This is a genomic window from Paenibacillus sp. J22FR83 (assembly GCF_059691955.1).
Genome location: NZ_JCAUAM010000008.1, coordinates 1 through 230,686, shown reverse-complemented (window position 1 = coordinate 230,686; position 230,686 = coordinate 1). Strand labels below are relative to the sequence as shown.

General features: G+C 47.2%; 203 protein-coding genes, 2 pseudogenes and 1 riboswitch. Of the genes and pseudogenes, 78 read left to right on the top strand and 127 right to left on the bottom strand.

What is annotated here, in order from left to right; genetic code table 11:
* Positions 1 to 15: 15 nt before the first annotated feature.
* Both AC58PV_RS16470 and AC58PV_RS16465 read right to left on the bottom strand, forming a co-directional pair.
* The gene (locus AC58PV_RS16470; RefSeq protein WP_497433299.1) at positions 16 to 600 is read right to left on the bottom strand and encodes a hypothetical protein; all 585 of its coding nucleotides are present in this window, start codon (positions 598 to 600) and stop codon (positions 16 to 18) included.
* Between the two features lie 19 nt (positions 601 to 619).
* Positions 620 to 874, bottom strand: a complete 255-nt coding sequence (locus tag AC58PV_RS16465; protein ID WP_497433298.1) for a hypothetical protein — start codon at positions 872 to 874, stop codon at positions 620 to 622.
* A gap of 201 nt (positions 875 to 1,075) precedes the next feature.
* Here AC58PV_RS16465 and AC58PV_RS16460 point away from each other — a divergent pair, with 201 nt between their 5' ends.
* Positions 1,076 to 1,438 carry a hypothetical protein gene (locus AC58PV_RS16460; RefSeq protein ID WP_068665858.1) on the top strand — a complete coding sequence of 121 codons (363 nt, stop codon included), beginning with the start codon at positions 1,076 to 1,078 and terminating at the stop codon, positions 1,436 to 1,438.
* A 55-nt stretch (positions 1,439 to 1,493) separates the two neighbouring features.
* Here the strand turns inward: AC58PV_RS16460 and AC58PV_RS16455 are convergent, their stop codons facing one another.
* The 5 genes from AC58PV_RS16455 to AC58PV_RS16435 all read right to left on the bottom strand — a co-directional run bounded on the left by AC58PV_RS16455 (position 1,494) and on the right by AC58PV_RS16435 (position 8,797).
* On the bottom strand, positions 1,494 to 3,734 hold the full coding sequence (locus AC58PV_RS16455) for a hypothetical protein (protein ID WP_497433297.1): 2,241 nt from the start codon (positions 3,732 to 3,734) through the stop codon (positions 1,494 to 1,496).
* Positions 3,735 to 3,752: 18 nt separating this feature from the next.
* Positions 3,753 to 4,928: an ABC transporter permease gene (locus AC58PV_RS16450; protein WP_497433296.1), complete on the bottom strand. Its 1,176-nt coding sequence runs from the start codon at positions 4,926 to 4,928 to the stop codon at positions 3,753 to 3,755.
* A complete protein-coding gene (locus AC58PV_RS16445) occupies positions 4,925 to 5,650 on the bottom strand; it encodes an ABC transporter ATP-binding protein (protein WP_497433295.1) in 726 nt (241 codons plus the stop codon). The genes AC58PV_RS16450 and AC58PV_RS16445 overlap by 4 nt, the downstream gene beginning before the upstream one ends.
* A 32-nt stretch (positions 5,651 to 5,682) precedes the next feature.
* The gene (locus tag AC58PV_RS16440) at positions 5,683 to 7,377 is read right to left on the bottom strand and encodes a permuted SH3 domain-containing protein (RefSeq protein ID WP_497433294.1); all 1,695 of its coding nucleotides are present in this window, start codon (positions 7,375 to 7,377) and stop codon (positions 5,683 to 5,685) included.
* 601 nt (positions 7,378 to 7,978) lie between these two features.
* Entirely contained in the window at positions 7,979 to 8,797 is an 819-nt protein-coding gene (locus tag AC58PV_RS16435) for a hypothetical protein (protein WP_497433293.1), read from the bottom strand.
* A 240-nt stretch (positions 8,798 to 9,037) separates the two neighbouring features.
* Here AC58PV_RS16435 and AC58PV_RS16430 point away from each other — a divergent pair, with 240 nt between their 5' ends.
* On the top strand, positions 9,038 to 9,430 hold the full coding sequence (locus AC58PV_RS16430) for a DoxX family protein (RefSeq protein WP_497433292.1): 393 nt from the start codon (positions 9,038 to 9,040) through the stop codon (positions 9,428 to 9,430).
* Between the two features lie 488 nt (positions 9,431 to 9,918).
* On the opposite strand, the gene AC58PV_RS16425 is transcribed toward AC58PV_RS16430, so the two are convergent.
* Together AC58PV_RS16425 and AC58PV_RS16420 are read right to left on the bottom strand one after the other, a co-directional pair.
* On the bottom strand, positions 9,919 to 11,433 hold the full coding sequence (locus tag AC58PV_RS16425) for a sensor histidine kinase (RefSeq protein WP_497433291.1): 1,515 nt from the start codon (positions 11,431 to 11,433) through the stop codon (positions 9,919 to 9,921).
* A complete protein-coding gene (locus AC58PV_RS16420; protein ID WP_056610663.1) occupies positions 11,430 to 12,113 on the bottom strand; it encodes a response regulator transcription factor in 684 nt (227 codons plus the stop codon). The genes AC58PV_RS16425 and AC58PV_RS16420 overlap by 4 nt, the downstream gene beginning before the upstream one ends.
* Before the next feature lie 212 nt (positions 12,114 to 12,325).
* Here AC58PV_RS16420 and AC58PV_RS16415 point away from each other — a divergent pair, with 212 nt between their 5' ends.
* Together AC58PV_RS16415 and AC58PV_RS16410 are read left to right on the top strand one after the other, a co-directional pair.
* On the top strand, positions 12,326 to 13,255 hold the full coding sequence (locus AC58PV_RS16415; protein ID WP_497433290.1) for an FAD:protein FMN transferase: 930 nt from the start codon (positions 12,326 to 12,328) through the stop codon (positions 13,253 to 13,255).
* A 394-nt stretch (positions 13,256 to 13,649) separates the two neighbouring features.
* Positions 13,650 to 13,751 (top strand): annotated as a pseudogene (locus AC58PV_RS16410) (SLC13 family permease); the annotation flags it as partial.
* A gap of 113 nt (positions 13,752 to 13,864) precedes the next feature.
* Here AC58PV_RS16410 and AC58PV_RS16405 read toward each other — a convergent pair.
* The 10 genes from AC58PV_RS16405 to AC58PV_RS16360 form a co-directional block, all read right to left on the bottom strand.
* Positions 13,865 to 15,031 (bottom strand): Ger(x)C family spore germination protein, encoded by a 1,167-nt coding sequence (locus AC58PV_RS16405; RefSeq protein WP_497433289.1) that lies wholly within the window; start codon positions 15,029 to 15,031, stop codon positions 13,865 to 13,867.
* Positions 15,032 to 15,036: 5 nt separating this feature from the next.
* Entirely contained in the window at positions 15,037 to 16,515 is a 1,479-nt protein-coding gene (locus tag AC58PV_RS16400) for a spore germination protein (RefSeq protein ID WP_497433288.1), read from the bottom strand.
* Complete coding sequence (locus AC58PV_RS16395) at positions 16,499 to 17,593, bottom strand: GerAB/ArcD/ProY family transporter (RefSeq protein ID WP_497433287.1); 1,095 nt, start codon at positions 17,591 to 17,593, stop codon at positions 16,499 to 16,501. The genes AC58PV_RS16400 and AC58PV_RS16395 overlap by 17 nt, the downstream gene beginning before the upstream one ends.
* Positions 17,594 to 17,938: 345 nt before the next feature.
* Positions 17,939 to 19,537 (bottom strand): response regulator transcription factor, encoded by a 1,599-nt coding sequence (locus AC58PV_RS16390; protein ID WP_497433286.1) that lies wholly within the window; start codon positions 19,535 to 19,537, stop codon positions 17,939 to 17,941.
* Between the two features lie 7 nt (positions 19,538 to 19,544).
* The gene (locus tag AC58PV_RS16385) at positions 19,545 to 21,236 is read right to left on the bottom strand and encodes a sensor histidine kinase (protein WP_497433285.1); all 1,692 of its coding nucleotides are present in this window, start codon (positions 21,234 to 21,236) and stop codon (positions 19,545 to 19,547) included.
* Positions 21,237 to 21,380: 144 nt separating this feature from the next.
* Positions 21,381 to 22,733, bottom strand: a complete 1,353-nt coding sequence (locus tag AC58PV_RS16380) for an ABC transporter substrate-binding protein (RefSeq protein ID WP_497433284.1) — start codon at positions 22,731 to 22,733, stop codon at positions 21,381 to 21,383.
* Between the two features lie 112 nt (positions 22,734 to 22,845).
* Positions 22,846 to 23,676 carry a carbohydrate ABC transporter permease gene (locus AC58PV_RS16375; RefSeq protein ID WP_497433283.1) on the bottom strand — a complete coding sequence of 277 codons (831 nt, stop codon included), beginning with the start codon at positions 23,674 to 23,676 and terminating at the stop codon, positions 22,846 to 22,848.
* Positions 23,677 to 23,691: 15 nt separating this feature from the next.
* The gene (locus AC58PV_RS16370) at positions 23,692 to 24,636 is read right to left on the bottom strand and encodes a carbohydrate ABC transporter permease (protein WP_497433282.1); all 945 of its coding nucleotides are present in this window, start codon (positions 24,634 to 24,636) and stop codon (positions 23,692 to 23,694) included.
* A 175-nt stretch (positions 24,637 to 24,811) separates the two neighbouring features.
* The gene (locus AC58PV_RS16365) at positions 24,812 to 25,843 is read right to left on the bottom strand and encodes a glycoside hydrolase family protein (RefSeq protein ID WP_497433281.1); all 1,032 of its coding nucleotides are present in this window, start codon (positions 25,841 to 25,843) and stop codon (positions 24,812 to 24,814) included.
* A gap of 113 nt (positions 25,844 to 25,956) precedes the next feature.
* Positions 25,957 to 30,909 (bottom strand): S-layer homology domain-containing protein, encoded by a 4,953-nt coding sequence (locus tag AC58PV_RS16360; protein ID WP_497433280.1) that lies wholly within the window; start codon positions 30,907 to 30,909, stop codon positions 25,957 to 25,959.
* A 268-nt stretch (positions 30,910 to 31,177) separates the two neighbouring features.
* Here AC58PV_RS16360 and AC58PV_RS16355 point away from each other — a divergent pair, with 268 nt between their 5' ends.
* Both AC58PV_RS16355 and AC58PV_RS16350 read left to right on the top strand, forming a co-directional pair.
* Positions 31,178 to 32,437 (top strand): BaiN/RdsA family NAD(P)/FAD-dependent oxidoreductase, encoded by a 1,260-nt coding sequence (locus AC58PV_RS16355; RefSeq protein WP_497433279.1) that lies wholly within the window; start codon positions 31,178 to 31,180, stop codon positions 32,435 to 32,437.
* Between the two features lie 380 nt (positions 32,438 to 32,817).
* Entirely contained in the window at positions 32,818 to 32,976 is a 159-nt protein-coding gene (locus tag AC58PV_RS16350) for a hypothetical protein (protein WP_497433278.1), read from the top strand.
* Positions 32,977 to 33,049: 73 nt separating this feature from the next.
* On the opposite strand, the gene AC58PV_RS16345 is transcribed toward AC58PV_RS16350, so the two are convergent.
* From AC58PV_RS16345 to AC58PV_RS16300, 10 genes are all read right to left on the bottom strand, one after another.
* On the bottom strand, positions 33,050 to 34,405 hold the full coding sequence (locus tag AC58PV_RS16345) for a dicarboxylate/amino acid:cation symporter (protein ID WP_497433277.1): 1,356 nt from the start codon (positions 34,403 to 34,405) through the stop codon (positions 33,050 to 33,052).
* A gap of 186 nt (positions 34,406 to 34,591) precedes the next feature.
* Entirely contained in the window at positions 34,592 to 35,437 is an 846-nt protein-coding gene (locus tag AC58PV_RS16340) for a carbohydrate ABC transporter permease (RefSeq protein ID WP_497433395.1), read from the bottom strand.
* A gap of 8 nt (positions 35,438 to 35,445) precedes the next feature.
* Positions 35,446 to 36,360, bottom strand: coding sequence for a carbohydrate ABC transporter permease (locus tag AC58PV_RS16335; RefSeq protein WP_497433276.1), 915 nt, complete (start codon positions 36,358 to 36,360; stop codon positions 35,446 to 35,448).
* Between the two features lie 75 nt (positions 36,361 to 36,435).
* On the bottom strand, positions 36,436 to 37,785 hold the full coding sequence (locus tag AC58PV_RS16330; RefSeq protein WP_497433275.1) for an ABC transporter substrate-binding protein: 1,350 nt from the start codon (positions 37,783 to 37,785) through the stop codon (positions 36,436 to 36,438).
* Positions 37,786 to 37,812: 27 nt separating this feature from the next.
* On the bottom strand, positions 37,813 to 38,982 hold the full coding sequence (locus AC58PV_RS16325) for an acyl-CoA dehydrogenase family protein (RefSeq protein WP_497433274.1): 1,170 nt from the start codon (positions 38,980 to 38,982) through the stop codon (positions 37,813 to 37,815).
* A gap of 145 nt (positions 38,983 to 39,127) precedes the next feature.
* Positions 39,128 to 40,687, bottom strand: a complete 1,560-nt coding sequence (locus AC58PV_RS16320) for a response regulator transcription factor (RefSeq protein ID WP_497433273.1) — start codon at positions 40,685 to 40,687, stop codon at positions 39,128 to 39,130.
* Positions 40,688 to 40,691: 4 nt separating this feature from the next.
* Positions 40,692 to 42,395, bottom strand: a complete 1,704-nt coding sequence (locus tag AC58PV_RS16315) for a sensor histidine kinase (protein ID WP_497433272.1) — start codon at positions 42,393 to 42,395, stop codon at positions 40,692 to 40,694.
* Positions 42,396 to 42,940: 545 nt separating this feature from the next.
* On the bottom strand, positions 42,941 to 43,732 hold the full coding sequence (locus AC58PV_RS16310; protein ID WP_497433271.1) for a hypothetical protein: 792 nt from the start codon (positions 43,730 to 43,732) through the stop codon (positions 42,941 to 42,943).
* An 831-nt stretch (positions 43,733 to 44,563) separates the two neighbouring features.
* The gene (locus AC58PV_RS16305; protein WP_497433270.1) at positions 44,564 to 44,980 is read right to left on the bottom strand and encodes a BRCT domain-containing protein; all 417 of its coding nucleotides are present in this window, start codon (positions 44,978 to 44,980) and stop codon (positions 44,564 to 44,566) included.
* 134 nt (positions 44,981 to 45,114) lie between these two features.
* Positions 45,115 to 45,966: an inositol monophosphatase family protein gene (locus AC58PV_RS16300; RefSeq protein WP_497433269.1), complete on the bottom strand. Its 852-nt coding sequence runs from the start codon at positions 45,964 to 45,966 to the stop codon at positions 45,115 to 45,117.
* A 168-nt stretch (positions 45,967 to 46,134) separates the two neighbouring features.
* On the opposite strand from AC58PV_RS16300, the gene AC58PV_RS16295 reads away from it, so the two are divergent.
* Positions 46,135 to 47,100: an aldolase catalytic domain-containing protein gene (locus tag AC58PV_RS16295; protein WP_056610687.1), complete on the top strand. Its 966-nt coding sequence runs from the start codon at positions 46,135 to 46,137 to the stop codon at positions 47,098 to 47,100.
* Positions 47,101 to 47,192: 92 nt separating this feature from the next.
* Here the strand turns inward: AC58PV_RS16295 and AC58PV_RS16290 are convergent, their stop codons facing one another.
* Complete coding sequence (locus tag AC58PV_RS16290) at positions 47,193 to 47,516, bottom strand: hypothetical protein (protein WP_497433268.1); 324 nt, start codon at positions 47,514 to 47,516, stop codon at positions 47,193 to 47,195.
* 268 nt (positions 47,517 to 47,784) lie between these two features.
* On the opposite strand from AC58PV_RS16290, the gene AC58PV_RS16285 reads away from it, so the two are divergent.
* The 3 genes from AC58PV_RS16285 (at position 47,785) to AC58PV_RS16275 (ending at position 50,698) form a co-directional block, all read left to right on the top strand.
* A complete protein-coding gene (locus AC58PV_RS16285) occupies positions 47,785 to 48,528 on the top strand; it encodes a response regulator transcription factor (protein ID WP_497433267.1) in 744 nt (247 codons plus the stop codon).
* Positions 48,525 to 49,889: a sensor histidine kinase gene (locus AC58PV_RS16280; protein ID WP_497433266.1), complete on the top strand. Its 1,365-nt coding sequence runs from the start codon at positions 48,525 to 48,527 to the stop codon at positions 49,887 to 49,889. The genes AC58PV_RS16285 and AC58PV_RS16280 overlap by 4 nt, the downstream gene beginning before the upstream one ends.
* 266 nt (positions 49,890 to 50,155) lie before the next feature.
* On the top strand, positions 50,156 to 50,698 hold the full coding sequence (locus tag AC58PV_RS16275) for a C40 family peptidase (protein WP_497433265.1): 543 nt from the start codon (positions 50,156 to 50,158) through the stop codon (positions 50,696 to 50,698).
* A gap of 307 nt (positions 50,699 to 51,005) precedes the next feature.
* On the opposite strand, the gene AC58PV_RS16270 is transcribed toward AC58PV_RS16275, so the two are convergent.
* Positions 51,006 to 52,226, bottom strand: coding sequence for an IS256 family transposase (locus AC58PV_RS16270; RefSeq protein ID WP_497433264.1), 1,221 nt, complete (start codon positions 52,224 to 52,226; stop codon positions 51,006 to 51,008).
* 273 nt (positions 52,227 to 52,499) lie between these two features.
* Positions 52,500 to 53,387, bottom strand: a complete 888-nt coding sequence (locus tag AC58PV_RS16265; RefSeq protein ID WP_497433263.1) for a LysR family transcriptional regulator — start codon at positions 53,385 to 53,387, stop codon at positions 52,500 to 52,502.
* Between the two features lie 128 nt (positions 53,388 to 53,515).
* Here AC58PV_RS16265 and AC58PV_RS16260 point away from each other — a divergent pair, with 128 nt between their 5' ends.
* Positions 53,516 to 54,511 (top strand): acrylyl-CoA reductase family protein, encoded by a 996-nt coding sequence (locus tag AC58PV_RS16260; RefSeq protein ID WP_497433262.1) that lies wholly within the window; start codon positions 53,516 to 53,518, stop codon positions 54,509 to 54,511.
* A 50-nt stretch (positions 54,512 to 54,561) separates the two neighbouring features.
* Positions 54,562 to 54,990: an SRPBCC family protein gene (locus AC58PV_RS16255; RefSeq protein ID WP_497433261.1), complete on the top strand. Its 429-nt coding sequence runs from the start codon at positions 54,562 to 54,564 to the stop codon at positions 54,988 to 54,990.
* A 105-nt stretch (positions 54,991 to 55,095) separates the two neighbouring features.
* Here the strand turns inward: AC58PV_RS16255 and AC58PV_RS16250 are convergent, their stop codons facing one another.
* Positions 55,096 to 55,554, bottom strand: a complete 459-nt coding sequence (locus AC58PV_RS16250) for an Hsp20/alpha crystallin family protein (RefSeq protein WP_497433260.1) — start codon at positions 55,552 to 55,554, stop codon at positions 55,096 to 55,098.
* Between the two features lie 129 nt (positions 55,555 to 55,683).
* Here AC58PV_RS16250 and AC58PV_RS16245 point away from each other — a divergent pair, with 129 nt between their 5' ends.
* From AC58PV_RS16245 to AC58PV_RS16225, 5 genes are read left to right on the top strand one after another with little or no spacing between them, the layout of a single operon-like run.
* Positions 55,684 to 55,908 carry a spore germination protein gene (locus tag AC58PV_RS16245; protein WP_056610720.1) on the top strand — a complete coding sequence of 75 codons (225 nt, stop codon included), beginning with the start codon at positions 55,684 to 55,686 and terminating at the stop codon, positions 55,906 to 55,908.
* A 34-nt stretch (positions 55,909 to 55,942) separates the two neighbouring features.
* Positions 55,943 to 56,152 carry a spore germination protein GerPB gene (locus AC58PV_RS16240; protein WP_173118046.1) on the top strand — a complete coding sequence of 70 codons (210 nt, stop codon included), beginning with the start codon at positions 55,943 to 55,945 and terminating at the stop codon, positions 56,150 to 56,152.
* A gap of 58 nt (positions 56,153 to 56,210) precedes the next feature.
* A complete protein-coding gene (gene gerPC, locus AC58PV_RS16235) occupies positions 56,211 to 56,921 on the top strand; it encodes a spore germination protein GerPC (RefSeq protein WP_497433259.1) in 711 nt (236 codons plus the stop codon).
* Positions 56,922 to 56,967: 46 nt separating this feature from the next.
* Positions 56,968 to 57,150 carry a spore germination protein GerPD gene (locus tag AC58PV_RS16230; RefSeq protein ID WP_068665790.1) on the top strand — a complete coding sequence of 61 codons (183 nt, stop codon included), beginning with the start codon at positions 56,968 to 56,970 and terminating at the stop codon, positions 57,148 to 57,150.
* Between the two features lie 2 nt (positions 57,151 to 57,152).
* Positions 57,153 to 57,671: a spore germination protein GerPE gene (locus AC58PV_RS16225; RefSeq protein ID WP_497433258.1), complete on the top strand. Its 519-nt coding sequence runs from the start codon at positions 57,153 to 57,155 to the stop codon at positions 57,669 to 57,671.
* Between the two features lie 302 nt (positions 57,672 to 57,973).
* Here the strand turns inward: AC58PV_RS16225 and AC58PV_RS16220 are convergent, their stop codons facing one another.
* Positions 57,974 to 59,611: an S-layer homology domain-containing protein gene (locus AC58PV_RS16220; protein WP_497433257.1), complete on the bottom strand. Its 1,638-nt coding sequence runs from the start codon at positions 59,609 to 59,611 to the stop codon at positions 57,974 to 57,976.
* Positions 59,612 to 59,757: 146 nt separating this feature from the next.
* On the bottom strand, positions 59,758 to 67,029 hold the full coding sequence (locus AC58PV_RS16215; protein ID WP_497433256.1) for an S-layer homology domain-containing protein: 7,272 nt from the start codon (positions 67,027 to 67,029) through the stop codon (positions 59,758 to 59,760).
* Between the two features lie 124 nt (positions 67,030 to 67,153).
* Between AC58PV_RS16215 and AC58PV_RS16210 the strand changes: the two genes are divergently transcribed.
* Both AC58PV_RS16210 and AC58PV_RS16205 read left to right on the top strand, forming a co-directional pair.
* Complete coding sequence (locus AC58PV_RS16210; RefSeq protein WP_497433255.1) at positions 67,154 to 68,602, top strand: alpha/beta fold hydrolase; 1,449 nt, start codon at positions 67,154 to 67,156, stop codon at positions 68,600 to 68,602.
* Positions 68,603 to 68,826: 224 nt separating this feature from the next.
* On the top strand, positions 68,827 to 69,528 hold the full coding sequence (locus tag AC58PV_RS16205; protein ID WP_068665780.1) for a response regulator: 702 nt from the start codon (positions 68,827 to 68,829) through the stop codon (positions 69,526 to 69,528).
* A 3-nt stretch (positions 69,529 to 69,531) separates the two neighbouring features.
* Here AC58PV_RS16205 and AC58PV_RS16200 read toward each other — a convergent pair whose 3' ends face one another.
* Entirely contained in the window at positions 69,532 to 70,269 is a 738-nt protein-coding gene (locus tag AC58PV_RS16200; RefSeq protein ID WP_497433254.1) for a DUF554 domain-containing protein, read from the bottom strand.
* Positions 70,270 to 70,385: 116 nt separating this feature from the next.
* Between AC58PV_RS16200 and AC58PV_RS16195 the strand changes: the two genes are divergently transcribed.
* From AC58PV_RS16195 to AC58PV_RS16185, 3 genes are all read left to right on the top strand, one after another.
* A complete protein-coding gene (locus AC58PV_RS16195) occupies positions 70,386 to 70,622 on the top strand; it encodes a hypothetical protein (RefSeq protein WP_057311376.1) in 237 nt (78 codons plus the stop codon).
* A gap of 123 nt (positions 70,623 to 70,745) precedes the next feature.
* On the top strand, positions 70,746 to 71,381 hold the full coding sequence (locus AC58PV_RS16190) for a thiamine diphosphokinase (RefSeq protein WP_497433253.1): 636 nt from the start codon (positions 70,746 to 70,748) through the stop codon (positions 71,379 to 71,381).
* Positions 71,382 to 71,522: 141 nt separating this feature from the next.
* Positions 71,523 to 71,804 (top strand): response regulator transcription factor, encoded by a 282-nt coding sequence (locus tag AC58PV_RS16185; RefSeq protein ID WP_497433252.1) that lies wholly within the window; start codon positions 71,523 to 71,525, stop codon positions 71,802 to 71,804.
* 389 nt (positions 71,805 to 72,193) lie between these two features.
* Here AC58PV_RS16185 and AC58PV_RS16180 read toward each other — a convergent pair whose 3' ends face one another.
* The 3 genes from AC58PV_RS16180 to AC58PV_RS16170 all read right to left on the bottom strand — a co-directional run bounded on the left by AC58PV_RS16180 (position 72,194) and on the right by AC58PV_RS16170 (position 74,648).
* The gene (locus tag AC58PV_RS16180; protein WP_497433251.1) at positions 72,194 to 72,685 is read right to left on the bottom strand and encodes a GAF domain-containing protein; all 492 of its coding nucleotides are present in this window, start codon (positions 72,683 to 72,685) and stop codon (positions 72,194 to 72,196) included.
* Positions 72,686 to 72,760: 75 nt separating this feature from the next.
* Positions 72,761 to 74,032 (bottom strand): S-layer homology domain-containing protein, encoded by a 1,272-nt coding sequence (locus tag AC58PV_RS16175; RefSeq protein ID WP_497433250.1) that lies wholly within the window; start codon positions 74,030 to 74,032, stop codon positions 72,761 to 72,763.
* A gap of 166 nt (positions 74,033 to 74,198) precedes the next feature.
* The gene (locus AC58PV_RS16170; protein WP_497433249.1) at positions 74,199 to 74,648 is read right to left on the bottom strand and encodes a hypothetical protein; all 450 of its coding nucleotides are present in this window, start codon (positions 74,646 to 74,648) and stop codon (positions 74,199 to 74,201) included.
* A 292-nt stretch (positions 74,649 to 74,940) separates the two neighbouring features.
* On the opposite strand from AC58PV_RS16170, the gene AC58PV_RS16165 reads away from it, so the two are divergent.
* Together AC58PV_RS16165 and AC58PV_RS16160 are read left to right on the top strand one after the other, a co-directional pair.
* Complete coding sequence (locus tag AC58PV_RS16165) at positions 74,941 to 75,507, top strand: RNA polymerase sigma factor (RefSeq protein WP_068665764.1); 567 nt, start codon at positions 74,941 to 74,943, stop codon at positions 75,505 to 75,507.
* Entirely contained in the window at positions 75,494 to 76,831 is a 1,338-nt protein-coding gene (locus AC58PV_RS16160) for a hypothetical protein (protein ID WP_497433248.1), read from the top strand. Before AC58PV_RS16165 ends, AC58PV_RS16160 begins: the two co-directional genes overlap by 14 nt.
* A 462-nt stretch (positions 76,832 to 77,293) precedes the next feature.
* Here the strand turns inward: AC58PV_RS16160 and AC58PV_RS16155 are convergent, their stop codons facing one another.
* The 3 genes from AC58PV_RS16155 to AC58PV_RS16145 all read right to left on the bottom strand — a co-directional run bounded on the left by AC58PV_RS16155 (position 77,294) and on the right by AC58PV_RS16145 (position 81,062).
* Positions 77,294 to 78,784, bottom strand: coding sequence for an HD domain-containing phosphohydrolase (locus AC58PV_RS16155; protein ID WP_497433247.1), 1,491 nt, complete (start codon positions 78,782 to 78,784; stop codon positions 77,294 to 77,296).
* 235 nt (positions 78,785 to 79,019) lie between these two features.
* Positions 79,020 to 80,465 (bottom strand): flotillin family protein, encoded by a 1,446-nt coding sequence (locus AC58PV_RS16150; RefSeq protein ID WP_497433246.1) that lies wholly within the window; start codon positions 80,463 to 80,465, stop codon positions 79,020 to 79,022.
* A 51-nt stretch (positions 80,466 to 80,516) separates the two neighbouring features.
* Entirely contained in the window at positions 80,517 to 81,062 is a 546-nt protein-coding gene (locus AC58PV_RS16145; RefSeq protein WP_497433245.1) for an NfeD family protein, read from the bottom strand.
* 273 nt (positions 81,063 to 81,335) lie between these two features.
* Between AC58PV_RS16145 and AC58PV_RS16140 the strand changes: the two genes are divergently transcribed.
* The 5 genes from AC58PV_RS16140 to AC58PV_RS16120 all read left to right on the top strand — a co-directional run bounded on the left by AC58PV_RS16140 (position 81,336) and on the right by AC58PV_RS16120 (position 85,711).
* On the top strand, positions 81,336 to 82,850 hold the full coding sequence (locus tag AC58PV_RS16140; RefSeq protein ID WP_497433244.1) for a copper amine oxidase N-terminal domain-containing protein: 1,515 nt from the start codon (positions 81,336 to 81,338) through the stop codon (positions 82,848 to 82,850).
* A gap of 111 nt (positions 82,851 to 82,961) precedes the next feature.
* The gene (locus AC58PV_RS16135; RefSeq protein WP_497433243.1) at positions 82,962 to 83,315 is read left to right on the top strand and encodes an acetyl-CoA acetyltransferase; all 354 of its coding nucleotides are present in this window, start codon (positions 82,962 to 82,964) and stop codon (positions 83,313 to 83,315) included.
* Between the two features lie 159 nt (positions 83,316 to 83,474).
* Complete coding sequence (locus AC58PV_RS16130; RefSeq protein ID WP_497433242.1) at positions 83,475 to 85,070, top strand: copper amine oxidase N-terminal domain-containing protein; 1,596 nt, start codon at positions 83,475 to 83,477, stop codon at positions 85,068 to 85,070.
* Positions 85,071 to 85,244: 174 nt separating this feature from the next.
* Positions 85,245 to 85,445, top strand: a complete 201-nt coding sequence (locus AC58PV_RS16125; protein WP_028555458.1) for a cold-shock protein — start codon at positions 85,245 to 85,247, stop codon at positions 85,443 to 85,445.
* Positions 85,446 to 85,510: 65 nt separating this feature from the next.
* Entirely contained in the window at positions 85,511 to 85,711 is a 201-nt protein-coding gene (locus AC58PV_RS16120; protein ID WP_081787428.1) for a cold-shock protein, read from the top strand.
* Positions 85,712 to 85,792: 81 nt separating this feature from the next.
* Here the strand turns inward: AC58PV_RS16120 and AC58PV_RS16115 are convergent, their stop codons facing one another.
* From AC58PV_RS16115 to AC58PV_RS16080, 8 genes are all read right to left on the bottom strand, one after another.
* Positions 85,793 to 86,185: a YflT domain-containing protein gene (locus tag AC58PV_RS16115; protein ID WP_497433241.1), complete on the bottom strand. Its 393-nt coding sequence runs from the start codon at positions 86,183 to 86,185 to the stop codon at positions 85,793 to 85,795.
* Between the two features lie 66 nt (positions 86,186 to 86,251).
* Positions 86,252 to 86,416, bottom strand: a complete 165-nt coding sequence (locus AC58PV_RS16110) for a DUF1328 domain-containing protein (RefSeq protein WP_497433240.1) — start codon at positions 86,414 to 86,416, stop codon at positions 86,252 to 86,254.
* A 489-nt stretch (positions 86,417 to 86,905) separates the two neighbouring features.
* Positions 86,906 to 87,772 (bottom strand): CheR family methyltransferase, encoded by an 867-nt coding sequence (locus AC58PV_RS16105; protein ID WP_497433239.1) that lies wholly within the window; start codon positions 87,770 to 87,772, stop codon positions 86,906 to 86,908.
* The gene (locus tag AC58PV_RS16100; protein ID WP_497433238.1) at positions 87,769 to 90,549 is read right to left on the bottom strand and encodes a CHASE3 domain-containing protein; all 2,781 of its coding nucleotides are present in this window, start codon (positions 90,547 to 90,549) and stop codon (positions 87,769 to 87,771) included. Before AC58PV_RS16100 ends, AC58PV_RS16105 begins: the two co-directional genes overlap by 4 nt.
* A gap of 97 nt (positions 90,550 to 90,646) precedes the next feature.
* Positions 90,647 to 91,420: a sigma-70 family RNA polymerase sigma factor gene (locus AC58PV_RS16095; protein ID WP_497433237.1), complete on the bottom strand. Its 774-nt coding sequence runs from the start codon at positions 91,418 to 91,420 to the stop codon at positions 90,647 to 90,649.
* Entirely contained in the window at positions 91,417 to 91,863 is a 447-nt protein-coding gene (gene rsbW, locus AC58PV_RS16090; RefSeq protein WP_497433236.1) for an anti-sigma B factor RsbW, read from the bottom strand. The genes AC58PV_RS16095 and rsbW (AC58PV_RS16090) overlap by 4 nt, the downstream gene beginning before the upstream one ends.
* On the bottom strand, positions 91,860 to 92,231 hold the full coding sequence (locus AC58PV_RS16085; protein ID WP_497433235.1) for an STAS domain-containing protein: 372 nt from the start codon (positions 92,229 to 92,231) through the stop codon (positions 91,860 to 91,862). The genes rsbW (AC58PV_RS16090) and AC58PV_RS16085 overlap by 4 nt, the downstream gene beginning before the upstream one ends.
* 16 nt (positions 92,232 to 92,247) lie before the next feature.
* Entirely contained in the window at positions 92,248 to 92,706 is a 459-nt protein-coding gene (locus AC58PV_RS16080) for a DUF948 domain-containing protein (protein ID WP_497433234.1), read from the bottom strand.
* A gap of 169 nt (positions 92,707 to 92,875) precedes the next feature.
* On the opposite strand from AC58PV_RS16080, the gene AC58PV_RS16075 reads away from it, so the two are divergent.
* The gene (locus tag AC58PV_RS16075) at positions 92,876 to 93,340 is read left to right on the top strand and encodes a Dps family protein (RefSeq protein WP_497433233.1); all 465 of its coding nucleotides are present in this window, start codon (positions 92,876 to 92,878) and stop codon (positions 93,338 to 93,340) included.
* A gap of 29 nt (positions 93,341 to 93,369) precedes the next feature.
* Here the strand turns inward: AC58PV_RS16075 and rsbW (AC58PV_RS16070) are convergent, their stop codons facing one another.
* From rsbW (AC58PV_RS16070) to AC58PV_RS16060, 3 genes are all read right to left on the bottom strand, one after another.
* Positions 93,370 to 93,813 (bottom strand): anti-sigma B factor RsbW, encoded by a 444-nt coding sequence (gene rsbW, locus AC58PV_RS16070; RefSeq protein ID WP_497433232.1) that lies wholly within the window; start codon positions 93,811 to 93,813, stop codon positions 93,370 to 93,372.
* Positions 93,810 to 94,142, bottom strand: a complete 333-nt coding sequence (locus AC58PV_RS16065) for an STAS domain-containing protein (protein ID WP_497433231.1) — start codon at positions 94,140 to 94,142, stop codon at positions 93,810 to 93,812. Before AC58PV_RS16065 ends, rsbW (AC58PV_RS16070) begins: the two co-directional genes overlap by 4 nt.
* A 78-nt stretch (positions 94,143 to 94,220) precedes the next feature.
* Positions 94,221 to 95,357: a PP2C family protein-serine/threonine phosphatase gene (locus AC58PV_RS16060; RefSeq protein WP_497433230.1), complete on the bottom strand. Its 1,137-nt coding sequence runs from the start codon at positions 95,355 to 95,357 to the stop codon at positions 94,221 to 94,223.
* 260 nt (positions 95,358 to 95,617) lie between these two features.
* Here AC58PV_RS16060 and AC58PV_RS16055 point away from each other — a divergent pair, with 260 nt between their 5' ends.
* Together AC58PV_RS16055 and AC58PV_RS16050 are read left to right on the top strand one after the other, a co-directional pair.
* Positions 95,618 to 95,974: a YtxH domain-containing protein gene (locus AC58PV_RS16055; protein WP_497433229.1), complete on the top strand. Its 357-nt coding sequence runs from the start codon at positions 95,618 to 95,620 to the stop codon at positions 95,972 to 95,974.
* 46 nt (positions 95,975 to 96,020) lie between these two features.
* Positions 96,021 to 96,434, top strand: coding sequence for a hypothetical protein (locus tag AC58PV_RS16050; RefSeq protein WP_497433228.1), 414 nt, complete (start codon positions 96,021 to 96,023; stop codon positions 96,432 to 96,434).
* A 103-nt stretch (positions 96,435 to 96,537) separates the two neighbouring features.
* Here the strand turns inward: AC58PV_RS16050 and fumC are convergent, their stop codons facing one another.
* Positions 96,538 to 97,923, bottom strand: coding sequence for a class II fumarate hydratase (gene fumC / locus AC58PV_RS16045; protein WP_497433227.1), 1,386 nt, complete (start codon positions 97,921 to 97,923; stop codon positions 96,538 to 96,540).
* Between the two features lie 218 nt (positions 97,924 to 98,141).
* Between fumC and AC58PV_RS16040 the strand changes: the two genes are divergently transcribed.
* Entirely contained in the window at positions 98,142 to 98,534 is a 393-nt protein-coding gene (locus tag AC58PV_RS16040) for an acyl-CoA thioesterase (RefSeq protein WP_497433226.1), read from the top strand.
* On the opposite strand, the gene AC58PV_RS16035 is transcribed toward AC58PV_RS16040, so the two are convergent.
* From AC58PV_RS16035 to AC58PV_RS16010, 6 genes are all read right to left on the bottom strand, one after another.
* Positions 98,531 to 99,364 carry a DUF2935 domain-containing protein gene (locus AC58PV_RS16035; protein WP_497433225.1) on the bottom strand — a complete coding sequence of 278 codons (834 nt, stop codon included), beginning with the start codon at positions 99,362 to 99,364 and terminating at the stop codon, positions 98,531 to 98,533. The genes AC58PV_RS16040 and AC58PV_RS16035 overlap by 4 nt on opposite strands.
* Positions 99,365 to 99,436: 72 nt before the next feature.
* Entirely contained in the window at positions 99,437 to 100,552 is a 1,116-nt protein-coding gene (locus tag AC58PV_RS16030) for a GerAB/ArcD/ProY family transporter (protein ID WP_497433224.1), read from the bottom strand.
* Positions 100,553 to 100,572: 20 nt separating this feature from the next.
* Positions 100,573 to 100,794: a hypothetical protein gene (locus AC58PV_RS16025; protein WP_497433223.1), complete on the bottom strand. Its 222-nt coding sequence runs from the start codon at positions 100,792 to 100,794 to the stop codon at positions 100,573 to 100,575.
* Between the two features lie 22 nt (positions 100,795 to 100,816).
* Complete coding sequence (locus AC58PV_RS16020) at positions 100,817 to 101,983, bottom strand: Ger(x)C family spore germination protein (protein WP_497433222.1); 1,167 nt, start codon at positions 101,981 to 101,983, stop codon at positions 100,817 to 100,819.
* A 19-nt stretch (positions 101,984 to 102,002) separates the two neighbouring features.
* Complete coding sequence (locus AC58PV_RS16015) at positions 102,003 to 103,403, bottom strand: spore germination protein (RefSeq protein WP_497433221.1); 1,401 nt, start codon at positions 103,401 to 103,403, stop codon at positions 102,003 to 102,005.
* Between the two features lie 94 nt (positions 103,404 to 103,497).
* Complete coding sequence (locus tag AC58PV_RS16010; RefSeq protein ID WP_497433394.1) at positions 103,498 to 104,067, bottom strand: pyridoxamine 5'-phosphate oxidase family protein; 570 nt, start codon at positions 104,065 to 104,067, stop codon at positions 103,498 to 103,500.
* Between the two features lie 202 nt (positions 104,068 to 104,269).
* Here AC58PV_RS16010 and AC58PV_RS16005 point away from each other — a divergent pair, with 202 nt between their 5' ends.
* From AC58PV_RS16005 to AC58PV_RS15985, 5 genes are all read left to right on the top strand, one after another.
* Positions 104,270 to 105,712 carry a spore germination protein gene (locus AC58PV_RS16005; RefSeq protein ID WP_497433220.1) on the top strand — a complete coding sequence of 481 codons (1,443 nt, stop codon included), beginning with the start codon at positions 104,270 to 104,272 and terminating at the stop codon, positions 105,710 to 105,712.
* Positions 105,709 to 106,806: a GerAB/ArcD/ProY family transporter gene (locus tag AC58PV_RS16000; RefSeq protein ID WP_497433219.1), complete on the top strand. Its 1,098-nt coding sequence runs from the start codon at positions 105,709 to 105,711 to the stop codon at positions 106,804 to 106,806. Before AC58PV_RS16005 ends, AC58PV_RS16000 begins: the two co-directional genes overlap by 4 nt.
* On the top strand, positions 106,803 to 107,903 hold the full coding sequence (locus tag AC58PV_RS15995; protein ID WP_497433218.1) for a Ger(x)C family spore germination protein: 1,101 nt from the start codon (positions 106,803 to 106,805) through the stop codon (positions 107,901 to 107,903). The genes AC58PV_RS16000 and AC58PV_RS15995 overlap by 4 nt, the downstream gene beginning before the upstream one ends.
* Before the next feature lie 129 nt (positions 107,904 to 108,032).
* Positions 108,033 to 108,197 (top strand): hypothetical protein, encoded by a 165-nt coding sequence (locus tag AC58PV_RS15990; protein WP_157264846.1) that lies wholly within the window; start codon positions 108,033 to 108,035, stop codon positions 108,195 to 108,197.
* Positions 108,198 to 108,356: 159 nt separating this feature from the next.
* Complete coding sequence (locus tag AC58PV_RS15985) at positions 108,357 to 108,986, top strand: DUF3298 and DUF4163 domain-containing protein (RefSeq protein WP_497433217.1); 630 nt, start codon at positions 108,357 to 108,359, stop codon at positions 108,984 to 108,986.
* Between the two features lie 6 nt (positions 108,987 to 108,992).
* Here AC58PV_RS15985 and AC58PV_RS15980 read toward each other — a convergent pair whose 3' ends face one another.
* Positions 108,993 to 110,000: a TRM11 family SAM-dependent methyltransferase gene (locus tag AC58PV_RS15980; RefSeq protein ID WP_497433216.1), complete on the bottom strand. Its 1,008-nt coding sequence runs from the start codon at positions 109,998 to 110,000 to the stop codon at positions 108,993 to 108,995.
* A gap of 50 nt (positions 110,001 to 110,050) precedes the next feature.
* Complete coding sequence (locus AC58PV_RS15975) at positions 110,051 to 110,941, bottom strand: LysR family transcriptional regulator (protein ID WP_497433215.1); 891 nt, start codon at positions 110,939 to 110,941, stop codon at positions 110,051 to 110,053.
* 131 nt (positions 110,942 to 111,072) lie between these two features.
* Between AC58PV_RS15975 and AC58PV_RS15970 the strand changes: the two genes are divergently transcribed.
* Positions 111,073 to 112,143 carry a branched-chain amino acid aminotransferase gene (locus AC58PV_RS15970; RefSeq protein WP_497433214.1) on the top strand — a complete coding sequence of 357 codons (1,071 nt, stop codon included), beginning with the start codon at positions 111,073 to 111,075 and terminating at the stop codon, positions 112,141 to 112,143.
* A 410-nt stretch (positions 112,144 to 112,553) separates the two neighbouring features.
* Here the strand turns inward: AC58PV_RS15970 and AC58PV_RS15965 are convergent, their stop codons facing one another.
* Together AC58PV_RS15965 and AC58PV_RS15960 are read right to left on the bottom strand one after the other, a co-directional pair.
* Positions 112,554 to 112,976 (bottom strand): YkvA family protein, encoded by a 423-nt coding sequence (locus AC58PV_RS15965; RefSeq protein WP_497433213.1) that lies wholly within the window; start codon positions 112,974 to 112,976, stop codon positions 112,554 to 112,556.
* Positions 112,977 to 113,107: 131 nt separating this feature from the next.
* Entirely contained in the window at positions 113,108 to 113,824 is a 717-nt protein-coding gene (locus AC58PV_RS15960; protein WP_497433212.1) for a hypothetical protein, read from the bottom strand.
* Between the two features lie 228 nt (positions 113,825 to 114,052).
* Here AC58PV_RS15960 and AC58PV_RS15955 point away from each other — a divergent pair, with 228 nt between their 5' ends.
* Positions 114,053 to 115,273: an MFS transporter gene (locus AC58PV_RS15955; protein ID WP_497433211.1), complete on the top strand. Its 1,221-nt coding sequence runs from the start codon at positions 114,053 to 114,055 to the stop codon at positions 115,271 to 115,273.
* Here AC58PV_RS15955 and AC58PV_RS15950 read toward each other — a convergent pair.
* Positions 115,244 to 115,972 carry an MOSC domain-containing protein gene (locus AC58PV_RS15950; RefSeq protein ID WP_497433210.1) on the bottom strand — a complete coding sequence of 243 codons (729 nt, stop codon included), beginning with the start codon at positions 115,970 to 115,972 and terminating at the stop codon, positions 115,244 to 115,246. The genes AC58PV_RS15955 and AC58PV_RS15950 overlap by 30 nt on opposite strands.
* Before the next feature lie 109 nt (positions 115,973 to 116,081).
* Between AC58PV_RS15950 and AC58PV_RS15945 the strand changes: the two genes are divergently transcribed.
* Positions 116,082 to 116,963, top strand: a complete 882-nt coding sequence (locus AC58PV_RS15945; protein ID WP_497433209.1) for a LysR family transcriptional regulator — start codon at positions 116,082 to 116,084, stop codon at positions 116,961 to 116,963.
* Here AC58PV_RS15945 and glyA read toward each other — a convergent pair.
* Together glyA and AC58PV_RS15935 are read right to left on the bottom strand one after the other, a co-directional pair.
* Positions 116,943 to 118,187 carry a serine hydroxymethyltransferase gene (gene glyA / locus AC58PV_RS15940; RefSeq protein WP_497433208.1) on the bottom strand — a complete coding sequence of 415 codons (1,245 nt, stop codon included), beginning with the start codon at positions 118,185 to 118,187 and terminating at the stop codon, positions 116,943 to 116,945. The genes AC58PV_RS15945 and glyA overlap by 21 nt on opposite strands.
* Positions 118,188 to 118,405: 218 nt before the next feature.
* Positions 118,406 to 118,729: an EthD family reductase gene (locus AC58PV_RS15935; protein WP_497433207.1), complete on the bottom strand. Its 324-nt coding sequence runs from the start codon at positions 118,727 to 118,729 to the stop codon at positions 118,406 to 118,408.
* A 180-nt stretch (positions 118,730 to 118,909) separates the two neighbouring features.
* On the opposite strand from AC58PV_RS15935, the gene AC58PV_RS15930 reads away from it, so the two are divergent.
* Positions 118,910 to 119,242 (top strand): PadR family transcriptional regulator, encoded by a 333-nt coding sequence (locus AC58PV_RS15930; RefSeq protein ID WP_497433206.1) that lies wholly within the window; start codon positions 118,910 to 118,912, stop codon positions 119,240 to 119,242.
* On the top strand, positions 119,235 to 119,753 hold the full coding sequence (locus tag AC58PV_RS15925; RefSeq protein ID WP_497433205.1) for a DUF2812 domain-containing protein: 519 nt from the start codon (positions 119,235 to 119,237) through the stop codon (positions 119,751 to 119,753). Before AC58PV_RS15930 ends, AC58PV_RS15925 begins: the two co-directional genes overlap by 8 nt.
* A gap of 47 nt (positions 119,754 to 119,800) precedes the next feature.
* Here AC58PV_RS15925 and AC58PV_RS15920 read toward each other — a convergent pair whose 3' ends face one another.
* From AC58PV_RS15920 to AC58PV_RS15865, 12 genes are all read right to left on the bottom strand, one after another.
* Positions 119,801 to 120,307: an ankyrin repeat domain-containing protein gene (locus AC58PV_RS15920; protein WP_497433204.1), complete on the bottom strand. Its 507-nt coding sequence runs from the start codon at positions 120,305 to 120,307 to the stop codon at positions 119,801 to 119,803.
* Between the two features lie 390 nt (positions 120,308 to 120,697).
* Positions 120,698 to 122,293 (bottom strand): glycoside hydrolase family 43 protein, encoded by a 1,596-nt coding sequence (locus AC58PV_RS15915; protein ID WP_497433203.1) that lies wholly within the window; start codon positions 122,291 to 122,293, stop codon positions 120,698 to 120,700.
* Between the two features lie 90 nt (positions 122,294 to 122,383).
* The gene (locus AC58PV_RS15910) at positions 122,384 to 123,970 is read right to left on the bottom strand and encodes an extracellular solute-binding protein (protein ID WP_497433202.1); all 1,587 of its coding nucleotides are present in this window, start codon (positions 123,968 to 123,970) and stop codon (positions 122,384 to 122,386) included.
* Between the two features lie 73 nt (positions 123,971 to 124,043).
* Positions 124,044 to 124,925: a carbohydrate ABC transporter permease gene (locus tag AC58PV_RS15905; protein ID WP_497433201.1), complete on the bottom strand. Its 882-nt coding sequence runs from the start codon at positions 124,923 to 124,925 to the stop codon at positions 124,044 to 124,046.
* Between the two features lie 15 nt (positions 124,926 to 124,940).
* Positions 124,941 to 125,912 carry an ABC transporter permease gene (locus AC58PV_RS15900; RefSeq protein ID WP_497433200.1) on the bottom strand — a complete coding sequence of 324 codons (972 nt, stop codon included), beginning with the start codon at positions 125,910 to 125,912 and terminating at the stop codon, positions 124,941 to 124,943.
* 209 nt (positions 125,913 to 126,121) lie between these two features.
* Positions 126,122 to 128,455, bottom strand: coding sequence for a helix-turn-helix domain-containing protein (locus tag AC58PV_RS15895; RefSeq protein ID WP_497433199.1), 2,334 nt, complete (start codon positions 128,453 to 128,455; stop codon positions 126,122 to 126,124).
* A 112-nt stretch (positions 128,456 to 128,567) separates the two neighbouring features.
* Positions 128,568 to 130,856 carry a glycoside hydrolase family 95 protein gene (locus AC58PV_RS15890; protein WP_497433198.1) on the bottom strand — a complete coding sequence of 763 codons (2,289 nt, stop codon included), beginning with the start codon at positions 130,854 to 130,856 and terminating at the stop codon, positions 128,568 to 128,570.
* A 284-nt stretch (positions 130,857 to 131,140) separates the two neighbouring features.
* Positions 131,141 to 132,043, bottom strand: coding sequence for an aminoglycoside 6-adenylyltransferase (locus AC58PV_RS15885; protein ID WP_497433197.1), 903 nt, complete (start codon positions 132,041 to 132,043; stop codon positions 131,141 to 131,143).
* A gap of 70 nt (positions 132,044 to 132,113) precedes the next feature.
* Positions 132,114 to 133,823, bottom strand: a complete 1,710-nt coding sequence (locus AC58PV_RS15880) for a methyl-accepting chemotaxis protein (protein ID WP_497433196.1) — start codon at positions 133,821 to 133,823, stop codon at positions 132,114 to 132,116.
* Positions 133,824 to 133,990: 167 nt separating this feature from the next.
* On the bottom strand, positions 133,991 to 134,617 hold the full coding sequence (locus AC58PV_RS15875) for a LysE family translocator (protein ID WP_497433195.1): 627 nt from the start codon (positions 134,615 to 134,617) through the stop codon (positions 133,991 to 133,993).
* A 2-nt stretch (positions 134,618 to 134,619) separates the two neighbouring features.
* Entirely contained in the window at positions 134,620 to 135,495 is an 876-nt protein-coding gene (aguB, locus tag AC58PV_RS15870) for an N-carbamoylputrescine amidase (RefSeq protein ID WP_173120578.1), read from the bottom strand.
* Between the two features lie 6 nt (positions 135,496 to 135,501).
* Complete coding sequence (locus AC58PV_RS15865) at positions 135,502 to 136,542, bottom strand: agmatine deiminase family protein (RefSeq protein ID WP_497433194.1); 1,041 nt, start codon at positions 136,540 to 136,542, stop codon at positions 135,502 to 135,504.
* A gap of 210 nt (positions 136,543 to 136,752) precedes the next feature.
* Here AC58PV_RS15865 and AC58PV_RS15860 point away from each other — a divergent pair, with 210 nt between their 5' ends.
* Positions 136,753 to 137,388, top strand: a complete 636-nt coding sequence (locus AC58PV_RS15860; protein WP_497433193.1) for an FMN-dependent NADH-azoreductase — start codon at positions 136,753 to 136,755, stop codon at positions 137,386 to 137,388.
* Positions 137,389 to 137,683: 295 nt separating this feature from the next.
* Here AC58PV_RS15860 and AC58PV_RS15855 read toward each other — a convergent pair whose 3' ends face one another.
* On the bottom strand, positions 137,684 to 139,558 hold the full coding sequence (locus AC58PV_RS15855; RefSeq protein WP_497433393.1) for a beta/alpha barrel domain-containing protein: 1,875 nt from the start codon (positions 139,556 to 139,558) through the stop codon (positions 137,684 to 137,686).
* Between the two features lie 318 nt (positions 139,559 to 139,876).
* Between AC58PV_RS15855 and hmpA the strand changes: the two genes are divergently transcribed.
* Entirely contained in the window at positions 139,877 to 141,094 is a 1,218-nt protein-coding gene (hmpA, locus tag AC58PV_RS15850; RefSeq protein WP_497433192.1) for an NO-inducible flavohemoprotein, read from the top strand.
* 657 nt (positions 141,095 to 141,751) lie between these two features.
* Here the strand turns inward: hmpA and AC58PV_RS15845 are convergent.
* The 3 genes from AC58PV_RS15845 to AC58PV_RS15835 all read right to left on the bottom strand — a co-directional run bounded on the left by AC58PV_RS15845 (position 141,752) and on the right by AC58PV_RS15835 (position 144,167).
* Complete coding sequence (locus tag AC58PV_RS15845) at positions 141,752 to 142,255, bottom strand: Crp/Fnr family transcriptional regulator (protein WP_497433191.1); 504 nt, start codon at positions 142,253 to 142,255, stop codon at positions 141,752 to 141,754.
* Between the two features lie 81 nt (positions 142,256 to 142,336).
* Positions 142,337 to 142,846: a hypothetical protein gene (locus AC58PV_RS15840; RefSeq protein WP_497433190.1), complete on the bottom strand. Its 510-nt coding sequence runs from the start codon at positions 142,844 to 142,846 to the stop codon at positions 142,337 to 142,339.
* A 145-nt stretch (positions 142,847 to 142,991) separates the two neighbouring features.
* Positions 142,992 to 144,167 carry an ROK family protein gene (locus tag AC58PV_RS15835; protein WP_497433189.1) on the bottom strand — a complete coding sequence of 392 codons (1,176 nt, stop codon included), beginning with the start codon at positions 144,165 to 144,167 and terminating at the stop codon, positions 142,992 to 142,994.
* A 173-nt stretch (positions 144,168 to 144,340) separates the two neighbouring features.
* Between AC58PV_RS15835 and xylA the strand changes: the two genes are divergently transcribed.
* Positions 144,341 to 145,660, top strand: coding sequence for a xylose isomerase (gene xylA, locus AC58PV_RS15830; protein ID WP_497433188.1), 1,320 nt, complete (start codon positions 144,341 to 144,343; stop codon positions 145,658 to 145,660).
* A 346-nt stretch (positions 145,661 to 146,006) separates the two neighbouring features.
* Here the strand turns inward: xylA and AC58PV_RS15825 are convergent, their stop codons facing one another.
* From AC58PV_RS15825 to AC58PV_RS15810, 4 genes and pseudogenes are all read right to left on the bottom strand, one after another.
* Positions 146,007 to 146,630, bottom strand: a complete 624-nt coding sequence (locus AC58PV_RS15825; RefSeq protein ID WP_497433187.1) for an S-layer homology domain-containing protein — start codon at positions 146,628 to 146,630, stop codon at positions 146,007 to 146,009.
* A gap of 110 nt (positions 146,631 to 146,740) precedes the next feature.
* Entirely contained in the window at positions 146,741 to 147,388 is a 648-nt protein-coding gene (locus AC58PV_RS15820; RefSeq protein ID WP_497433186.1) for a hypothetical protein, read from the bottom strand.
* 138 nt (positions 147,389 to 147,526) lie between these two features.
* Positions 147,527 to 147,796 (bottom strand): YiaA/YiaB family inner membrane protein, encoded by a 270-nt coding sequence (locus AC58PV_RS15815; RefSeq protein WP_497433392.1) that lies wholly within the window; start codon positions 147,794 to 147,796, stop codon positions 147,527 to 147,529.
* Positions 147,788 to 147,988 (bottom strand): annotated as a pseudogene (locus AC58PV_RS15810) (YiaA/YiaB family inner membrane protein); the annotation flags it as partial. The pseudogene AC58PV_RS15810 and the gene AC58PV_RS15815, both read right to left, overlap by 9 nt.
* Positions 147,989 to 148,491: 503 nt before the next feature.
* Between AC58PV_RS15810 and AC58PV_RS15805 the strand changes: the two are divergent.
* From AC58PV_RS15805 to AC58PV_RS15775, 7 genes are all read left to right on the top strand, one after another.
* The gene (locus AC58PV_RS15805) at positions 148,492 to 149,073 is read left to right on the top strand and encodes a TetR/AcrR family transcriptional regulator (RefSeq protein ID WP_497433185.1); all 582 of its coding nucleotides are present in this window, start codon (positions 148,492 to 148,494) and stop codon (positions 149,071 to 149,073) included.
* A gap of 45 nt (positions 149,074 to 149,118) precedes the next feature.
* Positions 149,119 to 151,059 carry an alpha/beta fold hydrolase gene (locus tag AC58PV_RS15800; protein WP_497433184.1) on the top strand — a complete coding sequence of 647 codons (1,941 nt, stop codon included), beginning with the start codon at positions 149,119 to 149,121 and terminating at the stop codon, positions 151,057 to 151,059.
* Positions 151,060 to 151,962: 903 nt separating this feature from the next.
* Positions 151,963 to 153,252, top strand: a complete 1,290-nt coding sequence (locus tag AC58PV_RS15795; RefSeq protein ID WP_497433183.1) for a glycosyl hydrolase family 18 protein — start codon at positions 151,963 to 151,965, stop codon at positions 153,250 to 153,252.
* Between the two features lie 182 nt (positions 153,253 to 153,434).
* Positions 153,435 to 156,035: an Ig-like domain-containing protein gene (locus tag AC58PV_RS15790; protein ID WP_497433182.1), complete on the top strand. Its 2,601-nt coding sequence runs from the start codon at positions 153,435 to 153,437 to the stop codon at positions 156,033 to 156,035.
* 171 nt (positions 156,036 to 156,206) lie between these two features.
* A complete protein-coding gene (locus AC58PV_RS15785) occupies positions 156,207 to 156,611 on the top strand; it encodes a hypothetical protein (RefSeq protein WP_497433181.1) in 405 nt (134 codons plus the stop codon).
* A 143-nt stretch (positions 156,612 to 156,754) separates the two neighbouring features.
* Entirely contained in the window at positions 156,755 to 157,885 is a 1,131-nt protein-coding gene (locus tag AC58PV_RS15780) for a carbohydrate kinase (protein WP_497433180.1), read from the top strand.
* A 4-nt stretch (positions 157,886 to 157,889) separates the two neighbouring features.
* Positions 157,890 to 158,804: a pseudouridine-5'-phosphate glycosidase gene (locus AC58PV_RS15775; protein ID WP_497433179.1), complete on the top strand. Its 915-nt coding sequence runs from the start codon at positions 157,890 to 157,892 to the stop codon at positions 158,802 to 158,804.
* Between the two features lie 87 nt (positions 158,805 to 158,891).
* Here AC58PV_RS15775 and AC58PV_RS15770 read toward each other — a convergent pair whose 3' ends face one another.
* From AC58PV_RS15770 to AC58PV_RS15760, 3 genes are all read right to left on the bottom strand, one after another.
* Positions 158,892 to 159,479: a nitroreductase family protein gene (locus AC58PV_RS15770; RefSeq protein ID WP_497433178.1), complete on the bottom strand. Its 588-nt coding sequence runs from the start codon at positions 159,477 to 159,479 to the stop codon at positions 158,892 to 158,894.
* A gap of 535 nt (positions 159,480 to 160,014) precedes the next feature.
* Complete coding sequence (locus AC58PV_RS15765; RefSeq protein ID WP_497433177.1) at positions 160,015 to 161,247, bottom strand: MFS transporter; 1,233 nt, start codon at positions 161,245 to 161,247, stop codon at positions 160,015 to 160,017.
* Positions 161,248 to 161,399: 152 nt separating this feature from the next.
* Complete coding sequence (locus AC58PV_RS15760; RefSeq protein ID WP_497433176.1) at positions 161,400 to 162,119, bottom strand: FadR/GntR family transcriptional regulator; 720 nt, start codon at positions 162,117 to 162,119, stop codon at positions 161,400 to 161,402.
* 231 nt (positions 162,120 to 162,350) lie between these two features.
* On the opposite strand from AC58PV_RS15760, the gene AC58PV_RS15755 reads away from it, so the two are divergent.
* On the top strand, positions 162,351 to 163,715 hold the full coding sequence (locus AC58PV_RS15755) for an S-layer homology domain-containing protein (RefSeq protein WP_497433175.1): 1,365 nt from the start codon (positions 162,351 to 162,353) through the stop codon (positions 163,713 to 163,715).
* Between the two features lie 133 nt (positions 163,716 to 163,848).
* Entirely contained in the window at positions 163,849 to 164,244 is a 396-nt protein-coding gene (locus tag AC58PV_RS15750; protein ID WP_497433174.1) for a YuzC family spore coat inner layer protein, read from the top strand.
* Between the two features lie 47 nt (positions 164,245 to 164,291).
* Here AC58PV_RS15750 and AC58PV_RS15745 read toward each other — a convergent pair whose 3' ends face one another.
* The 3 genes from AC58PV_RS15745 to AC58PV_RS15735 are packed head-to-tail and all read right to left on the bottom strand — an operon-like array spanning position 164,292 to position 167,177.
* The gene (locus AC58PV_RS15745; RefSeq protein WP_497433173.1) at positions 164,292 to 165,089 is read right to left on the bottom strand and encodes an energy-coupling factor transporter transmembrane component T family protein; all 798 of its coding nucleotides are present in this window, start codon (positions 165,087 to 165,089) and stop codon (positions 164,292 to 164,294) included.
* On the bottom strand, positions 165,080 to 166,558 hold the full coding sequence (locus AC58PV_RS15740) for an ABC transporter ATP-binding protein (protein ID WP_497433172.1): 1,479 nt from the start codon (positions 166,556 to 166,558) through the stop codon (positions 165,080 to 165,082). The genes AC58PV_RS15745 and AC58PV_RS15740 overlap by 10 nt, the downstream gene beginning before the upstream one ends.
* A gap of 16 nt (positions 166,559 to 166,574) precedes the next feature.
* Positions 166,575 to 167,177: an ECF transporter S component gene (locus tag AC58PV_RS15735; protein ID WP_497433171.1), complete on the bottom strand. Its 603-nt coding sequence runs from the start codon at positions 167,175 to 167,177 to the stop codon at positions 166,575 to 166,577.
* Positions 167,178 to 167,316: 139 nt separating this feature from the next.
* Positions 167,317 to 167,426, bottom strand: a riboswitch (TPP riboswitch).
* Between the two features lie 222 nt (positions 167,427 to 167,648).
* Here AC58PV_RS15735 and AC58PV_RS15730 point away from each other — a divergent pair.
* Entirely contained in the window at positions 167,649 to 168,368 is a 720-nt protein-coding gene (locus tag AC58PV_RS15730) for a DUF3105 domain-containing protein (protein WP_497433170.1), read from the top strand.
* A 1-nt stretch (position 168,369) separates the two neighbouring features.
* On the opposite strand, the gene AC58PV_RS15725 is transcribed toward AC58PV_RS15730, so the two are convergent.
* Positions 168,370 to 169,152 (bottom strand): helix-turn-helix transcriptional regulator, encoded by a 783-nt coding sequence (locus AC58PV_RS15725; protein WP_497433169.1) that lies wholly within the window; start codon positions 169,150 to 169,152, stop codon positions 168,370 to 168,372.
* Positions 169,153 to 169,278: 126 nt separating this feature from the next.
* Here AC58PV_RS15725 and pyk point away from each other — a divergent pair, with 126 nt between their 5' ends.
* The gene (gene pyk / locus AC58PV_RS15720) at positions 169,279 to 170,691 is read left to right on the top strand and encodes a pyruvate kinase (protein ID WP_497433168.1); all 1,413 of its coding nucleotides are present in this window, start codon (positions 169,279 to 169,281) and stop codon (positions 170,689 to 170,691) included.
* 388 nt (positions 170,692 to 171,079) lie between these two features.
* On the top strand, positions 171,080 to 172,027 hold the full coding sequence (gene uvsE, locus AC58PV_RS15715; RefSeq protein WP_497433167.1) for a UV DNA damage repair endonuclease UvsE: 948 nt from the start codon (positions 171,080 to 171,082) through the stop codon (positions 172,025 to 172,027).
* 31 nt (positions 172,028 to 172,058) lie between these two features.
* Here uvsE and AC58PV_RS15710 read toward each other — a convergent pair whose 3' ends face one another.
* Entirely contained in the window at positions 172,059 to 172,913 is an 855-nt protein-coding gene (locus AC58PV_RS15710; RefSeq protein ID WP_497433166.1) for a YihY/virulence factor BrkB family protein, read from the bottom strand.
* Positions 172,914 to 173,002: 89 nt separating this feature from the next.
* Here AC58PV_RS15710 and AC58PV_RS15705 point away from each other — a divergent pair, with 89 nt between their 5' ends.
* Positions 173,003 to 175,351: a UvrD-helicase domain-containing protein gene (locus AC58PV_RS15705; RefSeq protein ID WP_497433165.1), complete on the top strand. Its 2,349-nt coding sequence runs from the start codon at positions 173,003 to 173,005 to the stop codon at positions 175,349 to 175,351.
* A gap of 105 nt (positions 175,352 to 175,456) precedes the next feature.
* On the opposite strand, the gene tpx is transcribed toward AC58PV_RS15705, so the two are convergent.
* The 3 genes from tpx to trxB all read right to left on the bottom strand — a co-directional run bounded on the left by tpx (position 175,457) and on the right by trxB (position 177,341).
* A complete protein-coding gene (tpx, locus tag AC58PV_RS15700; RefSeq protein ID WP_497433164.1) occupies positions 175,457 to 175,987 on the bottom strand; it encodes a thiol peroxidase in 531 nt (176 codons plus the stop codon).
* Positions 175,988 to 176,068: 81 nt separating this feature from the next.
* Complete coding sequence (gene trxA / locus AC58PV_RS15695; RefSeq protein WP_497433163.1) at positions 176,069 to 176,380, bottom strand: thioredoxin; 312 nt, start codon at positions 176,378 to 176,380, stop codon at positions 176,069 to 176,071.
* Positions 176,370 to 177,341: a thioredoxin-disulfide reductase gene (trxB, locus tag AC58PV_RS15690; protein ID WP_497433162.1), complete on the bottom strand. Its 972-nt coding sequence runs from the start codon at positions 177,339 to 177,341 to the stop codon at positions 176,370 to 176,372. Before trxB ends, trxA begins: the two co-directional genes overlap by 11 nt.
* A gap of 266 nt (positions 177,342 to 177,607) precedes the next feature.
* Between trxB and AC58PV_RS15685 the strand changes: the two genes are divergently transcribed.
* Positions 177,608 to 178,519 (top strand): peptidyl-prolyl cis-trans isomerase, encoded by a 912-nt coding sequence (locus AC58PV_RS15685; RefSeq protein WP_497433161.1) that lies wholly within the window; start codon positions 177,608 to 177,610, stop codon positions 178,517 to 178,519.
* A gap of 459 nt (positions 178,520 to 178,978) precedes the next feature.
* On the opposite strand, the gene pdaA is transcribed toward AC58PV_RS15685, so the two are convergent.
* The 4 genes from pdaA to AC58PV_RS15665 all read right to left on the bottom strand — a co-directional run bounded on the left by pdaA (position 178,979) and on the right by AC58PV_RS15665 (position 182,938).
* Positions 178,979 to 179,749 carry a delta-lactam-biosynthetic de-N-acetylase gene (pdaA, locus tag AC58PV_RS15680; RefSeq protein ID WP_497433160.1) on the bottom strand — a complete coding sequence of 257 codons (771 nt, stop codon included), beginning with the start codon at positions 179,747 to 179,749 and terminating at the stop codon, positions 178,979 to 178,981.
* A gap of 108 nt (positions 179,750 to 179,857) precedes the next feature.
* Positions 179,858 to 180,979 carry an HD-GYP domain-containing protein gene (locus tag AC58PV_RS15675; RefSeq protein WP_497433159.1) on the bottom strand — a complete coding sequence of 374 codons (1,122 nt, stop codon included), beginning with the start codon at positions 180,977 to 180,979 and terminating at the stop codon, positions 179,858 to 179,860.
* On the bottom strand, positions 180,976 to 181,398 hold the full coding sequence (locus AC58PV_RS15670) for a response regulator (RefSeq protein WP_497433158.1): 423 nt from the start codon (positions 181,396 to 181,398) through the stop codon (positions 180,976 to 180,978). The genes AC58PV_RS15675 and AC58PV_RS15670 overlap by 4 nt, the downstream gene beginning before the upstream one ends.
* Entirely contained in the window at positions 181,391 to 182,938 is a 1,548-nt protein-coding gene (locus AC58PV_RS15665; RefSeq protein ID WP_497433157.1) for a sensor histidine kinase, read from the bottom strand. The genes AC58PV_RS15670 and AC58PV_RS15665 overlap by 8 nt, the downstream gene beginning before the upstream one ends.
* A 147-nt stretch (positions 182,939 to 183,085) precedes the next feature.
* Here AC58PV_RS15665 and AC58PV_RS15660 point away from each other — a divergent pair, with 147 nt between their 5' ends.
* Entirely contained in the window at positions 183,086 to 183,730 is a 645-nt protein-coding gene (locus AC58PV_RS15660) for a response regulator (RefSeq protein ID WP_497433156.1), read from the top strand.
* A 41-nt stretch (positions 183,731 to 183,771) separates the two neighbouring features.
* Here the strand turns inward: AC58PV_RS15660 and lepB are convergent, their stop codons facing one another.
* The 4 genes from lepB to AC58PV_RS15640 form a co-directional block, all read right to left on the bottom strand.
* Positions 183,772 to 184,326 (bottom strand): signal peptidase I, encoded by a 555-nt coding sequence (gene lepB, locus AC58PV_RS15655; RefSeq protein WP_497433155.1) that lies wholly within the window; start codon positions 184,324 to 184,326, stop codon positions 183,772 to 183,774.
* A 36-nt stretch (positions 184,327 to 184,362) separates the two neighbouring features.
* Entirely contained in the window at positions 184,363 to 184,938 is a 576-nt protein-coding gene (locus tag AC58PV_RS15650; RefSeq protein WP_497433154.1) for a hypothetical protein, read from the bottom strand.
* Between the two features lie 70 nt (positions 184,939 to 185,008).
* Positions 185,009 to 185,791, bottom strand: coding sequence for a hypothetical protein (locus AC58PV_RS15645; RefSeq protein ID WP_497433153.1), 783 nt, complete (start codon positions 185,789 to 185,791; stop codon positions 185,009 to 185,011).
* 74 nt (positions 185,792 to 185,865) lie between these two features.
* Positions 185,866 to 186,327, bottom strand: a complete 462-nt coding sequence (locus AC58PV_RS15640; RefSeq protein WP_497433152.1) for a hypothetical protein — start codon at positions 186,325 to 186,327, stop codon at positions 185,866 to 185,868.
* Between the two features lie 221 nt (positions 186,328 to 186,548).
* Here AC58PV_RS15640 and AC58PV_RS15635 point away from each other — a divergent pair, with 221 nt between their 5' ends.
* From AC58PV_RS15635 to AC58PV_RS15610, 6 genes are all read left to right on the top strand, one after another.
* Complete coding sequence (locus tag AC58PV_RS15635; protein WP_497433151.1) at positions 186,549 to 186,842, top strand: hypothetical protein; 294 nt, start codon at positions 186,549 to 186,551, stop codon at positions 186,840 to 186,842.
* A gap of 114 nt (positions 186,843 to 186,956) precedes the next feature.
* The gene (locus AC58PV_RS15630) at positions 186,957 to 187,760 is read left to right on the top strand and encodes a helix-turn-helix transcriptional regulator (RefSeq protein WP_497433150.1); all 804 of its coding nucleotides are present in this window, start codon (positions 186,957 to 186,959) and stop codon (positions 187,758 to 187,760) included.
* A 103-nt stretch (positions 187,761 to 187,863) separates the two neighbouring features.
* Positions 187,864 to 188,838 (top strand): ABC transporter substrate-binding protein, encoded by a 975-nt coding sequence (locus AC58PV_RS15625; RefSeq protein ID WP_497433149.1) that lies wholly within the window; start codon positions 187,864 to 187,866, stop codon positions 188,836 to 188,838.
* Positions 188,839 to 188,842: 4 nt separating this feature from the next.
* A complete protein-coding gene (locus tag AC58PV_RS15620) occupies positions 188,843 to 189,862 on the top strand; it encodes a FecCD family ABC transporter permease (protein WP_497433148.1) in 1,020 nt (339 codons plus the stop codon).
* Entirely contained in the window at positions 189,859 to 190,857 is a 999-nt protein-coding gene (locus AC58PV_RS15615; protein ID WP_497433147.1) for a FecCD family ABC transporter permease, read from the top strand. Before AC58PV_RS15620 ends, AC58PV_RS15615 begins: the two co-directional genes overlap by 4 nt.
* Positions 190,858 to 191,349: 492 nt before the next feature.
* Positions 191,350 to 191,715 carry a hypothetical protein gene (locus AC58PV_RS15610; RefSeq protein WP_497433146.1) on the top strand — a complete coding sequence of 122 codons (366 nt, stop codon included), beginning with the start codon at positions 191,350 to 191,352 and terminating at the stop codon, positions 191,713 to 191,715.
* A gap of 340 nt (positions 191,716 to 192,055) precedes the next feature.
* On the opposite strand, the gene AC58PV_RS15605 is transcribed toward AC58PV_RS15610, so the two are convergent.
* The 5 genes from AC58PV_RS15605 to AC58PV_RS15585 all read right to left on the bottom strand — a co-directional run bounded on the left by AC58PV_RS15605 (position 192,056) and on the right by AC58PV_RS15585 (position 199,196).
* A complete protein-coding gene (locus tag AC58PV_RS15605; RefSeq protein ID WP_497433145.1) occupies positions 192,056 to 195,664 on the bottom strand; it encodes an Npt1/Npt2 family nucleotide transporter in 3,609 nt (1,202 codons plus the stop codon).
* A 152-nt stretch (positions 195,665 to 195,816) separates the two neighbouring features.
* The gene (locus tag AC58PV_RS15600) at positions 195,817 to 196,251 is read right to left on the bottom strand and encodes a DUF6526 family protein (protein WP_497433144.1); all 435 of its coding nucleotides are present in this window, start codon (positions 196,249 to 196,251) and stop codon (positions 195,817 to 195,819) included.
* Between the two features lie 4 nt (positions 196,252 to 196,255).
* Positions 196,256 to 196,480, bottom strand: a complete 225-nt coding sequence (locus AC58PV_RS15595) for a DNA-binding protein (protein ID WP_497433143.1) — start codon at positions 196,478 to 196,480, stop codon at positions 196,256 to 196,258.
* Positions 196,481 to 196,559: 79 nt separating this feature from the next.
* A complete protein-coding gene (locus AC58PV_RS15590) occupies positions 196,560 to 197,318 on the bottom strand; it encodes a GTP pyrophosphokinase (RefSeq protein ID WP_068661638.1) in 759 nt (252 codons plus the stop codon).
* A gap of 138 nt (positions 197,319 to 197,456) precedes the next feature.
* A complete protein-coding gene (locus AC58PV_RS15585; RefSeq protein WP_497433142.1) occupies positions 197,457 to 199,196 on the bottom strand; it encodes a methyl-accepting chemotaxis protein in 1,740 nt (579 codons plus the stop codon).
* A gap of 186 nt (positions 199,197 to 199,382) precedes the next feature.
* On the opposite strand from AC58PV_RS15585, the gene AC58PV_RS15580 reads away from it, so the two are divergent.
* The 4 genes from AC58PV_RS15580 to AC58PV_RS15565 all read left to right on the top strand — a co-directional run bounded on the left by AC58PV_RS15580 (position 199,383) and on the right by AC58PV_RS15565 (position 201,837).
* A complete protein-coding gene (locus AC58PV_RS15580; RefSeq protein ID WP_497433141.1) occupies positions 199,383 to 199,523 on the top strand; it encodes a hypothetical protein in 141 nt (46 codons plus the stop codon).
* Between the two features lie 487 nt (positions 199,524 to 200,010).
* Positions 200,011 to 200,661, top strand: a complete 651-nt coding sequence (locus AC58PV_RS15575) for a transmembrane-type terpene cyclase (protein ID WP_497433140.1) — start codon at positions 200,011 to 200,013, stop codon at positions 200,659 to 200,661.
* A gap of 113 nt (positions 200,662 to 200,774) precedes the next feature.
* Positions 200,775 to 201,461, top strand: a complete 687-nt coding sequence (locus tag AC58PV_RS15570; RefSeq protein WP_497433139.1) for a helix-turn-helix domain-containing protein — start codon at positions 200,775 to 200,777, stop codon at positions 201,459 to 201,461.
* Positions 201,436 to 201,837: a toxin-antitoxin system TumE family protein gene (locus tag AC58PV_RS15565; RefSeq protein WP_497433138.1), complete on the top strand. Its 402-nt coding sequence runs from the start codon at positions 201,436 to 201,438 to the stop codon at positions 201,835 to 201,837. The genes AC58PV_RS15570 and AC58PV_RS15565 overlap by 26 nt, the downstream gene beginning before the upstream one ends.
* A 47-nt stretch (positions 201,838 to 201,884) precedes the next feature.
* Here AC58PV_RS15565 and AC58PV_RS15560 read toward each other — a convergent pair whose 3' ends face one another.
* The 7 genes from AC58PV_RS15560 to AC58PV_RS15530 form a co-directional block, all read right to left on the bottom strand.
* Positions 201,885 to 204,026 carry a CocE/NonD family hydrolase gene (locus tag AC58PV_RS15560; RefSeq protein WP_497433137.1) on the bottom strand — a complete coding sequence of 714 codons (2,142 nt, stop codon included), beginning with the start codon at positions 204,024 to 204,026 and terminating at the stop codon, positions 201,885 to 201,887.
* A gap of 13 nt (positions 204,027 to 204,039) precedes the next feature.
* Positions 204,040 to 205,200, bottom strand: a complete 1,161-nt coding sequence (locus AC58PV_RS15555; protein WP_497433136.1) for a dipeptidase — start codon at positions 205,198 to 205,200, stop codon at positions 204,040 to 204,042.
* 12 nt (positions 205,201 to 205,212) lie between these two features.
* Positions 205,213 to 206,190, bottom strand: coding sequence for an ornithine cyclodeaminase family protein (locus tag AC58PV_RS15550; RefSeq protein ID WP_497433135.1), 978 nt, complete (start codon positions 206,188 to 206,190; stop codon positions 205,213 to 205,215).
* A gap of 776 nt (positions 206,191 to 206,966) precedes the next feature.
* On the bottom strand, positions 206,967 to 207,458 hold the full coding sequence (locus tag AC58PV_RS15545; protein WP_497433134.1) for a CcdC protein domain-containing protein: 492 nt from the start codon (positions 207,456 to 207,458) through the stop codon (positions 206,967 to 206,969).
* Positions 207,459 to 207,611: 153 nt separating this feature from the next.
* On the bottom strand, positions 207,612 to 208,664 hold the full coding sequence (locus tag AC58PV_RS15540; RefSeq protein ID WP_497433133.1) for an NAD(P)/FAD-dependent oxidoreductase: 1,053 nt from the start codon (positions 208,662 to 208,664) through the stop codon (positions 207,612 to 207,614).
* Between the two features lie 174 nt (positions 208,665 to 208,838).
* A complete protein-coding gene (locus tag AC58PV_RS15535; RefSeq protein WP_497433132.1) occupies positions 208,839 to 210,224 on the bottom strand; it encodes a sensor histidine kinase in 1,386 nt (461 codons plus the stop codon).
* Positions 210,214 to 210,888: a response regulator transcription factor gene (locus AC58PV_RS15530; protein WP_497433131.1), complete on the bottom strand. Its 675-nt coding sequence runs from the start codon at positions 210,886 to 210,888 to the stop codon at positions 210,214 to 210,216. Before AC58PV_RS15530 ends, AC58PV_RS15535 begins: the two co-directional genes overlap by 11 nt.
* A gap of 101 nt (positions 210,889 to 210,989) precedes the next feature.
* Between AC58PV_RS15530 and AC58PV_RS15525 the strand changes: the two genes are divergently transcribed.
* Entirely contained in the window at positions 210,990 to 211,826 is an 837-nt protein-coding gene (locus AC58PV_RS15525; RefSeq protein ID WP_497433130.1) for a hypothetical protein, read from the top strand.
* A gap of 159 nt (positions 211,827 to 211,985) precedes the next feature.
* A complete protein-coding gene (locus tag AC58PV_RS15520; RefSeq protein ID WP_497433129.1) occupies positions 211,986 to 213,257 on the top strand; it encodes an MDR family MFS transporter in 1,272 nt (423 codons plus the stop codon).
* A 343-nt stretch (positions 213,258 to 213,600) separates the two neighbouring features.
* Here the strand turns inward: AC58PV_RS15520 and AC58PV_RS15515 are convergent, their stop codons facing one another.
* Both AC58PV_RS15515 and AC58PV_RS15510 read right to left on the bottom strand, forming a co-directional pair.
* Positions 213,601 to 214,401: a thermonuclease family protein gene (locus tag AC58PV_RS15515; protein WP_497433128.1), complete on the bottom strand. Its 801-nt coding sequence runs from the start codon at positions 214,399 to 214,401 to the stop codon at positions 213,601 to 213,603.
* Between the two features lie 1,089 nt (positions 214,402 to 215,490).
* The gene (locus tag AC58PV_RS15510; RefSeq protein WP_497433127.1) at positions 215,491 to 217,413 is read right to left on the bottom strand and encodes a DUF2334 domain-containing protein; all 1,923 of its coding nucleotides are present in this window, start codon (positions 217,411 to 217,413) and stop codon (positions 215,491 to 215,493) included.
* Between the two features lie 579 nt (positions 217,414 to 217,992).
* Here AC58PV_RS15510 and AC58PV_RS15505 point away from each other — a divergent pair.
* Entirely contained in the window at positions 217,993 to 218,205 is a 213-nt protein-coding gene (locus AC58PV_RS15505; RefSeq protein WP_497433126.1) for a hypothetical protein, read from the top strand.
* A 74-nt stretch (positions 218,206 to 218,279) separates the two neighbouring features.
* Here AC58PV_RS15505 and AC58PV_RS15500 read toward each other — a convergent pair whose 3' ends face one another.
* Complete coding sequence (locus AC58PV_RS15500; RefSeq protein ID WP_497433125.1) at positions 218,280 to 219,671, bottom strand: hypothetical protein; 1,392 nt, start codon at positions 219,669 to 219,671, stop codon at positions 218,280 to 218,282.
* A 53-nt stretch (positions 219,672 to 219,724) separates the two neighbouring features.
* A complete protein-coding gene (locus tag AC58PV_RS15495) occupies positions 219,725 to 220,084 on the bottom strand; it encodes a winged helix-turn-helix transcriptional regulator (RefSeq protein ID WP_497433124.1) in 360 nt (119 codons plus the stop codon).
* A 147-nt stretch (positions 220,085 to 220,231) separates the two neighbouring features.
* Between AC58PV_RS15495 and AC58PV_RS15490 the strand changes: the two genes are divergently transcribed.
* Positions 220,232 to 221,104 carry an SDR family oxidoreductase gene (locus AC58PV_RS15490; protein WP_497433123.1) on the top strand — a complete coding sequence of 291 codons (873 nt, stop codon included), beginning with the start codon at positions 220,232 to 220,234 and terminating at the stop codon, positions 221,102 to 221,104.
* A 30-nt stretch (positions 221,105 to 221,134) separates the two neighbouring features.
* The gene (locus tag AC58PV_RS15485) at positions 221,135 to 221,845 is read left to right on the top strand and encodes a DsbA family oxidoreductase (protein ID WP_497433122.1); all 711 of its coding nucleotides are present in this window, start codon (positions 221,135 to 221,137) and stop codon (positions 221,843 to 221,845) included.
* Positions 221,846 to 221,962: 117 nt separating this feature from the next.
* Here AC58PV_RS15485 and AC58PV_RS15480 read toward each other — a convergent pair whose 3' ends face one another.
* Positions 221,963 to 222,658 (bottom strand): GGDEF domain-containing protein, encoded by a 696-nt coding sequence (locus AC58PV_RS15480; RefSeq protein ID WP_497433121.1) that lies wholly within the window; start codon positions 222,656 to 222,658, stop codon positions 221,963 to 221,965.
* A 217-nt stretch (positions 222,659 to 222,875) separates the two neighbouring features.
* Between AC58PV_RS15480 and AC58PV_RS15475 the strand changes: the two genes are divergently transcribed.
* The gene (locus AC58PV_RS15475; protein ID WP_497433120.1) at positions 222,876 to 224,048 is read left to right on the top strand and encodes a GGDEF domain-containing protein; all 1,173 of its coding nucleotides are present in this window, start codon (positions 222,876 to 222,878) and stop codon (positions 224,046 to 224,048) included.
* A 684-nt stretch (positions 224,049 to 224,732) separates the two neighbouring features.
* Here AC58PV_RS15475 and AC58PV_RS15470 read toward each other — a convergent pair.
* The 3 genes from AC58PV_RS15470 to AC58PV_RS15460 form a co-directional block, all read right to left on the bottom strand.
* Entirely contained in the window at positions 224,733 to 225,281 is a 549-nt protein-coding gene (locus AC58PV_RS15470) for a hypothetical protein (RefSeq protein ID WP_497433119.1), read from the bottom strand.
* 49 nt (positions 225,282 to 225,330) lie between these two features.
* Complete coding sequence (locus AC58PV_RS15465; RefSeq protein ID WP_497433118.1) at positions 225,331 to 226,593, bottom strand: TerD family protein; 1,263 nt, start codon at positions 226,591 to 226,593, stop codon at positions 225,331 to 225,333.
* A 78-nt stretch (positions 226,594 to 226,671) separates the two neighbouring features.
* Entirely contained in the window at positions 226,672 to 227,247 is a 576-nt protein-coding gene (locus AC58PV_RS15460; RefSeq protein WP_068663523.1) for a TerD family protein, read from the bottom strand.
* 191 nt (positions 227,248 to 227,438) lie between these two features.
* On the opposite strand from AC58PV_RS15460, the gene AC58PV_RS15455 reads away from it, so the two are divergent.
* Positions 227,439 to 227,999, top strand: a complete 561-nt coding sequence (locus tag AC58PV_RS15455; RefSeq protein WP_497433117.1) for a general stress protein — start codon at positions 227,439 to 227,441, stop codon at positions 227,997 to 227,999.
* 119 nt (positions 228,000 to 228,118) lie between these two features.
* On the opposite strand, the gene AC58PV_RS15450 is transcribed toward AC58PV_RS15455, so the two are convergent.
* On the bottom strand, positions 228,119 to 230,686 hold a 2,568-nt coding region (locus tag AC58PV_RS15450; RefSeq protein WP_497433116.1), incomplete at its 5' end, for an S-layer homology domain-containing protein.

The window sequence follows — 230,686 nt, the reverse complement described above, 5'->3', positions numbered from 1 at the left end:
AAAAAAACACAGACCCTACTTAAGGTCGGTGCCCATGGAATCATCTTGATTAAGAATAGTAATCCGTAATTTCTCTTGTGTTGCTTCTTTTAACCATAGATTGAATTCGGCCTCTTCTAGTGGATGTTCAAATTGTCCATTTATGTACGTAACATCAAGTTCTTCTAAGTACATAAGAAGCATCCGATATCCCCATTCCCTAGACTCACCTGACTTCCAATGTACCGTTGCTCTTAAGCGATCCAAGATGATGTCCTCGATGCCTATGATATAAACTGTTCTTTCAGCAACCTGGAGCTCTGTAACTTTATTATAATCACCTGTTAAGAAATTAGATGGAATTTCAATTGAAATCCCCAATGATTGATGAATCCAGTTCTTACCTAATTTCGTAAAGCCAAGCTGGAGTAATATCTCATTTGCAATATCATATCCATCCATTACAAAATCAATATCTTGCGTGGTATAACCTTTTAACGTATATATTTCAACAGAAAGGCCTCCAACAATGATAGGTCTAATACCATGCGGCTGCACTAGTTCAGTTAGTATTGCTGCTACATGCAGCATTTTTTCAAATTTACTCTTATCTTGAAGCAACGCAAGTGCTTCCTTAGCTTTAGATATATTCTGCAATAAACAGCACCCGACTTTCTTTATCATACTTGATGCTGCCGGTAGTCAAAGCTCTCCTCAAAGTCGAACGAGCAATATAGTTTAAGGCTTGAATCTCGTCTTCTGATCTCGGGCGATTACGGGACATCTCATAGCCTTGCTCTCTTGTTTTTTCACGAAAGTTAGCAACGGCAAGATTGACTACGTCATTCGTTACTTGCACTTTAGATTGGATATCTTGAAGTGTTAGTTTTCGCATGCAATCCCCTCCTTCGTTCCTATATACATCTATTATAGACGCTCTTCTTAAGTTTAACCATGGGCTCCTTCCCGCACCACCCGAATCTACTAAACTAACACTCTATTCACACATTTTCTATTTCATAGGTAAATCTAGTTAACGGGCATGCCTCCTTCGACATCTACTATAAGCAGATAGAGAGAAGGAGGTGAAACATACATGTCAAACGCAAAACGTAGCATCCCTACTCTCAGAGACTCTGGCAAGTTAGGCAAGTCGTACACGCGCGTCCCATTGGGCAAAAACTTCGGCCCTACACAAACACTTAGACGACTTACTATCCTTTGGGTAGATAACGCCGGTGTTCCTTTTGTCACTTCAGGCTTTTTCTGTGAGGCTCGCACTTTAAATGGAACCCGCCTTGCAACTGCTCGCTTTGATGCATTTGGAACTGCCGTATTCCGCACAATTGGCACGCCTACTACTCGTACTTTAGTGCTTAGAACATTTGATGCAGACGGCGTCATCTTCCGTACACGTACGGTTCGTTCTGGTATTTCGGCTTTCGTATTCATCGGCTAATAAGCCAAAAAACAGCCCAACCCCCAGCAAATTCAAGGGTCGGGCTGTTTCTCTTTTACTTAAATTGCTTCAGAAGGCGCTTCGCCGTTCCGTTCGGTGTGTTAATGACTTCGTACATATTGACTGTAATGCCGGAATCCACCTGCTCATTTTTCAATCCAGAAATGGTTACTCGCTGGCTGCCGCTCGTTAATTTGCCCGTGCCCATGAGTGAAGCATCTTGGGTGCCTACGATACGACCGAGAGAATCGACCATTTCGAATTGAATTTTGGAGAAATTAGAATCAATAATAACTTGATCTTCGTGGGTAATATCCATATCCAAACTGAGCACATAGGAGTAAGTTCCACCGCTATACGTCCAGCTAATCGAACTGTCTTTCACTTTAAGCGAGAACGGATAAATGGAAATGGTATCTCCTGCCCCTTCTTCCTGTAGGGCTACTTTGAACGTCCCTGCGGACACATTGCCTTCCGACACAGACTTATCATCATACACATTCAGTGCAAAAGAGTCATCCACGTCATCAGTTCCTTTATTAGGAAGCAAGTAGGAGTAGCTAACCACATAGGAGCTTCCTGGTGTAATTTGCGTCGCCGCCGCGCTTTGGCGAGAGCCCGTATACGCATTTCCCTTATTATCAATAAGCTCGTTCTGCAGGTCAGGCAGTGCGAGTGTGCTCGTGCCGTTGTTCGTGATTTTATATTTGGCGATCGCGGTTTTGTAACCAAGATCGTCATTCTCATGCGCATGAAGCTCAATGAGTGATACATCAAGATTCGGATTCACAACGCTGCTGCCCAGAACAAGCTTGGTACCAAGCTCATAGTTTACCGCTGTAGTGAAGCCGTTTTGGGCTACGCTTGCGCCCTTGAGCACGAACACAGCCACAGGCTGTTGCCCTGCCCCTGTTGTTCCTGTTCCCGTAGTTCCTGTAGTTCCCGTAGTTCCAGTCGTTGTCCCACTGTTACCTGTTGTGGTCGATGTACCGCTACCTGTCGTAGCGCCACTGCTTCCGGTTCCGGTCGTTGTCCCGCTTCCCGTCGTGCTTCCCGTGCTCGCCGTAGCTTTCTGCCACAGCACAAGCTGTGTCGCATTCGGATCGACGCCTGTAGGCAATGTCGCATTGAAGTAATACGTCGCCGTCTCCTTAGGCGCTAGAAAGCCATTGCGCGTAGTATTATCCGTCGATGACACGGATGAGCCTGAGTCTCCGAATTGGTAGGAAGCTGACAACGCAGGGATAGGTGCGACTACTTCCCCATCGTTACTTAATGTAACCACCGTTTGCACGTGGACACCATCCGCTTGAACCGAATACGTAGACGAGGTTGCCTTCGCTGTCACGTTCTCACCGTCTTGCTGCCCTGCATAGCTCTGCTTGACGCCCAAAGCTACTGTATTCAGCGATGCATTCATCCCCAGAGTTCCCAGTGAAATATCTTCACTTTGATTGAGATAATAATATTCCAACGTCAGACCGCTTGTTGGCGTGCCTTTGGAAATAAGCGTCTTGAGCGTCAGGGTATCAGACTGATTAGGCAAAATAGCCGTATCTGCCCCGCTCGCAACCGTCGCCGTGTATTTCATTCCATTGGCATCGATAAGCCTAGCCAGCAAGTTTGCTGGTACTTTCACGCTGCTAGACCCTAAGTTCTTCGCTGCGACTTGCGTGTACATATACCATTTGCCATTCTCCGTCACACGTACGCTCTGGCCCAGCCCAAAAGCAAGGGAAGCATCACTCGCAAGTGTACTGTCCAGCGTGCGCAAGCTGATGATTTCCTCTGGCGCTTCCAGCTGCCCTTCTTGAATAACAGAGGCAACCGGCAGCTCGCCGAGATGGTTCATGAAATCCGATTTATTGTAATCCCAGCGGAATACATCCACTTTGAGATCAGCGGCATTCTCACCAGCTGGCAAATTAGCGTAGAAGCGGAAACTTTCTTCTTGCCCGCCATTCACGATGCCACTCTTTTTCTCACTCAAATTAGCCGTATAGCTGTGTCCAGCACTATCTGTTACGCGTACACCATACTTGTTAAAATCCAACGCCTGATTTTCGCCATTATGGAACAGGACTGAGAATTGCAAGGATGAAGACGAAAGTGCCGCTCTATTTAGCATAAAATAGGAATCCTTCGAGATAAAAACACCCTCAGAAGCCGCGTGCGCAGAAGGCGCTGGAGCTGCCCATGAGGCAGCTAGCAAACTTCCTGTCAGCAGCACAGCCAGACTTGTTTGTTTCAGTGAGTTTTTGGACATACGTCCAATCGATGTTAGTTGACGAATCATGGTATTACCTCCTGTTGCCTAATCGTAACGCAGCGCGTCGATAGGTTTTAGTTTCGATGCTTTATTCGCTGGATATAAACCGAAGATGACACCAACAAGTGCTGAGAATAAGAACGCGTAAAACCCAACGTCGAGCGATAGGCTCGTCTCTTGGCTTGGATTGATATACGGCCAGGCCAGCGATAAACCGACTCCGACCACTAAACCGATCAAACCGCCCATCCCGCTAATCAAGGTAGCTTCGACTAGGAATTGCAGCAAAATATTTCTCCGCTTCGCCCCAATCGACTTCCGAATCCCGATCTCCCTCGTTCGCTCACTCACCGTGACGAGCATAATATTCATTATCCCGATCCCGCCGACAAGCAGGGATATCGCTGCCACAGCAACCAATTGATTAGTCAATGTGCTTGATGCCGTTTGTCTTGCGCTAATGAGCTCGGATGAGTTCAAAATATTGTATCCAGTTGTACTTTTAAACTTCTGATATAGGTAAGCTTCAACGGCTAATTGTGCACGGCTAACGAGATCACCAGAGGATGCTTCTACATAGGCAGTTCGAATGTTGCCTAGCTTAAAATCCCGACTCATCGTTGGCAGCGGCACTAACACGGAACTGTCGAGTGAGGTACCGCTCGTATTCGAGCCCTTCGTTTGAAGAACACCGATAATCGTGTACATGTAGCCCTTCACATTAATTTCTTCGTCGATCGGATCATCCTTGCCAAAAAACTTCGTAGCCACTTCACTCCCGATAACCGCAACGTGATTGCGGAAATCCAGGTCCGCTTGCGCGAGGAAACGTCCGCTGGCCATCTTCCCTTTTTGCAACTCCAAATAACGGTCATTCGTTCCGATCACATTGTAGCTCTCCGTAGTGCGGTCGAATTTAATGGAGCTATTCTGTGTCATTGTGGGTGCAATGGACGAGATACCGGCTGTGCCCTCCAGGGTCATGAATTCATCGTAATTCAACTGTGTGGCGCGCCCGTTTCCCATCAGGTTAACTGTCAGGAGATTCGTTCCCAGTCCTTCATATTGCTTTTCGATGGCTTTGGATGTTCCCTGACCGATCGATACAAGCGTGATCACCGAAGCAACCCCGATAATAACGCCTAGCATGGTCAGAATCGTTCGTAGCGGATTCGAGCGAATCGTGCTCATTGCCATTTGGAAAAGCTCCCAAATTCTCATGAATGCGCCTCCTCTAGCTTAGGCACTTCAACCGTCCAAGCTTCATTGCGTATATCGCTGATAATCTCGCCATCCCGCAGTGCCACCACACGCTTCGCATTGTCTGCAATATGATGATCATGCGTGATTAACACAATCGTGTTGCCCTGCTGGTTCAACTCTTTGATCAACTCAAGCACCTCGATGCCCGTTTTCGAATCCAACGCACCTGTCGGTTCATCCGCTAGAATAAGCGACGGTGAAATGGCCAATGCTCGCGCAATCGCTACCCGTTGCTGCTGTCCACCCGAAAGCTCACTTGGCTTGTGATGTCCACGCGCGCCCATTCCAAGCTTCTCAAGCATACGCTGGGCTTGCTCTCTTCGCTGTTTGGCAGGGATTCCCGCATAAATCATCGGAAGCTCGACGTTCTCCGTCGCTGTTAATCTTGGCAACAGGTTAAACTGTTGAAAAATAAATCCGATCTTCCGATTGCGCAGCTGAGCAAGTCCGTTGTCTGACATTTTCTCAGTCGCTACGCCATCTAATGTATAGGAACCCGACGTCGGGCTGTCGAGCAGCCCAATCGTATTCATCAACGTCGATTTTCCCGATCCACTGGGACCAATAATCGCGACAAAATCCCCTTCTTCAATATGCAAAGTAATACCGCGCAAAATCTGCAATTCCTCCGCACCACGGGTGTAACTCTTCGTGATCCCATTTAGCTCAATGATATTCATCCCATTAACTCCTTTCCGGGCGAGATTAGCTCCTATTGGCGCGCTCCGCCGCCACCGCCAGCATTACCGCCACCTTGGAAACCACCGCCGCCAGCTCCTCCAGCACCGCCTGGGAAACCGCCTGCACCACCTGGGAAGGCACCTCCGCCCGGGAAGCCTTGCCCTTGTTGGTTCGTTGTCGTTGTCGCTCTGCGAACCGGCGTGACAACTTCATCGCCTTCTTTGACCCCGCCTAGGACTTCAACTTGCGTTTTGCTGCGAATACCGACCTGTAGTTCACGCTCTTCGGTTGTACCATCGGCTTTCTTCACCGTAACCGTCGACTTGCCTCTTGTTGTCGTCACTACTTGTATCGGAAGAACGAGAATGTCCTTCTTATCTTGGATGAGAATTTCAGCCGTTGCCGTCATCGCATATTTCAAATCGTTAGCAGCTGTATTAGGAATAGCTACAACCGCATCATACGTGGTCACGCCATTCGTCGTTGTACCGACATTGGATACAGATGTCACTTCGCCTGTAAACGTTTTTCCTGCAATTGCATCGACTTTTACGTTAACTTTCTGACCTACCTTCACGCTCGTTAGATCGAGCTCATCCACAGCTATTGCGAGCTGCATCGTACTTAGGCTGGCCACTGCACCAAGGGTGGTATTCGCATTGATTTGCGCGCCAACCGGGTAATTCCGAAGGACATTATTTTTACTATTGGCAAAATCCGCCGAGAACACGCCATCAAACGGTGCTTTGATCGTTAGTTGATCCACCTTCTGCTGGGCATCGCTGACACGAATTTTCTGACTTTCAATGGCGGATTGTTTGGCGACAACATTCTTTTGGAGGTCGTCGTTAAAGAGGGTCACAATAAGATCGCCTTGTTTAATCGTGTCACCATCTTTGAATTTTAACGTTTTCACGGTTCCGCTTGCTTCGGAGAAAATAGACGCCGTACGCACATAAGCCAGCTCAGCCTGATCGGAGGACGCTATCTTGGTCGTGCCGCTGCCGATGCTGCCTTTGACTTTCAAACCTGCCGATAGTGTTCCGTCATTATCGACAAGTACATCGACCAATACCACTTTATTTCCACTCGCGTCGGCGCTGATTTCGTGACCAATCGTATCAACAGCCCCAACTTTCGATAACAAGTAGCCATCTACGCTGAGCTCTACAGGGTCACCTTTTTTCAATTGAACAGCTTCTTGCAATGAGAATGGCAACTTCACCTTAAACTGCGTTGTATCTGAAATCGTACCGATCTTCGTCGTTTTATTCACTTGACTGCCAACATCGAAATTAGCATTCAACGTAATCTTGCCTGACATCGGAGCGGATACGCTCATATTTCCTTGTTCAGACTTCAGTTCAGCCAAATCACTCTCCAGCTGTCCCAAAGTCACTTGCGCTTCCTTGAGATTCGTTTCCGTTGAAGGGACAGAAAGCTCGACGAGCACATCGCCTTTTTTGACCGCTTGATTCTGGGTTAGATTCATTGTTTTGATGATCCCTTCGATCGGAATCACGATATTCTGCTTATCCTTAGCGTCCAATTGGGAGGTACCGGATACAGCCATCGAAATGGCGCCCTTGGTCACTTTCATTGTCGTTTGTTGTGCTGCCGTTGCAGCTGGTTTCGCATTATTATGTACATAGTAGTATGTACCTGCCCCACACAGGATGGCTGCCAGGGCTACAATAAGCCACCTTTTTTTACTGCCTGCTTTCATCCGTCATAACCCCTCTCCCGGTTTACCTAAACACTCGTTGCCTAGGTCGTACAATCTTCACAAGATGTAGTCTACTAGGGGCGACTGAAACCTGTCTGAGTGTAAGCTGAAAGTAAGTTGAACGAGGGCTGAGTGTTTGCTGAAAATGGAGAGGAGTGACGGGGGGCACCTCCAGCCCCAAAGGCCACTTCCGGTCCGCTTCCGCACCACCGAAGACCGCCTACCGTCCAGTTCCTGCACGCCTCCGCACCCCAAAGGCCACCTACCGTCCGCATCCGCACAAATAACTGGAAAAACTCCATCTAATCTTCTGGTTTTCCTTCAAATTTAGCTTTTAAATGGAAAAACTCCATCTATTTCTGCGCTTTCTAACGTTTTCTGCTCGATAGTTCGAAATTAGCTGTACTTTTTACAGTTAATCGAATTAAAACCAGAATTCATGCGAGAATAACTGTATATTTCCATTTATTTTAATTTAGCTACTTTAAATTCCCCCTATCTAGCTACATTACTGCGAATCTGCCACCTCCAACCTGCCACACCAAGCACAAAAAGCCGCTCACATAGTGAGCAGCTTCCTATAACATCCTATAGCATCCCCTTAGTTAGTTGCAGTCGGGGCTGGTGTTGCTGATTGTGCGGACGCCTTGCGATCTGGTCGGCCTTGACCGCCTTCAGGGCGCTGATGTGCCGTACCTTTTTCCTCAACAGCTTTCTTAATCGAATCCGTCATACCGTCTTTGATTTTGCTGATCAAATCATCTTCGCTAATCCCTTTCGCTGTTGCGATATCTACAAGGGATTTGCCTGATTCTAACTCAGTTCTCAACTCATCTTGTGTAAGACCTAGAATGGTCGTGATAACTTCTGGGTTACCGAAGTATCCGCCGCCAAAGCCTCCTGGACCACCTTTACCTCCAGGACCGCCTGGGAAACCACCCTTGAAGCCCGTGCTGTCAATTTGTTTCGTTAACTGGTCGCTCAAACCTTTAATCCGCTCATCTGCCTTCTCTTGCGTTAGCTTACCCGCAGTTACTTCTGCTGTAATCTTAGTGGTCTCAGCTGCGATGAGCTTGGACAAGTAATCTTCTTTGGTTAGACCTTTTTCGACGGCGAAAGCTGCTAATGTTTTATCAGCCTTAAGTGCTTCCTGCACGGCACTTTCTTCAACGCCTAGAATCGTTGCCGTTTCTTCGATCACGTTGCCGCCACGGAAACCACCGCGATCTCCCATTTGTCCACGGCCTTTATCGTTGAAACCTTTGCCACCCTGTCCTGCCTTTGGTGCCGCTGTGCTTGTGGAATTGCCTACTACTGTATCTGCGAACGCTTCATTATGTAAGGCTCCTACTAAGCCAACTCCGATGACAAAAGATGCTACTAGTGATCCTGCGAGAATTTTTCTGCTAATTTTTTTCATAATGTATTCCACCTCATCTTTGGATTTGTGTGTTTCCCTTACAAAACCAAGTATATCCCCCTTACCTGAAACCCATCTGAGCGTAAACTGAAGGTTGGTTGAGAGCTATCTGAGAATTGGCTGAAAATGCCAAGGGAATTTTCGATTTAAATTTTTGCGTACTGGTGTTCGCTTTTTGAACACTTTATGGTAGAATAAGGATTATATGACCACATATCTGAAAGAGGGGGACTCTGTCTGATGTCTTATCGTAAAGAGCGTAACAAGTTAATCGCTTACTGGGTGACCACAATCCTCGGGCCTGCAAGTTTCGTCATCGGCGGATTCTTCTTCATCACCCATGGTGAGCAGCAAATTGCTACGTTGACTGGGCTCGGATATCCCGAGTATATCCTAACCATCCTTGGCTTCTGGAAGCTGATGGCTGTCATCGCCATTCTAATCCCGCGTTTCCCGCGACTGAAGGAGTGGGCATACGCAGGCTTTTTCTTCGAGCTCTCGGGAGCTGCCGCTTCGCACCTTTTGAATGGCGACAGCTTCGCGCTTGCTGCCCAACCGCTGCTATTCCTAGCGCTCGTCATGGCTTCATGGGCACTTCGCCCCAAAAGCCGTAAGCTCGTCTCGCAGCTGTAGATGTGAAAGAGGCCGACCATTCAGGGTTAGCCTTTTGGTTTATGTATATGGGACAAGCTGTAGTGTCACATAGAGGTGCAGTGTAGCTGGTTATGGGATTGAGGCGATAACGTTGCGTGTTTAGCTGCTATGTTGGTGGGGGTACGAGAGGTTCAGCAATAACCTATAGTAAGCATCCGTAACTATCCGCGCGGGATGAATCCCCCGCTAACCATTAACTGTATAACGTACAGTTATTTCCCGCACAATTTCCCGATATCAATGTTTACCTGTATTTCCTCCATCTATTTCTGGCGATTCCCGTGAAAGGGGTCATATCAGTTGAAATTAGCTACAGGAAATCCATCTATTTGCTCAAAATCGCGAATTTCATCCAATTTACCTGTATAAAATCCATCTATTTCCGCCGCCGAAGGTGTATTCCCAGCCTGCTGCGCCCCAACGGCAAAAGAGGCCAACGCCTCAGCGTTAGCCTCTTCTTCTCTTACCTATCGCGGCAGCCGCACGATAAATGCGCTTCCCTCGCCAACGCTGCTCTCCACATGGATGGTTCCGCCATGCAGTTCCACGATGGAGCGCGTAATCGACAGGCCTAAACCCGCTCCGCCGCTGCGTCTTGCCCGCGAGGAATCGATGCGGTAAAACCGATCAAACAAATGCGCGATATGCTCTGGCGCAATCCCTGGACCATTATCGCGTATAGCAATCTCAACGCCGGTATCCGTTTTCGTAAGCGAGACTCGCACCTCACCTGTCTCAGGATGTGTATGCTGGACCGCATTATGGAACAAATTGAGAATGACTTGCTTGATTTTGTCCGGGTCACACTGACACTGTGCCTCCGGCTCCAAGAGGAAGGTGACCTCCCTCTCGCCTGCAAGCAGACGCAGCTGGTGCTCCATTTCATGAAGCACATCGTCCATGTCCACCTCCGTCTTCTGGAAAGACGGCGTTCGATCCAACCGGGCCAGCAGCAGCAAGTCCTCCACTAATTTGTTAATGCGGACGGATTCGCCGTGCATGCTTTTTAGCGCTTTCAACAGCGGTTCGGGCTGTTGATACGCTCCTCGCAGCAATACCTCCAGGAAGCCATGAATGGAGGTTAGAGGCGTGCGAAGCTCATGCGAAGCATCTGCAGCAAAACGACGCATCTGCTCCTTCGCTTCCTTTTCCGCCTCAAATGAAAATTCCAACCGCTCTAGCATACTATTGAAGGAAGTCGCCAAGCGATCCATCTCCGCCTGCCCTTGATGGTCAGGGAACCGTTCGTTCAAGTTGCCCGAGTCAATGCTTTTTACCGTATCGACCAAATTAGACAGAGGCACAAGTGTCCGCCGCAGCACAGGCAGGAAGCCTAGCAAACCAATAATCATCGCAAGCAAAGATAATAATAAGAAATTCAACAGCTGCCTTAGAAGAACATCCTTAATCGGTGCCGTGTTCGTGCTTGCTTGAATAAGCGCTTGAAAGCCGCGGGGACGATCCGGTTCCCCTCCCCCGATTTGATGAAACACAACTAATTGCTCATTGCCTTTGCTGTCTTTCATAATCAGGTGATCCTGTTTCTTCGTGCGTTTTTGCAGGATTCTCACATATTCTTCCTTGTCCAGTTCCAACGTCGACTGTTCATCCTGGGAAGAAACGAGTTTGTAGGCCCCTTTATCATCAATGAGGGCAATGGTTAAATCCGGAACGAAAATACGCGGACCTTCACCGAAATTATCCTGCCGATTGTTGCGCATGAAATCCTGCCTAGGCAAGAATGGGCTCGTACTCTTATCTCCCCCCAGCTCAGCCCGAAGCCACACGTTTGGCGGCAGCGCTGCAAGCTGGTTGCGGATCGTCTCTGCTTTATTTTGAAACATAAACTGCTGCATGAACACATATTGAAACACGCCGATTAACAGCAAGAGTGCTGACATGACCAATAAAGTGCGAGATAAAATTTGAAACTTTAAGGATCTCGTCTCGAAAACAGCCGCGAACCAAGCGCGCGTCTTCATGTCAAATCCATCCGATACCCCGCGCCGCGAATGGTGCGAATCAACTTGTGCTCCTTGTCTCCTAACTTGTCACGCAGGGAGCGTATGTATACTTCCACAATATTTTCCTCACCACCAAAATCATAGCCCCACACTTTATCCAGAATCATCGTCTTACTGAGCACGAGACCGTGATTGATGGCCATAAATTTCAGCAATTCGTATTCCGTTGGCGACAGCTCTAGAATCCGATCGTGCATGCTGATCTCTTTGCGACGATCGTCCATGCGAAGCGGCCCAATAACGACCTCACCGAACAAGTTGGGAAAATGGTTTCGAATCCGCGCATAAATCCGCGCTAGCAGCTCCTCAAAGCTAAACGGTTTGATCATGTAATCGTCAGCTCCGAGCGTTAACCCCTTCACCCGATCATCGATTTCATCTTTGGCAGTTAGCATAATAACCGCGACATTGTCCGTCTTTTTAATCATGCGACACACTTCGAAACCATCCATGCCTGGCATCATGACATCTAGAATCGCAATATGCGGCTGAAATTTATTGCAGGCTGTGATCGCGCTAATGCCATCCTGTGCCGTCATCACTTCAAAACCTTCGTTCGTTAAACCTAGTTCAAGAAATTCTAAGATATGCGGTTCGTCATCGACGAGTAATATTTTGATCCCTTTTAATTGGCGCATGTGCAATCGTCTCCCCCGAGAAATTCATTCGTACACGACTTCTACAATTAGTATCCCATATCCTGCCTAAAAGCAATCTGAGCAGCGGCTGAAAGCTAGCTGAAAGTTAGTATCTTCAGCTATTTTTCAGCTAATGGTCAATTCCACCTCAGCTATCCCTCATATACTGATCTCATACAAAGTATGGATTCGACAGAAAAGAGGAATTCCTGATGACAATGCCAACAAACACGTTCCTCCCTTTTCACTTTCAGACGATGGATTCGACGATTGAACTTCTACTTCCGCAAGGTGAGCAACAACAACAGCTGCGTATTCATGAGATCGGCAACGAATGGTTCGGGCGTGAAGAGAAGCGATTCAGCCACAGACACCCTGACAGTGAAATCAACCTTTTAAATACATTAGCTGGCGAAAGCTGCCTTGTGTCCAACGCTATGCTAGAAGTGCTCTTCCTTGCTGAAATGTATCAAGCCCTCACGGATGGTAACTATACGCCTCTTCTATATAAAGGAGAAACAACGCAGACACACATGTCTTCTCCTGCAACCCATTGTTGGAGAGTTAATCCGACAACCAAATCCGTTATGCTCCCAGAGCATACCTGTATTCATTTGCAAGGACTCGACAAAAGCTGGTCACTGAAACGGTTAACGGACTATTTGAAGAAAACCTTATCGATTTCGCGGGGACGTCTGCTGTCTCAGGGCGATGTAACTGTATGGGGACCCGCTAGCGCCGAGCAGGAGCCGTGGATGATTGGGATCCAAAATCCGTGGAACGGGGACACCAAGTTAGGAGCAATTGCCATGCTAGAAGGAGCGCTATCTACCTACAGCCCCTTCGAAGATTACAAAGATGGGGACTCCAGCAGCGATGTACTGCAGTGTACCGTTGCTGGTCAGGATCTCGTAGCCTGCCATGTATGGGCACGCTTGTTAGGCTCACTTGGCCTAGAGGCCGGCCTGTCCCTTCTCGCCAAACGCAGTGACACTTGCGAAGCCATCGTACTTACCAAACAGAAGGAGCTTCACTACTACGGACGTGAAACTTCCCTCCGACATCGTTGGTTAGATCTCCATGTGGATCATTATCATTTTAGGGATGAACAAGGCAGGGAGGATGTTGATAGTTTTAACTAAAAATTTATATCGAGGCTCGTTTGTGGATGAAATCAGCAAAAATACGCATTATCCACAAGACTTTCGCACTTATACACAGATCATTGGCCGGTTATCCACGAAAACAGTCGTTTTATCAACAGGTTATCCACGTCTTGTGTGTATCTTTTGAATCTGTTGCTCTTTACATGCTATGATTTAGAAATACGAGCGCTATTGACATTATTTAATAAGCATTATAGATTTAAGCCACTGTATCATACACTTATTTTTTGATCATATCATGAAATAACAAAATACTGTTGCGTTATGGAGGAGCCTGTCGCCAAGGCTCCCTTTGTTCTTTTTTGGACAGAGGGGCCTTGGTCGGGCTCTTTTTTTATGCAAAGAACAAGGCTCCCCAGTCCCACCCAGTCCCCTACCCTTTTTAATTACTCAAATTCTTGCTTCTAATATTGGAGGTACGGCAACGTTGATTGGTGATCCCCCTAACATCATGATCGGAAGTGCTGTTAAGGAACGTTTATGAAATATGGTTTTCCACTTATGCTGATCTCTGTAGCTCTTTCTAGTATTTATATTTATGCACGATATTTGATGTAAAAGGAGGAATGGAAATACCGACTTTCATTACTCACTTCTATGTATAGTCGAATTCTTTCCATTACTCGTATGCTGTATATTTAAGTGGATATGGATATCTCGGATCTCATTTTCATTTAACAACGTCTCCTCCACCTGGGAGATGGCCTTCCACTCTTGATAATGGTAACGGAATAAATCGTGTTCAAGATTATAGATATCCGTCTTCCTTTTCAGACCTTCCATGAATGACTTCCGAATTTCTTTTTCGATGCTATCTGTCGACTTCTGGGTTAATTGTTGAAACCCCAGTAACTTATTGTTGGTTCTGCTGACAATATATCCTGACGCTTTCATTTCCATATCATATTGAAGATGATCATCTATCTTGACCATCTTTAGCTTGGTTTTGGGATTCTCGACAACCATTTGAACCGATGGCTCCGTCTTACTCGGGACTGCAACACCCGCTCGTACAGAACCCGGCTGTATCCAGCGAAGTCCGGTCAATTCTTCTAACGGAATATAACTTTTGTAAACTTCATTTTTCAGAAATATTGCCCCATCGATCATCAGTTTAGGTTCTTTATTCTTTTTTTCCACCCAGTTTTTCTTGTTTACGGCTAGGGTCGGAATACATGAGGTAAAACCATTCTCATTCATCTGACCGATTAATCTATGAAGCTTGATAGGTTTAATATAAGAAGTTTGGGAGTAATTCCCTGTCGGTTCATGAAGAATGGTACTAAGTGGAGATTGTCCAAAAAAACCACCTGTGCTGAGAATATCCTTTACTGATTCTCTCGTCCCATACACCCACGGGGTCAATCGAAATTCATAGTATCGGACAAAACTATCGTAGATATTACGAATACCTTGCTTGAATGCCGCTTCGCTAATTAAAATAGCAGTCACATGACCCCAATAAATTCTTTCCTGCGCCGTTCGATAAAGATCAAAAAGAGATTCTTCAAATGAATCTCCTACGCCCTCACCTACCCAAATTTTTGCAGCTGACCTCTGTGTATCTGTTGTTTTGGCAACGGTCTGAAAATCATTGAATTGGATATAGCCATGATATTTCCCATCCTTATAATCCACACCTATGGTAGATGCATAATTTAACTTATCGATATCCTTGACATCAGTGGCGCAGCCCGTCTCCACCAATAATCCAAGCATCACAACTAACTTACATAGCCGTTTATGCCTCAACGCTTTCACCTTTTCCGTTTATTTAGCATATCTGAAGAAACTCGTGATCTCCTGAACGGATCAACGATAAACCCAGCTAGCCAGTCCTTCAGTCGTAATGAAGATATCGGTTCGAGATAAGACAATCCAAATGACTCAAGTCGGCAGAGATAGATCAAAAGTAAGAACATGCTCAGAATAAAGCCGTAAATACCAAGGTAAGAAGATATTAAAAAAATAAATACCCTGACCACACTTACTGTGCCGGCCAAAGATTGATTCACCAGACTAAACGCTGCCACTGTGGAAAGTGCTATGACTACAAGCAATGTCGGAGATGCAAGGCCAGCCCTAATGAGGGAATCTCCGATGATTAGTCCTCCTACAATGCCGATCGTTTGTCCAACAGCCTTAGGCAGTCGAACGCCTGCTTCCCGAAGCAATTCAAACTGAAACATCAGAAGCAATGCTTCAAGAAACGAAGGCAGCGGAACCCCCTCACGGGAGAGAACTACCGTTGATAGGAGCGCAAATGGTATCTGGTCTAAATTCACGCTCGCTATTGAGATCCAAAAGCCTGGCAAAAAAATACTAAGCATCAGCCCGAATATCCTGAGTACGCGTTGAAACATCACGTAATGATAAGGAAAATGAACATCTTCAGGTGTCTTTAACAATTCAAGGAAGTTAGCTGGTCCGATGAGTACCATAGGTGACCCATCAACCACTATTGCGAATCTTCCTCTTAGCAGCGTTTCAACAACGAAATCTGGCCGACCGATATAATCAATCAAGGGAAACAATGAAAAGGTTCGGTCGGATAGCCATTGTTCCAACTGTCCACTGCTAACAATGCTTTCTGTTTGAAAGGTTTCCAATCGTTTACGCACTTCTGCAATCACCGCAGGGTTCGCTTTATGATTCAGATATAGCAGAGATACCTGAGTTTTGCTTAAACTTCCAATGACGAACTTTTCACAAAATAACAATGCAGTTTGCAATCGTTTCCGTATAAGAGATATATTCGTGAATACGTCTTCTGTGAAAGCATCTTTGGCACCCTTGATTGAGATTTCTGTATTGGATTCCTGTATGGCGCGTTGGGGAACTTTCGAAATATCTACCACCCAAAAGTAAGTATCACTTTCCCGATACAGAATCAAACAGCCACTAAACAAATTTACAACCATGTCTTTGAACGACCAATTCAAATCATATAGAGGCATTTCTTCCGAATACTTCGTACCCTTCTCTATATGAATCGATAACTGGTTTATATACTGACATGCCCTAGTGAAATACGCATTCAATTCGGTCTTATCAATCATGCCTTCGCAGAAGAAAGCAGTCAATCGATGGGATACTTCTAATTGTGGAATTTCTGGAAAGATGATGTCCGAATACGGTGTGAATACTTCTTGCAATTGTCCTATCAACAAACTTCCATTCTTTAAACAGGCGTCCTGCTCTGCGAATAACATCAATTCTTCAGGTGATGGATTCATTGCCTTTTTCCTTTCGTTGCGGAACATAAGTTAGCGTAAAGAGAACCGCTGTTATAGCAACTCCGAACCAGAGCGAATAGGTGTAAAAATAATTATGGATGATCTCTTGCATTCTGATGTCACTGACCTTGAATAGCGAAGGAAGCGACAAGATGGCAGCACTGAGCAATATAACGACTTGTCGATACTTGCGAGATTGGACAACGGCCAGTTCAGATAGGAGATGGATAATCAGTGCTGTTCTTACAATACTGCCTGCCATCAGCTGAAATGCGGCTAAAACATCCACATGAGAGATTTGTCTGCCAATCATCACCAGTCTCCATTGTTCAAAAGCAGGAAAACGTAAGTTTGCAGCTTGGTAAGGACCAAAGGCGGCAATGGATCCTAATGTAGGTCCCATAATAAGCCCTATCAATAACGTCAATACTACGAAAATGACGCCATAATTCAGCGGTTTACTCAGTTTATGCTGGATTAAAAGCAAAACCATTAAATCAATGCTTCCACCAAAAACGACTATACCTCCAGATAGTTGAGAGTCTATACCCTCCTTTAGGAGGGGGTGTAGCATGCCATAATCTTTACTGCTCTTGGTCATCAGAGATACTCCGATTCCTAACATCCATACAATAGGCAGTAACATGGTTGACATATAAACAATTGTTTTGAGGCCTGCTTTCCCTGCCATGTAAGCCAAAAAAATAAAACTTAAAATGACAATGAAATTAGGCGTTCTAGGAAGAAAGTATATGCTGACGTTCTTTGTCGTATCATATACGATCATAATTCCGGCCGCTATTAAATAAAGAGCAATACAGCCACTTATGATCGACAGTCCCCACTTACCTACCCTGCCTTTCAGCCAAAGATAAAACGATAGCCTACCTATTGATTTCAAAATAAGATACAGGATCAAGCTCCAGCCAATCAAAGCTAGGTAAGCGAGCAAAATACTAAACCATGCATCTCGTTTCGCCGCTTGAAGGAGATGAGGAATAACCAGCACATGATTCGATATGCCAAGTGATAAGAGCAACAAAAATACGATCTGCAGTCTAGAGAAGGAAACCTCCACTGCTGTCCCCCCCGGATTAGAAAACATTTTCAGTATTTGGTATGCTTTCCTCATTTCGCTAAATTATTCAACCTATGCGTGTTGCCGTCATCAAGGCCCCCCCTTAACTCGACTATTGCTAATGCAAATGAAAAGAGCAGTATGCTCCAGATCGCATAAAACGATAATTTGGGGCAAAGAATATGGACGTTTCAAGAGTACTTTACAGCTTTTTATGTTAGTAAGGCTACAGAGGAATTCCAACAAAAATTAATGGAAGATCTTCCAAAATATTATTATAACGATATAGTGTTCAACTTATTATTTGAAATGATGCGAGACAGATTGGAGAAATACTAGAATTGATTACTTAAAAATCTTATCTTTATTTTTAAAATCGACCGGACTTATCCCATTATATTTCTTAAATACTTTAGAAAAGTAGGTACGATCGGAATAGCCCAGCTTGGCGGCGATCATTTCGACGGTCATCTCTTTGTTTTTCAACATCTGGTGGGCCAGATTCATCTTATATTTATTTACGTAATCCGTGAAATTAACGCCAGTCATTTTCTTGAAATACCTCGAAAAGTAACTCGGATTCAGGTACAAATGGTTGGCGATCGACACTAAGGAGATCGTTTCCGACAAATGCTCCATGATGTAACGGTCAATCAATTGCAGCTTTTGTTTATCGATTCCCGCTGTTTCTCCGTCGCCGCTATCTGACATCATTCTTTGAATGCGCCCATTAATGCTCTGAATTAATTCTTGCAGTCGTATGGTACCTTCTAAACCTTGATAAAATAAAGTACGGTCTACCTCATACCCTGCTTCATATTCAATTAGCCTTATCCATTGGGAGAGATGAAGCATAATCGATGAAGGCGTTGGCTTCTCGACGGACAGCCGGTTCTCAAGATGATTCATTTCTTGGGCGAAGCCTTCAAAGTCGTGATCGCGGAACTTCTGGAGCAGCGTTTCCTTGAGGATTTCCCCTTTAGGATTATAAGTGTTCATAAGTGTCTGCACTTCCCGGGATGACATCATCTTGGAAGAAGCATTATCATAAAATAAGCTTCTGTTATAGGCTTTCAATTCTTCATACGTCTTGGCCATTCCGGCTAATCCATGAAACTCATAGCTCATGACAAAATAACTGGAAAGCTTCAAATAGTGCTCAACCTTATCCTTCAACTCACCTGCGAACCGGCGAAACTCTTCTTGAGCGTTAACCGCCAAATTCCTCTGATAGTTCATAACCACATATACTTCTAACTCCTCGCTTGCAAAAACCGATAAACCGCTGACACCAGAGGCTATCTCTCTGGCAATATTGTATACCGCATAATAAATGAGCTGCATATCCTGCAAACCGTAACAGCGAGTGAGTGAAGCAAAGTCAATATGGAACATGCCCAGCAAAAAGTAGGGAGCCTTCCAGTCGATACCAAGTCTTCTGCCTGAGTTAAGAACAATTTCAGAATGATCCCCGGATAGGATTTGCTTCCAAAACGATCTCTTTAAAAGATCGCTGTTTCTGTCAACCTCTTCTCGGTAGAGTAAGCTCTCTGTGCTGTTTTGCATGAATCCCATCAGTTTGACAGTTTTCTCTATACTTTGCTTTAACATGTCTGCTGTAAGTTCATCTTTAATTAAGTAATCGTCCGCGTTCACTTGGACCGCTTTTTTAGCATAATGAAAGTCTTCATGACAGGTGAGGAAGATTATTCTCACATCAGGTTTCATTAGCTTTAGCTGGTTGGCAAGCTCGATGCCATCCATTTTGGGCATGCCAATATCCGTAATGACCAATTGAGGTATGGATTCTTGAAATAATTGCAACGCCTTCACACCTGACTGGGCTGTTCCGATAATTTGCATTCCCATTTCTTCCCACGGGATCAATGATCGTAAGAACCTAAACATCGGAGCATCATCATCAACAAGCATTACTTTTATCATTACTGACTCACCTCTCCAGCGTACCTAGTATGTTAAAGGTGAACATCACCGAAGTACCGCCATATTCATTAGAACGAATGTCCATATCAAGATCTTGTCCGAAAGTTAACCTGAACCTCTTATATACGTTAGCCAAGCCGATACGCTGATTCGGAGTTTGAGGCTCTATGGCAGCATTCAGCACTCTTTCTATTAACTCTTTCCTTTCCACTTCCGTCATGCCTTCACCGTTATCTTTCACTTCGATGAGGCACCGAACCCCGTCGCTCTGCGCACTGACCCAGATAGCAGCTTGTTCGGATTCGTTTGCAAATCCATGTACGATAGCATTCTCCACTAACGGCTGCAGGCATAAGCGCGGAACCTCCATAACCTCTAGCGCATCGTCGAGCCCAATATGAAGATCAACTTGCATCTCATTACGCATTTGCATAATTTCGACATAGTCACCCAGCAGCTTGCATTCCTGCTTCAAGTTACACTTTTCATTAACGTGCATGTAAGCCCGCAGTAGGCTCATTAATGCGTCGATTTGCTTGCTATTTACGGAGTCCCCATCCGTTATCAAATTACATTTGATTGAATTCAACGTATTGAGTAGGAAATGGGGGCGAATTTGCGAAAACAATGCGTCTAACTCGATCATTCGCTTCTCTTCCTGCTCTTGCTCCACTTCTTCGATCAGCAGGTTGATTTGATCAAGCATATGATTAAAGGCATTCCCTAACACAGCTACCTCATCTTGACCGCTTACTTGGAACCGAATTTGCCTATTGCCGTTGCCGAATCGTTCGGCTGTTTTGCGAAGCTTATTCAGCGGTGTATGAAGTGTTCTAGCAATAAAGATTGAGATGATTAGAAAAGCTAGTATACACAGAGATAGAATCAAAGTATAAATACCGAACACTTTAGAAATTTCCGCTGTAACTTTTACAGAGGAAATCTGGTATACCAGTTTCCAGTTAGCCCGCTGGATGGTCGTTTGTACCTCCAATTCGTGCCGACTGTCCATCTGTACCTGCTCTTTAGGATATTGTTCAATCAACTCTCCCTCTGAGGTAAACAGTTGGAATTGGCCTGTACCACTTTTGGCAAAGGTCTGTTCGAAATAATCCATTGGGATCCCTACGAACAACGTTCCGATCATTTCTCCGTTATCTGGATCGCGAATAACCTTCACAGCAAAATAAAACGATTCGATTGACTTCGCATAAATCTGCTTCAGACCTTCCCCTTTCAACCAAATGAGCGGACTGGCGCTCGAATTGTCTAATTCCTCCATTTTATTTTGGGATAGCCACCGTCTTAAATACTCGTAGTCCAAGGAATTATTTCCAGCATACGTAACGAAATTGCCTTTGTTCACAAAGAACACTTGTGTGCTGAGCCCTGATGTTTTGGAAAACGCCATATCCAAATATTCCGATATGCGTTTTTGTGCAAAAAGCTCGCTTGAAGCGTTTAATCTCTGAACGTCCTTAAAATCAAATAACTCGTGATAAAAGCTGCTTTCCTTGTTGCTGAATAAATACGAAGCGTAAATAATATCCTCTATATTTTTCGATAAATCAGATGATATAACGTTAACCACACTCTGATTAGAAGTACGAACTTTGTCGATCACAACGCCTTTAATCAAGGAGTACGAGAAAATCGTCACCAACGTAAGTGGAACCAGAATAAAAGTTGCAAATGACATTTGGGTTTTCCTGTGAAATGAGAATCTCATTAGCCAATTCATACACACGTTAACTCCTGTCTCTAACGTTCAATACATCCAATATAGCATACCTTTTTGAAATTTTGAGAACAGAGAAAGGCAGCCTGCAGGCCGCCCTTATCCTTATTTCTTATTTTGTTGAATAATTTTGTTAGCTTCCTCGATCATTTGCTTTTGCGCAGCTTCTGCCGTCAGATTGTCAAGCAAGAACTTGCTCAGTCCGCTTTCTAATACCGGCTTCAACTGGCTGGAATACGCTGTTGAGAAAGACGGGTCATAAATAGTCTTGATGCGCTTGTCAAACAGCGTTGCCGAAAAAGAATCAACATCGATCAGATCCGTTTTGTCACCAACGATTGCTTTAATTACTTTATCTTTATCCGCACTTTTCACGCCTGGCACATCACGAATAACATCCATTTGCTGTGTCATGTATTTAACAAATTCATAAGATTCTTGCTTATTCTTTGAGCTTTTGCCTACACTGACGAAGCTGCCGCCAAGATTGGAAGTACCCACCTCAACATTTTTCGAAGACACCGGCATTGGTGCGAATACCGTTTTGAATGTGTGCGGGAATTTCACCGTATCCTTAATAAGGTTCACAACAAAGTTAGCCGTTGGAATCATAGCAGCCTTCCCACTTAGGAATTCCGAGTCATATCTCAACTTACCACCGATCACGTCTGAATACACCTTAACGGATTGGTCATCCTTTTCCATAGCACGGCGAAGGTTAAAGAAATTTTTGAACGATTCGTCGCCAAATACGGATGTTTGGTCTTTCTTCAAGTAGGGATGTGGTAATTCCATATAGGCCGACATATTCGCATACTCGCCCCAAGTGAAGAAGAATGCGCCATACTGTTTGGAATCTCCGCTGCCTGTTGTCATCTTCTTCGCATACTCTCGGAAATCATCCCATGTCCAACCCCATGTTGGAACTGGCAATTTAGCGGCGTCAAGCGCATCTTTGTTAATTGCTACTAACCACAATTGGTTGCTATTCTCCAATCCGTACACTTTGCCATCTAATTTCGGTGTCATGTAGTAGGTTTGGTCAACGTCGATGCTATCCTTCTTCAAGTATTCGTCAAGCGGCTCCAGTACGCCACGAGCAGCCCTTTCAGAGACAAAGTCTACATTCGAGAAATCTGTGACGTCGATGGGCTCGCCGGAAGCTGCCATAAGGTCGAGTTTCTTATAGAACTCCACAGAGTTTCCGTTGTTCACCAGCTGCACATTCTCAACATGAATATTGGGATTTTTCTTCTCGAAGTTCGTAATAATCTGGTTAATTTGATCAATGGAAGGTCCTGTTGCCCAATTATAGTACTTAATCGTTACTGGACCTTTGGAAGCTGCAGCTGTTGCCGTTGCAGCTGCGCCTGTTGACTGAGATGTGTCTTGTTTGCCGCATGCAGCCAACAAGGAAACAGCAAGACCGGACAATAGTAACACTTTTAATGTTTTCATATTTATTCCCCCTATGATTTCGACGAATTTGACTGTGTTGCTACAGCTATTGTAAATGGTTTAGTTGCCCCATTGTGTGCACTTTCTTGATGACCTTGTGCACTTTGTCGTGCTATCCTTTTACCCCGCCGCCGGCAATGCCATTGATAACTTGTTTCTGCAAGACGATAAAAATGATGACCAACGGAATGATTGCCGAGACCGAAGCCATCATCGTTATTGCGTAGCTCGTTGCATATTCGTCCTTAAAAGCACCCATCCCAAGCGGGATCGTAAATAGCTTCTGATTCATTAAGAAAATTAACGGATTCTGATAATCATTCCATGTCCATAAAAATTTCAAAATACCGACTGTCGCAATAATAGGCTTAGCCATGGGAAGAGCGATCTGCCAGTAGATGCGCAAATATCCAGCACCGTCAATCTGGGCGGCTTCTAAATATTCATGGTGAATGCTTAACATAAACTGTCTCATCAAGAAGGTCAACGCAATTGTAAACGAGCCCATTAGAATCAAAGCTGCATGCGTATCATAGAGCCCCAGCCATCTGATCATAATAAATCGTGGTACAAGCGTCGATTCCGAAGGAATTAAATAGAAGGACAGCAACATAATAAAAATCTGGTTCTTTAACGGAAATCTCAGCTTTGAAAAGGAAAATCCCGCCATGGAAGCGAACAGCAGCGTAAATAATGTCATAATGAGCGAAAGCTTCAAAGAGTTGAAATAGTTCAGGCCAAAGGGAACATGACCGAGCCAAACCGTCTTGAAATTTGCAATGAAGTTCCAATGTTCAGGTATCCATTGAATCGGATACGCCATGACATCCTTTTCAACTTTGGATGCAGCTGACAGCATCCAGATTAGGGGTGACAAGAATAAGAGAGACAGCAGTCCCATACATGCCGTGATGATACTTTTTGATATAACTTTTGTACCCATCGTACGCCCTCCCTTCTAAAATTGTTTTTTCTGAAGCCGCCAAGTAAAGGAAGTTACGATAGCAATAATGAGAAACAACACCCATGACAACGCCGAGGCATAGCCCATTCTGAAGTTTTTAAAACCCTCTTCGTAAATATAATACACAAGAACATTCGTAGAATTATTGGGACCACCCTCGGTCAAGAATGCAATGATATCGAACACCTTGAAAGAAGCAACGATGGAGGTGATGCTTAGAAAGAACGTTGTCGGCCCCAACAAGGGCAGCGTAATCTTCACTAATCTTTGCATCCACGAAGCACCATCAATTTGCGCCGATTCGTATAAATCCTCAGGTATATTGGTTAAGCCGGCCATATAGATGACGATGTTATAACCGATTTGCATCCAGATCGCGACTATAATGATCGCCCAGAGCGCGTAATCGGTACTTCCAAGCCATTTTGGCGGATTCGAGATACCTATCTCCCTTAATAAATGATTAACTGGTCCTCTGGAAGGATGGAACAATGCAGTAAACACCGTCGCAACCGCAACGCCTGTCGCAATGTATGGAATAAAAAATACGACTTTAAAGTACTCCTTCAGATAGACAGCTGAATTAATTAACACAGCTAGGATAAATCCCAACGCCATTCCAATGGGAACCGTTACTAACGTGTAAATCGCATTATTTTTAAGCGAAAAGATTAGCTTGTCATCTTGAAGCAGTGCCCTATAGTTGTCCAATCCGATAAAATGAATCGCGCTTAATCCGCCGACTAGATTCCATTCGGTAAAGCTAAGGTACAGCGAAAAGAACAGCGGAAAAACTCCTAATAATAGTATGCCAAGGAACTCTGGCGCAACGAAAAACAGCCCTACTGCGGCTTCTCTACGACGATTCGTCCAGAACAATCTCTTGTTTCGTACTGGCATTGCATTCTTTACATCTGACTCCCTGATTACACTTTCCATCGTCCCACACCTCTGATTCCTGTACTGTCTGCTTGTAGAGTAATCATAAGCAAAATAACACCCTGCAACGAGGGACTCATTTTACAAGAGTGTGCACTTTCTTTACCTGTTCAAAACTGAGAATTACGTAAAAAAAGCCTCAAAGTCATTCAAGACCTTGGGCTGTTAGAAGTGCTTATTTTAACGGTACAACCATGTTCCATGTATTTTCAGCATTAGTAAATTCGCCAGGACCATCGGCTGTCGCAAAGAACATATGCGTCGGTTTTTGATTCTGAAACAAGATGAACGGCCGTTCCAGGCTCCCCATTCTACGTTCCGTACCATCTTCCCATTTGATCATACGTGTATAGGATTTCTGCCCCCGTAGAGCCTCCCATGTCACGCCATCCTTCGATCTCGCAATTATTCCGCCATGGTATTCACCGCAAATGTTACCGGTCATATCCTTGGCAATCATCTCATAACCGCCAGACACTTGATAAATAAAGGGATCCTCCAAGTTAAACGTATCAATCGGGAAAATCGATTCGTCGGAAAGAGCCGTATACGGCCCCAGGTAGTGATCGGCTCGCGCTACTCCGAAAGACATTTCAAAGCTGTGCAAGAAAGTCGGATAAGGCTGCTTCTTGTAGGTCCTCGATTTATAGACGAGCAGGACAGAACCGTCATCATGTATGCATGGTGCTGGATTAGACGTGAAGAAATTGTCAAACTTACTCGGCCTCGGCTGTAAGATCGGTTGATCCAAACGCGCCCAAGGCCCCTCCAAACGTGTGGAGGTAGCAATACCAATTCGCTTATTGGATCGGGCTACAATTGTTCTGGGATCATTTAAGTCGAGTTGCTCCTCTGACGATACGTCTGGGAACGGATGAGTGGAACCCATATAGAACAAGATGTAGGTATCCCTATTCTTAAGGATTTGTGGGTTATGCGTGCTTCGCCCATCCCAGTATTCAGCCCCTCTAGCAGGCAATACAACTTCAACAAACTGATAGGGCCCTTCTGGCGTATCGGAAACAGCTCGCACAATCTCAGAACCAACTAACCAGCCTGGGTGCATAGGCAGCTCTTTGGACCATCGCGATGCAAACATGTGATAACGATGATCTTCACCCTTTATAACAGAACCACACCATACCCAATAGCCTTCCATGCGAAAGCCGCCGTTGCTAGGTGCAGGCCCCATATTCTCATACAACATCCCTACCTCACACACCCTTCTAATCTCTTTACAAGCAAGCATCTGATCTTAGTATAAAGAGCTGCGCCCTCTTGATGGTGGATTTATTCGACCTAGATGTGCACTTTCTGAACCTACTGCATCTGCAGCAGCCTCATAATCACCGTAATCGCCTCTGCTCGCGTAACCTCACCCATCGGGCCAAAACGGTCCGCCGTGTATCCGTTCATCAATCCTGCTTCTTGCACGATACTCACCGCGTTCCGTGCCCACGCCGGAATATCAGCGATGTCAGCGAAAGCCGCTTGACCGCCGGCTTTGGCGGATGCGCCGAGTACGTTGGCCAAAATAACAGCGAGCTGTGCTCTCGATAAGGTAGCGCCTGGGCGGAAGCTGCCATCCTCGTAGCCTTGCACGAGATTGAATTGTGTAGCTAGCGCAATAGCTTGCTTCGCCCAATCACCGATGACGCTAATGTCCGCGTAATCCTGCAATGTCGCCGATCCCGCATTCGGGTACAGCGCATTCGTCAGCATAACGACGAATTCAGCCCGTGACACGGATTGATTGGGTCTAAATGTGCCGTCTTCATAGCCATGCACGATGCCCGCTTTTAGCGCAGCTTGAACATCCCTCTCGGCCCAGTGCCCTTCAATATCACTAGGATTGGATGGTATCGCTGTGTCTGGTTTTTCAGATGCTATTTTGTCATCAGGAGGGAGGTCGGTTGGAGAAATCACGCCGCTAGGCAATGTTAACCCACTCGGATCTGTGTTGTTATTGTTGGTATCAGTACTGACCACCCTAGTTGCAGCCTTAGGAAGATTAACAATGACATAGGCCTTTCCTGGAATCGAGACCATCGGGAAGAACAACGTTTCCACCCCTTGCTCTGTTACCCGGAATGGATTGTACTTCTCCACGCCAATTACAGTAGCATCACTAAGCTCGGTGACACTAATCACCTTCAATCCATATCCGGACCCATCTGCCAACTTGGTTTGGATGCGTTGTCCAATCAATGCGTTGGAATTTGAAATCTTGCCTTTTACGGTAATCGTATTTCCTCTTACATCAGGATCAAGGCCTGTGTTGATCGATGCAGTAGTAGCTCCCGTAATCTCCAATTGTTGCGTATCATAACCGATTAGAGTTTGATTTTGGACCACTACCTTTCCTGTCCCATAAACGTAACTGAACAGGAGATTTCCCGTCACGGCGTCGATTCTTGCCAGCGCAATATTGCCGGCAAAGGTAATGCCATCCAAGCTGCGTTCATTCGTGTCGCCGCTTGTGTAGATGATATCCTTATATTTCTCGCTTCTTACGACCGCAATATGGGTCATCGGATCTGAGTCTTCGGCTTTAAACCACTCTACATTGCTTACTTCGCCAGTCTGGTCTTGTCTATAGATCTCATGTACAGCCCCAAATTGTGTAATTTGATTGCTATCAGCAACCATGTGCCTTCTCGTAAGATGCGGCGTCACATAGATGGACTCGTCAGCTTTTGTTTCAATTCTTCTAGCTGTTGGGATACTTGATAAAAACACTTGTGAGCCATCTACGGCATTCATAAATGTATGAATTGAAGCTCCTGTCTGTTGTCCTGTCCATGTGAAGGAGAAGCTGTTATCGCCGTTACCCGCTTTCGGATTCATCAGTAAATTTCTATCCGTTGCTAAGCCCGCCGTGCTATTAATGCTCGTCAGATACTCCTGTAAGTTGGCCTTTCCTGTGTCGGCGAGCTGAATGCCATGGACCCCAACATCCATATTTTCTAACTCTGCGCCCCGTTGGTATATTTCATGCGCTTGACCACCTTGCATTCGGGTCAAATCAAACGTGTAGTTGCGATTTCCATCGAGATTAACCATCATAAGCAATCTGCGATTCATGATCGCGCCTTTGCCTTCCGGTCCTGGATCGGAACCTTCCACGAGTTGAACTTTCTTACCATTCGCATCTCCAGAATCGTAAGCTAATAGCGCAGGCTTGGCCCAGGCATCTGTTGATGTCGTATTCGCTCCGTCTTGCCTCCATACCCATGGCATATTCCTCCATAACGGTCGCATCGAGGGGTACCGCAACGTAGCGCCACTTCCATCACCATAGGTGGTCCGATTCAAGTACCCTGTATAGGGCAGCATTTCGACTCCTGCCCCCCAAAGGTCAAGAGATAAAAAATTTGCATGCGTATGGCCACCTGAAAAACCTAAATCTGTAGGTTGATATAACAGCCCTGCATGGGTAGCTTCATTCGCATCCCCTTGAAACAGGCCATAATAACCCAAACCTGGTAATTCGATATTCTTTAGCCCTTTATTCGTAGTAGGCAAAGGCTGTGGATCTCCCGTTTTTCCATACGTATCATTAACAGGAATCGCTTTGCCATCTGGATATATCATCTTATCCGTGCTATACCCAAGCGACATCTGAAGTAATGGCCACCTTGAGCTTAGATCCGTATTGTTTAAATGAAGCCCAAATCTGGTATCTACATAATCCGCTGGATCCCTCCAGTTTTTGAGCACATCCACCGTCGTTTTGACATTGCCAGCAGCCTGATCACCATAACTCGTAGTTTCTTCATACCACATACCATCAAATAAATAATTGTCGCCGTTCATTAACCGATCATACATATCAATAATTTCACGAATCATGTTCGGATCGTTTAACAGCATACCCGTTACTACGGATGAGCGACCGCCATAAGGAGTGATATTATTCAACCTCATGCTGTTTACGAGCCTGATGTTCTCGTAAGCGCCAGGTTTAAGCCACAGCTCTTCAATGGTTTGTTTCACTTCAGATTGCGTAACATGAGGGTCAAGCTGTCCCCAAATATCAGAGTCAATTAAGGAGCCGTAGGCATATACCGCATCCTGTGGGAATTGATAATTTCCTCCCCAGAAATCTGTATAGTTGGTGTTCACAACAATTCGCGGATAATCCAACGCTTGATAATAAAGGATAAGCCCCGCCTTCCTTGCGTATTTGGGGTCATTCGTCAACTTATACAGCTGAGCGAACAGCCGTGCATACTTTTCGAACTTGGTATGAAGATCAGGAATAACTAGTTTGGCTGATTCTGCTTGAACGGCCTGAATAAACTCGCCATCCGCCATATCCGTATAGGCTTGAAGTTCAGCCGTCATTATTTGTTCGAAGCTGTAAGTAAGCTCTGGTCTGTAAGATGAAGTTAACACCGCAGCTAAATCGTCAGAGCTAATGGCGCGAGAGCTCCAACTAGAAGCGGGTTCTTGAACAGTAACTTGAAAAGACTTACTAATCCCGCTAGCTAATTCGGTCGCAGTAATTGTTGCTGATCCTGTAGTCAGCGCCAACAGTCCGTTACCTGATAGTTTGGCCACACTAGGGTTCGAAGAGGTCCATGTTACTTTATTAACAAATCCCTTGTCTGGGACTGTCACATACGTTAACATAGCTCCTTTCCCTCTATCCACCGTCATATCAGGAATGATAAGGTCCTGCAGCGGTGGAGCAACTTCACCAACTTTCATATAAGCCATGGAAGTCCGACTCGCCGTCTTGCTGGCATTTGTATTTTGAATTATTTTGTTCTGAAGTACGCCCACATAATTGCCCAAATCCAGTTGGTTGACTTTCAACACGCCGTTAATCCATACACTGTAACGATGGTTGGGTGAATCCATATCCATCACGATGTCGTACCATTGATCGGCTGCATACGCGCCCAGTACATTTCCTTTATAATCCTTGATGTTCCCGGATTGATCAAAAACGAGCAACGTAGGCCATGCAGGAGTGCCTGATGGTGGATTCATGCTTTTCATCTCAAAAAGCGACCTACTCGAATTTGTATTATTGAATTTAACTCGTGTTTGAATACCGAAGCGATCGGTTAGATTCATTGCGGATTTAAATGAGTTTACACCACTGTTTACGGCTTCCATGAATAATACAGTGTTGTTATCATCATCACTAGTGAGCCCCGCACTGTTAGAACCTGCTGTAGTCGTAATGCTCCCTACAAATTTAGAATCGACCGTTACAACATTGTTATTAACTTGAAGACTAGTGGTGCTATAATCGGCGTTCACATATGTAGCATTGATTTGGATCGGTGCTAGCATGGCTTTAACCGTAATACCAATTGAAGCCGTTATAGACGGATTCATGATCGATGAGACCGTTATTTGCGCTGTTCCAGCATTTATACCCGTGATTAGACCTGCATGATCGACCTTTACGATCCCCTCATCGCTAGATACCCAGGCATAATTCAAATCCGTCGTACTTGACGGTGTTTTGATTAATGTTAATGGCTTCGTTTGGTTGACAAAAAAATCTCCATCTAACGGTTGAATAGCTAGCCCAGTGAGTGGCGATGGGTCACTAATTGTACCTGCTTTGACGTAGGCGATCGAAGTCCGGCTTGGCGCATTGGATGCGTTTTTATTTTGAGCAATCTTATTCTGGAGTACGCCGACATAGTTACCCAAGTCAACATGATCAGCGACTAATACGCCATTAATCCAAGCACTATACCGATGATTAGGCGAGTCCATATCAATGACGATATCGATCCATTGGTCCGCCGCATAGGTCGAAATGATATTGTTTTTCGAATCTTTGACCCTACCAAGCTCATCGAAGGTCAACAGTGTTGGCCATGCGGCTGTTCCCGTCGGCGGCGTCATGCTCTTCACTTCAAAGAAACTTCGGCTAGAGGTGGTATTGTTAAACTTCACTCTGCTTTGGATGCCGAATCGGTCTGTTTTATTAATAGCACTCCTAAAGGAATTAATCGCTCCCGAATTCGCTTCCATATAGAACACATTTGAACCGTCGCTATCCGCGACTCTTCCTGCCGAGTTACTTCCTGCACTCGTTGTAACCGTTCCCAATAGTTTAGAATCCAATGTATACACGCTATTCGTAACAGACGGATTCGTTACATTAAAATCTATATGTGTAAAATCACCAGAAACCGTAATAGGCTGCCTCTGGGTAGTATCTGCATGTACTGCAACTGGTAAAGTTGTGCTAATTAGCACGATCGTAAGAACGAAATATAGCAATTGTTTTACAATTTTCAATTAAATCCCCCCACGACTAAGACGAATACTTGCAAGTAACCTGTGCGCACCAATCAAACAAATGTAGAAATGCCATCCCCCTTCTATCCGCCCCGATTCCACCTCCTTGTGCATTTTAAGGTTAGTATAAACAATCGCTGGCATACATACGGGTAAATTCTTTACCTTCTATGTGCAATATAAATACTTTCTAAGCTAAATACTCATCCTACTTGGGTTTAGCTCTAATTAATGATACAATTTGCAAAAATGAGTCAAGGAGTTTGGTATGGCATACGATGTAATTGTGGTCGGCGGAGGTTCTGCTGGCTTAATGGCCAGCATAGCTGCCAGCAGGGACGGCGCAAGGGTGCTGCTCGTCGATAAGGGAGATAAGCTCGGTCGCAAGCTCGGCATTTCGGGTGGCGGCAGATGTAACGTGACGAACAACAAAGACATGGATGAATTAATTAAGCATATCCCCGGCAACGGGCGCTTCCTTTATAGTGCATTCACCCATTTCGGGAATAAGGATATCATTGCTTTCTTTGAAAATCTCGGCATCCCTCTCAAAGAAGAGGACAATGGTCGGATGTTTCCCATCAGCGACAAGGCCAAAACCGTCGTCGACGCGTTGATCGGCCAAGTGCGGCGCCAGGGTGTGGAGATCCGGACCAACAGTCCGGTCAAAAAGGTCTTGTATGCAGACGGCGCCGTAAGCGGCGTTCAGCTGCAGGGCGGAGAGACGATTAGCAGCCGCGCTGTGATCGTCGCCTCCGGCGGATGCTCCGTGCCGCATACCGGCTCCACCGGAGACGGGTATGCCTGGGCTGAGGCGGGCGGGCACACGATCACGCCGCTGTTTCCGACCGAGGTTCCGCTAACCTCGAAGGAGCCCTTCATCCGCAGCCGCGAGCTGCAAGGATTGTCCTTGCGCGACGTGACGCTCAGCGTGCTGAACGCGAAGGGGAAGCCGATTATCGCGCATCGCGGCGATATGCTCTTCACCCACTTCGGCCTGTCTGGGCCGATCGCGCTGCGCTGCAGCCAGTTCGTCGTGAAAGAACTGAACAAATCCGAGCGCAAGGAAGTGCTCGTCACGGTCGATTTGTTCCCTGAGCACAGCGCCGACGAGCTGTACAGCGAGAGCATGGCGCTCGCGAAGAGCGACGCGAAGAAAGCGATCAAAAACGTGCTCAAGCCCCTGCTTTCCGAGCGACTCATCCCACTGCTGCTCGCCAAGTCGGAGCTGGATGAGCAACTAACGTATGACAACATTCCGAAACAGAAGTGGCTGGAGTTGTGCAAGCTCATGAAAGCCTTCCCTGTTGTCGTCAAGGGGACGCTTTCTTTGGAAGAAGCGTTCGTAACCGGCGGCGGCATTCAGCTCAAAGAAGTGGACCCGAGCACGATGCAATCGAAGCTGGTTCAAGGACTCTACTTCTGCGGAGAAATCCTCGATATCCATGGATACACGGGTGGGTATAATATCACGGCAGCATTCTCCACAGGCTATATGGCGGGAACGCATGCGGCGATGCGGTACTAGGTGGCTCCTGGTACCGCAGAAACCCCACTTCCCGGTACTCTTGAACCGTTCATTAACTGGAAAAACTACAGCTATTTCATTCAAGAAACGCCAGTTATCTAGAATAACTGGATTTCCTCCAGCTAATTATGCCCATCATCGTCGAAATGGACGAGATGACGCAGAATTAGCTGGAGTTTTTCCATTTAAATGGAAATATCGAGCGAATTCAGCTAGTTTAACTGTAGATTTTCCATCTAATGCTGCTGGGAAGCCTGGGGAAGCTACAACGTGTAACTAGAATGTGCAAAAATGTCGAGGTCCCCGGTGATTCATTCTCCACCCGCGCGGGTATTACTTGGTATAGAGATCACCCATACCATTCAAGGGAGCTGAACACAATGGAGCCTACAAAAAGCGTAGACATTGAGCAGAAGCGAATTGAGCAAAAATACGACAAGGGACTTGTCGCATCAACCTTTATCAAATATGCAGCGTACATCATTATCATTTTCGGACTGCTGTATTTCTTGGTTACTTATGTATTTCCGCGGCTGTAGGACATACACCCAAACAAACCAAAAAGACGAACACACACCCAAGGTGCTGTTCGTCTTTCTTCATGTTTATGGATTAAGCAGTTGCCAATTCCAATTCTTCTTCCTCGTCACGATCGAACGCAGCGCGGTCGAATTCGCCTTCGGATTCTGCTACAAGCAATGCTGTAACAGTTGTTCCAGTTGCATTTACTGCTGTACGACCCATGTCGATCAATGCTTCTACGCCTAGAACTAGACCCATACCTTCAAGCGGCAAGCCAAGTGCAGTCAATACAACCGTTGTTGAAATGGATGCAGGACCTGGTACACCAGCTACCCCGATGGAGGAGATAACTGCTACTAAGATTAACAATAGATACTCAGAAATACCTAGTGGAAGATTGTATACTTTGGCTACGAAAATCGCTACAACCGCCGGCCAAACCCCGCCGCATCCGTTGAAGTTCATCGTCGCCCCAAGCGGTGCCACGAAGCTTGCGATACGCGGTGATACGCGAAGGCGTTTCGTGATAACTTCCAAGTTCACAGGAAGTGTTGCATAGCTGCTACGTGTTGTAAAAGCAACAGCGATCGTTGGGTAAGCCTTTTTGAAGAATTTAATTGGGTTCACTTTCGCAATCAGCAACACAAGGCCGCCGAATACCAAGACGAAGTGGATGATCAATGCCACGTAGGAAGTCAGAATGATTTTAGCTAATGGCTCTAACGTTTCCCAACCATATTTAGCTGCCATCGCCGCGATCAAAGCGTACACCCCGTAAGGTGTCAAACGAATTACGTACTTAACAACTTGATGCATAACAGCCGCAGCTGAGGAAATGAACGCCTTCACAGATGCTACAGCCTCTGGTTTCTTGGAACCTACGGATACGATCGCTACAGCAACGAAAATCGCGAAGATGAGAACCGGTACAACTTTACCACTCGCCATGTCGCTAATTGGATTGGATGGTACGAGATCCAAGATAACTTGGGAGAACGTCGGAATTTCTTTGGCTTTAAAATCCTTCGGAACTGCTTGTGCGATCCCATTACCTGGATCAATCGCTAATGCTACAAGTAGACCGATTAATGCTGCGATTCCTGTTGTAAGTAGGAACCAACCAATCGTTTTGAAACCCAATTTACGAAGTTGAGCCATGTTGGACAACGACGAAATACTATTAATAACAAGAATAAATACCAGCGGCATAACTAGCATCTTGATCAGGTTGACGTAAATCGTTCCGATCGTGCTAACACTCTTGAATTGCAGACCTGCCTGATTGAAAATAACCCCTGCGATGATACCAAGTCCCAAACCGATGAATACGCGGTTCCCGAAACTGACTCTCTTTTTGCCTAGATAATAAATAAATCCGATCACTACTAAAGAAACGACTAAACTGACCCAGTTTGTTTGAAATGCACTAACTAAGTTGTTTTGCATGATGGACATCTCCTAATCCCTATAAGATAACTCGGTTTAATTGTGATAAATATATGACAACTCACATTAGCTGTCAATGGTACCAATTTCCAATTATCACGAAAAACCGAACATTCCCTCTATTTATACGAGGGTCGATTCGGTTTTAGATCTTCATCCATGAAATTTCGCGTACATCCGTCCAGCTTATCCTTTCAACCCCGTCGTACTGATTCCCTCAACCATATACTTCTGAAAGAAGCCAAATACGAGCAGTATGGGGACAAGCGACAGAACGGACATGGCGAATAAGGCTCCCCAATCGGTTTGCATCGTGGGGTCTGAGAAGTTTTTCAAGGCTAACGCCACTGTAGCAAGCTTCGGTGAATTGAGGTATAGCAAGGGGCTGAAGAAATCGTCCCATGTCCAGTAGAATTTAAAGATCGACACCGTGATGATTGGAGATACCAGCAGCGGAAGAAGAATTCGTATCAGAATTCCGAATACGCCGCACCCATCGATTTTACCCGACTCATCTAACTCCTTCGGGATGCCACGCATGAATTGAATAAGCAGGAAGATGAAGAAAGCCCCGCCGAAGAAAGATGGAATGATTAATGGTTTGAACGTATTGATCCACCCTAGCTTCTGAAACAGGATGTATTGCGGAATCGTCAGCACCTCATGCGGCAGCATCATCGTCGTCATCATGCAAGCGAACCAAATGGCAGCTCCGCGAAACCGAATTCGCGCAAATCCATAAGCGGTCAAGAGGGATGAAAGGACGGCTCCGATGACGGAGAAGAACGTGATGATGATGGAGTTTTTGAAGAAAACAACGAATGAGATTCCTGCGAATCCTTTGAACCCGTTCGTGTAATTCGCGAACTTGAATGGGGATGGAATCAATTGATGCGCATGAATGAAGATTTCGCTAGTATCTTTCAGCGAGCTGGACACCATCCATAGCAGCGGGTACATCATGCCCAGAGCAAAGATGGATGTGAAGGCATATCTGAGAACTATGTACAAGTGTCGACGTCGTTTAATCAGCATACGGCTTACTCCCCTCTCGTTTCATAGTGCACCCAATTGCGAGATGTGGCGAACAGCGCAGCGGTGAAGCAAGCGATCACGGTGAGCAGCACCCAGGACATAGCGGACCCGTAGCCCATCTCGTAATAACGGAATGATTTCTCATACACGTATAAGGCATAGAATAACGTTTTATCAAAAGGCCCTCCGCCCGTAACGAGCATCCCCTCTGTAAATACTTTGAAGCCGTTAATGATCCCCATCACGAGATTAAAAAAGATAACAGGCGTTAATAAGGGCAGGGTAATCCAGCGGAATCGCTGCCACGTTCCTGCTCCATCCACGGTTACTGCCTCATACAGCTCCTTCGGCACCTGTTTCAGTCCCGCAAGAAAGATGAGCATAGCTGAGCCGAACTGCCACACTGCAAGCACAACAAGCGAGAAGATCGCGGTCGACGGATGCGTAATCCAAGAGGTCTGAAACGCATGGCCGGTTACCGCTGTCAGCAGGGAATTCACCGCGCCTTGAGCGCCGAACAGTTGACGCCACATCACCGCGACAGCGACACTTCCGCCAATCAGCGTTGGCAAATAAAAGGCCGAGCGGAACAAGGCAGGAAATTTTAAGTTCGTATTTAACAGCAGCGCCACTGCGAGCGCGAACAACAGCCGTAGCGGAACAGCAATAAACACGAACAGGAGTGTCGCTGTCACCGACTTCCAATACCTCGGATCCTCCGTGAACATTTCCTTGAAATTACGTAGCCCCACCCATTCAGGCGGTGATAAAATATCATATTGGGTGAATGCGAGCGCAAGCGAAACGATCATCGGTGCGACGGAAAACAGGATGAATCCAATCAGCCATGGCGAAATGAACGCGTAACCCGCAGCATTGTTATAATCCCGCAGCTTCCTTCTTCGCGCAGGTTGCCCCATATTACTTTCCCCCTTCTTCTGTACAAAGCGAAAACGCAGGGAGTACGTTAGCTCCCCCCGCGCTTCTCTTCACTGTTACTTCCCTTTTGCAAGAATCGCATTCGCTTCTTTACGGAATCGCTTTGCGCCATCTTCTGGCGTTATTTTCTCAAACAGGATTTCGTCACTTATGTTTTTGTACACTTTATTCACTTCCGCACCAGCCGCAGGCTCCGGAGCATCAATAGCTGAAGCCGTTTTCTCAACATTCGTTAGGTAGGTAACGACGCGCTTCTGTGTTTCCGTGAACGTATCTTGGATACCTTGAATGACCTTAGGATTATACGGCATACCGAAGTAGGCATTCAGTGATTTGGCTGCATCAATGTTATTCGTATAGAAATCAATGAAGAGCGCCGCCTCTTTCGGATGCTTGGAAGATTTGGAAATGGAATGGAAGAAGGACGGTTTAATATACATGCCTTTGCCATCGCCCGGATACGGTGCTAACCCTACATTCTTCTTCAATTGTTTCTCCATGATATCCACGTGGTTGCTCCAATACCCGAAGCCTCCGAAAGCAGTTTGCCCCTTCGTGAAAGGGCCATCCTCCAAGCTCTTCACCTCAAGCTCTGTGCCTAGCGGCGTAACGAGCCCATCCTTTTGCCAACGAAGCTGCTGCTTGAAGAAATCAATGAAGAGCTGATCGTCCTCATAACCAAGCGCATCTTGCCCCTTGCTGAAAAGCGTCTTGTTATGCTGGCGAAGCCAGACACTGAAGTGCGATTGGGTCAGGTGCGTGTCCCCGAAAATGCCGAGCTTGTCTTTGAACGTACGCAAATCCTTCTCATATTGCTCCCACGTGTAGTTATCCCCAGGTGGTTTGACGCCAGCTTTCTCAAGCAGCTCCGGGTTATAGAACATAACCAGTGCATTATTACCGATGTTGATGCCATATTGCTTATCGTTGAAACGACCACCCGCGTTATGAATCGGGTTGACGCCATCAAGATTAATCGTTTTGTCCTTCAGGTAGTCATCGAGGGGTAAAAGCAAATTTTTGTTAACGAAATTCGTAATTTTCGAATAGTCCATCCGGATTACGTCTGGCAGATTATTTGAAGCTGCGAGCACGCTCATTTTGTCCCAATACGCATCGCCAGCATAATATTCGGCCTCGACTTTAATATTCGGATACGCCTTCTGGAACAATTGTACGACAGCATTATTCCGGTCTACCGTCAGCTGCGAGCCTGCCCAATAGGTCATGCGCAAGGTAACTGGATCTTTAGAGACCGGTGCCTGCGTAGCCCCAGCTGTTGCCGCAGTTGTGGCAGCCGCTGTCGCAGCAGGAGCACTTGAGCTGCTTGAGTTGCCATTGGCGCAACCCGCTAAGGCCACTACAGCAGTCAAAGCAAATGTTAAACCTGTTATTTTTCGTTTCATCGTCGGAATCCCCATCCTTTTAGAAAATTATTTACAGTCGTTCAATGCCTGTTGCGCTAGCCCACTTAACACAGAATCGTCCATTGGCGGATTATGCAGCCCTGCCCGTACATCGCGATACATGCGCTCCAATGGCAGCGCACGGGATAAACTCGCAGCTCCTACGATACGCATCGCGGTATCCACAATGGAGATCGCCTGGTTGGTGGCCACATATTTGGCCAATCCAAGCTCTGGCTTGAGGGAAGCTCGCTGTTCTGGCTCTCGGTCCCAGCGGTCTGCAACAGCATACAGCAGGGTCCGTGCCGTCATCAGCGAAACTTCCATTTCACCGATTTGACGCCTGATATTCGGCAGATCTGCAATCGGCCCGGGCAAGCTGTTCGGCCGATGGTTCAGCGCGAAACGGATGGCAAAATCCCTGGCGGCATACGCAATCCCGATATAACAAGCAGGGATATGCAGCAGCCATCCCCCAGCATCGGGCAATTTCTCCTTGCGTGGTGAACCCGAACGGCTCACTAACTTCTCGTCTGGCACGAATACGTTCTCCAGCACGACGTCATGACTCCCTGTCGCACGCATGCCTAGGGTATTCCATGTTTCTTCCACACGAACCCCTGGCCCGGTATGCACGAAAAACTCGCCGGTTTCCTCTGTCCCCTCTATCGCCGCCGAAACCGTAAAGCACGTGAGAATAGGGCTTAGTGTGCTATACGTCTTACGCCCGCTCAGCAGCCACCCCTTATCCGTGGCAACTGCCTTCGTCTCCGGTCTTCCACCACGGCTTGGGCTCCCTGTTGCCCGCTCCGACGCCAAGTGATTAATCAGCGTCCCATTGGCAGCCGATTCTCTACAAAACCATGCAAACAACGCCTCAGGCCAAGCATGCGTAGTGCGAAGTTGCAACAATTGCCCGACATGCCAACCAACAGCTAGGGCTGTGGATCCATCGCCGCGTGCAAGTCGTTCTTGCGCAAGCACAAGCTCGTAAAGGCTTGCCTCTTCTCCGCCATAAATCCGGGGCAGTGTCAGCCGTAAATAGCCTGCATCCTGTAGATCCTCGAAATTGGCAAAAGGGAAACTGCCCTCGGCGTCATGCTGAGCTGACCGTTCTGCGAAGCGCTCGGCCAATCGATCCGATCGGGCCGCAATCTCTTCTTCGCGTTGGTTCCGAATAAATCCGTCCTTCGTCATCTCCTTCCCCCTCTCTTTTGCATTAAAACACATATGAATACTAGGAATTAAAATGAGTATATACCTGATCTCGGCAAACCCATATAGAAAAATCCGATACTTTTTTTGTGAAAATCCGAGAGAAATCAAAGCACACTAACGTGTACTAGTGATCCCTCTCTGTTAGGCTCTTTCTATATTCAAGCGGTGAATAGCCTGTATATTTCTTGAATACGTTGCCGAAATACTGTTGATCGCCACCAAAGCCGGAGCGTGCAGCGATTTCATACATTTTGCTTTCCGTCTCCGTGGCAATCAATTTCTTCGAGGTCTCAATCCGCTGGCGCGTCAAATATTGCGAGAATTTCTCGCCTGTCTCCTTGCGGAACAAGCGCCCCAAATACTCCGCGTTCATGAAAATATGTTGTTGCGACAGCCATTGCAGCGACAAATCCTCACTGGCTAAGTGGTAGGCAATCAGCCTCTTCATCCGCAGCACTATGGCTGTTCCCTTATTTCGCTGCGTCTCGCCGAAGCGTTCTCCCCATTGCTCCATTTCGGATGCAACGTAAGTTTCAATATCACCCAGTGTAGGCAAGCTCAGCAGTTTGGCTATCTTGCCTTGCAGCTCCTCCACAGGGACTTCCTTGAACAATGTGGTCAACAGTTGCAAGCATAAACTGAGTGACGTGTGGCGTTCGTTGCGGGCTGCAGCAAGCGACTGGAAGAAAACCGCCAATTCGTAGCGCGCCCCCTCCATGTCCCCCATACGCAGTGCGGCTGCGATTAATTCCCCGCTGGCCGCTTCGGGCACAGCGTTCCTTGCCCGCTGCGGCTCAACAAGCTCACGCGTGGCAATGCCGCCCGCACCAAGATAGAAGGCCAAGGCCGCATAGGTCTGCACGTCGTGGTACAGCTGAGATAGCTCATCCAGCGGTCCCGCATCACTGACCGCCATTGTGAGCTGCAAGCCTGGGCAGCGGCTCTGAAGCTCATCGCGCAGTCGAGATCCCGCTGCTACGGCTTCCGCAAGCCCCGCATCTGCCACGGCCGCAAGCAGCCGATTCCCGGCTACAGCGCTTAGCCCGAGCGGTCGGCCAGGCCCGCTCTGCGCTGCGGCGATTTCACGAACGCGCAGCTCCTGGCAAGCGGTGATCTTCTCCCACTGCACGAAGATGAGGCGAAGCCTCGTCTGGCGTTGCAGCTGTAGTGTTAGCCGCAGACGCTCAGCAGCGTCCTCGGCTAGGGGCTCCTCCAGCAGTAACGCGAGCAGCGGCTCACGTTCTGACGCTCTTGACTCGTCCGCCTTGTGAGCGGCCACGATCAGTTGGTCACGGCGGCGTGTTTCGTCCAATTCACGGACGAGTTCGCCCAGCGCTCTACCAATCTCTTGCTCATCGCACGGCTTGAGCAGATAATGTTTCACGCCCATGCTCATCGCCCCTACAGCAAGATCGAATTCATCATAACCTGACAGCACAGCGAATCGCGCCTCGGGCTGTTGCTCTTTCGTCCGACGGATGAGTTCCAGGCCGTCCAGACGTGGCATTTTAATATCCGTCAGAATAATATCCGGTCTCAATGCCTCGATTTGTTCCCACGCTTGAAGCCCATCTGCCGCTGTCCCAATCAACTCAAGTCCAAGCTGCTCCCAGTCAACCGTTCTGGCAATGGCCTCCCGAATAATTCGTTCATCATCCACTAATAAAATTTTGTAAGTACTCATCGTTTCACCCCTTGCTTCTCTTCTCTCTTGGTATACTCGGCAAAATGGGCAACACCACGCGAATGACAGCTCCCTGTATATGTCCCCGTTCCATTTCAATCCCGTAGGGGTCACCAAACCATAATTGAATACGCTCATGAATATTAGATAGACCTATCCCCGTAGAATCACCTTTATTCAGTTGCGCGTGAATGCCTGGTCCTTTGTCCTGTACAGTTAACACGAGCCGATCTTCTTGGATCCCCACGGTTAACCGAATCTCACAACGTCCTGTCTCAGCGTCAACGCCATATTTCAAGCAATTTTCCACAATGGGCTGCACAATCATCCATGGCACATAGAGATCGAGGGCATTCTCTTCTATGTCCGTGCCGTAAACCAACCGCTCTTCAAAACGGATTTGCTGAATCGTAATGTAGTTATGTAAATGAGCCAATTCCTCGCGTAACGCAACAAATTCCTTCTGCCTAATCGCGTTGCGCAGCATATCGCCGAGCGCCTTAACCATCCGCGCCATATCCGTGTGGCCGTAGCCTTTGGCCATCCAATGAATAGAGTCTAGCGTATTATATAAAAAATGCGGATTTACCTTGGATTTCAGTGCCTCGTACTCCGCTTCCTTGAGTTGAATTTGTTTCACATAGTTTTCTTTAATGAGTGCATCAAGACGCTCCGTCATTTTATCGAAATTACGATTTAAAACACTAAATTCATCCCTCTTTACTAGGTTAAAAGGTTCGCTTAATACAAAATTTCCTTTCTCAACCGAACTGATACGTTGTGTTAACGCTTCGAGCGGACGGGTCATACTAAGGGAGAAGCGCATACCCAGCCATAACAACACAATCGCTAGAAAGACGTACAATCCCAGCAGCCAGTTCTTCATCATTTTGACATGACTGAATACCGCATCATATGGAATAAAATGAACAAACGTCCAGCCTGTATACGTGAATGTAAATTGCGCGGATAAGTAGTTTTTGCCGTCAATTTCGACAATGCTAGAGCCGTTCTTTCGGTCAGTCGGTACGGGCAAATCCCGATTGCTTGCATACAGCACTTGATCACCAGTAGCCACCATTAACATGGAATCATAGTTACCATGCCGCTCGCTTGAAGCATACATCACCTTCGAAGCTTGGATACCGATCATCAACGAGCCCAGACGTTCCAGATTCAAATCCGCAATCTCCCGGATATCTCTAACTGTATAGAACGTTTCTTCCCCCTCTTCACCTCCGACCCAGATGCTCGCCCCATTCCCTCCATTCGCAAGTTGTCGATATCGTTCTTTATTCCTATCATTGATGCTCGAGGCGTTGAATCCGGCACTAAGCAAATTCCCGTTGGCATCTAGAATCGTAATGGAAGAAACGGAGAAATCGGTCTGATGATAGGTAAGCAGCTTGCGTTTCAGCTTATTCGCGGCATCGAAGGCTTCATAGGCTGAAGGAGACATTTTCATTTTCTTTAAATCCCCTTGCACATCCGGATCCGACAAAATTGAAATGGAGAGCTTATCGACCTCTCTCAGTTTTTCTTCCATCCTTTCTGAAAATAAATAAAACTTGTCGCTCGCTTCGCGATAAATAATTTGCTCATACAATTGATGTGACTGTTGAACAAAGAGCCATGCCAACCCGCTGGAGGCCAATACGCCACCTAAAATAAATATAAAAAGTTTATGTTTGATTTTCCAATTTATCATCAAATCCCACTACTCCTCACCTATGCAGATTATACCACCTATTCATATCGGTGTCTGTGGGATTAATCGGAGTAACGCCAACCCGATAAACCGGCTAGGCTGGTATTTAAATTGTGAAGAAGTATCGGCCAACCTATTAGGATTATCACGTTTTGAGGCAGCCAGCCTCCTCCTTCCACCCCCACTCCCGCGAATAGACAGGTTTGCCGAACCATCAGCAACTTTCCATAGAATGAGAAATGCAAAAAGGCAACTTTTCTCTAGTAAATACTCGATTTCAACTAAAATAGATGCAAAAAGGCATCCATTTCTGCATTTTTAGCGCTGTTTGGACATTTCCATCCCCAAAAGATGCCTTTTTGCATGTATTTACCTCTTTTGGAATGAAATCTACTGAGAAGGATGCTCTTTTGCATTTTTGCCACCTGCGTACCCGCGCAAATGTAAAAAAGGGTAAGCATCGCTTACCCCAACACACAAAACATATAAACCTAACGTGCCAGAAAAGACTAACGATCACATCTGGTGTCGTTCGTCTTGCCTTATTACATCGTATGTTGGTCATGGATGATAGCAACTAAGTACCATTGTGATCCTGTGTATTCATAAACTAGTCGCAAACTGGTCCAATCCATCCCTTGATACTGCGGATCGAAGCCAGGGAAATGATATTCAACGGTGATATAGTTAGCCGCAGGATAGATGCTGAACACATTGTTGATCATGTTGCCTTTGCCAATTATGGTGTTATAGCTAATCTGTGGGGCGGCGGCAAAGTTGGCGTTATATACAAATTTAGCCCAGTAATTTGGAAAAGTAAGGTCAATCGGGTCACCTGAGCCATCGAACGTTCCCCAATTCGTAAGACTCGAGCTAGCCCATAGCGTGGCAAGATTGCTGCTTTGCACTTGAATGTCTGTCGCTGTTTGAATATTGGAATAGGGCGAGAATTGCACACCTTTCTTCGGATGTACTAGCGTAGCAAGCTTCTCGATATTCTTCTCTTTCAGTACGGCTATCACTTCTTGGGATCGAGCTTCGATGACTTTCTTCGCATCATCCGCAGTAGTGAAGCTAGGCGGCTTCGAGCTTGGCGAAGGCTTCGGCGACGGTGTCGCCGAGGGTTGTGGGGTTGCCGTTGCGGGCACAGGCGACCCTGCCAACGTTGGTGTTGGAGTGGGCGACGAAGTAACGCTCGCGGTTGGTTGTATGGTAGGGCTCGGGGTCGGGCTGGTGCTGGTGCCCCCCTGATTGGCTGATTTCGCGCTGCAACCTGCCAGCGCTCCGGCCAAACTGACCACAACTACAGCAATGGCAACCTTTCTCCTACATCCCATGATAACCACTCCTTCTTCGATATGCTTCCATATTACTCCAAACGTAAGTGAGGAGTGAAAAGTTACTTTATTTTCAACATCTTTAGAAATTCTTCTCCTATCGCCTACTTCACTTGTCGCAAGAGATCCACTGTTTGATATTTACTTCTACATTAACAATAACAATGCTAAGCAATCGGCACTAGTCCATAAGAGAAACTTCATTTATTCGCCGGGAGATGCAGAGTAGTTAGCGTAAGATGGATTGTGTGGGGCTGATGCTGAGTGGTTGAGACAAGCTAGTTTGGGGCGCGATAGGGAACGTTTGGCGTAAGATGGATTGTGGGGTGCGAGGAGGAACGTTTGAGACAAATTAGTTTTTTGGGGCTGATGCTGAGTGGTTGAGACAAGCTAGTTTGGGGCGCGATAGGGAACGTTTGGCGTAAGATGGATTGTGGGTGCGCGGAGGAATGTTTGGGACAAATTAGTTTTTTGGGGCTGACGCTGAGTGGTTCGGGCAAGTTTCGAGGTGATTAGCAAGGAATAACTGGAAAATCTACAGCTATTTCATGAGATATCCCTTCCATATTAGGTTTAGATGGAAAACATACAGTTAATTCTTCTATATTTGAGCATGCTGGCGCAAATCGCTGAATTTAACTGGAGAAAATCCATCTATTCTGGTTTTTGGAGGAAAACAACTGGAATTAACTGTATAAAAAACATAAACATCTATTCCACACACGAACCCCAAAAAGCCCGAGGATCCAGCCCTCGAGCCCATATTATTAGCCGGGCTAGCCGCGCCGCGCTCTATCCAGCCGCAGCCTCTGCCCTCCCCTCAACCGCCGGTTAAATACGGATACCGGCGCTAAAGTGATTATAGTCATCCGCCGAAGGATCGAAAGCCGCCTCATCATCGCTCGGCACCGCATCGTGATCCGTGACCTCTGCTGATGCGGCGTAGCTGTCGGACCAATCCTCATTCACCGTGTGGGCCGGTATGCGGATGGAGCCCTCCAAGTCATACGCCATAGCGAAGGTGGCTTGCTCGGACTGCACCTCCGGCCGATCCACGAGTCGCCCGCCGTGGGACTGCGCGATTTCGATCGCCGACGTAATCTCCTGCTCATCAAGATGAATGTGCAGGGTTGCGCGCTCCCCTTCCAGCAGCTCCGGCTTGTAGCCAAGCTCCTCTAGGGTGTCTAATGCCAGCAGCGCATCTCTCGTTTGGCCAAATTCAAAAAAGATAGGAACAAAGTCCTTCATCTAACAGCATCCTCTCTTACATACACAAGAATGTATTTGTTTCACATCATAAATCGGCTGAGTAGCCGTTTATTTTGCTCAAATGGAAAGTCTGCCCTTAGGTTTGACCAATTGTTCCAATCCTATTCGGAACCCTATTTCGTCGCCGTCCTCACGAGTGCATCTTGCACGAGCTGGAGCAGCTCTGCATGATAAGCAGGCACTGCTGCGACCAAATAGACGGCTCCGTCCCCAACGGCCTCCTCAACGACTGCCGTGCCACCGAGCAAAGCAACCGGATTACCCGCGAAATCCGTTATTTTCACACCAGCCTCCTGGGCAAGCAGCAAGCCCGCATAGAGATCTTCCCCTTCGGAATTGTACAAAACAACCCCGTGCAGATCGCCTCTGGCCAGCATCGCCCATACAAGGGACGGGGCCCATAGACGCATTACTCTTTTGACCGAATACTCCAAATGATGTCGAATCGCTAAAGCCCGCTGATCGTCTTTCGTCACAGCATGCCCTTGAATCCATGAAACACTGGACTTCGCCAACGCACCGCTAGGACTCGCTAGCAGCCTCCTGTCGCCTTGCCAAGCACCTTCGTCTTGAACCGCCACGTAAGTGTGTTCCATTGCGGAATCATGCACGACTCCCAGTACTATCTGGCCTTGGTAGCTCAATGAAATAGAAACACCGTACAAGGGAAGGCCTAATGCATAATTATTCGTTCCATCCAAGGGATCGACATGCCACACCCAATCGCTCGCAGCCCCACCTTCGCCCGCTTCTTCACTATAGATGCGATGGGTCGGAAACACGCTCAAGATGCCATCCACGATGAGACGATCCGCCTGTACATCCACCTCTGTCACGAGATCGCCGCGCTCATCTTTGTGCGCAAGAAGGAATTGACCACCAAATCGTTTCTTGGCCAATTCCCCTGCTTTCACAGCCGCGCCTACAGCCACTTCTCTTGCTAATGTCCATTCGTTCCGATTCATTCCGTGCTTCCCCCTCGCTTGTTCACTTCTGTCCACTTCATATTACCATATCCTGCCTAGAAAAGTTGGGCGTAAGCCTACGCTTGCATTGACAAGCCACCTCTTCATAAGTGATAATATAGCAAAATCAGAAGGCGACAAGAGCTGTCGAAAGGGGCATTTGCGAGTATGGTAAAGCATCATCAACACAAGATTTTAGATTGTACGATTCGAGACGGCGGTTTAGTGAACGATTGGGATTTCAGCGTGGAGTTTGTCCAAGATATGTATCGCGGCTTGAGCGCTGCCGGCGTAGAATATATGGAAATTGGTTACAAGAATTCAGAAAAGCTACTTAAAGGCGGATCATCCGGCCCTTGGAGATTTCTAAACGAATCCTTCTTGCGTGATGTTATCACCAAAAAAACAGATACAAAACTATCCGCTCTTGTTGATATCGGACGTGTGGATGAGAAAGACATTTTGCCTCGTGAAGACAGCTTACTTGACCTGATCCGCGTAGCTTGTTATATCAAGGATGTTGATAAAGGTCTTGAGCTTGTTCAGAAATTCCATGACATGGGTTACGAAACATCCCTGAACATCATGGCGCTTTCCCACGTAATGGAGAACGAATTAACAGAAGCTTTTGAAGAAATCAACAAAAGCGCAGTTGATGTGGTTTACGTCGTAGACTCTTACGGCAGCATGGGCAGCAAGGATATTGACTACCTTGTATCCAAATTCCAGCGCTTGCTTCCTGAGAAGGAGCTAGGCTTGCACATGCACAACAACATGCAGCTTGCTTTCGCAAACACGATCACAGGCGCATCCAAAGGTGTAACGTTCTTGGATTCATCCGTGTACGGTATGGGTCGCGCTGCTGGTAACTGTACAACTGAATTGTTGCTCAGCCACCTTAAGGGAGCACGCTACGATGTACGTCCAGTGCTTGAAATCATCGAGAAGCATATGATCACAATGCGTGAGAAATGGGATTGGGGCTACCTCATTCCATACATGATCGTCGGAGCACTAGACGAGCACCCTCGCACAGCAATGGCATTGCTTGACTCGGCTGAGAGAAATAATTTCACTGATTTCTACGATCGTTTGACTTCCGTAGAAACATTCCCATCCGCAAGCAAGAAATAATAGCATAACCTCAAAAACCCCTATTCGTTCAGTTCAGGAAAGAATAACTCCTGACTGCTCGACTAGGGTTTTTTTGCGCCTCATGCCAACCTTTATTTGATAATTTTTGCCGAAACCACATAATTCTCTGCGTAAGCCCGATCGATTAAAAAAATGAAGTCCTCCCCATCTTTACGACTGAGACTCCTTCTCGGAACCACTTCAATATAATCATTATCAATTAGTATCGTGCATTTCTCATCGGTATAGATTAACCCATCTTCTAAGCGTTTTATAGCTTCCGTTATGACTTCCCGTGATTTTAAATCTCCAAGAATCTCCATATAAACTTTAGCTGTAGCATCACGATCTTGGAGTAAAATAGCTACCTTGTGTTTAACTTTGATGCGCACCTTCTTTTTGGGAGATATGCTCATAGGTTCTACTCCTTCATTCCGTCTATGGATTTATTTTATGTCGGTATCGGGTCATGTGGACTAGGCTAATGGACGATTTCACCACGCTATTCAGTGGGATGTCAGGTATTTAAAGGCAAGGAAGGATATTTTACCCCTAATCTGAAAATAGTAAGATCATTCGCTCGTCGGTGGTATCACGCGCCAGAGCGTCCTTTCGAGGCGCGAATCTTTACAAATAAGTGCCGCTGCCTGTATGCAACGGCTTTGGGAGTGAATACGAGCCGTTATGAGCCGCATTTTGCTAATTGAAGATGAAGAACGAATTGCCCGTGTGTTGCAGCTTGAGCTTGAGCATGAGGGCTATGAGGTACTTATTTGTGGGGATGGGCGATCTGGACTTCAAGCTGCCTTAAGCGAAGAAGGATGGGATCTCATCCTTCTTGACGTTATGCTCCCGGAGCTCAACGGACTTGAGGTGCTCAGACGCCTCAGGCAGGTCAATGCTTCTCTCCCCGTGATTCTGCTGACGGCACGCGATGCGATCCCCGATCGTGTCAGTGGGCTGGATCAGGGAGCCAACGACTACGTCACGAAGCCTTTTGCCACCGTGGAACTGCTAGCTCGCATACGTAGTCTGCTTCGGCAAAAGAGTCTGCAAGAGCAAACGCCCGAACTTGATCATTTGCTGAGAATCGATGATCTGACGATGGATTTGAAGAGCCGCGCGGTTTCTCGTGAGGGCACTGCCATTGAACTGACGCCAACGGAGTTTGATTTGCTGCGTTTCCTGATTCAGCATCAGAATGAGGTCATGACGCGGGAACAAATTATCACCGATGTGTGGGGCTATGATTTTATCGGAGATACCAATGTAGTCGATGTGTACATTCGTTATTTACGTCAGAAAGTGGACAAGCCCTTCACCACCAAGCTGATTCAGACGATTCGTGGGATTGGCTATTTGATTAAGTGTGAAAAGACAGAAGTAGAAGGCAGTTCCCCTCCCCCCGATGGGAAGGAGTCCGTATGAGTCTAAGACTAAAAATTACGCTGTGGGTATCGATCGGATTGATGATAGTCCTATTCTTCAGCTTTACCTTCGTCTATTACATGTTTATCCGGGTGACAACGAAGGGGGAAATTGACCTTTTGAAGGATAAAGCTAGCGCCTTGTTGCTGAAGGATCTCCCTAACCATCCTGAGTATTGGAAAGATAACATGCAGATGGATGAACTCCTCATCCCCCAAGAGATGCTGCGCTATATTACACCTGACTCCAAGGTTGCCCATCAGATCTATTCCGATACGAATCTTGCCAGCTACCCAGCAAGCTACTCGACTAAGGCGTCTGAGGCTTTAGTCACCGATGCGGACGGCATACTATTATTCGTTCGGACACCCGTGTTCAAAGATGGGAAACAAGTAGCACTCTTAGAAATAGGACGCAGTCTGCGAAGGCTCGGCATGTATTCGGAAATGTTAATCTCCATTCTTGTTCTGACTTCCATTGGTGCGCTCATTTTGGTTCTGATTGGGGGGTATTTTTATACGAACGTGCTGTTTCGACCACTCAAACAATTCATCGCTACGATGCAAAATATTGAGGAAAGCGGGTCATTCCGTCATATCACGCTGCCTGCCAATCAAGCCAATGATGAACTGATGATGCTTGGCACCACTTTCAATCGCATGATCGACAGGCTGCAAGACATGTTTCGTAAACAGGAGCAATTCCTTGCCGATGCGTCTCACGAACTTAGAACCCCGCTCACCATTATTGAAAGCTACGCAAGTCTCTTGCGAAGATGGGCTTCCAGCAATGATCAATTGCGAGAAGAGGCACTTGAGGCCATCGTCGCTGAATCTGCCCAGCTTAAGCTTCTCACGCAAAATCTACTATCGCTCACGAATACCAACCGTACCAATTGTGAGCAGAATACAACTTTCGACCTGATCCCGCTGGTAGAGCAAACCGCCGCGTCTCTCCGCGTTACTTCTTCCCGTGAGATTCGGGTACAGTCCGAGCATAATATGAAGGAACTGCCGATGACTGGTGATCCCTATCAGATCAGGCAATTGCTTATCATTTTAATAGACAACGCTTTAAAATATAGTCAGAAGATCGTCGATATTCGGGTCTGTTTGCAAGAAAAACAGGTGATCATTAAAGTTATGGATCAAGGTATCGGCATCGCGGAGGAGGATCTCCCCCACGTCTTTGACCGCTTCTATCGGTCTGATAAAGCTAGGAATCGTAAACAAGGTGGAGCCGGACTCGGGCTTGCAATTGCCCAGCATATCGTGCAAAAGCATCAAGGACATATCGAACTCCAAAGTAGTCTAGGACTAGGCTCCACGGCCGTTGTAACGCTTCCACAATCCTGTCAATAAGAACATTATAAGGGGATTCTCATCATTCTCTCAGAATTGGGATTTCCCCTAGATATAGCGCTATTTAAAAGGTTGCATGGTAATTATTAGGGCAATTTTCATCTGCTATACTGAGTCTCAAGTGGACAACCACATCGCAAGGTTGCTCAAATTAAGAGTCAACTGACCAAGATTCTATACTTGCAAATATTCAATTGAATCTACCATGTCTTCCATGCAAGATAGATTGGCGATAACTCAGCGAAAACTCTAAGGAGGCATACCCCATGAAAAACCCACAAAAAACTTGGTACAAAAAACTAGTCGTTACGGCATTGTCCGTTTCTATAGGATTATCAGTACTTGCAGCGGGTGCACCAGGGAAAGCAGAAGCCGCTACATCTTCTGAAGTAACCAATTCTACAGCGCTTACAGCGTCTGCAACCTCAACTTCGAGAGGCAGCCAAGTCATCTCTATTGGTAAAAGATATTTAGGAACACCATACAAATTCGGAGCAACTGCCGGTCAAACGCGTAACTTTGACTGCTCTTCCTTCACACAATATGTATTTAAAAAAGTAGGCGTTAACCTGCCGCGTACCTCTCAGCAACAAGCACGTGTAGGTAAATATGTATCCCGCAGCAACTTGCGTGTCGGCGATTTGGTGTTCTTCTCGATCCCAGGTAAACCGGGCGTCATTCACCATGTAGCCATCTATATGGGTAATAACAAACTTCTTCAAACTTACGGCGCCGGCGGCGTACGTATCACCGATATTCACAGTGGCACGTGGTCTTCCCGTTATATGACAGCACGTCGCGTGCTGTAGTAGGTTAACTGCAACCACATAATAATTGATTTGAGCCGAATAGATGGAAAACCTCCATCTATTTCGGCTCTTTTTGCGTGAAAAATCCTATTAGCTGGATTTTCTCCAGTTAATATTGGACTATTCGCCTGATTGAGGCGTAAATGCTGAATTTAGCTACATAAAATCCATTTATTTTCATTATTGGCGGTAGCGTCAAGAAGTTTGTGTAAAGGCCTTGTAGGGTTTATTCATCGGGACGATGAATAGGTTTTTTAGTTTAATGGATTCAGGGGGATCCCCCTGAAATTTTTGGATTTAATTTCCTTTACTCTGAGGCATGCTCAAGGCGCTCATTCCCAGCTAGATTTGGTAAAGATGGATACCTGGTTTCAAAGAGCAACGCTAAGGCTTCTCTTGTTTCGGGGTCATTAAACCCTTGAATAACTCGGTTACCCCATCTTTCATTGTGAGCTACTGTATCTAAATAGATAATTTTTTCAGCAGCTTCAATATTAGTTAAACTGTTCATAGGACGTAACCTTTTTCTAAATTCTTTGTTGGTGCGCTCGATCGGATTGGATGTGTAGATGGCCTTTTTTATCATGGCAGGATATTTGTAAAACGTCAGCAAAGTAGGCAGATTGGTCTCCCATGACTCCATCTCTTTGGGATACTGCTTTCCCCATTTCGCTTTCACCGTATCAAAACATGCCCTAGCGATTTCCTCATCCGGAGCATTGTAAATTGTTTTTAAATCATTTAGAAATTCCATCTTGTCTTTTACTCGAATCTTTGGAAACGTATTACGAACCTTGTGAACAACGCAGTGCTGCACATCGGCCTTTGGGTATGCTTGTTTAAAGGCATCTTCAAGGCCATTCAGCCCGTCAAATACACCTAAGAGCACTTCTGTTACCCCGCGTCGTTTGAGGTCTCCCAACACTTCACGCCAGCCATTAGAACTTTCTTTGCCGCCAATATAGAAGCCGAGGATGTTCCTGTAACCTTGTTCGTTAATGCCCATGACCAAATAAACGACTTCACTATCAACCGTGTCACGTTTCAAATTAAAGTAGAAGCCGTCTAAATAAATCACGGAATACCGTTTCTCTAGAGGGCGTTCTTGCCAACGTTGTACGTCTTCGAGTACGGTGCTAGTAATGTTACTAATCGTAGTCGGCGAGTACTGCGTGCCAAACATGCCTTCGATAAAGCGAGCCACATCACGTGTGCTCATGCCGCCTTTATACATATGGATGACGGCCTCTTCGAGCCAACCATCGCGACGCTGATACGGCTCAAAGAGCTGAGTTTGGAAGTTCCCTTTGCGGTCTCTTGGAACCTTCAAATCATCGATTTTCCCATACCGTGTATCGAGCGTGCGCTCGTAATAACCATTGCGGCTATTACGTATTTCTGGCTGTTCTTCCACTTGTAGAAATTGATTCATTTCTTCTTTCATGATGAGCTCAAGCTTTTCTTGAATCATCGTTTTCACAAGATTTTCTAGTAGATCGTTTAAATTAGTTTGGGGTATAGTAGTCATTGAGTAGGGCTCCTTCTTGGTGGTGTGGTAATCCCGAGAATACCCTACTTTTTTGTCGTTTGCCTATACACCAAATAATGGTACACAAACTATTTCACTTCATCTTATTGGCGTATTTCCCGCGGAAATAACTACAGGAAATCCATCTATTTTCATTCACGGCATATTTTTCGGTGAGATAGCGGCAGAAATCCATCTTTAAGACGAGGGAGGTATTGCGGCGTTTAGCAAGGATCTACTCGTATGTTCGTTCTTCAGTGTTTCAATCCCCTTCTACTCCGAAATTCGGGGGTATCTCTCCCGCATGAAATCCAAGAAAACTTCGGACACTGGAGTCAACTGCCTGTCCTTCTTCCATACAACTCCGACCGTAAGCTCACTTGGAGAGTCTTCGATTGCTACCCAAGCCATCGGGTAATTACTAACGCCTAACGTCTTAGGCAATAAAGAGACCCCTAGACCCGCTGATACCAATCCTGCGACCATATCCAATTCGTCCACACGATATACAGTGTTTGGTTCGACACTAGAATTAGCCAACATATCCTCAACTGTAAAGCTTAACGCGCAAGATGGTTTCAACCCGACATAAGGTTCCCCACCGAGCTCTTCCAAGCGGATGCTGCTCCTGTTCGCCCAAGGATGCTGTAGAGGCACAGCCAGATAAAGTTCGGATTTACCTATTAGATGCCAATGGAACCCCTCATTAACAGATTCCCACGTTGTTATCCCAAAGTCGCAGTCGTTATTGGAAATTCGCAAAACCAGCTCATCCAACGTGCATTGGTTCAATTCGAAGCGGATATCCGCGTATCGATCACGGAATGCACCAAGCATACCAGGGAAGAGTTCCGCACCAAGAATATGAGGAAAACCTATGGATAGAATTCCCGACCATGGGTTGATTTGATTCGCAATCTCTTGCTTGGCTTTCTCGATCTCCCTCAATGCCGTCTGTGCCCGCTCCAAGAAGAGTTGTCCATAACGGTTCAACACGAGATTGCGTCCTCGCCGTTCAAATAACTCCACGCCAAATTCCTTCTCCAATGTAGCGATAGAACGACTTAACGCAGGCTGTGTGAGGGACAGTTCTTTCGCCGTATTCGTCATATGTTGCGACTTCGCTACCGCGATGAAATATTCAATCTGCTGCCACTCCATAACTTCCCCTCCCTTTAAACAGATAACAAAAAGTCATTAATTATATAACTATTATAAATTAGACGTATGGATGAAACAAGATTAGGATTACACGTAGTACTACATCTACTTAAAGGGGGACAACTACTATGGAAACTTATCGAGCTCTAACCGTAGATTGGGAAGGATCGAACTTAAAATCGGATATCCGCGAGTATTCCATGGACGATCTGCCTAGTGGAGAGGTAACGATACGAGTTGCCTATTCCAGCATTAATTACAAAGATGGTTTAAGTACGATACCAGGAGCTGGCATCATAAGTCAGTATCCACACGTTCCCGGTATCGATCTTGCAGGCACGGTGGTCACTTCGTCAGATCCCGCTTTCCAAGAAGGGGATGAAGTTCTTATTACCGGATACGGCCTTGGGGCATCCCATCCAGGCGGGTTTAGCGAGTTCGCGCGTGTACCCGCAGCGTGGGTCGTGCCCATGCCGCCCGGCCTGACCGCGAAGTCCGCTATGGCTATCGGTACCGCAGGATTCACTGCCGCTCTATCCGTGCACCGCATGGAGGAGAATGGCTTGAAACCGAATCAGGGCCCTATACTAGTGAGCGGAGCCACCGGAGGCGTCGGAAGCTGGGCTGTAACCATGCTTGCGCAGTCGGGCTATGAGGTGACAGCAAGCACCCGGAAGAGTTCCGAGATCGAATATTTGAAGAAACTCGGTGCACGGGAGACGATCTCTCCAGCGGAGTTGGAAATACCAGAAGCGAAGTCTCTCTATAGGGAACGTTGGGCGGGAGCTGTAGATCCCGTGGGCGGACCTTACCTGACACACATCTTGAATTCGGTCCGATATGGCGGATCCGTTACACTTAGTGGCTTCACGGGAGGATCAGAATTGGTTTCCACGGTTCTCCCTTTTATCTTACGAGGCGTTAATTTGCTCGGTATCGATTCGGTATTGTGCCCCATGGACGTTCGACGAGCAGTGTGGAACAGAATCGCCACCGAATGGAAGCCAGATGAAGTTCTTCTAGACTCTATCGTGAAGGAGATTTCGCTCTCCGAGCTTCCAGAAGCGATCACTCAAGTGCTACAAGGACGAATGCGCGGACGTTCCATCGTCGCACTGTCCTAATCGACTGTCATTCAACAATACGGAATAATGCATTGGAGGAGAGAAGTTATATGACAACCATTCGCAAAGAAATAGCGGTTAATGTCTCACCCGAACACGTATGGGATGCCGTTAGAGATGTCGGTGCATTCCATCTTCGTCTTGTCCCAGGCTACACAGAGAACACGCTTTTAGAGGGTAATGTGAGAACGCTGATTTTACCTAACGGAGATTCTGTTCGAGAATTAATAGTAGCCGTTGATGACAATGAACGCCGTATGGTCTTCGCAGTTAAGGAAGGACGAATGCCGCTTCTTCATCACAACGCCTCATTCCAGGTATTCTCAAACGAAACAAATAGCAGCACTCTCGTTTGGACAACTGATTTTCTTCCTGAGGAACTAGGCAAAATGATTCAAGATCAAGTAGATCGCGTTTCAGAAGTTATGAAACATACAATCGAAGCCGCGGCAAAGAAGGAAAGTCAGCATTCAGACTGATAGATGTCTCTCGAATTTCTGGGGGCTTGCCCCTGCACCCCCAAAACCGAAAGAACCCCCTCAGCCATACGGCCTAAAGGGGTTCTTTCCGTTACTTCGCGGTGACTAGTACCGGATATACGCCTCATGATAGCTCTCCTTCAACCCCCGCTTGCGAATCTTGATCTCCAATACTCGCTGCTTATAGGTCACATTGGCGGTTCTCGGCAGCACTAATGTTGGCACCTTTACGATTCGATTCTTATTATTCGTGAATCCTGTCAGCTTAATTTGATTCGATTTGACGAACACCTGGAGTGATCTCGGATCTTCTTCCTTCGCAATTTTCACCTTAACGATGACATGCTCATGTGTTTCAAAAATCTCTGTACCGATAGTTCCAGAAGATGAAATGCCGGCATCCATGCCTGGCATCGCTTTTTTCAGCATGTCCTGTACATATCCTTCAGCCCACGTCATATTATCTAGAAAGGTCTGCCCTTTTTCAGCGAATGGCAGCTTCTGTCCAAGAAACTTTTCAACCTGTTCCCACTTCAGCCAAGGATGGCGATTAAATCCGCTCAAGCCTATCACCTCATTTTGCTAACAGTATATGTGCCTACGTCCCGATGTGACACCCTTCAGAAAATTCAGAGCACCTCTAGGCGGATACCTCATATACTGTAGGTGTGATAACGCAAGGGGGATCGGATTATGCCAGCTATCGTCGGGAATGTGAAAATTATTAGTGTCGGTTCCAGTTCTGTCGTTCATTTCGGCGATTCCTTTATTATTTCTCCAACTAGCTCTTCCAAGACCTTTGCTGGAGCTGGTTCATTCAACACCGGGGATTTCCCGCGTGTCTATAATACGTACAGCACGACGGTCACTAATGATTCTGACTTCATTGATGCGAATGCGAGCGGCAATATCCTCTGACAATCGTCAGCCTAGAGCGAGGTGTTCCACGGAAATGAACTGGACCATCCATCAAACCATTATGATTCAGCAGCTAAAAGTAAACTCTGTCGCCAACTCATCCGTCCTCCAAATTGGCACAGCGGGATCGATTCGTTCCTTATCTAATCTATACAATACAGGCGGTTTCGTAGAGCCTGCCCCTGAACTCGGTACAAGTGAAGTTAATCCTGTAGCCCTTGTTCCTCTGCCAGCACCGACATAAGGCTTCGAGATTAGCCAGGCAGTCTTTTGAAGTGATCCGGAAGGAGGTACACGTTCATATGAATAATGCGATCACGTGGCAGCAATGGGCCCAGCAGATCAACGCCTGTCTCGAAATGCAGAAACAGCGCATCGAGAAATTAGAGCAAACCGTAACTAAGCTGCAGGCGGATCTGAAAGCCCTGAAGGATGAGAAACGTATTCACATTGATAAAATAGAATATAATTTCGATCAGCTTAAAGTTGAAAAGCTCGATGGGACGCTCACGATCGGCATCAGTCCGAGCGCGATGGATCAGATCGAAGATTTAAGCGTGAATGGAAACTCCCTGAACAAGGAGACTAACGGAGGCGGTATGGCTCCGATGGATATGAATCCTTTTTACCAAGGCGGGCAATATCAGGGGACAGGAGCGAACGACGGAATCGGAGCGGGTCAAGAAGCCATGCGCGGAACAACTGCTAAGCAAGGCAAAGACATTGGGGCAGATGTGGCTAGCGGCATTGAGCAGTATCTACAGTTTGGCATACAGGGCGATATCAACAACCTTGAACATAAATATCAGCATCCACTCGATGAGGATTACAAAGATTTAATCATCGATGATATTCGCAAACAGCTGGATACGCGCATTCAACATTATGTGAATCAATACCGCGGCGTTGGGTTCAAAGAACCTTTGGAGGCTGTGACCAACAACATTATGGACAAAACAAAGCAGGACATCCTCACAGCGATTGAGACTTACATATCCAGTCTACCTAAATAAAATGGCTGCGCCGAGATCAACATTTTTGAGGAAAGAAGGGCTAAAGATGTTTCATTTACATGTAGAAAATAAACAAATCTGTGTTGGCGATATCCGTATCGTCGGGGTTTCCAGTGCGTCCGTTTTCTTGATTGGGGATACAGAGGTCATCTCCTTGTCCTCGATGTTTGACACGCCACCAGAATCGGTCATCATCTCACCTTTCGTTCCACTTCCTTCGGAGGGATAGCGATGGCACGACTATCGATTGTTGGCAACATTTATATCAATAGCATAGGCTCATCAAGCACGATGCATGCGGGAGATAATAGGTATACCGCTCTGCAGAACCGAGTTTTTGCCGTACAACGCGAAGTGCCTATTTATTATGGAAATGAAGGCAGCTTTGCGGCTTATCCTTTCTATCAGCGACCTTTTCCCGTTCCTCAGCCTCCTGAACCTTTCACAATGTGTGTGGATAACTTAGGAAGTTATATAACGGTTCGTAATATTCGATTACTCGGGGTTGCGGCATCGTCGCTTTTTCAAATTGGCAGCAATCGCGTCACGACAGCCGAAACCCGTATCAAAAATATTCGCCAATTCGTGACGGACAAACCAGGTCCAAAAGGTCAAAAGACGTTCGTCTACACAGGGACAGATGATACCATTGGCGATATTCAACCCCATCCGGGTCCGACAGCAACGGCTGAGAAAAAGCCCCCACGTATAGTGTTCGTCACACAACAACAGCAGTCTAAACCAACGTAAGGGACAGTACATTGAGCTAAGCCGGCCATCGCGGATAGGTACAACTGGACAAAGATGCGATAATACACTTATTTCCGGCATCTGCCCCTTAAAAGTAGGGAATACGTGCAAAAAGGCATCTTTTTACACCTAAAATCGCAAAATTGAGGTTCCGAGGCGGAAATAGTTGCTTATTTGCAACTATTTCGGTAGTGAGCGGTCGATTCGGTGAAAAAGGTTGCTCGTATGCACTTTTGCATGCTTCGCTCGTGGATATTGCAAAAGAAAAAGGGCCCTCGCCACACTGGCTCAGGCCCTTTTCTCTATTGCGTGAGCAGCGGCTGCGCGCGGCTTAGCAGCGCAGCCATCTGCGCCCGCGTCAAAGACGCGAGCGGGCGGAACGTGCCGCCGTCGAAGCCGTCGACAAGGCCCCTGCTGCTCATCGCAGCAATGGCCTCTGCCGACCAGCTGGCCGCTGGCACGTCCGTGAAGGGCTTCACCAAGCCGCTAAGCACCGGCGTGGTCAGCTTTAAGGCGCGGGAGAGCAGCACACTCATCTGCTCCCGCGTCATGCTCTGATCGGGCGCGAAGCGATCCTCGCTGATGCCTTGCATCAGCCCGTTCTGCTGCGCGAGCCCGATCGCCTGCGACGCCCAGTGGGTCGCAGGCACATCTTTGAACGCGGCGCTGTTAGCAACCGCCGCCGCGCGCTCTAACCCAAGCGCGCGGACGATAATCGTCGCGGCTTCCGCCCTTGTGAGCGCCGCGTCGGGCACGAAGGTGTCTGCGGCTGTGCCGAGCATCCAGCCGCGATTCGCGGCGTTCAGAACATCGGCTTGTGCCCAGTGTTTTTGCACATCCGTGAAGTAAAAACCATCCGCCCACAGCTGATAGTAACTCCAAGTATCGTCAGCTTCTTGGTTCAAGCTCCAGCTGCCAGTTCCTTTCAGCTGGTATTTCCCTACTAACTTCAGCTTAGCTTTCATCGATTGCTCGTTATCGAACCACACGGTATACGTACCAGCTGTTAGCTCTTTACCGTTCACGGTTGCTTTCGCATCCGTTGATCCAATCGTAAAAGTGGCAACGGGCGACTGGCTTGCCTCATCGTAACGGACTGTACCGTGATATTGATCCACCAGTTTTTGAACACTTCTAGCAGCGATCCCTGCCCCATCGGATGCAGGATCTTGGTTCCAATAGCGGCCATATAACGGCATGCCTAGCACGATTTTATTCGCCGGCGCTTGAGTCAACGCATACTGAATGGATTTCTCGACGAAGGGCAGACTAGCAACAGGACCCGGTGTAGGATCGCCAGGATAGCTCTCATCATAAGTCATGACCATCAGGTAATCACTAACCGCTGCTAATGCTTTGTAATCATACAGACCGATCCAGTTCGCCACCGAACCTGTCGGGTTCGCAGCGACAGCAACAGAAACCTCCATTGTGCTCGGTAGTTTCGCGCTCAGCATTTTAACGAAATCCGTATATTCATCCCGATATGCTGCCCCTACATTTTCAATATCCAATTGGATACCATCCAGCTGATTAGCTTTGATACTTGCAACAAGTTCTTTAACTAGTGTTTCGCGTTCCTCAATCCCTTTTTCACCAAGCGCTCTATCGAAATCGTTACTTAGAAAAGGGACAACCCGCTTCCCTTGCCTATGCATCTCCGTTATGAAGGAAGCTTGCAGATCTGTGACTTCTAAATGACCATCTTCGGTTATATGATAATAACTCGGCGACACCACGTCTAAGGTATCTCCGCTCTTATTGACTTGTGACGTATAGGTGCTTGGAGCTCCACTGAACAAGTAGGACATATTGAACTTCCCCTGAGCCGTTGTAGCCCCTGCATAAACCTCATTTTGGTACACAAAACTAACCTGACACATCGCACCGACGACGACTAGGGCCACAACAAGCCTTCGCCATCCACGTTTGGATTTCATCTTGTCTCATCCCCTATTCGATTCGTTATGATTCCTTCTATCATCCTAGAAAACTACCAGAATCGCTACGAGTAAATACTGGGGATACGTCAAAAAACCTTTATGGCAGTGTGTTTCCACGCTGCCATAAAGGTCGAACAAACTAGTTACTCTTTGTCTAAAGCTTGAATCAAACGATGAATCATCGCGGCTGCTTCTGCGCGAGTTGCATTAGCTTGCGGTAGGAACTTGCCTGCTTCATCCCCTTGGATAATACCCAGGTTGACAGCAGCGTTCACTCCTACAATTGCCCAATCCGCAATATGAGTTTGATCTGCGAATGATTTATTTGCCGTCTGATTGGCCTGCTTCACCAACCGTGAAATCACAACAGCCAGCTCTTGTCGGCTAATTGCTGCATCAGGACGGAATTGTCCATTTGCGCCTTGGAAGATACCTGCTTTCTCTACAGCCGCTACGGCATCCGCATACCAAGCATCTGCTGATACATCTGAGAAGGAAGATACTGTATCTGATTTCTTTAATTGCAGCATTTGTGCAAACAATTTGGCAATTTGCCCACGTGTCGTTGTACCTGCAGGATCAAATTCCGTATCCGTAATACCATCTACGATGTGATGAGACACTAGATATCGAATATCTTGAATTGCCCAGTGACTAGCCACATCTGTAAATTTGCGTTCGAATGCAGCCAATCCAAATGTTCCTGATGCAGAGAACGATACATTGATTTCTCTTCCCAGGTAGTTTGGCATACCATTAATAAATTCGTATGCACCTAGTAACTCAGGTTCATTCGAAGGCGTAGCTGAAAGCCGCAAGGTCAATGGCTCAGCAGTTGCAAGCTCTTCTTTCTTGCCGTTATTCTTCTTGCCCAAGCTAACTTGCAGCGTTTGGCTTGAAGCTGTATAACCGGCAGGATAAGTCACTTTACTCGGTTGCAATACAAGTTCCAACGTTTCGTCGTCTTTCAAAACAAACGCTTTGGCTGGAATCTTAACCTCAGCATCTTTGTGCTGCAACTTGACGGTGTAACCTTTGGATTGAATCGCATTCCATACATTCCCTCTGACGAGAAGTGTGTCTTGTTTGTCAGCCAGCGCTACAATCACTTCGTTGTTAGCCACGGATTTGTTTAACATAACGTAATCAAGTTCTACTTCATTAGAAGCAACGGAGCTTCCACCACCGCCGCCACCGCCAGTTACAACCGGTGTTTTCGAAGTTTCCGTATTGAACGTATAGCTTGTGTCAGCTACGAGTACGTTGCTGCCGCTATAGTCAAACAAACTACCTTTGATGATCACTTGATATGTGGACCCTGACGCAAGCGCAGTGCGCGGTTTCAGTGTCAGCTTCTTGCTTAATTTCTTAGAGTCATCTTCAATAAACCAACCACTCTGATTATTGCCATCCAGCAACTGGGCATCTCGCAATGATAAATCTTCTTTATACCCCTTCATGTGCTGGTACTCAAAGGTAATATCAATCGCGGTCTTACGCTCTCCGTCGACCTTCACAAGCTGAATAACATCCCCATTCAAACTCGTTTCATCCATTGGACGATCAAAGACAATATCCACATTTGAACTTACATTAACATTTTGGGCATCGTTCGTAGGTGTAATAGATGCAATTTCTGGTGTTGTTGTACGAACTAGCGGTACATTCAACTGTGTTTCTGCTGGTGGTACAACTACCGTACGGGACGTATAGTCTTCGTAGCCTGCTTTGCTAAATAATACACGCCAGTTACCTTGCATGACATCCCAACCGTAGCGACCTTCCACATCCGTGGTTTGCGGGTTGATTTGACCATAATTGTCGGCATCCCAGCTGCTCCATTGTGTGTTATTTTGCTGTTGTACGACAGCTGTCACACCAGACACGCGGTTATCCATACTGCCTTCAAATACATAGCCAGATGGATCGATAAGAACGATAACTTCCATCAAAGGTACAGTAACACTGATCCCATCCTTTACATAAGTGAGCGTAAGCATTTGCTCACCGTAGGAGCTCCAGCCATATGGCACTTCGCCTGTAAAGGTTTTCCCGTCACTGCCTTTGGCCAGTTGATACGTGCTTCCAATAAAGGAAATGGATGCCTCTTTAACAGCCTCTTTGAATACAACTTTGGTTGAAATCGGTGTTTTCTCCGTTACCGCAAATGTAGCTACCGAAACTTTCGGATTCAACTTCACATCTACGTTCCAACCCGCTGTAATTCTAGCTTCTTCAATCCCCGGTACGCCAGACTTATACTTCACATTCACAGCTTCCGAAGATTGCGTTTGATTATTTTCTACCACTTGCGCAGTCAGTCGAAGTTCAGCTTCATCCGTATCAGCGGCTACTGGTAATACAACATCCGCATACCACCAACGACCTTCAGCTGTCACACGTCCCAAACTTATGGACCCTGCATAAATTTCCACCGTGGAACCTGGCTTTGTCGACCCATATACTTTGATCTTCTTATCCCCAGTTACTGCTGGTGCATTCAACGTCACATACAAGACATTTGAAGTAGCGATCTGTGTTGGCTCTTCTTTGTTTCCGTTAACGACTGGGTAAACAATTGTCCGAATTGCGGCTTCATCCGCTTGCTCAACGAGAGCCTTAAAGGTAATCTCACCGCTTCCCCCTGCAATAACGTCTCCGGACGTAATTTCAAGAACGCCATTTGTAGCTGTTGCATGTACTAATTTGCCGTTCAATTCTACAGAACCATTAACCAACTTCACATTAGACGGTAGTTCAAAATGCCATGTCGTGCTGCCCGATGGCGTTGTACCATTATTTTTATATTTCAAACTGTAGCTAAATTCTTTCCCTAATACCACTGTAGCCACAGACGGAGCAAAGCTATTCCCTTCTCCGAAGAAGTGTCCACCTTGAGACTGTAGAACGATGGTTCGTTGATCTGCGCTAGTTGAGAGATTACTCACATAGCTCGGGTAACCATCCAATGACGCAGAGAAGTTGTATGCTCCTGCAGACAAGCCACGGATTTTGAAATAACCATCCGCATCTGTTCTTGCCCATCCGCTGTTCTTGCTATTACTTGCAAATACACTCACATATTTCAATGGGCGATTGTCTTTATCGACGACTTTCCCGTGTATGAATTGATCATTCTCCAGCGTAATCACCGGAATTTGATGATCCGTCACCTGTTGCATCGCTGAGTTATCCGTAAATCCAACAGCGTGCACCGAAATCTGAATTTGATTCGTTTCACCCAATCGATCTAGCCTGTAGACACCATCTGCATCCGTACGCGCATAGGCGTAAGAAGATCCGGCATAAGCAGATACATCTGCCCCTCCTACTGGACGGCCAGCTTCATCTACAATTCGACCGGTATATACAACCGATGGCTGAAGTGCAACTTCAAGCGTCGATGTTCCTGTAGCAACCGATACCTGAGTCTTGTTCACAGGTTGTAGACCAGGTATGGATACGTTAAGTGTGTAGTCATTTGCAGCAGCAATTCCCGGAAGTGTTAGCGTGCCATAATATCCGTATACTTTTTGCGTAACCGTTGGATCTGCACCTTCCAGCACAAGCACCGGATTCGGCACATAGACACGTTCCGATACGGTCATCGGTTGATTATAACCGTAGAGATAGCCTGACTCCCAACCTAATGACTGAGCAGTTGTGGAACTGTAAAGATAATACGATTCCAACTGACTCTTTTCAGCCCCCTCTGGCATGAAGAGCTTTAACGTAACATTGGCTATTTCTTTAATTTTTTTGGCAACTGAGATCGTTACCGGATTCGTAATGTAATTGGAAACGTCATCTACGTTAAATGTTGTTTCCGTTTTTTCATATAAACTATCACCAGTAATGGAAATGTTGTAACTGCCTGGCTTTAATCGCTTAAGCTCCGAATCACCAGAGTAGGTCACGAAATAACCATCCTGTCCGATATACCCTTCTTTGTTGACAGAGCCTGTGATAGAAACGTGCAGCGATCTAGCTACAGGCACTTGTGTTCCTTGTTCTAACAAACGAAGCTTCACGTTCTGCATCACTGGCAATTTAACAATAAGACCTGTCTGTTTAACGCCAAGCTCAGTTGTAATTCCCTGAATCACATCCAAGTAGCTCTCGGTGTTACTTTTCACATTACTTTTAACGGAACCTGCTGGCAGACCCTCTGCCGTAAAATTCCCGTTCTCATCCACATTTGCTCTTACGTACTGGCCATCAATGATAAATTCTATGACTGGTTTGGCTGTGACGGCTGCATCGCGCTGCTTAATGGTACCTGCCAGCGTTGCGCCAACTTTCTTATTTAACTCTACTTTCTTCTCATCCGAGTTCGTTCCGTCTCTCGTCAAAAATGCTTTAACCGAAACAACCTCGGTCACACCCGCTTTAATCTCAAATGCACCTGTATACTTGCCTTGCCCAGGAGTCAGAACGACCTCTTCGGTGAAAGTTTCCGTACCGGTTTTCTTGAACGAAACCACCGCTTTCGCACTAATTCCTTCCCCGATCGATCCGGTCAATTCGATAGGCAATTGGCTGCCAATTTTGAGAAACCCTGCTGAGCTTTGCACGGCGGATGCTTTCACATCCAGCTGCGATACAGCGAATGCTGGAACAGTGAAATGAATAATGCTGGATTCCGTGCTGATGCCCTTACTATTTACCGCAACGACCTTAAGATCGTAAGTTTTGCCAGGTTGTGCCTCAGCATACGTGAAGGTTGTGCCTGTAACATTGCCTTTGATTTTAACCAAAGTTTGCCCTTGCTCTGCCGCATAAATATCATAATACGATGCTCCAGAAACAGCCTCCCAAGTCAACTTCAGTCCTTGACCAGCGAAAGTTGCTTTCGGATCTGGCTTGCCAGGAGGAGCATTCGGATCACCTGCGGAGTAAGACTGAGAAATTACGATTTCTTGTCCAGGCCCGATAGGTAATTGGTAGGTTAAGAGATAATTGCCGTTTTTGTTGGGAACTTCTGCATAAATCGATTCTGAATAGGAAGAATCCGATTTTAATACAACATTGCCGCTCTCATCTTTAATGGTAAGCATCCCCGGGACGGAATTATAGTTGGCGTACCCTCCGTCATCATAAAGGCCTTTCCCTATAATTGCGGTGCTAAACGTTTGATCTTTCTTGCCTTGCTTCACGAATACTTGATTAAGACTCAAGTCGCCAGCTTTGATGATGGCCGATGTGTAAAGCGCCGTCCGATCAGGATTCGTATAGTCATACGCCTGGATTGGACCGAAAACGCCTTGAATATCATCACTAAAGCTCAAGCTAGTCGCCTGTGAGTAAGCTCTTCGTTCCGTACTCCATATATAGCGCCACGGCGTTTCATAGTCCGCTTTCTTAATTCGAGAAAACTGGAAGCGATATTCCCCTGGCGTTGTATATAATTTCGTTAGCTTATTCTCTTCTGTTGTAGAGCTGGATGGCACGCTAGATGAGTAAGTATAATTGGATTTCAACACACTGACCATTTCGAAAGGGACTGTGGTTTGACCATTCTTCAATTCCACCGTAATGAGGCTGTTTGCCAAGTCTGCAAAACTTACGACATTCTCCACTTGTGCCGGAATCGTAACCGACTTATTGTAGTGGTACGCATTAGTTGAACCATCTGTACCGACCAGCGATGCGTCCAACGTAATTTGCGAACTAAACAATACACCTGGAACTGAGAATGATGCTTGGTCATTCAAGCCTTGTATAGGTAGAGATACTACCACATTTTTCATTTGGGTAATCGATGTTCCGTCCATTGAAAATTCCGTTCGAACAAGCCCAGTTTGCAGCGGCAGCGATTGTAAATTCTGCATTTGTGCGCCTGTGAAAGTTTGGTCTACCAGATAACTGGCAGTCGGCTTCCCTGTCATACTCGTAATTAGAAATGCAGCCATGATTCGGTATTGCCGCTGTGGATTAATCTCATTATAAAATTCAAGATTGCCGCCAGACATTGTGGAACTAGCTGTCACACGACTGTCGTCGAGTTCAAGAATTACCGCTCTACTTAGAATACTTGTTGAATAACCAGAAGGTAACTGAACTCCAATCGACTTTGCGCTACTGCTTTGTCCAATCTGAATGGTCTGATTCAAGGATAAAGATACGACATCGGTAGGAAACAACTGTCTATTCAATTTCAGAAGATAGGTGCCTTGAGCAACATTATCTATTTGAATTTGATTTGAGTTTTGTCTCGTTACTGAGATAGTTTTCAGAATTGTACCATTCTGACTAAGCTGATACTCCAACACGGGGTCATTCCAAGCAAGCGCTTGTACATTGCCATTTGGATCGATACCAGTCCCTGTGCTGTTGAGCGAAGACCTGACTGGTGTTCCGTTCGTATCTAACGTCTCATTCCATAGTCCGTTACCTTGCATAGACGTGCTGGAAACACCCGTTGATACGTTATCTACGTATTGCAATTGGTTATTGTATTTGTCAAAGTAATAAGCATATGTATAGTAACTGTTATTTCCACTGCCGCTAACATAATTGACTGTACCCTTAAATGCTCTGTCCAGTTGAAGAACCATGTCTTCAGTAAAAGACATATTGCCTCTTGAAAACATATACCTCGTATTATCTTTTAAGACGCTGAAATTAACGCTGCCTAACAGGCCTTTGCTAACATAGCCTACTGGAGCCTGGAAGCTGGATCCGAGGTTTTGCAAGCCAATCGATACCCCTGAGTTATCATAACCTGTCGGTGGTGTAACCTTGACCGTCTCACCGTCGAAAGAGAAGGATTGCCCGCTTTGCACATCAGCAGGAATGCTTGTCTCTAACAAATACGTTTCTGAATAATTGGGTGTCACTAGAGATGCATATGCCTTAAAGGCTGCGTTGGAAGCTACCCATGCTGTCACTTTCCCCTGTTCATTGAATGAACGGGTATACATAGGATAGGATACTTTATCTGTCTTGCCATAAATATCTGTAGGCATCAGTATCAAATTACCTGTTGCCGCCTTACTATGTGTAAATGTTAGTTTCTTTAATTGGTCTTTGCCGAAAGTTAGGTTGCTTATATCTCCACCGATAAAGCTATAGTGGTAAACAATACTTTCACCAGCGGAAGATGTTCCTCTCACTTGAAGCTCATATTGCTTCCCTTGTAAAATAAACGCATTCGGGATGAAAAACTCCCCGTTACGAACCTTGGTCGTGAATGTCTGGTTCGTATAATACTGCTGTACCCCGTTTGAGGAATAGTGCATGTAGGCATAGAGATACACATCTCCATTTTGCATAGGTGCCCCCGTGTCATTCTCGACCTGGGCAATCACACCATTGACTTCCTGTACTTCTGCGAAAGCTGGTAAGCTGCTGCCAAACAACAACACAATGGCAAGTGCAAGCTGTAACCAACGCAATGACGCCTTTTTACTCATTTCCTTCCAACCCTTCCTCATACATAATTTAACAAAACTTCTAGTATTTCGACTTCCATCTTACTAAACAAGGAATTACAATAGCATTACACGTTAGCACTTTAGACACATTAAGGAGTTTGTCATGCGTCCTATTCCTGATTTTTTCGATTCCGGTCCCCCTTCAAACAGACTAGAAGGACCTAAACAAACCGTCGTGCTTATTCATGGATTAGGGTTGAATAGCGCATTATGGGCAACTTTGACGCCCTTTTTGTATGATAAATACTACATCACTACTTATGACTTGCCAGGGCATGGGAATAACCCTATGCACTCGCTCCCCATCACTTGGCCAGATTTATGCGACCAGTTCGTCGCTTTTATGGATAGTAACCGATTAGACACCGTTCATCTCATTGGCCATGGTCTTGGTGCCAATCTCGCTGTTAAAGTAGCTGGCCGAGTCCCGTTACGCATACAATCGCTCAGCTTGCTCGCCTTGCCAGGATTTATTCCATCCGAATATTTAAAACAAGGAATTGAAGATAGAATCAAGCTAATGCTAAGCAGTGACCGCACCCGCTTTATTACACAAATCTTGCCTGCGTTGACGGTTCAACATGAGTCCGATGACGTACGCTCACATATCTCTCGAGCCTATCAAGATGTTCATAAAGGGAGCTATCTTCAACTCTTACAGTTATTCCGTGACAACGATACGATTACTGATTTAAAGAGTTTGAGTACGCCTACCATCCTTTTGGGAGGAGAGCAAGATCCCGTTTATACGCCTGTGCTCTCAGCCATAAGTGCCAGCTATATTCCACAAGGACGCTTCCAGGTCATTTCCGGCGCCGCGAACCTTATTTTCCTAGATCAGCCGAAGTGGACAGCTTATTGGATTTGTAAACATATCGACACGTTGTCTTCAATTTCCAAGGACACAGACAACACGCTGCCCGATACTACGATTTCCTTGCATAAAGTCATTCAATCTGGACAGCATCTCTTGCAGAGTGGACCAGAACTAGACATTCAATTCCTGCATTCATTCCGAATTTGTGTTAATGGCGTTGAGCTTCCTACAGGCTGGAACAAACGTCTCGCCAAGCAATTGCTGCTGTATTTGTTGCTCTTCCCCAATGCAACTCGACAACAAATGTACGACGATTTATGGCCGAATTACGAACTGAAGAAAGCGCAAAACTACTTGCGTGTCTGCTTAAGTCATTTAAAATCATTGCTTGAGCAGCATTCCGAGGGGACAGAATTTCTGCGTATTGACCGCGAACATATCACTCTGCAAGGGAATATACGCTGTGATTTGCTCGACTTGATCCATAACTTGAAAGTAGCAATGGATGAACAGAATATAGAAGTGAAGGCAGCTTATATTCTTCAGATATGGGATAACCTCCCTCGTCATCTTCTATCAGGTTACATCGACGATTGGATCCTCGGAACCAGAGACAAAATAGAGTGGCAGCTCACAGCTCTAGCACGCTGGCTAGATGAAAATGGGAGTGACGCTAGCATTCCCATCCATTTCAATCATGCAGCAATACGAAGTTTCCTGATTGAGCATGAATAAGGTCAACGTCGATAATTGGCGATTGCTGTCGACCCCTCCCCATTTTTGAAGAATCCATGCCTAATTGTGAATTTTTTGTATGCGAACGCCCTTTCATTGTTAATAAATGGATAGAAATTAGTAGGAGAATCGTTCTATAATGGAGGTAATATATGTAATATTTGAGAGAGGGAAACACCCTTCTTACTTTAGGAGTTGTTTCATCACTGAGGGGGATTTCAAACATGGCAGGAGAAACCATTCTAGTCGTTGATGACGAGCAAGAAATTGTCCAGTTAATTCAACTCTACTTGGTACGTGAAGGCTACAAAGTAATCAGCGCCAATAATGGACATGATGTGTTTGGCATTGTTCGAGAGCATAAGCCTGATCTCATTATTCTGGATATTTTGCTGCCAGGGCTTGATGGTATAGAGGTGTGTCGTCAGCTCCGCAAAACGAGCAATACGCCGATCCTATTTATTTCATGCAAAAGTGAGGATATTGACATCATCCTTGGCCTAAGCATGGGTGGCGACGATTATATGACGAAACCGTTCAGCCCAAGTCAGCTTGTAGCCAGGGTCAAAGCACTTCTTCGCCGTAACTCGATACGTGAGCAGCATCAAGATGATCCCCAACTGGTGAAATTCCCTGGTTTAGAAATCGATCTCGTGAGCCACATCGTTCGAGCGAATGGACAAACGATCTCTCTTTCAGCCAAAGAATTTGACCTGCTCTCCCTAATGGCCAAGACGCCTAACCGCGTATATAAAATTGAACATCTCTTTGAACTGATCTGGAGCTTGGACAGCATGGGCGATCCACGCACACTTATTGTACATATTAGCAATTTACGCAAAAAAATTGAGCTTAATCCCGCCGAGCCCCGCTATATCATTACGGTAAGAGGCGTTGGCTACAAATTCAACGGTTCTACTGGATAACATCTAACGATGCAGCCACTCCGTTATTAACTGTTGGATAGGCACGGCTGCTGCGGCAACAACAAGTGCAGGCAGCATGTTAGCTACGTTGATTTTTCTTATTTGCAAAATATTGATGCCGACACCAATGACCAAAACTCCGCCTACCGCGGTAATTTGAACAATCATAGCGTCCAGCGACGCTTGGCTAAACGCCATGGCAATCACAGTTGCCAACAAGGCAATCGTTCCTTGCAGGACAAACACAGATGCGGCCGAGAAGATTACGCCAATCCCTAAGGTGGATGCGAATATAATGGATAAGAACCCATCGAGCAACGACTTGGTGTATAAAATATCATGATTATGCCGCAGCCCGCCATCCAATGGACCTAATATCGCCATAGCGCCGATGCAATAGACGAGTGTACAGGTAACGAAGCCTTCCGATATGCTAGTTGGCGCCGCGGGGTGAGTCGTCGGTTGCTTGCTCATCTTGCTCTGCAGCCAATCGCCAAGTTTGGTGAGATTTGCTTCGATCCGCATGAGTTCACCGAGAATACCACCAATGACAAGACTCATGATGACAAGCACAATTTGATCTGATTTGAGTGCCATTGTAATACCTAACACAGTGATAGCGAGGCCTAGGCCCTGTAGAACTGTGTTTTTGATGCTTTCTGAAATGCGGGGCAGCCCTATGCCTAATAATCCGCCAATAATTATGGCAACTGCATTCACTATCGTCCCCCATAATGCCATGCCTTTCATTCCTCTCTATGTACAATGATGACCTTCTCATTCTACATGATTCTCCTCATAATTTCCTGCAACCTTGGAAATGGTAAGGATAAGCAACAGGAAAGGAGGCATGTTGAATGTCGAAGAAGAACAAATCCATGGATCCCATGACTGGTGATACGGTCGAAACCGACGGTATTTATGCCAATGAGGCTGGGCAAGAGGTCACACTTAAACGGGGTGATGAGTTCCCCGCCGATCTTGTACTTGGCCGCAGCACGTATGAGCTGCAAGGCTTTGCTGATGAGGCTGAGATTGATCATGATCAGTCGGAGCTTAACCCGATGCGTAAGCGTGTAGACGCAAGAACCTAAGCTTCATTAAGCGTGTGATGCAGACAAATAAAACCGAGCGGCCACTAGGGCTTCTCGGTTTTTCAGTCTTCTGTGCTATACTAGGGAGAAACACTGGCTACTATTTCCCCGGGGGATTCCTAAATGACACGCATAATGATAATTACAGGCGGCACGCTTGGCGATTGGGCACTTGAGGAAATTCGCGCGGATGATATCCTGGTTGGTTCCGATCGCGGGGCCCTTTTTCTCATTCAAAATGGCCACCTTCCTCATATTTCAATGGGTGATTTCGACTCCGTCTCTGCCGAGGAGCTTGCCCTTATTCGCTCTTCGAGCAAAGAATTCATAGATTGTGATCCGATTTATAAGGATTTAACGGATACGGAAATGGCTTTCAATTGGGCGCTGGATCAAAAGCCAAGCCAAATCCTTCTCGTCGGCGCGCTAGGCACACGGTTCGATCATTCCCTTGCTAATGTGCATTTGCTTCGCAAAGGCATCCGGCACGGCATTCCCTGTGCCATTATGGATGCCAATAATCTGATCATGGTGATTGATCGATCTACCCGCATTCAGAAAGGCCCCTACACACATGCTTCTCTGCTTCCGCTTAGCCTAGAGGTCACGGGGATCACACTGCATGGCTTCCAATATCCTCTTCATCAAGCAACCCTTGGAATTGGGATGTCGCTTGGCATCAGTAATATTCTCCTTGAGCCAGTAGGTCTTATCGAGCTATCCTCAGGCCTATTGCTTGTCGTTCAGAGTAAGGATTAGGAGCACTCAGCCTTGCAATCGGATAAAAGACAGAATAAAATTTGGAAATTCGACACGCTCTTCCCTGCCACAGGATATCTAACTCTGTTACAATCAAGAATACGCTAGTTACATTTATTGAGATATTGAGGTCGTTTACGCATGCCCCCTGTTCAAGAGAATCTTGTAAGAAATCTTCTTCCTACCAAATTACCTTCTGTCATCACACACTTTGCATCTCGACACGTCCTTACTACGCGAGAAGCCGAAATTATTAGCCTTATCGCCCTGCGTGGTTATAGCAACCGAGAAATCGCAGATTATTGCTTTATCAGTGAGAAAACAGTCAAAGTCCACATCGAGAAAATCATGGATAAAGTCGGAACTCGATCAATGCGTAAACTTCTAGCAGCTATTATTAGCACCGACGCTTATCCTTCATAATGAAACCAAGAACCGCCAGTTGCTTGAGCAGCTGGCGGTTCTTGGTGATAGTGCGTTGTGACGGTGCGCGGCGGGCGGGACCATACAACTAAGTACCGCGCGGTACTGGGCCTTGCCGTACCTACTAACTGTAAAAACTACAGCTAATTCAGCTCATTTTCGCTAAAAACATGAAATAGATGGAAAACCTACAGTTAATCCAACCTTCTTCGCCGTTTTGAAGCAAAACACTAGAATTTAACTGTATATTTTCCATTTATTCTCTTCAGATCACTGAATCAGCGAGAAATAGCTGTACTTTTTCCATCTAATCACTATTCGGCGGAGAGTGTTACTATTGGTTGTTCGTTGTTCGTTGTTACCGTTGCTGTTAGCGTTACTTTTTACAGCTACAACGCTGCCGCGAGCTTCTGCACAAACTGTTCCAGATAGCGTTGGTCGAGCTCATCGAACCGGTTGAGGCTTGGGCTGTCGATATCCAGCACCCCGACAAGTTCAGCTCCCACCACAATGGGGATCACGATCTCCGATTGCGAGGCTGCATCACAAGCGATATGTCCTGGAAAAGCGTGGACATCAGGGACAAGTACAGTTTCCATGCGCTCGGCAGCTGTACCACATACCCCTTTTCCAAAAGGAATTCGCACGCAAGCAGGTAATCCCTGGAAAGGTCCCAGCACAAGTTCCTTCCGCTCCAACTGCTCATCCACCAAGTAGAATCCTACCCAGTTAATGTTCTCTAGGAATTGCCCTAGCAAGGCGGATGCATTCGCCAGATTCGCAATTCGATTCGGTTCATCCTGTATTAACGCGTGAACTTGCTCAATCAGCAAGGTATATTGTTCTTCTCTTGATCCACTATAGTTCGATTTTGCAAACATCTGTCATCATCCTCTTCTGCCTAGTCTACTTTTCATCATACCAAATGAAGAGCTTCCCGCCAAAAGGTGTGCGCACTAAGCATGAATAATAGAGAACACGATCGTCTTCCCATCCGACTCCAACCGTGTTTCTACTGAATAGTTGCCAATTTGCGTTGTCGTCGTTTCGAGAACACCTTTCGCCGTTGCACGCGCGCATGCATCCGTAAATTGGCGATTGAAGATGTCCGCATCATATCCAAAAAGGAAATCCGTAAACTTACGTATACTCTCCGTATTACGAGCAAGCACTCCGTCCTCTAGTCGCACAGTGACGCCATACGTTGCAAACTGTGGATCTAACCAGAGCGAAGCTTCATTGCTATTGCGCGCTTCCACCGTTGCACCGCTCAGCGACTGGGCTTTGGCCTCAGCATTCCGGAATAGACGCAGTGTCGTCTCTTGCAGATCGTAATTCGTCCCACGCAGCTTGCCTGCCTGCTCCATCACCTCGTAAGCTTGCAGCATGCGCTCATCTGGAAATACCAGCTTCTTGTAGCTGCCATCCTTGGTCGGCACAACTTTAATGAAGGCATTATTCTCGTTCTTCACGGAGATACGCTTCGATTTCGTCTGCAAACGCGTAATAATTTGCAACGCTTCCGCACGTGTCACATATTGACCTACACCGAAGTAGCCATTTGGATACCCTTCCATAATTCCCTTCGTCATTGACTCCCCGATGAATTTCTGCTGCCTGCTCGTTGCGCTCTGTAAATCCCCGAAATGAGATGCAGCGCTAAGACTATACGTCTCGTCCTCCAGATACTCCGTTTCCTTCAATAAGTAGTACAGAATCTCCGCAACATCTTCCCGCTTCAAGGAAGCTTTATAGTCACTGAATTGCCCTTTGCTAATAAAATGAAGATCACTTGCCAGATCCAAATATGGTTTCGCCCAGTATCCAACCGTGTTCGGCTTAAACGTGAAATCTCGGTAGTCCTGCGTTAAAATATTTTGATTACCCGCACTCAGCGTTTGTAAAAAGCTTGTCTTCCACTTCCGTTCCCCATTCGGGAACTTATCTGTAAAGGCCAGCAGTACAATTTTCACAAATTGGTCTGCGGTCACGGTCTCATCTGGTCGGAATGTTCCATCTGGAAACCCATCCAACAAGCCCTGCTGTACCATTTGATCAATCGTCTGCTCCGCCCAATGTCCCCCAATATCTTTAAAGCCCGCTGCCTCACTTCTACCTTGCAGACCACCTATTGTTAATAGACAACCGATCGTCGCTATGGTCAGCCATTTATTCCATCGTATCATCGTCAATTTCTCCGCTTCTGCGCTAAATTTCGGCACCAACATCTGCCATTCTCTAGGATAAGCCTTCTACTAGCCTTTGAGAACATGCTAAAAAGCCCATTCATGGAAGCCGTCTTAGCCTACCTTAACTGGGTCTATAGCCATATAAAGAGCAAAAAGACCCTACTCTCCTCTAGGTAGAAAGCAAGATCCGATATGGTAAATTCAATTATACTTTCTTTTTGGCACCAGCTACGGCTTTGGCTGAATTGTAATAGCGCATCCAATCGACAATATACATCATTTTAGCTAAATAATCGGGTGCACTTCCCTGTAAATGACTGTAAGCCTCGTCTTGCAGCAGTTGATGCAACTCATATGCTTTCGTATAGAGCGTCTTAGTGAACGCTTCTTCCGTCTGTGGCTTGTACAGATCCGTTCCTCGGGAAAGCTCAATTTCCTCGATAATAGTCCCCCGATAATAAGGATAAACATTCACTTGCAGACCCATGTCGATGTAGGCTAAACCTGTATATTCATAAGGAAGCCAAATTAAATTCGTCTTCTTGTCTTCTAGCTTCACGGTGTACACTAAGCCTAAGTTCAGGGCAATCGGCTGCGGATAATTGCTTATTTGTCCGGATCGCAAATGATCTGCAATATGCTCAACGAAATTCATGCTGCTCTTCCTCTCCGAAGGATCTAGTCCTTCCTACATATTGCGTGCAGAATCGCTCCGTTGTCAAGCAAATCCGCATACGTTCCAGTTTCTACTCTGTTATTTTTCTCTTTCTTAGATCTAATTTCCTGCCGATTTCGATCTAGTTATTGCGCATGAACAGTTTCTCCCAATAATACGACTCTGTTGAGGCACAAAGGAGCAGTGTCGTACGAAAGATGTAAGTAAAGTTTTTATTTCCAATAGTGAACTTTTCGGGAGTAGATGCGTCTATATAGGAGAGGTGAGAGAATTGGAAACGACCGGTGTCCATGTATTTGATTATTTGAAGTACATCGCAGAAACAACAGATCAGAAGGTAATCCTTCGTAATTTAATGGAAACCTACGGGAATGATGTGTGGAATTATGCCTTCAGTATTTGTCGCAATAAAGATGCAGCCGACGATATTGCACAGGATGCTTTCTTAAAAGTATATCGCAATCTGACGACTTTCCGTGGTGAAGCTGCGGTTAAAACATGGTTGCTTACGATAACCCGCAACACGGCTTATGATCATATGCGCAAAGCGTTCTGGCGCAAGGTGACTCTGGTTGGATTCGTCCAATCGGGTGGCACCGCAAGCTCAGCTGAAACGGAAGCTGTTGAGAATTTATATGCAAGTGAAATTTGGCAGAAGGTCATGTCTTTATCCGCAAAATATAGAGAAATATTAATTCTTCACGCACATTATCAGATGACAACTAAGGAAATGGCAGCTATTCTGGATATTTCGGAAGGAACCGTTAAATCCAGACTTCATCATGCCAGACTCAAGGTTCTTAATCTGAAGGAGCGTGAAGCGCTTGAACACTCCTGAGCCGGATGACTTCCAGAAGCAATTGGAAGATGGGCCTCTCGTGCAGAAGGGGTTCACCTCCAAGCTTCAACAGGACATTGAGCGAACGATTCAAAAGAAAGAACGCACCAAATCTAAGGTAAAGCCTCTTCTCTGTGTCGCTGGTTTAGGTACTGTCATGGCTGTTGTAGTATTTTTCCCCTGGCATACGATGCATACGCAAAGTGAGGCTGCTGCTATTGAAAGTAAAATGATGGAGGCGGCAGTTACTGTTTCCGCCCCTCCTCCTGCACCCATCAACACAGCCTTGCTTATTGGTTTACGGACTGAGCATGACTCTGGCACTAGCGGTGGTCAAGGGCGTGCGTTAGCGCCGCTCCGTTACAGCACCTATCGTACGATGCTCGTTGCACCCGTTCGCGGGCAGTTGCAGAAAACCTCAGAGGGCACTGGCATTTTGATGCCGTACAAGCAGAATTTCTGGAAAATTGACTCCCTCACACATATAACCAACAAAGGTGAGTCTCACTATTTAACTGCTCATTTGGCCGATCAACCTGTCAAACAAGAACGCCTTACAGAGCCAGAAGATCAAGAATTTAATCGTGTAGAAACACTGTTGTTTGCAGGTAACCAATACGTCTCTATTGCCGAGTCAGAGGCAGCTTGGAATGGTAACGCCCCCTATCTTGCAGATCGTATCTGGGTGCGTACACTTCCGCAAATGAAGGAAGCTCGAACCATGCAATTCTACAAAAAACCTGTGGACAAGAACCATATATCCTTGATGGATATCTTTGGCACAAGTACAAGTACCGATCTAGCAAGGATGTCGAGCATGGGCGACAATGCACTGAGCGAAGTCTCCGGACAAAGTTGGACCGTACAGCGTGAGCCCGGCCAATGGGTTGGCAAAGTGGCTGAAACACCTAAATCCAGTTTATCCAAACCGGACTCTTACGTACTGCGTGATTTCCCGCGCCAGTTACCGGATAAAGTCGTTAATCACGATGATATCTGTTGCTCTTGGAGCAATATTAAGTCCTCGTGGCCGAAGGCGACGGATGCGCTAACCTCTCCCCTGGACGATATGCTCGTCATTTTCGAGGGAGAGACGCTCAAATTTTACTCCTACGGGCAACCACCTGGCAGCATTCCTCAGCTTACCTTAGATCTAGAGCCTGGTGAACAGCTCGTCATGGCACAATGGGCCACAGATCACTACGTTCAGGAGTGGATCGACAAGGTCGGGCGGTACCTGTCCACTGGGATAGACTCCAAGCCTGCGAGCGCTAGTGGTTCTGCAATAGGACTGCAAACGGAAACACAAACTAAACCCCACTAGAAATAATAATAACCCGCTGGTCCTCTTGGACTGAGCGGGTTGTGTGTTGTTTCGGCTGTGCTGGTGGGTCAGAGCAATCGTTACTGTTACTGTTACTGCTACCCCACGGCCCAAACGTCTCCCCGTCGCCGCCATTCAACTATTTTAACTGGATTTTATGTAGCTATATTTGCTGATTTTCACTCAAACGTGAGAATAACTGGATTACCTACAGTTAATTCCTCTCCAAATCGGAGATACCACCGATTATCGCTAGATTAGCTGTACTTTTTCCATCTATTCTTCTAATTCAATACAATACAGCTGAAATAGCTGTATGATTTCCATCTAATTCACCACTCTACGACTGCGATTCTACTTTAACTTTACTAGTACTTCTACTTGTTACTTCCAACTGCTCCCCAGCTTATAACTTCTACTTTACAACTCCTACTGTTGGCCCCTAACAACCACTCTCAGCAATTAGGCTTTATACGCATCCATGAATCCCTGGACAAAACGTGGATCCCACTGGCTCCCTCTCCCGTCCGCGAGAATGGCCATCGCCTTCTCTATGGGCATGCCCTTCCGATACGGACGATCGGACGTCATCGCATCAAACGCATCCGCCACCGCAATGATGCGGCCGAACACTGGGATATCCTGGCCCTTGAGGCCGTCTGGATATCCAGCCCCGTCGTAGCGCTCGTGATGCGAGCGCACACCTGGAAGCAATGGAGCCATCGCCTCCGCAGGCTCAATTTGTTTCAGGATCGACTCACCCAGATCCGGGTGACGTTTGATTTGCTCGAACTCCTCGTCGGTGAGTCGGCCTTCTTTTAACAGCACCGCATCGCGTACACCGATTTTGCCGATATCGTGCAGCAGCGCTGTTTTATATAACCAGTCAAGCTCCTGTTCGCTCAGATCTACCGCTTGTCCAATTAACAAGGAGTACTTCGCGACGCGCGTTGAGTGCCCTGCTGTGTAAGCATCTCGCGCATCCAGCGCTGCCGCAAGCGTAGCGTAATAGCTCTGCAGGAGGAGATTGTTCATTTTTTCACGGGCATCGAGCCCCTTTACCATGTGGTTAAAGCCCGCAATCAACCGCGAAAACTCATCCGAGTATAAGTCAGAGGCTCTTACTTTGAGATCACCAGACTGCACCTGCTTCATCACGCGATGTAAATCCTCTATCGGTTGTTGAATATCACTGGCCAGCAGACGTGCGCCCAAGGACGAGAAGCCAACGCCAAGTAAAAGAATAATTGCCGCCCACTTCCAATAATCAGCAATCAACTGGGAAGAGTCTACGCTTGTGCTCAGCCGAATCTGTGTTGCTAGGCTAAAAAGAAATAGCGGCATCGTGCCAATCAGAAACGCACTCAACTGAAACTTCCGCTGAATCGACACGATGACGCGTCCATCCAACGAGACGTCTTCCCCATGAATCTGCTGGCCTAACTCACGTATATGTATCAGCATGGGCCGAATGGCTTGCGCCGTTGTAAAAAACTCCAGCAAAGCATGCATACTAGCAATCAGTATCGCACCGATACCCGCCAGCCCAATATAAAAAGCAGGCAGCGTCAACCACCCCCACGCAACTCCTAAGCTTGCCATGGTCATTGCCGGAATGGATAGCCCCAAAAAGTGCGGCCCCATAATCCGCATCACGGATAAAGCAGGAAAACGATGAGTCTGCAAGTAGGCTGCACGGATCGTCTCTAGCGACGGCTTTTTTTGCCACATCATCTCACGAATTGGCCTTATGTGCCTCCTGAAGATCAGAAACTCCGCAAGCATCATGACACATAACGATAAAATCATAATAATAAATACACGGAGCATTTCGGTACCCGTAATCGTGAGCGTTGTCGAAATAATAACCCCACCCACAACCAGAACAGCTATACCCGAACCCATCATATAATTTCGTAGAAGATCACGTAGAAATTTTCTATATACCAGCATACCTCACCCCGCCTCTATCCAAACTATACATATTTCGATAAAGTCTCGCATCCCTCCCTTCTATTGTAACGTAATCTTGCAAACTCCGCTTGATATCTCTCGTGGAACCAACTGCCTTACTAGCATTGTGGGAAAAATGAAACAGCCGCACTCCATGGTTAGAGTGCGGCTGCGGGCCGGGGGGCGCGGGTTTAGCGCCCATTTCGGGCTTTAACCAGACCCGCACGGGCCCTCCCTACTCTTCCCGCTTCAAGATCGGCTCAGCATCCGACCCTAGGAACGCGCGCGCTAAGTCGGTCACACTTTTCCCTGTGAGCGTCTGCGTGATTTCCGGCACCTGCGCGATCATTTTGGCGATATCACCTGTGATTCGATTGACGCCAGACGCCGAGCCGTCCTGTGAGATCACGGTGATCTTATCAACGTTGCTCAGCGGTGCCGCAATTTTCTCCGCCAGCTCCGGAAGGATGCGAAGAATTTCCACTGTCACCGCCGCCTGCGTGTACTGCTTGTAGGCTTCGGCCTTCTTCTCCAGCGCCTCCGCTTCCGCAAGCCCTGCTAGGCGCACGACTTCGGCGTTCGCCTTCCCTTTGGCGAGCTCCGCTTCCGCCGTGGCTTCGCCGCGCTTTCTCGTCGACTCCGCTTCCGCCTCAGCTTCAAGGATTTGCCGTTGCTTGCTCACCTCGGCACGCATGATCGCTGCCAGCTTCTCCGCCTCAGCTGGCTTAATAACAGAAGCCTCGAGTTCCTTCTGCTTCAGGTCAACCTCAATCTGGCGAACCGTCTTGTTCGCCTCTGCTTCCATCTGACGGATCCGTACCTGCTCCGTTACGAGCTGCTGTTGAATTTGCTTTTGCTTCAATTCATAGGCCAAATCTGCTTCCGCCTGACGACTCGTCGTCTCCTGCTTGAACTCCGCTTCCTTCATGCTGAGCTCTTTGCGGTACTGGGCTTCCTTCGCGGATGCCGCGCTCTCCGCTTCAATCTTCAATTGATGGGCTTCTGCCCTGCGAATGGCCGACTCCTTCTCCGTATCCGCCTGCCGGATTTGAATATCTCGCTCGACTTCCGCTTTGGCGATACTCGCGCTTTTGCGAATCCGCTCCACTTCAGGTACACCTAAGTTCTCAATGTACCCTTGATCGTCCGCCACTCGTTTCAGCACGAAGGAAATGAGGTTGAGCCCCATTTTATCCAAATCCTCTGAACACGTTTCCCTCATCTTACTGTTGAGCTCATCCGGATTCTTCAGGATAGATTCTACCGTCAATTGCCCGACTAATCCCCGCAAATGTCCTTCTACCGAGTGTAGAATCATCGCTTCCCGCTCCGCCATCGAATGGTCAAGGAACTGCTCGGAAGCCGTTGCGATCGCAATGGGGTCACTTTGGATTTTAATTTGAGCGACAGCTTCAATTTTGAGACGAATCCCTTGCAGAGAGAACATCGGCTGGTCGGGTTTCACATCAAAACTCGTGAGCATCATCGAGATCGTTTTATAACTCTGAAAACCAGGAATAACGAACGTCCCGCCACCTTGCACGACTCTTTTGCCCCCCAAACCAAACACGATCATCGCTTCATTCGGCGGCACTTTCTTGTACGCTTTTACAATTGAAGCTAGTAAGATGAAAACAACAACCACAATAGCTGCTACCATAATCAGCACTGAATACATCATTTCTGCCCTACCTCCCTGTCGTTCCTCACTATTGGTTGAAGCAAGAACGGGCTATTCAAATTCACTAAATTCCGTCACTGTAGCCACACCTTTGTTCATGTTCAAAATAACAACCTTCGTTCCTTTCGCCAAGGACTCACCGTTCTCAGAACGAACACTGATGGAGCGTGTGGTTCCTTGCAGCACATATACCATTTCGCCTATGCCTTTGCCCACAATCGGGACCGTCAGCTTCCCCAACTGACCGCTGAGCTCGAAATCGCTCTCCTTCATGCTGTCATCATGTTTATAAATAACCTTAGCGTACAAAAGAAAGAAGAGCCACGCCATCACAAGACCAGCCGCAACGGCAAAGAGAAGAATTAACAATCCGCTTGTCATGCCGACTTTGTTAAGGATATACCCCACACCGCCGAACACCGTCACCCCTGCGAGCAACGAGGACATATTGAACCAAGATGGGCCGCTATGCCCGTGTCCATGACCTTGTGCACCGCCTGCATCACCATGCATTTCAAAACTATCCACACCGAAAATTGTGATGAGCAGCGTAAGTATGAGACCTACGAAAAAACAAATCAGAAACATCGTCATCATCAGCTTTACCTCCCACATACATGTAGACGAAATTGGGAATAAAAGGTTTCGCTTACTATTTATAAAAAAACCTCCTACAAGAGTAGGAGGAAGTTATACTTACTATTAGTTTATGAATGCTGCGAATTGTAAGAACCTTCTCAAACAGAACTTGAAAAATGGAAACGCACTCGTTAAATTTTAGCCGCACAGCGCATCCTTCTCGTACAACTTGCGTATAATCATTCGATGACTTATCGTTAAATCTATTAAAACAAAGGAGTAGATTATCCCATGCACACAAAAAAATGGACTTGGTTAATTTCGGCAGCGCTGGTAATCATGATGTTGACACTAACAGGTTGTCAATCGATACAAGGCTTGGAACTGGCGAAAGCGGTTCAGAATGATGCGAATGTGAAGTCTTCCGAGTCAAAAGGTACTTTGCAGTTCGGGCTTGTCCCAGGCGATACTTCTAAGCTATCTGCAGATGAGAAAGCCGCACTTGCCGCTTTGCAGGATGTGAAGGTTGAGCTTGCTGTTAAAACCCAAGATAGCCAACATCTATCTGCCGAAGGCAAGATTGTTTACAGTAAAGGTACTATTCCTTTCAACGTTGCTATGGAAGGTACGAAGATCAACCTTAGCATCGAGGGTTCGAAACAGCCGATTGTTATCGATCTTTTGGGCGGGACGGATATTTCTTTCTTAAGTTTCTTGCCTAAAGCTATTCAAGAACAGTTCGGCAATAAATTACTTGAAATTAAATCAGGCCTCATTGAACTTATTGTAGCGAATACCGCAGATCCTGCTTCTCTAGCGATTACTTCGGTAACGGATAAAGTGAACAATGAATCGCTTTCGTTGCGCAAAGCACATGTAGAGCTTAGCGGCACTGAATTAGCTTCCCTTCTGCAAAAACTGCTAGCTAACGTTCTTGCCGACGAAGCTGGCCTCAAAAAAGTGCTTAGCCAGTTGTACGATGCCCTTGCTCCCCTCATTCAAGAACAGATCGCAGGTGGAGATAAGAGCATTACGTTGAGCCTTCTCACGAATAAGGATTTGACACTTGGCTTTGTGTACTCCCCGATCCACGATTACCTAGCGGGATTGGCGGATTCCATTGATCCAACGAAAGATATGTTTAGTAGCAAAGCATCGCTGCAAGCAGATGTTTACATCGATAGTGACAATCAAATTCGCAAGCAGAACATCGCGATCAATATGCCTGTGACAGAATTCAACAATGGCGCTTCCGCGATTAAGGTTTCCTATGCGAGTGAAACTTGGAATTTGAATAAACCGGTTACGGCTAGCAAAGTAAATACGTCCGGTGCACTTCAACTTAAACCAGATGCTACAGCAATCTTCAGGGTGCTAGCTACACTCGATAAGCAATCTACGCTGTACAAAATGCTTAAAAATGATTTCCAAGTAACGAAAAAAGATATCAACATGGTTACTGACGGGTCAGGGGCCAAGGACGATACGCCTCAACCATTTATTAATGCGAATGGCACGACGATGGTTCCGGTTCGCTTTGTTTCCGAGCAGTTAGGTGCTGAAGTTGGCTGGAATGGCGATCTACGCCAAGTAACGATTACCGATTTCCTCACGGGGAAAACACTACTTTTGACATTGGATAGCAAAAACGCAACTGTAAACGGCTCCGCTGTTACTGAGCTAGAGAGTGCGGCTACATTGTCCGATAGCTCAACGTTTGTTCCTATTCGCTTCATTGCCGAGCAACTTGGCTGTGTAGTTTCGTTCAACAACGAGACGCGTGTCGTCACAATCCACCGTGACTAAGTAATTTCTATATAGGCGATCACCCTTTTCGTATAGCTGAATAGTCTAGTATTGAACCTAGGCAGAAAGCCTACTGTGACTGCGCAGTTGTACGAGAAGGAGTGAAGCTTTATGTATACAAACCCTATGCATCCACAAGGACCACAAGGTCACCATGGCCACCAAGGACCTCATGTGGTGTACCAATCAGAGCCCAACTGGCAACACATGATGAAGCACAAAAGAGACGCTGTCATGCACGCCCTGCACCCACACATCGGCCGTAAGATTCGTGTCACGACAATTGATGGGCATACACACGAAGGTGTTCTCATTAATGCAGATGGTCATCACGTGTATCTGAATACAGATCCTCATCATGGCCACCATCAAGGTCATCACAGACCGATCTACACACCAGCACAATATAATCAAATTATCACACTTGTGCTTTTCGAACTTTTGGTTATTCTACTGCTCGCCTAATACAGAAAGCTCGCACCTCATGCCAAGCGGCTAAGGGTAGCGAGCTTTTATCTTTTTGTAAAAAACCACCAATCAAGCGCATCTTTTCCTTTTAACAAGCGTATATTCTATCACTGCTATTTTTACTAGCTACTATACATATAAGGAGTAGATTTAATCATGCTTAGAAAGATCGGAATAGGGTGGGTTTCGGCCCTGCTTGTCATCTTGCTCATTACTTTAACGGGTTGTCAGGCCATTCAGGGTTTTGATATTGCCCAAGCCCTGCAAAACAGTGCATCCATTAAATCTGTTAAGGCCAGCGGTTCTATGAAATTGGACTTTCTTACTAGTGACACAGGAACTTTAACTGCTGAAGAGAAACGGTTACTAGACATTTTGAAGAATATGCAAATAGATTTCACGGACATCCTCGTACAAGATGAAGAACACGCCTCCATCGAGGGAGCACTCTCCTATGCTGGCGGTACGATTCCCTTCAAGATCGCGGTACAGGATTCCATGATGGTCATCCACATTGAAGGGGCCAAGAAACCAATCTCGTATGATCTCTCGTCAACGAAGACTGCAGTGCCAACAGCAGCTATGATAAACCGTGATGAGCAGTTCACCCAGAAAGCCAAACAGCTGGCGCCAGCTATTATCAAGTTTTTTCTAAATAACGCACCAAATCCGGAGCATTTCACCGTTTCATCCGTAACCGATACGATACATAATGAACCACTAGGGCTAAAGAAAGCCCATATCGAAATTTATGGCAATGAAATTGAAGGACTCCTCAAAAAATTCCTGAACAATATTCTGGCTGACGAAAAAGGCCTGAAGGAATTGATCGGTCAGCTTTATGATGTATTTGTTCCACTGATGCAAGAACAAATGAAGTCGTTGTCGACGCCTAATAACAGCTCCAACATGAACGCCTTTGTTGATCCGAATGCACCTAATTTTGAAAACAAAACGGAAACTGTCGAATTCTACTACACGAAGATTCAAGAGTTGCTCGAAAAAGCACTGAGTGATTGGGAGGAACAAGGTGAAAGTCCCTCTTCCTCCAAAGTAAATCCTCAGACAGAAGCGCTGTTCAGTGATAAAACTTCGCTCAAAACGGACATTTTGATCGACGGGGATAGCCAAATTCGTAAGCTCAATCTGGAGTTAACCATCCCTGTGACTGATATCGGTTCAGGTATTGAGGGTGTCCGATTAACACTTAACTCGGAGCTTTCGAAGATCAATCAGCCCGTTACAGCTGCAACGATTGATATTTCCAAAGGAACGCAGGATATGGCAGCGATGAACACGATCCAAGAGGGGGCGTTTCTAGCCCTATTCGATAAGAACTCCAAGGCTTATTCCCTTCTAAGGAAGGAGTTGAAGATCGCGAAGAAAGAGGTTCACTTGTTGCTCAGCACACCTGCTGACTTGCATCCTTCTAGTGCTACTCAACCTTTCATCAATGAGGAACAGATTGCTATGCTGCCTCTTCGCTTTATTTCAGAACGTTTAGGCGCTGAAGTGACCTGGAATGGCGCTAAGCAACAAATCACGATTACTGATGCGCTTAGCGAAAAAACAATCGTGATGACCATCGGCAGCCGCGCAGCAACCGTGAATGGCACTCCCGTTCAGATGCTGAGTCCCGCCATCCTGAAGAATGGTTCTACGTTCGTGCCGCTGCGTTTTATCACCGAACAGCTTGAAGGTAAGGTTAGTTTCGATGGCACAACAAGAAGTGTAACAATAACCAGAGAATAGTTGTTTCAGGAAGTCTGAAAATAACTTTGATGTTTTTTCAGAAAAGTGGAATAAGCTTCCTGATTAATGGATATATTATCAAAGCTGCGTTAATGATTTACAAGCTCTTCGGAACGAGTTGATTCCGCCGATGAGCATCGCAGGCACAAATTATTGTTGGAGGTTTATGAACACATGGAAACTGGTACGGTAAAGTGGTTTAACGCAGAAAAAGGATTTGGATTTATCGAAATGGAAGGCGGCAATGACGTATTCGTTCATTTCAGCGCCATTACAGGGGAAGGTTTTAAAAGCTTGGATGAAGGCCAACGTGTGCAATTCGAAGTTGTTCAAGGTAACCGCGGACCGCAAGCTGAAAATGTAGTCAAGCTGTAGTCCTTCATCACATATTGCTTTAACTGCTTGCGCGTCAGAGTCAATTATGACAAGGAGGAGTTCGATTGTACTTTTCAAAAAAATCATTGGAACCAGTACCGGAGGAACAAACCAGCATCTGGACCTGCAGCACTGATCAGTGCTCTTGCTGGATGAGAGATAACTTTTCATTCGCGGATAGTCCCGCATGTCCGATTTGCAATTCATCCATGGTCAAAGATTTAAAGATGCTCCCAACCTTATCGAACACAAGCAGCAGGCGATGAATCCAACAAAAGCCCTTGTCTCACATGGAGACAAGGGCTTTTGCATAGGATAGGAACGCAAGTTTGCATTCACTTATTCACTTATATGATAGTTCGCTGAAAAGCTTCTCCTTGATACATCAACAAGGTATCTTCATCGCTCATATGCGGCGTGGCTAACACGAGGATTTTCCCCCACTCCAGCTCAGTAATGAGCTTGTCCGCCTCCGCTTCCGGCACGCCGAGTGCCATGATCTTCACTCTCAGTTCCTCGCTGCGTGATCGGAAAAGATTGGCGATTGACGCAAACAGCCCTTCTTCAGCCATTGAGATCTGCTCTGCACCCGTATACTCCGCAACGTATTCTGTACCTTCAGCACTATGTGTCAGAACATAAATATGATCTTTTTTAAAGCCTTCGATATGGAGCTGCTGTACCTTATTCTGCGTATCCTCAAGACTTGATGTCACACTTACTCTGGTATACGTACTCATGGTAATTCCTCCTCGTCAATGGGATTATTGAGTGTATTCGCGTTACCTCGAGTTAGCTATTAGGTTCTACATACTTCGGCGTCTGCCGAAAATCAGTGATACGATGAACATAATAAGGAAGACGAAGAACAAAATTTTGGCAATACCTACTGCCGTTGAGACAATCCCAAAGAATCCAAAAACACCTGCGACTAGCGCAATTACCAGAAACGTCATAGCCCATCCTAGCATACCCAACACCTCACTTTTCTTATCAATAGTGTTCATCTTGCTATGTTATCTATTACCCACACCATTTAGGGTTGAAACAGGCTTAACGGAAGCTGATCAATGTGTGAAGACCTGGTTGTGAGTGAGGCTTGAGTGAGAGAGTTGGAGTAGAAATTGAAGTAGGAAATAGGAATTGAAGTAGAGGTACTAGGTGATTAACTCCCCTGTGTGCCAGATGAATAGATGGATTTTATACAGGTAAATGAAGAGATTTCCTGATCAAATGAAGAATAGATGGAAAACCTGTAGTTAATTCCACCCATTTTACCCAATCCCGTCAAAAGAAGCCATTTCACCTACATCTTTTACAGTTAAATCAAATTTTCGAGAGGTTTTCGCATAAATAGCTGTACTTTTTCCAGTTAATCATCCCCCACTACTTATCCCCGAAAAGTAAAAAGGCGCCCCCTCCACTTCAATGGATTTGGGGCACCTCTTCACTAACACCTGCTACGATTTCTTACGGTATATACGCTCATGTGGCGCAAAATCATCATAATGCACACCATCAGGCACGTGGAGAATATACTCTTTCTTCCCTAGACCTAGGAACCCTTGCTGGGTTAAGCTGCTGTAAAACAAACTGTGCACTTGCTGCTGCAACTTCGCATTGAAATAGATCATCACATTCCGGCAGAGGATAACGTGAAACTCGTTAAAAGAACCGTCAGTCACCAGATTATGCTGGGCAAACATCATATTCTCTTTCAGCTGCGGATTAAAGTAAGCATACTGATGATCCGTCGTGTAATACTCTGAGAAGGCTTTGGAGCCGCCAGACTCCAAGTAATTCGTAGTATACAGCTGCATCTGCTTCAGCGGGTAAGCGCCCCTCTGCGCCGCCTCTATGGCCTGCTCGTTCATATCCGTGGCGTAGATACGTGTCTTATCTGCCAAGCCCTCCTCCTGCATGAGAATGGCCATGGCATAAGCTTCTTCACCTGTCGCGCAGCCTGCATGCCAAATTCGAATCTCTGGATAGTTCCGCAACTCAGGTACAACTTGGGTTCGGAAAGCATTGAAGAAACTGGGATCACGGAACATTTCCGTCACCCGAATCGACATGTCGCCCAGCAGCTTGTCCACGAATAGCGGCTCATGCAACACTTTTTCCAGAACCGCTGAAATCGTTGGCAGCTTTTCCATTTTCATTCGATTTAGAATTCTTCGACGTAATGAGGAGCGCACATAATGTCGGAAATCAAATCCGTACATTTGAAATATGCCCTCTAGGAGCAAATTGATTTCAATATTTTCCCTCTCATCGATAGGAGGCTCTTCGTACTCAATCCATCCATCCTGTGGTTCATGTATCAATGCTTCTTCACCTGCTTAGTGAGCCACACACGCATCAGCGAGAAGAGTTGTTCCATCTGCAGCGGCTTCGTAATATAGTCCGATGCTCCCGCTTCAAGACACTTCTCTTTCTCGCTCTTCATCGCTTTGGCGGTCAATGCAATGATGGGTAATTGTCGTAACTCCAATTCGCCGCGAATCTCCTTCATGGCATCGTAACCATCCATCACTGGCATCATGATATCCATTAATACCAAGTCGTAATCTGAATCCTCGGTTAATAGGTCGATGGCTTCTCTACCATTCTCGGCTACTATGACCGATACGCCTTTTATTTCTAAGGCACTAACGAGTGCAAATACATTACGTGCGTCATCATCAACAAGCAGAACTCGCTTCCCTTCGAACAGTTGCGCTTCCGCATTAACGGACACATCATGAGACAACTCCGCATCGCTAAGGAAACTCTTCGGATATGGAGTTCCTCCTATATACGGAATCATCTGCTCACTAGCAGCGGCGATCTGATCTTGCGACGAGCTACCGTCATGGTGACCAGGATCATCGGGTTTAGTAGGGATATACAAAGTAAACGTACTGCCTACCTGCACCTCACTCTTCACCACAATCGTGCCTCCAAGCAAACGGGTAAACTCGCGGCAAATCGATAAACCAAGCCCCGTCCCGCCATACTGGCGATTCGTTGTGCCATCCACTTGTTGGAACGCCTCGAAAATAATATGCTGCTTATCAATCGGAATCCCGATACCTGTATCCTTAATCGAGATCGCAAGAATCGTTTCATTAGGACCTCGATGAAGAAGTTCTCTAATACGTGATGAATCAGCGAGCGCTATTCTCATCGTAACAGCGCCTGCTTCGGTAAATTTAAACGCATTTGACAGCAGGTTCTTCAGAATTTGCTGCAAGCGTTGACCATCTGTCACAATGACGGAAGGCACATCTGAATCCAACATAACGTGGAAATCTAATGCCTTTTTCGCAGCTACTGGTGCGAACATTAACTCCATGGACTGTGGAATCTCTGTCACATTAACCTCGTCCTGCATAATCTCTATTTTCCCAGCTTCAACCTTGGATAAATCCAAAATATCGTCGATCAATGACAGCAAATCATGACCCGCCGTATTCACCACACGCGAATACTCTACTACCTCGGACATTTGCATATCTCCGCTGCTCTCCACTAGCATTTGCGAAAGAATCATGATGCTATTCAACGGTGTACGCAATTCATGAGACATATTAGCCAAGAAGTCGGTTTTATACTGAGAACTTGTCTTTAGCTGCAACGAATACTCTTCAAGCTCATCTTTGGCTTTCTCAAGCTCTGCTGCTTTCTGCTCAGCGAATTGGTTCTGCTCCTCCAGAAATTCATTCGTCATCCGCAATTGCTCCTGCTGCATTTGCAGTTCTTCAGACTGCGTCTGAAGCTCCTCGGATTGCGTTTGCAATTCCTCTGTCAGAACTTGCGACTCGGAGAGGAGACGCTCCACTTCCATCCGGCTGCGCACACTCGTAATCGCGGTTCCGAACTTCTCTTGCAAGGAATCAATCAACGTCAGATGCTTCGACTGAAATTGGTGAATAGAGGCCAACTCAATAACGGCTTCCGTTTTTCCATCTACAAGAATCGGGGCTAATAGCAGGCTGCGAGGTGTTGAAATCCCTAACCCCGATGTTATTTTCACATGATTATCAGGCAAGTTATCCATCAAGAAAATTCGTTTATCGACTGCACACTGTCCCACTAAGCCTTCGCCTAGTTGAAACTGGGTAACAGCTTGAACCTGCCCTGAGGCTGCGTATCCTGCAATTTTCACATACGTAGGTTCGCCCTCTTCGTTCTGCCTCAAATAAACAACACCATAACTGGCATCCAACATGGGTGCCAGTTTATGGATAAAGGCTTCACTCAGCAATGTGATATCACGTATGCCTTGATACAGCGTCGCAACCTCTGTAATGCCAGACTGAATCCAGCTCTGTTTCTCTAAATTAGCCAAGAGCTCATTCGTTGCCTCAGCCAATAAACGGATTTCGTCATTCGTCTTCACTTCAATCCGTGAGGCTAGATTCCCTTCCGATGCGGTAATATCGCGAATTTTCTGAGTAACTTGTTTAATTGTGTTCGTTATCGAATTTGATAGAATGAGTGCCACAACCACTGCAATAAGGGAAATAATACCCAAAACAGTAAAAAGAACAACTTTAAGATTATAGTTGCTTTTGGCGATTTGCTGGACTCTTAAGGCTGTTAGGTTTTTCTCCGTGACGAGAAAAGAATCAAATTGCGTACGCAACTGATCCATTACCTTTTTGCCTGCATTCTGTTTAAAATAGTCATTGAGTGCTGCCGTATTATTTTCCTTTTTCATGCGGATGACATTATCTCCGCCTGTTTTCAACCAAATCTGAATCGACTCTTTAATAGACTCTAAGCTTTGCACTTGAGGGGGATTATCGCTAACAAGTTGACGAACTTTATTAAACGTTTCCTGCCATGTTCGATTGCTTTCATTATATGGATCTAGATACTGCTCATCACCTGTGATGACATAGCCGCGCATGCCTGTCTCCATATCGAGCATTTTTTTCTGCAATTCGTTAAGCTGATCGTGTACTTCCATATCATGAGATGAAATGAAGCTAACTTCTTTCTGCAGATCCGTCACGCGACTACTTACGACTAATAGCGATAGACCCAAACAGATAAGAATTAAGATGTAACCCAGCATAATCTTGGGTTTAATCTTAAGTAGAATGGAATTAAACATAAGAAAGTGCCTCCTGGTACAGTTGGTAGCAAATGTAAGGTGAACATTATACTAATCTACTATACCACATTTTCAGCCCCTAGCAGGTAACTAACCACTATACATTCGGTGTTAAGGCTGTTTTCAATTTCGTCATGGCTCTCTTCTGAATACGGGATACACTCATTTGAGAAATGCCGAGCTGATCGGCAATATGGCGCTGAGACTGCCCCTCTTGGTAGATCATCCCGATAACAATGCGTTCGTCATCCTTCAAGCAATCCATCGCTTCTGCTAGATCCATACGCCGCTCTACGGCTTGATAGTCATCAGTGGAACCTGCTATCATATCACCAATCGTGGCTCCATCGCCCTCGCTGGTAAGCGGGGTATCTAGCGATGTGTAGTGATAATAATCACGTCCAGCTAAGATTTCAATTGTTTCCTCTGGGCTCAATTCCAAATAAGCAGCAATTTCATCCACATTCGGCGAGCGCTCCAGTTTAGCCGTCAGCTCGTCCAATGCGCGTCCCATCTGCGCACCTTTTTCCTTAATGCGTCTAGGAACTTGTATGTACCATGATTTATCACGCAAATAATTTTTGAGATGACCGATGAGGCTTTTCATCGCATAACCTTCAAAAGGCACTTCCATGGCATGGTCATACTGTGTAAATAACCTGAGCATGGACATCTGTCCGACTTGAAAGAGATCCTCATAGAGGTCAGGGCGGCTTCGCGACATTTTGCTCACTGCCATACGAACAATCGGTTCATAATGCAAGAGCAATGCCGTAGCCGCCTCTGGACATCCGGTTTCTTTATAAATCTTCTTCTTTTCATAGATCTCATATAAAGGATCGGAGGAAGAGACCGTTCCCTTTGCATTCATACAATCTCCTCTTTTCTATACACCTGCTTAGTCAGAATGACCTCAGTTCCTTGACCACCGCGTGCAAACACTTTAACATCATCCATTAGTGCTTGCATCAGGAAGAGACCGAGTCCTCCAACATTCGCTTCTTGAATCGATTTATGGTGCAGCGTCACTTCTTCTGGGGCCGTTTGGATGTAATGAAAGCTATCGCCTTCATCCTTCACCGTTATTTTCATATAGCCCTCACTAGGCTCAAATTGAACCTCCACGATGCCAGGATTCCCCTCTTCGTAAGCATGAAGAATGGCGTTGTTGCAAGCTTCTGCGACAGCAACCTTCATATCTTCAATATCTTCAAAGGAGAAGCCCGCTTTCGTTGCAACGCCGTATAAAGTGAGTCGAACAATATCCAAATATTCCGCTTGTGCGGGTATGGTCAGACCGATGTATGGGCTCATATGATCTCTTCTTTCCTTTCAAGTACACGTTGATTTTCTCTCAAACTGCCATTGCTTTGCAAATAACTAGAAACACCTGTAATGTCGAATAACCGTCTAACTTTAGGTGGAATATGGTCGATCTGGAAAGCTGCGTGCATAGCAGCCCTCACTTTAATTGCAGAGACGATGAGCCCAATTCCTGTGCTGTCTATATATTTCAATTCCTTCAAATCCAAGATAAGCTTCTCTTCCTCATTCCTAACAACAGAATCCAGTACATTCGCTAGTGAAGACGCCGCTGAAAGATCCAGTTCCCCACTGAGATATATCCTATTTTCTTTCCCATCCGATTGTTTATAAAACATAAATTTACGTATTGCGTTCACGCCTGATGACCCCTCTCTATTTCATCGAACCCGTTTGCGGTGATGACTTCTTCACTTTCATTTTATCCCAAATCTCGAGCGTCATAGTTGCTCCTTGCAGAATAGCCTTTAGCTTCCCATTAGCCGGGGATGTTTTCTTCGATGCTTCTGTTGGTTTCATAGAAGCGATCAGGCTTGAAGCTGATTGTCTAACGGAAGACGATAGTTCATGAAGTACTTGACCAACATCCTGCACGGTACCAAATAGATGATTAAGCGTGGAAAGTTTCATTCGCATATCGATCGCAACTTCATTCGTATTAAGAATGACATCCTTCACATCAGAACTGATCTCCGTCACTTCAGTTTTCATCTGCCCCATTGTTGAGGTGATCTCATCAAGGGAATGCTTTAATGATTTTAAGGTTTGAATCAAATAAAACACCAGAAATACAAACGCGACTGCCACAACACATACACTAATTTGAAGCAACATGGGAATCCCTCCTATTGTGCCTTGTTATTACGTAGTTACCCATGTTAGAGAAAGTTGAATCACCTCTGGCACAAAATATGTGCATCTAACTTAACTGTTTCACTTCGCCTCCATAAGGGTACTTATTTATTGTAGACACAACTAAATCAATTTAAGTGGAGGAATGATCATGGTTAATTCAACGATAACGAAGGCTAGCCCGCTAACAGAGATGCTCGATAAACAAGTCGCCAACTTCTCGGTACTTTACATGAAGTTGCATAACTATCATTGGTATGTGAAAGGTGAGAATTTCTTCACCCTACATATTAAGTTCGAAGAACTATACACGGAAACTACACTCCATTTGGATACGATCGCAGAGCGAATGCTTTCCCTGCGTGCGGTTCCGACCGCTACCCTGAAAGAGCATCTGCAAATAGCTTCAATTAAAGAAGCCAAAAAGACTGAAAGTGATGCTAGTTCCATGGTAAAACAGCTCGTCGATGATTTCACGATGATATGCGCCGAGTTGACCGAAGGGATCGAGCTGGCCGAAGACAACAAGGATCAGCCAACAGCGGACATGCTGATTGCTATCCGCTCCTCCTTGGAGAAACACAGCTGGATGCTGGCAGCCTATCTTGGCAAATAAGACAAGTAAAGAAAACCACGGTTTGGCGGTTATTCCGTCATTCCGTGGTTTTTACTGTGCATATATTTAACTAACGTAACCTCAGTGCCACCCGTCGTGTCGACCAGAACTTCATCCATTAACGCTTCCATCAGATAAATGCCCAGACCACTGCTTGTAAGCTCACTCGGCATCGTCCCTGTGAAAGGACCCGTTTGCCGACTTTCGCTAGACGCCTCGTAGCCAATGCCGTTATCCTTCACTTTCACTCGGAGCGCATCCTCGCTCATCTCATAGCTAATGTCGATGTGGCCGCTGGTATCTCCAGGGTTCGCATGCAGAATGGCATTATTACAAGCTTCCGATACAGCAACCTTCATGTCTTCAATGTCTTCATACGAGAAACCCAGTTTCGTTGCTACACCATACAAGCTAAGTCTCACGATTTCCAAATGCTCCGCTGCTGCTGGGATATGTAGGCGAATGACATTCATACGCTGCCTTCGATCCCTTCATTCAGAAATCCAGTAATCCCCGTCAGATCAAACAGTTTCCTGATCCCTGGCGGAATATCTTGGACGGCGAAAGGCGCTTTGATTTCATCGCGGATCTTCAATGTAGATACCACGATGCCAATGCCCGTACTGTCGATATAACTTAAATCCTTCAGGTTAAGAATTAAGGCTTTGTCTTCACGATGAACGACGGCCTCAAGTGCTTGGCGGAAAGCTTGTGCTGCTGCCAAATCAAGCTCTCCACGGATAATGAGCTGTACGGACTTCTCCGATTCTTCAAGACTAACTTGAAATTTCTCTGAGGACATGAGCCACACTCCCTAGTCATTATTGTTGTATCGTACCAAGACCACTGCAAGTATACAAGTTTCATTGAATTACACAATTTAGGTGGCAGAGATCATGACTAAGCACATGTCATCCTGCGAAGGGCTGTTCTTCGTTGTAGCAGCAAGCCTTTCGACTAATCCTTCTGGGTCATGCCCATTCCTATCGATGAGGCTATTCTTGATTTGAGCCAAACCATCCTGTTCCTCATCTGAAATCCATTCTGTCAATCCATCGGTATACATGACAATCTGAGCTTGTTTCTCATACGTCGCGTACCCTTTGGTAACTTCAATCCCTTCAAAAAAGCCAATTGCACAGCACCCTTCAGAGAGCAGCTGCACTTCGCCATCCAGCACAGCAACGCCAGCCGGATGGCCAGCATTCACATATTCAATGGTGCGCTTCTCGGTATCAAGTACCAGATAGATCGCGGTAAAGTAATAATTAATAAGGCTATCTGTGACATGGAGCTGATTCATTCGCCGATTAAGCTCCTGCATCACCAACTCTGGATCGCCTATCGTCGTAATGGTATCCTTCAAAGCCGAGTAAATATACATACACACTAAGGATGAAGAAATACCATGCCCCATCATATCGAGCAAAATAATGCCATATTGATGCGGTCCGATCGGATACCATGCATAGAAATCACCTGCCAGTTCTGATGAAGGTCGATACACCGCCGAAATCTCGATGTTCTCATTCTTCAGTGGATGGCTAAGCACACTAAGCTGGACCTGTTTAGCCAAATCAAGCTCATACTTGATTCGCTTATCACGCTCTTTATGCCAATCCTTCTCGTATTTCAAACGAAGTGTAGAGCGAATCCGTGCCAGAAGCTCCACCTTATTAATCGGTTTCATGACATAATCCAACGCTCCTGCGTCCAAAGCCTCTGCCAACTTATTGGAATCCCCCATCGCCGTTACGAAAATAATCGGAATATCCCTTAAGCGCTCATCAGCTTGTACCGTCCGACACGCTTCTACCCCGTCGATTTCTGGCATCATCATATCCATAAGAATGAGATCAACCGTTATTTTCGCTTGATCAGGTGTATTCATACCAAGTAAGTGATAGAGCTCTCTTGCCGAAGCTAGCGATATTAATTCCGTGTATCCCGCTTTTTCCAGAATTTTTTCAATAATTAATAAATTGGTCTTATTATCATCTACAATAACGATACTCATCACGCTAACCCCTTTCGGGTAAATAGGAACTGATCCCCTATGTATAATCTACTATATATCCTATAACCCTATTGCAGACTTTTCAATCAGGTAATGAAGAAACTTCACAAAATTAACTATATATCCCTTGTTATGTATGGTATCAAGAACCTATATGATTAAACATTTTTGTCTTTCACCTGTTTCACTTTTTCTCTAGGCGGGTACATCCAAGTATGGACATGAAACACCTAAACCCCAAATTGAAGGAGAGATGACGTATGAGTGAAGTAGTCGAGACGAACAAAAGCGGATTATGGTTAGGTCTAATGATTGGTGGTGCTGTCGGCGCGATCACCTCATTGTTAATTGCCCCTAAAGCGGGGAATAAGCTGCGCGAAGACCTTATGAACACTTATCGGACTTGGCAGGACAAAACAAAAGAAATCGCCACTTCCGTCAGCGAGGGCTCCAAAGCCATTGCGGAAAGCGTTAGCCAAAAGACAGAGGAAATTGTAGATACAGCAAAAGCAAAAACAGAGAACCTTGTCGATACTGCAAAAGAAACAGCCAAAGAAAGTCAGCATCGTGTCACTGACACGATTCAAGCAGCTAAAACAAGCTTTCAAAATAATTAATCCTAGTTGGACTGGGGGTGACCCCTACTTAAAGGAGTGCTTTACGATGGACAAACATGCCCTGCATCAACAGTTAACTGACTGTGGACTTGAACGTATTGAATACGTAGAGAAGTCTGTGTACCGCATTGATATTTACAACGATGCCACCTCAGCAGCTTATCCGTTGACGTTAACCACAATAACTTCCGAACTTGGGAATACAACCGTGCATTTTCATGAAGCTGATTTTAATGACAACCAATTCGTTCCTCTGCAAGTTCGCCGAGCCGCGTTGGATAAATTAATTGAGCTTGAGCAGATCTGTAACGGATCGACTGGTAAATCCCTTGAAGAAGCCAATAACGGCTCTATGGCTCAGGACATGGATGAAATGAAGAAGCTCGGCAATGAGATGAAACACATGAAAACCAATAGCGAGCTCATAGAGAATAATATAGTTCCTGATCCAATGCCGTAGTGGATTGGTGAGGGTGGAGAGAAACCACAATCGGAGCTAGACAACAGAAGAGGGTATCCCGTCACTTACGTGGCTTGGGATACCCTCTTCTGTGCGTTCCGGCTTATGCCTTCGGATGTACCATATCCGCTGGCTTCACATAACTGTCGAATTGCTCCGCCGTCAAGTATCCGCTGCGCAGGGCAGACTCCTTCAGCGTCAGCCCTTCCTTATGGGCCTGCTTCGCAATGCTGGCTGCCTTCTCATACCCGATATACGGATTGAGCGCCGTGACCAGCATCAGGGATTGTTCGAGATTGCGCTGAATCACCGCGCGATTCGGCTCCATGCCGGCGAGGCAATGGTCATTAAACGAGCGCATGCTGTCCGCCAGCAGTCGTACAGACTGCAGGAAGCTGTGGATGATGACGGGCTTGAACACGTTCAGCTCGAAATTGCCCTGACTAGCGGCGAAGCCGATGGCCGCATCGTTGCCCATCACCTGGCACACGACCATCGTCATCGCTTCGCTCTGCGTGGGGTTGACCTTGCCCGGCATAATCGAGCTGCCGGGCTCGTTCTCCGGAATCGTGATTTCTCCGATTCCGCTGCGGGGACCGCTCGATAGCCACCGAACATCATTGGCTATCTTCATTAAGTTCGCCGCGAGCGCCTTAAGCGCGCCGTGGGCGTAAACGATCTGATCATGGCTGGTCAGCGCATGATACTTGTTCGCAGCCGTGACGAAGCGCGTGCCCGTCTCGCGAGTCAGGGCATCGGCGACGCGGGCGCCGAATTCGGGATGCGCGTTCAGCCCCGTGCCGACGGCGGTCCCGCCGATCGCGAGCTCGCGCATCGTATCCACGGCGCTGCGCACCATGCGCGCCGTCATGTCCAGCATCGCCCACCACCCACTGATCTCCTGACCCAGCGTCAGCGGGGTCGCGTCCTGCAGGTGGGTGCGGCCGATCTTGACGATGTCGGCGAAGGCCGACATCTTGGCGTGAAGCGTCGCCTGCAGCCCCTCCAGGGCAGGCAGCAGCTCTTGCTCTACCGCGATGACACCGGCAACGTGCATCGCGGTCGGGAACGTATCGTTCGAGCTCTGCGAACGATTCACGTCATCGTTGGGATGGATGCGCGAAGCGCCATCCGCGAGCAGTTCGCTTCCGCGGTGGGCAATCACCTCGTTGACGTTCATGTTCGACTGCGTCCCGCTGCCAGTCTGCCATACGACCAGCGGGAACTCGTCATCCCAGCGGCCTTGTACGATTTCATCCGCCGCTTGGGCAATCGCCTCCGCTTTATCCGCTGGCAATCCGCCGAGATCGCGGTTAACGTGGGCGGCTGCTTTTTTGAGCAGCGCGAAGGCGCTTATCAAGCGTGGCGGCATTCGCTCCGTACCGATTTTGAAATTCTCGAAGCTGCGCTGCGTCTGTGCTCCCCACAACTTATCCACAGGTACTCTGATTTCACCCATGGTATCTCGTTCTATGCGATATTCCGTCATCTCGATTCCCTCCTTAATCATGCCAAACTACTTCTATTTTTACATAGTACCGTACCCACTACTACCCATACTTGGATACACATAAACACGCATCGCATAGTGTCCCCAAATGTTGGATCCTTATGAGTCCAGGCTGGTTATCCCTGTAGCAGGAAAGCTATAATAAGGAATGATAGTAAATAACGGCACATTCAATTCAATCCAAGGAGATCACATATATGGAAACGAAATTAGCGATCATCGTTCGCTCCACTGAAATCGACGTGAATGGGCATGTGAATAATGCCAAATATTTGGAGTACCTCGAATGGGGGCGTGAAGAGTGGTATGAGGCTTGTGAGTTATCTTACGAGGCTTTTGGTGCGCTCGGTATTCAAACAGTAACCGTCAATATCAACATCAATTATCGAAAAGAATGCAAGCAAGGCGAGCACTTAACAATAAGCTGTCGCCCTGAGAAGATCGGCAACACCAGCTATGTACTGCGCCAGGAGATTCGCAATGGGCATGGTGAATTGTGTGCGGATGCGCTTGTGACCAGCGTGACGATGGATAGCATAACGCGCAAAAGCCGGGAAGCCCCGGCAGCATTAAGGCAGTATTTTGCTTAATCGGTCTGCATCAGCGAGGGACGCGTTAAGGGACAGTTCCCCAGTGGCGGCGCATCAGGGATGAATTCCGTAAGCTTGCGCATGAAATAGCACGACTCCGGAAAATGATGTTCCAGGAAGCGCAGCGTCGATTTCGATAGCAATTGGTCATTGCCATATTGAACAACGATTCGCTGTACCAAATCATAGAAGGCTTTCACGGTTCCGAGTACTTCCTTGGCGAATTGAATCTCCGCTGGGAAGCCTGGCGGTGTGAATCGCAAATAGCCTTGCATGGCGCGGTTTTTCGTCATATAGGCCGAGAAGAGTGAGGCAAATTTATCCGTTTCTAGGCTTAATATGCGCTCGACAGGGTCTAACAGCCCATTGAGCAGTACAGCATGCCCTAATTGATCTTCCAACCAGAGATCCAACAACTGAGTCAGCGATAGAGGCGCAGCGGGCACCCCTTGCATCCAGTACGTGAGCTGCCGTAAATACTCTCTATTTTCATTAATCGTCCCATTAAAATAAGATGGCGTTAAATTCAGATTCACCCGATTCCACAGTCGCAAATGCTGCATGTGCCCCTCAAGCCTACAGTAGGCGTCAGCAAGGGGATACACGCTTCTCGCGAAGGCTTGCATACTAGGAGAGTCCGCTCCTTCAAACGGCGCTAACCCCTTCGCTTGTTGACGTGCATGGTGAAATTGCGGGATGAACCGTTCCGCTTCCTTCCACCACTTCGTTTCCACTGGCGATAAGTAATCCCTCAGAAAATGAGCATGATCTTCCAACACTTCCAGCCAAAACAAATGCTCTTCTTTCACCGTTATTCGTGTTTCTAGCATCCTGCAGGTCCCTCCTCCGCTCGCCTCGCTCTCCTTCCAAATGTATGAAAGAATGCGGAGCCATAGACCGTTTCACGGCTTGGGGGTCGGCCCCATGCTGCGAGCCCTTCTACTTTTTATCCACAGAACAAGGGGGTAGATGAAGAACAGACTCTCTACGAATAGGGCAAAGGTTGCCCAACTGCTATTAAAATACTCGGACAACTGTACGGGATTCTTCGCCAATATAAGTGACATCGAGACGACTAAGGCCGCTAGAGGGAATGTAATGCTTTTGTACGTACTTAGCGAAAGAGCTTGCGAGCAAAGCAGCGTCCCTATTGTAAAAATAATACTTAGCTTAATGAAATAGCCCGTGAACCAGATCGAGACAATAAGTGCATCTGTGTTGCGTAGGAAGTCGCCCAAATGCAGAAATCCTGTAAGCTCTAATGCTGGATATATTAACGCAGCCCCGAGCTTAGGCCCAAAGAAAAACATCATTAGCAGAAATTCTACGAGAAGTATGTAAGTACCCGCCAAGGACCCTATCCATATAATTTTGCTAGTTTTTGGATTGACTTTAAGCTCTGGGACGAGATAGGAGAACATGATTAATTCGCCATACCACGGAATAATTTCATACATTTGAGTCCACAATGCCTTCCAATCATGAATCCGAGTAAACTCATACCACATGGGTGTATCCATCGAGGTAAGAAAGAATAAGGGTTTGAACAAGAACAACACACCAATAAATAAAAAGCACCCTTGTGCAAATCTGAAAACGGTTGAAACGCCGGATTGTGTCAAAGATGCAACCGCGGCCATTACCAAAGCAGCAATAGCGGCAGGAGGTGTTTCACGTAAATAAGTCGGTATGAAGAAATCAGTAAACTCGCGTAAAATATAAGAGGCTAGGTGTAAGAAAAAGAAGGATATCAGAAACAGAATGCCTTTATGAAGGTATTTGTTTATGATGGTACCGCCATATTCACCAAGGTAGTTCGAGGGTTGGCGCAGAGCGAACCGGAGGCTGAACGTTGCTAGCGCCGTGCCTAAGATCGCACCAAGTACGATGCACCATCCGCCATCAAAGGCAACAGCACCTGCAAGAGGACTGATGAGAAAGGCAATCGTCGTCGAAAATACGAACACAAAGGTCATAGCCCCCAATTGCAGCCCTGTCACTGTTCCTTGATGCTTCACCTTGCCGCCTCCCTGCATACTTATCCTTGCGTAATGAAGCTTTGAATCGGCTCAAATAACAACCGTATCGCGTGACTGGGATTGACCCACTCCGGCCAGAAAATACTGATGGTGCTATAAACAAGCACGAAACCAGTCACTGACAGAGCGAGTCTCCTTTCTTTCGGACTTGTAGATTGACGTCGAAGCCATGAGATTTGATAGATCAGGATACAGCCAATACCTAAGGTTAGATACAGCAAGGATTGCAATCTCCTTCCGATTTCAAAGTTTCGCCGAACGGCTGACCCCCGTGCTTCGTAAGATCACATGAATCTGAAATTCAGAATCTGTATGTGTAAACATCATCTTGTGAGGATCTTCTGCCCATTGCTGCCACAGTGCAGGGTATTTGTATTTTACTAATTCGCTCCATTGAAAAACATCGGCTTGATGGTCGTGCGCTTTCACCGCAGCATCTTGAACCATTTGTTTAATACGATCGCTCACAGCCCTCTCCACGATGGCAATATTCGCTGGATCGCTCAAATTCATATTGGATTCAATCGAAATGAGATCTGCTTTGGCCTGAATAGTTACCTGAAAAGTGACCTTGTTTCCATTGCGAATCGCTCGCGTCCTATGTTTCACATCAATGAGCCTAGCGCTGAAAACATCCTTATTGGGAAGCTTTCCCGTAATGATCATCTCAGGAATCCGGTTCTTCAGCATTAAAATGCCCATTGCTTCTTCATTCGTAAATTTACCTGTAACGGCGCCATCCTTCATAACAGCTGCGCCTCCAACCCCCGACCACTTCACCGTCTTGGCTTCTGTCAGCAGCTTCAGATCACGTAAAGTTAACTCCGGAATGTAGGAATCCCCCAAGTTATTCCATTGGGCATATAATAAGTCTCGGATTTGAATTGGAGGGACTCGCTTTGTATGAGCTGTTTCGCGCCAAATTTCTGTGGGGAACCGTTCAAACACGGATTCTAACTTCGCTAAATTTCTGGCGATGCCATTGAAATAAAACACATAGATCGGCAATCTGAAATCTGTTGCACGAATCAAATGATCAAATAGGGGTGTCAACCCCGCACGTGCGAAACGATCCCCAATTACGATGACTTGCATCTGTCCCCATGTGACCGATCTGGGCAACTCCGCCTGAATATGCTGAAGAGCTTCGGCAACATCCGAGCCTTTGCCTGAAACTGATACGAACGGCTTTTGATTCACACTGTTCGAATTGAGTCCATTCGATATGCGATTCGGCAACATGAACAGCGTAGAAACTTCCGTCTGCCCATCTTCATTCAAGTCAACCAGCATGGTCGAAACGAAGGTTCGGTCGTTCAGCTCTTGTTTGGACCAGCAGCCTGTTAATCCTGCCGGGATAACCGTGATGAGCACCAGCATGACAACAATACGCTTTATTCGCGGCAACATGTGTCCCCTCCCTGACGGATCAAGGTCGTTTCTTGCCAATCCAATTCGTCCAAGGAAATCGGCCAGCGGCGTCCCTCATCTGCTCAGACTTAAAAGGAATGAACGGAGAAAGATAAGGCGTGCCATAAGACTCCAAGGATAACAAATGAATATAAATGAAAAAGACCCCAATCAATAGTCCAAGAAGTCCAAATATCGCTGAGATAATCAATAGCGCAAACCGCAGGAAGCGAATTGTCAAAGTAAGTGAGAAATGAGGCACAACAAAGGAAGATATCCCCGTGAGAGCAACAATGATGACCATAGGCGCGCTCACGATGCCAGCTTGAACTGCCGCCTCGCCAATGACAATCGCTCCGACGATCGAGATCGTCTGCCCCATTGTGGTTGGGATGCGCTGACCCGCTTCTCGCATGACTTCGAAAGTAATCTCCATAATGAAGGCTTCCAAAATCGCTGGAAACGGAACAATATCTCTACTCGCAGCTAATGAAATGAGCATATTGTAAGGGAGCATTTCTGGATGATACGTCGTGATGGCAACATAAGCAGATGGCAGAATAAGACTCACAAAGAAAAAGACATAGCGAAGAATACGGATCCAACTGCTGTAGAAATAGCGCTGATAATAGTCCTCTGCCGACTGCAGAAACGACAATAATGTCGCAGGAGCAACCAAATTATTCGGTGTTCCATCTGTCAATACGGCTAACCGTCCTTCAAACAGCGAGGAAACAACCACATCAGGTCTTTCTGTATTCAGCATTTTCGGAAACGGAGAACTAAGACGTTCATCCAATAACTCTTCCACAAAGGAGCTGCCAGGAACACGATCGGTGTTAATTGCCCGAAGCTTTGTTGTAAATTGCTGCACCATATCAGGAGCACAGCGATCTCTCATGTAGAGCAGAAGAACGATCGTCCGCGATTCACTTCCGATAATGAATTGCTCGACAACCAGATTTTCGCTTTTGATGCGCTGACGAATGAGTGACAAGTTCGTACTTACGTCTTCTACGAAGGACTCCTTGGGCCCACGAATCGTCTTCTCATTCTCAGAGACGTTCACTTCTCGCTTCGCTTTTTGCGGAAAAGGGAACAAGACGCCCGTCGTCTCACCGGAAATACATAATAAAACGTACCCGTTATACAAGCCTTCTAGCGCTTCCTCAGGCGTATGTGAAACATGATAAGTAGTCGAGAAAAACGTATAATTCTGAAATATGCTTTGGAGACGCTCGTCGCTACGTCCCGAATACGGCTGCAGTAACTTATGCAGAACATGCGTCTGCAGCATCTCCAAATCAATTGCATCCATCATATAGTAAATTGTGCAGATGAAGTCGTCTTGCTCCATCCTTTGCGAGACGATATCTAAGCGATCTTGCAGCTTCTCGCGGATCCATTGCGTCAATTCCATATATGCGGCTTCCTTTTTGGTAGTAGTTTCCTCCGTCAAGGATGTATTTATGCATCCTTAGACAAATCGTTGGAAAATACGACTTGGAGCCTCTTTATCTATTCTCTGTGGATAACTTTTCGCCAATTGGCGTCAATAATCCGTCCATGCTTGTCATGTTTTTCTTCTCCCAGTAGGCAAGCAAGCCATCGTCGCCTTGCTTCGCTGCCCAATTTTGCAGCGTATTCCGTTCCCCCTCATACGTGTAGAAAGGTACACTAAACCCGCAGGAGGACTTCACCTCATGAATATCAATAACCATGATTTGCCGCCCCCCTGGCAGTAACTCGAACTTCGGCGCCAACTGATCCCACTCGTCAGAGCCAGGCAGTACCACACGGCCTTTGCCATATAGTCTGATAATCTGCGGTGGCCCTTCGATTGCCATGAACATGACAGTAATGCGGCCATTCTCCGCTAGATGTGCGCTGGTTTCATTCCCACTCCCGGTTAAATCCAGATAGGCTACTTGATTGGCCGATAGAATCCGCAGCACATCGTGCCCCTTTGGCGAAATATTCACATGTCCTTCCGCATTTAGCGGAGCTGATCCTACGAAAAAGATGTGTTGCTTAGCGATGAACGCCTCGTGTTCCGGCAGCAGTGCCTCGAATGATTTCCCCATTTTGCACTCACTCACTTTCCATTTTCTTCTATTATGTGCTCTGTTATTCTATTTGTGAAATACATAAATCATACATAATCTATAGGTAAAACCTATAGGGGGAAGTTGTACTATCCATCGAACACTTCTCTCAACAACAATTACATATTAATGGAATTACAGGAGAAAATAAGGGGGACTGATGATGAGGGAGGGAGCACGTGTGAAACAACATCCGTCGATCGAAACAGCAGATGCCTATTTCAAACAAATCTTCTCTGAACAAAGCGACTTTCAGTCGAAAGAATGGCTCATCGAAGGAACGTTGATTCAACTGTTTTATTTCGAATCGCTTATCGATATGCCCCTCGTGCAAGATTTCATTCTACAGCCGCTGCTTCTCCGCCCTCATGATGGTATTCGCGAATCCGTGTCGATTCTCGACTATGCTGAAACAGAACATTTTGGGGAAGCCGTTCAAGCCCTATTGTACGGTAAAGTTGTCCTCTATCGAGGCGGAGACAGTAAGCTGTACCTGCTCGGAGCCGATTTGAAGAAGGAACGTTCCATTAATATCCCGATCAATGAACGCGTGCTACGGGGTGCGAACGAAGCTTTCATCGAGAATTTAGATACCAACATTAACCTGATGCGTAAATTAATTAATTCGACAGAATTCGTTGTAAAAACCTACACGATTGGGCGGCTTTCACGGACGAAGATCGCCGTCATGTACATCAAGTCGGTTGCCTCAACAGCAATCTTCGAGGAGATCGAGAGAAGGCTTGCGAGCATTGAGATTGACTATGTCGAGGCGCCGGGATTTATCGACGAATTGATTCGAGATAAGAAATTCAGTCTATTTCCACAACTACTCATTACGGAACGGCCTGATCGCGCGCGCTCTTATCTAATGGAGGGAAAGGTTGTCATCGGAACCGCAGGGTCACCAGATGCCATCATTATGCCTGTAACGTTCTGGTCTTTCCTGCAAAGTCCTGATGATTATCAAGTAGGTTGGCTGATAGGTACATTCTTTCGCCTATTGCGCATATGCTGCCTGTTCATTACGATTGGCTTGCCCGCCTTGTATGTGGCTGTCAGCGCCTTCAACCCACAACTGTTGCCAATTAATTTCGTGAATACACTCCAGAGTTCTCTGAAATACGTCACGTTTCCGCCCGTACTCGAAGCACTTTCCATGATGTTCATGCTTGAGATATTAAGAGAAGCAACCGTTCGGCTAGCGAGTCCCGTCGGCCAAACCATTGGCGTCGTAGGTGGTATCGTCATCGGTACGGTTGTCGTGCAAGCCAACTTGGTTTCCAATACGATCGTTATCGTTACTGCCCTAACAGGCTTGGCCTCTTTCGTCCTGCCCTCTTACGAGATGAGTAGTGCAGTTCGCTTGTTGAGCTATCCTGCGCTCCTTCTTTCCGCGCTGTTCGGCTTGTTCGGCCTTGCGTTCTTCTTCATGATGCTTTGCATACATTTATGCCAAATGACAACCATGGGACTCCCTTACTTTACACCGCCGTTCTCCTTGCATGATACGAAGGATACGCTGTTTCGGGTCCCTATTTGGAGATTACTTAAACGCCCCCTAGGAGCGATTTCGAGCAATCGCACAAGGTTAAGGAATCCAAGGAGTTGGAAACGCCCATGAAGGAAGAAACCATCACAAGAAGACAGCTGATCTCGCTGGTTATTATGGTTCAGCTCGGGATTGAAGTATTGTCCCTGCCGCATGTCGAAGCCCGTTCTGCAGGCCATGATACATGGCTGGCTGTCTTGCTAGCTGCACTAGCTTCGCAAGCAGGCATCACACTGATTTGGTGGCTTGGCAGTCGCTACCCTAAGCTTAACTTCTACGCCTATATCCCACTTATTGTAGGGAAACCAATTGGAACCAGCATTAATTTGTTGCTTGGATGCTATTACACCTTTTCTGGACTATTGTTAACACTACTGTATAGTGACATCTTAAAAAGATGGCTCTTTCAACTCACGCCAAGATGGATTCTTATTCTTATGCTCCTCCTCGTGTGCGGTTATGCAGCTACGTCAACACTCCGACAGCTTGCTAATATATCACAAACGTTCATGGTCTTCGCTTATATCAGCTTTTTGCTCATCGTATTTAGCGGAATCTACGGTCTTGATGCGAGAAATTTGTTACCTGTTCTACCCAATGGTTGGTACCCGCTTCTGAAAGGTGCCTATTCTGCCTTCAGTTCTTATGTTGGTTATGAGCTGCTTCTTTATGCTTACCCCTATGTACAGTCTGAAAGTAAAAAAAAGGTGCTGCTGTCGATGACACTAGCGAATGCTGCTACTGCCGTATTTTATATTGCCGTCTGCCTGATCTGTTCCATGAAGTTCAACTTAAAACAATTGGAGGTTATTCCTGAACCCATCATTTTTATTTTAAAAAATTATCGTATTGATATCTTACAAAGCATTGACATCTTGTTCTTGATTTTCTATGTATGCATAGTATCGGCAACGATTTATACCTATTTCTTTATGGCTGCCAAAGCATTCCTGCACCTACGCAGCCGTGGTATGGGTAAACAGGTTATTTGGATATGGACAATTGTCGCGCTCTGTCTGCTTGGAGGTTTCTTCTTAACGAAGCGTAACGACATTCTGCAGATCGGTACGATACAGGATATTATGTCGATTGCGTTGGTGGTTGCTCTGCCAGTCGTTCTGCTCATCATTTCTGGGCTGCGTGGCACGAGGAGGAATGAAACATGAAGAAATCGGTAGCGGCACTTGTCATCTGCTTACTGCTGACAGGTTGTTGGGATCAGTCGCAACTGAAAAAACTGCTCTTCGTCGATGTCATCGGTGTAGATTACACAGGTGACAGCAAGGAGCTCCAGGTCAGCTGTGTCATTTCCTCTCTTCAGAATGCTAATCTAGGGGGAGGCAATCCCAACAACGTATTCGTGGAGTCGACAGGTGATACCATTTATGATGCTGTGAATAAAACAAATAAAGAATTTCCTGGCATTCTTACTGTGCTAGAAACCCGGTTATTTCTGATAAGCACCGCATTCGCCAAAGATCAGCCGTTGAACTACCTCAATATTACCAGCCAATTCATAGCCAATCCTTTGTACGGCTATCTAGCTGTGTATGACGGCGATCTGACTAAGCTGCTGCGTAAGAAAAAAATAAATGATCAAACCTTATCGGAATTCCTCATAGGATTATTGGAAAATGATAAGAAGAGGGGAAAAATCCCCCTGGATAAAATAGTTCAATATATCCTCGGAGGAGCTGGATTTCTTAACGACTTTGCACTCAATCGGTTGGAGCCTTTCGAGAACGGTGTTCGTCTCGCAGGTACCGCTTTATTTCGAGACGGGAGGTATACGGGCGTCAATCTCGATGATGATAATACCCTCTTAGCCATACTGCTGGACGGTACATCAGGTAAAAATCAACTCATCACAGGTAATGTGAATGGCAAGCACTACACTGCGCTAGTACAGAACGCCCATCGAGATTTCCATATTAACGCTAAGGATGGCCGTCTTCATGACATTGCAATTTCGTTAGATTTAGATCTTAAACTCATTGAAGCTGGATTGGGGAGCCAAAGACATACGAAAGACATGCTCACCGAGCTCGAAGAGCAAATTACAACTGATCTTATACCAAAGGCAACTAACGTAATTGCAACCCTGCAGAAGGCGAATTGCGATTATCTCCAGCTTGGACACGAGGTGTCCGCCTATCATCCCAAGCTGTTTGGCGGTATCGACTGGTGGCGCGAGCTCTATCCGACCCTCCCCATTCAACCACAAGTGAAGGTTACGATTCTGAATACAGGTATTCTAGAATAACGTCAGGAAAAAAACTTGCATTCCCTTTGCATATTTTTCCACTATTCGAAGAATACTTAGTTGGTTGAATCTTAGCTTATGTTTACCACGCCGGATTTCTGGCGAAAACGCGAAGGAGGTGATTGTACCATGTCAACAACTAACAGTAATGACGACGTAGTAAGTCATGCAATTAATGCGGCTCAGGCAAATGCTGAAGATAGCCAATCCCAACAACAGGTAGAGGAATTGTCTGCTGCGCTGCAAAGTGCAACATCCGATGCTAGTGATGAGGAAAACACCTCACAGGAATAATTCGGTTCAGTTCCGTATCAAATAAAGAGCTTTCCCTCACGCTAATCGCGATGCAGGGGAAGCTCTTTTTCTTTGACAATGGCACAAATTGGTCTCATTCATTGAACCAAACGCCCATCTTTGGAATATGGTGTAGCAAAAACGTAGGGATGATGAAACATGAGAGACATGGACCAGGACTTAGAATTGGAACACCAACCCGTTAGTATACAAACCTATAAAGTGCTAAAGAGCAAATTAAACCTGTTGTATCCCGCTGTGATTCATTTGAATTCGCCTAAGGTGCAGCATACCATTAACACGACGATTGTCGATGCCGTGAACCAGCAGTTACACGATCAAGGCTACCCACATAACCCATCAACTGATGTAACGGCCTACTACGAGATTAAAACAAATGAACGCCGCATACTTAGTTTATCTTTGATCAATTATGCTTTCTCTGGGGGCGCACATGGCAATACGATTCAGAAATCATTAACGTTCAGCACTGAAACGGGTAAAAGCTATACGCTCAGCGAATTATTTAAGCCTGGCAGCGATTATGTTGTCAGACTTAGCGCCATGATTGCTGACGAAATTAAGCGGCGTGAGATTCCTTTATTAGTCGAATTTACAAGTATCCGCCCTGATCAAGATTTCTATGTGGCAGATAAATCCCTTGTGATCTATTTCCAACTGTATGAGCTAGCCGCTTATGTGTATGGCTTCCTGTACTTCCCCATTTCGGTGTACGCGCTCCAGAATATCATCGCTGAAGACGGTCCGCTCGGGAAAATGATGTACTAAACCAGGCTAGACGCAGACGATAATTTGCCGACTGAAATTGCCCTTGTTCACGGTGCAGCGTGCGTCGATATGAAACCCGGCTTCCGATAGCAGCGGGTCGATCTGCTCAGTTGTAATAATGACCGCACGCCGCGCTAATCGGCGCGCGCTTTGCAGCATGTCCAGCTTCTCTGCCTCCGGCAGAACGGAGCACAGATTATACGGCATGTCCAGAATGAGCGCATCGTAGATCGGCTCTGGACTGCCTTGCAGGGCCGTAGGATGCGGAACGAGCGTCCGCATATCGGCGATCTGGACCACGTCCGGCATGCCGAAGTGGTCCAAATTCACCCGCGCGCCGCGCACCGCCAGCGGGTTGATGTCGTAACCCACGATGTCGATCCCCATCGACATCGCCTCCACCAGCACCGTGCCGATGCCGCAGCACGGGTCGATGACCCGCGTGCCCGCGACCTCGGGCACGGCAATGTTCACCACCGCCCGCGCGAGACGCGTACCAAGGGCGGTGGAGTAGTTTTGTGGCTTGGGCTGATGCCGAAGCCACACGGCTTCGCCGTAGCGACATTCGCCGAACAGCCAGCGGCTGTCCAGCTCCGTCACGGCGAAGTATTGCTCTGGCTTGCGCATCTCGGCCTTGCCGCGCAGCCTTTGCCCTAGTTCGCGCTCGACGCTTCGCTGGCGGTCATAGCTGACCGCCGTGTCCGTCTCCGCGAACACGACCTTGAACGTTGCGCCGCGCACGGTCAACATCTCCAGTTCAGAGGCCAGCTCCGTTAGGCTGTCGGCCTCGAAGGCAACATCCATCCTCAGCTTCAGGAATGGGCTGCGGCTCGGCTCTACCTTGTGCGCGCTGACCGCGTAGCGCTCGCCAATGACAGCCTCTGCGCCCAGCAATGTGCGCAGCTCTAATTGACACAACGCCTGTTCATCTTCATGACAGGCAAATACATACACATATTTCCCGCTTTGTTCTAGACTCTTAGGTTTCATGCTCTTTTCTTCTGCAAGTTCCATACTCTTATCTTCCACACTCATCTGCTCCAAACCCTCACTCTTCCCTCACACTAGGCAAATTCCTGAATAACCTGCTTCACGAACGTATCCATCGTTTTGCACAAAAACATATCCTTCCGATACACAATACCCACTTCCTTCTGCGGAATGGGATCAATAATGGGAATCGCGCACAACTTCTGCTCACGCATCTGATCGCCCATGCCCGCCACATAGGATTGAGGCAAAATCGCACCACACACATGATGCCTCGCCATTTGCAACAGGGATTCGAGTGTGGATAGTTCCACAATGGGCTTCCAAGCAAGACCGATCTGTGTGCAGCAATCATCCATCATTTGCCGAACATAGAACTTCTGCTGCAGCATCGCAATTGAAATCTCGGTCAACTCTGCCAATCTGATCTCTTTCACCTGCGTTTGGGCAAAACTATGCTTCGTCGACACCACGAGCTGGAGCTTCTCTTGGTACAACGGTACACACCGCAACTGCTCGTCCTCTTCCGGCAAAAAAACCACACCCACATCCAACTCATTGCTCAGCAGCTTTTCTTTCGTCTCCTCCGTCGCAAGCTCCATCACCGACAGCTCGATTTTGGGATATTTGGCATGAAACGTCATGATCGTCGCCGTCAGCAAATGATTCCCCGAACAGCCGATTCGCAATCGCCCTCGCTGCATCCCTTGGAGCTCATTCATCGCCGTCTGCGCTTGCTCCAGCTCATGAAAAATATTTCGGCTATGCTTGCGCAAAATCTCGCCCGCTTCCGTCACATAAATCTTTTTGCCGATACGCTGAAAAAGTGGGGAACCCACTCGATCCTCAAGTAACCGGATCTGTTGACTAAGTGTAGGCTGACTAATCCCCAGCCTTTCTGCTGCTTTGGTGAAGTGCAGCTCCTCGCACACCGCCAAAAAATACACCAATAACCGATAATCCACTAGAAACCCTCCGATCATAGCTATTAACTATGATAGTAATTGATAAATCGCAATTGATCAATGATTGCGGATTTTCTATAGTTAAGGGTAAAAGATTGTGAGAACCTCAACCTGAAAGGTGGCACACCTATATGTACGGAAGCATTCGCATTGAACCCAATTTGAATAGTAAGCCCCTGCCCAATTTAGACGAAAATTTAGGATTCGGAAAACTTTTTACCAATCATATGTTTATGATGGATTACGAAGAAGGCCAAGGCTGGCATGATCCGCGCATCATTCCTTACGGTCCGATCTCCCATGATCCCGCGGCAATGATTTTCCACTATGGGCAAGCGGTTTTCGAAGGTATGAAGGCATTTCGCACCGAGAATGATGAAGTCGTTTTATTTCGCCCCGATCAAAATGCGAAACGTTTGAACCGCTCTAGCGAACGACTCAGCATCCCGCAAATGGATGAAGAATTCGTTGTCCGTGCCATTCAGGAACTAGTTCGTGTTGATGCGGCTTGGGTGCCGAAGAAAAATGGCTCTTCCTTATACATTCGTCCTTTCATTATTGCAACGGAAGCGATTCTAGGTGTCCGTCCATCTATGCAGTATTCCTTTATCATCATTATGTCACCTGTTGATGCTTACTATGATGAAGGGCTACAGCCAATCAACATCCTTGTGGAAAGCTACTATGCTCGATCCGTGCAAGGTGGAACAGGCAATGCCAAAGTAGCCGGCAATTATGCAGCTAGCTTAAAGGCCCAAACACTTGCGAAAGAAAATAACTGCGCTCAAGTGTTATGGCTCGACGCAATTGAGAAGAAATATTTAGAAGAAGTCGGCAGTATGAATGTCTTTTTCAAAATTAACGGAGAAGTCGTCACGCCTAGCCTCAGCGGCAGCATTCTGGAAGGAATCACGCGTGGAAGCATCATCCACCTGCTGAAAGAATGGGGTATCACTGTTTCTGAGCGGAAAATTTCAATCGATGACATCGTTCAAGCTCATGCGGACGGGACGCTGGAAGAAGCTTTCGGCACCGGTACTGCTGCGGTTGTCTCACCAATCGGCAGCCTGCTGTGGAACGGTACACCGATGGTTGTAAACCATGGAGAGATCGGCCAGCTTGTGGAGCGACTGTATACAACGATTACAGGTATTCAAAGTGGTAAACTACCGGACACTTTCGGCTGGATGTTAAAAGTTTAAGTCTGGATCATCATCGTGAAATTTAACTAAATGCGCTATCTACCAACCGACGAATATGCCTTCGTCGGTTTTTTGGTATTCAGGCTGTATGTGCGCAGGTTGGGAAGCAGGTGAGGTGGAGTGAGTAAATTTGATCTGAGGGTCGGTAGGTGTAGGCTTGAATGCCTCCATCAACCGAACAGGCGAATAAGTTTAGATGGAAAAAGTACAGTTAAATCCGGAGAAAATGCCCATTTTAATGAAATAGATGGAAAATATGTAGTTAAATTCGCTCGTTTTTGGCGGAACTGGTGCATATGCGTGGAAATAACTACATATTTTCCATCTAATCTTACTTTTCACCTCTAATTCGTGAAAATAGCTGTAGATTTTCCAGTTAACCGAGGCAGCCAACCTCCTCGGCGTACCTTCTACTTCTCCTCGTCCTTCGCCTTTCCCTGCTCCTCCACCACGTGACCATCTATATCGATAATATCCTTGCTGCTCAACACATCGTCTCCAAGGAAGTCTCTCAGCTTGTTCTTCGCTTTCCGCCTGACCTCGTCATCAATGCTCTTCGATACGGCGGCTAGAGCAAAACCCAGCGCACTTAGATCATCCACGTAGCCCACAAGCGGCAGGATATCTGGCATGAGATCTAATGGCAAGATGAGATACCCGAGTGCACCGTAGATTTGAACCTTTGCGCGGAGCGGTGTTTTGGGGCTATCCAATGCGTAAAAAAGCAGCAAACCACTATAAATGACTTTACTGCCGGCTTTCTTAGCCCCTTTTTTCAACTTGGACCAGAAGCCATCAATTGAGAAGTACTTTTCATATTTGGACGCATTCATGTAGCGATCACTCCATTCATTGGCAATTACCCTCTATATACCACCATTCTACACCTATCTAACATAAGAAGTCTCGTTTTCACTATACAGGGGTCGTAGCAGACTTGATCATGACTTTGCCAATTACTTTATCAATTTCTTAGTCGCCCGATCGAACCATTTTCCCGCTCCGTTGTTATAGGCAGCTTGGCACGTAGTTCATTCTGATCGTTGTACGCTTGCAAGTCGAATGGCACACGGACGGAAGCAGGCAAAATCATATACCAAACGACATAACCTTCGTCTGTTTTTACTATTTCCGCCGCATATTCCCTCTCATCTGCTTCATTCTCCTTAACAACAATATGCGTAATTGACGTGTCACCTATTTCCCCGAATAGCAGGGAGTCACCTTTAGGCTTTTCCCAATGCATGGGCATCATCATATAAGACAAGGCAGAATCGGATGAAGCATCCATTTTATCCCCGCCAATCGAATACCCGCCGCCAGAAGTCCACTTCCACCCTAGCCATAATTTCTTTGCAATATCTACTTTCAAATCTGTCCCACTATGATTTGACCGCAGTTTGCTGAATTGCAGAACATCTCCGTGAACAGGCACGCGAAGAATGGTCTTATAAATTTGTTCAACCGAAGAACCCCGAAATTGTCGTATAGCCTCTTCAGATGTGTCTCCCAGCGGAATGCGTAAGATTTCTGTCACTCCCATCGCTTTGGAGATCCGCCAGTCCGCGATACCTCCCGGTTTTTCTATCACATAAATTGTGGAATAAGCTAGGAGCAACACCGCTAAGAATATCCCTGTCACCGAGATATATTTGGGCATTCGTCGAACTAGATTTAGCATGTGCATTCTACCTCCGTTCCATGATCATGGGCAGCTTAAACTGAACATATCACCACCCAATTTTACCATCTGTTGGAAGTTGCTGTCACGATTTTATCCTCTATATAGGCCTAAGCGGTCCCAACTAACTTTTACCCAAGTCCATCCAAACAAAGTCCTATACAACGCAAAATATATCCTGTATGGTGTTGAAATTAGCAACTTTACAGCATGAAATGAGGACATCCGATGATTGCAGCGCTACGTAAACTTACTTCCATTCGGCTCCCTTTCTGGGTCATGTTTATGAACACATTCAGTATGGCCGTTGGCTTCTATATGATGATTCCCCTGCTTGCTTCCTATTTATTAAACGACATCCTGCTGACCGTGACCATGGTTGGTATCATTTCCGCAATTCGCAGCTTTAGCCAGCAAGGTCTTTCCGTCCTGTGCGGTACGTTGGCTGACAAACTTGGTTATAAGCGCACGATTCTCATTGGTTTGCTCATTCGTACCTTCGGATTTGGCATGTTCGGCTTTGTCGACAGCATCCCGGGCTTTATCATCGCTTGTTTCTTCTCTGGATTAGGCGGATCCCTGTTCAACCCAGCCAGTTATGCGTATTATGCAGCACTATCGACTTCAAGCAATCGGATCACGATTTATGCCATTCGAGAAATGTTAAGCAATATGGGATTTGTCGTCGGTCCTGTCCTTGGCGCTTTACTGATGGGCTTTCATTTCAAATACGTTAGTATAGCCGCTGCCCTGATTTTCGCGTTTTCCTTTTTCTTTAGTCTCTTCTTCTTGCCGGCCATCCGTAGTGAACAATCACGCAAGGCCTATACAAGCATCTGGTCCCAGATGCACACGGTGTGGAACAATCGCCCTTTCCGGCGCTTCATGCTCTTCACGATGATCTCGTGGTCGCTGGTCACGCAGTTATATATTGCCGTTCCATTTCGCGTCCATCAGCTCGCTTCCGATGCGAATATCGGACTCATATACAGCTCTGGAGCCATCGTTATGGTCCTGCTGCAGGTGCCTTTATCCAAATTAGGGAACCGTAAGTTACAACCGTTTGGCGTGATGTCACTAGGTACTTTACTGCTCGCTGGGGGGTTATTTACATTAGGGATGATTGGATCCATGTGGGGGATTTATGCAGGGGTTATCCTCTTTATGATTGGGCAGGTCTTTCTACAGCCGATGATGAATACCATGGTTTCCGACTATGCCGGGGATGAGCAGATTGCCAGCTATTTCGGGTTTAACAGCTTTGCACTTTCCATCGGGGCGATTATCGGAAACGTAGGCGGCGGTTATTTGTATGATTTGGGCACTTACCTCGGCTGGCAAGGCCTACCTTGGGTGTGTTTCTTGGTGTTTGGGCTTATGAATATTCATTTTATGTTCAAAGAGCAAAGAACGACAGGCTCAGGAAACGCCATTCGCAGAACTGTCTGAAGCATCTGTCGTTACACTTGTACCGCCTGTTAGTCTTTCTCGTGTATCTGTTACTTGACCTTCTAGACGCTTCAGTAACGTTGCCCGCCAACTCACCGACAGCTTATCGACCTCAAGCAGCTGAAGGATACCTGCAAGTTGCTCTTTCTCCCCATGCATAATTCGATTGGCATAAGCCACGGTGATTGCTTTGGGATGCGCGAAAATCCGCTTCAACCCATCCGATTTGGCTACGAATCCTTCACGCAGAACGCGGAAATAGAAGCCGGTATACCCGGTTTCTTGCACTTTAAGCGGCATGTCTGGCCTATCGTATTTGACCGATAATTTGAAACAAGGCTGCCGTGGTTGGCTCACTTCGACGATCGCTTCCCCCAGCTCAAATATATCTCCGATACACACCTCTGCCTCCAAGCATCCTCGAATCGTCAAATTCTCCCCAAATGCGCCATAGGCTAACGCCTGCCCTAACTCTTGCTCCCAATACGCATAATGTTCAAAAGGGTATACACACACGGCCTTTTCCCGGCCACCGTGATGAACGAGATCCGCCTGTCCGTCCCCTTTGAAGTTCTCCCATGACAAAAATAAAGCGCCATCTATCGGTTGCTTATGAATCCCTGTGGCAATTTCTTTGTTTTTGTACGGAACGAATTGTGGCTTACCGATATTAATCGCTAGGATTTCGACAGATTTCATAGGAACTCACCTCCGAGAATAGTTATTATTTGTTATGATTCCGCTATAATGATAGTTAATACCTATCGTTTATGAGAAATGATACGAGAACAACGGAGGTCCCCCCACAATGGAGCTTAAACAATTAGAGTACTTTATGGCGGTATGCCGAGAACTTCATTTTACCCGTGCTGCTGAGAAGTTGGGAATTGCTCAACCCTCGTTGAGCCAGCAAATCCGGCTGCTCGAGCATGAAATCGGCACGCCTTTATTCGATCGTATTGGCAAGAAAACCGTCATTACCGAAGCTGGCCGCATCTTGCAGGCTCATGGCTTTCAGGTTTTCCATGAGCTATCTCAGGCGCGTGCCGCCATCAATGAGCTGCAGGGGCTCAAGCGTGGAACGTTACGAATCGGTGCACTGCTCACCGTTGTTAATTATCTGCTGCCACCTACGGTTATTTCGTTTCATGAACGCTATCCGCAGGTTGAATTGTCTGTGCTTGGGCTTCGAACGGGAGATATTTATGAGGGTCTCCTGCAAAACGAGTTAGATCTCGGCATCGTGTATTTGCCCATGCAGCATGACGATTTGGAAGCCATTCCGTTGTATACGGATGCCCTCGTACTTGCTGTCCCAACGGATCACCCGCTCGCGAAGGAGCCTAACGTGTCACTTGATATTTTGAAGGAAACGCCTTGTGTCCTATTGCCCAGCTCGTATTATCTCCGCCAATTCCTCAATGAACAGTGCCGTGCACTTGATTTCACCGTACAGCCTGTCATTGAAATGACGACGTTGGAATCCATTATTCAAATGGTCCGTAAAGGCGTCGGCGTGACCGTGCTGCCGAAGGCTTATCTCGCTGCTATCGACCACCCGCACATTCGCGCGATACCGATTCAACATCCCGAGCTCGCCATACAAATTGGTATCGTCTATCGCAGAAACAAATTCCAATGCGCAGCCAGCCGTGTCTTTATGGAGCAGCTAATTGCGGCTTGCGTGTAGTGAGAATCGCGAGGTGATCTCCTTCACCTGCTTGCGCACTTGATCCTGAACGGTTATCCGATTGGAGTTGCGTAGCGTTCGTGCGATAAGCTGAGCTATTTCTTGCATCTCCGCCGCTCCCATACCTCTCGTAGTGACCGCAGGCGTTCCCAGACGAATCCCACTCGTAATTAACGGACTTGTAGGGTCAAAAGGGATCGCATTCTTGTTCACGGTAATGCCCACCTCGTCCAGCAGATGCTGCGCGTCTTTCCCTGTCACCCCAATGCTGCGCAGATCTAGCAGCATCAGATGATTGTCCGTGCCGCCGGTCACCACATCGAGCCCTTCAGCCATTAGCGCTTCCGCCAAAGTACGGGCATTGAAGAGGACATCCGCCATGTACTGGCTGAACGCCGGACGACTCGCTTCACCGAAAGCGACAGCCTTAGCCGCAATCGTATGCATGAAGGGACCCCCTTGCGTAGCCGGGAAGACCGCTTTATCGATCGCTTGAGCCCAAGGCTTTCGGCATAGAATAACCCCGCCCCTTGGCCCGCGCAATGTTTTGTGCGTGGTCGTCGTGACGAAGTGCGCATGTGGCACCGGGTTAGGATGCAGTCCAGCAGCGACAATACCTGCGATATGGGCCATATCTACGAGCAATAGCGCCCCCACTTCTTCGGCGATCTGCGCGAAGGATTGGAAGTCAATCGTGCGCGGATACGCGCTGGCCCCTACCACAAGAATCCGTGGTTTGGATCTATGCGCAGCTTTGCGCACTTCATCATAGTCAATACGTAAAGTCTGTTCATTCACGCCGTAGGGCACGAACTTGTACCATTGTCCTGACGCATTGACCGAGCTGCCGTGCGTTAAGTGGCCGCCGTGTGCGAGATTCATCCCAAGAATCGTATCCCCGACCTTAGCCGCCGCAAAATAAACAGCCATATTCGCCTGAGCCCCAGAGTGAGGCTGAACATTGGCGTGCTCCGCGCCGAACAAGTCCTTCACTCTTTGTATCGCCATTTCTTCCACGGTATCCGCATGTTCACATCCGCCGTAATATCGCTTACCAGGGTAGCCCTCGGCATATTTGTTCGTAAAGACCGTCCCCATGGCTTCCAACACCGCACCACTGACGAAATTCTCGGATGCGATCAGCTCGATTTTATCGTGTTGCCGGTTTGCCTCTTGCTTAATCGCTGATGCAATTCTGGGGTCTTGAATAAGCAAATGTTCCATACCATGAACCTCCCTTGCGTAACATGCTTTCGCATGCTACTTCTTTTCGGGTTCAGTATAAGTCCGGAGTATTGATTCATCAATACAATAATTCATCTGATAACGATAGGTGTTTCCTATGATTTTAACAAAAAGCAGACTGCCCTAAATGCACGGAAATAACAATTCCCCACACGGAGCAGCCTGAACACGCCAATCTCAGATGGATTCCCAGCTCATTACCCTTCGAACGAAGCTACTACTTCCTCGATGTAGATAACCTGTTCACCGCTGTAATAGTTCGCAACATCATCCTTCAGTTCCTGAACTCTAGGATCACTGATGAACAACTCCATAGCTTCCTTCGTTTCAAAATACAAGCTGAAGATATACGAATACTGAGGAATCGTTCCATCTGCTGAGGACAGGACCTTCTTGACCTCATACTTGGCCGCCCCCATTTCAAGCACCGTCTTCTGCGATAGTATAGCAACATGGGTATTCAGATAATAAGCTTCATCGAAGGGGATATCTTGTTTGTAGTGAAACGTTAATACGAGCATGCAATCACCTCCTTATCGGGTATAAACTCATCATAAACGATGACATTAGTGGCAGTGTCAAATTACAAAATGCCTATTGCACTCTATATCACGCAGTGATATACTCATCTCATGATATATCACGACGTGATACAACGAGTTATGATACAACATACCTTGATGTACGAAGAAGGAGAATTTATGGATAGCGAAAAGCTCTACCGTCAGTATTTGCCGATGTCTGAAACGGCTTATTATATTTTGCTTTCTCTGACTGAAACACGGCATGGTTACGGCATTATCCAGTGGGCTTCGGAGCTCACGAAAGGACGCATTCATCTCGGTCCTGGAACGATTTATGGCAGCTTGTCCCGGATGGAGAAGGATCGATTGATTCAGGCTGTAGCCGAAGAAGATCGTCGTAAGCTGTACCGTATTACCCCATCTGGTAAGGAACTGCTTAAGCTGGAAATCGCCAGAATTACGGAGCTTTACGATAATGCGAAGAAAGTCGAGGGATCCCTATATGAATGAGACCAAAAAGGTGTTCAAGTGGTGGGACAGTTCACAATCCGAGATAATTACAGCATGGTTGGAGGATATGGAGGCGCAAGGCTGGCATCTTCAACGTGTCAATTGGAATGGCTTGCGTTTTCACTTTGAGAAAGGTGCTCCCCGCAAAATGAGTTATTGTGTCGATTACCAAATGAAGGTCGATGCTAATTACGCAGGTATATTCGAGGATACAGGTTGGGATCAAATTTACAGCGGAGCAGGCTGGTATATCTGGAGACAGACGTATCAACATACGAAGCCTGAGATTTTCACAGATATCGACTCCATGATCGAGCGAAATAAACGGCTCATCGGCGTGTTTACGGCGGTTACTGCCGCACAAATCCCTATTTTTATGATAAACCTAAAAAATACGATATTCTATCCCTTGCTGATTCTCTATGTGCCAGTTCTTGTCTTACTGGGGATAAGTCTATACCGTTTAGTCGCTGCTAATAAAAGACTGCAAGCCAAAAAGGACATTCTCTAATTCGCTAGCTCACTAGCCGAATGTCCTCTCTTACTCTTGGTGACCTATTAGCCCATAGCTCCATGCTCACGCAACAAGCCAATTATCGCAGTATGCCCCTGCTCTTTGGCCAGATCGATTGCATAGACGCCATCCTCTGACTTCGCATGCACATCCGCACCTTGGCCGATCAGAAGCTCAATGATCTGCGTGCTATCTTCATGGAAGGCGGCTGCATGCAGACTTGTATGCCCATTGCTATCCATGATCGTCGGATTCGCCCGGTGAGCAAGCAGCAGTTGAATAACCTCTATGCTCCGCTCGCCAGCAATCGCCGCGTGTAGGGCTGTATTCGAAGGAATATAGCTAACTTTGGAATGTGATAAAGCGTTTACATCGGCTCCATTTTCCAAAAGCAGCTTGACCACTTGGCTCTGGCCGAAATGTGCTGCAAATCCCAGAAGGGTAAGGCCGTCACTGTTCTCAGCATTGGCAAGCGAAAGATCCGTGTCCAGCAAATCCTTGACTCGGTTTACATCGCCTGTGCGTGCTGCTGTAAATACATCGTCAATCATGTAAGGGTGGCCTCCTCTAGCTTATTTGCTATTCATTTCGGCAAACTCCTAGAAATTTCCTTTTTTCGCATAAAATAAAATATACCATTGTGGATTAACTGGATTTCCTCCATCTATTTATGAAGAAAACTCCCCATTGGGGAGTTTAACTGGATTTTCTACATCTAATCTTGCCTAGTCTGTCCCGATTAGCGAAATTAGTCTGAAATAACGGGAGGAAATCCAGTTAGTTTGCAAAATGCCTTGATTATGCTTGAATTAGCTGTAGAACATCCAGTTATTCGTTTGTAGGGGTGTCGGGTGACAAATTAAGTTATGAAGTACTTCTGATATAAAAAGTTTGACTCGCTTAGTATATACGTCTCTAGGATATTGAGTCTTATTTACTAATCATTTCTCCTTAAATGAGCACACTCTAAACCATTCTGCATCCAAATATCCTTTTCTTTCACCGTTGTCTAATCTAGCAGCGGAGAACAGACCCATTTTTGCACCAACCCAATGTCCTTTCGATGCTTGAAAAAACGGAATGTCGATATACTGAAATGTATCTCCATTATCGCTAAACCCGAAGGAACAGTATCCGCCATCGTCGACGGCAACTTGCAGATACAATAATAACGAATCTATTTGTCTAGTCCATAATTGACGTTCCCCATTGGCATCACCAGCCACTGCCACAAGTTCAAATTGTTCCCCCGCAGAGCTTGCGTCCATTATACAATGAATCCCGATATACATATATTGATACCCGAAAACAATCAAACCAGCTCGGTCTCCAATCATCAGTCCACTGGCATCCAGCTTAACAGTAGCTACAAACTGAGGTGCTGGAAATTTCTGCAGCAGCAAATGTGGCGCAAGGTACAGACTCGGAGTCCCAGCAGGTAACGCTTCGGCAAATAATCTCAATGAGCCCAGCTTTTCTTCCAGTGAATACCATCGTTCCAGCGGATTAGCCTGCCATTGCCATTGTAGTCCTAAACGGCTGCCATCAAATTCATCGGAAGCAGCTGGCACTTCAATGGGAAATTGTTTGCCAACATTCGGCATGTTCCACCGAAGTCCCGGCTCTCCAATACCGTCCCCATTGATATCGCTCCCCATTAATGGCCAATCCTCCATCCACTCCACTGGCTGTAGGTGTACGATTCTACCGTAGGCATCGCGATCTTGGAAATGCATAAACCAAGATTCACCTGATTCCAATTCCACCCAACCGCCTTGATGCGGTCCATTGACGGAAGTATCGCCTTGATGGAGTACAACTCGATCTTCATATGGACCTAACACGCTCTTAGACCTGAAAATAGTTTGCCATCCCGTTTCAACACCACCTGCAGGAGCAAAAATATAATACATACCGTTTCTCTTATACATTTTGGGCCCTTCTAATGTGGGGTGCTTATCAGGGTTATCGTACACAATCGTTCCTTCATCTAGAAGCTGCTTACCATCGGGAGACATCCTGCACATTCTAAGCTTATGCTTAATTCCAGCTCGGCTGCCGGCAAAAGCATGCACCAAGTAGGCCTGGCCGTCATCATCCCAGAATGGACACGTGTCGATCAATCCTTTACCAGCTTGAACCAAATGAGGCGTCGACCATTCTCCTGCTGGGTCATCCGCTGTGCTCATGAAAATACCAACATCAGGATCTCCGTAAAACACCCAATACTTACCGTCGTGATATCGAAGACTCGGTGCCCAGACCCCTTTGCCATGCTGAGGCATTTCGTAATCGGGAAGGTCCATATGTTTAATCACATGGTTAATAAGCCGCCAATTAATAAGATCTTTGGAGTGAAGAATCGGTAACCCAGGGATATGGCCGAAACTTGAAGCCGTCATAAAGAAATCCTCACCAACGCGAATCACATCGGGATCTGAATAATCTGCGTAAAGAACGGGATTGAGGAAGGTTCCATCGCCCTGATCGGATACCCATGCCTCCCGCTTCAATTTTAACTTATCCGTATTATTCATTCATTTATCCCCTTTCACCATCGTACTTCTAAAAGAAAGTGAAGTGAACCCAAGTCGCGTTGGGCGCACTTCACTTTACCCGGGTCTTGATTAGCGTTTCAGATAACGGTCATAAGCTGCTTGTTGCACCTTCGTAACGTCGTCCAGCCCCATCTTATTAATTTTGGCGACATAATCGTCGAACTTATCGATAGGCTCGTTGCCGTAAATGAACTTATCGAACATTTCATCTTTAAAAGTACTGATTTCGGTATATTTGGCGTTGATGACCTCCCGTTCTTCCGGCGTGTAGGACAGGTACTCTTTCGGGAATCGATCCGTGACGAATTTGGCAGCCTCATCCCTTTTCTTAACAACATCCGCGGATTGTGAAGCGTTCTCGTAGCGAATATCCAATTTGGATACGAAGTGCAAGCGACCTAGCGCTTTGATCACACTTCCTGCGGCAAGCTTCGGATCTTTGACAACCTTATCTGTATACTGAGGCTCTCCGTTCACCAACGTATACGTATCTCCTTCAATTCCGAAGTTGTACGAGAGCTGTCCTTCCGGGCTGTAGAACCAATCTGCCCATTTAATGAGCTGATCGATATTCTTCGATTTTGCACTGATAGCAATCCCTGTTGTTGCAATAGGAAGCTGCTGATTCTTTGTGTATTGCTTTCCATCGGCACCTTTGAGCGGATTGATGATAGACATATTTACATCTTTATTGACTTGTTGAATGGACTTATTGAAATAATCCTGACGTGCAAAAACATCCCAAGTCATTCCCGATACTTGCGTGGACAGCCGCTGATCCCAAATTTTCGTATCATTAGTGGCATACTCGTTATCAATCAGTTTCTCTTTATACAGCTTGTTTAAATAGGCAAGGGCACTTTTTAACTTAGGATTCGTATATGTGAAACTTACCTTGCCGTTTTCAACTATAAAATCTTCATCCAGCGAAACACCGAAAGGTTCGATAAATCCATTCAAGCCTGCTTTTTTATTTCTTGTAGTGAAAGGAATCTCATCTGCTTTCCCGTTACCGTTGGGATCTTGTTCCTTAAACGCTTTCAAAACGTTATACATCTCATCCATCGTTTGAGGCTGTTTCAAACTTAACTTGTCGAGCCAATCTTGACGCAGCAAGAAGGTGTTATTGGTTTTTACGGCCAAGAAGTGCGGAAGATAATAAATCTTACCACCGTCTGTCTTTAGAGCACGGGCATAAGCAGGATTACTATCCAACAGTTTCTTGAGATTAGGCATTTTATCCAAATATTTATCAATCGATAAAAAGGTCCCTGCTTCTCCACCTTTGTTCAGCATATCTCCCGGACTTTCCATAAGGTCGGGGACATCCCCTGAAGCGATGGTGAGATTAAATTTTTCCTTGTATTGATCGGCATTTTCAGGTCCCGCTATCCAGTCAAACTTCACACCTGTTTGCTTAGTAAATTCCTTTACCCAAGGCATATCATTGTTCATCGGAGCTCCGGGATCGTTTTGCACCATAAATCGGACCGTGACCGGTTTATCCGTTGTGACTGCCGAACTGGTATTCGGCTGTGTTGAACTGCTTCCTGCGGCTTCTTTTTCTCCCGAACATCCTGCGAGCACTCCCATTAAGGCCGTCATGGAAAGTGCAGCAGGTACCGCCCATGTCTTTTTCTTATTTCCAAATGTCATTGAAAACCCTCCTTGTTAAATGTATATCATTTATCAATCAAAGGCTAACGCCTGTGACCACAATGGGAATGCGTTACCCTTTAACCGATCCTACCATTGCACCTTGCACGAAAAATTTCTGAACGAAGGGATATACCACCAAAATAGGCAGTGTTGCCGCCATAATCGTTGCATATTTAACGGATTCTCCCCTTAGCGCCCGCTCTGAAGCAGCCGTTCCACCCAGTACTGAATCCGTATCATTCATAATCACAATGTCGCGCAGCAGCAATTGAATAGGCTGCATCGATTTGGAGCTAAGATAAAGCATAGCTGGAAAAAAGCTATTCCACTGCGCAACCGCATAAAAGAGTCCAATTGTCGCCAAAGAAGGCAAAGAAAGGGGAAGTACAATTCTCAGCAAAATTTGGATATGTGAGCATCCATCGATTCTTGCCGCTTCCTCCAGTTCGTGTGGAATCGCTTCGAAAAAAGTACGCATGATGAAAACGTAAAAGGAAGTTACGGCACCAGGAATAATAATGGCCCATATGGAATCCCTCATGCCGAGTGCATTGACGACAAGGAAGGCTGGGATAATGCCACCTGAGAATAACATTGGCAGAAGAATAACTGTTGTAAATGCTTTTCTACCCCACATATTTCTCCTTGATAAGGGGTAAGCGGCTAATACTGTCAACGTGATGCTAACCAGTGTTCCCGTAATTGTGTACACGACCGTATTGAGATAGGATCTTCCCAACATCGGAAATTCAAATACAAGTTCATATGCTTTCCAGTTAAAACCTTTTGGGAATATTGTAATTTTCCCCTGCTGGATATAGATGGGTTCACTTAAAGAAGAAGCTAATATATATAGAAAAGGGTATAGCGTCAATACGACAACAGCGATCATAATGACTGCATTAAAGATATTGAAACATACTCTCCCCACGGTTAAGCGTTGATTTGGCATGAACTGTATCCTCCCTTACCACATGCTAGTTTCAGAATATTTCTTAGCCAGACGATTTGCAGCAACAATTAAGATCAGCCCAATGATCGATTGAAAAAATCCGATGGCACTAGCAAAGCTGTAACTGGAATCGATAATTCCTTTGCGGTAAACATACGTATTAATTACATCTGCTGTAGCGTAAGTAGTCGGATTGTACAGAAGCAAAATCAGCTCATATCCGACCTCGAGCATATGGCCTATCTTAAGCAGCAGCAAGATAATGATCGTCGAAGCAATACCAGGAATCGTAATATGAATCGCCTGCTTCCACCGGCTTGCTCCATCGACCATCGCGGCTTCGTATAATTCGCTGTTAATGCCAGTCAATGCTGCAAAATATAAAATGGCGGACCAACCTATCGTTTGCCAACTATCTATGCTTGTGTAAATCCATTTGAAGTATTCCGGTTTCATCAAGAAATGAATTCGTTCCATTCCAAACGATGCGATAATATTATTAAACATCCCCACACTAGGCGACAAGAACGTAACGGCCATGCTGGCCACGATAACCGTAGAGACAAAGTGGGGCAAGTAGCTGACAGTTTGCACAGCTCTTTTCACTACACGGCTGCGGACCTCGTTAATAAGAAGCGCGAACACAATAGGAGCAGGGAACACAAATAATAAATTCATTAGATTAAGCAATAATGTGTTTTTCACTAACCTGAGAAAATAAACAGATTCAAAAAATGCCACAAAATGCTTTACCCCCACGAAATGGCTGTTCGCGAACCCTTTAAAAATATCGTAATCAAGGAAAGATAATACAATGGCTCCCAGCATCGGCACATATTTGAAGAGTGCATAATATACTAGGACAGGTATAAACATCAAATAAAGGTGATACTCGTTCAGCAGACGTTTCTTTAATGTCTTTCTGCTTCTCTCGCTTATTTTTATTCTTGATTTCGCGACATCAACTGCGGCATTCTCGATGTTCATAGGCATCCCCTTTCTAGCCGAATTCAATGTTCCAGCTCATGCCCCTATTATGTCTTTTGCCCTCCTCTTTCGTAAATCGATCATTCTTTCGCAGGATCGTTCTGAAATTAGGACTGATCGTCTTTTTTTAGGATCAATCCTTATATTTTGTGTATATAAGAAAAAACCGGCCCCTGCTATGGCAGAAACCGGTAATATCCGTGATATGTTTAAGGTAAAGAACGATATTGACCTGGCGTTACTCCTTCATGTTTCTTAAATACTTTAATAAATGTGTTTGCATTAACGAATCCAACTTTTTCTGCTATCTCTTGTACGGGTTCTTCCGTACTTCTCAACACTAATTTTGCTTGTTCGATTCTGCGAATATTTACGAAATCCACAAATTTCATCCCTGTTATTTCTTTAAATTTGCTGCTAAGATACGTCGGTGACATCTTAAGCTCGTTCCCTAGCTGGGGAAGCGATAATTCCTCATGATAATGTAGCTCGACATATTCGCGAATATTGGCAAACAACTTCTCGTATTGATTCTCAGTGCGATCTTGAATATAGTGTTGAATAGCTTCAAATGCTTGAATTAATATTTGCTGTTTCGCCTCTACCGTATCGCTGTTATCGATATCCGAATATAATCTAGAGTCTGACCCAAGCACCTGTTCCATGGTCGCCCCGATCTCGTAAATCGTACGCACAGCAGTTCCGGCCAGTGCCCTAAACAATTGTTGAATGAGCTCCGGCGAGGATGAATCCTTACCGAGATTGCTCGATAGAATGCGATCAAGTGATTTACGAGACTCATCAATGTCAGACGTTTTCAATTGATTAATCAACTGTTTCTCCATGTCCAAGGAAAAGTTCAAGATGGTTTGTGGATTAACAGGCACCTCATCTACGAAAATGATTTCGCCCTGACCTTTTACAATTTTATAACGCAGTGCACGCAATGCTTCCAAGTAGGAATGCGGAATATTGGGATGGGTGTCGCATGCTCTTCCGATGCCTACCGTGAATTTTTTGTTGTATAACCTTTCAAAAGTAGCATTTATGTGATGAGCAAACTCAAATATTTTCTCAGGATCGCTCGTCTCCATATCCATATTGGCGATAACCACAATCATATTGTTATGTTTGGGAACATAATGAGTCGATAACCCGATTGCTGCAAATCTTAAGAAAGCCTCATCAAACGCTTCCATAATTGTCTCGCCACTGCTAACAATTTGGTCAAGAGAGAAGTCTGTGGTCTCAAAAACGATGAGTTGAAAAGCTGGAAATGGCAAGTCTAGTTGAATGGAAGTCGTCGTTTCCTCCCAATTCGCCGAGTAGGCTCTGCCTTCAATCAGATCGTTCAAGAATTTCTGGCGGAGTGCTGGCACCTGTTTTTCAAAGGTGTTCTTAAGACTTTCATAACGGTGATGTACCGTATCGATCAATTGATTGATGAAGACTAATTCATTCTGTTTGTTGTTGCGATTCGGACTTATTCTGCCACCGACGCCGACTACATTGATATATTGAATAATGCGGTTAATGGGTTCGTAAATTCTCCTCGTTAGCATGTAGGATACGATAAGTCCGCAGGCTAGACAAATTAGAACAGCAACAAGCGTAATACTTTGAATTCGACGGGATTTCTCGGTAATGGTCGTAATCGGTACCATACTCATATAGCGCCAGTCGTTCACATTAGAAGAAGTATATACGACAAGATACTCCTTCCCATTTGCAATACGAACATGTAGGGATCCAGGATTTTGCTTTTTGTCATTCACTGTGTTTATTATATCTCTCAGTATTTCCCCTAGTTTTTCTTCATTGGTTTCCTTGAACCGATTGTTCTTTAGCACAATATTCCCCAAAGAATCCGTTACAAAAACACCTGTGTCATCTCCAAGCTGAGAGCTGTTGATTCCATTTAAAAATGCAGAAACATCGACACTTGTATAAATAACACCGCGAAAAACCGTCTCTTCAATAGGAGCCGGTCTACCGAACAGCAATTGCGGCTTATCGTTAACCGTTACTGTCCCTAAATAAGAGACGCCAAACTGGCTGCGGTTTTGTTTAAACTCATTGGTATTTGGGTGAAAGGGAAATATGCTGTTGTAAAAAAAATCCTTTTCATATTTGGCATCATTGCTAATCGTGAAGGGCTCTCTCATAGGATCTAGCCATAGGTTAGCCACTAATGGATTCGACAGTTTCACACTGCTAAGATATTTTACCAATTCCGCATAGAGCGGTTCGTTATTCATTTCTCCATTGGAGGATTGATATATCGCTCGACGTGTATTCGGTTGCAGGGCTATTTGCTGCATCATGCTTTCCATAACTAAGATTTCTTTATCTGTGTTATCCCTAGCCTGCTCCAAATAAACACTGCTCGAGTGTTCAGATTCTTCGATAAGCAGCGATGATGAAGTCAAATAAGAAATGCCGCCCACGGTAACAATCGAAATCAGAATAACAACATTCAATATGAGCAGCCATTTAACGAAAATACTGTGTTGGCGAAAAAAAGCTAAACTTTTGGGTAGCATCTGCAGAACCTCTTCTCTCTTAGATTCCATTATACAGCGGACTGCAACTGATACCTAAAGGAAAAGAAAGGAGAGTGAACTTCCGCTCTCCAGTGAATTACACATAGGTTATTCAATCGATAATGATCGTTTGCTGTGGCTGCATGTGAATGACGATGATATTCTCATTAAGATGGAAGGCAACCGAATTCCCTTTAGAATCTACAATATTTACGGGTGTAACCAAATTGATCCGAATCAGGCAGTTTCCTTCTATATCCGCCGTAATAGCTGCTTTCTTAAGCTTCCCGTCCTCCCACTCGATATCGACCTCATATCCACCTCTTGCCTTCAGGCCACGAACGAAGCCTTGCTTCCAGCGAGAAGGAAGCGCTGGCAGTAAATGAAGCTCGCCGCGGTGGCTTTGCAGCAGCATCTCGGCGATACCAGCTGTTCCCCCAAAATTCCCATCGATTTGAAAAGGAGGGTGATTATCAAACAGGTTTGGCAAGGTTGAATGCCGCAGTAACTCCTCGATATGATGATAGGCTTCATCTCCATCCAGAAGCCTCGCCCAGAAGTTTATAATCCAGGCACGACTCCAGCCTGTATGTCCTCCACCATTATGAAGTCTTCGCTCTAACGTTACTTTGGCAGCTTCGGCAAGATCAGGCGTCGTATTCGGATTGATCTTCGTTCCAGGATGTAAAGCGAATAGATGGGAAATATGCCGATGTCCCGGCTCCGCTTCCTCATAATCCTCAAGCCATTCTTGTATTTGACCGAACTTGCCGATACGGGTTGCGGGCATCCGATCCATGATCGTCTTTAGCTCATGACGAAATGATTCGTCCACGCTAAGTACTTGAGCTGCAGCGATACAACCTTCGAACAGCTCCGTCAAAATTTGAGCATCCATAGCCGGTCCATAGCACAACGTTCCTGTTTCCCCACTAGGAAGTATATAGCAATTTTCTGGAGACACGGAAGGAGCCGTCACCATCACACCTTCCGGCGATTCAGCGAGAAAATCGACGAAAAATAACGTTGCTTCTTTCATTGTTTCATAAGCTTGGGCTAAGAAAGCGCGGTCCTGTGTAAACAAGTAGTGTTCCCATAAATGCAAACATAACCAAGCCGCACCCAACGTCCAATACGTTGACGGAGGATAAATATCTTGTGGAGCGGTATCCGCCCATATATCCGTATTATGATGAGCTACGAAGCCACGGCAGCCATACATGACTGATGCGGTCCGTCTTCCCGGTTCTCTCATTCGCTCGATCAAATCGAACAAAGGATCATGACATTCGGATAGATTGCAGGTTTCAGCGTGCCAATAATTCATTTGCGTATTAATGTTAATGGTAAATTTGCTGTCCCATGGAGGAAGCATCTCGTCATTCCAAATACCTTGAAGATTCGCTGGCAAGCTGCCCTTCCTACTGCTCGCGATCAGCAAATATCTGCCAAACTGAAAATACAATTCGATCAATGCCGTGTCATCATAGCCCCTCTTCATCCGTTCCAATCTTTCAGGTGTAGAAAGAGTGGATTTCACTTCCATATCCTCATCCTGCAATTGAAGTGAAACCCGCTGGAACAACTGACGATGATCGGCGGTATGGCGAGCTAACATCTCTGTATAGGATAGGGAAGAAGCGAGATCCAACATTTGCTCGCAAGCTTGTTCCGCATGTGCATAACGAAATGTTGTAGCGACCGCAACCCTAAACTCGACGCTTACGGCACCTTCCACAACTAAATGCTCGCCGATGGTTTTCATCGTTCCACTATCCGCTTGAGCTTGAACCATAACGGCATAGTCGCTGCCACCCGTGCCGTAACAGCTGTTTCGCATCACAAGCGTGTTATTCCCTCGTTTGCCCGTATAATCTACATATTTCCCCTTTTTCCTATCGAAACGCACGCGGAGAGACATCCCCTCAGGGCAATCCGTTTCCAGCCGAATGACAAGGAGACCGTCTGGATAACTGACAAATACCTCGCGCCGATAGCGATAGTCATTTAGCTCATAGGAAGTAACTGCAACTGCGCGATCCATATCCAAATGTCTAGAATAATGAGACACTTCACTTTCGTTATCTGTAATTATAAGCAAATCCCCCGCAGGCATATAATGCCTTTGACTGCTTGGCGTACCAGAGAAAGCCGTTTCAGCCAATTGATGTGCTTCTTTTAGTTTACCTTCAAAGAGCAAGCCCCGAATGACAGATAGATGTGCTAACGCATCTGGGTTATTCCTATCCTGAGGACCGCCATACCAGATAGAATCTTCGTTTATCTGAATTCTTTCTTTCAAAGGATCTCCGTAAATCATTGCTCCAATTCGACCATTACCAATAGGAACAGCCTCATTCCAATTTTTTGCAGGTTGCTTAAACCATATACGATTATCCATGTTCATCCCCATATTGAAAAGTTGATAATTGCTTCATAAGTATAAGTAGAAAGCACTTCAATCCTCAATCGTTGATTATTACGATACATCGTCCATTTTTCAGAATGACGTGAAACTATGCAGTTCGCTATGAACCGAGCTTGGATTTTTTACTATCTTCTATCTGTAGAAAAAATTTTTTTCTTCCCCCTCAAATAAATAGGCGTTCACCCATTGGAGTGAACGCAGCTGTTAACTAAAGACGTATGTCCTATATATCTTAATTATATAAAATATAACCATATTTATTTATCACCCGATAACTTTTCTTCTCTGCTGGAGGATGCCTTCTTCGGCCGATTCCTCACCTGGTGTAAATAGGCACGAACATTCCGTTCTTCTGCATGCACGTACGCGAAGTCCAGATAAGCAGCAACCTCTCGCGCGGTTTCACTGAACAGATCACCCATCTTAAAGAGTGCCTGCCAAATATGATCATAATCGGCGGCATTCGGATACGTCATCGTGAAAGCTTGCCATTCCTTAGCACTCAGGTGATCGGCCATGTACTTGCCGCACTTGCCAGCACTCATCGTAAAATCAGTCCGCATGCCAATTTTCCATTCGAGCATCTGAATCAGGACATTGCGGTTGATCTGCTCGTACATAAACATGACATAGGTCAACTCTTTGCGCCAAAGCCCCTTCGCCATATTCAAACAAATCCACCAGAACTCGTTGCATGCTCCCTGAAATTGCTTCTCCGTTGGCCTGCGAATATGATAATCGCTATCGTTAGAGTCAGGAAGGGGACCTATCGTTCCATCCTTATCCATAAGCAACACACTCAAACTGTCAGGCTTCATCAACTCGTGCCGCTGCGACAAAGGGATTAACGTCAGGTCTATTCGGTTCCCATCTTGGAATTGCATCAGATATACGAGCCGATCCGTAGGCTCCGCCATCGGATAAAACTCGTTATCATCCGGCAACTGCATGATGAGCCGCTCGCCAAACCGATCAATCCAACGGGGCTCCGATCGGAAAGAATCTGTTTCCTGTACGAAATAGACGATGTCATAGTCCTGAAATTCATCCCGAGGCACATTCGGATTCGCCCGCGATCCATTCATCATCACCGCTCGAATACGATCGTCTTCCTGAGCCGTGTCTAGAATGATTGCCATCATTTCTTGTTCGCTTCGCATGGCTTGGGGTTAGCCTCCTTTGCAACTCTAGTGATGTTCTACTTCGTTGCAGAAGGTCCCTGCTCCTTTTTTATAGCTTAAACTTACCAACAGCTTGCTGCAAACGCAGTGACATACTGTTCAGGTCGTTCGCGAACGCTGCGACTTCTTGCAGCGCTGCGAGCTGCTGCTCCGCGCTCCCCGCTACATTCTGGGCAGCGAGAGTCGATTGCTGTGCGATGTTCGATGATTCGATCACCGAAGCCGTCACCTGTTCGGATCCTGCCGACATCTCTTCAGCGACGGCAGAAACATCACGGATCTGATCAGCCACTTGATCGATTGCCTGCAGAATTAATTGAAAGGCCTCTCCTGCCTCATGAACAACGACGATCCCCGTATGTACTTCTCTGGTTCCCTCGTTCATCGCCTCGACGGCTTGCTGCGTACCCTCCTGGATTTGTTCGATCAAACCGATAATCTGGTTGGCTGAGCCCCCTGATTGCTCGGCTAGTTTCCGTACTTCTCCGGCTACGACTGCAAAACCGCGACCATGTTCGCCAGCACGAGCCGCTTCAATCGCGGCATTGAGCGCGAGGAGATTCGTCTGCGTGGCGATACTGGAAATGACGCTGACAATACTGCCAATCTCAACAGATTGCTTGTCGAGCTTCTGCACCATGGAAGCTGTCCGATCAACTGTAGCCCGTATGGATTCCATCTGATGAATAACTTGTTGCAAGGATATATGACCATTCCTTGCTTTCTCAGAAGCATCCATAGAAACCTCTGACACGGACGAAGACGTTTCTGCAATCCGTTGAATGCCTATCGACATTTCCTCCATCGCTCGAGCGCTCTCAGTAGAAGTTAAGCCCTGCGCTTCAGCTCCACGCGCGACAGCTTGGATGGAAGTCGCAATCTCATTCGAGGCGGCTGAGGTTTCTTCAGCACTTGCCGAAAGCTGTTTCGAGGACATCGCGACATCCTGCGAGCTTGCGTTCACTTCTCTGATTAGCTCTTGCAAATTAAGAATCATTTGCCCAAAGCTATCCGTCAATTTGCCTACTTCATCCTTACTCCGACTCTTAACCGTGCGCGTTAAATCTCCCCCCGCAATGCTTTGAGCTACATGCATCAACGCATTGATAGGTCCGATGATGAATCGGCTAAGCAGCAAGGCTATACCGATGCCAAGTAATATATCGACGATGCAGGAAATAATGAGCGTACGATTAACGGAATGAATTTCCTCACTTAGATAGTCCGTCGATTCTTTAGATTCTTGATTGAAGCTATTAATATATTGGTCGGCCACGGTATAGATGACTTGTTTGAACTCATCGGTCTGATCATCTGCCTTCTTATTCTCATCGCGGAGCTGCGCCGCCGTTAGTTTACTGGTTTTCTTATTAATGTCCATGACGGTATCAAATGATTTGATGAAACCCTCGCTGGCGGTTCGCAAACTGTCAGCCAACTCCAGCTCCTTCGGGCTATTCGATTTGAGGGTAATGAACGCCAAATATTCTCTGAATTTCACTTCATTTTCCTTGTACGCTTTAGCAGCTTCTTCACTTTGATTAATAATAACATCGGCTTGATTACTGTACAGAATACCTACATAATTCTTGAGTTCGTACGCTGCTTTTACCTCCGCATTTCGCTCGGTTTCCTGATCCAACGCACTTTGAACTCCTGTTAGTTTCCAGTAATTGTTCAAAGCGGCAACCGTAAATAACAAAATAACCAAGAGCATGCCAGATAGTAGCTTCGTTCTTAATGACCAGTTTCTAATCATGAAAAAATCCCTTCTTTCTCGTTCTGAAATCTAGCCACTCTTTTCTCATCTATGCAGTCATCTTAGAGGTATTCATTCGACAAATTTCGCAGGCTATTCTATGTATATCGACATTTGGTATTAAAAAAATAAGGTCACATGTCATATTCCATTACATACAAATAAGGCTACCCCCGAAGGAGTAGCCCTAACACTGCAAATAAACCAAATATCGATAACATCGCACCCGAGATGCGATTAATCCATAGGAACGCTGTTCCTTTAAGGCGCTCTCGCAATAAGCCAACTATCCAACTGAGCAACAACCACCATAGCGCCGAACCTGCGAAGACGCCGATTACCAAGGAGATTGCAGGCATGAAACCTGCATCTGCGCTATCTCCAAGCCCAAGCCCCGCGAACGCACCGACGAACGACATGATCGTCATCGGATTCGTAATGGTAAGCAGCAGCGTCGAGAGATACGATTTGAACAGCGTGTCCCCTGTTGCTCTAGCGGCTTCAGCGGCTGGTTTCGAGCGGAAGGTCTGCATGCCTAAGTACACGAGGAACAGGCCGCCGACCAACTGCAGAATTACCTTTTGATCCAGCAGGAAACTCGTGATTAACGTCAAGCCAAAGCCCGCGATGAAACCGTAGATGGCATCCGCCGTTGCCGCGCCCAGCCCAGAGAGAAAGCCATGCCATCGGCCGAGCGTCAGCGTCCTGCGCATGCATAAGATTCCGATAGGCCCAACAGGTGCTGCAATGGAGAATCCTAACATCAGGCCTTTAAGCAAGGGAATCAGCCACACGTTTAGAACACCTGCTCACCATCGTAAGTAGCGATTTTCTTGTAGAGATCCGGACGACGGTCGCGGAAAATGCCCCATTCGATCCGCTGAATTTCCAGCTGATCTAGATCAAACTCTGCAACGAGAACTGTTTCCTCGTCGCGGCCAGCTTCTTCAATCAGATTGCCCTGCGGGCCTGCAATGAAAGACGAACCATAGAAATTAATGCTGGAATCCTCATCTTCTTCCTTCCCGATCCGATTCGATGCGATAACCGGCATCAAGTTGCACGCCGCGTGACCGCGCATGCACATTTGCCAGTGATCCTTCGAATCAATGGAACCATCCTGCGGCTCTGAGCCGATAGCTGTTGGGTAGAACAACAGTTCTGCCCCCATCAGGGCCATCACGCGAGCAGCTTCCGGGTACCACTGGTCCCAGCATACGCCGACGCCGATTTTGGCGTAGCGCGTTTTCCATACCTTGAACCCTGTATCGCCCGGGTTAAAATAGAACTTCTCTTCATACCCCGGACCGTCGGGGATATGGCTTTTGCGGTACGTGCCGAGCACCGAGCCATCGGCATCAATGACAGCGAGCGAGTTGTAGCGCGCGTAGTTCTTTTTCTCGTAGAAGGAGATTGGCAGCACGACGGCTAGTTCCTTGGCGATCTCACGGAAGTGATTGATCGCTTTGTTCGTCTCTAGCTCCGTTGCGTAGCGGTAGTAGTCGGATTTTTCTTTTTGGCAGAAGTAAGGCGTCTCAAAAAGCTCTTGAATCAAAATCACTTGCGCACCCTTCGCCGCGGCTTCACGCACTAATTTCTCCGCCTTGGCGATGTTTTCTTCTATGTTATCGGAACAGCTCATTTGTGTAGCTGCTACAGTCACTTTTCTCACGTGAAATCACCCTTTCTTACTGGCTGGCATTTGCTGCGTCGTGCAGTGAACATTGCCGCCTTCTTTAATGATGGACATGCCGTTAATCGTACGAATTCGACGCTCAGGGAACGCAGCTTGCAGCACTTCGATCGCCTTGCGATCCGTCTCTTCCGCCGTACCGCCAAACACCGGCAAGATGATGCCGCCGTTCACGAAATAGAAATTCAAGTAGCTCAGCGTCAAGCGCTGCTCTTCAAAAAAGGTAAGTGGCGGTTGCTCGATCTGAATGATCTCGAAAGAGCGTCCTTTCGCATCCTTCGCGCTGCGGAGAATTTCCAAATTCTCCTGCGTAATCGCATAATTAGCATCCGAAGGATCGCCACACACTTGCAGAATGATTTTGCCTGGAGCCGCGAAGCAAGCAATATTGTCCACGTGACCGTCCGTCTCGTCGCCGTCCAGCCCTTTGTTCAGCCAGATGATCTTCTCCACGTTCACGAAATCGCGGACATGCCCTTCGATCTCCTCACGGCTAAGTTCCGGGTTGCGGTTCGTGTTGAGCAGACATTCTTCCGTAGTCAAAAGCGTACCCTCTCCATCCACGTGGATGGAACCGCCCTCCATGACGATTGGAGCGTCAAAACGTTTCACACCATAGTGCTCCGCGATTTGCGGGGCTACGTTATCATCCAGATCCCACGGCGCGTATTTACCGCCCCATGCGTTGAACTTCCAGTTGACTGCTGCAATTTCTTGCTTCTTGTTCAACACGAAAGTTGGACCATTGTCGCGGAACCATGCGTCGTTATGCTGGATCTCCAGGAAATCCACATTGGATTCTGTGAACATTGCTTTTACTGTCGCTGCGTCGGAAGGGTTCACAATCACGGTAACGGGTTCAAATTCAGCGATCGCCTTCGCCAAATCCGCGTAGCCTTGAGAAACAACCGCGTGATCCTCCGGGTACACCATTGAATCTTGAACTGGCCAAGAAATAAACGTCCGCTCGTGTTCTGTCCACTCTGCTGGCATGCTATAGTTTGCATCTTTAGGTTTCGTCATCATTCGTCATCTCACTTTATCTCAATTTAGTTAATCATCTCATAGGAAAACTCAATTAAAACATCGTCTCCCATCATAACTCAAAAGCCGCCAAGGCTCAATGTAAATAGGTAGTTCCGTGACTTCACCAATACCTACCAGCATATTTAAAGGGCTTTTAATACACATTAGAAGAGGATTTCATAGACTGCATAACCGAAAGGATGGATCACTTTGGCAACTGTTCTGCATATTACTGCGCACCCTCATGATCATCAAACATCTTACAGTATGGCTGTAGGAAAAGCTTTCATCGATGCCTATCGAGAAGCTAACCCCAATGACGAAGTGATCCCCGTTGATTTGTATAGTATCCAAGTGCCGCATATTGATGCTGACGTGTTCAGCGGATGGGGCAAACTGCGCAGTGGACAGGAATTCTCCTCCTTAACTAACGATGAAAGCGCCAAGGTAGGACGCATTAATGAACTTACCGAGCAGTTCGTTGCCGCAGACAAGTACGTATTCGTCACGCCGATGTGGAATTTCTCGTTCCCTCCTGTGATGAAAGCTTACCTGGATGCTCTTTGCGTAGCTGGCAAAACGTTCAAGTACACGGCAGAAGGTCCTGTAGGCTTACTTCCTGGCAAAAAAGTACTGCATATCCAAGCGCGCGGCGGCGTGTATTCGGAAGGACCTGCGGCCGCCATGGAATCTGGTCATCGGTATATCAGCATCATTATGGGCTTCTTCGGTATTACCGACACGCAGGGGCTATTCGTAGAGGGGCATAACCAATTCCCTGATAAAGCGCAGCAAATTAAAGAGGACGCGATTGCGCGTGCGAAGGATTTGGCGAAGAGCTTTTGATAGGGGAGGTCGCCCCGAGAATAAGCTAAGTAATCGGTCAGCAGCATGAATTAGTTCGAAAAACCGAACTAAATTCACAATTTAGCTCAGCTATACTCAATTAGTCAGAATTAGCCTAACTAAATCGTGCTATTCCGCACCTGCACACGAAAAAAGGGTAAATAGTTCGGTAAAGTCGGACTATTTATCCTTTTTGGGACGGAACCTTCATTTTAAGTGGGCAAAATCGAACTATTGCAAGCTATAGCTCAAAGATGCCACCTTAACTAGGTGGCATCTTTATTTGCCGGCGGTTCTATTGAACTGTCGGCATTTTTTGGATAGAGGAACGACCTACTAGATACGGATACGTTAAATATAACCCCGCTATATAGAGAAGCACTGCTATGTAAACGGGGAGCAAGTGCACAAAATCCACGTACCCAATATGTGCATGCACGTAAAGACCTGCAACGAATCCCGGCAGTCCGCCCCATAGGAATGTCCACCATAACCAGTCTTCACCTTGATTCACACCCCAAAGCGCCGAAGCTGTTATCGCTACTGCTAAGCAAAACAATGCCCCGCCAAAGCCGGCACGATCGTGTGCGATAAGCGGAATGATAGCGTCACTCCAAGCTGTCAATTCTGCAGTCGTTAGACCTAAGTATGCTAAATCACTTGGAACGAACACCTCCGTAATGCCGACAAAGGATATCGTGAGACCTCCGATCCCCAAGCCAAAGCCAAGGATCACCAGACAGCACTGCCCCCACTGTGCTCTGAGCCAGACTCGATCATTGTGGAGTCCTGGCGGCTTGCGGGAAGGTTCATCCCTTAATCCACGCAGTGTCAACAGCAGCATCGGCAGCAGAACAACCGCAGCAGCTGTGTGAAGCGGATCCAAATAACCGTACCCCAAATACAGAAAGAAACTGCCAAAACCGACAACACAAGAGGATATGACAGCCGTTCGCGCCCAATGCAGCCCGTAACGTAAGCCGTGGTGCGCTAGCTGATAATAGAAAATACCAATAGAAATCATCGTACCCGCCAACGTAATGCGATCATGCGACATGAAATGGAGTAGATGACTGTTGAAACGGCTAATTTCAGTGCGTGATCTGCCCAGAAAATCTTCATCATAAGGCAAGACCACTGTCGTTGCTGCGATAAACCAAGCGAGCACACCGCCGATGATCATGCTTAATCCCAGCAGGCTCATCCAGCCCCAGTTCGCCCAGAATGGCGGGGTCAGCCGTGGGGATGATGCGGTAGAAAAGACAACTGATGCAGAATCTGAATCTTCATCTGATAAAACCTGTTTGTTAGTAGATATCGCAGATGCCGAAATACGCTCATACAGGATCGCTTCGTTGATCCGTTTCGGCAGCCCAGGCCCCGCGTAAACGAGCCCGCTGTGCAGCATCACGCTAGTCGCGCCTGCGCCCAGCAGCGCGAGCGCGTCCTGCGGCTGATGCACGCCGCCGGCGGCCACAATCGCGCAGCGCTCGCCTAGCGACTCGCGCAGCAGCCGGACCTTGCTCAGCTGCGCGCTGAGCAACGCAGCACCGCCGCCGACGTGCTCGCGGCGAGTGCCCGGCTCCCGCTGCGCGTCGCCGAGGACGACACCGCTGAAGCTTCGCGCGGTGTCTATGACTGCCTGCAGCTCGCCCTCGGGGAGCTGCGGCGGCACAACAACCAGCACCGGCTTGCCCGGGGCAGCCACTTGTGCCAGCTGGCCTACCTCCGCGAGGTACGCCAAAGCTTTGTCCAATGGCCAGCCTTCGGCTAGGCCATCGAGGGTGAACCCCGCCGCGTACGGCGCTAGCTTAGTGAGCAGCTCCCCCTGCTCACTAAGCGCTTCGCGCGGCGAGCTCCCCGGCATCGGCCGCAGCCGCACGAAGTGCGGCAGTCGATGCCCCGTGCCCTTGCGCAGGCGCGCGGCGAACGCGTCCGCGCCGTCGTTCTCGTAGCCATCGGGGAACACGATGGCTTCTTCGTTTGCCATGTGAGTAATCGATGCATGGCACTGCACGGCTCGGACCGTCACTGGTCCGAGCTCGATGAACCCGAGCCCGAACTGGGCGAGGGCTTTGTGCGCGGTGCCCTGCGGGTCAAGCCCGCCGCTGAGCCCGACAGGGCAGGCAATCGGCACGCCTGCCAGCTCGGTTGCGAGCAGTGGCGACATTTCCATGTGACCCATCGTGCGGATCACAAAGGTCCCCCCAGGAATGCGACTTAGCCCTCCTATCGCATGAAGCGTAAGATCTCTTGCCCTACGCCCGCTAAGGCGAAAAAGCAGCGGTTTAAACAACGTATGATACGACCAATCGGGCATAGGCCGCCTCCCCTTATGGATGATATATCCAGTATAACGTGTATCCGCCTCTGTGCACATAGACACACTTTGTTCCGATTCCCTGTGATTCTAATCACAGGGGTGCCCTTCCTTTATTCGTTATACTAGGGGCATAAAGTTATTCTAATGGAAATGAGATGATCCCTCATGCTAAGCGAACAAACGATCCAAATCATTAAATCCACTGTGCCAGTCCTAGAAGTTCACGGTGTAGCGATAACCAAACGTTTCTATCAAAGACTATTCACGGCTCACCCCGAGCTCTTGAATCTGTTCAATCACGCTAATCAAAAACAAGGCAGACAACAAACCGCTCTCGCCAACGCCGTTTACGCAGCAGCCCTGCATATTGATCGACTAGAAATGATCTTACCCGCTGTCAAACAAATTGCCCATAAACATCGCAGCTTGGGTGTAAAACCGGAGCAATATCCCATCGTTGGAGAGCATTTGTTAGCCGCTATTAAAGAAGTCCTAGGTGATGCCGCGACAGATGAAATTCTCGCAGCTTGGGCTGAAGCCTACGGAGTCATCGCTAGTGCATTCATTGGCATTGAGTCTGATATGTACACAAATTCGGCACTGCAAACAGGCGGATGGTCCGACTTCAGACCCTTCGTCATCGTTCGCAAAGAAAGAGAAAGCGACGTCATCACCTCCTTTTACCTAACGCCGCAGGATCAAGGTCCGATTGCAGCTTTTGAAGCTGGACAGTATGTCAGTATCCGTGTTCAAATCCCTGGTGATGAGCACACGCATATTCGGCAGTATAGCCTCTCCCATACCTCGGGTAAGCCATTCTACCGGATTTCAGTTAAACGCGAAGACACCACCCCCGATGTCCCAGCAGGTAAGGTATCCGTCTATTTGCACAACCAGATTCAAGAGGGCGACGTCGTCTGGCTTTCCGCTCCAGCTGGCGACTTTACGCTAGATTCAGCAGATACACGACCAGTTACACTGCTTAGCGGCGGTGTCGGCCTTACCCCTATGGTGAGTATGCTGCATGCACTTGTCACTACGCAGCCAGATCGTAAAGTTACTTTCATCCATGCTGCTCAGAATGGCGAGCATCATGCACTCCGAGCAGAAGTCGAGCAACTAGCTAAGGATCACCCTCAGGTCACAATTGCTTGGTGCTATGCTCAGCCTACAGCTGACGATCGGGGTTCGCAGGCTTTCCACAAAGAGGGCTATCTCGATCTGCCTTGGATCCAGAGCCTTGTGCCAACTACGGATGGCAGCTTTTACTTCTGCGGACCGTTACCGTTCATGAAAACAGTGAACCAATCGCTCATCGCATGGGGCGTTCCGGAAGCAGATCGTCATTACGAATTCTTTGGACCAGCTGGTGCACTCTCCTAAATCCACAAAAGGCTCTGTTCGTTATGCGACAGGGCCTTTTTCGGTTAAGGGCAGCGCAGGCGAGTCTAACTAACTGGAAAATATCCATCTATTTGAGCTTATTTCGAGCGAATGGGATGATTAACTGGATTTTGTACAGGTATTTTCGCTACCTTTCATAAACTTGAGGTAAAACACTGAAATTAACTACATAAAATCCAGCTATTCCTATTTTGGCGCTACATTCCACTCATTTAACAGCAGAAAATCCATCTAATTTGTTGGAGGGGGAAGTCGAACCGTCGGGGGATGGTTGGTGGGAGGAGTTGAGGAGGAGTCGGGGCGTAGTTGAGAAGTATTTGGGAAGTAATTGCGAGTAGTTAGGGAGTAAGAGTAGTTAGGAGTAGTTAGGTGTAGTTAGGTGTAGTTGAGTAGTTAGGTGTAGTTGAGTAGTTAGGTGTAGTTGAGTAGTTAGGTGTAGTTGAGTAGTTAGGTGTAGTTGAGTAGTTAGGTGTAGTTGAGTAGTTAGGAGTAGTTGAGTAGCTGTTGGGAAATAGAAGTAGCTAGAGAGTAGCAGCGGGGTTTGCATCTCTTAAATTGAAAGAAGCGCCTTCCCTTCGAATAGGGGCATTTCATTTAGTGAAAGGGAGCTCCCCTTAGGCTATGAGGTTTAATGACTCACGTTCTCCCCGTTTCACGCAACAACCGGTTCACGGTTTCACGACGAAGCCCGATGAACTGTCCTATTTCCTCTTGCGTAAGCACGTCGGTCAGCTTCAAGGTGCCGATATACTTCTGGAACCATGCCTCCATTTTCAGCAATTTTGCCGCTGGGGCAACTGCTGTCAGCTGGTCAATCCGCTGCTGCATCATGCGCAGCTTCTCCTGCAATTGGCGCGCAATGGTGCGGTAGTGCTCTGGATTGCTCTCCAAGTCCTCATACCAGTGGATGGCTGGTAGTACCTCAACCTCACTCGTCACTAGTGCAATGGCTGTAGCATAATAGGCACTTGGACTAATCAACGAATGATGCGGGATCGTCTCACCAGGCACAATGATATTGACGAGCGTCGTATTGCCGTCTTCATGTGAACGGACAATTTTCAACAGCCCCTCATGCAGCCTGAATAGCGAGCCGGACTCTCCTTGCCGGAATAAAATTTCACCCTTGTGCAGTTTCATCTAGGTATCTCCTTTAATGAGCAAAAAAGCGACAGCACCTTCGGCTGATCGCTTTTTCATTTACACACGGCTGTAGACGTGCTATAGCTCTTTCTTCAACGGTTCGACGAGCGGTGTCCGGAACACCTGTCGCACTTGCGTTAATTTGCCAGACAAGCTCACGTACCAATTCAATTTCTCCACTTTGCCAATAAGCCAAATCGAGATCAATAATCCTGTTAGCGATACGAAAACGGCAATCGGCAAGGCCCACATGGAAACCGGATGAGCGAAATAAGGGATGAAAGAAACCGCCAAGATCGGTGCCGCATTCCATTTGAAAAACTGAATGAGTGTAATTGTCACTACGGCTGTCAGGAAAAAGGAAACAGCGCCTGTGCTAATGGTATAAAAAATACTGCCCATCGTAACCGCAATAATGGCTCCGATAATAATACGACGTATTTCTCTTATATTGTCTACACGATGCATGAAAAGAAAACTAAATGCGCCCAGCGTTGGGTAAAAGACCATCTTCAGTGATGGAAAGTGATAGGATGCCCAATAAGCTCCCATCAGATAACAGCAAATCACAAGCGAACGAAGAAACATCGTTGGTTCCCGTCCTTTTCTATATGAGATTCATGAGGCCGCTCACGTTCTAAACCAGACCCCTCCCATTTTACAAAAAAGACAGAGAGTCAGTCAACAACTTTACATGACACTTTATGTCATTTTTTCCTCATTTGGAGTGTGATTAGCTCCGATCCACCGACACCGTCGTCGATGCAAAGAACTTCGTCACCGCAAAAGACGCCGCCCCAAGCACAGTCGAACGATCCCCGAGTTCTGAAAATTCCACCTTCAACTGCTTGCGCGGATGCGGTAGCGAACGTTTCTTCAACAGTTCCAACAGCGGCTTCATCAGCCACTTCTCCCCGCCCGCTAACCGTCCGCCAAGAATAATAAATTCCGGATTATACCCGTTAATGATGTTCACTACACCGACCCCAAGATAGTAGCCCAGCCGTTCAAAAAGCTGAATGACCCCTGCGTCGCCACTCTCCGCTTTGGTTAATAACGACTCCAGGTCGACTTCGTGCCCTAACTCTCTCCCCGCTTGCTCCAGCAACGCATGTTCCGATGCATAAAGCTCCCAGCAGCCTAAGCTGCCGCAGCGGCACTTCGGACCATCATGCTGAATCGAGATGTGGCCAATTTCGCCGGAGAAACCCGTCGCGCCGCGGTACAGCTCGTTTTTGATAATAATGCCCGCACCGATTCCCATACCGATCGAGACATAAATCAGATTCGCCGTGTCTTTGCCCGCACCGAATTGCTTCTCACCAACTGCCCCGGCATTCGCTTCATTATCGATGACAACAGGAAGTCCGAATTCCGCTTCTAGTTCGCTCTGTAACGACACATTTTCCCAACCCAAATTCGGGGCGAACAATAAATTCCCTTCCTCATCCACGATGCCTGGCACTCCAAGGCCGATACCAATAACACCATACACACTCTCTGGTGCTGTTTCAATTAAGGCTCGAATCGTCCCTTTGAGTAGGTTCGTAACCTGCTCTACCGATTCATTATGATGTTGGATTCGCTTCTCGCGAATCACTTTTCCCGTCAAATCGGTGAGCACAGCCAACATATCGTGCACGCCAAGATCCACGCCAATCGCATATCCAGCCGTTCCGTTGAATAGCAGCATCATCGGCTTACGCCCGCCGCTCGATTCTCCAGCACCAATTTCCTGCACTAAGGAGCTCTCAATCAGTTCATTCACGAGACTGGATACCGTCGCTTTCGTCAGTCCTGTAATCTCGGCTATTTTAGCTCGAGAGATTGGTGAGTCCGTGCGAATATGATGCAAGACGATCGTTTTATTTATCTTTTTCACGAGGTTTAAGTCGCCTGTTTGTTTCATAATTATCCTCCATACCGTTCCAAATCCTACGAGTCATCGCTATGGAAATGATTCTAACATAGAAGACTTTTTCACGCACTAACTAAGTTTGTTTAATGAATTTACAAACTTTCGGAATGATGCTATGATGACTTCATAAGCACTTATCATTCATTTATACGGAGGCTGAATTCATGAGCTACTTTGACAATGTACAACAAGTGAAATACGAGGGCCCGACATCCACGAACCCACTTTCCTTTAAATTTTACAACCCTGATCAAGTTATTCTAGGCAAAACAATGCGCGAACATATGCGTTTCGCAGTCGCTTACTGGCACTCCTTCTCCGCTAATGGTTCAGATCCATTCGGTGCGGGTACGAACGTCCGTGCATGGGACAAATACGAAGGCATGGAGCTGTTGAAAGCTCGCGTTGACGCATGTTTTGAGCTTCTGCACATTTTGGATGTGGACTACTTCGCATTCCATGACCGTGACATTGCATATGAAGGCAACACCCTGCAAGAAACTAACGCAATCCTTGATGAAATTGTTGGCGTAATCAAGGACAAAATGGCTTCCACTGGCAAAAAGCTGCTTTGGAACACAGCGAACATGTTTACCAACCCACGTTTCGTTCACGGGGCTGCGACTTCCAATAATGCAGAAGTTTTTGCTTATGCAGCAGCGCAAGTGAAGAAAGCTTTGGACCACGCCAAGGAACTTGGCTCCGAAAACTACGTGTTCTGGGGCGGGCGTGAAGGGTATGAAACGCTTTTGAACACGGATCTTGGTCTTGAACTCGACAACCTTGCTCGCTTCCTGCACATGGCTGTCGATTATGCCAAAGAAATCGGCTACACAGGACAATTCCTAATCGAGCCTAAACCGAAAGAGCCTTCCAAGCACCAATACGATTTCGATGCTGCAACAACACTTTCATTCTTGCAAAAATATGACCTGCTTCCATACTTCAAATTAAACCTTGAAGCGAACCATGCAACGCTTGCTGGTCACACGTTCGAGCACGAGCTTCGTGTAGCGCGCGTTAACGGCATTCTTGGCTCCATCGATGCGAACCAAGGCGACTTGTTGCTAGGTTGGGATACAGATGAGTTCCCTACAGACCTGTATGCGACAACAATGGCGATGTACGAAATCCTTTTGAACGAAGGCGGAATCGGCAGCGGCGGTGTAAACTTCGACGCGAAAGTTCGCCGTACTTCTTTCGAAGCGATCGACGTTGTGTATGCACACATCGCAGGTATGGACGCATTTGCGCGCGGCTTGCAAGTTGCAGCTAAATTGATCGAAGATAAAGTATTCGATAACATCCTTGATACGCGCTACGGCTCCTTCAAGTCCGGCATCGGCGCTGACATCGTTTCTGGCAAAGCAGACTTCAAGTCGCTTGAAGCTTATGCCCTTGCGAACAACGGACCGATCGTAAACCAATCCGGCCGTTTGGAATTGATCAAGGCGACTGTGAATCAATATTTGACTAATGCTTAATTCGTAGCACAAAAATCCCGCTTCAGCCGTTGGCTGGGGCGGGATTTTCAAGGTTATTCAAGCTTAAGGAGCTAACTAACTGGATTTTATGTAGTTATTTCTGCCCTAAAAGCTGTTTTAATCCAAATAGATGGAAAATATGTAGTTAAATCGTCCTAACTCGCTTGAATCCCACGATAGTGACCTTTTTAACTGTAGTTTTTCCATCTAATCTTCTAAACGAGCGATTTAGGTGGAAAATAACTGTAGTTTTTCCAGTTAAGTAGCCGCTGAAACGAGTGGAGATACGCAAAAGCCACCAAGCAAAAATCCCACTCCAGCCACGGCTGGGGCGGGATTTTCTTGCTTATTTCAGTGCATCGCGGATCGCATCTTCGATCTGAACCATCGGATCGCTGCTCGGGGCCTTATAAAGCCCGCTAGCCCCAGCGGCCTCGGCGCTCACGGCTTTGTCATCCTCGACCAGCTTCTGCAGCAGCGTTCGCGTGCTGCCCTTGAGCTGGGTCTGGATGGCGCGATACGCCACCGCGACCATCTCGTCGCGGCGGAAGACTGCGCCTTGCGCGATCAGCTGCGCCTCATCCGCGCTGAGCAAGCCACTTGTCGCCGCAAGCTCGCTAGCCGACTGCGGCTCTGCCTCTGCATAGCCGAGCGCGCGCAGCGTCAGCGCCAAGAACTGCTCGCCGGTGATGCTTGCATCCGGCGCAAACTGCACGTCGGTGACACCGTGCACCAACGCTTTACTGAACGCGAAGCCAACGGACTTCGCGGCCCAGTGCGTCGCCGGCACATCCGTGAACGGCGAGCTCAGCCCTTGCGCATTCGCGGCGGTGGCCTCCCAGCCGAACAGACGCAGCAGCATCGTGGCGCCTTGCGCACGAGTTAGCGTCTGGTCAAGCTCGTAGCCGCGATCCGTACCTTGAAACAGCTGCAGCTTGTTCAAGCTATCGGCTTCAGCCGTGTGCTTCACCCCAGCCTCCGCAGCCCAGGCTGTTGCAACGAGTACTGTAGATAAAAGCACAGTTCCAGCTGTTGTCAGCGCTATCTTTTTAACCATAGATACCTTACCTAAGAATCCTCTCATCGCTGCACCGCCTGATTCGCGCCTTTATGACGGAGTGTGGAGAGATCGATTACGTAGGAAGTCTCCGTTAACCCCTGGAAAAAAGGATCCACAGAACCTGCCAAATCCCATTTAAAACTAATCGCAAAATCCATCGGATTGGCGTAATCATCCCACTTGCGTGTCAGTCTAATCGTTTTCCAGCCATCGGAGTAATCTTTGACCACGCTTTTATCCGTTAGCTTTTTACCTGTCACGAACTCAGTACTCTGCCCTCTTGCTTGATTGTTCCTATTATAAATAGGCCCTCCACCATTGGATAACCCCCGCGCAGTATGCACGCCATCTGTAACGCTAATGAACTCCTCTGTGAAGGAATAGCCCGTCGGCATCGTTAACTTAACTACACCATACAACACTTGCAATGGCTTAGCAGCATCATTATAAACCGCTTCATACACTGACTTGGACACCGTAGCTTTCTCTCCTGTTGCTTGTGGATACGCGGTAAATTCGGCTGCATATAGCACTTGAATATCCTGCATCTCATACGTGATACTGCCAGGCTTCGTGACAGCTTGCTCAGCACCTAACACAGGAACTGTAAAACCAAGACAGCCTAATAACATGAAGACAGTGATTACTTTACTTATTTTCCTAATCATACCAATCCCCTCCCATTCATAGATTACTAGATGATTAGAAGACTGGCAATATTTTCTATATAGGCTAGAAAACAAAATAACCCAGCTCTGCTAACGAAGCGGAGAAGGGTTATTTTATCAGTCTAAGCTTGTTTCAGACTAATCTTCCACCTTAAACTCATTTGCATGTACATGCTGCGCAGGAGTTAACGCATCCTCATCGTTATTGTCACGGACTGTTTTTTGAAGAACGAACGAGGACATCGTCAAGAATAAAGCCGTAACAGCATAGTACCCTTTAACAGAAAGCAACTGCTCCAAGTTAATGATCCCAATGAACATCCCGAGCAAGGCTAGGGCAAATGAGCTCCACGCTAAGAAGGTAAAAGCTGATGTATTCCGTTTGCGGGATTCGTACCCATCCTCCAGATTATCACGAATGACTTTCTGCAAAACGAATGCCGACATAGTGAGAAACAGTGCACACACCGCAAAATATCCCTTTACGCTCAGTGATTCTTCAAGTGTATATATCCCAATGAACATTGCTACGAAAGCTCCAATAAAGGACGCCCACGCCATAAAAGTAAACGCCGTTGTATTTCTTCTCCGTTGATTCATCATTTTAAAATCCCCCTATCGTTGCCAAGCAACGTTATGAATGTCTTGCTCTTGATACTGAGTATATGGTACTCCGCGTAATCTAAATAGTACTATTTTCCAATAGTACCTAGTCCTAAGACTAAGCCTATAACTTGGTCGCCCGCTGTAAGCGTGAAAAACACCGCTACAGCGCGACCAGCACCTCTACATACCCGGCTCACCCGCTGTAAGCGTGAAAAACATCGTTACAGCGCGACCTGCACCTCTACATACCCAGCTCACCCGCTGTAAGCGTGAAAAACATCGTTACAGCGCGACCAGCACCTCTACATCCCCAGTTCACCTGCTGTAAGCGTGAAAAACATCGTTACAGCGCGACCTACACCTCTTCATACCACGGTTCGCCCGCTGTAAGCGTGAAAAACACCGTTACAGCGCGACAAACACCTCTACATCCCCTTTCCGCTTGCATTACTTGGAACAATTTGACACTCTCCATTTAGTACTGTATAGTACTACTCATGACAAAAACAAAAAGAATAACCAACCGCGATGTTGTAATTCAGACCGCTAAGCACCTCTTTCTGACTCAGGGTTATTTGGCGACGAGTATGGATGAAATTGTGGTCACCAGCAAGGTGTCCAAGACGAATATTTACTATTATTTCAAAAGCAAGGAAGAACTCTTAGCCGCGATTCTGGATGGGCTTATTGGGGCCTATACACAGCAGATGCAAGAGATCGCAGCTCGATCTGACATAAGTGTACAGAACCGTTTTGAACTGTTCCTTCAAAGCATGGCAGGACAGGATACCAGGTTCTTAGCTGGCTGCCCCTTCCTCACGCTGTATACACAGATGCCGCAGGAGGCGGGTGAACTTAGGCGGAAGGTAGGAATGTTTTTCCAGGGGCAAATGCATCTCGTGGAAAACCTGCTTCTCGAAGGTGTGCGCAACGGAGAGTTCTCTCCAACTCTTCCTACAAAAGCTATCGCCGGACTTATCGTTTCAACACTCGAAGGCGCCCTATTCCTGCAGCATGCGAATCAAGATCCCGCTTTGCTGAATCAAACACTGACTACTTTAGCTCACTTGCTAAAGTAATTTTTTTAATCTTAATTAGTACTAATCAGTACTACGAAATTATAAATGGAGGTTATTCATTTGGCACATATTTTTATAACTGGTGGCACAGGATTTATCGGAACTCATACGTTAGCGCAACTTTCTCAAGAGAGTCACACGGTGTCTGTGCTTGTGCGGTCAAGTTCGAGATGGGAGCAAATTTGTAAGGAGCTAGGTTGGTCAGACAGCACTGATACCGATAGTAATCGCATCCTCCCTGTCATAGGCGACTTGGGTATGCCAGGTCTTGGCTTGAGTACCGCTGACAGAGAAAGGGTTCTGACCGCAGAAATTATTATCCATGCAGGCGGGCCAATGGATATTCGGATCAGCGAGGCGGAGGCGAGGAAAGTTTTCCTGCAGGCCGCAGAGGAAATGCTTCAATTGGCTGCAGATATTCAGCAGCGCGGGGGGTTACAGCATTTTATCCATGTGGTCGGGTTCAAAAGCCCCTGGACGGACGAAAACATTCACCATCCCGCTCCCGTCATCGCACACTTGGAACAGGGTCCTCCCTATGAGCTGATGAAGTGTCTGGCGGATTTGCGCATTCGGCAAGGCGCTCAGGAGCTGGGATTCCCTCTTTCGATTGTTCATCCCAGTGTGGTCATCGGCAGCTCGCTGCATGGAGAAACGCCACAAACCGGCGGTCTCGGCATTCTTGTTCGAGCTACAGCACGGGGCCTGATGTCATTCGTGCCTGGCGGCTCTACACATTGGTTGCCGCTGGTCCATGTCGATCATGTCGCCTCTTTCATCAACTTATTAACCAAAGAAGCTGCGCCGTCTACGCAGACCTACTATTTGTTAGATGATCCGGAGGGGAGTCCGTCCATGCAGGCATTAGTCACTAAGATAGCCAAAGAACTGCGTGTTCGTAAACCACATGGTTCCCTCTCGCCAAAGTCGCTCAGCAAGTTTCTAAGTACATCGCTAGGGCAAAAGTTAGGTATCCCCAAGGAGTCCCTTGAATTTATTGTGAAAAAGAGCACCCCTTATCCGCTTGGTCCGAAAGATAGCTTGCTGCACAAACATAAGCTTCCGAATAAGGTTCAGGAAGAGATGCTCCCTGCTACGTTGGCGGATTTGGATTTTCAGCTCGTACATGGGTATATGCCTACCAAGGGTTTTGTGCGAGGGAAGCGAGGGCCATTGGCTAGTCTGGAGCGAAGCGGAACTGGGATGCGTACATCGCTAGACGGGGTGGAAGGGAGCAATGCTGGACTTCGATTGGAACAAAAGCCTGCGGAGCAGCCCAAAAACGCCCTTCTCTTCGTACACGGCATACTCAGCGGAGCGGATTGCCTGCTCCCTCTCGCGGCGCAGTTCCCCGAGCATGACGTCTGCCTGGTCGATCTGCCAGGCTTTGGCCGCTCCCCCTACCATCACGCAGCCGACGTGATGGAGGGCCACATCGCAGCGCTTGTCGCGGCGATCCGCGCCTTCGACAGCCCGGTCACGCTCGTGGGCCACTCGCTAGGCGGCCTCCTGGCCGCCCACGCCTACGCCCGCGTGCCGGAGCGGATCCACAGGCTGCATCTGCTGCAGCCTGCCCTGCACCCCGCCGCGCGCATGTACCGCAGCGCGCGTCTCAACCAGCTCGCGCTGCGCCGGCTGCGCGAGCCAAACCTGCGGAAGCAGCTGCTGGCGCAGCGCTGCTTCGTGGACATAAGTGACATACCGACTTCGTATGTCACTTATGTCCTGCAAGAGATGCAGTCGCCGCGTGTGCGGAAGACGACTGCCGAGACCCTCTCTGCGCTGGCTCGCGCAGAGGCGTTACCTCCGCAGCAGCAGGCAGAGCTGCTGCGGAAGGCTTCGATCCTGTGGGGCACCCAGGATCACGCCCTCCCTCAGGCGGCGGTGCTTCGCGCCGCCCGGGTGGTCGAGATCGATGCCGCGCATCACTTCCCGATCTCGCATCCAGAGCTTACAGCCAAGCTGCTTCGGCAGCAAGGGCTGTAAGCTCTTTCCTCACCTCATCTGCTGCTTTCATCTTCTATCTGCCTCTAATTCATCTACTGCATTCATCTTTTCATCCGCCCTTCATTCGTCTGTCCCATTCACCTTTCCGTCTCTCCGTACCCATCCCCCGCCCCGAATCTCCCTCACTATGAGTACTAAGTAATCTGAGCTGTAATTTGTGTTATGTGCGTAATGTGGGACTATGTGCGTTATGTGCTTAATTGGAAAGTAGTAACAATAAGAAAAATTCCGAAAAAGTCGTGTATGCAATAAGCCCTCCCCCTGTCAAAAGTGCAAAAGAGCACTTTTCAAACGTATCCCTCCCTCTTTTATTGGAAATTGTTGCAAATAAGCATCAATTTAGAGTGATTTCAGGAAATTAACCTATTTTCATTCGAAAAGGTTGCCTTTTTGCACTTATTCACTACTTTCGAGCACAAATGTGCAGAAAAGGTTGTATTTTTGCATCTTTGAGAAGCGGAAGACGCAGAGGAAGAACGCGAGAAGAGGAATCGCATCGAATAAAGTGAGCAGTTCCGCCAACGCCAGCGATTTCCCCTCTGCCGATCCGCCACCTCGCTACCTAACTAAGCACATTCCCCCTACGCGGCTCCCCAGAGGCGAGCTCTTTATCTTTTTCTCCAAAGTTTCTCCCAAGACATTCACCTAACGCCTATCAGCGGAATAACATATGAGAAAACCTTTGACGCGGTCATTCCTGGGATGAGCGGCCACGGTTAAGAGGTTAGTTTTATCGAAAAGCAGGCTCGGATACAGTCATTTCCGACTCCCCATTTCCTGAGCCTCCCACTTTTGGGGTGTCTCAGTTGAGCTATAGCGGAATTTCAGCCACTGAGACTACCAGATAGGGCGGCTCGGTCATTTTTTAAGGAGGCATAACTTATGCAAATTCACGTTGTCCAGAAGGGGCAAACGTTGTATCGTATTTCGCAAACCTACGGCGTATCGGTCGAGGAGGTCGCAGAGGCGAACGAGTTAACTCCCTCTCAATCGTTAGTCATCGGACAGGCATTAGTCATTCCCATTGTTGGTTCCTACTATTGGGTGCAGCCTGGTGAGGGCCTGTATCGAATCGCACAAAAGCTCGGCATTGACCTTGACGTCCTTGCGTCAACCAATGGGCTTACCCTATATCAACCATTGCCGAGCGGTTTCCGCTTATATATCCCCCCTACCCCGCGCAAACAAGCCGAAGTCAATGCTTATATTGAACCTAGAGGGACGGATGTGTCACCTGTTCTCGTTCAAGCTGCCCGTGAGGCTGCGCCTCATTTGACCTACTTAGCTCCCTTCAGCTTCCGGATTAACCGCGATGGTACCCTGGTACAGCCACCACTTGATCATTTGCAAGACATCGCCAAGCAGCATGGCGTCACCCTTATGATGGTGGTTACCAATCTCGAGAATGATCAATTCAGCGCAGAACTTGGGCATGTCATTCTAACTGACGAAGCTGTTCAAAATCGACTGCTCGATACGATCGAAACGACAGCGGATAAGCTGGGGTTTAAAGATATTCATTTTGACATTGAACATCTGCATCCTACAGATCGAGAAGCATATAACAAATTCCTGCGTAAAGCAGTAGACCGCTTCCATCGCAAAGGCTATCTCGTCTCCACCGCGCTAGCACCCAAAACAAGTGCAACACAAGCAGGTGCTTGGTATGAAGCTCATGATTATAAAGCCCATGGCCAGATTGTCGATTTTGTCATAATCATGACCTATGAGTGGGGTTACAGCGGCGGACCGCCTATGGCCGTTTCTCCTATTGGACCTGTTCGCAAAGTGTTGGAGTACGCACGCAGTGAAATGCCCTCTTCCAAAATCATGATGGGTCAAAATTTATACGGTTACGACTGGACCCTGCCTTTTGTCCAAGGTGGCGCCTACGCTAAAGCGATTTCGCCGCAAGCAGCTATAGACTTGGCCCGCAAATATAACGCGCAAATTTTATATGACTACACTGCTCAAGCACCGCATTTTAACTATTGGGATGACGCGGGTAAAGAGCATACCGTCTGGTTCGAGGACGCTCGCTCGATTCAAGCCAAATTTCATTTGATCGAAGAGCTCGGACTTCGCGGTATCAGTTATTGGAAGCTTGGACTCAAGTTCCCGCAGAACTGGCTGCTCCTTGAAGACAACTTCAAAATTGTGAAACGCGGTTGAACCTTGAACCCCTGCAAGCGCGTGAAAAGCCGGGGTTTTCTTTTTTTCGACATATTCAGCAAACTTTCAGGAAGAAAATACATGTTTTCCCTTCATTTTTCGCGAGGAAATGCCGATGAAAATAGATATCTATTTTCAACAAGCAGATTCTAGCAACAGCTTTAAATGGAGGGAAATGAAGCATGAAATGGTTTTCTCAAGGTAAATGGTTGTCCCTAGTCGTCATTTTCATTCTTGCAAGTCAGGCTATTTTCACCGGAAGTGCTTTCGCCGCGACTGACATTTCGAAGTTAGTTTTGAACAAAAATGAACTGAGCTTGCAGGTTGGCGACACGGCTAATCTGACAGCCACGGCCATTTTCACAACTGGCTCCACCGAGAATGCAACAGTCAAGACCGATTGGAATTCTGGTACGACCGAAGTAGCAACCGTCTACGCGGGTGTCGTGACAGCCAAGAAAGAAGGTAAAGCGGTCATTACGGCCACCTATCTTGGAGAGACAGTCATCGTTAACGTAACGGTTACCAAAAAAGTAAAATCATTAACCACCGATAAGCAAGCTCTTGATCTTCGCCTCAATGGAACGAGCCAAGTGCTGATAACAGCTTACTATGACGACGGTACTTCTGCCGATGTAACAAGTAAAGCAGACTACACAGTCGCATCCAGCTCTGTTGCTACGGTGACGAATGGTCTAGTTAAAGGACAAAACCCGGGAAGCACGACCATCACGGTATCTCATATGAATCAATCGATCGTTCTGGATGTCGATGTCGAAGTTGTACGTCGTCTTGACCCAGAGAAATCCAATGTCTCCTTACTTCTGAAGGGCACTAGCTCGATTGAATTAATCGCGACATATCCTGACGGCACAAAAGATAACGTAGCTGCTAAAGCAGTATGGACATCCGACAAGCCAGAAGTGGCAGATGCCTTGAAGGGTACAATTACCGGGTACAGTGTAGGGAAAGCAACGTTAACCGCAACCTACGGTACCAAATCGACAACAATTACGGTTGATGTGGATAGCACATTGAAACTTGAGTTGGACAAACAAAGTATTTTGTTAAAGAAGAATGGGACAGGCACGTTAAAACTTAATGCTACCTATCCTACAAGCAGTACGCCAACGGATATCTCGGATCGCGCAGAATGGTCTTCCAGCGATGAAAGTATCGTATCTGTAACCAAAGGCAAGCTTATCGGTAACGCAATTGGTGAAGCAACCATCTCCGCGAAGTACGGGGATAAAACAGTCACAGCGAAAGTTGACGTTGAGGTTCCTCGTCGTTTGGTCGTGAGCAGCGAGCTTGTGATCTTGAAAGCAGATGAAACGCAGCAACTTGAGTTATTTGCTACCTATGCTGATGGCTCCACTGACAATCTTGTCAAAGATAGAGCCGAATGGAGCGTAGACGATGAAGAGATCGCTACGGTAACGAATGGACTTATCACATCGTATAAAGCTGGTGTTGCGAATGTAACTGCTACCTACGGTGGCAAGAAGACGACAACCCGAGTCGAAGTTGATGTTCCTACCATCATCACGCTGGACAAGAAAACAGTGAATATGCAAGTCGGAGATTCGACTACGGTCACAATAACGGCTAATTTCAAAGGTCGCACAGATGACGATCTCAATGAACGAACCAAATGGACATCAAGCAACAAAGATATCGTTGAGGTTCGTGATGGTATCATTACAGGTATTGCTACGGGCGCCGCTACGGTGACTGCCGAATACGGTACGCGTAAAGCGACTGTACAAGTTTCGGTAGGTGAATTGAAGTCCCTGACGATTAACCAAGAGAAATTAACCCTGAAGAAGGGCGAAACGGCAACCCTTGCTGCTGAAGCAATCTATACCGATGATACCAAGAAGACGGTAACTGCCGACGTCATTTGGACAAGCAGCAACCCTAAAGCGGCTACGGTTGACAAAGGGGTCGTAAAAGCCATCGCATCAGGCGAAACCACGATTACTGCTCAATTGGACAACAAAACAGTTACAATTCCAGTAAAAGTAGATATGGCTAGTGAATTGAAAGCCAATGTGACTAGTTTGGTTTTTGATTTGAATGAAACGAGATTAATTAAAATTACCGCAACAGATGACAACGGTGATGATGTTATCGTTACGACTGATGTAGAATGGAAGTCCAGCAATACAAGCATTGCTACTGTTTCTAAAGGTCTAGTTACACCTGTTGCCCGCGGTAAAGCAACCATTACAGCTACTTATGGCGGTAAATCTGTCTCTGTTCCTGTAGAAATCGGCGTAATTGAAAGCTTAACAGCAAACAAATCCTTCTTTGTAACGAAAAGCGGTTCTGACACACAACTGAAATTAACTGCAACACTGTCCGATGGCACAACGAAAGACGTGACGGAAAGTGCAACTTGGAAAGTAGCTTCTTACAAACTCGGAACGATTGAAAAAGGACTTTTCACAGCAACAGCTTCAGGAAAAACAACCATCACTGGCTTCTTCGGTGGTAAGACGGTCTCCATTCCTGTTGAAATCGACACCTTGAAATATTTGAAAACGAATGTGGTTAAGCTCACGCTGAAGGAAGGCGAAACAGCTAAAGTAGAAGCGATCGCAACCTATTCAGACGGGGCAGAGGATGATGTAACCAAACCAGCATTATGGACAACATCCAACATCATGACCGCAGACGTGAAGGATGGCACGATCAAAGCAACTGGCAAAGGAACTGCCCGCATTACGATTACGTTTGGCAACATGAAAACAGCCGTTCAAGTGACGGTCACGAAGTAATCCGTGCGTACAGAACCGTTGCTCCTAGTTATCTAGGGGCAACGGTTCTTCTCTTTATATAGGCTTGAGCTTCACACCAATTCCTCCATGCATAACTTCTCGTTCACAGGGGAATATATGCTTACTTACACTGAATGACCCCTATCTACTAACTACCTGGAGGCATGGATAATGGTTACCCGCTCTTTCAAGTTAGCTTCGATTTCTTTCCTTACTTTCTCTCTTCTGCTTGGAGCCCATCAATATCGACTGCATGCCCATGATCACAGTACGCAGGTGTCGCAGACTGAAAACCTGCATAGCTTGAAGAATGGTGCCGCTACTATGTACCAAACCAACCCTTATGGCATGCCAGGGGCAGAAACACGTCTACTCCCTACTACGAGCTTGAATGGCTACGCTGCTGCTTATGGGATCACACCGCCAACAGCTCTGAATGTTGCCACTCTGCAAGCTCAGTCCGTCGCCGCGACGCCAAAGGATAAAACGAAACCTTGGTATAGCTACATCGGTTTATTGGGGTTGCTTGGATTGCTCGGACTGGGGTCACGATCCAATTCTTCGTATTCGGAATAGCTGCAAGTCAAACCATGCAAGAAGCCTAGTTCCTGTTGGGGACGGGCTTTTTGGCATGCCTTGTAAACACTTGTTTATTGAATAGACTTTTGTTTTGAGGTGCGTTAGAATGAGGAGAGAACGTTGAAGGAGGGTTGCTTCGCATGGATCGTGAAGGGCAAATCCTAGCACTTATCCGACAAAATCCATTCATTTCCCAGCATGAAATCGCAGGTATCATCGGTATCTCGCGGTCCGCTGTCGCTGGTTATATTGCCTCTTTGACCAAAAAGGGAACGATTCGCGGCAGAGCCTATGTCACCTCGGATGAACATACGATTGTCTGCATCGGCGGAGCCAATCTCGATAGTAAAGCCACAAGTAAGCATGTGATCCGCCTTGCCTCATCGAATCCAGTTACCGTAACGGAGTCTTGCGGCGGCGTAGCTCGCAACATCGCGGAGGCTTTGGCCGGATTAGCTTGTCGAACAGCACTCCTGACTGTGATCGGAGACGACAAAGCAGGCCAGTGGGTGCTGGAAGAAACCCGGCGCCGAGGCGTCGACGTCAGCCAAACCATTGTGCTCAGTGGCGAAAATACAGGATCCTACACGGCACTCCTCGACACGTCGGGAGAGATGTTTCTAGCTTTTGCCAATATGGACATTTACGATAAATTCGTACCCGCGATGCTTCGGGATAAATGGCCCCATATTGCCGCCGCACAGCTCGTGATTGCAGATACGAATCTACCAAGCGAAGCCCTAGACGAGTTGATCCGTCGCTGTCAGGAGGAGAATATCCCGCTCTTTATGGATCCTGTTTCTTCGGAGAAATCGAAGAAGCTTCCGACGGACCTTACGGGTGTCACGGCTATTTTCCCGAATTTAGAAGAAGCGATTCAACTCGCGCATACGCCCTTAACCATGAATCAAGATGTCATTGATATGTTCCACGTAGAGCCAAACCATAGCCAAATTGCGAAATCCATTCGAAACCGCGGCGTGAAGCATGTGTTCATTACCTTGGGGAGCCGAGGCGTCTACTATTCGGGAGAAGAAGGCGAGCATTTCTTTCCATCGATACCGACCCAGGTTGTCGAGGTTACTGGCGCAGGCGATGCCTTCGTAGCCGGCATTGCTTATGGCGTTACCCATCAACATACGTATATGAAATCTTGCGAATTTGGTCTTGCTGCTGCGCACATTACACTTCAAACCAGTCAATCCACGTCCAGTGAGCTGAACGAGGAACGCTTGCAACTTACGATTAACACCATGACTAAAGGAGACTAAACCCATGTTATCTCACTCATACTTAACGTTTACTGATGAAGTAAAGGAAGCTCTCGCGAACAACAAACCCGTTGTCGCACTTGAAACGACGATTATTTCTCATGGCATGCCCTACCCGCAAAACATTGAAATGGCCAAAAAAGTAGAACAAATTATTCGCGATAACGGCGCTGTTCCGGCAACAATCGGCATCATGGATGGGAAAATCAAGATTGGCCTAAACGAGCAGGAACTTGAAGCTTTTGCAACGAATGGCCACGTAGAAAAAGTAAGCCGCCGCGACTTCCCGTACATTCTCTCGTCGGGCAAAATCGGCGCGACGACGGTATCCGCGACCATGATCGGCGCTGCCCTTGCTGGCATCGAAGTGTTCGCTACCGGCGGCATTGGCGGTGTCCACCGCGAAGGCGAAAACTCCATGGACATCTCCGCTGATTTGACGGAGCTGGCGGCCACCAACGTCGCCGTTGTCTGCGCCGGCGTGAAGTCGATCCTCGACATCGGACGTACGCTCGAGTACCTGGAAACCCACGGCGTACCCGTGGTAGGTTACCAAACGAGCGAGTTCCCGTCCTTCTACGCCCGCGAGAGCGGCTATGGCGTAGACTTCCGCCTCGATGAGGCGGCTGACGTGGCCGCTATGCTCCGCACGAAGTGGGAGCTCGGCCTTAGCGGCGGCGCCGTCATCGCCAACCCGGTCCCAGCGGAATCCGCTATGGACCATGTCGAAATCGAGGCCGTCATCCAGCAGGCGCTGAATGAGGCCAAAGAGCAGAACGTGACCGGGAAGAAGGTCACGCCTTTCTTGCTAGCGCGGATCAAGCAGCTGACGGAAGGCCGCAGCCTGGAGACGAACATCGCGCTCGTGTATCACAATGCGCAGACCGCCGCAAGGATTGCGGTTGCGCTGAAAAACTAGAATAGACTCGCTCCCCGTGTGGGGGGCGAGTTTTTTGTATAGCCTTCGACTGCTCGGCACCAGAGCTGTCAGGGGAAACGTATCCAGTTACTCCGTTACCCATTGTGTTTTCAAGGCAAAAGGGACACGCGCTGCTTTCGTTGGAATGACTTCCGGATAACCAATATAAACAAAACCGACCATCTCTTCTTTGCCACTGAGGCCGAAGTTCTCTTGCATTTTGGGATGATATGTCGGATCCCCAGTGCGCCAAATCGTGCCTAAGCCTAAGGCATGTGCAGCTAGCATCATATTCTGTACAGCACAGTGAACAGCTGCATATTCCTCTATTACAGGTACGACAGGCTTCTCAGCTGGGGAGACAGCCACCGCAATAACAAGAGGAGCGCGAAACGCTTTTTTCTCGCTGCTGCTGCGCAACTGCTCCTCCTCTTCCTCCGACAGAGCCGCATCTGCTCCTGACTTCGCTTCCGCAATGGCGACTTCTGCGTAGCCGCGTCCCAATAACTTCCTGCCTTCGCCTGACATCACCCAGAACCGCCAAGGTTCTGTATTCGCGTGATTCGGTGCCCAGACAGCAGCTTCCAAAATCTCTTCAATTAGCGCCTGCTCAATAGGATCCTGCTTGAGTTTCCCAATACTGCGTCGCTGGCGAATCGCTTCTTTGACATCCATTCGTCCCACTCCCCATTCGTTTGAATTGTTTGCAGCCGCTCGGTTTTGACGGCGTAATCGCGCCTGTTCCCCTGCGTTGCTGGCGATGTACGCTACTCACGACTTCATCTACACTTTAATTTACATGTTCCCACTCGTATTTTCAATTTTCCCACAAAATAGTCAGACGGACGTGTCAACAACCTAATTAGCTAGTGAAGCGGCAGAGATGCAAGGTGCAGATACCGTGAGCAAGTAGCTAGTGTTGGCCTCCCCCAGAATACATGTAAAAAGTACAGTTAAATCAGCACTATTTCCCCACTTTAGCGAAATAACTGGATGACATGTAGGTAATTCCACCCATTTCCAGCGAAAATAGCAAATACCGTGAAATTAACTACCTTTTTTCCATCTAATCCTGGATTTTACCCTCGGAGTGTGAAAATAGCTGTAGATTTTCCAGTTAAAATACTTAGCTCCCATCAGACTTGTACAAAAAAGAAAAAAGACCCCAACAAACCTCGTTGAAGTCTTTCTTCATATCCTAACACCGCGATTAACTCGTCATATTTAGTTTCTTATCGGTTGGAAGGAAAGCTGCAAGCAGTCCCAGCAACGGCAAGTACGCGCAAAGCCGAATCACGAAGCCGATACTTGTCGCATCCGCCAATGTCCCCAGCACTGCTGAGCCTATACCGCCTAAGCCGAACGCCAGTCCGAAGAATAGCCCCGACACCGTGCCAACTTTGCCTGGCAGCAACTCCTGCGCATAGACTACGATTACGGAGAAGCCCGACAGCAGAATGAACCCGATGCAGGCACATAGAACCGCTGACCAGAATAGGTTCACAAATGGAAGCAGCAAGGAGAATGGCGCTGTTCCCAAGATGGAGAACCAGATCATATTTCGTCTGCCAAAGCGGTCGGCCAAAGGGCCACCCATGAATGTACCCACAGCACCAGCTGCCAGCAAGGTGAAAATAATGAGCTGTGCTTTCCCCGTCGTGACACTGAAATGGTCCATTAAATAGAATGCGTAGAACCCCGTCATACTGGCTACATAAACGAACTTGGAAAAGAGCAGCATGATCAGAATACCTAGCGCGTAGGCGATTGTTTTCTTAGGCAAAGGCTTCTTCACTGAAGCCGATTTACGAACTGTGGCACGCACAACTAGTGCGCCTTGGTACCATTTTGCCACAAAAATCTGAACTACGATCCCCGCTGCCGCCGCAAACGTAAACCAAATGATCCCGAATTGTCCTAATGGTACGAAAATGAGTGCTGTAAAAATAGGAGCCAACGCTTGACCAATATTCCCCCCTGTTTGGAAAATCGACTGCGCTAGCCCTCTACGAGGGCCCGCAGCTAAGTAGGCGACCCGCGAAGACTCTGGATGGAGCACCGAAGAGCCTAGTCCAACCAGGATAACGGCCATAATCACATGCGAGAACGTGCCCGCATAGGCCAATACGACAATACCAAACAGTGAGAAAACCACACCGATTGGCAGTAAGTAGGGCTTCGGCCTCGCATCCGTATACAACCCGATCAAGGGCTGGAACAAAGAAGCTGTCACATTGAGTGTGAAAGCGATCCACCCGATCTGAGTGAAACTTAACTGCAGGGAGTCATGCAGAATGGGGAAAATCGCGGGAATGACCGACTGTATCGCATCATTCAATAAATGCACCAAACTGATCGAAAATAAAATCGCATAAACCGTACGTGCTTGTGCCTGTGCTGAGTTGGCCGTAGTAGCCGTAGCTGAACCTGTTGCTGTCTGCATGAAAAATCACTCCTTATCATCATATCATCTGATGTTTAAAATCGTGGGGAAGGATCAAACCGGCCCTTCTTCCACATTAACTTGTTGCTTCGAATTGCTTAGCTGCTGTCCCCTTGCTCCTAGTTCTCCCCTACGCTTACGCTTGCTTCATGCTAGTCAGAGTCCTGCTGAAGAAACTTTTTGACCGTCTGGACGGTCCCCTCTAGATTCTGAATGGTCCAATACTCCGCAGCAGCCACATCCTTATCTCGAATCGCTTGAAACACATTTACATGATAAAGATGATGGTGATCGTGAACCTGCTCATCCTTCACTAAATTCGTCAGAGCTTCCAACAGCACCGCCGAGAATGAGCGATAGAGATCAACAACGATGGCATTCTTGCTCGCGACCGCAATAGCCAAATGAAACGCCATGTCAGCAGCGAGGTAAGCGTTCGTATCATCTCGCTCTAGCGCCTGCAACCGTTGATCCAAGGCTTCACTCATTTGCGCCAAATCGGCCTCGTCGCGACGTTCTGCAGCGAGCCTGGATATTTCTAACTCGAGCATCTTCCTGACTTCGTAGACTTCCAAAATCTCCGCGCGGCGCAATCGGTGAACGAGCGGTTCCTGCATCGCTGCATCGGAATGCCCTGTCAGAAATGTGCCGAAACCCTGCTTCTTCTCCAGCAGTCCCGCATGCACAAGAACCCTAACAGCCTCTCGGATCGTAGAGCGGCCAACACCGAACTGCTCCATCAATTCCGGCTCGGTCGGAATCTTATCCCCCATTTTCAGCTCGCCATCGGAAATTTTCTTCTGCAGCTGAGTCACAACATCATCTACTAGCTTGGGACGGCGAAGTGTTTGGAAAGAAACTTTCGCATTCATCTGATCATCTCCTGTTATGGCGAGTATATCACAGATGCGATCTGTTTTACTATTGATATTTCACCACGCACAAATTAGCACTCGCCCATCAAGACTGCCAGAAATTTGACAATGACGTGGATGATCAGGCAAGCTATAGTTATAGCAACAAGACAAGCACGTGAACTACTAGATAGCTAGATTGCGAGAAACTTCAAAAAATTTTATTATGCCAAGGGGGACCTTCCTAATATGAAATCTAACAAACTTACTGTGATCTCAACGACTGCCATGGCTTTATCCCTATTCGCATCTCTAACACTCGTTCAACCTGCTTCTGCTGCCGTGAAAACAAGCGCTGATTTTACAGATTTGGCTGGAAGTAACGCAGCTTTGAAAACGAAAATCGATCGTATGATCGCCGATGGTATTTTTGAAGGAGTCTCCGTTTCAACTTTCGGAATCTCTCAAAATATGACGCGTGCCCAATTCGCTAAAGTAGCAACGAAAATCTACAATATCCCGGTTGATCTCACGATTAATGTATCCAGCTTCACAGATGTTCATGCGGATGACGCGGCGAACGGTTGGGCGATCCCTTATATTGAAGCAGCCAAAAAAGCGGGTCTGATCGATGGCGTGACAGCAACAACCTTCCTCCCTGGGGAATCCGTTACAGCGGCGCAGTTGGATACCGTGCTTCTTAAAGGATTAGGAAAGACCGTTTCGATGACGAGCTCTCCTTGGTACACCGATGCGGTTCAGCAGGCAACTGCTCTTGGTATTCATCCAACTAGCAAATCTGGCGACCAAGCCGCGACACGCGAAGATCTCGTACTTAGCTCATACGGAGCTCAAGAGGCCTTCAACGCTCAGAAGCCGCCTGTCGTAACACCGTCTAACCCAGGCAATGTTTCCGTAGTAGGGGATTACCACTTAGCTAGCGTCATTGATAGTGGTTTGACTAACTCCGCTACTGGTACCATCACCAAAACGATTGCTGAAGATCCTACACTAAGTAAATTTGCAAAAGAAATTAAAATAAAAGTAACCTCAGCTGGCGGTGAGGAAGTTGCTACTCCGGGAATTGTCCAGTCTGCTATCGCCGCAGATTCCAGCATTGCCAAAGTAGGCCTTACTTCTGACCATCGTGCTTATGTGCTGGGGAACAAACCAGGAACCACAGACGTAAGTCTTATTGTGCAGATTGGCAATGGGGAAGCTAAACAACTGCATGTCAGCGTAACTGTTGAAAGTACTTCTGTCAGTGTGAAGACGTTGACCGCGGGAGAAACTTCCATTACTCAACCTATGACACTTAGTGTTGGTGACAGTGTGTACAAAGCAAATTTCGACGCCTACACAGCCATGAATCTTAAAGCTACAGATAATTATGGCAACACGTATGAGAACCTCGACATCGCTAATTATAACTTTGCGCTAGGCACTTTATTTATCACGAATGACGTGCAAGGCGAAGCCGGATCCGCTGTTGGATCGGTATCCGTTGATCCTGATGGTACCGTGCATGTAACGGGTAATGTTACATCCTTTGAACTTACGGCTGTTTCCGCTTCAGGTGTCAAAGTGACAAGCTATGTAACGCTAACGAAATAAAGGTAACTTGAACTAAGCTAACTTGAAAGGAAAGCTCCCCGCTTGGGGAGCTTTTTTGTATGGGGAGGCACATTAGCCCATCGCTCACATATATTGCTAGTGCTCATCATTTTACAGAAAGGGGTCGGACTCGATGTATAACGACCCAACCTTTTACGCCTATCCCCCAGTTCATTATCATCAATATCCCGTTCATCCCTACCACTACGCACCTTACTGGGCGTGGGACCGCAACTTTCCGCCTGTGAATACCACAATGCTGTCTACCTCCGTCGTTGCCTCTGAGCACCTCCTGAAGGATGCTTCTTTCCTTGTGAAGAAGCTCACAGACCCTGTGGTCGCCAAGCAGTTAATGACGAATGCTCAGAATGGCAATCAGAAAGAAGTAGACCGCATCGTGCACTCCTTCGGGTATGAATCCGATATTGAAACTAGCTACAGTCCCAGTGCTGTTCAGTTCGTGGTGGGTCCCCCCAAGAATGGGAATCCATGCTGCCGCGTCACGCTCATGCTCAAATGGGGCGAATAAATCTAAGAGCAACCCACCTCCTAATACGAGTTGGGTTGCTCTTTTTTTCAGCGCACGTCGATACGACTTAGCAGCGGCCACGTCACTGCGAGCCAATAGGAAGCTGCAACGAGCACGCCCCAGTAGAGGCTGTAGTATATATCCAATACGGAGTAGGAGGATATGTAATAATACGTGCGTTTGCGACTCATCGAAAAACGCTTCGCTTCCATCGCCACCGCCGTCCGATGGGCACGGCGGATGCTTTGAGCAAGCAGCGGAATGGCAATCATCCGCATCGTGGTATACCACGCGGTCAGCGGATTCCGCTGCTTGCGCTTGCCCCTCACCTTGAGCGCATAGCGAAGGGTCTGCAGCTCCTCCAAGATGACAGGCAGCATGCGCAGCGCTGCCAGGAAGCTGTACGCGTACTTCGGCGCGACCTTCCACTGCTGCATCATCGCGTAGAACAACGCGACAGGCCGCGTGGTCAAGCTGAACAGTAACCCGACGGAGGCAACCTGTATGCCACGTAGACCAAGATGGATACCGCGGTAGAAGCTTTCCTCCGTAATTCGAATAATCCCCAAATGAAACCATTCGGTCTGCCCGTCACCGAACATCATCATCCCTGCTGTCGATGACACGAAAATTAGCAGAAACGGCGATGCATATAGCAACAGTCTCTTCGCAGGATGACCGGATAATAGGGCCAGAGGCAACAAGGCGCCTAGCGTCAGGAATAGCATCATGTTCAGATTATGCGTGAAGACGACAACGATGAATAACCCGATCGATAAGAGGAGCTTCACGCCCGGATTAACCCGATGCAGCCACGTTTCGCGAAAGGTGAACGTTATTTGCATAGCTGCGGCTCACCTCCAGTAGCAGGGACGGACACAGGCAAGGGCGCGACTTCCGCCACGCGCCCAGCTTCGACCTGCCAGACGCGGGTGGCCCAGCGCTGGACGATCTCCTGATCGTGTGTCACCATCACGATCACGGTTCCGCTGGCGCGCAGCCGCTCCAGCGCCTCGAGCATGCGCAGCGTGCCTCGCGCATCGAGCCCGAAGGTGGGCTCATCCAGCAGCAGGATGCGTGGCCCGCGTACCATCGCGGACGCCACGCTAAGCCTGCGCTTCTGGCCCAGCGAGAGCTGAAACGGGTGCCGCTCGCGCAGCGCGAGCAGGTCGTATTCGCGGAGCAGCCCCTCGGCGGCTGCCCACTGGCCTCTCGGCTGACCTTCTGGCAAGCCATAGGTCAGCTCTTCCTCCACGGAGTTCGTGACGAACTGGAACTCCGGGTTCTGGAACACAAAGCCGACTTGCTCCGCAATGTGCTCGACTTTGTTTCCCTTCACTCCCGCGATCAGACAGCTTCCGCGGGTTGGAATGAGCCGCATGATCGCGAGGAGGAGCGAGCTCTTGCCTGCACCGTTGGCACCGACAACGGTGATCCAGTCCCCTGGATAGACGCTAAAGTTATCCACAGAGGTCCTGATCTGCCCGCCGCGAACACCGACGAAATCTTGAAAGACCATAACCGGCTCAGCGGTCTGTGCGCTTTCTTGCGCTTTCCCTGGATCGTCTACTCGCCCAGCAGCCCCCTGCTCCTGGGCGTAGTCCTCCCACACCTCGGGATACCAGATGCCATATTCCCTGATCTGCTCTTTGTACTTCTCAAACATCGCAACCGGCGGCCCATCCGCTAAAATCTTCCCCTCAGGTGTCAGGATAATCAACCGATCGAGCAAATCCAGCAAACCGCTGATCTTGTGCTCTACGATGAGGAGAGTTTTGTCCCCACTGATCGCTCGTATCGTGTCCCACACCTGTTTCGTACCCTCGTCATCCAACAGCGCCGTGGGCTCATCGAGAAAGAGCACTTCCGGCTCAAGCGCCAGCACACTAGCAATCGCCAGACGCTGCTTCATCCCTTGAGACAGCGTACTAATCAACGTATGGGTATCAGGCACATGTAACCCCACCAAGTCCAAGTAATACCGAATGCGCGCAGGCATCTCCGCTCGCGGCACTTCCTGATTCTCCAACACGAACGCAATCTCTTCGTCCATATAAGGCATGCAGAACTGTGTATCTGGATCTTGAAAAACATACCCCCACCGGCTAGGCCGGCGAATCTCATCCGCTTTGAGCGGAAGCTCAATCATGTCAGGGACAATTCCGCTCAGCACCTGCAGCAAGGTCGATTTGCCGCTACCGCTAGGTCCCAGCAGCAGCACTTTTTCCCCCGGCTCGATGGAAAAGGAAACCCCCTGAAAGATCAGGGGGGCTTCATCGCCGGGATATTTTAACCGTAGATTCGTAACGCCCATTCCTTCGCTCATCTCGTTAACCCAGTACGTCGTAATCTTTTTTGGAAACGGGACGAATCAAATTCAGTACACCCGTACGCGACAAGGCACTCGTCAGATAGTACGCGAATACTCCCGCGATCAAAGCGCTGCCTAGCAGACGTAAAGTAATAAACAAGACGTAATTCCAGAACGCCAACTGATCAATATAGCCATAGTACGTATCTACAAAAATGGACATGATAGCCGAAGCAATGGCGGCGAGTATTGTCACTCCCAAATTGGTGCGACGATAGCGGAAGGCCGCGAACACCAGCTCTGCACCGAGCCCTTGCAGTAAACCAAAAACAAGCGTCCCCACACCCCAATGGCCACCATATAGTGCCTCAATCGTTGCGGCTGCCAATTCAGCCAACAGGGCAACACCAGGTTTGCGAATCACGAGGAACGCGAATGTTGCCGCCATGAACCACATACCGTAACTCAACTGCTCGGCATGTAGGCCTAGCGGTTTCATGAGATCATAAATGGGTCCCCAAATCCGATAAATCACACCAAACACAGCTGAAATGACGATCGTGATCAAAATATCTGTCAGCTTCAACCCTTTACTACTTGCACTTGCTTCCCTTTGTGCCATCTTCTTCTCGACTCCTTTTTCCCATTCATATTTGTCAATGAGATAGGCGAACACGCCAACCTTGGATACATGGTCCCTTTTGCCCCTTAAGAACAAAAAAAGCCCACCGGAATACCGGCAGGCTTGAACATTTGTGCATAAAAAAAGCACATTAGGTCTCTACGCTGGCATTATCCAGATCAGATTAACGGTCAGTGGCATAGGGCCACTATCTCAGCCTGACTTCATCAAGCACCCGTGTTGCTATTCATTTGGCTTAACTGTAGCGGATTAGCTCCTCTTTGGCAATCCTTTTTTTTCCATGGAATACTCGTTGCGCATTTATTTCTCAATCAGATGCTCCAAACCCTCTATTTGTACATACCACAATCAGGAGAATTTTAAAAGTTGACTTCCACCCCTAAGAAAAACTACAATTTGTAGTGTGCTCATTATTTTTTACAGAAAAACTTATTCAGCGTGGATGATTCCATGAGGCAGAAAGGGATTGAACGGATGACTATATTGCTCTATATCGGACTAGCTCTATTCATTGCAGCTATCGTTGGTTATGTGCTCGCAGCAAGGATTAACAAAGATAACACCTCGAGATTGAAAAAGGCTGAAAAGCAAGCCCTAAAGAAGAAGCATAAGACCTGGCAATTGATTTCACATGCCCTGCTCATTATCGCTCTCGGCAGCATCGGTACTTCGCTCATTCAAAGTTCAGCAGGCAAATACAGCCTAGACAAGCTAAATTCAGGAGCTAACATTCAGGTCACGACAGATAAGGACTACGGGCGCGAACATAAAGATGGCACCTTGATGTACGAAATGAAAATCCCTACTTCAGGTACGCACAGCCCGCATGATTTGAAATTTGGTTTCTACAAGGAAAGACCTGGTTATGAGATGCTTGTCCATAACTTGGAGCATGGCGATATCATTATTCATTACCATCCCGATGCACCGAAAGAGCTGAAAGATCGCTTGGAATATTTGACTCACTTCAGGACGGCTGGCGCAGGTGTACTTGCGGTTCCGAATCTTGATGTACCTGCCGATCAAGAGGTCGTCGTTACGGCTTGGACGAAAACAATGAACCTCGCCAAGTTCGATGAAGCTAGTGTAGGCACGTTCATTTACGACTATATTAACAAAGGTCCTGAGCAAATTCCTGCCAACATACGCCTTGGCGGCGGAACGATGTAACTTATTTGCGAATTGTTTCCCGATCTGAAACGAGCTCGGTTGGCACTAAACCCGTCATTCTTCGGAATACGCGATAGAAATAAGACGGATCATTATAGCCGATAAACTCGGCGATTTCGGTGACGGTCAGAGCGGAGTGACGCAGCATGTAGACGGCTGTTTTGATCCTCGTGACGTGCACGAATTCACTGATGGTTTGGCCTGTGACTTGACGAAACAGCGACGCTGCATAATTCGGCGAGCGAGAAATACAAGTGCCTAACTCGTCCTTGGTGACATGCTCGCGATAATGGTTCTGGATATAGCCTTTCATTTGCTCCACGAGAAGTGCGGTTGCCGAGGTTGTGGCTGCCTGATCCCACTCCCGCTGGAGATACACAAACAGCTCTTGCAGGTGCGCTTCACACAGCGCCATGTAATAGGGCTGTTTGTCTTGCCAGCCGCGGTGAATCAAGCGCAGCCGATCTGCGATGATATCGAATTTGCCAGTCTGGCGGCAGGAAAAGGATGGCTGTTGCAGTAGCGGAAAGATATCCTGCGCTGCTTGCGCATCGAAATGAAGCACAAATTTCTCATGAATTTTCGTTGGCACACTACGGCCATAGTAAGGCGTTTCACGTGGGATGAGCAGCCATTGTCCTTTCTCCAGCACTTGTTTCTTGTCATTGATCCAGTACACACAATGGCCATAGATCACGAAAATGAGTGTCCAATCTGGACGCTCAATGGGTTGTTCTTCGTTCCATATACTACTTTTATCATAGTCAAACCTAGTTAGCTGCATAGGATTAATGCCCTCCTCCAATCATACTATATTACATACATCATACTATAGTTTATAGAAAATCGCATGAATAAGGCATATAATGAAGCCAACTAATCTTCTACATGCGAAAGGAAGTCCTTTACAATGCGTAAAACGAAAATTATTTGTACCATGGGTCCAGCGTGCGATTCCGTCTCTACTCTGAAAGAATTAATTCGCGCGGGCATGAGCGTCGCGCGTTTAAATATGGCACATGGCGATCTTGATGAGCACCGCGGTCGTATTCAACGTGTACGCCAAGCTGCACAAGAAATGGGCGTTATCATCCCGATTCTGATGGATATCAAAGGTCCCGAAATCCGCATCGGTCAATTGAAAGATGCTTCCTATGACTTGCAAACGGGCGATCGCATCGTCTTGACGACAGAACAAATTATCGGCGATTCCAGCCGCGTATCCGTGAACTACCCAGGGTTGCCGCAAGATGTGAAGCCAGGCAATCTTGTATTGATCGACGATGGCTCGATCGAGCTGCGTGTTGAAATGATCGACGGTACGGAAGTAACTTGCAGCGTCCTCAACCCTGCTCAGTTGAAACAACGTAAAGGTGTTAACTTGCCAGGTGTACGCACATCCCTACCGGGTGTGACAGAGCGCGATGTGATGCATATCAAATTCGGCGTAGAGGAAAATATTTCGATCGTCGCGATGTCCTTCGTTCGTAACGGCAACGATGTTCGTGAGGTTCGTGCACTTCTGGAGCAGCAAGGCGCTGGCTTAACACCGATCATCTCCAAAATTGAGAACGAAGAAGGCATGACGAACTTCGCTTCCATCTTGGAAGCATCCGATGGGATCATGGTTGCCCGTGGTGACCTTGGGGTTGAAATTCCAACTGAGGAAGTTCCAATTGCTCAAAAAGATATGATTCGCGCTTGTAACCTCGCTGGCAAACCGGTTATCACAGCTACGCAAATGCTGGATTCCATGCAGCGCAACCCGCGCCCGACTCGCGCTGAGGTGAGTGACGTGGCGAATGCCGTGCTTGACGGCAGTGACGTTGTGATGCTTTCTGGCGAGACCGCTGCTGGGAAATATCCGATTGAGTCCGTAACGATGATGGCGACTATCGCTGAGCGCGTCGAGCAAACGATGGTGCGCAGCTCCTTGGTTGATGCACAGCTAGAATCCAACAACGAAATCACCGAAGTGTTGTGCCAAGCGGTTGTATCCTCCGCGAACAAATTGCATGCTGCGGCGATCCTTACACCGACAGAGACAGGCTTCACGGCGCGCATGATTGCGAAGTACCGCCCAGAAGCACCGATTATCGCGGTAACAAACAGCCAGCACGCGATAAGCCAATTGAGCATGGTGCAGGGCGTCATCCCTGTTCTTGGCGAGTTCTGCGAATCGACAGACGCGATGATTCGCTCCGCGATCAACCAAGCAGAGACGCTTGGTTATGTGAAGAAAGGCGACCTCACCGTCGTCTCCGCCGGTATCCCGGTTGGGAAATCCGGTACGACCAACCTGTTGAAGGTTGAGCGGGTTTAGTAGGTAATACTCCATCCCCGGCGCTGATTAAAGGATTAGATGGAAAACCTCCATTTAATTTTCGCGATATCGACTCGTTTAGCGAAATAACTGGAAAAACTCCCGTTATTTTTACGGAATCCCGAGGTAATTAGCGAAATGGCGAGAAATAGATGGACTTTATCCATCTATTTCTAATTTCTGGCTAAATATCAGCGAATTAGCTGTACTTTTTACAGTTAAACGACTATACGGACCCGACTTACTAGCCTCCCCTCCACTTAGACATTGTGGAGGGGAGGCTTTTAGTGTGCTGCTGGGACCAGTTGAAAATTTGTGAGAAATCCAACTGGAAAAAGGGGTACACTAGAGTAACTACTAACTACCTAGCAACGGAGGACGCACGCACGTGATTATTCGACTTGGTTTCGTATCTACTGCAATGGCAATTTATAATAACACGCCTAGTTCAACATTCACTTACAAGCTATTCTCTGGGCGGCCGCGTGAAGAGGCCATGCAGCGCACACTTGAAATAGGCCGCAAAAACCTTCAAGCAACACAGCGAATTCTCTATTACAATGCCGCTCACGGCATTCATTTATTTCGACTATCGTCCGCGCTAATCCCCCTGGCGACACATCCAGATGTGCGGATTGATATTGCTGGTGAGTACGCAGACGAACTGCGCAAGATCGGTGACTTCGCGAAGGCACACGATATTCGGCTCAGCATGCATCCGAACCAATTCACGCTGCTCAACGGAAGCGATAAGGTGGTAGATGCAGCAATCGATGATTTGAATTATCATGCAGCCATTCTAGATGGCATGGGGCTGGATGAGGCCGCCATCATCAACATTCATGTTGGCGGTGTGTATGGCGATAAGGAGGCTGCGACGCAGAAGCTTTATGACAATGCACCGAAGGTACCCGAGACTGCGATGCGGCGGTTAACATTCGAGAACGACGATAAAACATACACGTTGGAGGAAACGCTCGCTGTAAGCCAGAAGCTGCAGCGCCCGTGCATGCTCGATTTGCACCACGATTGGTGCAATCCCTCTGCTCTTTCTCCCATCGAGTTGCTTCCACAAATTGCTCAAACATGGGGGGACCTACCGATGAAAATCCACGTCTCCTCGCCCAAGAGCGAGAAGGAATTTCGCTCCCACTCGGATTACATAGAGCCGGAAATGCTTACAGCTTTTCTCAAAAGCTGTAAAGAGATTGATCTTCCCCGCATCGACGTTATGATTGAGGCGAAGGTAAAAGACTTGGCTCTGTTCCAACTTGCGGAGCAGCTTGGCAAAATCCGCGGCGTGAAGCGGTTGGAGGGCGGGGTTTTGAGCTGGTGAATTCACAAAAAAAAGAACCGATTCTGATGGATCAGAACCGGTTCTTTTCTGCCGTATCTTGGGCCGCATTGGCCTTGTGGATATTTTTCACATGCCGCAAAGCGTTAATTTCACCGCCGATTATAATGATGAGCGCTGAGATATAGAACCAGGTCATCAAGACGATAATCCCGCCAATGCTGCCATATGTCGCGCTGTAGTTGGTGAAGCTGTTGACATAGAAGGAGAACGCAAGCGACGTTCCTTGCCAACCGATGGCGGCGAATAAGGCGCCGGGCAGTACGCTTTTACAGGTCAAACACGTGTTGGGTGCGATATAGTAAATGCCGATGAATACGACGAAAATGATGACAAAGTTAATAACCCAGCGCAAATTGTTCCACAGCTCAATATGGGCAGACGCCACATGGACGTGCTCCTCCAACCAATCCCCAATCCAGTGACCGAACACGCTGAGCAACAGCGCTGAGATGATGACGACTAACATCCCCAAGGTAAGCATGATTGCTAAAAAGCGAGAGTGAATGAAGCTTTTACGTGCGGGCAATCCGTACGCTTTGTTAACAGCTCGAACTATGGCGTTCATCGCCGCGCTGGCACTCACTAAGGCCAAGATTAAACCGAAGGAGAGTGTGCCCCCTCTTTTGACATTGAGCAGGTTACTAAGCGTTTCCTCGAGCCACCCTGCTACAGCACCCGGAATGTATTCTCGAATTAAGCCGACAACATCATCGGAAGAGAATGGCAAGTAGCCGAGTAAACTCATGACGAACAGTAGTAATGGAAAAAGCGAGAGCAGAAAATAGTATGCGCACTGCGCAGCAAGCCCGGTGGCATCATGTTCATTGAACTGGCCCCATAGCAATTTAACGTAAGATTTAACCATACGGCTATTTTTCCTTTCATACGGCTATAATTGTGGTAGAATAGATGGTTCAGTCTTGCAAGTAACATTGTTAAGAAACAGGTGGTCACGTGAATTCAATTCCTATGTATACAACGCCATTAGGCTATAAACCAACTACAGAACGCCCGATTCCGCATGCCCAAATGGCGCTTCTTACCAATAGTACTAAGCTCGTACCCGACCGTGATTCGGATAGTTATTTTTTCCGCGACTTGGAGGAGCATGGTATCCTGCTCAATGAAGCTCAGATCAAGGCTGTCAGACACTTCAAGGGCCCTCTACTCACGCTCGCTGGTGCCGGTTCTGGGAAAACGACAGTACTTGTATGCCGGGTCGCTTATTTGCTCCGTGTTCATCAGGTACAGCCTGCGAATCTACTCCTTATTACGTTCTCCAAAAAGGCCGCTGAAGAAATGCGGGAACGTCTCACGACGATGCCCGGTCTTCATGCAAGTATGGCGAGCGTGATGCAGGTGCGGACGTTTCATGCGTTCTGCCTGCGAATCCTGCGGATGAACGGGCTGCAGCAGGAGATTCTGAGCGATGGCCGCTTTCAGCAAATTGTTTTCAAGCGGATCATGCTTAGTATGGGCTTGCAGGATACGTATCAGCCTGAAGTGCTTATTTCACTGCTCTCCTCCTACAGAATGCAGCTCATCGAGGTTGAAGATCTTCCTGAAGGCACTGAAGAGGAACAGGAAACTAAGAAAATTTTCATGCAGTACGAGCAATGGAAAATGGAACAGCAGAAGATCGATTTCGATGATATTTTGATCAAAGCGTATCAACTACTCCTCCAGAATCCTGACATTCTTCGTTCCTTGCAGCGTAAGTTTACCTACATCAGCGTCGATGAGTTCCAAGATACGAATACCGTGCAATATGAAATTGTTAAAATGATTGCGGCCGCCCATCAGAATCTGATGGTTGTTGGTGACGATGACCAGACGATTTACTCGTTTAATGGGGCGAGAAATGAATTTATTTTGCAATTCCATGAGGAGTACCCCACTGCAACAACCGTCACGCTGGATATCAACTACCGGTCAACATCGAGTATTGTAGGCTTAGGCAATGCAATCATTCAGCACAACAAGCAGCGGAAATTGAAAACGCTCCTCGCTACAAAAGAAAGTACCCATAAACCGCACTATGTGAAACCTGCAAACAGTGATGACGAGGCAGATTGGTTGATTGACGACATTCGGCTTAAGGTTGCTGAGGGCGGCTGCCAATATGGGGATTTCGCGATTTTGTATCGAACAGCGAGCAACAGTCGGGCTATTATTGAGGGGCTCATTCTGCATAACCTCCCTTTCGTGGATTATGGCACTAATGATTCATTCTATGAACAGTGGATGGTGAAGCCGATTATTGATCATTTGCGGATTGCGCAAGAGCGGCGGAATTTCGAAGCCATCGAAGGCGTCCTCCCCTCATTATATATTGGACGAGACCAAGGCATGCGCATTATTCAAGATCAAGAAGCGATTCAGCCCAAAAAGTGGCCTCTCATTCATCTACTGGGGCTTCCACAGTTAAAAGAATTTCAAAAAGAAAAGCTGAAAGCCCGCATTCGTTTGATCAAATCTCTCGTGGAGATGACACCGCTCGCAGCCATTCAAGCGATTCGCAAGGATTTCTACGATGCGTTCCTGGAAACCAATAAGCGCAGCAAGCTCACGCAACATCGTGAAATGTTGAAAGAAACACTGGATGAGCTGGAGTCTTCGGCTAAGCGGTTCAACACGGTCGAGCAGTTTCTTTATTTTATCCATGAAGTAGCTGAAAAACGCACGGAAATGCGAGCTCAAAGCAAAGATCAATTCGCGAACAAAATCTCGCTGATGACCATTCATAAATCGAAGGGACTCGAGTTCCCGATCGTGTACCTGCTCTGTGCGATTGAAGGCAATATGCCGCATAGCTCGGCACTCGATGCAGGCCATTTGGACGATGTCAAAATGGCGGGCGTCGTTGCGCGGGACAAGGCTGCTGCCGCGCTCGAGGAAGAACGGCGACTGGCTTATGTCGCCGTGACAAGGGCCAAAGGCGAGCTGCTGATCAGCTCGCCGGCGTTCTACCGCGGGAAGAAGGCGGAGCCTTCCCGCTTTCTTTTGTCCGCGTTCCCTGGCGCGGACGCAGGGGTTGTGACCAGCCGCAGCAAGCCGGCTGGCGGGTTCACGGCCGCTGGCGGAGCCGCGGCCGGGCGTTCAGTCGCGAGCGGAGCTGCGACTGGCGGCAGTGCCGGGACCGCGACCGAGCGGGTCGCGGCGTGGTTGTGCAGCGCGACCGGCTGCAAAGCCTGGTCGCGGATCTCTTCGCCGCAGGAGGCACGACTCGCGGCGAAGGCGTGCCCGCTCTGCGGCGCGGGCATGGTCAAGGGCAGCCGCGAGATCGCGCTGGCGCAGCGGTAGCGGCTTGCAGCAGGCCAGGCTGGTACCGCCCTTACACACAAAGAGCAGCCATCCCACAAGGGATGACTGCTCTTTTCTTTCATCTCGACATTTTACATGGACATCTTATACTAACGTTCTCAATGCCTCCAAAGCCGCATCATAATTCGGATGGTTACTCATTTCACTCAAATACTCCACATAGCGCACGGTATCATTCGCATCCACGATGAAGATTGCCCGCTGATCCAATTGGATTTCTTTGATAAGCACGCCGTAAGCTTGGCCGAATGAACGATTTTTGTAATCGGAAAGGGTGACGACTTTATCAATCCCTGCAGCACCGCAGAAACGACTCTGAGCAAAAGGCAGATCCACTGAAATCGTCAAAATAACCACGTCATCACCCAGCTTGTCGGCCTCCACATTGAAGCGGCGCGTCTGAGCGTCACACGTCCCTGTATCAACGGATGGCACCACGGAAATAAGCTTCACTTTGCCTGCATAATCCGCCAGACTGACTTCGGTCATCAGATCCTTGTTTACTTTAAAATCTGGCGCTTGATCCCCAACTTTGATTTCCGGACCCAGTAAAGTGATCGGGTTGCCTCCAAGGGTAGCGACACCTGTGCGTTCTTGTAAGTGTGTTTGTGTCATTTGATAATCCTCCTAAGGTATATGAATGGGTTATTTTACTTTCTAGGATGTTAGCACTTCGATTTATGCCGTACAACTAACTTATACCGCTGCAATAACAGTTTTCAACTTCTCTTTGCTCTGCACCCCAACCAGCTGATTGACCACTTGCCCGTCTTTAAAAACAAGTAAGGTCGGTATACTCATCACGTTGTATTTCGCAGCGGATTCCGGGTTATCATCGACGTTGATTTTAACGATTTTGGCGGTATCACCGATTTCGGCTGATAGTTCGTCTAGAATTGGAGCGATCATTTTACAAGGGCCGCACCATGGCGCCCAGAAATCGACGAGAACGGTACCCGTACTTGTTTCATTAAAAAAAGTAGCATCAGATATATGATTAACGGACATAGCTCATTCCTCCTTGTAATTCGTGCTCTAGACTCGTTTGATGCTCCGAAATAAAACGTTCGGCATCCAGCGCAGCCATACAACCACTTCCTGCTGAAGTAATCGCTTGGCGGTAAATCCGATCTTGTACATCGCCGCAAGCGAACACGCCTGGGATTGTCGTTTGAGATGTACCTGGGATCACTTGCAAGTACCCAAGCTCATCGGTTGGCAGCTGCCCGCCTAAGAAACCCGTATTCGGGGTATGCCCGATAGCTAGGAAAATCCCGTCCGCCTCCAGCAATTCTTCCTCACCGGTAGCGTTATTGTGGACTTTCAGTCCTGTCACACCCATGGGTCCTGCAACCACTTCAAGTGGTGTGCGATTCAAGCTCCAAGCTACTTTGCTATTGCCTCGAGCGTGATCTTGCATGATTTTCGATGCCTTGAGATCGTCTCTACGATGGACTACACGAACTTCTGAAGCGAACCGCGTCAGGAACTGCGCCTCTTCCATTGCAGTATCGCCACCGCCGATGACGATGATCTTTTTGTTCCGGAAGAAAAATCCGTCACACGTTGCGCAGGTACTTACCCCTTTGCCAATATTGTCGGCTTCGCCAGGTATGCCTAATTTCTTAGCTGTTGCACCTGTTGAAATAATGAGCGAGTCTGCGGTTAATTGCCCGCCATCCTCGAGAAATAAGGTAAATGGACGTTTGGAGAAGTCTACCTCCGCTACGCGCCCCGACTGAATCGTTGCCCCGAAGCGAAGCGCTTGTTTCCGCATGTTGTCCATGAGCTCAGGTCCTGTAATCCCGTCAGGGAAACCTGGGAAGTTATCGACTTCTGTTGTGGTGGTCAATTGACCACCTGGCTGTATGCCCTCTATAACAAGCGGTGAGATGTTCGCTCTTGCTAAGTAAATGGCTGCGGTTAGTCCCGCAGGTCCTGTTCCAATAATGATCGCTTTGTGATGCATAGGAATTCCTCCTTATTTGCTACGTGATGCTAATGTTATGAATTAATATTGCGTCCAATTAAATTTGCAACAAACCTTATAGATGAATCATAACACTCGGAATTTATTTAGTCAACAATTAAATTGTACACAATTAAATATTTCGCAAGTGTCATGTATTAAGCTCACGTTCAGCTTACGCTCATACTTCCTTCAGCTTGGTCAGGCATAATGGGTTTCAGAACGAGAACGACACTAACAGCCACATCACGAGAGGAAGTATATATATGAATTCAAAAAATAATCGCATATGGGTATGGACCTCATCCGTCCTTCTGGTCAGTTTGATTGCCTACGCTTCGGTTTTTCCACCTGGTGCTAAAAATAACGATGAAAAAGCCGTTGCCAAAGTCAACGGGGTTGAAATAAGCACGTCTAAGCTGTATAACGCTTTGGTAGCTAGTGGCGGAGCGCAAACGCTTGATTCGATGATCACGGAAGAACTTATCTCCCAAGAGAGTAAGAAAGCGGGCATCCAAATTACCGATGCCGATGTAACGAATGAGATTCAAACGATTAAAGCTACGTATGGTTCCGATGATGAATTTAACCAAGCACTTGCTAACTATGGCATGACACTCGACGATTTGAAGAAAAATATGCAGTCCCAAGTCACGCTGAAGAAAATTCTGGAGCCGCAAGTTACGGTCACTGACGATGAAATCAAAAAGTATTATGATGAAAATTTAGAATCATTAAAGGTGCCTGCACAAGTGAAAGCATCCCACATCTCGGTAGCGACGGAGGCTGAAGCTGAGGCCATTATTGCGAAGTTGAAAAGCGGCGGAGATTTCGCGGCACTTGCGAAAGAAAGTTCTACCGATACAGCCACCAAGGATAAAGGTGGAGATTTAGGCTATATTTCGGCAGGACAAGGAGACCCGGTCTTTGAAGCCGCGGCATTTGCTTTGGAAACTGGTGGTGTTAGTTCTGCTGTACAAACAGCAACTGGTTACGATGTTATTAAAGTAACGGATCATAAAGCTGCCTCAACACCAACGCTTGCAGACAAAACTGATACGATTAAGCAAGCGTTAGTCGATCAAAAGATATCAACCCTGTCCCAAACTTGGTTGGAACAAAAGAAATCTGAGGCTAAGATTGAAAATAATCTTGCTGATTTGACTAAGACAACCTAGTGCTGGCTGAAGTGAGACTGGTGCTGGCCGTGAATAGTCCGGGAAATCAACTTGCGTCCTGTGAGGCGGCGGATACACTCGGACTGAAATAACTGTAAAATAGGTAGTTAATTCGAGCCTTTCCCATTGGAAATATGATTTAGATGGAAAATATCCAGTTATTTCAGGCTGATTTACGCTTTTTCGAGAAAATGGCTCCATTTAACTACAGGAAATCCATCTATTTCGAAAATTTGAGCTAAATCCACGAAAATAGCTGTATAAAATCCATTTAATGCGTTCGGGAGATCGCCAGTTCGGCTGTAGCTGGTTCGAGAGACGCCAGTTCAGTTGTTCTGCTTCGGGAGGCGCGGTCACGGCTATCGCGGGACTGGATAACACAGATCGGCTGACGCGCTCCCCCTCCCTACACAACACCAAACCCCCATAGCTCCAGCTATGGGGGTTTTCTCTACCTTCTTACGGTGTGCGAAGCTTCATCTCGTCCAGGCTCTTGAACTGGTAGCCCTGCGCACGCGCAGCGTCAATGATTTTACCTAGCGCTTCCGTGTTGTCGCTGGAAACGGAGTGCAAGAGGATGACAGCCCCAGGATGCAGCTGGGCCATGACATTCTTGTAGGCATACTCCCAGCCCTTCTGCTGCTTGGGCTCCCAGTCACGATACGCAACGGACCAGAACACATTCGTGTAGTTCAGTCCTTGGCTGACAGCGAGCGAACGGTCATTGAAAATGCCCCGAGGCGCGCGCAGATAGTGCATTTCCTTTTGCCCAGTCACCGCAGCGACTTCGTCCTTCACTTGGTTCAACTCTTTCTGAATGCGCTCCGCCGGAATCTGACTCATATCGGGATGGCTCCAAGAATGGTTGCCGATCAGATGCCCCTCGGCAGCCATGCGCTTGAGCAGCTCTGGTTCAGTTCGAATATAGTGGCCTGTCACGAAAAATATCGCCGGCACTTGTTTCTCTTTGAGCACATCTAGAATGCGACCTGTGTAGCCTTGTTCATACCCGTTATCGAAGGTTAAGTACAATTCCTTTTGTGACTGATCGCCTGTGAACACGGCGCCGCGCTGTTTCAAGAGGCTCTTGAATCCCTCTTCATCGATCGATGGCGGCCCGCCGTTGACACTTTTTTTGAAACCAAAATGATAGGTGCCATCCGCTGAGACCATGCTCACTTGCCCAGCTATAAGCGCTAGGGAAAGTAGGAGAATACGCAACATTTTCATAGGGATATCATGCACTCCTTGCCTTATGTGATGAGGTGTAATCCGTTACAGCCAATTGGGACTGTTACTAATATGCCACACCACGGCAGTAGATTATGTGCTCCTACCTCAATCGATCACTTTTCCGAACGCTTCTACAATGTCTGATCGAAACGACACATTAGTCAGTTTTTGAATCTCCGCATAAGATGCCTGCTTCGAGGTCGCTTGCCTATAGGAACGCGGCGTTGTCATTGCGAGATACATTTCTACAATCCCAAGCATTTGTGAAAGAATTGGAATTTGTGCACCTTCCAGGCGAAACGGATAGCCGGTTCCATCTATTTTTTCATGATGATACAAGAATACTTTCTCTACTTCCTTGAAGTCCGGAATACCTTCGCACAGTTCCCTGGCCATATAACAATGCTCTTGCACCACTTCAAACTCAAATTCCGATAACTTGCCTTCTTTTTCAAACATATAATCCGGCAACTTCACCCTGCTTACGAAATGCATCAGTGACAGTAAATCAATCTCCCACTCCTGTACATGAAGACCGCCATAGACATGAACAAGTTTCTTCAGCAACGAACTCATTTCACCAATTTCTTTGCGTGAGGTCTGCGTTTTCCGCTCTCCTACCGAGATAAAAGATTGGAGCATATTAATCACCTGCTGCTTCTGTTTCTGAAAAGCAGAGTCATCCGCATCACGTTTATATTGATACATAAAGATTTGAACAATCAAGCCCAGAATGATACAACCGAGCGCATAAACGCCTTTCGTTGTTGCCATGATAATAGAAGAAGTATCGCCATATGGCGTAAAGCCCCCTCCAAAAATGTGAAAACTAACAAAGTAAACCAAGAATAAGAGCGAGCCATATAAGTAAATCCTCACTTCAACCAACAAGCTGAGCATCAGCGGGAAAAAGATGAGGGCTACCCACATTTGCTGCAATGCCAACGGGTTATATAAGGTAGTCATGATGATTACCAGAAATATTAGAAGTGGTGCAATCAACTTTGAATACCGGTTATGTTGGGGCATAATGTGTTGTAAGCCATACATGGCCCATCCGAATAGGGACACCGTTGCCGATGACATCGTGTACAATTGAGACTCGGCATTCCGAGAAATAAGCCAATAACATAAACCACTCAGTGCGCATAGTGTCGCCATACTGCCAATGATAAACATACATAACTGATGAATTGGTTGTCTACTGAACCGTTGCACAATATTCATAGCAAGTTCTCCCTCGTCAAGTAAAGACTATTCTCCTTTGTTTGAAACATGGAGCTTCCCTTCATCACTTCTTGAATTGTAGCAAGAATGAACTCTGGACTTGTATCCTTCATCAAATACCCGTCTACGCCCGCTTTAAAAGCGCGATAAATATCTTCACTTTCATCAAATGCGGTTAAAATAATTATTTTGGTATGCGGTAATCTCTCTTTCAATGTTCGAACACCTTCAATGATGCATCGTCCAGGCATTTTGAGATCGGTTAGAAGCAAATCGGGCATTAGTGCCAGCGATTGTATCACGGCTTCATCACCGTCCGATGCCTCTCCCGCTACCATGTAGGAGCCGCAACTTTCAAGCAACATATGTAGACCTGTCCTAATCAGCTGCCGATCATCGGCTATGACAACTTTATACATACGCCATACTCCTCTCGCGTGGAATATAAGCTGTAATCGTTGTTCCTTTGCCCGGTTCCGAGTGGAACGAGATCGCGCCATTCAAGGATTTGATACGATTTTCCATGCCTCCTAGTCCGTAGCGCCCCCCTGTATTCCCCTTGGACAACATCATTCCCATCCCATCATCCCTAATTGTGACCGCCCATTGTACACTCGTAACCTCAATCTGCACATAAATGTGCTTGGCTTGTGCATGCTTAATGACGTTATTCGCTGCCTCTTCAACCAAATGGTAAATCGCTTCCTCAATATCCAGCTTTTCGTGTGCTATCCACCCGATCTTCTCAAAAGTCGGTTTGACTTCGGTATGCTCTGTCACTCGCTGCAGTAGCTTCTCTATCGCATGATGAAGATTAATTTTCCTTTTCTCATCCTTCAGCTCCATAATGTACTGCCGAATATCGCGGTGGCTCTCCTTAACCTTCTTCTCAACTTCTAACACAAAAGGAAGTGTCGCCTCACGGGTCTCCACTGGAAGGGATTGTTTCAATTGGAATAGTTGAATCGAGATAAAGAACAGCTCCTGTGCGATACCATCATGAATGTTTTGCGCGATGCTGTCCCGTTCTTTCGCAACAGCCGCCTCTGCGGCATGGGCCAGTTCCCCTTTTACAAAATGATCAGCTTCCAACCGAATGAGAATAAAGTGAATATACAGCTTATGTAGAACAGTCAATTCGTCCTTGCCCGCTTGCACGAGTAACCAGCCATAGATAGTTCCCTGACGATCCTTAAGCGTTTCAATATAAAATGGCACAACTTCACCTGTCGGCGAAGGCACGTCCGCATACACTTTGAAAGCATACGGTCTATTTTGTATTAAATAATTCGTATAATACGTCTGTCTCCAGCTTCTTGGCTTTTCAGAATCACTTACACCAGCCAAGCACAGAATAACTTCGCGATCATCCAACACCCTCTTCAATACGCCTTCTGAATAAGAGGTAATGCCTTGATTCTTAGCCGAAGCCGCATAAGAGCTAGATCCATAGACCATCATGAGCTTCCTGTATTCTTGGCGAACAACCTTGATTCCATAATGTGCCATACCCATGCTGAGAAAGAAGATGAGCACGACCAAACTATAACTAAAATGCTTGATTAGATACCCATACATCGATAATGATCCTGCACTAGAGAACAACAAGGGAACCAACAGCGAATAGAGAAATAGGATGGAATAATAGACATGCCAAGTTACAAATCTTTTGAAAGTAAGTAAACCAGCGAAGCTGTAAATCAGAACAGGACTCGAGAGTCCTCCCGTTTGGCTTATTACATACAAGCTAAAACAGATATCTATGACGGCTGTTAGCAATCTTAGCCTTTTTACGTTTCTAATTTGCGCAAAACTAAATAACGTTTGGAATAGTACCGCCAGCAGCACTAATCCCGGCGTAATTGGATTATTCCTGGCATACAGGAAGAGCCCGATCAACAGCAACGCCCATCTGAAAGCGAGGAATACATATAAGCCCGTTTTCTTTTGCAAAAACATGTCTAACTACTCCTAAATATAATGTAATCATAATGGATTTTTGGAAGAATGTGTTATATAATTTAAGAATTGATTAGACCTAAAGTCCTAGGAATCAAGAACTACACTACTATAACATAGATTGGTTTTTTATAGGAGGTTAACCGGTTGACTAACATTATCATCCTCGATGATCATCCACTTGTTCGCCATGGTATTCGTACGATCGTGTCGTCCAGTCCACTCATACAAGTTCTAGGAGAAGCCGCCAGCACTAGAGAAGCACTACTTCTGTTAGAACAATGTAGACCGGATCTCATTCTTGTAGATTTGAATTTAGGTAGCGACAATGGCTTAGACGCGATCCAAGAAGTTCGCCGTGCGGGCCATTCCTGCAAATTCATGATATTGACCTCATCTATTACACGAAGTGAGCTTCAGCTAGCTCAGTCCCAACAAGTCGAGGGCATCTGCTTAAAAGAAGCCTTCCCTGAAGATCTCTTATACGCAATCGAAGTCGTCTCTCGTGGACGTAAATACTACGATCCTGATTTAATGAGCTCGCTGATGGAGGATTCTTCAACGGATCAGGAACAGACACTATCCGAACTCACGCCCAAAGAGCTTGAGGTTCTTCTTGCCCTAGGCAAAGGATATTCGAATAAAGATATCGCCAACACACTGTTCATCACAGAATTCACGGTTAAGAAACATGTGAGTCAAGTCTTGGCTAAGCTTGATTTAGCTGACCGCACACAAGCAGCTCTCTATGCGCTCTCCAAGGGATTAGTGCAATTCGAACTTCAACGATAGTACACCAAAGATCCGTCGGGATCCCCCCGCCGGATCTTTCATTATTTCATGTCAAGTGGCATCGAAATCCGGTGCAAGGGAAAGAGTGAAACAGCTGCATATCCCCTCACATCTTTCAATTGAACCTGGCCTAGAGATGGATCACGACTATCCTTGCTCTCACCTAAGTTCCGATTGTCTCCAACAACGAACAAGTGTCCGCTTGCCACGATCTGTTCCTTCATATCCTCTGATTCCCCGACGGTATATAATTCAGCCAAAGGACTACCATTGACATAAATGACGCCGCCTGTAATGAGGATATGGTCGCCTTGCACCCCAATTACACGTTTAATAATACTGAAACCGAGCCTCTCGTCTTGAATTACTACAACATCACCGTACTTAGGTGAAGTGTAGAACAACGGGAGCTTGTTCATCAACAGTATATTCCCATTTTGTAACGATGGGTTCATTGAATTACCTGATACTTTCGTAATTCCTACCACATTATGAATAATAAGAAAGAGCAGCACCATTAGTAAACTAAATCGAATCCAACCCCATACTTCATTTTTCTTCTTCGCAACTACTTGAACGACTAGGCCTTCTTCCATCCTGATATTCCCCTCAATTACACGAATGTCTATGTCTTATTGGTAAGTAACCTCGGTTACTGTTGCTGGCGTTGAAAGGGGTGGTTGCCCATAAACATCGGAAATAACTGTTACTGGACTTGGTGTCCCCATCAATGGAGAAGCTGTAAATACAAGAGCAGGCGGCACATAGCTAGTCTTTAAGTCCTCCATAGCCGACTGTGCACTTGTAATGATTTCTTCCAGCTTGCGTACCAGTTGCTCACGATCTTGGCCCGAATGAATATCCATCTCCGCAAGCAAATTTTTTGCATATTGCGATAACGTTTCTAACCGAATTTTTTTCTGCTCATCTGCATAGGCTTCCAAACTTAGCGACGCATTCTCAAGTCGCTGCTGTAATTCTTTCTTTAACAATTCCTTCTGTGCTTGGATCTCGGTTTGCATGGATATGTCTAGGCTTTGCATAACCTGCCCTGTTTTCTTCGCAAACCAAGAAGTCATTGCACCTGCAAGATCTGTATCCGCATAAGAAATTCCGGTAGTTGCTGAAATGACAACCGTTAAAGAGACAATTCCAACAGCGATTTTACGTTTTGTCCACAACTGATTTTTCTCAAGTCTACTTTTCACCCTAGCAACTCCTTCAGATTCATAAGTAAAACCAGAGATCCACGGATGGACCTCCGGCTGCTTGCATAGATTATGGAGTTGTAATCCCTTGAACGATAGCGTCTAGTTCATCAATTGCATTGCCTTCTAGCGTATCAGCAAGTGCAGCAAGTCTTTCTTGAGCTGCAGTTTGTTTGCTTGAAGTAGAGTTCGCAAGTTGGGTTTGTAGCGCACCGATTGTAGTATTAAGATTCGTAGTTACTTCTGCTGCTGCTTGTCCACTTTCCGCAGTAATTTTGCCATTCAATTCTGATTTCGCATCAACAATTGCAGTCGTTAAAGCATTTTTTGCAGCCGTGCTAGTTGCAGCCACGCCTTCATTCAATCTTGTCGTGTATACACCTTCATGATTTCTAACTGCATTAGTAATATCTTTCTCAGCCTGTACGCCAACAGCAGCTAGATCGCGATTTGTTTTGTCATTGGTTGAACTTACAAAAGCATCATACTCAGCACCAATACTAGTGTTGATTGCTCCTTTTGCATTGCTGATTTGTCCTAGGTATTCACCTTTTTGGCCATTAATCTCGGAATTCACACCAGCCAACTCAGCTCTTCCAGTTGTAGCAATATTCGTACGAGCTGCATTGATTCCAGTTGTAACGGTTGTATTCAATTCTCCTGTTTTAGTAGCATAATACGTATTAAGTTGGCCTGTAACTGTAGCCTTTGCCAAGTTGGAAGCAGCGGAATACCAAGATTGCAGTTGTACGCCTGCATCTACGCCAGTTGCTGCAAATGCTGTACCCATACCTGCTACTAAACCTGTTGCTACAACGCCAATCGCCAATTTGCTTTTCAAAGATTTCATCATTTCTCATTCTCCCTTAGTCATATTTTATTGTTTAATGCGTCCACCTTGTGTGAACCCAGAATTCATGCTGTGAGTTAATTACCTAACTGTTCCGTTAACCCTAGAATCGTTTCACTTGCCCATCCTTCGAGCTCTTTACTCATTCGAATAGATGAAGCCTGTACAAATAGTTCAAAATCTACACGACCGGATTGGGACAACTCACTCACAATACCGTTAAGTTGATCTTCGTAAGTTTGTTGCGCTTGTCCGATATGTTGTGAAACACTGTGGCTAGCATTCACCGCAGTCTGCTCAATCTGAGTTCCCGCATGCGCTACGCCTTCATCCTTCACTTGATTCAATTCTTGTCGTGCAGTAACGCTCTCTTGTTGAAGCACGCCATTGATCTCATGCTTAGCAAGTTGTATGCGTGATTTTCCCCACTCTTGCAAAGTAGCCCCTGCATCCGTGTAGGCGTAAGCCGCTGTACCCATAGCGAGGGAGATTGATAAGCTTAGAGAAACGATCGTCAACTTGAGATTCTTGCGTATCATTTCAATTACTTACCTCCTCGATTGCTGCGCTTGCTTACATACAAATTGTATCTTCTTATCCGAAATGTGACCTCGCCCTTTGGAGTAATTTATTGATTCAACTTTTGCGGGGGGCGATGGTAGACTTTGGTACCATAGACATTCAAATTCTCGAATTCTGTGGTATCTCCCCATTCCACTTAGCTTTCATCTGAATACAATAGAGTACATGATCTGTAGGGGTGGAGATTCCTATTCGTAGACGCGATCCTAAACCAATCAAAGAAGATTTACTGCATGTCCTAAAGTTATCTTCAGAGGAAGATATGTATACCGCACAGGTTAACGGATTTTCATTAGCCGATATCGCAAAAGCTAATCAGGTTGATGTCCAGAAGGTCATCGAACTCCAGTTAGCGGAACTCACCGAGCAGCTCCAGTTGCGACTGTTTAATGGCAGCATTACACCTGAACAGTATCTAGCCCAACGCGCTGAACTACCAGAAATTATCAGCAAAAGTGTATATGCGATGTGATGGCGTGGCACCCTCATGTGGGGTGCTTTTTTTGTCTGGGAAGGCTTGTTGCTGCTCTGCTTTTATGTCACTATGAGACTACTACCAACGCCGCTTGAAAGGAGTGCCTGCGCTGTGAATTTTCATCAAATGATCCCGCTCGTTCCGTTAATTGATCATATTCAGGTCGCTTCTTCAGCTTTAGCCGTTACAAGTTCACCAAGCAAATATCAACTGGTTATTGTCCGCCAAGGTCATCTCACGCTGCATTTCGCTGGCCATGAACCCATTATTTGCTCGCAAGCGTATGCGTGTCATCCCGATCAAGGCGACTACACCATTCAGATACCCCGAACAAAAACCGTTGATTATGTCGTTATTACCTATCGTATGCTGCCCGAGGAACACGACTGGACCTTGCAGGGGCACCTTACCACCTTAAGCGAGATCAAAATCCACTATATGCTGGATGAAATTATTCGGAGAACGCAGGACCATGACCCTTTGACTGTCTGGGAAGACGCAACACATATCATGCGAATGCGCATGATGCTAGAGCGTATCTTATTTATCTATCTCCATGAATCCGATTTGACCCAGGAGAAGAAGACGGCTTCCGAATCAATTGAGGGTACCATTTCCTATATTAACGAGCATTATATGCTCGAACTTACTTTGCCGATGCTGGCCCGTCGTGCGGGTATGAGCGTGGGGTATTTTACGGTTTTATTTAAAAAAATGACGGGAAAGACGCTCATGAGCTACTTATATACCTTGCGTATTGAGAAAGCGAAGATCATGTTTCTGCAGACCGATCTGCTGGCCAAAGAGATTGCGAGTCGTGTCGGATTTGTCGATTACTTCCATTTCAGTAAAGTCTTCAAGAAAAAAACCGGCTATACGCCATCCCAATATATCACTAGGCACCCTAAAATCTAATAATAAGACATGTCCAATCTGCATATTGGACATGTTCTATGCATCCATTATTAGTTATTATACTCATTGAGAATAATAATCATTGTCACGGAGGATTGCCGAAATGAAATCCCTTTTTACTCGTATTAGCCTTATCGCACTGATCAGCGTTTTTGCACTAAGCCTCGCTGCTTGTGGCAAAGCGACGAATACCGAATCAGCTGCAACAACGTCATCCGTTGCCGCTAGCCCAACTCCCACCTCCAAAGCGGATGGGAAAATAACCGTTCAAGATGCGGTAGGCACAGTGGAATTACCGAAGAAGCCTGAACGTATCGTAGCCATGGAATTCGGCTTTACAGATATCCTTGTTTCGCTTGGCGTACAGCCGATTGGTGTTGCGGACGATAGCTCCCCAGACCTTTTGATGGACTCCGTAAAAGCTTTGCTCAAAACTTACACGTCCGTAGGCTCACGCTATGAACCTAATATTGAACTTATTTCTTCCCTTAAACCTGACCTAATTATCGTGGATATCAATAAACATAAAGCTGCGATCCCACAGCTCAAAGGCATTGCGCCTGTCCTTGTGTTAGATGACTTCCAAGCGGATTACAATCAAATGCTTAAGAACGTAGACATTATCGCGCAAGCTGTTGGCAAAGTAGAAGAAGGCAAAAAGCGCCTCGCTGAGCACCAAACGAAAGTTGAAGCCATGAAAAAGAAACTTGCCGCGTCGAACCTTAGCGTTCTCCCTGCGGTTGTGAATCCTAAAGGATTCTTCGCCCACTCGGATCATGCTTACAGCGGCTCCTTCCTCTCTATGCTTGGGTACACGGATCCTGTGAAAAACGCGACAGCTTATCCACAAATCACCCTGGAACAGTTAGTTGAAGCGAATCCTAAAGTCTTGTTCCTGATGCCAACTGAGAAAGTAACTATCGTGCAAGAATGGGAAAAGAATCCGCTGTGGCAGAAAATTGATGCTGTAGCTAACAAAAAAGTATTCACAGTTGAGAGACGTGACTGGTCCTTATCCCGCGGGATGATCGGGTCGGAGAAAATCCTCGACGATATCGTGAAGAATCTGGGGCAGTAGGTCAATGAACCAACCCATGAACCTTGAGAAGCAGAGCCGTAAATGGCCTCTGCTCTTCCTATTTTCTGCGAGTCTACTAGCGTTGCTAATTGGGATTGTTTCTAGTTTAAAATGGGGCCAATCCCCCGTGTCCTGGCACACGTTGTACGAAGCAGTGACCTATCAAGGCAGCGATAAAGCCCACCTCTATATCCAAACGCTGCGCTTACCGCGTGCCATCATGGCATGCCTCGTCGGCATGCAGCTTGGGCTTGCTGGGCTGCTCACCCAGCTCACGACGAAGAACCCGCTGGCTTCCCCTCACATTTTCGGCATCAATGCGGGAGGTGCTTTAGCGGTTGTCGTTGGGTTAGTTTTTCTGCCGCATTTCGGCAACATGGGCTTGATTGCTTTTGCCTTTGTTGGCGCAGCACTAGCTGCCCTGTTGGTTTGGTCACTAGCTGGCACCGGAAGCAAACAATACATCTATATCGCGCTAGCTGGCATTACGATCCACTTCCTCCTGTCTTCGTTAACGGAAGGAGTCATTATTCTGAATCAGCATGCGACGGACAGCATGATTTTCTGGTTAGTCGGCTCTTTAAGTCAAGCCGCTTGGACTGAAGTCCGCGTAATCCTTCCTTTTTTCATAGGGGGAATGCTATTGTTTGCGTTCATGCTGCCTTCGTTCAAACTGCTGCTTGTTGATGATGAGATTGCGACAGGTCTAGGCCAGCGCATCACGTTCGTGCGCGGCATCAGTGTGCTGCTCGTCATTGTACTTGCCGGCTCCGCCGTGGCCTTATGCGGCCCTATTGGCTTCGTCTGCCTGATCGTGCCGCATATTGCGCGGGCATTAGTAGGTACGAACTTGGTCGTTCACGGTCCATTAACGGCTTTACTTGGCGGCATCCTTCTGCTGTATGCAGATTTCCTTAGCCGATTTATTGCCTTTCCATTCGAGTCACCTGTCGGGATCGTCACTTCATTGATCGGCGCACCGTTCTTCATTTACCTAGCTTTGAAGCAACGGAGGGCACGATGATGACCTTAAAAGCATTACGGATCCCCGTTATATCGTTGCTCATTGCTTTCGTACTGATGATTGTCTTAGCGATTATCTACGCACATGTCGGCGCGGTTCGTATTCCTTATCGCGATGTATGGGCAGCTCTGACGGATGCGAAGCATCCTTCGTATTTTATCGTGCACCAATTGCGTTTACCTCGTATACTGGTTGCGATATTGGCTGGCTTTGGACTAGCTGTTGGCGGCGTTATTCTTCAAAGCGTGATTCGGAACCCTTTGGCGAGCCCCGATGTGATCGGAATTACCAAAGGAGCAGGCTTTATGGCCGCTGGGGTCATTTTCTTGTTCCCCATGCTGCCCAGCTATTACTTACCGATTGCCGCTTTCATCGGTGCCTTCGCGGCTTTCCTTCTGCTGCTGCTGCTTAGCCGCCGTTTAAGCCTAAGACCCTCCCATCTTGCCCTAGTGGGCATTGCGATTGGGACGATCTTTCAGGCTGGCATCCAGTATCTGATCGTCCGCCACCCCAGTGATATCAATGCGGCGCTGCTCTGGTTATCCGGCAGTCTGTGGAACCGCAGCTGGAACAACGTGTACAGCCTGCTGCCATGGATTGCCGTGCTGTTGCCCATCGTGTGGGCGAACTTCGCCAAGCTGAACGTGTTTCAGCTTGGCGAAGAGATGACCGCCGCGCTGGGCGTGCGGATTGGGCGGCAGCGCTTCTGGCTGCTGCTGCTCGCAGTGGCCCTGGCCGGCATCTCCGTGTCGGCTGTCGGGGCGATCGGCTTCATCGGCCTGATCGCGCCCCATATTGCGCGGAGCCTCGTCGGCGGCCGGCACCAGTGGTTGATCCCGCTCGCCGCCTTGATCGGCGCGGATCTCATGCTGCTCGGCGACTTAGTCGGCCGCGTCATCATTCTCCCACGGGAGGTCCCCGTGGGGATTATGACGGCGGTCATCGGGACGCCGTACTTCATTTATCTGCTGCGCCGCGAGCGGCGGCGGCGGTAGGGACCTTAACTAACTCCCAACGCTACCTTGGATCTGTTTGCGCTTCTGAAACTTCGTGGGTCTCAACTAGCTAAAGTTGGTGTGTCGTGGCGATTCTGAGGGAGCCACATGGATTGCAGTGGACTCGCGGGTTGGCGTGCGAGCGTCTAGGTCCCTGCCTCCCATTACCTGTATAACCTACAGTTAATTCTCTCGAATTCGCTCGTTTCTGCTGAATAACTGGAAAACCTACAGCTACTTCATTGAGATTTCAAAGAATCGGAGTAAATCCTGAAAATTAACTGTAGAAAACCCATCTAATCCCCCAAAAGTGTGACATAGAGCTCATTTAAATGGAGAAAATCCAGTTATTCCTGTCTGTTGCGCTGATTGGAGGGTGCACGTGCTAATACCCGCTTCGATGCATGCCCGGATTTGGCACGTATCGGTATACGTCCAAGCATTCCCCCGCCTGTCCACATATCGTAGACAGTGAAAGGAGGTTGAACGCCAATGCCAATCTATGCCAAACCCACCTATCCCCGCTTAACTGTTTACAGCGAGAAGTATTACCAGGGCGGCAGCGCAATCTTAAGCGGCAACATCGGTATTCCTAACTTCGATATACCACTAGGCGGGATGGAGAGCCTTCGCTTCTTCTCTACGAACCCCAACTCAACGCTCGTCCTCTTCAGCCTCACGCGATTCAGGGGGGATTTCCGAGTCTTCCACGGTGTTAGGAACGTCAGCGATTTCGATAACATCATTAACGGCAACGATGCGAATTCACTGATCTCTACGAACAAATACCTGACGCTGAGACAAATTCGCGCTATCCGCGACAGTGGTCGGCTGCCTAATGGTTACCGAAGAATCTAAGATCAATGAAAAACGCGGTAAGCTTGGACGTTAGCGTCCGTTGCTTGCCGCGTTTTTAGTATTTCCGTTGGCGTTCCCAGACTGAGTAGCTTTGGGGAATTAACTGGAATTTCTACATCTATTTCCGGGTAAAACCAGTATTTGAGGTGTTTAAATGGATTTTCTACATCTAATTGTGCTCGAATTGTCCCCTTGGACGAAATTAAACTGAAATAACGGGAGAAAATCCAGTTATTCGGTAAAACACCTCAATTTCGCTTAAAATAGCTGCAGAAAATCCAGTTATTCGCTTACCACTCACCCGTACCCTGCTTTCTGGCATCAATTACGGACCATCCTGCTAGATCATGCCACGCAAGCGATCCGCAATGACGCGCATCATGCTGCGCAGCACATCGATGTTCTGGAAGCAGAAGCTCAGCACGAGGTCACGGTGCAGCTGAAGCAGCACGGTTGGTTCCTTTGCTGTGCAATCCGCGGAACGCGGGCCGCTGTCGATGATGGCCATTTCGCCGAAGAATGCGCCTTCGCCGAGCAGCGCATACTCCTCGCTGCCACGGTGAACGCGGATGCTCCCTTCGATGATGCCATACATCGTATCTCCGAAGTCTCCTGCACGGCAGATTGCTTCGCCAGGCTCATAGGCAGCTTCCTCGACCATTTGGGCTAACCACATGAAGTCATTCGGGCCCAAGTGGGCAAACAGGTCGATCTTCTGCAAGACGAGGATCCGCCGTAAAATCACTTCATCCCTCGTCAGCTCCGTTACAGCTTGCGGCTCCTGCACTGCCGCTGCAGCAGCCTCCGCCTGAGCTGCTTCATTCCCTTCCACCAGAGCATGCCCCTGATCTTCCACTAACTCTTCGCCTTGCTCCACCGCGGGAGCTTGGCCTTTTCCCTGACCCCGCGCAAGCTCCGAGCGCAGTCTGCGCGAAAGCAGCTTCATCATTTCAACAGCAATGCTCGTTTGATCGAACATCATATCGTAGAATACGGACGAGTCCAGGCGCCATAGCACCATGTTTTCTTCTGCTTTAATCGTTGCTGTACGCGCACTGTTCGTCAGAATCGCCATCTCACCGAAGCAATCACCGAGATTGAGCTCTCCGAGGAGCTGCTTGTTGCGATATACGCCAGCTCTGCCCTCATCTACGAGCATAAGGGAATCGCCTGGATCGCCTTCTCTAATAATCGTACTGCCTTGTTCAACAGTTAACTGATGCAGGCGTTTGGCAATAACAGATAAGTCTCTGCTCGTAAGACCTTGAAATAGCGAAACACGACGAAGCAAATGTACGCGATGCATGAGATCTGCAAGCTCAGCATTCATCACCGTATCCGACTTCCGCAGGATATGGTACTGGATCGTTTGAGTCAGCCATTCGTCACCTTGCTCAGCTAGCCAGCTCAAATGCAGATTCAGCTCCACCTTGCTTGCGGCTACCTTGGAAAGTTTGCGGGAACCTGCCATAAATTTGGCCATCTCTGTACGCAAAGTCCCTTGAAGCGTCTGATCAATGACCTCTTCGGCATTGGCCTGCTGACGCGAGTCCCCTTCCCACCAGTCCAGATACACGGCCTGCATGGTTTGCCCATCTTTTAGAAGCGCCAATAATAGAAACACACGCCGTGTAATGGCTGTACGAATTTCACCGATCATCTTCTCTACTTCTGTATACTCTTCTACGCCAACAATGCAGGCACCATGCTCAGCGAACTGCGCATAGAGCGCAAGCTCCTGGAAGATATAGGCCTCCACCTTACGGCTATCTGGTTGCGGCAAATGCTTATTCATGCGTTGCAATGACTCTAGAATACGGTCACGCAAGGCGTAAGGTGCCTTCTCATAGCAAGCAAACAACATGTCCATCGATTGTTGTGTCCCGATACGTTCAAACACAGCAGGCAAATACAAGCTGATTTCCTGTTGCTCCAAGTAAGGTGCCAGCTGTGGCAGCACGTCATCTTCGTCGTATGCCGCGAGGGCGTCTATGGCGTAGCGCCGGGTTTTGCTATCTTTGAGCATGCCAATAATCGGTACAAGTAATGGAGGAACGTGCAGAATCGCTGCCGACTCCAAAGCCCGAATTCGAACCAACGGAGAATTATCCTGCAAAAGGGAGATGAGCGGCTTGTAGAAGTTTTTCACCCGGATTTGTCCGAATAACGCGGCCATGGCGATCCGTTCCTCTTCGTGCCCGCTCTCCATCATCTCTTTCAGCTTCCCAACCGCACGGAACATGCCTTCAATGCCATAATATTTGACTAGACCCGCAATCGTTGCTGCTTGAACTTCGACAGAATCGTCTTCCAAATGCACAGTAATCTCATCAACATAATCTTCTTCCGCATAAGCTGAGAGGGCAATAATCGCCTTGGCTTTAACTTGTACATGCGGAGAGGCGATCAGTTCCTGCAACACAGGTTCAAAACCTTCTGGCACCTTCATCTCCACATACGCCAATGCCTCTAAGCGAACTTCGGGTATGGGATGACGCAATAAACCGTCCAAATGCGGCGTAAGATCAAATGAACTTGTCTCCTTCAAAAGGCCAAACGCGTACAACGCTTGCCCCTTGTCCGCGCCATTCAACGCATCGATCAAGATTTGCCGAGTTACGGAATCCATGAGGTTAAGCTCGACCTTTTGCAGGTCGTCGCCACCTGTTTTGAGATTGGACAAGAGCGTCGTTAAGTATGCTTTCTTTACCTTAATGCCTGCAATAATCCCCACAACGAGCAAAACTAACACGATATAACTTAGCTTCTCAGGGGCTACGAATCGTGTAACGAGGAGAAGGCAGATGGCGGCAAGTCCTTTGGCACCATTACGAACAATTCCGTCCAAGAAGCCTTTCGCTTTATTCCGCCATTCGGGAGGAACGGGGAACATCACTAATTGACTCACGGAGGAGTAGATCGTGTCCCCAACGACTTTATCGCTTCCTTTGACTACAACGGCCATAGCAAGGATAGGCAATACGAGAATCCCAAGACTTCCCGCGAAGAGTGCAATTGGGAAAATTAATAGCGCTGTCATTACACCGAACCTTGTAATGACCCGACCTGACACGAACAATTGCACACAGAGGGCAATCAACCCCGAGAAGCCGTAGAAGCTTCCCATGAAGCCGGCTAGTGCTTCGTTTTGCAAGGTGCCACGCAGGATGACTTTGAATTGATAATCGATGAGGGTTAGCGACACAACGAGCGCAGCTGCCAAGATGGCGACATACTTGAGATGCGGTACGTTCGCAAAAAGTCCCCCTTTGGGCTGGACGGACGACTTCGATGAGGCTTTGCGTGCCTGCGCAGGCTTCGAATCCCCCTGATCTTTGGTCATGCCCAAGATGACAAACACAGCGACAAGGCCGAGTAATTGCAGCCCTGCGTACACATAGATTAAATTCGCCGTTCCAACGAGCGGAACTAGCACTTTCAGTCCGAAACCGCTCAGAATCCCGCCCGTAATCCCCCCGCTGCCTACGAGACCGATCATTTGCTTCGCTTTCCGTTGGTCCATGACCGATGTTGCGAACTGCCAGAAGCAGACGATCATTAGGAAGTTGAACACATCGTATCCGATATAGATGACAGGAAACACCCATCGCAATTCAAGCCCTACACCGAATCTAGAGATCAGCACGAAAGTGGAGATCAGTGGAATCATCAGCTTGAGGAGCGTTTCTAAGCGTACTTTGGGCGAGAACCGCTGGAACACGATACCTGCCGTAATCATGACGAGTGCCTGCGGCAAGTACATCAAGGATAAGTAGGAATTGTCGAACCGACTCAAGAAGAGCGTATCCGCCGCTGTTCGTCCGATGGTTGATGCTGAAACTACGAAGAATAAATAGGCAAATAACAGAAATACTTTTCTGTATTCCTTCTTATCCTCTGTTATTTTATCCAAAAAGGAACGATAGGTCTTACTAATCGAGCTACTCACGCGACACCTCATTCTTAAATTAAACGATCATCATTCTCATCTAAAATTGTATCAGAAGTCCTAGGAAAAAATAACTATATTTTCAACGAAAAACGCAGGAAAACACAAAAAAAGACAACATCCACGGATGTGTCTTCTTCTTTATGATAATTTTATATTCGAAAATTGTCGCCTCTCCAGCTGCGAACTGCTTTCTTAATCGCATCTGGCGTCATCCGCTCCGCTGCTGCCTTCTTACAAAGTGCAGGAAATTCTTCATCCGATGCAAAACGTAAAGCTGTAATTTGCCCGATCGTCAACTTCTTATCTAGCAACTCCTGTGTCAGCACGAAGTGCCGAAGGTTCTCTTCCGCTCGAATCGCCCGATCCTGCGCTTTGATAGGGTAGGAACGGATCAACAGAAAAATCACAACTACAATAATAGCAATGAGGACAAACATAACCGCTGGCAGTACCTGATTGTCAGCCTGTATAGCGCTAATCAGTTCCAAGATAGATAGAACCACTAAGCCAAGTGCCAACAATGAAAACAGATAGTGAAACAACGGATGCATACGTCGATGATTGACATAATTTTGAACCTTCATCTACTTATTTCCCCACAATCTCAGTAATCTCACTCTCTAATAAAAGGTAACGGTGCACACTTCGCATGATTGGTACTTTGGTTAAATTGTTCTTGTCCACATATTGCTTCATCTGATCTTTCGATAAACCTAAGATTTTGCCCGCTTCCATTACCGTGAGCACTGCTTCATTGCTAGTCGCGTTGAACGTTGTCTTCGCCTTTTGATTCCAGTCTTCAAATGATTGCATGTTTTCGCACCCTTCTCAATCCGATCCTTCAATTATAGCACGAAAACACCTGCATCACCCAATTACCTTCATCTGCCACTTAGGACTCCTCATCACTCATGAGCGCTAGCAGCGCTTTCGGTAACGCAAATTTCTGATTGCTGATCATGATTTGATTCAAGGCATCTTCGGCCATATCCGCCTGCTCTTCCTTAATCACACTGATTTCAGCGTGCAGCCGTTCCATCTGTGAATCGAGTGCCGCCGCTGAATTTGCTGCTTGCTTTAATTCTTCTAAGAGACGAGCAGGTACGGCTTGGTTGCCTTCATTAAATTTATAGAATATTTTATGCTCCAAACTCGCCCAACAGTCCATGGCAATCGTACGAATTTGTACTTCCATACAGACGCGCTCTTCGCGGTCAGACATATGTACAGGCACTTCAATGAGCAAATGTAAGCTTTGGTAGCCATTGGGCTTCGGATTTTTGATATAGTCTTTTTCGCTCAAAATATGAAGGTCGTTCTGATTCCTAAGCATCTTAGAAATGACGTAAATATCGGACACGAACGAGCATGTGATTCGCAGACCGGCAATGTCCTTCACGCTGCCCTTAATGCCTTCGAAAGAGAGCTCTCCGCCTTTTCTCATCAGCTTTTGGAAAATACCTTCCGGCGATTTCAACCGAGACTTCGTATGTTCAATCGGGTTATATTCGTGCAGCATCTCGAATTCTTGAACGAGAATATCAATTCTGGTTTCCATTTCATCCAGAGCAAACTTGTAGGTCATCATAAAGCGTGTAATTTCGTGCTTAAACTTCTTCAGATCATTCATTGAAAACTGATTCGTGATCATATTCATACGGAATTCCATCCTTTGGTCATGGTTATTTGGCCCATTCCTTGCTAGTTTAAATCATGGAGATCGCTCTACGCAAATGCAGCGATGAGAAAAGACACCGTTAAGGTGTCTTAAGTGTCCGTTATATGTATATTAGTTCATTTTATACGTATTGATTACATCTTGTAAATCTTGGGCTATGGAAGCGAGCATCTGAGAAGATGACGTTACTTCTTGGGAAGAAGCCAGTTGTTCTTCAGTAGCTCCAGCCACACTCTGCGACAGCTCCGAGGTAATCTTCGCTACATGCTCCATATTGGTGACAGTTGCGGCAACCTGTTGCGAACTTGCGGCCATCTGCTGCGCTGCCGCTGCTGTTTCTTGTATTTTGAAAGTGACCTCTTCCGCAGAACGAACAATCGCTTGGAAGCTTTGCTCCGTACGATCGACAGATTCGAGCCCTTTATGCACCTCAGCAAGTCCCGCATCCATCGCTTTGACCGCCTCTTGTGTATCCCTCTGGATGGAAGTGACCACACTTCGGATTGCGCCAACCGATTCCCCTGTTTGCGTAGCAAGCTTGCGAACCTCTTCTGCGACAACCGCGAAGCCTTTGCCCGCTTCACCCGCACGCGCAGCTTCAATCGCCGCATTCAGGGCCAAAAGATTCGTCTGGGTTGCGATCTCACCGATCATTTGCGAGACTTTCCCGATATTCTGCGAATGCTCCGCCAATTGTTGAATCGTTTGGTTCGCCTGCGTTACCGCACCGCTCAAGGCGTTCATGCTCATCGTCACATGGTGAACGTCGGCTTGCCCGTTTCGCGCCTGTTCCGATGCGTTGATCGATAGCGAGGACACGTCAGACGTCGTCTCCGCAATGCGCTGCACGCCTATAGCGATCTCATCCATGGCGCGGGCGCACTCTTGTGCGTTCAAGCGTTGTGCTTCCGCTTCCGTAGCAATCGTTTGAATATCCACAGCGACATGCTGGGAGGCTTCGCTGTTTTGCTCCGAGCTGGCATACAATTGCTCCGAGGAAGAAGCCACCGCGCTGGAGGATTCCTGCATACGGCCCATGACCTCGCGCATTTGACGCGTCATGCCGTTCACCGCTGTGACAAGGACGCCGATCTCGTCTTTATGATTGAAATGCAGTTCCGCAACCGTCAGATCCCCTTCGGCCAAACGATCCAGCACACGAGAGGCGGCAATAACGGGTCTGGTAATGTTCCGGACAATCACCCATGTAATGGCAACGGATATCAGTACGGCGAGAATCAGCAGACTAATCCCGCTTACGATACTGCTGCGATACGCCACTGCATTCTTTTCCACACTATCATCTGCGCCTTGCTGGTTGAAAGCAACCATTTTGCGACATATCGTTTGTACAAAATTATAGCTTTGTGTTAGCTCATCATAGAGCCTAATCAATTCAATCTGATCCGTTGCCTTACTGTACTTGAGATAGTTGCTTTGTAGATTACCCCATTGTTCTAGAATCATGTTGTAATTCTTCTCATCTTCTTCATTCGCTAAGGTCTTGCCGTAGCTCGCTATCGCCTTATCTCCCTTGCTCATCGTTGCTTGAATATCACGCGCTAACTCCAGCTTCACTGAAGCATCCATCTGATTGTGAACACCTACTAGGTCCTTCGCAATATGTTCCGTCAAGTAGCTGAATTCTTGTATGAGCTGCGTCCCGGCCATCCAGTTCTGAGCAATCTCCGTCATATCCTGCTTCATATTTTTCATCCTTACCATATCGGTAAGGCCCAAAATAGCCATAAACAGCAGCACAATTGCAAAAGAACCAATCAATTTTTGCTTCAATTTCATTTTGACTTGCGTATGTCTCATCCACTCTGCTAATCTAGTCTTCGCTTGCATCTAAATCCTCCGACATTTCAATTTATTGTAACTATCTCTCTAATCCCAAGCCTATCATATCGGCAAAATGTAAAGAGAATTCAATAGAAACTATTAACTCCGCATGAGTTCGGCTAACATTTATCTATCTCTGGTCACAAAATGTTCAAAGAGGCTGGGGGGATGGATGGCGGCGGCCAGAAGAGCGTGACGATGCGGAGCGGTGTGCGCGGGCAGGACGTTCAGAGCGGGAGTTGGCACAACGCTACGAGAGCAGATGGCGGGGAGCGACGATTAGGCTGCGGCGGCTGGGCGATCCAGACGTTTAACTGTAAAAAATACAGTTAATTTCACCGAAATTAACCGATCTGAAAGAATAACTGGATTTTCTACAGCTAAATTTGAGCAATTCACTTCAATTGGTGAATATGAGTGCTATTAACTACATATTTTCCATTTATTTTCTATTTGGAGCTAAAATCGCGTAAATTAGATGTATTTTTTACATCTATTGCACAATTCACCCCCTCTATCACACAAAAACTGCAACAATCCTATTCAACTAAATACCGCCTTCATCTTCCTATAATCACCATTCCCCCTTCCTACTCAGCTCCTCTCACCTTATCGCTCTCGGCACTCCCACGCCTCCCTCTTTCAAAACTCCATATCCGCGTCATCATACTCTCGCTTCCTAGACCACCACACTCCTGGCGCACACTTCTTCCGTTCCCTATCTACCTTTTTGTAAGAGAAGACAAGATACCTCTTCTTTTTTTACACGGTTGTACATAGAAGTAGAAAGAGAACCCTCGGAAGGATGTGCTTCCCCACTATGGCGATGCAGCACTTGCTATCTAATCAAACGGAGCTCTTCCTGCAATATGGACTAGCTATTTTCTGGACGGTCACCTATGTCCTCATCATTATTCAAGGTTTCAAAGATCGCGCCTGCGGTATGCCGTTGCCAGCTATTTGCGCAAATATTACTTGGGAGTTTCTGTTTGCGTTCGTGATGCCATTTCACCCGTTGCAAATGATAATTTCACTGGTCTGGTTTCTACTCGACTGCGTGATTCTGTTCCAAGGTGTCTACTTTGCCAAAAAGCAGTTCCCCCCACACCAGCTCCTGCCTGCCATCTTCTCATTACTTGTCATTTCGCTGCTGCTCCATGTCGGCATGGTTGTCGAGTTCCATGATCAAGAGGGGAAATACACAGCCTTTGGCATCAATCTGATGATGTCGATTTTGTTTATCAAGCTGCCTTTTACACAAGGACTCAAAGGCCAGAGCATCTACATCGCTTATTACAAAATGATTGGCACCTTGTGCGCATCTATACTCTGCTACTCGCTGTATCCGGATTCTTTTTTACTTATGATCCTGTGTGTATTAGTGACAGTGGCGGATATCGTTTATATTGGGATTGTTCAACGAGCTGTCTTGGCCGCTCGGCGGGTTTCCAGCTTAAATATGCACACATAGGTTTAAACTCAACCATTTTGAATAATAATAACTAACAACTTTAAAATACTTTAAATTTAGTTTAAATTAATTGAAAAACATAGCTCAAAGCATTAATATGGAGGTATGGGGTGATGTTAATGCCGATAACCTATGCGGAAAAAAACTTATTTAGCAAGAACGCACAAGAAATCGTAGTTGAGCTTCTCGATAATAGTTATGACAATAGTGTTCTACTGTTTAAAGTCCTAGCACACTCTGTCCAGAACAATGCTACTCTTGTGCAATCGTTAGATGAGTCCATATTTGAGAATACAGAAGTGTTTAAAGAACAATTTTCAAACTTATTACAGCATGCTCTGACACAGGCTTATAATCACAAACAGGTAGTGACAGAGCCGACTAAGGATTATAGCATAAAGGAACTTTCAAAATATTTCGGAGTTTCCGTTGTTTCCATACATAATTGGTTAGATCAAGGGCGATTCGAGGGAATTGAGCGTGCAGGTGACCACAAGCATAATCGTATTCCCGGTGATACCCTATACGTTACAACTACGGGGAATAAGCTCAGAGTCATTGATGTAATTAAAATGTGGGAACAGCAAGAGTTAGAACTAGAACGTGAACAACATCAGCATGAGGACAATTTAAGCTACTATACACGCCAAATCGCAATGTTTGAGCAAAAATATAATGGTGAATATGAAGCGACGCTCGGCACTCAAAATGAACTTACTCCGGAAGAAGAGACAGACGCTCAAGTATGGAAACACTTGCTAAGGAGGCAAACACTTGAGTTTAGAAATTCCAAAGAGTAACTTTATTTTTATTGAGAAAAACTTTGCAGACATTATTCAGGAAATTCGAAATGGTGCACAGGGGCTTGCAAGCGATGCTAGAACGATTCGTAAAACCATTGTTTTTCATGATTTTTCAAAAATGTACTGCATCGAATTTCTGGAGGAGACTAGAACTGAAATTGAATTATATTGGTATGATTGGTATGCAGAGAATCAACAACTAATAATGAAGTTCCATGCACACTATCATGCAGATGGGACTCCAGCTCACATTACCGTTCATGACCCATTTCATATCCAAAATGATACCTATCGAGGGCCTAATACCTATTTTCGTGAACTTACTCAGATTTTAGAGTTTATTCGACTAAGACAACATACTCTCAAGACTTAAGAAAAAGACACCTCACCGAGGTGTCTTTTCATTTACCATTAACTTCCCTACGCCAAAATCGGCAGCTTCACATGGCTCGGATACGCCTCCGAGTGATAGATCCTCTGCGTCACCACAATTGGCTGTGGATCCTCATACGGATTCAAGCCGGTGTTCGTGTTCGGGAACGCGATCATCTTACTGGAGGAGGTCACGGTAAAGCGCAAGCGATGCCCGACCGCGAAGGTATGTGCGATATTTTGCATGAAAATATCGTACTTCTCGATCTGATCTGGCGTCAGCAGCTCCGGTGCGTCCAAGCCGCCACGGTACTTCGCGCGCACGATGTAGTTCGACAGCTTGATGGAGTTCCCCTTCGGGTCCACATCACTCAAGGTCACAACCCAATCCGTGTCCACGCCGCTGCTTGATGCGTACAGCTCGCACGACAGCTCGCCTGCCACGGTCACAGCCTCCGCCAGCACCTCGCTCGTGTACACGAGGATATCGCTGCGCAGCTCATGCCGCCGCATGTTCTCCGGCTCGCGCTCCCCGCTGTCCGCGACTGGCTCCTCCGGATTATACACGTACGAATCCGACTCACTCCCCCCGTATGGCACGTCATCACGTACCACAGCCCCAGAGCCTAGCGTCAGCACGCCATCGCCAAGGCTGGAATTCGCTCGCCCGTCGCTGCCCAGAAACCACTTCGTCGCCTTCGCCTCGCTCGGCGTCCAGTCCTCGGACACGCGCCACTCGTTGGTGCCGACCACATAATAACGAGCCCGTGGCTCTTGGTCGATGCCATTGGCGATGCCTTTCAAAAACCGATCAAACCAGCGCAGCACATTCACATCGTAGTTATACACAACGGCATCGTTGCCGAAGCTGGTGCCGAGCAGATCACGCGCGCGATTCGGGCCGTGTTCCCAGGGTCCAAGCCAGATTTTGCGGTTCGGCACATCGTGCTTGGTGAGCATTCGCCATGTCTCCGACACGCCTGCACTGTCGCCATCATACCAACCGGAGATGACGAACATCGGCGCTTTCACTTGATCTCCACGCAAGCTGTACGTGCAATCACGCCAGAAATCATCATACTCCGGATGATCACTCCACATATCCCAAGGACCGGATGCCCTCCCGATCATCTGCTGCGGGATCTCGCGAATCGGCCGTGCATCGACAGCCTTCTCGGGGCTGACCGTTCGCCCCCCGAAAATATCAAAATCCGTCCTCGTCCCCACCGACTGCGCCAATGTCCAGCAGAGCAAAGGCCAGGAACACACGGTGCCGCCCTTGCGCACCGTATCCACGAACGGCGAACCGACGTTCACTTCGTTCACGACGGCCTTCAAGTTCGGGTGCCCGCTAGTCGAAGCAGCGGTAACCACATACCCTAAGTACGACGCGCCCCACATGCCGACGTTACCGTCGGACCAATCCTGCGCGACGATCCAATCGATCGTATCCGCACTATCGTCGCGCTCGTAGAAGAACGGCACGAGCTCCCCTTCCGAATCGGCGCGCCCGCGAACGTCCTGATTGACGACGGCGTAACCTTTGTTCGCCCACCGCATGAAGAACGTCTTCCGCAGATTGCGATCATAGCACGTGCGGATCAGAATCGTCGGCAGCTTCGCGCCTGGCGCTACGCCCTCAGGCAAATACACGTCCGTCGCCAAACGAACGCCATCGCGCATCGGGACCAAGTCCGTTCCGAGGTCATTGACTCCGTACCGTGGAGCTGAAAGTAACGCGTCTGCATATTCCACCAAGGGGGTCACAGCCTCATAACCCTCCACGACCAGCACTTCCATGCCATAGCGGTTCGGTGCCACGAATGCCACCACGCAGCCATCCACAGTCACGATATCTAGCGCGGTATCCTTACGCAGAGCCCATACCTGTGAAACAACCTCTCTACCCGCCACTTCGCCCGTGTATTGGATATGCTTCTGATACCGCTCACCATTTCCCAGCGTAACGGAGTCGCCCTGCCACACCGCTGCTGCATAGTGGGACTGATTCCCCTTAATTTTTTGCAAAGGAAGGATGTAGCCCGCCGTGTCAGACAGCACATTCTCCTGCAACTGCGTCCGCCGACGTGAATCGACCTTGGCATGCATAATCCCACTATCTGTAAAACGAATCATTCCTTCATACACGCCAGCCGCATACAGCTTGTACACCGTCGTCCCCGTATTCATCTCCGCCATCCTCCTATCCGCACACCGCTTCAAATACGCGCAGCCAGTTCTCGCCCATCATTTTACGGACATCCTCATCCGAGTAGCCCCTTGCCACCAAACCACGGGTAAAATTGATAAAATAGCTATATTTCTCAAGCCCCTTCACCGTTTCCGTCGAGGGTCCATCCCCTTTGGCGAACCCGATGCGAGGCGCAATGTGCTCTTTAAAATAAACCAAAGACCACGCCACATCACTCATCGGCCAGTCCGTGCCAATTCCGACATGGTCCACGCCGACCAGTCGGACGAGATAATCCATATGATCGAGCACATGCTCAATCGTCGTATCATTCGGATCCCCGTGGACGAACCACGGCATCGCAAAAACACCAATCACGCCGCCCGTTGCGGCGATGGCCTTGAATTCTTCATCGCTTTTGCAGCGCATATGCGGGTAGATGTTCTCCACACCGGTGTGCGAAGCAATCACTGGCGCCGTAGAAAGCCGGCACGCGTCTAGCGTCGTTTGTTTGCCGCAGTGGCTCGTATCGACGAGGATGCCCAGCTCATTCATTTTGCTAATAAAACGCATACCGAACTTGCTCACGCCGCCATTCGCCTCTTCCGCACAGCCGGAAGCAATATAATTCTGATTGTTATACGTCAACTGCAGCACTCTCAGCCCAAAATTGTACAGCGCCTCGAGCAGCTCTAGATTTTTGCCTAAACCATCGGTTTCTTGAGCCGTAACGATTCCTGCTTTGAGGCCGCTCGCCTTCGCCGCGCGAATCTGGTCTGCTGTCACTGCTTTCACAAGCCAGTCGTTGCTATCAAATTGACGCTGAATATCCCCCATGCTAATGAGAATCTTGTCTATACTCGATACGTCCAGCTGCCGATTACCTGCCGTGATGCCGGAGCGGTACCATTCGTCTTTGAACTCGGAGATCTCTCCGCGGGCCGCCATGTCGTGAATGATTTTGCTTGGCATCGCGCTGTATGTCCATGGATCTTCACGGTGAGGCTCGCACGCCTCCCTAATGCTCTCCGACACGGCATCCGGAATTGCCTTTGGGGACAACGGCCCTTGGAACAAAAGATCAATAATAATCGAGCTCTCATGCAGCTCTCGTGCGCGTTCTTCTTGCTCGGGTGTAAGGTTAAAGGGATATAGTCCCTCTGTCGCGTTCATCGTTGTTCACTCCTAGAAGTCAATGTGGGTTCCTTTGTGTGTGCGAATCGCTTCTTTGTAGATGTAATGCGCTGCTGCGAGGTCTTCGCAAGCAAGTCCTAATGATTTGAACAGCGTGATGGACGTGGCAGAGCGTCTTCCCTCTTTGGCACCTACCAACAGCTCACCTATTTCAGCTAAAATGTGATCTTTACTAATGGCTCCCTCCTGCAGAGGGATCAGGTAGTCACCCGCTTCGTTCACAGCGGACTCTGTGCGGTCCACGAACAGCTCAGCCCGGCGCACCAGCTCGGTGTCGAGCTCGCGGTCCTTGGCGCGGCAGGCGCCGACGGCGTTCACGTGCGCGCCTGCTTGGATCCAGGCCCCCTGCACGATCGGCGTCGTCGACGCCGTCACCGTGCAGATGATATCTGCATCCGCGACCGCCGCCTGCGCGGAGGAGGCACACGAGACGAGGACAGCCGGATACCGGCTTGCCGTCTCGGCCTTTAATTTCTCGGCATGGGCCGGGTTCGGCCCCCATACCTTGATCTGCGTGATCGGGCGCACGAGGAGCATCGCTTCGATGTGCGTGCGGGCTTGCTCGCCCGTGCCGATCACGGCAAGGGTCGCGGCCTCGGGCTTAGCCAGCAACTTCGTTGCTGCTGCGCTGACCGCTGCAGTGCGGATGGCGGTGATGCGGGTGCCATCCACAATCGCCTCCAATTGACCGTTGGTCGAATTGAACAATGAGACAAAGCCTTGATGCGAAGGGAAGCCTTTTCCATGATTACCGGGGAAAACGGTAATGACCTTGGCGCCAACCTTCTCATCTCTTTTCAAATACGTCGGCATTAGCCCCATCACATTGCCGCCATGCAGCGGAACAACGGAACGCAGTGCTTGTACAGCCTGTCCATTCACCAAATCAGCGAGGACCGCTTCCATGATCTCGATGCAAGCTTGCATCCCAAGCAGCTCCTGCACTTCAGTTGATTTGATTACTAGCATGGGAAATCACCTGCTTCTATGTAGTTCGTTTTATTATAGCAAAGTCGGGGGCCGCGGGGGAAACTTGTGGGGGCGGGTGGTGGGGCGGGTGGTGCTATTGGTGGTGATGCTGATCGTAGTGCTACAGGTGCTGTTTGTTGATGATGCTACTAATAGTGCTCCTTGATAGGGCTACTGGTGCAATTGCCACTCTTACTATCTTGCTACTCCTACTACTCTCATGACTCTAACTACGCTTACTGTCTTGCTACTTTTTTGCTACCTTTGTTACTTCTTACTGTCCTCCTACTCCTGCTGTCCTTTCCTAATCCTACTGTTCTCCTACTCCCGCTATCCTTTCTTACCCTTCCTGTCCTCCTACTCCTACAGTTCTCCTACTTTCGCTCTCCTTTGTTACCCTTACTGTTCTCCTACTCCCACTATCCTTTGTCACCCTTGCCACCTTGTTACTCACACCACTTTTGCTACCATCGTCGCTGTCCCCTACTCAATTAACTGGAAAAACTCCATCTATTTTCGAAGATTTCCTCCGAAATCTCGATTTAACTGGAAAATATGTAGTTAAAATTATTTATTCTCGTCCATTTTGACTAAATACAAGGAATTAACTGTATATTTTCCATCTATTGTGCGTTACAACGGAAAAAACTGAAATATAACTGTATAAAATCCATTTATTTGCCCCTGGAGGCCCCTGAAAGCTACCTTTTCCCCAAACCATAATCCCCCACGCAAAAAAGCACCCCAAAGGATGCTTTTCAATCCAATTATCTGTGCTAGCTGGCACTCACTTTGCGATATTTGAAGAAGCTGCCGATCCGCCACACGCAAATGTACAAATACGCCATGACCATCGTTAACACAGCGAATTCGGAGGGATCCAACCCTTTGAAATACTGAGATAATATCAATCGGACCGCAATGACGGCGATAATCACATACTTGAAGTTGGGGTTAGGTTTCGAATAAACCAATCCGTCCTCCCGCTTCTCGTATCCCGTATGGTAGAGCATGATACTGCCCAACGCCACGCCGAGCACACCTGCACACAACAACTCCCATATAGCCGGTATATGAAAAGGATGATCCGGTACATGCGTCAGTGAGTTAATACTAAGCCCAAACACAATGAGCAGCAGGAAAACGGGAATGAGCATGCCTCTTCCTTTATTCCGAATTGGCTTTGCTTTTCCTCGCGTTCTTAACCAAATAACTAAAATAATAACAACAGCACCGATGCCATAACCGATGAGCGTTTCAGCATTCATTTCGTAGTACTCCTTTCAATGACATGTTCTACAGAAATTATAAGGTTACTCCTCGGGTTTTACCTCCGTCTTAAGACCGACAACACTTCTGGATGGCAAAAAAGCACCCCGCAGGGGTGCTCATATAGACGGGATCTATGTAGCTTATCCAGATTACGATTGGAACATTTGCTTCACTAGCTCTTTATTGCGCTTTTTAAAAGCTTGATTATGCGAAGAAACCATCCCATAACTCTCGGCTGTAGGCTGAATGTACTGCTTTGCCTTGTTCACCGCATTTGCCGCGTCTTGGAAGGCTCCCGCGATCAGATGTACTTTGCCTGGATGATGAAGAATGTCCCCAGCTGCATAGAGCCCTGGCACAGAGGACTCACTGTTCGCATTACCCGCGATATAGTAGTTCTCCGCTCGCTCAATCTCGATTTCACTATTCTCCAGCAGGGTCGTGTCGCGATCATAACCATGGTTAATTACGACTTCATCCACGTGGAATGCGGTTACTTCACCGGTTTCATGATTCGTTAGCTCCACACGTTCAATGGACGCGTCCTCGCCAGAAGCAAACAGTTTGGTAATGGAGGTGTTTAAAAAGCATGCCACAGAGCTATTCTGGAGCTGCTTCACTTGGGCTTCGTGCCCTGTCAGCTGGTCTTTGCGATAGCTCAGAATCACCTGTTTCGCGAAAGGCTCCAGCTCATTCGCCCAATCCACTGCCGAGTTGCCGCCACCGGAAATGACGACCGTTTTGTTCTTGAAGCGCTCAAGCGACTTCACCGTATAGCTCAAATTCGAAACTTCGTAGCGCTCTGCGCCTTCGATTTCCAGCTTTTTCGGGTTAAGAATGCCGGAGCCGACAGCGACGATCACGGTTTTGGAGTAGTGCAGCTGACCTGATGTCGTGCGCAGGACGAAGATATCGTCTTCGTTTTTAGCCAAAGCTTCCACTTTCTCATTCAATACCACCTCAGGGCTGAACGTCAGTCCTTGCTCAACCAGCTGATTAATCAGCTTCGCGCCTGGGGTTGGGGTCACGCCGCCTACGTCCCAGATCATTTTTTCAGGATATACATGTATTTTGCCGCCGAGATGCGGTTGAAATTCAATGATTTTGGTCTTCATTTCCCGAAGTCCACTATAGAAAGCCGAGTACAGACCCGCTGGTCCTCCGCCAATAACTGTTACATCAAACAATTCGTTCTGCTCCATGCTCAACTCACTCCTTAAGTCACCAATTGCGATTGAGAATCATTATTAATGAATGATACTGCGTTTTGGCGATTTAATCAACTGAAAAAATGGTGAACAACAGCTGGAGCGTGGTTACTTCCCCCCTAAGATGAGAAAAACGCCCAGACACATAATGTGTCTAAGCGTTCCATCTTACACAGGGATCCGCACACGAAATGTGCTGCCTACCCCCTGCTGACTCTCGACATGGATCGTCCCTTGCGCCGCATCCACAAGGTTTTTGGCGATGGCTAGTCCAAGCCCATGACCGCCATCCTGCCGGGTGCGTGCCTTATCCTGCCGGTAAAACCGATCAAACACACGCGGAATCGCCTCCGGCGCAATCCCCATTCCGTTATCCCTCACCTCAAACGTGAGATAACGGGCTCCTTTTTCAACTTTATCCGCAAGCATGACATTCACATCTCCACCATCTAGCGTATATTTAATCGCATTATCGATGAGAATGACCAGCAATTGCGTCAATTTATCTCGGTCCCACTCCACGGTCAGTTCGCCAGGGACATGCAGCTTCAGTACCATCCCTTTGGCCTGCGCTGCGGGCAGCAGCTTCGCTATGACGCTTTCGGCAGCGGCTTTCACCTGAAAGCTGGAACGCTCCAGCACGAACTCGTCCGCATCCGACCGAGCCAGCTGCAACAGCTCGCTGGTCAGCCTCGTGATGGCGTTGACCTCATCTTTCATCCCTTTCAGCACGTTATTCGTGAAAGGATTACTTACGTCCGCGTCTAGCTGCAGCGCCTCGATCGAGGTGAGCATGACGCTGAGCGGCGTGCGCAGCTCATGCGAAGCATCGGCGACGAACTCACGTTGCCGCTCGTACGCCTTCGCAATCGGAATGATCGCTCGGCGGGCCATTCGATGACTGAACCATAGCGCGAGTACCAAGAAGAGCAGCGCCATGCTGAGCATCAGAATGAGCAATAAGCGAAAAAGCTGATGCTGGAAGGTAACCTCCTTCCCCACATACAAGGTGCCGATCAACTGTCCGTTCTTCTTGAGCTCCCGGTTGGTCACTAGAAACCGGGCATCCGCTCCATGCTGCGGCCGACCTTGGACATCCACGGAGGGTTGATCGAACGTCTGTAAGGTCGTTTGCTGCGTCCGCGCCCCCTTGAACTGCCCTTTTGCAATTAAAGCCATCATCTGTTCTCGCAATTCCGGCTGCGTCTCATCCCCTAACTGCACATTCCCTATATCGGAAATGAGGTAATAGAACGATTGATCCGTGCTAAGCGAGAAGGCATCCTCCACTGCGCGCGGTGGTTGACGCTTGGGATTCGTGTCTTCATCCACCCATTTCTGCAAAACCTGCAATTCACTATTCGTTAACTCGTTCAAATGGGACCGTTGGTCGCTCCAGATGAACACGTATAGCAAGGCATAAACAATCACGACGAATAACCCGAGAAAGATCATCAGCACGCCACTGTATTGCAGCGTAAGTTTATGGCGCGTCTGGTCAAATAAATTCCCTTCAGACAAGCGTTTGTTCAGCCAGCTCTTGTTACGCTTCAATTTTGTACCCTACGCCTCTCACGCTCTGAATGAGCTCCCGTGCATCGGAAGACTCTAGCTTCTTACGAATTAATTTGATGATGGCATCGATTGATTTCAAATTTACATCGGCATCCAAGCCCCATACTTTATCCAAAATAACCTCACGCGTAAGCGTCCGCCCCTTGTTCTGCAGCAGCAAGTCCAAAATCTGAAACTCACGCGGAGACAGCTGGATCTCTTGTCCACCCTGCCGAACCATCTGATTCGTTCGCTGCAATTCCAACTCTCCCATTCGCACAATGTCGTCTTGCAAAGGAACGAAGCTTCTGCGCATCAGCGCCCGTAAGCGGGCCAGCAGCTCGTCCATTTCAAAAGGCTTCACCAAGTAATCATCCGCTCCCGCGTCCAACCCTTCTACGCGATCTCGCAGGCCGTCCTTGGCTGTCAGCATCAGAATAGCTCCCCGATATCCGGCCTGGCGCAGCCTGGCACACGTGTCACGACCATCGCCATCAGGCATCATCCAATCAAGAATGACCACATCATAACTAGAGGCTGCGGCATAGTCGAAGGCATCATTTCCCGTCTGCACCCAATCGACGCTGCAGCCGGTCTTTTTTTTCAACATATACGTTGTTAGCTCTCCTAATTTCACGTCATCTTCCGCTAATAACAGCTTCATCTATCCGCCACCTTCACTCGTTCCCTCTATTACTTTTTAGTATAATCTATCGCCTTCAGGCTTTCACCGTAATTTCACCAAGTGGGGGTAAGATAGGTCACATGGAACATCAAATCTACGAAAACGAAGGGAAGATCCCCATGAAAATCAAAATGAAAATTATCCTAGCAAGCGCATTATCCGTTGTATTAGCAGGCAGTGGCGTTATTGCATTAAGCACAAGCAGCAGCCAAGTATTCGCTGCAACCGACGCGCCGTCCCCAACATCTGTACCGAAGGAAAAGCCGGCCAAACCGAAGCCAAGGGCAGGCGGTCAAGGAGGGCAAGGCGGCTCGGCTCCTGGTTCCAACCACGACGGTATCGATTGCCCTGAACAAGGTCAACCGCCAAGGTCACCTGCCAGCTCGCCCGCTGCTAATGGCGAAACAAGCAGCGAAGTTACGAATCCTTCCACCTACTCCGTTGTGATTACAGGAGGTCTCAACACAGATCCTCGGGACAAAGGACGGCCCGTTGTACTGATTGCCGCCGCTCTCGGTGTCCCTACCGAAGTGTTTCGGGAAGCTTTTAGCGGTGTGACGCCATCTGGTTTAGACAGCCAACCGAGTCATGAGCTCGCGCAACGGAACAAAGCCGCTTTAATGAAGGTACTTGCGCCTTACGGCATCACCAACGAGCGTCTGGATGAGGTATCTAATTTCTACCGTTACAACGGGAATCGAACAGCAACTTGGCAAAAGACCCCCGCAACCGCAACAGCCATCGTCACCGATGGCGTAGTGACTGGTGTTACGATTACGAACCCGGGAGCTGGCTATTCCTCCACGCCGACAGTTACCATCACGGGTCCTACTGGCACTGTAACCGCTAAAGCGGTAGTGACGAATACGCAAGATTTTAAGACGAATGGCAGCATCTCCTCGATTACCCTCGATTAATTAAAAAGGAGCTTGTCACAGATCATCTGTGGCGAGCTCCTTTTCCCGTTAATATTTGGAACAACTGGAACCATTCGATTCTCATGCCTGCCTTGTTTCCAATCGGAGAATGGTAGTATCATAGGGAGATACTTAAATTAACCAGAGGTAAATTAAATCATGAAGATGAAAGATTGGGACATTAATCTTAAAATCCGCCTCGGCGGAGAAACCGCTTTTAACGTAATTTTTTGGGCATTCTTTCCGTTCTTATCCATCTACTTCGCCAATTCGTTCGGTAAAGGCTGGACAGGCCTTCTTCTTGTCTTGTCGCAGGCGCTTTCTGTGTTCGGCAATCTACTCGGCGGTTACAGCGCAGATCGGTTCGGGCGCAAAAGAATGATGGTGATCGCCGCTTTGGGACAAGCGGTCGGTTATGGCATCTTCGCACTAGCCGCTTCTCCATGGCTGGCCCTGCCTGTTATGAGCTTCATCGGCTTCAGCTTCGCTAGCTTTTGCGGATCGTTGTATTGGCCAGCCAGCCAAGCTATGGTGGCGGATGTCGTGGATGAGGAGCATCGTTCGAGCGTGTTCGCTATCTTTTATACAACCGCTAACATGGCCGTCGTGGTAGGACCTTTACTCGGTTCACTCCTCTACAAGGACAATCCGTATCTCGTGCTGGCCGCGGCGGCTGTGGTTTGTGTGCTACTCGCGCTCATGATGTCACGACGCTTACACGAAACATTGCCGAAGCAGCTCGCGGATCGCCATCGTGCGCAGGGGGACGCCCCTTGGTACCATGCCATCGCCGTACAGCTGCGCGACTACAAAGTCATCGCCACCGACCGTGTCTTCCTGCTGTTCGTCATCGCTGGCGTGCTGCTATCCCAGACCTTCATGCAGTTGGATTTGCTTTTTCCCGTCTTCTTGGAAGAAACAATGCCACTCACGACGATCTTCTCCCACAATGACTGGAATCTCCAGCTCACGGGAAAGCAACTGTTCGGCTTAATCGTCTCTGAGAACGGTCTATTCGTCGCCATATTCACGGTCATCGTGACCAAATGGATGCTGATGTATCGCGATCGCTACGTGTTCATCGGCGGCTCGCTTTTCTATGCGCTGGGCATGGTATTGTTCTGCCAGATGTCTACCTTTTGGGGACTCACCATCGCGATAGCCGTCTTCACGCTTGCCGAGCTCATGTCCGCAGGCCCCCAGCAAGCCTTCGTATCCCGATTGGCGCCGGATCATATTCGCGGCCAGTATTTTGCCGCTTCTAGCCTTCGCTATACGCTCGGGCGTACTATAGCTCCGCTATCTATCCCGATCAGCTCGTGGATCGGCTTTACTTGGACGTTCATCTTGTTGGCCGCGCTGGCTGTATTGTCAGCAGCTATCTACAACATGATGTTTAATCAGTATGACAAGCAAACTGCTGTGCAGTAGTAGGCTTGGAAGTTGGAAAAAGCACCCGTGAGGGTGCTTTTTCTTCAACATGTGCATGTTTATAGATGGCTGCGACGGCGCTAGGAACTGCGCATTAGGTCTTCTTTAACAAATAGCTGGAAGATATGTAGTTAATTCCAATGTTTTCCTATATAAATTAACTTTAACTGGAAAACATACCGTTATTTTCGCTCCAATCTCACTTTTCCCGCGGAATCGATAAATTTAAATGGAGAAAATCCATCTATTCCTCTCAAATTGCAAAAAAAGCGGAAAATAGATGGAGAAAATCCATCTAAACCATGTGGCATGGAGGAGGAGTGCGCCTCTGCACATCCCGCAATCATTTACGCTCGCAAGCTACGCCATCTCCGTCTCCGTCCAGCTTTGCACTGTAGCCAGGCTCACCTCGCTTGATATTATACGCGCCCGCTGCGTTGGCCTCCTTGCAGGAGTTGTATATCACCGAAGGTTTGAATGTCGAAGTTGTTGTCGTCGGCTTCGGCGATGACGTTGCGCCACCCTTCACTACACTCTCATGATACCCATCCTCTTGCGCATAATTTTCTACGCTCCAGATGTTCACACCTTTCTGTTGGGCTACCTTCTGAATCGCCCTGAACTGATCCACATATTTCACGTTCGGTGGATAAATATAAGCAACTCTGGCATACCCATTCTCAAGCAGGAGCTCGTTGAACATCTGATCTCCAATATAGAGATAGCATAATAAACGGCCATACTTATCCCGCTCCGACACATCCAATTCCAGTTGGACGTCTTTGCCCGTGAGCATCGTTTTGGCATAGTTGGACGCATCCAGCGCAAAAGGCTGAACCGGCTTCTCCGGGTCTACGCTCTCTGGCGTGTCCACGAGGAGGAGACGGATCGTCTCTTCTTTGACTTGGCCGCCATCAGCAAAAGATACTTTCATCGTGTCGCCATCAACGACGCGGACTACCTTAGCAGGAATGCGCTTGCCGTTCTCCTTCGTCGATGACGCTGATCCTGCAGTAGCTGAGGCTGTAGCCTTGCTGCCTGCTGTAGCAACAGGACTGCTCTCTCCCTCGGAAGTGCAAGCCGTTGCCAGCAACATAAGTAGGCTGAGTCCGGCAGCCATGATCATTCTTTTTGCGTTTATCATGTATGAAATCCTCCAATGATGACTGTTTCTATCTGTCTATGAAAGTATAGCAGACTTCTGACCAAGATGAATTCCCAAGCATGAAAAAAGACGGCTCGCACCGTCTTAAATTGCAACTCGATTTTGCCCAATAGTCCGAAATCACCGAAATAAACGCAGCGGCGGCGTCATCCAGCCTTCATTAGTCCGATTTTGCCTAACTAATTCACCTCAAACAGCCCGCACATGAGAAAAACAGCCATTTAGATCGGTAAAATCGGACTATTCCGACTTTTCCGAAGAGAATCCTCATTTTAATTCGGATGAATCGAACTAACACGCATGCTAGCCCAATCCACTGCGGCATTCCACCCTATCAACGCGTAATCACTTGGCCATCCCACTTCACAATAACCAGCCGATTCTTGCTTATCTTTTTGCCCGCCGCAGTAGCCTTGGCATTGGTTGGAGGCGCAGGTAAGCAGCTATCACTCGGGCAATCGCCATTTGATCTTCAAAAACTAACACTTTTTTCAAGAGATTCTCTCCTCATTGGCCAAAATCAAGCTTTCAGCTACTCCTTAATTCCACGTGAAGTAGGCGTATTCCTCGTTATATGTCGAAGGATGTCGCGACTGAGCCTTCTCGTAGGCGTATTCTACATGAAGAAGATGTCAGGAAGATGTCAAAGCCTGTCGTTTGTAGCGCCATGGGAAGGGACACGTAGGATACGTATTTTGCATTAGCTGGAAAATGTACAGTTATTTATGGTGAACTCCCTTGATATCTCGATATAGATGGAAAATATGTAGTTAAAATCACCTTTTTCGTTGAAATTAGCTTAACTGTATGAAATTAACTGTAACTTTTACATCTAATGTGCATTAGTTCGGAAAATCCCGGGATATAACTGTATAAAATCTATTTAATTGCCTCAGGCACACCGTTAATGCACATTGGCCACATCTGCTCACTTGTTATAACAATTCTAGCCTTTATTCTGAAAATGGATCATACTCCTTGAACTTTATGATTAATTCATCTTCAGCATCAGCGTATTCGAATCCAAAGACAGCAAAAAGCACCCTTCCGGGTGCTTTTTACTTCTACCTACGGTGCTCCGCTTCGAAACGAAAGCGCCAAATCCAGCACATGCTCCGTTTCATCATAGGAGCCAATATCCATCTTCTGATTCCCATCGAAATCAGCCAGAATAGATCGTCGCTCCTTGCCTTGTGCCCAAGGGCCAAATTCGTTATCCAGTGGCTGGAAATGGTTATCCCCCTCGTTCTGGAATACGCGCCAAATGCCCGTCTCGGCGGTATAGGCAATCAGATCGCTTCGCCCGTCACCATTCGTATCGCCGACAAGCAGTTGGTCGCTATTCCCAAAGGAAACACCGCCTGCCGTCTCGGGATCAGCGAACATTCCTTGCCCTTGATGATACATTATGGATACACGTCTATCCTTACGGGAGACACACAGGATATCATCGTCAGCGTCATCAGTATCCTTCATCTGGGCTGTGAAAATCTCGCCATCCTCGGGCACCTTCGCAGTTAACTCTGTATAGGTCAAAGGCTGATTCTGCAAGTTAACTTGCACGAGCCCCTTATCTCCTCTGGCAATCAAGCCCATACCCTGACTAGAGCGGAGCGCGCGAACAGAGGAGAGTCCAAGCGGTAGAGCACCGATTGCGCGAACTGGGAGGAACTGTCGCTTGTCTGCTATGCCGACCCGCACATTCCCTGTTTCTGTATTATAGGCAAGCAAATCTTGCTTGCCATCGCCATTCACATCGACAAGTAGGAGTGACTCACTAGGTGTGAACGTTTCTCTTAACCATACTTGTGAAGCTTCCTGCTGCCGATTTCTCGGCATCTCATAATTCCCCGGAATAACCAGAATGCGATGCATCTGGCGCACAACAACATCATCATGCCCACGGCCTGTCACGTCACCAAGCATAACATTTTGCAGCTTCGTTCTAGGTGGCAGCAACACACGATGCGCTGGGGTAAACGGGACGATGTCATGTAAGGACATCCAGCGATAATCTAGCTTTTTGAAACCAGTAATCAATTTATGCAGGTAGGAGCCTGTATCTCCTTCTTTATATTGATAGACAGGCAGTCCATCCTTCTCTTCTGGATTTCCGTCTGCTGCCATAACCGGTTCCAGGTGTGAGAATTCCAAGAAAGGATGGAAGTAAAATGAGGCAAGACCATCATCCTTCGCTGCTTTCTCCAACATCTGATCTACTGATTTGGCATCGCTTATATAGCGATAGGGTGCCGGAATATAGACAGAGCCCAAACTATCTTGCCCGTAAGTATTGACCGTGTCATAGGTGTTCATATCATCACGAGCGTTCTTGGCATAGAGATCGGGTTGATACATAAGGCCGACGAAGGAGCGGAACACAGCCTGTTGCTCATGGGTATCTTTATAGTGGGGAGACTCCCAGAATGCGGGATGTAAACCGGCCCCAGCGAAGGCGGCCAAGCTCTCTTTCATCCGTTCTGCCGCGTAGGAAAGCTCCTGCGTTTCCGGTGCATCTTTAATGTTAAATTCGGAGCCGATGCCTGAATTTTGCTCGCCATCTGAGCGAAACGTCTCGCCATACTGGTGACGATACCCATGCATGCCTAGTACGCCGCCCTGATGCTCCGCTTGTTGAAGAAGTTTAATGAATGCGCTTACCACTTCGTCTGGATTCGGATCGTCGATCCCCTTTTCCTTCCAGACGCCGTCATCTTGCAAGCTCATCCTTCTGGGAATCACAGCAACATGAAAAGGCACATGCTCAGACTCGATGTAGGTCATCACAGCCCGCAACTTCCCTAGGCCTTCAAGTGTGTTATAGTCACCGCCAAGTCCGACATCCTCCAGCCGGATCATGACATGGCGTTTCCCCGCATTCGGAGCGTCGTTCAACTCTGTATTCTTAGGGATATACACGGCAAGCCCAATAGCTGCAAGAATCCCGCCGACAATCCCTATTCCAATTTGCTGCCATAATTTACGTTTCACGCTAACCTGCTCCCCCAATATGTAAAACGTAGATTATACCTAAGATTTCGACATTTTTCTCCTAAATTATATATGAATCTATGGTTTCTTACTATAAGAGTTTGAACAGAGGTCAAAATAAAATATGGCATGGTTTAAATTAAATGACAACGCTTCCATTCGCCGAATTTGGACAACTTTCACATGACATTCCACAATAAGAATCTGCCATAACGTTATTCGCTCCACATCCATGGTCTACAGAATAATAGAGCTATGGAATAGCGCTATTCTAATGAAATCAGCATAACAAAGCCAAAAACAACGAAATAACGTTATATAACAACGCTATTCTTCCCAAATTCTCTGCCCAACGAGCAAATAAGATGTTTTCATAACGCTAGTTTTTGCCACGAACCACACCATCCGGAAATCTAAGGACCCTCGCAGCTCCCCATGAGGAGCTACGCTCCACTTGTTTCATTTATATGGAGTTGGGTAAGAATAATAGTACATACAATCTCTTTACTTTCAGCTAATACTGCAATGACATATACAACGTATGATGAAGATATCTTAGTGTAATGGAGGCCTCCGACTATGACAGCCAAAATAAGTTTCGTATTGTTCTGTATATTGTCCCTTTCGGTTTTAGGTGTTGCTGCCAAAGATAGTCCAGCAGAGACGGTCACAGACATTCGTACAAACAAACACATGGTTGGTCCATATTCTCCAGCCGTTTATGACTCCACGGAACAATTCGAGTATGAATTCGAATGGCAGAATGGGAAAATTATCGCAAACCCACAGTAAGAGAACTTACCTACATAAACGTTAACTTGATTAGTGAACCCATATAAACCCCCGACTCTTCGTCGGGAGTTCTACTAATTGAACTTGATTTTATCCAACTCATCGATAAAGGCAGCTCTCTTGGGATAAGCTAACCGCAACTGGCTGACTACCTTCTCTGCACGATCGCCACCAACGGCTTTGATCATGTGACGGACGAGTTGACACACCTTCTGATACTGCTTTCGTTTCGTCGAATCATCCGCTTCCCTCATAATGTATGCCACAAACAAATTATGCACTTCTTCCCCATATTCACCAACTAAATACGAGTAATATTCCGTGATGTAGTCGTTATACTTTTGAACATAATGAAGCAGTCTCTGTGTCTCCTTCTCTTGCGTAAGCAAACGTCGATATAAGGACTCGGTTTGCCAACCTGATTTACGCTCAAGTTCGTTCAAAATTCGCTCTCTTTCCTCCTGCCATTCATCCTTGTTAACTAACTCCTGTAAGATGACATAGAAGGCATATTCGCCTTGTGATACGAATTCTTTGGCAAGCACGATTTGTTTATCAAGCTGCTGCGTTGCTTTGTAAATGTCGAATCGAATCTTCTTCCACCTATCAACAAGACCGCTGCCTGCATCCTTACGTTCGCCTTCCTCGACTAACTCCAGCGCATTATCCCATTGTTTCTGTTGCATAGCCTTATCTAAGGCCATTTTGCGGAAATCGGAGAAATCGAGGTTAGCATGCAAGAAAGTTGATGCCTCTTCTGGACTATCCAACTTCTCAATCACCTGATACTGTAGCAAAGCCACTTGCTCAGCAATATACGAGCTATTATCAGTACTAACTAATTTAGCTAGTTGCTGTTCCCACTGGGCCCTCTCTTTATCGTTCGTGATGAGACACAGGGCACTTTCCATGAGTGACAATTGCCACTCGCTCCACCCCTCGAGGTTGCGATGTGTGGATTCCTTCAAAAGCATCTGAAAAATGTCTGTTCTATCCCTGCTAGTCATGTTTTCGAGATCACTGTTCACTCCATCAAGGAATCCTAGACTCTGCTTAATCATATCGCCTACGATGCCGTCCGAATCATCACTGGATTGAAGTAGATCCCCCATCTCATGCAGAACGCAAAAGTTGATTTGAACGGCAGGCAAATGCTGCCCTCTTTTCAATACGTCTTCAGCTGTAGCCATGACCATTTCTGCGCCAACAACTGCCTTTGAAACGCTGCGATAAGCTACAAAACCACGTCGGTCGGCGTTTTGTTTGATATGGGATCGGATCATTTTTTTATAGGATGCCAATGCTTCACTGCTGCTAGCATCTTGGAATTTAAGCATAAGCAATTGCTCGACTTCCTTAATCTCCTCTGAAAAGTGCACAAGCAACGTAACCAATTCTTCTTTACTAAGCTTAGACAACTGATCAGCCAAGCTTACTTTGTTATTCTCGCTATTCTTCACCTTCATCGCCAATCACAGCCTTCTTTTATAAAAATTAAGCACCATCGCTTCCGCGGCTTTCACTCGCTACTCTTTTTACTCATCGTCCCGTACTTCTTCCCCCACTCCCCCATGCTCTCGAGGATCGGTATGAAGCTTCGTCCTGCTTCTGTCAGTGAGTATTCCACCTTGGGAGGGACCTCTTGATAGACTTTCCGATGAACCATAGCATCCTTCTCTAACTCTCTCAACTGCGAAGTCAGTATGCCCTTAGACACGCCTGGCACCAATCGCTGCAGCTCACCGAATCTCCTGGTTTCCCTTAAATGCCATAGAATAAGGATTTTCCACTTTCCTGCAATGACATTTTGGGTATCCGTAACAGGGCAGACTTCGATTTGTTCCTCCGGAATTTCCCCCTGAAATGTTGTCCGCGACATACCGCAATCCCGCTCCTTCCTTAATGGTTCTATTTTTATGACTAGGTTATATAATAATGACTACTTACATTTTTCGAGATACTATCATAATATAGAACTATAGCGAAATAGCCAATAACATTTTTTTATAAATAGGAGGACATCATTATGTCAAAAATCATCGTCACCGCCGCAACAGGAGAATTAGGAAAATTGGTCGTTCAGCACTTACTGAACAAAGTTCCAGCAAGCGAGATCGCCGTTAGTGTTCGCAATGTCGAGAAAGCCGCTGAATTTGCAGATTTAGGCATCGAAGTTCGGTATGGCGATTGGGATGTTCCCGATTCATTGGAACAAGCTTATGCGGGTGCGTCCAAGCTTCTGCTGATTTCTTCCCCACAAGATGAATCGATCAGCCGTGTTCGCAAACATGTTACTGCGATTGAAGCCGCTAAGAAGGCAGGCGTTCCCCATATTATCTACACGAGCTTCGCCTTTGCGGATGTAGATGCTTTCGCCCCTCTGGCTAACGTACATCTAGCAACCGAATTCGCGCTGAAGGCATCCGGCATTCCAACTACGATCCTGCGCAATACGTGGTATCAGGAGCTTTATGTTAATCCTAGCTTGCAAGCTTACATCGATCACGGCAGCATCATAAATTCCGCAGGTACAGGGAAAATTAATACAGTGACACGTGATGATTTGGCGTTAGCTACTGCAACTGTTCTTGCCGAAGATGGTCATCAAGGACAAGTCTACGAACTAGCATCATCGGAGTCATGGAGCTTCGCGGAATTAGCAGACATTTTAACTCACGTATCCGGCAAAAAAGTAACTCACCAATCCGTCTCTGATGCTGAGTCCTTCCAAGGCATGGTTCAGGCTGGGCTGCCAGAAGGTCTCGTTCAATTCCTAGTTGCCATTGATGGGAAGATGGCTGCTGGTACAGAAGGACACACGTCCCCAGACCTGGAGAAGCTCATTGGGAAGAAACCGACTTCCATTCAAGAAAGTATTGCGCTATTATTCAATAAATAATCTATTTTATCCAATATCGAGGTGAGCCTTATGCAAGTTGAAATATGGTCGGACTTTGCTTGTCCGTTCTGTTATATTGGCAAACGCCGCTTTGAGCAAGCTCTAGCGGGCTTTGCACACCGCGATCAGGTTCAAGTGATCTATCGCAGCTTCGAGCTAGACCGTCATGCACCCACCAGCGTCCCGCATGACGTCTATGACATGCTCTCTTCCCGTTACGGCATGAGCCGTCAGGAAGCGATCGCCATGAATGATCAAATGCGTCAGCAAGCTGCAGCTGATGGACTTGACTTTCAGTTCGATAGTCTCGTGCTGACGAACACCTTCGATGCTCATCGGTTGCGGTTATTTGCTGAGCAACATGGCCAAGGTGCCGCGATCTCCGAGTTGTTGTTCCGAGCCTATTTCACCGAATCCCGCAACCTCAGCGACCACAATATTCTTGCCGACATCGCTGCAGCCGTAGGAATCGATCGCAACGAGGCGTTATCCGTTCTCGCAAGTGATCAGTTCGCCCAGTCGGTGCGAAATGAAGAAGAGAATGGCAGCCGCATGGGAATCCGCGGCGTACCGTATTATGTTATTAACAGCAAACACGCGATCTCCGGGGCACAATCAAGCGGTGTTTTCTTGAATGCCTTGCAGCAGCTCTGGGATGCAGCACCACCGGCTGTGGCCACAGAAGCAGCCAGCGACGAAGCCTGCGCGGATGGAACCTGTGCGGTCCCGAACAAACCGTAAGCTCAGTCAGTCGGAGTTAACGAGGCTATCTCAAAAAGTCGAAATTGACTTTTGGGATAGCCTCTTCTTGTTGTGTTTCTTCATTACGTTCCCCGCCCCAACATAAAAAAGAGCTTGTCACTCTACTTGCAAGTGATGAGCTCTTTCTGATGGATGAGCAGCTATGATATTTGTATTTTTCCTATCTGACTTCAACGAATACATATCGAGATCCGCTGTATGCAGCAAATCGTCCAGTGTTCGTGCCTCGTCAGGATATACAGCCGTTCCGATGGATACGGATATGTCCAAATTGAAATCGCGCGATGCCTGCTTAAGTTCGTTCTGAATATGACTGATCAATACTTCTTTCTTAGATGCATCCGTCGATGTCGATAGAATTAGGAATTCATCCCCTGCCCACCGCGCGGCTAGATCTTTTTTATGCAAATTGAGTAGTAAAACATTCGCGATACGCTGCAATACTTCATCACCAATCTTGTGCCCGCGAGAGTCGTTAATTAATTTGAAATCATCTACATCAATGAAATATAAAACCAACTGCCCTTGTCTGCGCTCCACCGAAGTAATGAGTTTGGGGAAGGCTTCAAGAATGAATCTTCTGTTATACAATGTTGTGAGGTTATCTTTCTCCGAGAGAAATTTCAAACGATCATACTGCGTGCCTAGCACCCAACTTGCAAATAAAATGAAGATGCCAACGACAGGAAACTGAAGAGTGGGAAAATTGTAATAAATGGTTCCATAGGTTCTTATAGCTACAATCGTGACTATAACGACCGAAATTATAACGATTCGTCCCGAATAATTCATCCCACATCACCATCATTCATTTATATCTATCTAGGTCTATAGTGACACACTTGTTCCATACATTTCAAGAAATATTTGGTCTATGCTGTCGAATCCACTCGAAAACGGACAGATGTAAAAATTCGAAAGAAATCCCTTCACTAATATGGTAAAGTAGTGGTATTCGACATTATTTTTGAGCATTCCCAATACTTCTAACAGTCAGATGAGGTTCGAAATGGATCTACTTTTAGATATGAAAACGATCTTGTTGACATTGGTTATCGGCCATCTATTTACAGCCGTGTTCATCATCGCCTACTGGCGACAACATAAGAACGAGAGTACAATCAGATACTTTTTCTTTGCAAAATGCTTACAAGCCACTGCGTGGATGATCTTAATTCTCCGTGGCGGCCTATCGGATCCACTTACCGTGTCTCTTGTGAACTCGTCACTCTTTATCGGTTATGCCCTTGAAACAGTTTCCGTGCTGAAAATCCAGAATATCCTGAGCAAGTTTACGCGTAATCTGTATATTGCTTTGACCATTTTCAACATAACTGGCTTCCACCTCATCCTGCTTTTCGACAACGTAGAGAAACTCAGAATTTCCTTCGTTTCCATCGGTATAGCCGCGAGCCTTCTCATACCGGCGTACAAAATGATTCAAATACGAGCCGCATCCACGGTGACTCATGTCCTAAGCTATCTGTATCTGACGATCGTCGTATTTCTTCTCATTCGTCTCGTTAGCGCCGCATTCTTCGATACATTAATCAGCTTTTATCATCTCAACGGGAATCAAAGCATGGTACTGCTAGGCCAATATTTCGTCATGATTGCGGGAAATACGGGATTCATTCTCTTGATGAAAGAACAAACCGACCGCGCCCTCCTTCGGATGGCCAATTATGACGATTTAACCGGCACACTGAACCGCAGGACGTTCATCACACGCACCAATCAGCACATTGCCGCTTACGCGAAAATGAAGAAACCCATCACACTGCTGCTGTTTGATATTGATAATTTCAAATCCATTAATGATACATTCGGTCATGATACTGGCGATCAAGTGCTTGTCGATCTCACGTCTCGAATGAAAGAGCAGCTCGGCGCTGACGATCTTTTCGCCAGATACGGCGGCGACGAATTCGCCATTATCCTACCCGGCATGGATGAACAGGATTCTTCCCTGTACGCTGAGAAACTTAGACAGGCCGCAGAAGGCGCGTATGTTCCTGACTTACAGCTCTCCTACACGATCAGTTTAGGCGTTCTCACGTTCGCTCCGGACGAACGAACACACTTCGAGGAGTTGTACTCGACTTGTGACAAAGCCCTCTACCAGGCCAAGAGGAACGGTCGAAACAGCGTGTATCGCGGCTCTGTCGATAAACGAGTATAAGATGTGTGGATGGCTGTCGCTATGATGCGGCAGCCTCTTTGCTTTGCCTTATGCGCATCGACTGCCTGACCACGGTTTGTGACAAACTATCAAACAATCCCCATTTTGAACGTATCGACGACAATTTTCTTGATACTTTTCAGCCGATTCTTGTTAATTTAGTGCTAAGTCGCAAATAACCTTGGCAGAGAGTAGGTAGGTAAGATGATTTCACTCAATGATAAGCCCATGTATCTTGCACATTTCGCAAAGTTAATTGGAATGGATGAACATCGGCTATTCCGTATATGTAAGGGGATCGAGGAGAACGGATATCAATTAAATCGAAACGAGCATGGACATATCGATCTAACGGAGAAAGATATTACGGTTGTACTGAGTTTTTGTCTATAACAAACATGTTGCGCCACACATTTATAATAACTGGAAAATGTACAGCTATTTACGCGATTTTTCCTCGAAAATTCGTTTTAACTGTAAAACCTACAGTTAAATCTGCCGCTTTTGGCCAAATTGATTAAATTGTATAAGATTAACTGTAGGTTTTACATCTAATGCGTCCTTGACCGGAATTTCTCAACATATAACTGCATAAAATCCATCTATTTGCCTCGATGATGAAAAAAAAGACCTCTTAGCCATATCATTGGCAAGTGAGGTCTATTTCTTTGTAATCCCTAGCGATTACTTGGTATGCGTAAGCTCGATCATCTTACCTTGTGATTCCTTGAGTATGCGTACCAGGGACTGCACCTTATCAAACTCATGATCGCCAGGCCCATAGTTGTCCATGAACATTTTCTTCAACAAATCCCCGTAAAAAGTCACTCTCTGCTCAATCATATCATGCTCGATCTGAATAATTTCCTCAATAGAATGATTGCCAATGAATTCTTCTGTTTCATCAATAGGAGGTGCGTCCTGTCTACCCCCTCTGCGTTCCGCAGGGTTCAATCGCTCAGGCTCGCTCGATGATTCCAACTCAATCGACGTTCGTATGCTCGATAAGGCAATGTTTTCTTTGGCCAGCATGATTTGAAAATATTTATTTTTGAACAAATCAATCATGACGAGTTTGCATAACTCCCGATTTTGCAGAAGCATGCCGTCAAAGGGATGAATGGTCCAATAACCATTTCTCAGAAAAAGATTTAACTTGAACAGTTCGCTGCCATAGATATACTCGATGTTAATCGTAGAATCTGATATGATTTCAAAAGAAAATTCTAACATGGACGGAACCTCCCAGAACGGATACCCTTGCCTTACGCCATTGCTTGGTTTATTTGCTGCCTGCAACCCATCTCAAACCCCAGTTATAGGCCTTGTCCAGCTCTTGATGTCCCTTGAAGTGCCTTACGATACGCTCAATACTTAACGTTTCATCCTTCACATTCTGAATCAAAGCGATGGCACACATCGGAAGGTCATTGTCATGCTCATCGAGTTTCACAATGACGTCAGGTCCCCCATTTTGCTTCATCGTGACAATGCCATCCGCCTCCGACCACCTCGACACACCTTCGTAAATGAACGTGAAGATGAGGATCCGCTTGAAATTTGCCAGTTTCGTTCCATTAATGCGAATATTCTCCCCCGTTTTGACCGAACCTGTTCGATCATCACCATCAAGAGCGATATAAGGCTCACGCGTAAGGGAACCGAATGTGTTGCCTAGCGCTTGAATTAACCCTTTTCTGCCATCCTTAAGTTCATAGAGACAGGCTAGGTCAAGATCTATCCCGTTTGGTGAATCCACCCAGAAAGCGACGTCCTCTTTGGGTTTCTGATTCCAGTTCAGGTTGATTAAGATTTCCCCTAGACCACCCGATTTCTTCTCGAGGTTGATCTTATCCCCTTTTTTCGCCAATACAATTTTGGAAAGATTAATCTGTGGCTCTGGTTTCGGTTCTGGTTTCGGTTCTGGTTTCGGTTCTAGTTTCAGTTCTGGTTTCGGCGGCGCGATCTGAATGTCTGGTGCTTTCAACGTTGGCGGCTGATCCTCTACAACAACTCCATAGCTCGCACATAGCGCTTTAAGGCCTCCGGCATATCCAGCACCAATTGCGCTGAACTTCCACTCCCCGTTGTATCTATATAATTCTCCTATCACAATAGCCGATTCTACGGAGAACTGATTGCCTAAGTCATAACGAATTATTTCTTGACCTGTTGCCCCATTTACGAGCCGAAGATAGACACTGCTAACGCTGCTAAAATTTTGACGCCTTGCTTCACTTTCATAGATCGTAAGTGTAAAAGCAATCTTATCAACGGCAGGCAGCACTCGTTTCAGATCAATATTCAGTTGTCTTTCATTGGCCTGCTTCTCGATGTATGACATAAAACTATTGCTAGGGTTTCCGTAAAAGATAAGATCTTCATCACCACGAACCTTACTGTTCTGCGCAAGTAAAAAGGCCGAAGTATCGAGCTCGATTTCTTTAGGAGCCTGCCAACCGATATATACAGCTATACTGGAGAGTTCTGGGTGCGTTTTCGTTACATCTACCTTTTGTCCTTTGATTACAGCACTGACGGTCATGTTGACTTCACCCTTCTTCACAAAATAATAAACCTAAGAGTGGTAACCATGAGGCAACCACCCTTAACATGTTAAGCTCTAGCTCAAGCCATAGTTCGTTACTAGCGCAGCTAATCCGCCGGAGAAGCCACTACCTACCGCTTGGAATTTCCAGTCGCCTCCATGACGATAAAATTCACAGAAGACAACCGCTGTTTCTATGGAAAAGTCTTCGCCTAAATCATAACGAAGAATCTCATTGTTATTCGCTTCATTGACTACTCTTACGAATGCATGGCTAACTTGTCCAAAATTTTGGGCACGTGCCTGTGCATCATGAATCGTAACCGTAATGCCAATCCGACTAATAGCTGCTGGAACTTTAGAGAAATCGATCAAGATTTGTTCATCATCGCCGTCACCTTCACCCGTACGATTGTCGCCCGTGTGAACAACAGCGCCGTCATACGCTTTAAGGTTATTATAGAAAACGAAATCAGCTGCTGATTTCGCTTTGCCATCTTCATGCAGAAGAAACGCGGAGGCATCGAGATCGAAATCTCCACCGCCATTATATCTGTTAGTATCCCAGCCAAGTCCTACAATGATTTTGGTTAGACCCGGGTTCGTTTTGGTTAGGTCAATGCGTTGACCTTTGGATAAATCAATCGACATGGTTATCTCACCTTTCAGATAAAATGATGTGTATTCATTTAACGGTTCCTACAGCTAGTATATAGGTTTGTGTGTAGAGATCGCAATCCTTGTTACTTACTGTTTAATATCAGGGTATTGGGGTTAAGTAATCTTATACCACAGTCGGCCTTAGCCGCCTGCTAACACTTAACATTCCAGGAGGGATTACCATGAGCAAACATATCATCGGCGTATTCAACACGGAAGAAGAAGCGATTCGCGTCATCAACCAATTGAAGGCAGAAGGATATCACTCGGAGGAACTCTCCGTCGTAGGCCGCGATCGCGATGATTTGGACCATATCGAAGAAGCGACCGAGACTAAAGCAGAAGAGGGTCTTGCAACAGGCGCTGCGACAGGCGGCGTATTGGGCGGCGTGACAGGGCTGCTTGTGAGTATCGGTGCACTAGCGATTCCTGGACTTGGTCCCATCCTTGTGGCAGGTCCAATCGTAGCGACCCTAACAGGTGCTGCTGCCGGCGCAAGTGTAGGCGGACTAGCCGGCGCCTTGATCGGACTCGGTATCCCCGAGAAAGACGCGATGGATTATGACAAATATGTTCACAATGGCAAAGTGCTCGTCCTCGTAGACAGCGATGCCGAACGAGCCCATCGGGCGTATCGGGTTTTCAGCGAACACAATTCGCTCAATGCGGAGAGATACAGTACGGACTACGGGTACGTAAGCAGCACAGACGGCCCCAACAACCGCCCTACCAATACCTTGTAACGCTGGCGTTGTGCCATGCTTGGACAGGCAATCCGCCCACTTATCCGGAAGGATACGTGGGCGGATTTTTGATGAATACACATTTGGGCACTGGGTGGCATCTAAGACACTTTAATCGGTTAAATCAGATCTGATTTTTGTAATAATCTCTGTATCATCGTTGCAACCTCGGCTCGGGTGATATAATCCTTTGGCGCAAGATGTGCCCCGTTTCTTCCAAGAATAATGCCAGCTTTCACATTATCGGCAACACTGCTTTGTGCCCATGAGGACACTTCATCCGTATCCTCGAACGAAAGAAGTTCACTGGCTGCCAGCTGATCGGATAGCTTATCTGTCAAACCGGTTATTCTCATGGCCTTGGATAAAATAACCATGGCCTGTTCTCTCGTTATGTTGTCATTCGGTCGGAATGTACTGTCATCCAAACCGCTTATAAGTTGATGGGCATACGCCGTATTGATGGCGCTGTTGAACCACTCTCCCAACTTCACGTCCGAGAATGGTTCAACGGTGCCATTTTCAAGCTTAAGACCTAATCCTCGAACGATGATGGCCGTAAATTCAGCGCGAGTGATCTCTCGATCTGGTGTGAACATACCATTACCTGTTCCGTTTACGACCATTCGCGACCCCATGTCATTCACCGCATTCTTCGCCCAATGATTCACCATATCGCTGAATTCGAGCGGATGCCATACAACAGCATACGTACTGTTGGTCAAGCTGTTGATTTGGGCCTCATACTTCCCGTTGATATGTCGGACTTTGGTCGGTACATGACGCACGGCCCCATCTTCCTCCACTACAACGCCTGTCGTAATCTTGTTCGGATCAACCTCATCCGTAATGGCAATCGTTCTTTCCACATAGGCATTGAAATTCGTTACTTCCACGATTTTATCGTCATAGACGGCTCTTACCGTGAAATTCAATGGTTGGGCAACAAGCGATAGTTGGCCATTGACTGCGGCGTTCTCCACTATCTTCAACGTGTCCCTTGTCGGAACGGCGATTTCAAATCGCACTTTAATGTCTTGCAAGGCCACTAGCGCACCGACCTGCTCAGATACAGCGCCTATATTGATTTGCCGCGCTGGAAGCGTGTAGGTCGCATAGTCGGTTTTGAACGTCAGAACGGCTTGCTTGTCTTCCATATTCTTCACCATTTGACCGTTCAGTTCGCCAACGACGATATCAAATTTTTGAGTAATCGGGATTGTGACTACAGCATTTTGCCCTTCCGCTGCAAGCCTCTTATTCAGCTTTTCCTCATCCACAACCACTGTCATTTCAGTTTGATTGTTTCGCGTCGTGAACGTAGCGGTGCCTGCATTCTCTACTTTCCCGTTAACAAGGATATCCAGACCTTCTTTCGCAGCTTCCGGTGCCTTAGGTTCAGTAGGCTGAGATGGCTGTGATGGCTCGGAAGGTTCTGATGGTTCGGATGGCGTAAATGGTGCTTTAGGAACGACAGTGTTCGATTCTACGGAAGCTGCGCTTTTTCCCGCGCCGTTGATAGCTTTTACCGTAAATGTATAGCTCGTTTCATTCGTCAGTCCTGTAAAGGTTATCGGACTTGATCCGAAGGCCATGACTATATTTCCCGGTGAAGCAGTCACTTCATAACCTGTAATCGGACTTCCGCCGTCATCGGTAGGAGGCGTAAACGTAACGACAGCTTGTCCGTTTCCTGCGACCGCCGTCACATCGGATGGAGCTCCCGGAATCGTTGATGGCGTCGCGCTTATTTGATTCGATGCTGCGCTTAAGCCGCCCAAGTTTTCCGATTTTACCACAAAGTAATAGGTGTTGCCGTTAATCAGATCTTGTACGTTATACGTAGCAGCTGTGACAGTCGCTACTTCAACGATATTCGTTAGATCTGCATCCGTTGCCATGTAGATATGGTACTTCGTTGCATCCAGTACGGTATTCCAGCTCAGCGTAACTTGGCGATTCCCACCTTCAGCCGCAAGGTTTTGCGGATTTGCAGGAGCATTCGGCAAGTTGACAGCTTGCGTAACGACAAACGTTACAGGCGTCATGTGATCCGCGGATACAGTGACCGTTGCTGTGTAAGTCCCTGCCACTAAATCATCCTTAGCATGGATGTCAAAGCTTGTTGATTCGCCGCTAGTTAACGTAGCATCCGGCTGTGTGATTACAAAGTCGTTTGCGCTTGTACCGCTAAGCGCGATCGACAGATTCGTTAAATTGCCAGTACCGGTATTTACGATGGAAACGGGTTTTGTTTCTTGGGTACCCGCTACATAGCCTTGAATAAGTGCTGTTAATGTTGGATCCGTAATCGCAGCGATCGTATAGGACAATGCCGACGTGACCGTGATCGTCGCGGTTCCTTTCTTGCTACTATCCACCGTCGAGGTGGCCGTGATCGTATAATCGTTAGGCGCGGCGTCTGCTGCTACAGTTACGTTCCCCGTGTTGTCCACGGCAACCTTAGCGTCGCTGCTCGTCCACGCAACCGTTGTCGCCGCTCCGCCTACCGCTACTATGGAAGCTGCAAGCTGCTTGCTTCCTCCTTGCACCACACTTGCCGTGCTTGGGCTGATGGTTACGCTGGTGATAGCCGGCGCTGCAGTGACCGTGATCGTCGCTGTGCCTTTCTTGCTGCTATCCACCGTCGAGGTGGCCGTGATCGTATAATCGCTAGGCGCGGCGTC

Coding starts and splice junctions, on each gene's coding strand:
- AC58PV_RS15740 (WP_497433172.1), bottom strand. CDS start 166,558: ATGGGCGTTACGAATCTACGGTTAAAATATCCCGGCGATGAAGCCCCC.
- AC58PV_RS15755 (WP_497433175.1), top strand. CDS start 162,351: ATGAAATCTAACAAACTTACTGTGATCTCAACGACTGCCATGGCTTTA.
- AC58PV_RS16455 (WP_497433297.1), bottom strand. CDS start 3,734: ATGATTCGTCAACTAACATCGATTGGACGTATGTCCAAAAACTCACTG.
- AC58PV_RS16075 (WP_497433233.1), top strand. CDS start 92,876: ATGGTTAATTCAACGATAACGAAGGCTAGCCCGCTAACAGAGATGCTC.
- AC58PV_RS15965 (WP_497433213.1), bottom strand. CDS start 112,976: ATGAATGCGTCCAAATATGAAAAGTACTTCTCAATTGATGGCTTCTGG.
- AC58PV_RS15805 (WP_497433185.1), top strand. CDS start 148,492: ATGACAAAAACAAAAAGAATAACCAACCGCGATGTTGTAATTCAGACC.
- AC58PV_RS15775 (WP_497433179.1), top strand. CDS start 157,890: ATGTTATCTCACTCATACTTAACGTTTACTGATGAAGTAAAGGAAGCT.
- AC58PV_RS16295 (WP_056610687.1), top strand. CDS start 46,135: ATGGTAAAGCATCATCAACACAAGATTTTAGATTGTACGATTCGAGAC.
- lepB (WP_497433155.1), bottom strand. CDS start 184,326: ATGGAAGAAGGCCTAGTCGTTCAAGTAGTTGCGAAGAAGAAAAATGAA.
- rsbW (WP_497433236.1), bottom strand. CDS start 91,863: ATGAGCCCATACATCGGTCTGACCATACCCGCACAAGCGGAATATTTG.
- pyk (WP_497433168.1), top strand. CDS start 169,279: ATGCGTAAAACGAAAATTATTTGTACCATGGGTCCAGCGTGCGATTCC.
- AC58PV_RS16285 (WP_497433267.1), top strand. CDS start 47,785: ATGAGCCGCATTTTGCTAATTGAAGATGAAGAACGAATTGCCCGTGTG.
- AC58PV_RS16445 (WP_497433295.1), bottom strand. CDS start 5,650: ATGAATATCATTGAGCTAAATGGGATCACGAAGAGTTACACCCGTGGT.
- AC58PV_RS16020 (WP_497433222.1), bottom strand. CDS start 101,983: ATGTTGCCGCGAATAAAGCGTATTGTTGTCATGCTGGTGCTCATCACG.
- AC58PV_RS16425 (WP_497433291.1), bottom strand. CDS start 11,433: ATGAAGACGCGCGCTTGGTTCGCGGCTGTTTTCGAGACGAGATCCTTA.
- AC58PV_RS16420 (WP_056610663.1), bottom strand. CDS start 12,113: ATGCGCCAATTAAAAGGGATCAAAATATTACTCGTCGATGACGAACCG.
- AC58PV_RS15555 (WP_497433136.1), bottom strand. CDS start 205,200: ATGAACGCGACAGAGGGACTATATCCCTTTAACCTTACACCCGAGCAA.
- AC58PV_RS15610 (WP_497433146.1), top strand. CDS start 191,350: ATGCCAATCTATGCCAAACCCACCTATCCCCGCTTAACTGTTTACAGC.
- AC58PV_RS16385 (WP_497433285.1), bottom strand. CDS start 21,236: ATGTCATTTGCAACTTTTATTCTGGTTCCACTTACGTTGGTGACGATT.
- AC58PV_RS15990 (WP_157264846.1), top strand. CDS start 108,033: ATGTCAACAACTAACAGTAATGACGACGTAGTAAGTCATGCAATTAAT.
- AC58PV_RS16180 (WP_497433251.1), bottom strand. CDS start 72,685: ATGTTTGCAAAATCGAACTATAGTGGATCAAGAGAAGAACAATATACC.
- AC58PV_RS16035 (WP_497433225.1), bottom strand. CDS start 99,364: ATGCTAGAAACACGAATAACGGTGAAAGAAGAGCATTTGTTTTGGCTG.
- AC58PV_RS16300 (WP_497433269.1), bottom strand. CDS start 45,966: ATGAATCGGAACGAATGGACATTAGCAAGAGAAGTGGCTGTAGGCGCG.
- AC58PV_RS15955 (WP_497433211.1), top strand. CDS start 114,053: ATGATTGCAGCGCTACGTAAACTTACTTCCATTCGGCTCCCTTTCTGG.
- AC58PV_RS15585 (WP_497433142.1), bottom strand. CDS start 199,196: ATGCAAGCGAAGACTAGATTAGCAGAGTGGATGAGACATACGCAAGTC.
- AC58PV_RS16465 (WP_497433298.1), bottom strand. CDS start 874: ATGCGAAAACTAACACTTCAAGATATCCAATCTAAAGTGCAAGTAACG.
- AC58PV_RS16345 (WP_497433277.1), bottom strand. CDS start 34,405: ATGCAAAACAACTTAGTTAGTGCATTTCAAACAAACTGGGTCAGTTTA.
- hmpA (WP_497433192.1), top strand. CDS start 139,877: ATGCTAAGCGAACAAACGATCCAAATCATTAAATCCACTGTGCCAGTC.
- AC58PV_RS15485 (WP_497433122.1), top strand. CDS start 221,135: ATGCAAGTTGAAATATGGTCGGACTTTGCTTGTCCGTTCTGTTATATT.
- AC58PV_RS15570 (WP_497433139.1), top strand. CDS start 200,775: ATGTTAATGCCGATAACCTATGCGGAAAAAAACTTATTTAGCAAGAAC.
- AC58PV_RS16335 (WP_497433276.1), bottom strand. CDS start 36,360: ATGGGGCAACCTGCGCGAAGAAGGAAGCTGCGGGATTATAACAATGCT.
- AC58PV_RS16125 (WP_028555458.1), top strand. CDS start 85,245: ATGGAAACTGGTACGGTAAAGTGGTTTAACGCAGAAAAAGGATTTGGA.
- AC58PV_RS15765 (WP_497433177.1), bottom strand. CDS start 161,247: ATGCAGACAGCAACAGGTTCAGCTACGGCTACTACGGCCAACTCAGCA.
- AC58PV_RS16255 (WP_497433261.1), top strand. CDS start 54,562: ATGACAACCATTCGCAAAGAAATAGCGGTTAATGTCTCACCCGAACAC.
- AC58PV_RS16135 (WP_497433243.1), top strand. CDS start 82,962: ATGTATACAAACCCTATGCATCCACAAGGACCACAAGGTCACCATGGC.
- AC58PV_RS16080 (WP_497433234.1), bottom strand. CDS start 92,706: ATGTTGCTTCAAATTAGTGTATGTGTTGTGGCAGTCGCGTTTGTATTT.
- AC58PV_RS16205 (WP_068665780.1), top strand. CDS start 68,827: ATGGCAGGAGAAACCATTCTAGTCGTTGATGACGAGCAAGAAATTGTC.
- AC58PV_RS15730 (WP_497433170.1), top strand. CDS start 167,649: ATGAGGCAGAAAGGGATTGAACGGATGACTATATTGCTCTATATCGGA.
- AC58PV_RS15735 (WP_497433171.1), bottom strand. CDS start 167,177: ATGGCACAAAGGGAAGCAAGTGCAAGTAGTAAAGGGTTGAAGCTGACA.
- AC58PV_RS15475 (WP_497433120.1), top strand. CDS start 222,876: ATGGATCTACTTTTAGATATGAAAACGATCTTGTTGACATTGGTTATC.
- AC58PV_RS15845 (WP_497433191.1), bottom strand. CDS start 142,255: ATGAAACTGCACAAGGGTGAAATTTTATTCCGGCAAGGAGAGTCCGGC.
- AC58PV_RS16130 (WP_497433242.1), top strand. CDS start 83,475: ATGCTTAGAAAGATCGGAATAGGGTGGGTTTCGGCCCTGCTTGTCATC.
- AC58PV_RS15545 (WP_497433134.1), bottom strand. CDS start 207,458: ATGAATGCTGAAACGCTCATCGGTTATGGCATCGGTGCTGTTGTTATT.
- AC58PV_RS16390 (WP_497433286.1), bottom strand. CDS start 19,537: ATGATAAAAGTAATGCTTGTTGATGATGATGCTCCGATGTTTAGGTTC.
- tpx (WP_497433164.1), bottom strand. CDS start 175,987: ATGACACAAACACACTTACAAGAACGCACAGGTGTCGCTACCCTTGGA.
- AC58PV_RS15745 (WP_497433173.1), bottom strand. CDS start 165,089: ATGCAAATAACGTTCACCTTTCGCGAAACGTGGCTGCATCGGGTTAAT.
- AC58PV_RS15780 (WP_497433180.1), top strand. CDS start 156,755: ATGGATCGTGAAGGGCAAATCCTAGCACTTATCCGACAAAATCCATTC.
- AC58PV_RS16145 (WP_497433245.1), bottom strand. CDS start 81,062: ATGATGACGATGTTTCTGATTTGTTTTTTCGTAGGTCTCATACTTACG.
- AC58PV_RS16010 (WP_497433394.1), bottom strand. CDS start 104,067: ATGGGGAAATCATTCGAGGCACTGCTGCCGGAACACGAGGCGTTCATC.
- AC58PV_RS15685 (WP_497433161.1), top strand. CDS start 177,608: ATGAATTCAAAAAATAATCGCATATGGGTATGGACCTCATCCGTCCTT.
- AC58PV_RS15480 (WP_497433121.1), bottom strand. CDS start 222,658: ATGAATTATTCGGGACGAATCGTTATAATTTCGGTCGTTATAGTCACG.
- AC58PV_RS16230 (WP_068665790.1), top strand. CDS start 56,968: ATGTTTCATTTACATGTAGAAAATAAACAAATCTGTGTTGGCGATATC.
- AC58PV_RS15855 (WP_497433393.1), bottom strand. CDS start 139,558: ATGTCGCCACTGCTCGCAACCGAGCTGGCAGGCGTGCCGATTGCCTGC.
- AC58PV_RS15645 (WP_497433153.1), bottom strand. CDS start 185,791: ATGATGAAATCTTTGAAAAGCAAATTGGCGATTGGCGTTGTAGCAACA.
- AC58PV_RS15640 (WP_497433152.1), bottom strand. CDS start 186,327: ATGATACGCAAGAATCTCAAGTTGACGATCGTTTCTCTAAGCTTATCA.
- AC58PV_RS15835 (WP_497433189.1), bottom strand. CDS start 144,167: ATGAAACAAACAGGCGACTTAAACCTCGTGAAAAAGATAAATAAAACG.
- AC58PV_RS15930 (WP_497433206.1), top strand. CDS start 118,910: ATGGATAGCGAAAAGCTCTACCGTCAGTATTTGCCGATGTCTGAAACG.
- AC58PV_RS15665 (WP_497433157.1), bottom strand. CDS start 182,938: ATGTTTTTGCAAAAGAAAACGGGCTTATATGTATTCCTCGCTTTCAGA.
- AC58PV_RS15505 (WP_497433126.1), top strand. CDS start 217,993: ATGACAGCCAAAATAAGTTTCGTATTGTTCTGTATATTGTCCCTTTCG.
- AC58PV_RS16415 (WP_497433290.1), top strand. CDS start 12,326: ATGACAATGCCAACAAACACGTTCCTCCCTTTTCACTTTCAGACGATG.
- AC58PV_RS16355 (WP_497433279.1), top strand. CDS start 31,178: ATGGCATACGATGTAATTGTGGTCGGCGGAGGTTCTGCTGGCTTAATG.
- AC58PV_RS16015 (WP_497433221.1), bottom strand. CDS start 103,403: ATGGAATTGACGCAATGGATCCGCGAGAAGCTGCAAGATCGCTTAGAT.
- AC58PV_RS15910 (WP_497433202.1), bottom strand. CDS start 123,970: ATGACATTTGGAAATAAGAAAAAGACATGGGCGGTACCTGCTGCACTT.
- AC58PV_RS16440 (WP_497433294.1), bottom strand. CDS start 7,377: ATGAAAGCAGGCAGTAAAAAAAGGTGGCTTATTGTAGCCCTGGCAGCC.
- AC58PV_RS15985 (WP_497433217.1), top strand. CDS start 108,357: ATGAGAGACATGGACCAGGACTTAGAATTGGAACACCAACCCGTTAGT.
- AC58PV_RS15840 (WP_497433190.1), bottom strand. CDS start 142,846: ATGTTTCTTCGTTCGCTTGTGATTTGCTGTTATCTGATGGGAGCTTAT.
- AC58PV_RS16450 (WP_497433296.1), bottom strand. CDS start 4,928: ATGAGAATTTGGGAGCTTTTCCAAATGGCAATGAGCACGATTCGCTCG.
- AC58PV_RS15935 (WP_497433207.1), bottom strand. CDS start 118,729: ATGCTCGTATTAACGTTTCACTACAAACAAGATATCCCCTTCGATGAA.
- AC58PV_RS16225 (WP_497433258.1), top strand. CDS start 57,153: ATGGCACGACTATCGATTGTTGGCAACATTTATATCAATAGCATAGGC.
- AC58PV_RS15980 (WP_497433216.1), bottom strand. CDS start 110,000: ATGGAACTTGCAGAAGAAAAGAGCATGAAACCTAAGAGTCTAGAACAA.
- AC58PV_RS15795 (WP_497433183.1), top strand. CDS start 151,963: ATGCAAATTCACGTTGTCCAGAAGGGGCAAACGTTGTATCGTATTTCG.
- AC58PV_RS16040 (WP_497433226.1), top strand. CDS start 98,142: ATGGAAACGAAATTAGCGATCATCGTTCGCTCCACTGAAATCGACGTG.
- AC58PV_RS15525 (WP_497433130.1), top strand. CDS start 210,990: ATGGAACATCAAATCTACGAAAACGAAGGGAAGATCCCCATGAAAATC.
- AC58PV_RS16190 (WP_497433253.1), top strand. CDS start 70,746: ATGACACGCATAATGATAATTACAGGCGGCACGCTTGGCGATTGGGCA.
- AC58PV_RS15970 (WP_497433214.1), top strand. CDS start 111,073: ATGTACGGAAGCATTCGCATTGAACCCAATTTGAATAGTAAGCCCCTG.
- AC58PV_RS15540 (WP_497433133.1), bottom strand. CDS start 208,664: ATGGAGCAGAACGAATTGTTTGATGTAACAGTTATTGGCGGAGGACCA.
- AC58PV_RS15760 (WP_497433176.1), bottom strand. CDS start 162,119: ATGAATGCGAAAGTTTCTTTCCAAACACTTCGCCGTCCCAAGCTAGTA.
- AC58PV_RS16185 (WP_497433252.1), top strand. CDS start 71,523: ATGCCCCCTGTTCAAGAGAATCTTGTAAGAAATCTTCTTCCTACCAAA.
- AC58PV_RS16000 (WP_497433219.1), top strand. CDS start 105,709: ATGAAGGAAGAAACCATCACAAGAAGACAGCTGATCTCGCTGGTTATT.
- AC58PV_RS15885 (WP_497433197.1), bottom strand. CDS start 132,043: ATGCGAAGCGAACAAGAAATGATGGCAATCATTCTAGACACGGCTCAG.
- AC58PV_RS16260 (WP_497433262.1), top strand. CDS start 53,516: ATGGAAACTTATCGAGCTCTAACCGTAGATTGGGAAGGATCGAACTTA.
- AC58PV_RS15615 (WP_497433147.1), top strand. CDS start 189,859: ATGATGACCTTAAAAGCATTACGGATCCCCGTTATATCGTTGCTCATT.
- AC58PV_RS15920 (WP_497433204.1), bottom strand. CDS start 120,307: ATGATTGACGATGTATTTACAGCAGCACGCACAGGCGATGTAAACCGA.
- AC58PV_RS16140 (WP_497433244.1), top strand. CDS start 81,336: ATGCACACAAAAAAATGGACTTGGTTAATTTCGGCAGCGCTGGTAATC.
- AC58PV_RS16270 (WP_497433264.1), bottom strand. CDS start 52,226: ATGACTACTATACCCCAAACTAATTTAAACGATCTACTAGAAAATCTT.
- AC58PV_RS15905 (WP_497433201.1), bottom strand. CDS start 124,925: ATGCCAAATCAACGCTTAACCGTGGGGAGAGTATGTTTCAATATCTTT.
- xylA (WP_497433188.1), top strand. CDS start 144,341: ATGAGCTACTTTGACAATGTACAACAAGTGAAATACGAGGGCCCGACA.
- AC58PV_RS16430 (WP_497433292.1), top strand. CDS start 9,038: ATGTCTTATCGTAAAGAGCGTAACAAGTTAATCGCTTACTGGGTGACC.
- AC58PV_RS16215 (WP_497433256.1), bottom strand. CDS start 67,029: ATGAGTAAAAAGGCGTCATTGCGTTGGTTACAGCTTGCACTTGCCATT.
- AC58PV_RS16265 (WP_497433263.1), bottom strand. CDS start 53,387: ATGGAGTGGCAGCAGATTGAATATTTCATCGCGGTAGCGAAGTCGCAA.
- AC58PV_RS16370 (WP_497433282.1), bottom strand. CDS start 24,636: ATGGAAAGTGTAATCAGGGAGTCAGATGTAAAGAATGCAATGCCAGTA.
- pdaA (WP_497433160.1), bottom strand. CDS start 179,749: ATGAAAATGTTGCGTATTCTCCTACTTTCCCTAGCGCTTATAGCTGGG.
- trxB (WP_497433162.1), bottom strand. CDS start 177,341: ATGCATCACAAAGCGATCATTATTGGAACAGGACCTGCGGGACTAACC.
- AC58PV_RS16065 (WP_497433231.1), bottom strand. CDS start 94,142: ATGTCCTCAGAGAAATTTCAAGTTAGTCTTGAAGAATCGGAGAAGTCC.
- AC58PV_RS15675 (WP_497433159.1), bottom strand. CDS start 180,979: ATGAATATTGTGCAACGGTTCAGTAGACAACCAATTCATCAGTTATGT.
- AC58PV_RS15620 (WP_497433148.1), top strand. CDS start 188,843: ATGAACCAACCCATGAACCTTGAGAAGCAGAGCCGTAAATGGCCTCTG.
- AC58PV_RS16060 (WP_497433230.1), bottom strand. CDS start 95,357: ATGAGTATCGTTATTGTAGATGATAATAAGACCAATTTATTAATTATT.
- AC58PV_RS16240 (WP_173118046.1), top strand. CDS start 55,943: ATGAACTGGACCATCCATCAAACCATTATGATTCAGCAGCTAAAAGTA.
- AC58PV_RS16050 (WP_497433228.1), top strand. CDS start 96,021: ATGGACAAACATGCCCTGCATCAACAGTTAACTGACTGTGGACTTGAA.
- AC58PV_RS16330 (WP_497433275.1), bottom strand. CDS start 37,785: ATGAAACGAAAAATAACAGGTTTAACATTTGCTTTGACTGCTGTAGTG.
- AC58PV_RS15890 (WP_497433198.1), bottom strand. CDS start 130,856: ATGGATAATCGTATATGGTTTAAGCAACCTGCAAAAAATTGGAATGAG.
- gerPC (WP_497433259.1), top strand. CDS start 56,211: ATGAATAATGCGATCACGTGGCAGCAATGGGCCCAGCAGATCAACGCC.
- AC58PV_RS15575 (WP_497433140.1), top strand. CDS start 200,011: ATGGCGATGCAGCACTTGCTATCTAATCAAACGGAGCTCTTCCTGCAA.
- fumC (WP_497433227.1), bottom strand. CDS start 97,923: ATGACGGAATATCGCATAGAACGAGATACCATGGGTGAAATCAGAGTA.
- AC58PV_RS16350 (WP_497433278.1), top strand. CDS start 32,818: ATGGAGCCTACAAAAAGCGTAGACATTGAGCAGAAGCGAATTGAGCAA.
- AC58PV_RS15670 (WP_497433158.1), bottom strand. CDS start 181,398: ATGTATAAAGTTGTCATAGCCGATGATCGGCAGCTGATTAGGACAGGT.
- AC58PV_RS15595 (WP_497433143.1), bottom strand. CDS start 196,480: ATGCAATCATTTGAAGACTGGAATCAAAAGGCGAAGACAACGTTCAAC.
- AC58PV_RS16305 (WP_497433270.1), bottom strand. CDS start 44,980: ATGAAGGACTTTGTTCCTATCTTTTTTGAATTTGGCCAAACGAGAGAT.
- AC58PV_RS16200 (WP_497433254.1), bottom strand. CDS start 70,269: ATGGCATTATGGGGGACGATAGTGAATGCAGTTGCCATAATTATTGGC.
- AC58PV_RS15880 (WP_497433196.1), bottom strand. CDS start 133,823: ATGATTAGAAACTGGTCATTAAGAACGAAGCTACTATCTGGCATGCTC.
- AC58PV_RS15550 (WP_497433135.1), bottom strand. CDS start 206,190: ATGCTAGTAATCAAATCAACTGAAGTGCAGGAGCTGCTTGGGATGCAA.
- AC58PV_RS16100 (WP_497433238.1), bottom strand. CDS start 90,549: ATGTTTAATTCCATTCTACTTAAGATTAAACCCAAGATTATGCTGGGT.
- AC58PV_RS16365 (WP_497433281.1), bottom strand. CDS start 25,843: ATGTTGTATGAGAATATGGGGCCTGCACCTAGCAACGGCGGCTTTCGC.
- AC58PV_RS15915 (WP_497433203.1), bottom strand. CDS start 122,293: ATGAATAATACGGATAAGTTAAAATTGAAGCGGGAGGCATGGGTATCC.
- AC58PV_RS15995 (WP_497433218.1), top strand. CDS start 106,803: ATGAAGAAATCGGTAGCGGCACTTGTCATCTGCTTACTGCTGACAGGT.
- AC58PV_RS15960 (WP_497433212.1), bottom strand. CDS start 113,824: ATGCTAAATCTAGTTCGACGAATGCCCAAATATATCTCGGTGACAGGG.
- glyA (WP_497433208.1), bottom strand. CDS start 118,187: ATGGAACATTTGCTTATTCAAGACCCCAGAATTGCATCAGCGATTAAG.
- AC58PV_RS16325 (WP_497433274.1), bottom strand. CDS start 38,982: ATGACGAAGGACGGATTTATTCGGAACCAACGCGAAGAAGAGATTGCG.
- AC58PV_RS16195 (WP_057311376.1), top strand. CDS start 70,386: ATGTCGAAGAAGAACAAATCCATGGATCCCATGACTGGTGATACGGTC.
- AC58PV_RS15820 (WP_497433186.1), bottom strand. CDS start 147,388: ATGATTAGGAAAATAAGTAAAGTAATCACTGTCTTCATGTTATTAGGC.
- AC58PV_RS16290 (WP_497433268.1), bottom strand. CDS start 47,516: ATGAGCATATCTCCCAAAAAGAAGGTGCGCATCAAAGTTAAACACAAG.
- AC58PV_RS15520 (WP_497433129.1), top strand. CDS start 211,986: ATGAAGATGAAAGATTGGGACATTAATCTTAAAATCCGCCTCGGCGGA.
- AC58PV_RS16220 (WP_497433257.1), bottom strand. CDS start 59,611: ATGAAATCCAAACGTGGATGGCGAAGGCTTGTTGTGGCCCTAGTCGTC.
- AC58PV_RS15750 (WP_497433174.1), top strand. CDS start 163,849: ATGTATAACGACCCAACCTTTTACGCCTATCCCCCAGTTCATTATCAT.
- trxA (WP_497433163.1), bottom strand. CDS start 176,380: ATGTCCGTTAATCATATATCTGATGCTACTTTTTTTAATGAAACAAGT.
- AC58PV_RS16315 (WP_497433272.1), bottom strand. CDS start 42,395: ATGATAAATTGGAAAATCAAACATAAACTTTTTATATTTATTTTAGGT.
- AC58PV_RS16320 (WP_497433273.1), bottom strand. CDS start 40,687: ATGAGTACTTACAAAATTTTATTAGTGGATGATGAACGAATTATTCGG.
- rsbW (WP_497433232.1), bottom strand. CDS start 93,813: ATGAATGTCATTCGCCTACATATCCCAGCAGCAGCGGAGCATTTGGAA.
- AC58PV_RS16400 (WP_497433288.1), bottom strand. CDS start 16,515: ATGAATCCATCACCTGAAGAATTGATGTTATTCGCAGAGCAGGACGCC.
- AC58PV_RS15800 (WP_497433184.1), top strand. CDS start 149,119: ATGGAGGTTATTCATTTGGCACATATTTTTATAACTGGTGGCACAGGA.
- AC58PV_RS15530 (WP_497433131.1), bottom strand. CDS start 210,888: ATGAAGCTGTTATTAGCGGAAGATGACGTGAAATTAGGAGAGCTAACA.
- AC58PV_RS15460 (WP_068663523.1), bottom strand. CDS start 227,247: ATGTCGATTGATTTATCCAAAGGTCAACGCATTGACCTAACCAAAACG.
- AC58PV_RS15710 (WP_497433166.1), bottom strand. CDS start 172,913: ATGGTTAAATCTTACGTTAAATTGCTATGGGGCCAGTTCAATGAACAT.
- AC58PV_RS15895 (WP_497433199.1), bottom strand. CDS start 128,455: ATGCTACCCAAAAGTTTAGCTTTTTTTCGCCAACACAGTATTTTCGTT.
- AC58PV_RS16155 (WP_497433247.1), bottom strand. CDS start 78,784: ATGCTGGTATATAGAAAATTTCTACGTGATCTTCTACGAAATTATATG.
- AC58PV_RS16460 (WP_068665858.1), top strand. CDS start 1,076: ATGTCAAACGCAAAACGTAGCATCCCTACTCTCAGAGACTCTGGCAAG.
- AC58PV_RS15490 (WP_497433123.1), top strand. CDS start 220,232: ATGTCAAAAATCATCGTCACCGCCGCAACAGGAGAATTAGGAAAATTG.
- AC58PV_RS15455 (WP_497433117.1), top strand. CDS start 227,439: ATGAGCAAACATATCATCGGCGTATTCAACACGGAAGAAGAAGCGATT.
- AC58PV_RS15900 (WP_497433200.1), bottom strand. CDS start 125,912: ATGAACATCGAGAATGCCGCAGTTGATGTCGCGAAATCAAGAATAAAA.
- AC58PV_RS15770 (WP_497433178.1), bottom strand. CDS start 159,479: ATGGATGTCAAAGAAGCGATTCGCCAGCGACGCAGTATTGGGAAACTC.
- AC58PV_RS15625 (WP_497433149.1), top strand. CDS start 187,864: ATGAAATCCCTTTTTACTCGTATTAGCCTTATCGCACTGATCAGCGTT.
- AC58PV_RS15560 (WP_497433137.1), bottom strand. CDS start 204,026: ATGAATACGGGGACGACGGTGTACAAGCTGTATGCGGCTGGCGTGTAT.
- AC58PV_RS16210 (WP_497433255.1), top strand. CDS start 67,154: ATGCGTCCTATTCCTGATTTTTTCGATTCCGGTCCCCCTTCAAACAGA.
- AC58PV_RS15470 (WP_497433119.1), bottom strand. CDS start 225,281: ATGTTAGAATTTTCTTTTGAAATCATATCAGATTCTACGATTAACATC.
- AC58PV_RS16245 (WP_056610720.1), top strand. CDS start 55,684: ATGCCAGCTATCGTCGGGAATGTGAAAATTATTAGTGTCGGTTCCAGT.
- AC58PV_RS15945 (WP_497433209.1), top strand. CDS start 116,082: ATGGAGCTTAAACAATTAGAGTACTTTATGGCGGTATGCCGAGAACTT.
- AC58PV_RS16175 (WP_497433250.1), bottom strand. CDS start 74,032: ATGTTGGTGCCGAAATTTAGCGCAGAAGCGGAGAAATTGACGATGATA.
- AC58PV_RS15950 (WP_497433210.1), bottom strand. CDS start 115,972: ATGAAATCTGTCGAAATCCTAGCGATTAATATCGGTAAGCCACAATTC.
- AC58PV_RS16095 (WP_497433237.1), bottom strand. CDS start 91,420: ATGAATGCAAAGGGAACGGTCTCTTCCTCCGATCCTTTATATGAGATC.
- AC58PV_RS15600 (WP_497433144.1), bottom strand. CDS start 196,251: ATGAAGGTTCAAAATTATGTCAATCATCGACGTATGCATCCGTTGTTT.
- AC58PV_RS16275 (WP_497433265.1), top strand. CDS start 50,156: ATGAAAAACCCACAAAAAACTTGGTACAAAAAACTAGTCGTTACGGCA.
- AC58PV_RS16375 (WP_497433283.1), bottom strand. CDS start 23,676: ATGGGTACAAAAGTTATATCAAAAAGTATCATCACGGCATGTATGGGA.
- AC58PV_RS15465 (WP_497433118.1), bottom strand. CDS start 226,593: ATGACCGTCAGTGCTGTAATCAAAGGACAAAAGGTAGATGTAACGAAA.
- AC58PV_RS16055 (WP_497433229.1), top strand. CDS start 95,618: ATGAGTGAAGTAGTCGAGACGAACAAAAGCGGATTATGGTTAGGTCTA.
- AC58PV_RS15925 (WP_497433205.1), top strand. CDS start 119,235: ATGAATGAGACCAAAAAGGTGTTCAAGTGGTGGGACAGTTCACAATCC.
- AC58PV_RS16115 (WP_497433241.1), bottom strand. CDS start 86,185: ATGAGTACGTATACCAGAGTAAGTGTGACATCAAGTCTTGAGGATACG.
- AC58PV_RS15515 (WP_497433128.1), bottom strand. CDS start 214,401: ATGATAAACGCAAAAAGAATGATCATGGCTGCCGGACTCAGCCTACTT.
- AC58PV_RS15590 (WP_068661638.1), bottom strand. CDS start 197,318: ATGATCACGAATCAGTTTTCAATGAATGATCTGAAGAAGTTTAAGCAC.
- AC58PV_RS16150 (WP_497433246.1), bottom strand. CDS start 80,465: ATGATGTATTCAGTGCTGATTATGGTAGCAGCTATTGTGGTTGTTGTT.
- AC58PV_RS15500 (WP_497433125.1), bottom strand. CDS start 219,671: ATGAAGGTGAAGAATAGCGAGAATAACAAAGTAAGCTTGGCTGATCAG.
- AC58PV_RS16310 (WP_497433271.1), bottom strand. CDS start 43,732: ATGGGATGTAGGAGAAAGGTTGCCATTGCTGTAGTTGTGGTCAGTTTG.
- AC58PV_RS15790 (WP_497433182.1), top strand. CDS start 153,435: ATGAAATGGTTTTCTCAAGGTAAATGGTTGTCCCTAGTCGTCATTTTC.
- AC58PV_RS15785 (WP_497433181.1), top strand. CDS start 156,207: ATGGTTACCCGCTCTTTCAAGTTAGCTTCGATTTCTTTCCTTACTTTC.
- AC58PV_RS15865 (WP_497433194.1), bottom strand. CDS start 136,542: ATGATGACGAAACCTAAAGATGCAAACTATAGCATGCCAGCAGAGTGG.
- AC58PV_RS16435 (WP_497433293.1), bottom strand. CDS start 8,797: ATGAAAAAAATTAGCAGAAAAATTCTCGCAGGATCACTAGTAGCATCT.
- AC58PV_RS16110 (WP_497433240.1), bottom strand. CDS start 86,416: ATGCTAGGATGGGCTATGACGTTTCTGGTAATTGCGCTAGTCGCAGGT.
- AC58PV_RS16280 (WP_497433266.1), top strand. CDS start 48,525: ATGAGTCTAAGACTAAAAATTACGCTGTGGGTATCGATCGGATTGATG.
- AC58PV_RS16380 (WP_497433284.1), bottom strand. CDS start 22,733: ATGAAAACATTAAAAGTGTTACTATTGTCCGGTCTTGCTGTTTCCTTG.
- AC58PV_RS15495 (WP_497433124.1), bottom strand. CDS start 220,084: ATGTCGCGGACAACATTTCAGGGGGAAATTCCGGAGGAACAAATCGAA.
- AC58PV_RS15725 (WP_497433169.1), bottom strand. CDS start 169,152: ATGCAGCTAACTAGGTTTGACTATGATAAAAGTAGTATATGGAACGAA.
- AC58PV_RS16170 (WP_497433249.1), bottom strand. CDS start 74,648: ATGAATTTCGTTGAGCATATTGCAGATCATTTGCGATCCGGACAAATA.